This is a genomic window from Rufibacter immobilis (assembly GCF_003721565.1).
Classification (GTDB): Bacteria; Bacteroidota; Bacteroidia; order Cytophagales; family Hymenobacteraceae; genus Nibribacter; species Nibribacter immobilis.
In genome coordinates this window covers 516434-747119 of sequence record NZ_RJJE01000009.1, presented here as the reverse complement: position 1 = coordinate 747119, position 230686 = coordinate 516434, and the positions used below count along the sequence as shown (strand labels likewise).

Annotated in this window: 184 protein-coding genes, 3 tRNA genes, 1 pseudogene and 1 riboswitch (2 of these 189 cut by a window edge); of the genes and pseudogenes, 97 read left to right on the top strand and 91 right to left on the bottom strand. The window is 51.8% G+C overall.

What is annotated here, in order from left to right; genetic code table 11:
- Nucleotides 1-345, top strand: the final stretch of a protein-coding gene (gene sucD, locus EFA69_RS10300) for a succinate--CoA ligase subunit alpha (protein ID WP_123132995.1). Its footprint begins 546 nt before the window's first position; only the last 345 of its 891 coding nucleotides appear in the window; its start codon lies off the left edge, out of view; it ends in the stop codon at nt 343-345.
- A 305-nt stretch (nt 346-650) separates the two neighbouring features.
- Here the strand turns inward: sucD and EFA69_RS10295 are convergent, their stop codons facing one another.
- The 16 genes from EFA69_RS10295 to EFA69_RS10220 all read right to left on the bottom strand — a co-directional run bounded on the left by EFA69_RS10295 (nt 651) and on the right by EFA69_RS10220 (nt 26913).
- The gene (locus tag EFA69_RS10295; protein WP_123132994.1) at nt 651-2324 is read right to left on the bottom strand and encodes a beta-N-acetylhexosaminidase; all 1674 of its coding nucleotides are present in this window, start codon (nt 2322-2324) and stop codon (nt 651-653) included.
- Between the two features lie 317 nt (nt 2325-2641).
- Nucleotides 2642-3334 carry a GDSL-type esterase/lipase family protein gene (locus tag EFA69_RS10290; RefSeq protein WP_123132993.1) on the bottom strand — a complete coding sequence of 231 codons (693 nt, stop codon included), beginning with the start codon at nt 3332-3334 and terminating at the stop codon, nt 2642-2644.
- A gap of 93 nt (nt 3335-3427) precedes the next feature.
- Nucleotides 3428-4336 (bottom strand): glycerophosphodiester phosphodiesterase family protein, encoded by a 909-nt coding sequence (locus tag EFA69_RS10285; RefSeq protein ID WP_123132992.1) that lies wholly within the window; start codon nt 4334-4336, stop codon nt 3428-3430.
- A 30-nt stretch (nt 4337-4366) separates the two neighbouring features.
- Entirely contained in the window at nt 4367-6529 is a 2163-nt protein-coding gene (locus EFA69_RS10280; RefSeq protein WP_123133452.1) for an alpha-galactosidase, read from the bottom strand.
- A 337-nt stretch (nt 6530-6866) separates the two neighbouring features.
- Nucleotides 6867-8285, bottom strand: coding sequence for a calcineurin-like phosphoesterase C-terminal domain-containing protein (locus EFA69_RS10275; RefSeq protein WP_123132991.1), 1419 nt, complete (start codon nt 8283-8285; stop codon nt 6867-6869).
- Nucleotides 8286-8479: 194 nt separating this feature from the next.
- A complete protein-coding gene (locus EFA69_RS10270; protein ID WP_123132990.1) occupies nt 8480-9874 on the bottom strand; it encodes a Gfo/Idh/MocA family protein in 1395 nt (464 codons plus the stop codon).
- A 159-nt stretch (nt 9875-10033) separates the two neighbouring features.
- The gene (locus tag EFA69_RS10265) at nt 10034-12274 is read right to left on the bottom strand and encodes an alpha-N-acetylglucosaminidase (RefSeq protein ID WP_123132989.1); all 2241 of its coding nucleotides are present in this window, start codon (nt 12272-12274) and stop codon (nt 10034-10036) included.
- Between the two features lie 95 nt (nt 12275-12369).
- Nucleotides 12370-13656, bottom strand: a complete 1287-nt coding sequence (locus EFA69_RS10260; RefSeq protein WP_123132988.1) for a phospholipase D-like domain-containing protein — start codon at nt 13654-13656, stop codon at nt 12370-12372.
- A 414-nt stretch (nt 13657-14070) separates the two neighbouring features.
- A complete protein-coding gene (locus tag EFA69_RS10255) occupies nt 14071-15402 on the bottom strand; it encodes an IPT/TIG domain-containing protein (protein ID WP_123132987.1) in 1332 nt (443 codons plus the stop codon).
- 13 nt (nt 15403-15415) lie between these two features.
- Nucleotides 15416-16708 carry a DUF5689 domain-containing protein gene (locus tag EFA69_RS10250; RefSeq protein ID WP_123132986.1) on the bottom strand — a complete coding sequence of 431 codons (1293 nt, stop codon included), beginning with the start codon at nt 16706-16708 and terminating at the stop codon, nt 15416-15418.
- 60 nt (nt 16709-16768) lie between these two features.
- Complete coding sequence (locus EFA69_RS10245) at nt 16769-18232, bottom strand: SusD/RagB family nutrient-binding outer membrane lipoprotein (protein ID WP_123132985.1); 1464 nt, start codon at nt 18230-18232, stop codon at nt 16769-16771.
- 25 nt (nt 18233-18257) lie between these two features.
- The gene (locus EFA69_RS10240) at nt 18258-21416 is read right to left on the bottom strand and encodes a SusC/RagA family TonB-linked outer membrane protein (protein WP_221175707.1); all 3159 of its coding nucleotides are present in this window, start codon (nt 21414-21416) and stop codon (nt 18258-18260) included.
- A 118-nt stretch (nt 21417-21534) separates the two neighbouring features.
- Nucleotides 21535-22917, bottom strand: a complete 1383-nt coding sequence (gene glpT, locus EFA69_RS10235; RefSeq protein WP_221175706.1) for a glycerol-3-phosphate transporter — start codon at nt 22915-22917, stop codon at nt 21535-21537.
- A 162-nt stretch (nt 22918-23079) separates the two neighbouring features.
- Nucleotides 23080-23808, bottom strand: a complete 729-nt coding sequence (locus EFA69_RS10230; protein ID WP_123132983.1) for an MIP/aquaporin family protein — start codon at nt 23806-23808, stop codon at nt 23080-23082.
- Nucleotides 23809-23815: 7 nt separating this feature from the next.
- Nucleotides 23816-25339: a glycerol kinase GlpK gene (glpK, locus tag EFA69_RS10225; RefSeq protein ID WP_123132982.1), complete on the bottom strand. Its 1524-nt coding sequence runs from the start codon at nt 25337-25339 to the stop codon at nt 23816-23818.
- A 5-nt stretch (nt 25340-25344) separates the two neighbouring features.
- Nucleotides 25345-26913: a glycerol-3-phosphate dehydrogenase/oxidase gene (locus EFA69_RS10220; protein WP_123133450.1), complete on the bottom strand. Its 1569-nt coding sequence runs from the start codon at nt 26911-26913 to the stop codon at nt 25345-25347.
- A 532-nt stretch (nt 26914-27445) separates the two neighbouring features.
- Here EFA69_RS10220 and EFA69_RS10215 point away from each other — a divergent pair.
- Nucleotides 27446-28216 (top strand): DeoR/GlpR family DNA-binding transcription regulator, encoded by a 771-nt coding sequence (locus EFA69_RS10215; RefSeq protein WP_123132981.1) that lies wholly within the window; start codon nt 27446-27448, stop codon nt 28214-28216.
- 56 nt (nt 28217-28272) lie between these two features.
- On the opposite strand, the gene EFA69_RS10210 is transcribed toward EFA69_RS10215, so the two are convergent.
- Entirely contained in the window at nt 28273-29208 is a 936-nt protein-coding gene (locus EFA69_RS10210) for a hydrogen peroxide-inducible genes activator (RefSeq protein WP_123132980.1), read from the bottom strand.
- A gap of 208 nt (nt 29209-29416) precedes the next feature.
- On the opposite strand from EFA69_RS10210, the gene EFA69_RS10205 reads away from it, so the two are divergent.
- From EFA69_RS10205 to EFA69_RS10160, 10 genes are all read left to right on the top strand, one after another.
- Nucleotides 29417-29893: a Dps family protein gene (locus EFA69_RS10205; protein WP_123132979.1), complete on the top strand. Its 477-nt coding sequence runs from the start codon at nt 29417-29419 to the stop codon at nt 29891-29893.
- 52 nt (nt 29894-29945) lie between these two features.
- A complete protein-coding gene (locus tag EFA69_RS10200) occupies nt 29946-30503 on the top strand; it encodes a peroxiredoxin (RefSeq protein ID WP_123132978.1) in 558 nt (185 codons plus the stop codon).
- 139 nt (nt 30504-30642) lie between these two features.
- A complete protein-coding gene (locus EFA69_RS10195) occupies nt 30643-31227 on the top strand; it encodes a carboxymuconolactone decarboxylase family protein (RefSeq protein ID WP_123132977.1) in 585 nt (194 codons plus the stop codon).
- Between the two features lie 18 nt (nt 31228-31245).
- Nucleotides 31246-32046: a VOC family protein gene (locus tag EFA69_RS10190; protein WP_245964540.1), complete on the top strand. Its 801-nt coding sequence runs from the start codon at nt 31246-31248 to the stop codon at nt 32044-32046.
- 414 nt (nt 32047-32460) lie between these two features.
- Nucleotides 32461-33402 carry a glycosyltransferase family 2 protein gene (locus tag EFA69_RS10185; protein ID WP_123132976.1) on the top strand — a complete coding sequence of 314 codons (942 nt, stop codon included), beginning with the start codon at nt 32461-32463 and terminating at the stop codon, nt 33400-33402.
- Between the two features lie 83 nt (nt 33403-33485).
- Nucleotides 33486-34619 carry a glycosyltransferase gene (locus tag EFA69_RS10180; RefSeq protein WP_148041325.1) on the top strand — a complete coding sequence of 378 codons (1134 nt, stop codon included), beginning with the start codon at nt 33486-33488 and terminating at the stop codon, nt 34617-34619.
- A 19-nt stretch (nt 34620-34638) separates the two neighbouring features.
- Complete coding sequence (locus EFA69_RS10175; protein WP_123132974.1) at nt 34639-35553, top strand: glycosyltransferase; 915 nt, start codon at nt 34639-34641, stop codon at nt 35551-35553.
- A gap of 6 nt (nt 35554-35559) precedes the next feature.
- Nucleotides 35560-37233: an ATP-binding cassette domain-containing protein gene (locus EFA69_RS10170; protein WP_123132973.1), complete on the top strand. Its 1674-nt coding sequence runs from the start codon at nt 35560-35562 to the stop codon at nt 37231-37233.
- 8 nt (nt 37234-37241) lie between these two features.
- Nucleotides 37242-38462 carry a glycosyltransferase gene (locus EFA69_RS10165; RefSeq protein ID WP_123132972.1) on the top strand — a complete coding sequence of 407 codons (1221 nt, stop codon included), beginning with the start codon at nt 37242-37244 and terminating at the stop codon, nt 38460-38462.
- The gene (locus EFA69_RS10160; RefSeq protein WP_183906742.1) at nt 38459-39592 is read left to right on the top strand and encodes a glycosyltransferase family 4 protein; all 1134 of its coding nucleotides are present in this window, start codon (nt 38459-38461) and stop codon (nt 39590-39592) included. The genes EFA69_RS10165 and EFA69_RS10160 overlap by 4 nt, the downstream gene beginning before the upstream one ends.
- 194 nt (nt 39593-39786) lie before the next feature.
- Here EFA69_RS10160 and rny read toward each other — a convergent pair whose 3' ends face one another.
- The 6 genes from rny to radC all read right to left on the bottom strand — a co-directional run bounded on the left by rny (nt 39787) and on the right by radC (nt 46912).
- Entirely contained in the window at nt 39787-41379 is a 1593-nt protein-coding gene (gene rny, locus EFA69_RS10155; protein ID WP_377061802.1) for a ribonuclease Y, read from the bottom strand.
- Nucleotides 41380-41604: 225 nt separating this feature from the next.
- Complete coding sequence (locus EFA69_RS10150) at nt 41605-41895, bottom strand: cell division protein ZapA (protein ID WP_123132969.1); 291 nt, start codon at nt 41893-41895, stop codon at nt 41605-41607.
- 176 nt (nt 41896-42071) lie between these two features.
- Nucleotides 42072-42368 (bottom strand): hypothetical protein, encoded by a 297-nt coding sequence (locus EFA69_RS10145; protein ID WP_123132968.1) that lies wholly within the window; start codon nt 42366-42368, stop codon nt 42072-42074.
- Nucleotide 42369: 1 nt separating this feature from the next.
- Nucleotides 42370-44784 (bottom strand): phenylalanine--tRNA ligase subunit beta, encoded by a 2415-nt coding sequence (pheT, locus tag EFA69_RS10140; protein WP_123132967.1) that lies wholly within the window; start codon nt 44782-44784, stop codon nt 42370-42372.
- A 111-nt stretch (nt 44785-44895) separates the two neighbouring features.
- Complete coding sequence (locus EFA69_RS10135; RefSeq protein ID WP_123132966.1) at nt 44896-45504, bottom strand: DUF1684 domain-containing protein; 609 nt, start codon at nt 45502-45504, stop codon at nt 44896-44898.
- A gap of 703 nt (nt 45505-46207) precedes the next feature.
- Nucleotides 46208-46912, bottom strand: coding sequence for a RadC family protein (radC, locus tag EFA69_RS10130; RefSeq protein ID WP_123132965.1), 705 nt, complete (start codon nt 46910-46912; stop codon nt 46208-46210).
- A 160-nt stretch (nt 46913-47072) separates the two neighbouring features.
- On the opposite strand from radC, the gene EFA69_RS10125 reads away from it, so the two are divergent.
- From EFA69_RS10125 to EFA69_RS10100, 6 genes and pseudogenes are all read left to right on the top strand, one after another.
- A complete protein-coding gene (locus EFA69_RS10125) occupies nt 47073-48302 on the top strand; it encodes a metallophosphoesterase (RefSeq protein WP_123132964.1) in 1230 nt (409 codons plus the stop codon).
- A 261-nt stretch (nt 48303-48563) separates the two neighbouring features.
- Nucleotides 48564-49373, top strand: a complete 810-nt coding sequence (locus EFA69_RS10120; protein WP_148041324.1) for a hypothetical protein — start codon at nt 48564-48566, stop codon at nt 49371-49373.
- Nucleotides 49374-49455: 82 nt separating this feature from the next.
- Complete coding sequence (locus tag EFA69_RS10115; protein WP_123132962.1) at nt 49456-50145, top strand: carboxypeptidase-like regulatory domain-containing protein; 690 nt, start codon at nt 49456-49458, stop codon at nt 50143-50145.
- Between the two features lie 87 nt (nt 50146-50232).
- Nucleotides 50233-51210 (top strand): annotated as a pseudogene (locus tag EFA69_RS10110) (PLP-dependent cysteine synthase family protein); the annotation flags it as partial.
- Nucleotides 51211-51391: 181 nt separating this feature from the next.
- Entirely contained in the window at nt 51392-52675 is a 1284-nt protein-coding gene (locus EFA69_RS10105) for a sensor histidine kinase (protein WP_123132960.1), read from the top strand.
- The gene (locus EFA69_RS10100; protein ID WP_123132959.1) at nt 52672-53088 is read left to right on the top strand and encodes a response regulator; all 417 of its coding nucleotides are present in this window, start codon (nt 52672-52674) and stop codon (nt 53086-53088) included. The genes EFA69_RS10105 and EFA69_RS10100 overlap by 4 nt, the downstream gene beginning before the upstream one ends.
- A 135-nt stretch (nt 53089-53223) precedes the next feature.
- Here the strand turns inward: EFA69_RS10100 and EFA69_RS10095 are convergent, their stop codons facing one another.
- Both EFA69_RS10095 and ade read right to left on the bottom strand, forming a co-directional pair.
- Nucleotides 53224-54060 carry a sulfite exporter TauE/SafE family protein gene (locus EFA69_RS10095; RefSeq protein ID WP_123132958.1) on the bottom strand — a complete coding sequence of 279 codons (837 nt, stop codon included), beginning with the start codon at nt 54058-54060 and terminating at the stop codon, nt 53224-53226.
- Between the two features lie 275 nt (nt 54061-54335).
- Nucleotides 54336-55985: an adenine deaminase gene (gene ade / locus EFA69_RS10090; protein ID WP_123132957.1), complete on the bottom strand. Its 1650-nt coding sequence runs from the start codon at nt 55983-55985 to the stop codon at nt 54336-54338.
- 297 nt (nt 55986-56282) lie between these two features.
- Here ade and cmk point away from each other — a divergent pair, with 297 nt between their 5' ends.
- The 9 genes from cmk (at nt 56283) to EFA69_RS10045 (ending at nt 66126) form a co-directional block, all read left to right on the top strand.
- A complete protein-coding gene (gene cmk / locus EFA69_RS10085) occupies nt 56283-56978 on the top strand; it encodes a (d)CMP kinase (protein WP_123132956.1) in 696 nt (231 codons plus the stop codon).
- 87 nt (nt 56979-57065) lie between these two features.
- Entirely contained in the window at nt 57066-57959 is an 894-nt protein-coding gene (locus tag EFA69_RS10080) for a 4-hydroxy-3-methylbut-2-enyl diphosphate reductase (protein ID WP_123132955.1), read from the top strand.
- A 72-nt stretch (nt 57960-58031) separates the two neighbouring features.
- A complete protein-coding gene (locus EFA69_RS10075) occupies nt 58032-58574 on the top strand; it encodes a DUF502 domain-containing protein (protein WP_123132954.1) in 543 nt (180 codons plus the stop codon).
- A gap of 269 nt (nt 58575-58843) precedes the next feature.
- A complete protein-coding gene (locus tag EFA69_RS10070; protein ID WP_245964539.1) occupies nt 58844-61399 on the top strand; it encodes a family 20 glycosylhydrolase in 2556 nt (851 codons plus the stop codon).
- A gap of 169 nt (nt 61400-61568) precedes the next feature.
- Entirely contained in the window at nt 61569-62384 is an 816-nt protein-coding gene (locus EFA69_RS10065; RefSeq protein WP_245964538.1) for an alpha/beta hydrolase, read from the top strand.
- Between the two features lie 131 nt (nt 62385-62515).
- Complete coding sequence (locus EFA69_RS10060) at nt 62516-63727, top strand: PQQ-dependent sugar dehydrogenase (RefSeq protein ID WP_123132952.1); 1212 nt, start codon at nt 62516-62518, stop codon at nt 63725-63727.
- Between the two features lie 56 nt (nt 63728-63783).
- Nucleotides 63784-64278 (top strand): ATP-dependent zinc protease family protein, encoded by a 495-nt coding sequence (locus EFA69_RS10055; protein WP_123132951.1) that lies wholly within the window; start codon nt 63784-63786, stop codon nt 64276-64278.
- Entirely contained in the window at nt 64275-65210 is a 936-nt protein-coding gene (gene rimK, locus EFA69_RS10050; RefSeq protein WP_123132950.1) for a 30S ribosomal protein S6--L-glutamate ligase, read from the top strand. The genes EFA69_RS10055 and rimK overlap by 4 nt, the downstream gene beginning before the upstream one ends.
- Nucleotides 65188-66126, top strand: coding sequence for a succinylglutamate desuccinylase/aspartoacylase family protein (locus EFA69_RS10045; protein WP_123132949.1), 939 nt, complete (start codon nt 65188-65190; stop codon nt 66124-66126). The genes rimK and EFA69_RS10045 overlap by 23 nt, the downstream gene beginning before the upstream one ends.
- Before the next feature lie 208 nt (nt 66127-66334).
- On the opposite strand, the gene metF is transcribed toward EFA69_RS10045, so the two are convergent.
- A complete protein-coding gene (metF, locus tag EFA69_RS10040; protein WP_123132948.1) occupies nt 66335-67288 on the bottom strand; it encodes a methylenetetrahydrofolate reductase [NAD(P)H] in 954 nt (317 codons plus the stop codon).
- A gap of 36 nt (nt 67289-67324) precedes the next feature.
- Here metF and EFA69_RS20275 point away from each other — a divergent pair, with 36 nt between their 5' ends.
- Nucleotides 67325-67498, top strand: a complete 174-nt coding sequence (locus EFA69_RS20275; RefSeq protein WP_183906741.1) for a hypothetical protein — start codon at nt 67325-67327, stop codon at nt 67496-67498.
- A 254-nt stretch (nt 67499-67752) separates the two neighbouring features.
- Here the strand turns inward: EFA69_RS20275 and metH are convergent, their stop codons facing one another.
- The 9 genes from metH to EFA69_RS09995 form a co-directional block, all read right to left on the bottom strand.
- Complete coding sequence (metH, locus tag EFA69_RS10035) at nt 67753-71442, bottom strand: methionine synthase (protein WP_123132947.1); 3690 nt, start codon at nt 71440-71442, stop codon at nt 67753-67755.
- A gap of 82 nt (nt 71443-71524) precedes the next feature.
- Nucleotides 71525-71633: riboswitch (SAM riboswitch) on the bottom strand.
- 173 nt (nt 71634-71806) lie between these two features.
- Entirely contained in the window at nt 71807-72316 is a 510-nt protein-coding gene (locus EFA69_RS10030; protein ID WP_123132946.1) for a hypothetical protein, read from the bottom strand.
- Nucleotides 72317-72445: 129 nt separating this feature from the next.
- On the bottom strand, nt 72446-73234 hold the full coding sequence (locus tag EFA69_RS10025) for an SAM-dependent methyltransferase (protein WP_123132945.1): 789 nt from the start codon (nt 73232-73234) through the stop codon (nt 72446-72448).
- 114 nt (nt 73235-73348) lie between these two features.
- Nucleotides 73349-74011 (bottom strand): oxidoreductase, encoded by a 663-nt coding sequence (locus EFA69_RS10020; protein WP_123132944.1) that lies wholly within the window; start codon nt 74009-74011, stop codon nt 73349-73351.
- A 9-nt stretch (nt 74012-74020) separates the two neighbouring features.
- Nucleotides 74021-76444 carry a DUF5916 domain-containing protein gene (locus EFA69_RS10015; protein ID WP_221175705.1) on the bottom strand — a complete coding sequence of 808 codons (2424 nt, stop codon included), beginning with the start codon at nt 76442-76444 and terminating at the stop codon, nt 74021-74023.
- A gap of 112 nt (nt 76445-76556) precedes the next feature.
- Nucleotides 76557-77393, bottom strand: a complete 837-nt coding sequence (locus EFA69_RS10010; protein WP_123132942.1) for a CvfB family protein — start codon at nt 77391-77393, stop codon at nt 76557-76559.
- 189 nt (nt 77394-77582) lie between these two features.
- Complete coding sequence (locus EFA69_RS10005; RefSeq protein ID WP_123132941.1) at nt 77583-78617, bottom strand: PorP/SprF family type IX secretion system membrane protein; 1035 nt, start codon at nt 78615-78617, stop codon at nt 77583-77585.
- 11 nt (nt 78618-78628) lie between these two features.
- Nucleotides 78629-82339, bottom strand: a complete 3711-nt coding sequence (locus EFA69_RS10000) for a PKD domain-containing protein (RefSeq protein WP_123132940.1) — start codon at nt 82337-82339, stop codon at nt 78629-78631.
- Between the two features lie 266 nt (nt 82340-82605).
- The gene (locus tag EFA69_RS09995; protein WP_123132939.1) at nt 82606-84306 is read right to left on the bottom strand and encodes a hypothetical protein; all 1701 of its coding nucleotides are present in this window, start codon (nt 84304-84306) and stop codon (nt 82606-82608) included.
- Nucleotides 84307-84687: 381 nt separating this feature from the next.
- Here EFA69_RS09995 and EFA69_RS09990 point away from each other — a divergent pair, with 381 nt between their 5' ends.
- The 10 genes from EFA69_RS09990 to rodA all read left to right on the top strand — a co-directional run bounded on the left by EFA69_RS09990 (nt 84688) and on the right by rodA (nt 96804).
- Entirely contained in the window at nt 84688-85953 is a 1266-nt protein-coding gene (locus EFA69_RS09990; RefSeq protein WP_123132938.1) for a putative DNA modification/repair radical SAM protein, read from the top strand.
- Between the two features lie 83 nt (nt 85954-86036).
- Nucleotides 86037-86186 carry a hypothetical protein gene (locus EFA69_RS20270; RefSeq protein ID WP_183906739.1) on the top strand — a complete coding sequence of 50 codons (150 nt, stop codon included), beginning with the start codon at nt 86037-86039 and terminating at the stop codon, nt 86184-86186.
- Nucleotides 86137-87039: a TIGR03915 family putative DNA repair protein gene (locus EFA69_RS09985; protein WP_245964537.1), complete on the top strand. Its 903-nt coding sequence runs from the start codon at nt 86137-86139 to the stop codon at nt 87037-87039. The genes EFA69_RS20270 and EFA69_RS09985 overlap by 50 nt, the downstream gene beginning before the upstream one ends.
- Before the next feature lie 970 nt (nt 87040-88009).
- The gene (gene purN, locus EFA69_RS09975; protein ID WP_245964536.1) at nt 88010-88603 is read left to right on the top strand and encodes a phosphoribosylglycinamide formyltransferase; all 594 of its coding nucleotides are present in this window, start codon (nt 88010-88012) and stop codon (nt 88601-88603) included.
- A gap of 232 nt (nt 88604-88835) precedes the next feature.
- Nucleotides 88836-90365: a bifunctional phosphoribosylaminoimidazolecarboxamide formyltransferase/IMP cyclohydrolase gene (purH, locus tag EFA69_RS09970; protein WP_123132936.1), complete on the top strand. Its 1530-nt coding sequence runs from the start codon at nt 88836-88838 to the stop codon at nt 90363-90365.
- An 892-nt stretch (nt 90366-91257) separates the two neighbouring features.
- On the top strand, nt 91258-92286 hold the full coding sequence (locus EFA69_RS09965) for a rod shape-determining protein (protein WP_123132935.1): 1029 nt from the start codon (nt 91258-91260) through the stop codon (nt 92284-92286).
- A 12-nt stretch (nt 92287-92298) separates the two neighbouring features.
- Nucleotides 92299-93165 carry a rod shape-determining protein MreC gene (gene mreC / locus EFA69_RS09960; protein ID WP_123132934.1) on the top strand — a complete coding sequence of 289 codons (867 nt, stop codon included), beginning with the start codon at nt 92299-92301 and terminating at the stop codon, nt 93163-93165.
- Nucleotides 93158-93682 (top strand): hypothetical protein, encoded by a 525-nt coding sequence (locus EFA69_RS09955; RefSeq protein ID WP_123132933.1) that lies wholly within the window; start codon nt 93158-93160, stop codon nt 93680-93682. Before mreC ends, EFA69_RS09955 begins: the two co-directional genes overlap by 8 nt.
- The gene (mrdA, locus tag EFA69_RS09950; RefSeq protein WP_123132932.1) at nt 93679-95517 is read left to right on the top strand and encodes a penicillin-binding protein 2; all 1839 of its coding nucleotides are present in this window, start codon (nt 93679-93681) and stop codon (nt 95515-95517) included. The genes EFA69_RS09955 and mrdA overlap by 4 nt, the downstream gene beginning before the upstream one ends.
- A 9-nt stretch (nt 95518-95526) precedes the next feature.
- Complete coding sequence (gene rodA, locus EFA69_RS09945) at nt 95527-96804, top strand: rod shape-determining protein RodA (protein WP_123132931.1); 1278 nt, start codon at nt 95527-95529, stop codon at nt 96802-96804.
- 127 nt (nt 96805-96931) lie between these two features.
- Here rodA and EFA69_RS09940 read toward each other — a convergent pair whose 3' ends face one another.
- Both EFA69_RS09940 and EFA69_RS09935 read right to left on the bottom strand, forming a co-directional pair.
- On the bottom strand, nt 96932-97621 hold the full coding sequence (locus tag EFA69_RS09940; RefSeq protein ID WP_123132930.1) for a response regulator transcription factor: 690 nt from the start codon (nt 97619-97621) through the stop codon (nt 96932-96934).
- The gene (locus EFA69_RS09935) at nt 97593-99104 is read right to left on the bottom strand and encodes a sensor histidine kinase (RefSeq protein WP_123132929.1); all 1512 of its coding nucleotides are present in this window, start codon (nt 99102-99104) and stop codon (nt 97593-97595) included. The genes EFA69_RS09940 and EFA69_RS09935 overlap by 29 nt, the downstream gene beginning before the upstream one ends.
- A gap of 123 nt (nt 99105-99227) precedes the next feature.
- On the opposite strand from EFA69_RS09935, the gene EFA69_RS09930 reads away from it, so the two are divergent.
- Entirely contained in the window at nt 99228-100421 is a 1194-nt protein-coding gene (locus tag EFA69_RS09930) for a TIGR03435 family protein (protein WP_183906738.1), read from the top strand.
- 97 nt (nt 100422-100518) lie between these two features.
- On the opposite strand, the gene EFA69_RS09925 is transcribed toward EFA69_RS09930, so the two are convergent.
- The gene (locus EFA69_RS09925) at nt 100519-101571 is read right to left on the bottom strand and encodes a hypothetical protein (RefSeq protein ID WP_148041323.1); all 1053 of its coding nucleotides are present in this window, start codon (nt 101569-101571) and stop codon (nt 100519-100521) included.
- Between the two features lie 34 nt (nt 101572-101605).
- On the opposite strand from EFA69_RS09925, the gene EFA69_RS09920 reads away from it, so the two are divergent.
- The 4 genes from EFA69_RS09920 to EFA69_RS09905 all read left to right on the top strand — a co-directional run bounded on the left by EFA69_RS09920 (nt 101606) and on the right by EFA69_RS09905 (nt 107957).
- Nucleotides 101606-101926, top strand: coding sequence for a 2Fe-2S iron-sulfur cluster-binding protein (locus EFA69_RS09920; protein WP_123132926.1), 321 nt, complete (start codon nt 101606-101608; stop codon nt 101924-101926).
- Nucleotides 101927-102124: 198 nt separating this feature from the next.
- The gene (locus tag EFA69_RS09915; protein ID WP_123132925.1) at nt 102125-102718 is read left to right on the top strand and encodes a thymidine kinase; all 594 of its coding nucleotides are present in this window, start codon (nt 102125-102127) and stop codon (nt 102716-102718) included.
- A 333-nt stretch (nt 102719-103051) separates the two neighbouring features.
- Nucleotides 103052-106327 (top strand): S41 family peptidase, encoded by a 3276-nt coding sequence (locus EFA69_RS09910; protein WP_123132924.1) that lies wholly within the window; start codon nt 103052-103054, stop codon nt 106325-106327.
- 406 nt (nt 106328-106733) lie between these two features.
- Entirely contained in the window at nt 106734-107957 is a 1224-nt protein-coding gene (locus tag EFA69_RS09905; RefSeq protein WP_123132923.1) for an RtcB family protein, read from the top strand.
- Nucleotides 107958-108468: 511 nt separating this feature from the next.
- Here EFA69_RS09905 and EFA69_RS09900 read toward each other — a convergent pair.
- Nucleotides 108469-109584, bottom strand: coding sequence for a mechanosensitive ion channel domain-containing protein (locus tag EFA69_RS09900; protein ID WP_123132922.1), 1116 nt, complete (start codon nt 109582-109584; stop codon nt 108469-108471).
- Between the two features lie 244 nt (nt 109585-109828).
- Between EFA69_RS09900 and EFA69_RS09895 the strand changes: the two genes are divergently transcribed.
- Nucleotides 109829-112000, top strand: coding sequence for a bifunctional alpha,alpha-trehalose-phosphate synthase (UDP-forming)/trehalose-phosphatase (locus tag EFA69_RS09895; RefSeq protein ID WP_123132921.1), 2172 nt, complete (start codon nt 109829-109831; stop codon nt 111998-112000).
- A gap of 176 nt (nt 112001-112176) precedes the next feature.
- On the opposite strand, the gene EFA69_RS09890 is transcribed toward EFA69_RS09895, so the two are convergent.
- Both EFA69_RS09890 and EFA69_RS09885 read right to left on the bottom strand, forming a co-directional pair.
- Complete coding sequence (locus EFA69_RS09890) at nt 112177-113961, bottom strand: glycoside hydrolase family 15 protein (protein WP_123132920.1); 1785 nt, start codon at nt 113959-113961, stop codon at nt 112177-112179.
- 181 nt (nt 113962-114142) lie between these two features.
- A complete protein-coding gene (locus EFA69_RS09885) occupies nt 114143-115459 on the bottom strand; it encodes a leucine-rich repeat-containing protein kinase family protein (protein WP_123132919.1) in 1317 nt (438 codons plus the stop codon).
- 468 nt (nt 115460-115927) lie between these two features.
- Here EFA69_RS09885 and EFA69_RS09880 point away from each other — a divergent pair, with 468 nt between their 5' ends.
- From EFA69_RS09880 to EFA69_RS09845, 8 genes are all read left to right on the top strand, one after another.
- Entirely contained in the window at nt 115928-116677 is a 750-nt protein-coding gene (locus EFA69_RS09880; RefSeq protein ID WP_123132918.1) for a phosphoadenylyl-sulfate reductase, read from the top strand.
- A 20-nt stretch (nt 116678-116697) separates the two neighbouring features.
- Nucleotides 116698-117606: a sulfate adenylyltransferase subunit CysD gene (cysD, locus tag EFA69_RS09875; protein WP_123132917.1), complete on the top strand. Its 909-nt coding sequence runs from the start codon at nt 116698-116700 to the stop codon at nt 117604-117606.
- 275 nt (nt 117607-117881) lie between these two features.
- A complete protein-coding gene (locus tag EFA69_RS09870) occupies nt 117882-119159 on the top strand; it encodes a sulfate adenylyltransferase subunit 1 (protein WP_123132916.1) in 1278 nt (425 codons plus the stop codon).
- A gap of 152 nt (nt 119160-119311) precedes the next feature.
- Nucleotides 119312-120133, top strand: coding sequence for a uroporphyrinogen-III C-methyltransferase (gene cobA / locus EFA69_RS09865; protein WP_123132915.1), 822 nt, complete (start codon nt 119312-119314; stop codon nt 120131-120133).
- An 11-nt stretch (nt 120134-120144) separates the two neighbouring features.
- On the top strand, nt 120145-121857 hold the full coding sequence (locus EFA69_RS09860) for a diflavin oxidoreductase (protein ID WP_123132914.1): 1713 nt from the start codon (nt 120145-120147) through the stop codon (nt 121855-121857).
- 293 nt (nt 121858-122150) lie between these two features.
- Nucleotides 122151-123830, top strand: a complete 1680-nt coding sequence (gene cysI, locus EFA69_RS09855) for an assimilatory sulfite reductase (NADPH) hemoprotein subunit (protein WP_123132913.1) — start codon at nt 122151-122153, stop codon at nt 123828-123830.
- Nucleotides 123831-124091: 261 nt separating this feature from the next.
- On the top strand, nt 124092-125597 hold the full coding sequence (locus EFA69_RS20665; protein ID WP_123132912.1) for a TSUP family transporter: 1506 nt from the start codon (nt 124092-124094) through the stop codon (nt 125595-125597).
- 326 nt (nt 125598-125923) lie between these two features.
- Nucleotides 125924-126799 (top strand): endonuclease/exonuclease/phosphatase family protein, encoded by an 876-nt coding sequence (locus EFA69_RS09845; protein ID WP_123132911.1) that lies wholly within the window; start codon nt 125924-125926, stop codon nt 126797-126799.
- 209 nt (nt 126800-127008) lie between these two features.
- Here EFA69_RS09845 and metX read toward each other — a convergent pair whose 3' ends face one another.
- A complete protein-coding gene (gene metX / locus EFA69_RS09840; protein ID WP_123132910.1) occupies nt 127009-128064 on the bottom strand; it encodes a homoserine O-acetyltransferase MetX in 1056 nt (351 codons plus the stop codon).
- Nucleotides 128065-128120: 56 nt separating this feature from the next.
- Here metX and EFA69_RS09835 point away from each other — a divergent pair, with 56 nt between their 5' ends.
- Together EFA69_RS09835 and EFA69_RS09830 are read left to right on the top strand one after the other, a co-directional pair.
- A complete protein-coding gene (locus tag EFA69_RS09835) occupies nt 128121-128543 on the top strand; it encodes an OsmC family protein (protein WP_123132909.1) in 423 nt (140 codons plus the stop codon).
- A 538-nt stretch (nt 128544-129081) separates the two neighbouring features.
- Nucleotides 129082-130260 (top strand): trans-sulfuration enzyme family protein, encoded by a 1179-nt coding sequence (locus tag EFA69_RS09830; protein WP_183906737.1) that lies wholly within the window; start codon nt 129082-129084, stop codon nt 130258-130260.
- A gap of 142 nt (nt 130261-130402) precedes the next feature.
- Here the strand turns inward: EFA69_RS09830 and EFA69_RS09825 are convergent, their stop codons facing one another.
- From EFA69_RS09825 to EFA69_RS09810, 4 genes are all read right to left on the bottom strand, one after another.
- Nucleotides 130403-130870, bottom strand: a complete 468-nt coding sequence (locus EFA69_RS09825) for a pyridoxamine 5'-phosphate oxidase family protein (RefSeq protein WP_245964535.1) — start codon at nt 130868-130870, stop codon at nt 130403-130405.
- A gap of 321 nt (nt 130871-131191) precedes the next feature.
- A complete protein-coding gene (locus EFA69_RS09820; protein WP_123132907.1) occupies nt 131192-131935 on the bottom strand; it encodes a LamG domain-containing protein in 744 nt (247 codons plus the stop codon).
- A gap of 30 nt (nt 131936-131965) precedes the next feature.
- Nucleotides 131966-132871 (bottom strand): polysaccharide deacetylase family protein, encoded by a 906-nt coding sequence (locus EFA69_RS09815; RefSeq protein WP_123132906.1) that lies wholly within the window; start codon nt 132869-132871, stop codon nt 131966-131968.
- A gap of 233 nt (nt 132872-133104) precedes the next feature.
- Nucleotides 133105-133296 (bottom strand): cold-shock protein, encoded by a 192-nt coding sequence (locus EFA69_RS09810; RefSeq protein WP_123132905.1) that lies wholly within the window; start codon nt 133294-133296, stop codon nt 133105-133107.
- 335 nt (nt 133297-133631) lie between these two features.
- Between EFA69_RS09810 and EFA69_RS09805 the strand changes: the two genes are divergently transcribed.
- Nucleotides 133632-134705, top strand: a complete 1074-nt coding sequence (locus tag EFA69_RS09805; protein ID WP_123132904.1) for an oxidoreductase — start codon at nt 133632-133634, stop codon at nt 134703-134705.
- Between the two features lie 128 nt (nt 134706-134833).
- On the opposite strand, the gene typA is transcribed toward EFA69_RS09805, so the two are convergent.
- A complete protein-coding gene (typA, locus tag EFA69_RS09800) occupies nt 134834-136633 on the bottom strand; it encodes a translational GTPase TypA (protein WP_123132903.1) in 1800 nt (599 codons plus the stop codon).
- Nucleotides 136634-137072: 439 nt separating this feature from the next.
- Between typA and EFA69_RS09795 the strand changes: the two genes are divergently transcribed.
- Complete coding sequence (locus EFA69_RS09795) at nt 137073-137897, top strand: DUF3050 domain-containing protein (protein ID WP_123132902.1); 825 nt, start codon at nt 137073-137075, stop codon at nt 137895-137897.
- Between the two features lie 63 nt (nt 137898-137960).
- Nucleotides 137961-138266 carry a hypothetical protein gene (locus tag EFA69_RS09790; protein ID WP_123132901.1) on the top strand — a complete coding sequence of 102 codons (306 nt, stop codon included), beginning with the start codon at nt 137961-137963 and terminating at the stop codon, nt 138264-138266.
- A gap of 56 nt (nt 138267-138322) precedes the next feature.
- On the opposite strand, the gene EFA69_RS20610 is transcribed toward EFA69_RS09790, so the two are convergent.
- Nucleotides 138323-138448: a hypothetical protein gene (locus EFA69_RS20610; RefSeq protein WP_262696980.1), complete on the bottom strand. Its 126-nt coding sequence runs from the start codon at nt 138446-138448 to the stop codon at nt 138323-138325.
- Here EFA69_RS20610 and EFA69_RS09785 point away from each other — a divergent pair.
- From EFA69_RS09785 to metG, 6 genes are all read left to right on the top strand, one after another.
- Nucleotides 138447-138632, top strand: a complete 186-nt coding sequence (locus tag EFA69_RS09785) for a hypothetical protein (protein ID WP_123132900.1) — start codon at nt 138447-138449, stop codon at nt 138630-138632. The two genes, EFA69_RS20610 and EFA69_RS09785, sit on opposite strands and share 2 nt — an antisense overlap.
- Nucleotides 138633-138885: 253 nt before the next feature.
- Nucleotides 138886-141564, top strand: a complete 2679-nt coding sequence (locus EFA69_RS09780) for a TonB-dependent receptor (RefSeq protein ID WP_123132899.1) — start codon at nt 138886-138888, stop codon at nt 141562-141564.
- A 21-nt stretch (nt 141565-141585) separates the two neighbouring features.
- Nucleotides 141586-142887 carry a DUF4876 domain-containing protein gene (locus EFA69_RS09775; RefSeq protein WP_123132898.1) on the top strand — a complete coding sequence of 434 codons (1302 nt, stop codon included), beginning with the start codon at nt 141586-141588 and terminating at the stop codon, nt 142885-142887.
- Nucleotides 142887-144410 (top strand): DUF6850 family outer membrane beta-barrel protein, encoded by a 1524-nt coding sequence (locus EFA69_RS09770; RefSeq protein ID WP_123132897.1) that lies wholly within the window; start codon nt 142887-142889, stop codon nt 144408-144410. The genes EFA69_RS09775 and EFA69_RS09770 overlap by 1 nt, the downstream gene beginning before the upstream one ends.
- Before the next feature lie 114 nt (nt 144411-144524).
- The gene (locus EFA69_RS09765) at nt 144525-145661 is read left to right on the top strand and encodes a cytochrome-c peroxidase (RefSeq protein WP_123132896.1); all 1137 of its coding nucleotides are present in this window, start codon (nt 144525-144527) and stop codon (nt 145659-145661) included.
- A 337-nt stretch (nt 145662-145998) separates the two neighbouring features.
- Nucleotides 145999-148044 (top strand): methionine--tRNA ligase, encoded by a 2046-nt coding sequence (metG, locus tag EFA69_RS09760; RefSeq protein ID WP_123133445.1) that lies wholly within the window; start codon nt 145999-146001, stop codon nt 148042-148044.
- 218 nt (nt 148045-148262) lie between these two features.
- On the opposite strand, the gene EFA69_RS09755 is transcribed toward metG, so the two are convergent.
- From EFA69_RS09755 to EFA69_RS09745, 3 genes are all read right to left on the bottom strand, one after another.
- Nucleotides 148263-149231, bottom strand: coding sequence for an NAD(P)H-quinone oxidoreductase (locus EFA69_RS09755; protein WP_123132895.1), 969 nt, complete (start codon nt 149229-149231; stop codon nt 148263-148265).
- A gap of 67 nt (nt 149232-149298) precedes the next feature.
- Nucleotides 149299-150468, bottom strand: a complete 1170-nt coding sequence (locus EFA69_RS09750) for a lactonase family protein (protein WP_123132894.1) — start codon at nt 150466-150468, stop codon at nt 149299-149301.
- 110 nt (nt 150469-150578) lie between these two features.
- Entirely contained in the window at nt 150579-151799 is a 1221-nt protein-coding gene (locus EFA69_RS09745; RefSeq protein ID WP_123132893.1) for an MFS transporter, read from the bottom strand.
- A 175-nt stretch (nt 151800-151974) separates the two neighbouring features.
- Between EFA69_RS09745 and EFA69_RS09740 the strand changes: the two genes are divergently transcribed.
- Entirely contained in the window at nt 151975-152658 is a 684-nt protein-coding gene (locus tag EFA69_RS09740) for a GAF domain-containing protein (protein ID WP_123132892.1), read from the top strand.
- Between the two features lie 95 nt (nt 152659-152753).
- Here the strand turns inward: EFA69_RS09740 and pth are convergent, their stop codons facing one another.
- From pth to atpD, 5 genes are all read right to left on the bottom strand, one after another.
- Nucleotides 152754-153314, bottom strand: coding sequence for an aminoacyl-tRNA hydrolase (pth, locus tag EFA69_RS09735; protein ID WP_123132891.1), 561 nt, complete (start codon nt 153312-153314; stop codon nt 152754-152756).
- A gap of 457 nt (nt 153315-153771) precedes the next feature.
- Nucleotides 153772-154899 (bottom strand): trans-sulfuration enzyme family protein, encoded by a 1128-nt coding sequence (locus EFA69_RS09730; protein ID WP_123132890.1) that lies wholly within the window; start codon nt 154897-154899, stop codon nt 153772-153774.
- Between the two features lie 85 nt (nt 154900-154984).
- Complete coding sequence (locus EFA69_RS09725) at nt 154985-155515, bottom strand: glycosyl-4,4'-diaponeurosporenoate acyltransferase CrtO family protein (RefSeq protein WP_183906736.1); 531 nt, start codon at nt 155513-155515, stop codon at nt 154985-154987.
- Between the two features lie 288 nt (nt 155516-155803).
- Nucleotides 155804-156052, bottom strand: coding sequence for an ATP synthase F1 subunit epsilon (gene atpC / locus EFA69_RS09720; protein ID WP_123132888.1), 249 nt, complete (start codon nt 156050-156052; stop codon nt 155804-155806).
- A 93-nt stretch (nt 156053-156145) separates the two neighbouring features.
- The gene (gene atpD, locus EFA69_RS09715) at nt 156146-157651 is read right to left on the bottom strand and encodes a F0F1 ATP synthase subunit beta (RefSeq protein ID WP_123132887.1); all 1506 of its coding nucleotides are present in this window, start codon (nt 157649-157651) and stop codon (nt 156146-156148) included.
- Between the two features lie 244 nt (nt 157652-157895).
- On the opposite strand from atpD, the gene EFA69_RS09710 reads away from it, so the two are divergent.
- Entirely contained in the window at nt 157896-158534 is a 639-nt protein-coding gene (locus EFA69_RS09710; protein WP_123132886.1) for an ABC transporter ATP-binding protein, read from the top strand.
- On the top strand, nt 158535-159665 hold the full coding sequence (locus tag EFA69_RS09705) for a hypothetical protein (RefSeq protein WP_123132885.1): 1131 nt from the start codon (nt 158535-158537) through the stop codon (nt 159663-159665).
- Between the two features lies 1 nt (nt 159666).
- Here EFA69_RS09705 and EFA69_RS09700 read toward each other — a convergent pair whose 3' ends face one another.
- Nucleotides 159667-159897 (bottom strand): hypothetical protein, encoded by a 231-nt coding sequence (locus EFA69_RS09700; protein ID WP_123132884.1) that lies wholly within the window; start codon nt 159895-159897, stop codon nt 159667-159669.
- Between the two features lie 5 nt (nt 159898-159902).
- Nucleotides 159903-160307 carry a hypothetical protein gene (locus tag EFA69_RS09695; protein ID WP_123132883.1) on the bottom strand — a complete coding sequence of 135 codons (405 nt, stop codon included), beginning with the start codon at nt 160305-160307 and terminating at the stop codon, nt 159903-159905.
- A gap of 255 nt (nt 160308-160562) precedes the next feature.
- Between EFA69_RS09695 and purL the strand changes: the two genes are divergently transcribed.
- From purL to EFA69_RS09675, 4 genes are all read left to right on the top strand, one after another.
- Complete coding sequence (gene purL / locus EFA69_RS09690) at nt 160563-162782, top strand: phosphoribosylformylglycinamidine synthase subunit PurL (RefSeq protein ID WP_123132882.1); 2220 nt, start codon at nt 160563-160565, stop codon at nt 162780-162782.
- Between the two features lie 94 nt (nt 162783-162876).
- Nucleotides 162877-162949, top strand: a tRNA-Gln gene (locus EFA69_RS09685).
- 405 nt (nt 162950-163354) lie between these two features.
- On the top strand, nt 163355-164287 hold the full coding sequence (locus EFA69_RS09680; protein WP_123132881.1) for a ribose-phosphate pyrophosphokinase: 933 nt from the start codon (nt 163355-163357) through the stop codon (nt 164285-164287).
- A gap of 238 nt (nt 164288-164525) precedes the next feature.
- Nucleotides 164526-165110 (top strand): 50S ribosomal protein L25/general stress protein Ctc, encoded by a 585-nt coding sequence (locus tag EFA69_RS09675; RefSeq protein ID WP_123132880.1) that lies wholly within the window; start codon nt 164526-164528, stop codon nt 165108-165110.
- A gap of 97 nt (nt 165111-165207) precedes the next feature.
- On the opposite strand, the gene EFA69_RS09670 is transcribed toward EFA69_RS09675, so the two are convergent.
- From EFA69_RS09670 to EFA69_RS09660, 3 genes are read right to left on the bottom strand one after another with little or no spacing between them, the layout of a single operon-like run.
- Entirely contained in the window at nt 165208-166344 is a 1137-nt protein-coding gene (locus EFA69_RS09670) for a DegT/DnrJ/EryC1/StrS family aminotransferase (protein ID WP_123132879.1), read from the bottom strand.
- A complete protein-coding gene (locus EFA69_RS09665; RefSeq protein ID WP_123132878.1) occupies nt 166341-167000 on the bottom strand; it encodes an acetyltransferase in 660 nt (219 codons plus the stop codon). Before EFA69_RS09665 ends, EFA69_RS09670 begins: the two co-directional genes overlap by 4 nt.
- Nucleotides 166997-167617: a sugar transferase gene (locus EFA69_RS09660; protein WP_123132877.1), complete on the bottom strand. Its 621-nt coding sequence runs from the start codon at nt 167615-167617 to the stop codon at nt 166997-166999. The genes EFA69_RS09665 and EFA69_RS09660 overlap by 4 nt, the downstream gene beginning before the upstream one ends.
- A 91-nt stretch (nt 167618-167708) precedes the next feature.
- On the opposite strand from EFA69_RS09660, the gene ispE reads away from it, so the two are divergent.
- On the top strand, nt 167709-168521 hold the full coding sequence (gene ispE / locus EFA69_RS09655) for a 4-(cytidine 5'-diphospho)-2-C-methyl-D-erythritol kinase (protein ID WP_123132876.1): 813 nt from the start codon (nt 167709-167711) through the stop codon (nt 168519-168521).
- On the opposite strand, the gene EFA69_RS09650 is transcribed toward ispE, so the two are convergent.
- The 3 genes from EFA69_RS09650 to tgt all read right to left on the bottom strand — a co-directional run bounded on the left by EFA69_RS09650 (nt 168498) and on the right by tgt (nt 172049).
- On the bottom strand, nt 168498-169421 hold the full coding sequence (locus EFA69_RS09650) for a DMT family transporter (protein WP_123132875.1): 924 nt from the start codon (nt 169419-169421) through the stop codon (nt 168498-168500). The genes ispE and EFA69_RS09650 overlap by 24 nt on opposite strands.
- Nucleotides 169422-169725: 304 nt before the next feature.
- The gene (locus tag EFA69_RS09645) at nt 169726-170802 is read right to left on the bottom strand and encodes an LptF/LptG family permease (protein WP_123133444.1); all 1077 of its coding nucleotides are present in this window, start codon (nt 170800-170802) and stop codon (nt 169726-169728) included.
- Nucleotides 170803-170918: 116 nt separating this feature from the next.
- A complete protein-coding gene (gene tgt / locus EFA69_RS09640; RefSeq protein ID WP_123132874.1) occupies nt 170919-172049 on the bottom strand; it encodes a tRNA guanosine(34) transglycosylase Tgt in 1131 nt (376 codons plus the stop codon).
- A 169-nt stretch (nt 172050-172218) separates the two neighbouring features.
- Between tgt and EFA69_RS09635 the strand changes: the two genes are divergently transcribed.
- From EFA69_RS09635 to rsmG, 3 genes are all read left to right on the top strand, one after another.
- Nucleotides 172219-173349 carry a glycosyltransferase gene (locus EFA69_RS09635; protein ID WP_148041321.1) on the top strand — a complete coding sequence of 377 codons (1131 nt, stop codon included), beginning with the start codon at nt 172219-172221 and terminating at the stop codon, nt 173347-173349.
- Nucleotides 173340-173948 carry an RNA polymerase sigma factor gene (locus EFA69_RS09630; protein ID WP_062542709.1) on the top strand — a complete coding sequence of 203 codons (609 nt, stop codon included), beginning with the start codon at nt 173340-173342 and terminating at the stop codon, nt 173946-173948. Before EFA69_RS09635 ends, EFA69_RS09630 begins: the two co-directional genes overlap by 10 nt.
- Nucleotides 173949-174580: 632 nt before the next feature.
- The gene (gene rsmG / locus EFA69_RS09625; RefSeq protein WP_123132872.1) at nt 174581-175222 is read left to right on the top strand and encodes a 16S rRNA (guanine(527)-N(7))-methyltransferase RsmG; all 642 of its coding nucleotides are present in this window, start codon (nt 174581-174583) and stop codon (nt 175220-175222) included.
- A gap of 106 nt (nt 175223-175328) precedes the next feature.
- On the opposite strand, the gene EFA69_RS09620 is transcribed toward rsmG, so the two are convergent.
- Both EFA69_RS09620 and EFA69_RS09615 read right to left on the bottom strand, forming a co-directional pair.
- Nucleotides 175329-176408 (bottom strand): AAA family ATPase, encoded by a 1080-nt coding sequence (locus EFA69_RS09620; protein WP_123132871.1) that lies wholly within the window; start codon nt 176406-176408, stop codon nt 175329-175331.
- Nucleotides 176409-176556: 148 nt separating this feature from the next.
- The gene (locus EFA69_RS09615) at nt 176557-178500 is read right to left on the bottom strand and encodes a peptidylprolyl isomerase (RefSeq protein ID WP_123132870.1); all 1944 of its coding nucleotides are present in this window, start codon (nt 178498-178500) and stop codon (nt 176557-176559) included.
- Nucleotides 178501-178658: 158 nt separating this feature from the next.
- Here EFA69_RS09615 and EFA69_RS09610 point away from each other — a divergent pair, with 158 nt between their 5' ends.
- Entirely contained in the window at nt 178659-179834 is a 1176-nt protein-coding gene (locus tag EFA69_RS09610; RefSeq protein ID WP_123132869.1) for an MFS transporter, read from the top strand.
- A 103-nt stretch (nt 179835-179937) separates the two neighbouring features.
- Here the strand turns inward: EFA69_RS09610 and EFA69_RS20125 are convergent, their stop codons facing one another.
- The gene (locus EFA69_RS20125; protein ID WP_148041320.1) at nt 179938-180303 is read right to left on the bottom strand and encodes a hypothetical protein; all 366 of its coding nucleotides are present in this window, start codon (nt 180301-180303) and stop codon (nt 179938-179940) included.
- A 90-nt stretch (nt 180304-180393) separates the two neighbouring features.
- Complete coding sequence (locus EFA69_RS09605) at nt 180394-182247, bottom strand: ABC transporter ATP-binding protein (RefSeq protein WP_123132868.1); 1854 nt, start codon at nt 182245-182247, stop codon at nt 180394-180396.
- Nucleotides 182248-182525: 278 nt separating this feature from the next.
- On the opposite strand from EFA69_RS09605, the gene EFA69_RS09600 reads away from it, so the two are divergent.
- The gene (locus EFA69_RS09600) at nt 182526-183359 is read left to right on the top strand and encodes a serine O-acetyltransferase (RefSeq protein WP_123132867.1); all 834 of its coding nucleotides are present in this window, start codon (nt 182526-182528) and stop codon (nt 183357-183359) included.
- A 100-nt stretch (nt 183360-183459) separates the two neighbouring features.
- Nucleotides 183460-184374: a cysteine synthase A gene (cysK, locus tag EFA69_RS09595; protein WP_123132866.1), complete on the top strand. Its 915-nt coding sequence runs from the start codon at nt 183460-183462 to the stop codon at nt 184372-184374.
- Between the two features lie 154 nt (nt 184375-184528).
- Here the strand turns inward: cysK and EFA69_RS09590 are convergent, their stop codons facing one another.
- Nucleotides 184529-185017, bottom strand: coding sequence for a hypothetical protein (locus EFA69_RS09590; protein WP_148041319.1), 489 nt, complete (start codon nt 185015-185017; stop codon nt 184529-184531).
- 402 nt (nt 185018-185419) lie between these two features.
- Between EFA69_RS09590 and EFA69_RS09585 the strand changes: the two genes are divergently transcribed.
- The 11 genes from EFA69_RS09585 to EFA69_RS09540 all read left to right on the top strand — a co-directional run bounded on the left by EFA69_RS09585 (nt 185420) and on the right by EFA69_RS09540 (nt 191507).
- Nucleotides 185420-186658: a site-specific integrase gene (locus EFA69_RS09585; protein ID WP_123132864.1), complete on the top strand. Its 1239-nt coding sequence runs from the start codon at nt 185420-185422 to the stop codon at nt 186656-186658.
- 11 nt (nt 186659-186669) lie between these two features.
- Nucleotides 186670-187689: a hypothetical protein gene (locus tag EFA69_RS09580; protein WP_148041318.1), complete on the top strand. Its 1020-nt coding sequence runs from the start codon at nt 186670-186672 to the stop codon at nt 187687-187689.
- Nucleotides 187690-187762: 73 nt separating this feature from the next.
- The gene (locus EFA69_RS09575; protein ID WP_123132862.1) at nt 187763-188125 is read left to right on the top strand and encodes a MerR family transcriptional regulator; all 363 of its coding nucleotides are present in this window, start codon (nt 187763-187765) and stop codon (nt 188123-188125) included.
- Nucleotides 188118-188429 carry a hypothetical protein gene (locus tag EFA69_RS09570; protein ID WP_123132861.1) on the top strand — a complete coding sequence of 104 codons (312 nt, stop codon included), beginning with the start codon at nt 188118-188120 and terminating at the stop codon, nt 188427-188429. The genes EFA69_RS09575 and EFA69_RS09570 overlap by 8 nt, the downstream gene beginning before the upstream one ends.
- Entirely contained in the window at nt 188416-189375 is a 960-nt protein-coding gene (locus tag EFA69_RS09565; protein WP_123132860.1) for a hypothetical protein, read from the top strand. Before EFA69_RS09570 ends, EFA69_RS09565 begins: the two co-directional genes overlap by 14 nt.
- A 49-nt stretch (nt 189376-189424) precedes the next feature.
- On the top strand, nt 189425-189610 hold the full coding sequence (locus tag EFA69_RS20120) for a hypothetical protein (protein ID WP_148041317.1): 186 nt from the start codon (nt 189425-189427) through the stop codon (nt 189608-189610).
- Nucleotides 189611-189622: 12 nt separating this feature from the next.
- Nucleotides 189623-190315 (top strand): hypothetical protein, encoded by a 693-nt coding sequence (locus EFA69_RS09560; RefSeq protein WP_123132859.1) that lies wholly within the window; start codon nt 189623-189625, stop codon nt 190313-190315.
- Between the two features lie 91 nt (nt 190316-190406).
- Nucleotides 190407-190697: a hypothetical protein gene (locus EFA69_RS09555; RefSeq protein WP_221175704.1), complete on the top strand. Its 291-nt coding sequence runs from the start codon at nt 190407-190409 to the stop codon at nt 190695-190697.
- Nucleotides 190694-190972, top strand: a complete 279-nt coding sequence (locus EFA69_RS09550; RefSeq protein ID WP_123132857.1) for a hypothetical protein — start codon at nt 190694-190696, stop codon at nt 190970-190972. Before EFA69_RS09555 ends, EFA69_RS09550 begins: the two co-directional genes overlap by 4 nt.
- 2 nt (nt 190973-190974) lie before the next feature.
- Nucleotides 190975-191265, top strand: coding sequence for a hypothetical protein (locus EFA69_RS09545; RefSeq protein WP_123132856.1), 291 nt, complete (start codon nt 190975-190977; stop codon nt 191263-191265).
- Nucleotides 191262-191507 carry a hypothetical protein gene (locus EFA69_RS09540; RefSeq protein WP_123132855.1) on the top strand — a complete coding sequence of 82 codons (246 nt, stop codon included), beginning with the start codon at nt 191262-191264 and terminating at the stop codon, nt 191505-191507. Before EFA69_RS09545 ends, EFA69_RS09540 begins: the two co-directional genes overlap by 4 nt.
- On the opposite strand, the gene EFA69_RS09535 is transcribed toward EFA69_RS09540, so the two are convergent.
- The 5 genes from EFA69_RS09535 to EFA69_RS09515 form a co-directional block, all read right to left on the bottom strand.
- Nucleotides 191504-192187: a hypothetical protein gene (locus EFA69_RS09535; RefSeq protein ID WP_123132854.1), complete on the bottom strand. Its 684-nt coding sequence runs from the start codon at nt 192185-192187 to the stop codon at nt 191504-191506. The two genes, EFA69_RS09540 and EFA69_RS09535, sit on opposite strands and share 4 nt — an antisense overlap.
- 131 nt (nt 192188-192318) lie before the next feature.
- Nucleotides 192319-192392: transfer RNA gene (locus tag EFA69_RS09530), tRNA-Ala, on the bottom strand.
- A gap of 142 nt (nt 192393-192534) precedes the next feature.
- Complete coding sequence (locus tag EFA69_RS09525) at nt 192535-196017, bottom strand: TonB-dependent receptor (RefSeq protein WP_245964534.1); 3483 nt, start codon at nt 196015-196017, stop codon at nt 192535-192537.
- A gap of 244 nt (nt 196018-196261) precedes the next feature.
- The gene (locus tag EFA69_RS09520) at nt 196262-196930 is read right to left on the bottom strand and encodes a C40 family peptidase (protein ID WP_245964533.1); all 669 of its coding nucleotides are present in this window, start codon (nt 196928-196930) and stop codon (nt 196262-196264) included.
- A gap of 225 nt (nt 196931-197155) precedes the next feature.
- The gene (locus EFA69_RS09515; RefSeq protein ID WP_123132852.1) at nt 197156-198118 is read right to left on the bottom strand and encodes a YheT family hydrolase; all 963 of its coding nucleotides are present in this window, start codon (nt 198116-198118) and stop codon (nt 197156-197158) included.
- A gap of 207 nt (nt 198119-198325) precedes the next feature.
- Here EFA69_RS09515 and EFA69_RS09510 point away from each other — a divergent pair, with 207 nt between their 5' ends.
- Nucleotides 198326-198505, top strand: a complete 180-nt coding sequence (locus EFA69_RS09510) for a hypothetical protein (protein ID WP_123132851.1) — start codon at nt 198326-198328, stop codon at nt 198503-198505.
- Between the two features lie 409 nt (nt 198506-198914).
- Here EFA69_RS09510 and phoU read toward each other — a convergent pair whose 3' ends face one another.
- The 6 genes from phoU to EFA69_RS09480 form a co-directional block, all read right to left on the bottom strand.
- Nucleotides 198915-199601, bottom strand: coding sequence for a phosphate signaling complex protein PhoU (gene phoU, locus EFA69_RS09505; RefSeq protein ID WP_123132850.1), 687 nt, complete (start codon nt 199599-199601; stop codon nt 198915-198917).
- Nucleotides 199602-199731: 130 nt separating this feature from the next.
- A complete protein-coding gene (gene pstB / locus EFA69_RS09500) occupies nt 199732-200484 on the bottom strand; it encodes a phosphate ABC transporter ATP-binding protein PstB (protein WP_123132849.1) in 753 nt (250 codons plus the stop codon).
- 79 nt (nt 200485-200563) lie between these two features.
- Nucleotides 200564-201448, bottom strand: coding sequence for a phosphate ABC transporter permease PstA (gene pstA / locus EFA69_RS09495; protein WP_123132848.1), 885 nt, complete (start codon nt 201446-201448; stop codon nt 200564-200566).
- 3 nt (nt 201449-201451) lie between these two features.
- Nucleotides 201452-202657: a phosphate ABC transporter permease subunit PstC gene (gene pstC / locus EFA69_RS09490; RefSeq protein ID WP_123132847.1), complete on the bottom strand. Its 1206-nt coding sequence runs from the start codon at nt 202655-202657 to the stop codon at nt 201452-201454.
- A 22-nt stretch (nt 202658-202679) separates the two neighbouring features.
- Complete coding sequence (locus EFA69_RS09485; RefSeq protein ID WP_221175703.1) at nt 202680-203582, bottom strand: phosphate ABC transporter substrate-binding protein; 903 nt, start codon at nt 203580-203582, stop codon at nt 202680-202682.
- A 30-nt stretch (nt 203583-203612) separates the two neighbouring features.
- Complete coding sequence (locus EFA69_RS09480; RefSeq protein ID WP_123133441.1) at nt 203613-204800, bottom strand: porin; 1188 nt, start codon at nt 204798-204800, stop codon at nt 203613-203615.
- Between the two features lie 432 nt (nt 204801-205232).
- Here EFA69_RS09480 and EFA69_RS09475 point away from each other — a divergent pair, with 432 nt between their 5' ends.
- Together EFA69_RS09475 and EFA69_RS09470 are read left to right on the top strand one after the other, a co-directional pair.
- Complete coding sequence (locus EFA69_RS09475) at nt 205233-205493, top strand: hypothetical protein (RefSeq protein WP_123132846.1); 261 nt, start codon at nt 205233-205235, stop codon at nt 205491-205493.
- 512 nt (nt 205494-206005) lie between these two features.
- The gene (locus EFA69_RS09470; protein ID WP_123132845.1) at nt 206006-208621 is read left to right on the top strand and encodes a PAS domain S-box protein; all 2616 of its coding nucleotides are present in this window, start codon (nt 206006-206008) and stop codon (nt 208619-208621) included.
- A gap of 166 nt (nt 208622-208787) precedes the next feature.
- On the opposite strand, the gene EFA69_RS20425 is transcribed toward EFA69_RS09470, so the two are convergent.
- Nucleotides 208788-209300, bottom strand: coding sequence for a VOC family protein (locus EFA69_RS20425; RefSeq protein ID WP_221175702.1), 513 nt, complete (start codon nt 209298-209300; stop codon nt 208788-208790).
- A 1413-nt stretch (nt 209301-210713) separates the two neighbouring features.
- Here EFA69_RS20425 and EFA69_RS09460 point away from each other — a divergent pair.
- The 3 genes from EFA69_RS09460 to EFA69_RS09450 all read left to right on the top strand — a co-directional run bounded on the left by EFA69_RS09460 (nt 210714) and on the right by EFA69_RS09450 (nt 213649).
- A complete protein-coding gene (locus EFA69_RS09460) occupies nt 210714-212618 on the top strand; it encodes an acyltransferase family protein (protein ID WP_123132844.1) in 1905 nt (634 codons plus the stop codon).
- A gap of 389 nt (nt 212619-213007) precedes the next feature.
- Complete coding sequence (locus EFA69_RS20695) at nt 213008-213331, top strand: IS1 family transposase (RefSeq protein WP_123132843.1); 324 nt, start codon at nt 213008-213010, stop codon at nt 213329-213331.
- Nucleotides 213332-213575: 244 nt separating this feature from the next.
- Nucleotides 213576-213649 (top strand) — tRNA-Arg (locus EFA69_RS09450).
- A gap of 381 nt (nt 213650-214030) precedes the next feature.
- On the opposite strand, the gene EFA69_RS09445 is transcribed toward EFA69_RS09450, so the two are convergent.
- The 9 genes from EFA69_RS09445 to EFA69_RS09405 all read right to left on the bottom strand — a co-directional run bounded on the left by EFA69_RS09445 (nt 214031) and on the right by EFA69_RS09405 (nt 226308).
- Nucleotides 214031-214981: an alpha/beta hydrolase gene (locus EFA69_RS09445; protein ID WP_123132842.1), complete on the bottom strand. Its 951-nt coding sequence runs from the start codon at nt 214979-214981 to the stop codon at nt 214031-214033.
- Nucleotides 214982-215131: 150 nt separating this feature from the next.
- Nucleotides 215132-216892 (bottom strand): glycoside hydrolase family 43 protein, encoded by a 1761-nt coding sequence (locus EFA69_RS09440; RefSeq protein WP_221175701.1) that lies wholly within the window; start codon nt 216890-216892, stop codon nt 215132-215134.
- Nucleotides 216893-216988: 96 nt separating this feature from the next.
- Nucleotides 216989-218362: a glycoside hydrolase family 43 protein gene (locus EFA69_RS09435; protein WP_245964532.1), complete on the bottom strand. Its 1374-nt coding sequence runs from the start codon at nt 218360-218362 to the stop codon at nt 216989-216991.
- 17 nt (nt 218363-218379) lie between these two features.
- Entirely contained in the window at nt 218380-219954 is a 1575-nt protein-coding gene (locus EFA69_RS09430) for a glycoside hydrolase family 43 protein (protein ID WP_123133439.1), read from the bottom strand.
- 156 nt (nt 219955-220110) lie between these two features.
- Nucleotides 220111-220962, bottom strand: a complete 852-nt coding sequence (locus EFA69_RS09425; RefSeq protein WP_123132840.1) for a sialate O-acetylesterase — start codon at nt 220960-220962, stop codon at nt 220111-220113.
- A 146-nt stretch (nt 220963-221108) separates the two neighbouring features.
- A complete protein-coding gene (locus EFA69_RS09420; RefSeq protein ID WP_123133438.1) occupies nt 221109-223055 on the bottom strand; it encodes a glycoside hydrolase family 97 protein in 1947 nt (648 codons plus the stop codon).
- A gap of 19 nt (nt 223056-223074) precedes the next feature.
- Nucleotides 223075-224217, bottom strand: a complete 1143-nt coding sequence (locus EFA69_RS09415; RefSeq protein ID WP_123132839.1) for an endo-1,4-beta-xylanase — start codon at nt 224215-224217, stop codon at nt 223075-223077.
- A 171-nt stretch (nt 224218-224388) separates the two neighbouring features.
- Nucleotides 224389-225249 (bottom strand): alpha/beta hydrolase, encoded by an 861-nt coding sequence (locus EFA69_RS09410; RefSeq protein ID WP_123132838.1) that lies wholly within the window; start codon nt 225247-225249, stop codon nt 224389-224391.
- Between the two features lie 363 nt (nt 225250-225612).
- Nucleotides 225613-226308 carry a TVP38/TMEM64 family protein gene (locus tag EFA69_RS09405; RefSeq protein ID WP_123132837.1) on the bottom strand — a complete coding sequence of 232 codons (696 nt, stop codon included), beginning with the start codon at nt 226306-226308 and terminating at the stop codon, nt 225613-225615.
- 127 nt (nt 226309-226435) lie between these two features.
- Here EFA69_RS09405 and EFA69_RS09400 point away from each other — a divergent pair, with 127 nt between their 5' ends.
- The 3 genes from EFA69_RS09400 to EFA69_RS09390 all read left to right on the top strand — a co-directional run bounded on the left by EFA69_RS09400 (nt 226436) and on the right by EFA69_RS09390 (nt 229750).
- Nucleotides 226436-227575, top strand: a complete 1140-nt coding sequence (locus EFA69_RS09400; protein ID WP_123132836.1) for a cystathionine gamma-synthase — start codon at nt 226436-226438, stop codon at nt 227573-227575.
- 902 nt (nt 227576-228477) lie between these two features.
- The gene (locus EFA69_RS09395; protein WP_123132835.1) at nt 228478-229164 is read left to right on the top strand and encodes a hypothetical protein; all 687 of its coding nucleotides are present in this window, start codon (nt 228478-228480) and stop codon (nt 229162-229164) included.
- A 148-nt stretch (nt 229165-229312) separates the two neighbouring features.
- The gene (locus EFA69_RS09390; RefSeq protein WP_123132834.1) at nt 229313-229750 is read left to right on the top strand and encodes a nuclear transport factor 2 family protein; all 438 of its coding nucleotides are present in this window, start codon (nt 229313-229315) and stop codon (nt 229748-229750) included.
- A 111-nt stretch (nt 229751-229861) separates the two neighbouring features.
- Here EFA69_RS09390 and bglX read toward each other — a convergent pair whose 3' ends face one another.
- Nucleotides 229862-230686, bottom strand: the end of a protein-coding gene (gene bglX / locus EFA69_RS09385; protein WP_123132833.1) for a beta-glucosidase BglX. 1449 nt of this gene lie beyond the right edge of the window; the window shows 825 of its 2274 coding nt (coding positions 1450-2274); its start codon lies beyond the right edge, outside the window — the gene reads right to left on this strand; the stop codon is at nt 229862-229864.

The window sequence follows — 230686 nt, the reverse complement described above, 5'->3', positions numbered from 1 at the left end:
ATCATCGGAACGCCAACTAAAAACGCAGTGGAGCTGTTGATGGAAGACCCGGAGACCGATGCCATTGTGATGATTGGCGAAATTGGCGGTAACTACGAAGCCGTAGCCGCCGAATACATCCGTTCCACCGGTAACAAAAAGCCAGTGGTTGGTTTCATCGCGGGGCAGACTGCTCCGGCTGGTCGTAGGATGGGTCACGCGGGTGCCATCATTGGCGGTGCCGATGACACAGCGGCCGCTAAAATGCGCATCATGCGCGAAAACGGCATCCACGTAGTAGATTCTCCCGCCGAGATTGGCGAGACCATGGTAAGAGTATTGAGAGGCGAGGCTGCCAGCGCATAAGCTTCTTCTTTTTGAAATAAGGAAAGGCTGCTCCAACAGGGGCAGCCTTTTTGTTTGGGTTAACTTTCAGGTAGTGACCATTTGTTTGCCTTGGGGCAGGAAACGGCAACAATGCTGGGGTATCTGCGGCCGCTTTCCTAGTTGCTGGCCGATACAACTGAAAAGCCCGCTTGCGTTTAGGGGCCGTTTTTAGAAAAACGGCCCCTAAACGCAAGCGGGCAGGAATAAACAGGTAGTAAAATAATCAGAGCGGCTGGGCAGGACAATCGGCCCGGTTCTTTTGCGTCTGCTTACTTTCTATAGGGTTACATGCCGCCCGCGGTAGTGAGGGCGGGGGCAGGCTGCTCCCGGAAGTAGGTGGAATAATTCACCTTCAGGTTGTCCAGGCGTTTGAGGTTCTGCTCCAGACGGGAGATGAAATCTGTGTAATCTTTGCTTTCCACCGGAGTCCAGGCTACCTCGGCTAAGGCGCAGGCGCGCGGGAAGGCCATGTGCTCTGCGTGCTCTTTGGTGGGGATGTACTCAGACCAGAGATTGGCCTGTACACCCAGCACGTGTTTAGCTTCTTCAGGGGTGAGGCTCTTGGGCACGGGGTTGTAGGAATACACTTTGTCCAGGGGCAGGAAACCGCCAATGGCCAGCGGCTCATTCTTGATGCCCTGTTTGGTTTGGTAGTGGTCAAAGTACAGGTGGCTGTTGGGCGTCATGATCACGTCGTGGCGTTGTTTGGCGGCGGCAATTCCGCCTTTTTCGCCGCGCCAGGACATAACGGTGGCATTAGGAGCCAGGCCGCCCTCCAGAATCTCGTCCCAGCCAATGATGGCGCGGCCTTTGGCGTTAAGGAATTTCTCCATGCGCTGGATGAAGTAACTCTGCAACTCGTGCTCGTCTTTCAGGCCTTCCCGCTGCATCACTTCCTGCGCGCGCGCAGATTGTTTCCAGACGTCTTTAGGGGCTTCATCGCCGCCAATGTGGATGTACTTGCTGGGAAAAATGGCCATCACCTCGGTGAGCACGTCTTCCAGAAATTTGAAGGTGACTTCATTGGGGCAGTAAATGTCTTTGAAAACTCCCCAGGTACCGGCTACCTGATAGGTGGTGTCTTTGCAGCCCAACTCTGGGTAAGCGGCCAGCGCGGCCATGGAATGGCCCGGCATCTCAATCTCGGGAATCACGGTAATGAACCGGTTCTGGGCGTATTTCACCAGGTCTTTCAGCTCTTCCTGGGTGTAGTAACCGCCGTGGCGTTTGCCGTCATAGCCTTTTTCGGTTTCGCGGCGGTGACCTACTTTGGTTTCATTGCGCCAAGCGGCTATCTCCTGTAATTTGGGGTATTTCTTGATCTCAATGCGCCAGCCCTGATCCTCGGTGAGGTGAAAGTGGAACGTGTTGATCTTGTAGAAGGCCAGCAGGTCTATGTATTTCTTCACGAAATCAATGGGCTGAAAGTGGCGGGCTACGTCCAGCATCATGCCGCGGTAGGCGAAGCGGGGCGCATCTTCAATACTGACGGCCGGTATCTTAAAGCTCTTTTGGCCGGAGTTTTTGGTTTCAATGGTGGTTGGCAGGAGCTGGCGCAGCGTCTGGATGGCCAGAAAAGCGCCTTTAGGGGTTTTAGCGGCCACCGTGATTTTCTTCGTTGTCACTTCCAGCCGGTACCCTTCCTCGTTTGAGATGGTGTTATCTAAGGTAAAGGCGATGGTGTTTTTCTTAGCCTGGGTGCCGTATTCCATCTTGTAGCCGGCGGAGCTCTCCACCAGGTTCACCAAAAAATCAGTGGCGGTTTTAAGCTCAGGCACGGAGCTGCCCAAGATCAGCTTAGTTTTGGAAGTAAGGGTGAATTCACCTTTGGCAGGTGTGAGTTTTACAGGCTTAGGGATGATGGCGTAGCGGCTGGCATCCTGCGCCTGCACGGTCAGGTGGAGGAAGAAGGCTCCTGCCAGCAAAAACAGGAGTTGAAAGGGGAGACGTTTGCGCATAGGTTGGTGAGGTAAGGAGTTTGGGAGAGAGGAAACACACAGGTCTTCTGTGCTTTACCATGTGGTTGGGCTAACTTAATAAATTATAGTAAGATTAAGCGCCTTATTCTAAAAATGAAAAAGCTCTCCTGTTCCTAAGCCAGAGAGGAAACAGGAGAGCTTTTTTCGCGCCATTTTTCTATCGGCAACTCAAACTTCTTGAATTCACTGCGGATAGTTTCTACTCATTGACGTGACGCGGAAGGGCCGCCCAAAAGGACCCTATTTAGGGGCTATTTTTCTAAAAACAGCCCCTAAACAGGAAATAAGGGGAACGCTTATTTCAGGTAATTCCCTTTCTTCAGGACTTCTACCCATTTCTGGTAACCGGCCACGGTGAGGTGCAGGCCGTCATGGGTGTATTCTTTCACCAGCTTCTTGTTGGTGTCCAGAAAGTTGGGGTACAGGTCAATCAACTCGATTTTCTCTTTTTTGGCCAGCTCTTTGAGGGCGTTGTTCACCCACAGAATGTGCTCTTCTTTGTGGTAGTGGTTCTTGAACTTGTCAAAAGCCTCATTGGTGGGCAGCAGGGTTTGGAAGTAAATTTTGGTCTTAGGCGAACCCGCCTTGATGCGTGAGATCATCTTCTGGTAGTTGGCCACAATCAACTGGTCTGGGATGTTGCGCGAAATGTCATTGATCCCGATCAGGATGAACACTTTGGCCGGTTTGCCTTCAATGACCTCGTCCAGACGCTCCAGTACGCCGTAGGTGATGTCGCCGGAGATGCCGCGGTTTTTCACGTTGGGCATGCCCAGGAGCTCGGCCCAGTCAGTGTTGGCGGTGAGGCTGTTGCCCAGGAAAATAATGTCATTGGAAGAGTTGGGGTACGACTTGAACTGGGCTACTTTCAGTTCATACGCCGCGGGCCGGTAGGTGCTGTCATACTTGGCGGGCTGGGTTTGGGCCTGCGCCTGATAGCCCGCGAACAAAGCACAAAGGGCGGCCGCAAAAGCGAATTTCAGTTTCATGATGAGGTTAGTTTGATTGCGATGATAATGAAAACAAAGCCGTCTGTTTAGGGGCTGATTTCAGAAAAAGAGCCCCTAAACAGACCAAGCCATTTATTTCTGCGAAAACAGGTTGGGGTAATCAGAAATGATGCCATCTACGCCCAGGCCTTTGACATACTCTATCTCGTCTTTGGTGTTCACCGTCCAGGGAATGACTTTGATGCCGCGGTTGTGGCACTTCTTCACCAGTTCTGCCGTGACCAGTTTGTAGTTGGGGCTGTACACCGTGGGCTTGAAACCGAGTTCCTGCAGGTTTTCCTCCAACGTCTTCTTGTTGTCCACCAGGAAAGAGCTGCGCACGTGCGGGTATTTCTTGTGCAGCACCTTCAGGGCACGCAGGTCAAACGACTGGATGGTGAGATACGGAACAATGCCTTTGGCTTCCAAAACCGTCATCATGGCGGTCACAAACTGTTCTGGGGCGGGGTGCAGTTCATTGTCGCCGGTGGCTTTGGCTTTCACCTCAATGTTGTAGAACACCTGCGGTTTGCCGGTGGCTTTGAGGTACGCCTGCGCCGAGTCAACCAATTCAGAAAGCAACGGAATGTAGGTTTTCACCTTGGTCTGCTGCGGAAACGCCTTGTACTCTTTGGTACCCATCTCAAACGTGCGCACCTGGTCATACGGCATCTGGTAAATGGCGTATTTCTTGGCATCGGCTTTGGGAATGTCTTTGCCTTCTGGGGTGCGGGCGTACAGGTAATTGATGTGCGGGTCATGCGTCACCACCACCTGGCCGTCTTTGGTGATGTGGCAGTCCATTTCCAGGGTAGTCACGCCCAAGTCAATGGCTTTGCGCATGGCCGGAATGGAGTTTTCGGGCATGAGGCCACGGCCACCTCGATGGCCCTGGGTGTCATATTTAGGTAAATCCGGCAACTTAGAGCTGCTTTGCTGGGAGCTTTTGCAACCCGCAAACAAGACTGTGGAAAGTAAAAGGGCAGAAATGGTTTTGTTCATAGTACTTTGGGTGATAGGCTGTTATTAGGGTTAAGGTTTCTCGGTGATTTCAAACACGGCGCTGGTGAGCGCGGTGGTAGGCGACACGGCAATGCCCACTTTCATGAGGTAGTCGCCGGAATAGGTTTTGCCGTTGGCCGCGTACGCGGATTTGGTCTCAGGCATAAGGTTGGTTTCCTGCACCAGGTACTGCTTCTGCGGATTGAGGCCTTGCAGCCGAACCGGCGTAAAGCGGTCGCGGTGGCGGGTTTGCAGGTTATAGGAGAACAGCACGGCTTTGCTCTGCGCCTCGTTCACGTATAGGAGCACGGCGCGCTTCTCCTCGTACGGCGACACCAAGCGGTACTGGTCGCCAAACCAGATCACGTCACTTAGCCGCTTGTAATTGGCCACGGCCTGCTTGCTGAACTGCAGCTCTTGCTCACTGAACTCGCTCACCTGAATGTCATAGCCCAGTTTGCCCATCATGGCCACATCGGTCCGGAACTTCACAGTCTGCTTGCCCCAGCTGGTCACGTGCCCCGACATAGCCACCGCCGGGAAGAACTGCGAATAGCCCCACTGGATGAAGATGCGCTCCAGACCATCAGTGTTGTCGCTGGGCCAGAACTCCGTGAAGTAGGGGAGGGCACCGTAGTCTACCCGTCCGCCGCCGCCGGAGCAGAGCATGATGGGCAGATGCGGGTGCTTCTGGCGTATTCTGGCCAGCGTCTTATACAGGCTGTTCACGTAGTCAATGGGCAAATGCGACTGTACCTTGAGGTTGGGCGAAAACGCGTTGGTGAACGTGCGGTTGCAGTCCCATTTGATATAGGCCAGCCGCGGATTTTTGGTGAGCAGATCATCTACCAGTTTGAAGATGAAGTCCTGCACTTTGGGGTTGGTGAGGTCCAGAATGAGCTGGTTGCGCTGGTAATGCTCGTCGCGGTTGGGCAGTTTCAGAATCCAGTCGGGGTGCTTCTCGTAGAGTTCGCTTTTGGGGTTCACCATCTCGGGTTCCAGCCAGATGCCAAATTTCACGCCTTTCTTCTCGGCTTCCTCCACCAGATAGCCAATGCCGCTGGGCAGTTTGGTTTTGTTTTCCTGCCAGTCGCCCAGACCGGCGTTGGCGGCGTTTCTTGGGTATTTATTCCCGAACCAGCCATCGTCCAGCAAAAACAAATCCACGCCCAGTTGCGCGGCACCGTCAAAGAGCCCCACCAGTTTCTGCTGATCAAAATCAAAGTAGGTGGCTTCCCAGTTGTTGAGCAGCGTGAGGCGCGGTTTGTTTCCGTCCAGAATGCCATAGTTGCGGGCCCAACGGTGGAAGCTCCGGCTGGCCTCGCCTTTGCCCTGCTGGCTGTAAGTGAAAATGAAGGCGGGCGTCACGAAGGGTTTATTGGCGGGCAAGTGATATTCTGAGGCGTGGGGGTTCATGCCCGCCAGCACGCGCAGGCTGTTCTGCTCATCCAGCTCAAAGGCAAATTGAAAATTCCCCGACCATGCCAGCGTACCGGCAATGACCTCGCCGTGGTTTTCACCGGCTGGTTTGTCTAAAGACAGCAGAAACGTAGGACTCTGGAACTTGTGGGCGCGGGTGCCCAGTTTACTGTCAATGACCTTGATGCCGCTGGTAAGCTGGTGCTCCTGCAACTGCATCTCCCCGGCCCAATCGCCGTGAAACTGCGAGAGCCAGTAGTTGGGCGCGTCAAAGTGCAGCATCGCCGAGGCGAAGTTGCCCAGCACCACCGGCTTCTTCTCTTGGTGCTTGATCTCGGTCCAGGCCTTGATGATGTTTTCCTTCTGGTACGCGCTGAAGTGCAGAATCACCTCCACGGGGTACTTGGGATCTTTCAGGTGAATAGCGGTCTGCGTCACGTTGGCCTCGGGCTGCTGGGCGGTATGTTGCGCGTATTTCAGCTCCAGCGAAGGATTCCCGTCGTTGTGCAGTACCCGGATGGCAGGCTCAAAGAGATTATCGGTGCCCGAAGGCGCGTACGCCTCGTGCTTGGTACCGGAGAGTTGGCCGTTGTCCTGGGCGTTGCTGAGTTTCGGACCCAGATAGCTTTGGTACAGTTTCTGGTTTTTGCCCACGGTAAACGCCAGCGTGACTTTGTCGGTCTGGACCAGAATCTGCTTGGTATTTTGCTGCGCCCGTACCGGCTGCCCGAAGGCGAACAGGACTACCGCAAAGAGAACTAATGTATACTTCATGTTGGGGTGAGACATTGAAATTATTCGCCCACGGGCGAGGCAGACCTACGCGAGAGGGACCTCAAGCTTATTGGTTGTTTCGTTCCGTTTAGGGGCTGTTTTCAGAAAAACGGCCGCTAAACAGGAGAAAAGCCGTTGGACCCACCCCTACGCCTCCCAGGAGGGGAATGCAATCATTTTAAACTTCAGAGATACTACTGGAGTAGAAAACTCCCCTCCTCGGAGGGGTAGGGGTGGGTTTTACACATTCCTGATCTAAGCGTCCGCCTGCTTTCGTAAGGTTCAACAGTTGCGTTTAGGGGCTCTTTTCAGAAAAAGAGCCCCTAAACAGGAGACATTAGGCTGAAGCCGAAACCGCCTCAAACTGATTCCCGAAGCGGTCGGTGGCCACCACTTTCACCTGTTTCACCTCGGGCCCGAAGTGGCTCATGAAGAGGTGCTCGGTTCTGGCGGGTTCGGCGAAGGCGCGGCGGGCAGGCAGTTTGTCGCCTTTCATGGTGCGCACCGCCTCGGGGTCATAGCCTTTGGTGTTTTGCAGCGCGCCCATGGCTTTGCCGTCGGCGTACCACTCCACTTTCCAGGCAGGATCCCAGTTCCAGACGTTGGCGATGAAGCGGTTCTGGCCGGTGAGTTTCTCAATGTCCAGGCTGATCTGGTACGATTTGTCTTTGCCCGTTGATTTGTAGTACCACTGCAATTGGTTGCCGTTGACCTCGTATACGCCGTAGCCGTTGGGTGTACCGTCGGTGCAGATAGAACCAGACCACCAGGCGCCGCACACCGTGCCGTGCACGTGCTCATACACGCCTTCGCGCAGCATGTTGTAGTTGGTGTGCGTGTGGCCGGTCATGATATGCACCTGATAGCCCTTCAGGAGCGCAAACAGGTCTTCCCGGTTCTTCACGGCACTGGAGATGGGAATGTGCGCGCTGATGATCACCAGATGGTCTTTGGGCACGAAGCTCAGGTCCTGCTTGATCCAAGCTAGTTGCTGCTCATTGAGGTGGCCGTCATACTCGCGCTCCTTGCCCAGATACCGCACATCATCCAGCACAATGTAATGGGCTTTGCCGCGGTTGAACGAGTAGTACGTAGGCCCGAAGATCTTCTGGAAGGTGGCGTCTGAGGTTTCATCGCCGCCCAGGCGGTAGTCCATGTCATGGTTGCCCAGGGCCTGGAAGAACGGAACGCCAATGGCGCCCACGGCTTTGCTGTAGTCTGGGAAGAGTTTGTGGTTGTCCCACACCAGATCGCCCACGCCAATGCCGTGCACCAGCGCGTCTTTGCCTAGGCTCTGCACCAGTTTCTGGGCATCGGGCACGGAGTCCTGCATCATGAGGGCTACGTCTTTGGCGTCTTTCACCTGCGGGTCTGCCCACACAATGAACGAGTGCTTGGAATCGTCTTTGCCCAGCGGTTGCAGCTCAAAATCATACTTGTCTTTCTTGCCGTTGCCGATGGGCTGGTAATGGCGGGCCAATCCTTTCTCCTGCGGGAACTCGTAGCCTGCCGGAATGGAGACAAAGACAAACTTGGCCCGATCATTCACCGGCAGTTCAAACTGGCCACGCTTGTTGGTTTGCACCACGGAGAAGCCGTCTGATACCACCACCTTGGCTAATTTCTTGCCTTTGGCTTTCACGGTGCCGCTGAGGGTTTGCGCAGCCTTTTTGCTTCTGGCGAAGACACTGGGGCCAGCTAAGACCAGACCGCCCGAAAATAAAGCAAGGCTCTGGAGAAAGGTTCTTCTTTTCATGAGGTTGTGAAGAGGGAAATATATTCTTTGCTATATATTTTTTGTTTTCTGTTTAGGAGCCGTTTTTCTGAAAACAGCCCCTAAACAGAATATTTGATTTGAGCTTACTGAGGAAGTTTCTGACGTATGAATTGCTTTCCCTGAATAGCTCCCCACCTAGGGAAACCAGGCAGAAAGTGAATGGAACGGCTGCCTTACACGCTCATGCTGATGTCCATGATCTTGCCTTTCTTGCGGCTCTCCTCGGCCATGAAGCCCATGAGGTGCGCCTCGATGGACTCGTCGATGGTGGAGGTGAGCAGCTTGGGGTTCTGCTGGCCCACGGCCTGCACGAAGTCGCGCACCAGGAGCCAGTCTCCGCCGCCGTGGCCGCTGTTCTTGTAGCCGTCCACGTCCTCGGCCTTGGGCACCAGCTTCAGCTCCTTGCGGGTCCGGAAGTCGTTTACCACCAGCTCGGTCATGTCGCCCACCATGTCGCCCATGGTGCCCATGACGCGGGTGCGGCGGCCGTGGTAGGAGGTGAAGGCCTCCATGGAGAAGCTGGCCGTCACGCTGTCGGCGAACTGGATGCTGGCCACGTAGTGGTCGGGCTGGTCGTTCTCCATGCGGTACACGCAGCGGCCGTAGTTGGTGGTTTTGAGCTTCTCCATGATCACCTCGGGGTGCTTGGCCTTGTCGGCGGGCAGGTCCAGCACGGCGGTGCGCTTGCGGCCCTCGTAGTAGTGCTTGATGGCCGAGTACGGGCACTCGCGCTCCACCTTGCAGCCGTCGGTGCAGCGGGCGGTGCTGCCGGCGGGGGCGTTCTCCCTGCGGAACAGTTTCAGGTCGCCCATGGCCGCGATGCGCTGGCTGGGCTTGCCCACCACCCAGCGGAGGATGTCCAGGTCGTGGCAGGACTTGGCCAGGATGATGGGGGTGGTCTCCTTGGAGTTGTGCCAGTTGCCGCGCACGTAGGAGTGGGCCATGTGCAGGTGCTCAATGGGCTCGAAGTGCTGCACGCTCACGATGTCCCCGATGGCGCCCTGCTGGATGAGCTCGCGCATCTTCACGAAGTACGGGGCGTAGCGCAGCACGTGGCACACGGCCACGATGCGGTTGTTCTTCTTGGCCAGCTTGAGAATATCGCGGCACTCCTTCTCGGTGGGCGCGATGGGTTTCTCCAGCAGGATGTCGTAGCCCATGGCCAGGGCCTTCATGCAGGGCGCGTAGTGCAGGTTGTCCGGGGTGGAGATGATGACCGCGTCCGCGAACTTGGGGCGGCTGAACACGTCCTCCCAGGTCTTGAAGCGGTTCTCTGCGGCGATGTTGTGCTGGGTGGCGTACTTCTCGTTCCGGAACGCGTTGGGCTCGGCCACCCCGATGATGTCGAGCTGGTCGGGGAACTTGGCGGCGTAGTTCCCGTAGACCGTGCCCCGGCTGCCCGCCCCTATGGTGATGGCCGTCACGGCTTTGCTGAGCGGCTTGTGCGCCGGGTTGGGCGGGATGGAGTAGGCGTACTTGTTGTCTGCCAGCTTGGCCAGGGCCTCCGTGCTGATCACGGCGGCGCCGATGCTCAGGCCCAGGGATTTGAGGAGTTTGCGGCGGTTCATGGGGTTAAGTTTGTTAATGGGAGATAGATGAAGGAAGTAATTTGTTTAAAAGTTAGCAGCTTTGCGTTTAGGGGCTGTTTTTGGAAAAAGAGCCCCTAAACGCAAGGTTGTGGGTTTATCTGCAGAAGGAGAATCTACCAGTTATTATTAAGATTACTCCTACAGTCGTGCGTACTGGCCTTTTAATACCGTCTGGTATTTCTGGTAAAGCTTTCTGGCTTCTTCAAGAGGATTTCCTTTTGGCTTGTCTGGGTATGACTCATGGCTGTTTACCCACTGCCACTCCCAGTCCTTTATCTTTGCATCAAAATCTTTCTGGCTGAAGTTTTTGCCCTGCGCCATGGCCGCATTTACCTCCTCAATGAATTGGTTCCAGCGTGGCCTGTAGAAACCTGTTAACATCCCTGACCACTGGCGGCAGGAATAATCATGCAGCCGGCTATTCTTATCACCCCAGAGGGTAATGAGGTTGCGGGCATTTTGCTCATAGAGTTTTTGCTCTGCGTCTGTGGTACCCAGGGCCTTGGCAGAGTTCAACCATTTACCCAGCAAAAAGTCCTGATGCGAGGCAAGCAGCCGATCCATGTCCTCTATCACCGTCAGGAACTGTTGGCTACGCTTCTGGAAGGCCGCGGCGTCTTTGTTTTTATAGTCCAAGGCAAACTGCTGTTGAAGAGTGTCTGCGTAGTTCGCCAGAATCTGGCGGGTTACATCTACCAGATCGTACTTGAACCCTTCGCTGTCTTTTAAGTCTTTGGATGCGTGAAGCAGCGCCTCCCAAGCCGGGATCAGATCTGCCGGACGATAGGCTTTCTCGGTATCGGTCCAGCGGTTGGTCTTGTTAAAGGTGGGTCTACCGGTTATGATAGATTCCGGCCCACCCGATTTGATGGCCCCGTCATATACCGTAGTACGTAGAATCTCCCAAGCTTTTTCAGCACTGGAGTTTTTCTGGCCGTAGCGTCTCTGTACATAGTTTGGTAGCCAGGCGTCTAGCTGAATAGGTGTGGTGCGCCATACGTTCTCCAGCATAAGCTCATACATAACGGGGTTTTGCTCAATGGCCTCAGGCGTTAGGCCAATGCCCACCATGCTCCCAGAAGTAGGGTCTTGCAAGGCGTTGGCCGGACCATTGGCTACGCTGTTCATGCGGCCGTACATGCTCACGTTGCCCCCGAAGTTGTGGAGCATGTTCCAAATCCAGGGTTTGCCATAATAAGCATCTGTGCGGTTCCAGACCGGCTTACTTTCGCTGTATAGGTCCAGCACAATCATTTTATCATTTGGCACAGCATTGAGCAAGGCTTGGATCTGGGTAGGTTGCCAGAACTTGGCAGAGTAGGAGAACATCCAGCCTTGCATGATCCAGGTGGCTTTAGGGTCTACGGCGGCCATAGACTGGTACACCTTTTTGCTGATGTCATTCAGATAGGTAGAATCATTGGTAGGGGGCGTATTTTCATTGAAGGTATCTGCCGAGTAAAAATGGTCTGTCCCGAAGGTGTTGATTTCTTCCTGAAGAAATTCTTTCCCTACGGTAGTGAACATAGGATCATCTGGATCAAGGATGTACACCTCTTCAAACCCTTGCCAGCGGGTTTTCTTCAATTTAGCGTTAGGGAACTTGTCTTTAAAAGCAGGGGGGACGTGACCTGTAAAAGCCGGCAGGATAGGAGTCATACCCAAGTCACGCTCTTGCTTCAGGATCTGTTTTTGCAGCTCTTCATGGCGTTTCATGAATGATTGCGGGAGAGGGCCGCCCCAGCCGTCCAGGTTCCCCATCCAGAACCAATTAAAGTAAGCTGGGCCACTATAAAAAGTAGACAGGTCTTTATCAGTAAAGCCCATTTTTTTGTACACTCTATCCCAGATGGAATTCTGCCCAGTAACTGCGAGTGGCATATTGATGCCATTCATAGCCATCCAGTCAATTTCCCACTGCCAGCGCTCCCAATCCCACCAGCTCATAGAGTAGTTGAAGGTGCAGTAATTGAGATAGTAGCGGTATTTGTAAGGGGTAACCTTGCGTTCTTTCTGCGTTACCGCCGGTAGTTTCTTAGGAAGCTTTAGGTTTGAGCCGTTCCAAGAGATATGAGAATTGATGTAGGTTTTCAAGTAGTGATTCAAGGCACTTGCGACAGAAATACCATTGTTGCCACGTAAGATGATTTTACCTTTATTACCCTCTACTTCAAATACATCATTATTGCCCTCTTTTGGAATAAAAGCAATTTCAAACTGATTGGCATGTTTGGGCACCACGCGTTTGATGAGGGCGAGGGTAGCTTTGGTTTGTACTTCTTTATCCGATGCAGTAGGCGAGGTGCCCGCTGCTGAAGCTTGCCAGCCGCATAGGAAGAGGGTGATGATAAAACTTAAAACTCTATGGGAGGATCTCATGAAAGCGTTTTTTAATCAGGTGAAGCGGTGAAAGGATTTGAGTAAACTTTTGGGTATGAGGCTAATGGGCTAAAAATAATCCGGAGCTAATAGTTTTACCTTTGGATACCGGGGAGTTTCTTCATCTCATTATAGTAGCTCATAAAGGAATCAAAGAAGGCGACGTTGTTTTTAAATAAGAGGATTACTTCATTGTTATAGTAAACCGTGTTGCCGGTATAGTTATGCGTGCCTGTTAGCACAAGAGAAGTTTGTGCACCATTTACTTTGCCTTTGATGAGCATGAACTTGGCATGGTTGTTAATTCTGACCTGGTTAGATAGGCTGATGTTGTAAATTTTGACGTAAGCGCCTTTTCTCTTAAGGTTTTCCAAAGCGGACTGTATTTCTGGTGCGGCACTGCTTTTGGCTATTATCTCTACTGTGGCGCCTTGGTCAAGCAAAGTTTCCAGTTTGTTTACCACATTTGTACGAGCCGCACTCCAGTCAGACATGCCTACTCTGATAAGTGCAGTGGAAGGCTCCGTGATTTGGTTAAGGATATCTATTATAGTATCTGTGCCATAATTTTTGCCATCTTTTCTCTTGGGGAAGAAATAAGCTTTGATACCCGCGTTTAGGTCTTCAAACTCGCGATACTCAAAGTTTTTCATGCCGCTGGCCGCTTTGGCCTTCATATCATTCCAATAGTTGAGATAAGCGTTATATAAACCTTTATTAGTAAGAACTGTGGCTTCTTGGATCTTCTTGGTATCGGCTTCAGTAAAGTTGTGGGAGGTTTGGAAAATGACATTCTCTGCCTTGCCATCTTGAGTCTTCAGTTCAGAGAAAATCACAAATTTGTTGTGGTTAATGGAGGAGTTGCCAGCATCACTGGTCACGACCACTACTTCTGAATTGGGCTTCAAGAAGCTTCTCAATTCAGCAATGGTAGGAGGGTTTTCCTCTTGGGTTTCTTCCCGGCTCATGTCTATCATGAGGTGCAGGTTCACGCCGCGGTCACTGGCTTTTTTTAAGGCTTGAATAACCCCCGCATGGGTAAACCCGAAAATACATAGGTGCAATGATGAGTTCTGGGGTGCGGCATTGATCATAGAGACCAACCGGTCCATGATGATGGGAGAGGCTGCACCGCCGCCAACTTTGTCAATATTGGTGAAGAGAAGATCATTTACCGGGGCGGTGTAGGTGGTTGTAAGGTCTTTCTTGGTAGGAGGATCAATCTTAACAGGATCTTCGTCTTTACTACAGGCAGAAAGAATGAAAAAGAGAAAAAAGATGCTTACACTTTTGTACAAGACACCAAAAGGGAGCCAACTGCAAGTAACTCCAGATGACTTTAATTTTTTTTGCTGGGGGAAGGAGATTGGTGCCAGTTGCATTTGCTTAAAGAGTAAGATGACATCATTTCTTCATTTTGAGCTGAAGAAAACCTGTATTGCGGATATAGCGAGTAATATTAATGCGGTAAAATTAGAAGGTAGTATGCTTTACAATCCATAGAAAAAAGAGCCTCATGACAAAATCGCTCCTCTCTACTTTGACATGCTTTCAACAAAAAGGGCCGCTAATAGGTACTTGTTTATACTGGTATATACTAATTGATGCTTCTCTCTGCGAGACATTGCTTATGAAAGTCCCGGTTTTGTTATTGTACATTGTTTCTGCTAAAGACAGAAGTTTTTAGTCTTGCCCAGGCGTATTCATATAACCCGTTTTCTGAGGAAGGTATCACCTAGAGCTTGGCTTGGAAAGGGGGGAGCTACGGTTATGAAACTCCCCCCTCTATGCCCAACTTATTGTTTTATGGTGAGCTTTCTAAGCACGTGGTTTGACAAGTCTGCCACATACACATTGCCTTTGCCGTCAGAGATAGCATCAGTAGGCTGGTTGAACATGGCTTCACTGCCCGGTCCGTTCGCAAAACCTAGAATTCCTTTTCCTGCAATAGTGGTGACGTCTCCAGTAGGGGAGATTTGCCGGATGTTATGGCTGGTAAGGTCTGCCACATACATGTAGCCTCTGGAATCAATGGAGACGCCATATGGGTCTGAGAAACGGGCTGTTAAACCAACCCCGTCTGTTACTCCTTTTACACCACTACCAGCAATAGTTGATACTACCCCGTCTTGGGTGATCTTTCTAATGCGGTGGTTACCACGGTCTGCAACCAACACATTGCCTTGTGGGTCCACAAACACGCCAGAGGGGTTTCTTAATTTAGCGTTAGGCCATACTCCGTCTCCAAACCCGGCACCGTTTCCGGCCAAGGTGGTAACCGTACCATCTGGCGCAATCTTCCGAACAGCGTGGTTGTTATTGTCGGCTACAAAGATGTTTCCCTGTAAATCTGTGGCTACAGCAATAGGGCCATTGAATCTAGCCGCGGTGCCTTTGGCGTTCACATACCCTGAAGTACCACCTGCCACAGTGCTCACAACTCCGTCTGGGGTAATCTTTCTAATGCGGTGGTGCGTGGCATCTGCCACAATGATATTACCTAAGTGGTCAACGGCAACTTTCCAGGGACCATTGAATCTAGCAACATCTACCGGCCCATCTATGGCCCCAGAAGAACCATTACCGGCAATAGTAGTCACTACACCATCTGGCGTCACTTTCTTAATGCTGTGGTTTCCTCTATCTGCGAAGATAATGTTACCGGCAGCGTCAAAGGCCACTCCCTCAGGATTTCTTAAACGGGCTGCGGTACCTGTTCCGTTCACGTTTCCAGCCCCTATGGTGTCTCCGGCTAGACTGTTAACTACGAACTCACCATAAGAAGGACCGTAGGTGTAAACAGGCCCTTTAGAGAATCTGTTGTTAACAGAGATAGTCACTGTGCCAGACCCGCCGTCTTGGGGCGCCTTTACCTGTAGGGTAGTATCTGTGGCACTAATCACCTCTGCGTTGATACCGTCAAACTTGACAATATTCTCTGCTGGTACCTTGCTGAATCTTTTACCAATAAAAGTAACTACAGTGCCCGCCGGGCCGCGGTTAGGACTTAATTGCTCAATAACTGGGTTGCTTGGCGTGGTGTCTTCCTCATCATTGCAAGCAACTGCTAAGATTCCCAAGAATGCGACTAGAACCAGGAAGTTCTTCTTCAAATTAATGCTTTTCATATTCTTTAACTGGTTATTCTACGCTTTCATAGATGGTGAAATCATCAATACTCAATCGGCCGTTCAGAATGTCTTTGTTATCTGTTGTGCCCAAACCCAGTTTATTTATTCTGAAACGAACGGGCCCTTGAATGTTCATAGGAAAAGTAGCCAACTTAGGCACTGAGGCAGCGTTGCTGATATCTGGCCCAATCTGAGTCCAAGTCACCCCGCCGTCCTGTGAATACTCTAACCGAAATGTGCTGCTGGCGTCAGAACCATAAGAACCATAAGAAACCGTTACCATAGATGCTCCGTTTGGTACATCAAAGTTCATTTGGATATATGCATTTTCAGAAAGGTTTTGCTGCACCCGAATAGATTGTAAACCAGATGGGTTAAACCGGTCACTACCAAAAGTAGAAGCCAAAATAGATTGATACAATTTCCAGTTTCCTGAAGCTAGGTCAATATTATTGTCAATCTCAGTCATGTTGTAGTTACCCTTTGCCGTTGCAACCGGAGATTCAAACGTTTCTGGGAAAGCAGCATACTTTGCGCCTACTGGGTCTGTAATATCGACCTCATTGCGTATACGCAACTGCATAGCTGCACCAATGCTGGAATTTCTATCAGTGTTGAAATAAGTAGGTATTCCTATGAAATTAGCGGTAAGCGGTGTCTTCTCGCTTGCAAAAGCAGCAGTTGGCGAAACAGCTAATTGAATGTTACCACCGGTGCCATCATCCAAGGTTTTCTCACCTGCCAAAGGAGTGCCAGCTGTAGCTGCTGGTGTCACGCTTGCGCTGGTTACTTGTACCAATGTGCTTTCATAATTAGCAAAGTTGGTAAAGAGGTTACCCAAGGTAACAGGCTGTACCATGACTTTGGCACCTGGGGCTACTTTTCTAACATCACCGGCATCAATACCGGTGATCTGCAAAGTGCCGGCTACTTTGGTCAAGGTGCCTCCAGTAACATCTACCGTAATAGAGTCACCAATCTTATATTGGTTTGCTACATCTTCTTTAAGGGCAATGGTTAAGCCACGCATATTCCCCTTGTTCATGTTCTGTAGCACCAAGGTATTGCCGGATACGTTTTTACCGGCCGCATCTGAAATAACTATACCAGAGATTAGGTAGGCGTCCATGAGCATTTCTTTCTGCAGGACAATGTCATCTCCGTTGTACAGTTCACGTACATACTTAATGGCAACTACTGGGCTTAAGGTCCCTTCAGCGGGGTTAGGAATTTCTTCCAAACAGCCTGATAGGGTTAAGGCACCTACCACCGAAGCTATATATGTGAAATATTTATTTTTCATTTTCTTATAATAAAGGTTTTGATACAGTACTTGAAATAGTTTCAGCACAATTTGGACGCATTAAGGTTTATTCCACCAAACTTTGGTATTGAGGTCATCACCCCCCATGTCTATTACAGCTTGATTGTAATTAGCCCCATTCAATGACTGCACAATTACTGGGTATTTGAACCTAGATGGCATTACCCCCCCATTCTGTAATCCTTCTCCTTTTGGTAAAACCGGGTGACCGGTACGTCGGTATTCATGCCACTGCTGGAAGTCTGTAAAGAACAAGGCATAGTATTTATGGAGCATGATTGCTTCTAACATCATGAACTTATTCGCGCCAGCGTCCCAAGCCACCATAGGGTTAGTGAGGTAATCCGCGGGCATGGGTACACCCCACATGGTAATACCTGCTTCCACTCCTTTGTCATAGAAAGTTTTAGGGTCTGCGGAAATAAATCCTTCTACTGCCGCTTCTGCCAGAATAAATTGCACCTCTGCATAGTTAATGATGTTACCCAAACGGGCTTCTTCTTTCAATGCCGGCAGATAGCGAGACTTGGCTGGCGGTACTTCCCCTACTTTATACCCACTAGGGATTCCCTGAAAGATACCTTCAGATTTAGTGGCCCAAAGCGGAAGCCTTGGGTCATTCCAGTTATTAAGGTTATCTATAAAGAATTCACTTAAGCTGTTATCACCGTTAAAGTCAAAGTCACGGTAATTAAAGAAGCCTGAAGTATAAGGTGGAGTAGTGGTGAATCTGAACATGGCAGACTCATCATTGTTCTGGAAAATTGGGTACTCTGCCGGTTTAGTATAAATTTCATTAATCTTAGCGGCTGCGTTTACTTCTGGTTTGCCAGAGGCACGCATTAATAATCTAAGGTATAATGAGTTGCCAAACTTTCTCCACTTAGTGATGTCACCATTGTAAATGGGGTCTAGCGGTTTGAAATCTGGCTCAAAAGTCTGGTTAGCTTTAAAGTGCTGGTTAGCTTCTTCCAGTTTTCTGAAAAGGTCAACGTAAATATCTTTCTGAGCATCAAATTTTGGCTGTAAAAGAAATTCACGGCCTCTGTTGGCCTCTGTGTAAGGAACATCTCCAAACATATCGGTCAACTGAGACATGACCCAGACTTCGCCAATGAGGGCAATACCCATAAAGTTTCTGTTCTGTACCGCGCTCACGTTGGTAGAGGCTGCACTTTGGTACATGTCCAGAAAGTTGGTGCGTTGCAAGTACCAACCATTCCACATATAGTCAGACTCACTTGGCCGAATCACATATCTGTGGATCTCATCTGAGTTATTGGTGGTTACGTGTACCTGCATTAACTCATTGGTCAGTCTCAGCGCTCTATTCTGATTACGGGTAACAACATTGTAAAAAGCAGAGGCCAGAAGCGTTTCTGGGGTTGCCGCCTCGCTGGTATTAGGGTTCTGATTGAGTTCCTCAAAGCCATCATTACAAGAACTGGCTATAAGGCTAGCTGCGGTGGCTAAGGTTAAGGTGAATAATCTTATATGTTTCATAAGAGATTTCTGTAAAATGGAAATATTAAATACCAATGCTTAGGTTAAGGCCAAAAGATCTGGTAGAAGGGAACTGACCAACTTCAAAACCTCTCTCAATATCACCGTTACCTAGTGTACCAAATTCTGGGTCAAATCCTGGCCAGTTGGTGAACATGAACAAGTCCCGTCCGTATACCCCAATAGTGGCCCGTTGAAGCTTGAGTTTCTTCAGGTATTTTGAAGGTAAGGTATAATCTAAACGGGCTTCTCTGAATTTGATGAAGTCCGTGCTGTGCATGTTACCCTCCACGTTATCACGTTTAAAGTGCTCAGAATAATAGGCTTGAATGTTGGTGGCAATGATGTCGTTCTTACGGTAGGTGCCATCATCATTTTTAACAACCCCATTACCAATAATACCATTGTAGCGGCCAGGCAGCGTCTTCTTGAGTTTGCCACCGTCTGCAAGCGCAGACTCTGATAATGAGTAAGCAACTGCACCGTATTGGGCATCAAAGAGAACATTAAATTTAAATTGTTTATAGCGCAGTTCAGTTCCTAAGCTCCCTGTAAAGTCTGGGGTGCTATTACCCAAATAAATGGCGGTTTCGCCCAAAATAGGATAACCTAGTTGATTATACACAATCTGGCCATCTGGAGAGCGCTCATAACCTAAACCATACAGGTCACCCATACGTCCGCCTGGTCTGGCTTCCATGGTACCTCTTGGTCCTGTTTGCATGACAAGGGTATTAATGCTATCTGCCAGAGAGACAATGGTGCTACGGTTGGCAGCAAACGTTCCAAAGAGGTTCCAGGTAAAGCCTTTTAGGTTTTTGATGGGCGTACCATTGGCTTGTATCTCAATACCTTTATTTCGTACCAGACCTGAGTTGAGGATAATAGAATTATAACCGGTAGATCTGTCTAGGGGTGCTTGTACAATTTGCTTATCAGTATTATTGTTGTACAAGGTAACGTCTATTCCTAATCTGCTTTTGAATAAACGCAGGTCAAGGCCTACTTCCACGCTAGTTGTTAACAACGCTTGTAAGTCTTGATTAGGAATGACCGTTGGGTTAGCTAAGCCAGAAGGGAAATCTGTGGAGTTATAGCCATACGAAGTATAATACGGAGTAGTACCACCACTACCTACCTGCGCCCAAGAGCCTCTCAATTTTAAGAGAGATACTTGGCTAGGCATATTTGTAATTTCAGAAATAATAGCACTAAGGTTTACTGATGGGTAGAAGAAAGAAGTATTCTTCACAGAAGTCTTAGTGGCCAGAGTACTACTCCAGTCATTACGCCCTGTTAAATCAAGGAACAAATAATCATTGAAGCTGAATTGAGCAAGACCGTATAAACTATTGACTGAAAACCCGCTACGATAAGGGAGGGTAAGAAGCAAGTTCCGGCTGTTGGCAAACGTGAAAATGCCTGGGTACATCAGTTTTTCTGCTCTGACCTCATCTCTATTATATTTATTTTCCATGCGGCTTCCTCCAACTGATGCATTCACCTCAAACTTGTCAGTTAAGGTGCGGCCATAACGCAATAGGAAGTCACTGTTCATTTCCTGAGAGAATATATTCTGGGTACGGTACATCCCGTCTTTGTATTTCTCAGTGTCTTTAGGCCGCTGCTGGGAACGAGCCTCATGAGAAAGGTTCATGGAAGAACGTACCATTAAACTTAAGTCTTTGGTAAAGTTGTAGGTAGCGGTTACGTTTCCTACCAACTCATTGCGGTTAGACTTGTTCAGCATTTCATAGGCCATCAAATAAGGGTTGTCTACCAAAGAGCTGAATGGGCTGATTTGGGTCACACCTTCTTTGCCCGGTACCCAGTAGTTCTTATACCAGTTAATATCAGCGTTTGGTACCATCCCTATCATGAAATACATGATAGTTTGGTTGTTATAGCCTGTAGAAGGCAAATTGTCACTATACTTATTGGTATAGTTAATTTTTGTGGCAATCTGGAGTTTATCTGTGACTTTTTGACTGGCAGATAAAGAAACGGTGTTGCGGTTATAACCAGTATTAGGAATGATCCAGGTATTGGTAAGGTTAGTAAATGAAAGACGAGCTGTAGTTTTGGCGGTGCCACCTTCAACTGATATACTGTTGGTAAAGGTCTTGGCAGTTTCAAAGAAGTCCTTCCTGTTGTTTTTGTAGGGTACCCATGGGGTTCTCTCTAAACCTCTGGTGTTGGTAACAGGGTCATACTGGAAATATTCCTGGCCATCAAACTTGGCACCCCAGGCAGAGCTGGTGCTACGGGTACTGGCTCCGTCCACAGAGGAATTATAAGAGTACCAAGTGTCTTGACCAGCAGCACCTTGGCCGTATTCATACTGATAATCAGGCCATCTTGAGATAGGCGAGATGGTTGTGTTTGAGTTGAAGGAAACCCCAATGCCTTTTTGGGTGGGTTTCCCTGACTTGGTAGTGATGACAATAGCACCGTTAGCCCCACGGTTACCATAAAGGGCGGCGGCACCTGGCCCTTTTAAGACAGAAACACTTTCAATATCGTCTGGGTTGATATCACTTAGACCGTTGCCAAAGTCAACAGGTGAATCATTACTAAGATATGAACCGCTTCCTGTCCCCGTGATTCTGGAACTTACAATCACACCGTCCACTACAATTAGGGCCTCGCCACCTCCATCAAGTTGACTTTGACCTCTTAGAAGCACTTTGTTTGAGCCAGCAGGTCCACCGCCTGACTTGGTCATGTTCAAACCTGCCACTCTTCCTGAAAGGGCATCGGTCCAGTTATTGGACATGGCATTGGTGAGTTCATCTCCTTGTACCGTGGCGGTAGAATAGCCTAAGGCTTTTTCTTCCCGCTCAATACCCAAGGCTGTCACTACTACCTCGTTCAGTTGCTTGGCATCTGAAGTCATGGTAACTGTAAGATTGTCTTCAGCTTTGGTAATAGTGATCTTTTGCTGTAGATAGCCAATAAACGTGAAAGAGAGGACTGAGCCAGTTTCTGCGCTCACCTGAAATGTTCCGTCGGCATTGGACATGCCCATTGCTTGGCCATTGACAAAAACTGTTACTCCTGGCATGACTGAGCCATCTGTTTTGTCAACTATCTTTCCCTTCACGGGCACTTTATTGGCCTGCGGTGTCTGTTGGAAAAAAACAGCCGCTGCGGCAGGCAATGGCAGTAGGGTAGTGCCCATCATGAGTAGGCAGGAGCCAATGAGCAGACCTTTCCTGAGGGTATTCCTGCGGATAGGAGGTTGCTGTAAAAGTGTTGTCATACGATTTTCGTGTTGTTTTCTATGGATACTATTGAGGATATTATTGAAGATTAAGATGCAGTTTCTCCCGTTTCCAAGTAAAAGCAGTGAATAGAATGGAAAGCAGACAGGCGGCTACCAGCATGGTGAATCCTCCATCCCAGCCCCAGTGGTCTACAATGAAACCCATGGCGATATTGGCAAAGAGCGCCCCCCCCAGGTAACCGAACAAGCCTGTGAGTCCGGCCGCAGTACCGGCAGCTTTCTTAGGTACCAGATCCAGCGCCTGTACTCCAATCAGCATCACGGGGCCGTAAATCAGGAAGCCGATAGAGATCAGGGCCACATTGTCGATCCAGAGGTTGCCCGCCGGATTTTTCCAATACACCAGTACCGCAATCAAGACCAGCACCATGTAGATAATGGTAGCCGGGGCGCGGCGACCTCTGAATACCTTGTCACTGATCCAGCCGCAAAGCAGGGTGCCGGGAATACCCGCATATTCATAAGCGAAATAAGCCCAGCCGCTCTCTTTCACCGAGAAACCCTTGGCTTCTTCCAGATAAGTAGGCGCCCAGTCCAGAATGCCGTAGCGCACCAAGTACACAAAAGCATTCGCGAAAGCGATGTACCAGAGTACCCGGTTGTTGAAGACGTACTCAAAGAAAATCTGCTTGGCGGTGAGTTCCTGCTCTTGGGCGGCGGAATAATTGGCTGGATAGTCATTTTTATAAGCCTCAATGGTAGGCAAACCGCAAGACTGAGGCGTATCTCTAACCAGCATATAAGCAATAGCGGCAAACACCAACGCTACCAAGCCTGGGAAATAGAATTTACTTTCCCAGGAACCGAAGATGGCAACCGCCGCAATAGCGATAGGGCCTACTAATCCGCCACCCACATTATGGGCCACGTTCCAGATAGACATTTTGGTGCCTCTTTCCTTCGTGGAGAACCAATGCACCATTACCCGGCCGCAGGGAGGCCAGCCCATTCCCTGAAACCAACCGTTCAGGAACAGCAGAATGAACATGATGGTGATGGAACTGGTGGCAAGCGGGGCAACTCCCATCAAGATCATGGTAAGCGCCGAGAGCAGCAGTCCCACGCTCAGGAAAGTGCGGGCGTTGCTTCGGTCAGAGACATTTCCCATCAGGAACTTGCTCAAACCATAGGCAATGGAAACGCCAGACAATGCAAAGCCTAAATCGGCTTTGGAGTAGCCTTGTTCAATCAAGTCGGGCATCACCAGCGAGAAGTTCTTGCGGACCAGGTAATAGCCTGCATATCCCAGGAAAATGCCCAGGAATACCTGGGTGCGTAATTTTTTATATTCAGGGTCAATCCTCTCAATGGGCAATTGCTCAATGTGAGGGGCAGGCGGGAACAGGCCCTTTTTTGTAGGCGCTGAGGAGGAAATGTTTGTTTTGTTTGAAACTTTCAAAGTTTAAATAGTTCTATCAGGTGAAGCGAAATAGAGCACACTATCCTTGGAAGGCAGTTGATGCATCCTTCAAAATTACTGTGGTTTTCTCTTGAAACATTAAGTTCCGCATAACTTAACAAAAGCTTAATAATCCTGCATTCGGAGCGTGGAGACCAAGAATTATTGTAAAATCATAAACAGAAGCGCTGCAACGGTAGCCCCTGCCAGAGGGCCAAGCACTGGTACCCAGGCATAGCGCCAGTCACTGTGGCATTTGTTCTTGATGGGTATGAGGCTGTGCACGATTCTGGGGCCTAAGTCCCGGGCCGGATTGATGGCATAGCCGGTAGTACCGCCTAAGGATAAGCCAATGGCCCACACCAGGAAAGTAACCGGTAGAGCACCCAGGGATCCCATACCGATAGGAGTCTTCTGTTCGCCCATTTCTGGGGTAGTGATGTACAGGATGACGAAGATCAGCACGAAAGTACCTAGTGCTTCACTGAACAAGTTGGCAAACGGGTGCCGGATGGCAGGCCCGGTGCTAAACACGGCTAGTTGCGCCAGAGAGTCTTCCGTGGTGTCAAAATGAGGCTTATAGATAAGCCAGACAAGTAATGCGCCCAAGATAGCCCCCAACATTTGGGCGGCGATGTAGAGGCTCACCTGATCCCAAGCGAACTTTCCCACAATGGCCAGGGCCAGGGTTACGGCCGGGTTCAGGTGCGCGCCGCTATATGGGCCCGCAATCACCACTCCGGCAAACACAGACAAAGCCCAACCCGTGGTAATCACCATCCAGCCGGCGTTATTGCCTTTGGTGCCTTTTAACACCACATTCGCGACCACGCCGCCTCCCAGAATAATCAGGAACATGGTTCCTATTACTTCGGCTGTAAATGCTGACATGGCTGGCTTAGGTTAAGATAGAAGCTGGTTCTAATTGATCATCCTGGGCCCAGGCCTTCGCGGCTCGTACCGCTCGTAACCATCCGGCAGTAAGCGCTTTGGTATTGTGCGCTTCGCTGCTGGCCTCAAAGTGCTCATGGATATTCCATTGCTCCTGAATTTGGTCTACACTTTCCCAGAAGCCAACCGCTAAACCGGCCAGGTAAGCGGCTCCTATGGCGGTGACTTCGGTAATGGCTGGTTTTACCACGCTTGCCTGCAGAATGTCAGCTTGAAACTGCATGAGCAGGTTGTTGTCTGTTGCGCCGCCATCTACCCGAAGTTCCTTGATTTCTATGCCGGCATCTGCCTCCATGGCTTTCAGGACTTCCATGGTCTGGAAGGCGATGCTTTCCAAACCCGCCCGGGCGATGTGGGCGGAGGTGGTGCCGCGGGTCATGCCCACCAGCGTGCCCCGGGAGTGCTGGTCCCAGTGGGGGGCACCCAAACCAGCGAAGGCGGGAACAAAGTAAACGCCTTCGCTGCTGTCTACTTTCTGAGCCAGAGCCTCTACCTCAGAAGAGGTGGAAATAATTCCCAAGCCGTCCCGTAGCCATTGCACTACCGCGCCGGCAATGAAAATACTGCCTTCCAACGCATAATGCACCTGATTCTTGATCTTCCAGGCCACGGTGGTGACTAACTTATGGGTGGAGAGAATAGGCTTTTCGCCGATGTTCATCAGCATGAAGCAGCCGGTCCCATAGGTGTTTTTGACCATGCCTGGCTTGGTGCACATCTGCCCGAACAGAGCCGCCTGCTGATCGCCAGCAATGCCTGCAATTGGTATGCGGGTGGCAAAAATGGAGGCTGAAGTCTCGCCCACCACTTCACTGGAAGAAGTGACCTGTGGCAGCATGCTGGCCGGTATATCAAACAGTTCCAGCAGTTCAGGGTCCCACGCCAGGGTATGGATGTTGAACAGCAGCGTGCGGGAGGCGTTGGTCACGTCGGTGGCGTGTACTTTACCACCGGTCAGGTTCCAGATAAGCCAGGAGTCTATGGTGCCAAAAGCTAGATGGCCAGCTTCTGCTTTTTCGCGCGCACCAGCTACGGTCTCCAGTATCCATTTCACTTTAGTGGCAGAGAAGTAAGCGTCAATCACCAAGCCGGTTTTCTGCTGGATCATCTCTTCCAGTCCCTGTTCTTTCAGGTGGTCGCAGTAGGCGGCGGTGCGGCGGTCTTGCCAGACGATGGCATTGTGAATGGCGGCCCCGGTTCGGCGGTCCCATACCACGGTGGTTTCCCGTTGGTTCGTGATCCCGATAGCGGCAATGTGCTCAGCCCGTAAACCTGCTTTGGAAATGGCCTCGGCGGCTACACCAATTTGCGTAGACCAGATTTCATTAGGATCATGCTCCACCCAGCCCGGATGCGGATAGAATTGGGTGAACTCCTTCTGGGCCAGGGAGACGATGTTCCCCTGCTGATTAAATACAATGGCACGGGAGCTGGTAGTGCCCTGGTCAAATGAAAGTATATATTCAGCCATAGTCGTTAGTTTTTGTAGCTCAAAGATTGCTTCTGTACAGGATTGGCAACGGAGGGGGTATAGGCTTCCAGCAGGTAATTGGAAGCCAGACTGAAGAAAGCCTGCACTTGCTCTTGCTGCCACTGTTCGTCTAGGCCTAGTTCTTCTGCCATGAGGCTTGCTACCTTGGGAGCCATGTCCATGGCGGCCCGGGCGTTCAGGAACAGAACCCGCATTCTCCTGGCTAAGACATCTTCCACGGTGCGGGCCATTTCATTTCTAACTGCCCAAATGACCTCTGCGCCAATATGGGAGAACTGCTCATGCAGCGGGAGGTTCAACTCTGGGAACTGGTTGGCTAATTCCTGGATGTACCGTTTGTCTGAGCCGTAAATGGAAAGCGGAGCCGCGGTAGCCTGCGGGGCAGAGAATCCGTGGATTTTCAGGGAAGAGGTCACGCAGGGCTTAGCCGGTAAAGCACCTACTTCAATGGCTTTGTCTACCGTATCCTGTGCCATTCTGCGGTACGTAGTCCATTTGCCACCCGTAATGGTGACAAGGCCCGAAGGAGCTACCAACAGTTTATGGCTTCTGGAGATTTCTTTGGTACTGTTCGTGTTCTTGGTAGGGGCAGCCAAGGGACGTAGTCCGGCAAAAACGCTTAATACATCGGCGCGGGTAGGTTTGCGCACCATGTACTGACCGGCCGTTTCCAAGATGAAGTCTATTTCCTTGTCAAGCGCCAGCGGCTCCAGGCTATTCTTGTCCAGAGGCGTGTCAGTGGTGCCTACCAGCAAATGCTTGTGCCACGGCACCGCGAATAAAACGCGTCCGTCTGAGGTTTTAGGAATCATCAGGGCATTGCTTCCCTCCAGGAAGGAGCTGTCCAATACCACGTGTACTCCCTGGCTTGGCCTAACCAGCGGATGTTGCGCGGGAGCGTTCATCTGCAATACTTCGTTCACAAAAACGCCGGTGGCGTTCACTACCGTTTTGGCTTTTAGGTGGTATTCCTGCCCAGACTCAAGATCTTTGGCGGTAACCCCGGCCACTTTGCCTTGGCTGTCTTTAAGGAGATTACTTACCTGCATGTAATTCAACAGCACGCCGCCCTGCTCAGCACAGGTTTGGGCAAGGTTAAGGGCCAGGCGGGCATCGTCAAATTGTCCGTCAAAATACTGCACGCCTCCCTTCAGGCCGCTGGTCCTGATGTTAGGGAGAAGGCGGGCTACTTTTTTGCCAGAAAGCAGGGTAGTTTTGTTGAACCGGTAACGGCCTGCCATTAAGTCATAGACGGTTAAGCCTACGCCGTACATCATTTCGTTCCACCAGGTGTAGTTGGGGATCACAAACGACTGCACGTTTACCAGGTGGGGGGCATTCTGTAATAATAAGCCACGTTCATAGAGTGCTTCGTACACCAGTTTGATGTCTCCCTGGGCTAAATAGCGTACCCCGCCATGGACTAGTTTTGTGCTGCGGCTGGAAGTTCCTTTCGCGAAATCTGCCTGCTCTACCAGTAAAGTCTTAAAACCTCTTGATGCTGCGTCCAAAGCAACTCCTAATCCAGTGGCACCCCCTCCAATTACAATCATATCCCATACAGACGTGTCATCCTGTATCTTCTGTAAGAATAACTCTCTCTTGAAAAACGAAGGGTTAAGTTCTTTTTCTTTCACGTAACTTATTATTGGTGAGTAGATGGTTGCTTTTTGTTTCGTTTTAAAATTATGTTACTGAAATAAGAAAAGCAAAAGAAATTACATAAAAGAATTATCCTGCTGTATAGGTATTTTAGAAATTTAATAAGCAGTGAGGTGCTTTTCTGGTCAATTCGTATAGAATCACTATCTATAGAATAAAATTCATTAGGCTATGGAGGGGAGGAAAGTGAAAGGCTTATTCAAGAAATTTTCTTATATCTTTAAGGAACTGGTCAAGAAGTGAATTTCAGCTTTAGAAGAGTCTCTTTATAGTAAAACCTTGCTTTTCAGACATAAAGAGGTCTTTTAGCAGGTGTCTCCTAAGAGAGGAAGGAGTAGGAACGGGGGAGAGTTGACGGCGAGGATAGTATATTGATATAAAATTTTATATATTTCATTTGATTTCGTTTTAATAGTTGTTCTAATGATTAACATCACCGAAAGGCATCAACATATAATCAATAAACTGCAGCAGAAGGGGCAGGTAGCCGTCTTGGATTTGTGCGATGAACTGAGCGTCTCCTCCGTGACCATCAGAAAAGATCTTAAGCTTCTGGAAGACAAGGGGCTCCTTTTCAGGACGCATGGCGGCGCTACCCAGAACAATCCTTATACCATTGATAGGCCTGTCAATGAGAAAGAGCACATGCAGATCAATGAAAAGCACCGTATTGGGGTGGCGGCGGCCAAATTGATAGAACCCAATGACTCCATTCTGATTGCCTCGGGAACCACTGTCATGGCGTTGGCGAAAAACATTCAGCCGGCGGCGCTCAAGAACCTGACGGTGATTACTTCGGCGCTTAATGTGGCGTTGGAGTTGATCCGGCACCCGGAGATAGAGATTATGCAGTTGGGGGGCTTGTTGCGGCGCAGTTCCTCGTCCGTGACGGGACCTTACTCAGAGAATATCCTCACAGATTTTTCGTGCAGTAAATTGTTTCTGGGCGTAGATGGCATTGACCTGGAGTTCGGGTTTACCACTACCAATGTGATGGAGGCGCACCTGAACCGGCAGATGATCAATATCTCCCAGAAAACCATTGTACTGGCAGATTCCTCCAAGTTTGGCAAGAGGGGTTTCGGCCGGATCTGCGGTTTTGAAGACATTGATCAGATCATCACTGACAAAGGCATTTCTGAGCATACCCATAAGGCCCTGCAGGGGATGGGCGTGAAAGTAACCATCGTTTAAGGCTCGGCTTAAATGCGTTTAGGGGCTGTTTTTCCAAAAACAGCCCCTAAACGCATTTACTTAATCTTGACCACCCGCACCGGGTGGCGTTCCCGCAGACCTTGGGGCAGGTGGGTCACAATCTCATCGCGGAGGGCTTCTATGGTTTTCCTCTTGAGGAAGCTGCGGTGCACTACCAGGCTCACCTCACGCAGCGGCTGGGGCTCCGCGAATGGCCGCACCATGGCTGTCTTATCGGCGGGGAGTTCCTGCACGGACAGTTCCGGCAGCAGGGTCATGCCGCTTTGGGTTTCCACAATCCGTTTCAGGGTTTCCAGTGAGCCGCTCTCATAATCAAGGTGCACATTGCGGGTGTCTTTGGCGCGGTTGCAGAGCTGGAGGACCTGGCTTCTGAAGCAATGGCCGTCGTTGAGGAGCCAGAGCTCGGCGGGGTCAATGGCCTCGGCGGTAATTTCCTTTAGGGAAGACAGCGGGTGTGAGGGGTGCAGGTAGCCTACAAAGGCCTCGTAGAAAAGCGGCACCTCTACAATGGTTTTGTCGTGCAGCGGGGTCACCAGCAGGCCTACATCCAGCAACTCCAGCTTGAGCTTCTCCACTATGGTGTTGGTAACCAATTCCTGGATGGTGATGCGCACCTGCGGGTATTTCTTGATGAAGTCTGTGATGAACAGCGGCACCAGGTAAGGTGCCAGGGTAGGGATAATGCCAATGCGCAACTCCCCGCTGATGCCGTCGCGCTGCACTTTCACTAACTCCTCTATTTTCTTGAATTCGGCCACGGCTACCCGGGCCTGGGCGATCACGTCTTTGCCTAGTTCTGTGGGGCGCACGGGCACGCGGCTACGGTCAAAGACCTGCACGCCCAGTTCCTCTTCCAGTTTCTGCAACTGCATACTCAAGGTGGGCTGCGTGACAAAGCATTTCTCAGCGGCGGTGGCAAAGTGGCGGTACGTGTCCACGGCGAGCAGGTATTCCAGTTGGGTAAGGGTCATGTCAGGAGCGTATGTTGATTCTTCTTTGCGTTTAGCGGCCGTTTTTCCAAAAACAGAGCCAAAACAGCCTTTCAGGAGCAGGGGTAAAGGTAATAGTTTAAATCTATTATTTTATAGTAAGTATCAATTTGAACTATAAAATCGTTTCCGCCACCTTTGCCGTATGGTTAGACAGAGCAATATAAATTTCTAACCTTTCTACACAACTATGGAATCACACAACGAATTAGGATTGGAGCGCAAAGACACTAAAGACCTGGCCATTAAACTGAACGAGCTGCTGGCGAACTACCACGTGTACTACCAGAACCTGCGGGCCTTCCACTGGAACATAAAAGGCGGCAACTTCTTCGCGCTGCACGCCAAATTTGAAGAACTCTATACCGCTGCCTTTGAGACCATTGACGAGATCGCGGAGCGCATCTTAACGCTTCGGCACACGCCCATGCACAGCTTCTCAGACTTCCTGGCTACTTCTACCGTGCAGGAGAGAAAAAATCTTTCTTCTGATGTAGACACCGTGGGAGCCACTGTGGAAAACATTGGGCAGATCATTCAGCTGGAGCGAGATGTGCTGGCCCTGGCCGCCGAGCACGGTGACGAAGGAACCCAAGGCCTCATCTCAGATGACCTGAATACCCTGGAGAAAACGCTCTGGATGCTGAACGCGTTCCAAGCTTCCTAACCCATACCCAAAGCACTACTACAACCCTTTATTACCTTTTAATTTCTACATAATGTCACTTAACCGAGTACTATCTGTTGGGGCAGAATTCCCTGCCTTTTCCAAAAAAGCTGTTGTTTCTTTAGAGAAGGACCAAGAGTTTAGAACCATCACCGAGCAAGAGCACCGCGAGAACGACCAGTGGCTGGTGATGTTCTGGTGGCCCAAAGATTTCACCTTTGTGTGCCCCACTGAGATTGCCGAATTCAACAAAAACTATGACGAGTTCCGTGACCGCGACGCCCAACTGATTGGCGCCTCCACTGACTCTGAGTTTGTGCACGTAGCCTGGCGCCGCGACCATGAAGACCTGCGCGGCCTTCGGTTCCCCATGTTGGCAGATACTTCTAAATCGCTGGCCGAAGATCTGGGTATCCTGAGCGAAGAGGAGAAAGTAGCGTACCGTGTTACCTACATTGTAGACCCGCAAGGCATCATTAGATGGGTGAGCGTGAACGACCTGAACGTTGGGCGTAACGTAGCCGAGGTGCTGCGCGTGCTGGATGCCCTGCAAACCGATGAGCTCTGCCCTTGCAACTGGAAAAAAGGCGAAGCCACTCTCACTGCTTAAGTTTTCATAAAGGGGAGCCTGCGGATGGCCGGGCGGCGGCGGTTGCTGTCCCCGGCCTCCAAAGGCAATCTACTTCTCTGGTCTGAAAGGCAGGCGAGGTTTCTCTGTCTGCCCTTCGGCCCAACCATCTACTCCAACCATGCTTTCTGTAATCCAAGAAACCCAACAAGATTTCCTGAGAGACTTAGGTCTTTCCGGCCAAGCTTTCGCACGCCTGGACCAACTGGTAACCGGCGACTCCAAATATCTGAAAGACCTCCGCATCAACCTCAAAACTTCTCTTCAGTCTGAGAACCTGACGCCCAAGGAGGCCTACCTGATTGCGCTGTCTGCGGCGGTGAACGAAGAGAACAACACGTTGACCGAGGCGTTTAGAACCCTGGCGGCTGCCCAGGGCGCTACTGATGCGGAGCTGGCCGAGGCTGTAGCGGTTACTTCTTTGTTAAGCACCAACAATATTCTGTACCGCTTCAAGCACTTCATGCACACAGACTTCTATGAGTCGGCCCCAGCTAAAGTAAAGATGAACATCATGATGAACCCCGTGACCGGCAAAGAATTCTTTGAGCTGGTGAGTCTGGCAATCTCGGCCATCAATGGCTGTGAGCGTTGCGTGACCTCGCATGAGGAGAGCGTGCGCAAGCTGGGCGCTTCTGAGCAGCGTATATTTGATGCCGTGCGCATTGCCGCCGTGGTGGTGGGGGTGAGCAAGGTCATCCGTTAATATTTTAATTTTTAGGCCATGAGTTTGGCATTGAATCAAGTAATGGTTTCTGTGCAGAATGTAGCGGAAGCGGTTGCTTTCTACAAAGGGCTGGGGTTGCACCTGATTGTGCAGAGCCCCCATTACGCCCGTTTTGTTTGCCCAGACGGGCTCTCTACGTTCTCTGTGCACTTGCGGGAGGACGTGAATTCCACTACTGGCACTACGGTATATTTTGAGTGCGCCCGGCTAGATGGCCAGGTGGCGTCCCTCAAGGAGCAGGGCTATGCCTTTGAGCAGGATCCTAAAGACCAGCCGTGGGGGTGGCGGGAAGCCTATCTGCGGGATTCGTCGGGGAACCGTATCTGTCTGTACCATGCCGGTGAAAGCCGCGTAAATCCAGACTGGCGCCTGGCGGAGAGCAAATACAAGCATTTTCTCACAGAAGTCCGTTTCACCTCTTGGTTAGACGCCGTACAAACGGCTTTAGGAGACAATGATACGGCTTCTCTGCAAGAACTGTTCTCGGCAGACGTGCGGCTGCTGGAATCGCCGTTTGCTGCGCCGGTCTTTGGCCCTGCCAAGGTAAGGCAGCACCTGGAGATAGCGTTAGGCGTTTACGCTAATATCTCCTATTCCTTGGTGGGAGTGCAGGGCAATGTGGGGTACGCCCAGGTAGAAGGTGCCTGGGGTGTCTCAGAAAACGTAGTGTATAGCGCCATGTTAGCTCTGCGGTTCAATCCTGCCGGCCTTTGCACTGAGATAGCGGTCTGGGGCGGGCCAACCCTTTCCAGAGCCGTAATGCTGAAGAGCGTTTCGGGGGTGTTTTCCAAGAATTAGGCTTAAAACAGAAGTATCAGTATAAAGCAAGGGGCTTCTCCAGAAAGAGAAGCCCCTTGCTTTTGTATGTATCCAAAAACACAAAGATGCGTTTAGCGGCTCTTTTTCCAGAATTTGCCTTAAAACAGAAGTGTAAAACCACCACGGGCCTGTACTGAGTTTTCAGGTTGCATCAAGCAGCCGTTGCTCCTCAAGCACGAACGAGTGGCTTCTGTGTTTCCTGCTGGGTACCAATAGCTCTGACTCAGAAGTTAGAATGTGATGCATTGGAACGTTGTGGAAAATGGGAGGCCAACCAATGGTGTGGGAGGGCGCTCTTTAGGAAAAGCTTCCTGCTTTAGAACGGTTTAACTAGTTTACCAGAGAGCTTTCCATTAATTTGCAGCCTGATTTACTTTGTGAATATTACCTTAAATGAAGGAAGAAGTACTCTTCTCATTGGTGATGGCTACCGTGGGAAGAAAAGAGGAGGTCAGGAAGTTCTTGCAGTCAGTGGTTCATCTATCCGGAATAACCTTTGAAGTGATAGTGGTGGACCAAAATGAAGATGACAGGCTTGTTCCTATAATCCATTCTTACTCCAACCGCATCAGGCTCAAGCACCTTAAGATAAAGCAGAAGAATGCCAGTAAAGCCCGCAATGTAGGAGCCAGCCATGCAGCGGGCAGGTGGATTGGTTTCCCAGATGATGATTGTGTCTATACACCTGATACACTGCTTAAAGTGCAGGAAGCATTCGGGCGTTCGGGACCTGAGGTAATCACGGGTACGGTGCTGGATTTTGAGGGAGTTCCTCTCAACAGGTTTTACCAGAAACGATGTAAGGTAAATTTATTCAACCTGATTGGGAAAGTGTCTGAGCCGGCCTTTTTCGTGAAACGGGAGGTTTTTCAAAAGTTGGCTGGCTTCAATGAAGACTTTGGTCCCGGTGGAAAGAATTTCTCTTCTGAATCCTATGAACTAGCCATCCGTGCGTTAAAACAGAACATCACTATCTTGTTTGATGCCGATGTACAGATTCTGCACCCAAGGGTAAATCCTCCTTACTCCGCAGCCTACCTGAGGCGGGAATACGGCTATTCCTATGGATTTGGGAAAGTGATACAGACGCACTTCGGGGTGTGGGCCATCTTTTACCTTACCCGGTACTGGGTAGCCTTCATTTCCAAGTTCTTTCGGTTTTCCGGAACCCGCAGGCAGCATGCTTTACTGACAGGTTTGGGCCTATGTGACGGTTTATGGGGTAATGCAGCAAAGCATGGCTTTCAATTACCCCAGAAGCCGTTTCCAGCGCCAGCCCCCTCTGAATCTTTCTTTGACGAACCTGTCATTCTTAAGTCGAAATCGTGGGACTAATCAGCAATAAGGCGGCCGAACAGCGGCAAGAAGCGTTTCCCGAAGTTCACTATATTGGTTTTAGCGAATCAACCGGATATGGCGTGGCAGCCCATTCAATGGTACAGGCCTTGCGGCGGGCGGGCGTTCCTGTGCATTTTACGGGTATTTTGCCGGGTAAGCCAGAAGAAGGGGGTATCCAGGTCACTTCAGAGCCTGCCCAATCTGCTTCTCCTTCTGAGTTCCACATCATTCACACGGTTCCTGAATATTACCCTTATTGGATTAGGGCTGCCAAGCAGAGAAGCCAACAGGCCAAAGTATGGGGGTATACCACCTGGGAGACAGACCAGCTTCCCGTGCATTGGCCTGCGCTGCTAAATCAACTGGACGGTTTATTTGTCACGAGCCACTGGAACAAAGAAGTCTTTCAGAAAAGCGGAGTTACCGTCCAGATAGAAGTATTGCCACACGTTTCAGAGTTTGAAGGAGTTGCAGAAGGTAAGGCCTCCAGAGCATTGGAACACGTTTTGGAGAAAGTGCAAGATGATTTCCTGTTCTACAGTATTGGGGTATGGAATGAACGGAAAGCTCCCTGGTTATTGATTGAGGCATTCAAGCAGGAATTTTCCAAACACGAGAAAGTGGCTTTACTTGTAAAGACTGGCCGGATAGACTGGACCAGCGCTTACAAAAGAAGATGGAATAAATTGTTCCGGAAAGGTTTTGGAGAAGCCTCCGCCGCCTTCAAGAACCTGGTTTCACCTCAAGGAGCCAAAATCTACCACTTATGTAAAGAATTAACCAGCCAGGAAGTAGCGCTGCTGCATAAGAGAGGAGACTGCTTTATTTCGTTTACCCGTGGCGAGGGCTGGGGAATGGGAGCCTATGAAGCTGCCTGGTTTGGCAAACCGGTAGCCATCACCGCCTATGGAGGGGCTTTAGACTATCTTCCTCCTCATATGTCCTATCTACTAGACTGTAGTTTGGTACCGGTGCAGACTGCGTTTGGGCAGGAGTCTTACAGTTCAAACCAAAAGTGGGCAAACGTGAATCTACCGGCGGCCCGTAAGACCATGCGCCACATCTTTGAGCAGGCAAGTAGCGCCCGGGAACAAGGAAAGCAACTGCGGCAGCATGTTTCTTCCAATTTCAGTGCGGAGGCAATTGCTGCCAGATGTTTGCGGGCACTGGGTGTTGCCGCTCCAGAAAAGAAATCATTTAAACTCTCAGATTAACGGAGAGTTTCTTCCTTTTATGAATAGAGTACCTAACATATATCACTTTGTCTTTGGCTTGCGCCCGCAAACTGAGCCCTTTCATCTGGCTTATTACCTCTGCCTGGCTTCCTGTCTAGAAGTAAATAAACCAGAAGCTATCTATTTTCACTTCAAACACCTGCCTTACGGTGAGTGGTGGGACAGAATCAAGCCTTTCCTGATCCTGAACCCGGTGGAGGAGAGTGATTTTGTGAAACAGTTCTCTTACCAGAACCAGCAAATTGAAAGCTTCAGGTATGCGCATTTAGCAGACATCGTCCGGCTGGAGGTGCTGCTCAAGTATGGCGGTGTTTACGCCGATATTGACTCCCTTTTTGTGAACAGGCTCCCGGAGCATCTTTTCACTAAACCTTGTGTCATGGGAAAGGAGAAAGTAGACTGGGGGCAGGAAGCAGCCGTGAGAGCCGGAGGCTCTCTGTGCAATGCCTGGATTCTGGCCGAAAAAGATTCCGCTTTTATCCGTCTTTGGCTAGACCAAACCCTGAAAGAGTTTGACGGTACCTGGAGCGCCCATTCTACGTTCCTGCCTTATCGGCTGAGCCAGGAGAACGTTAATCTCATACATGTGGAACCTGAACGCTCCTTCTTCTTTTTTGACTGGAGTAAGAAGGGCATCAGAGATCTATTTGTCAATAAGGTAACAGATGTAGAAGGGGTGTACAGCATGCACCTCTGGAACCATCTCTGGTGGAGCCCCAGCCGGACAGACTTTACCTATTTCCACCATCGGCGGCTAACTCCTGAGTATGTAGCCTTCGCAGATACCACGTACGCCCGCATTGCCCGCAAGTTTATGCCTCCAGAGGTGAAGGTTTCATTGGCCGCATACAGAAAAGAATACCTGAAGGGTCAAGTGGAGAAGGTGTGGCTTTACCTGAAATCTAAGTTTTAGCGTACTATGTTTTTCTCATTGAAGCCTTATTTTAATTTGCTGGATAAGCTGGCCACTATCCTCAAGGGCGTTCCTGAGGCGCTGCACGCGAAGCTGTATTGGGCGATTCTCTTTGTAGTGATGATGCCCCTGCTGGATCTGGCATTAGCCTATTGGCTGTTTGTGATGCTAATGGTTTTGCAGGGCGGGACTTCTGCTGTCTTGGGAGTACAACTAGGAGAAGGGAGTCTGGGAATAACCATTGCAGTGTTTGTTTTGCTCACGCTGGCAAGGCAGGGAGTAGAATACCTGTCCATTAAAACTACCCGCACCCTTACCCAAGACATCTTCCAGGCTTTTTCCCTGCGGTTAATTGAAAAGTACCTGTCGTTGCCGTGGCTGGACTATACCAAAGAAACGAAAGCCATACGTATAAAACATTGCACTGCCACGGCCTTGGATGGGGCTTACTCTTTCCAGGTATTGTTTAACCTGATTGGCGCTTTGGTGACATTGATCGTCTTAGGAACGGCTACGGTGGTAAAAGTACCGGTGCTGGCTATTACCGGCGCTGCGCTCATGGTTTTCTTCACCTATACCTCCAAAAGTTATCTTAAACGGAAGTTGCAGACGGCGGTGAAAGGGCATGACTACCATCAGAAGAACTTCTACCAGAAACTATACGAGAGCTTCAGCCTGTCCAGGGAGATGAAGATTTTCCAGGTCAACCCGTATTTCCTGGAAGAGATCAACATGGAGCTGAACCGCCTAAGCAAGGCAAAGGTAGACCTGTCGGTTTTTCCCCAGATACCCAGAATAGTATTGGAATTGATCCTTACTCTGGCCATTGCCCTGGGGCTGCTGGCAACGGTGGTGGTAGGCAACTATACCTCAGATGAACTAATTGCCAATCTGGCTACAGTTGCCATTCTGGCCAGAAGAATAGTGCCGGCCATGGCTATGCTGATGTCTACCTTCACAGAGTTAGATGGCAGCGTAATGAACATTGCCCTTATCCGGAAGGAACTTAACCAGGGAGCGGAAAGGGAAAATTACTACAAACCCGTTTTGCAGCATCCTGAGTTGCTGATGCACCTCAAACAGGTGAGCTTTGGATACCGCCCGGAAGAAATGATTCTGGAGAATGTTTCTTTAGATATTGCCCAGGGAGATCGGATAGCAGTGTTGGGTCCTACCGGTAGGGGGAAAAGTACCCTTTTAATGATGGCGGCTGGGTTTATCCCGCCTACCCAAGGAGAGGTGCTGGTAACTCCTGCACTTGGCAAAGATCAGTTACCTGTGGCCTATGTGCCGCAAGAAGTTACCTTGTTGAGCGGCAGCGTACGGGACAATATCCGGTTTGGGCAGGAGGCATTTGATGAAGCGTTAGCTTGGCAGGTATTAGCCGCTACACAGTTAGATAAATTTGTGGGGGAGCTAACACTGGGTCTGGATACTCCCATTGGGGACAACGGAGTCTTGTTTTCTGGAGGTCAGAGGCAGCGCATCGGAATTGCCAGAGCTCTTTACCGGCAGCCATTCTTATTGTTCCTGGATGAAGCCACCTCTGCTCTGGATGAGAGTACTGAGTTAGCCGTAATGGCTAACATCAATCAAGTCATGGGCCAAGGAGCAGTAATATTCATTACCCATCGTCAGTCTACCGCAGAGCAGCATGCTACTAAATTCTGCCGGTTATAAAGCAGCATATGAAGAAAAAAGGAAAGGTGCTGTTTATTACGCCGGTCTTACCAGACGCGAATGGAGGGGGAAGGGAGAAAAGAGCCCACCAATGGATGACCTTGCTTTCAGAGGAAAATACAGTAGAACTTTTCTTGATCTCTCCTCACCCAGCAGCAGGAGGCAAAGCAGAAAAGCTGGTGTTGCGGTACCGCAAGTGGCAGAGATGGGTGGAATGGGGCAAAGCACTGTTGTCCTTTGTGGTGAGGCCGGTAAAAGGCGCTTTTGTGTTGTTTTGGATGCCTTTGCGTCCAGAGCATAAAGAATTCCTTCAGCGCCGGTTTCAGGATAAAACCTATGACAAGATTTTAGCTTTCAGGTTGTACACCAGTGATTTTGCTCTTTATGTGCAACAGCTTACGCAGACCCGCCTGCTAGAACTGGATCTGGATGATATTGAATCCTCCACGTTTGAGAAAATAGCGCGCGTGCTCTTTGAGGGAGGGCGTTACAAGGAAGCCTTCCAACGGTACATGTCTGCGGTACAGTTCAAATTGATGGAGCAGGAGAGGTTGCCGCAGTGCAAGAGAATCTATATCTGCTCCCGGGAAGACCAACGGCTTGTAAACGAGCGTTTCCCAGGGGCTGAGGTGCAGGTTTTTCCCAACCGGATGTTTGGTGTTATCCAGCCACTGCCCAAAAGCACTGCTAACAAAAAGGTGCTGTTTGTAGGAAGTCTTAACCATTACCCCAATGAAGAAGCCGTGACATGGTTCGTGCAGCAGGTGCTCCGCCCTTTACGCCGCAATGATCCTGATTGGGTTTTTCAGGTGGTGGGGTATGAGGCTTCTGAGCAATTGCAGAGCTTCCTGCGTAGGGAGAAAGGGGTGCAATTTCTAGGAGCTATTCCCTCTCTAGAGGCTGCCTACGCAGAAGCCGGGATGGTAGTGGCCCCCTTACACGCGGGGGGAGGCACTAAATTAAAAGTGATTGAGGCCATGTGGTACGGCCGGCCGGTGATTGCCACATCTGAGTCTGTGTATGGGTTAGAGTTGGTTCCAGAAGTCCATTATTTACCCGCCGAAACAGCGGAGGAGCATATGCAACAATGCGTAAAGTTGGCAACCTCTCCCGCCCTCTACCACAGGCTAGTGGCGCAGGCGGGCGCATTGGTGCAGGAAAAGTTCAGTTACGGGGCACATGCCGCTCCTCAGATTTGGGTGGCAGACAAGAAGACAAACACAGCATGAAGATCTTAGTAGACCCAGAAATATTCTTCTACGGAAGATGCGGAATGGTGCGGTATTACAGCCGCCTGTGTGAGGAACTTGAGAAGAGAGGCCATACCATTGACCTGCCTTTGGTCCGCTCTAACAGTGATTTCATCAGTGGGAAATGGCAGAGGCTGACCGCTTTGTCCAGACTGCCCCTCGGCCGGAAGGTGTTGAATAAGGTAGATGTCTTATCTAAGCGGCAGTATTTTCAGAGAGTGCGCGGAGGGCAATATGATGTGGTGCTGATCACTTCGCCTGTGTTTGAAGATGAGTTCCTAAAGTTCTTACCTACCGGCAAACCCTTTGTAATGGTGGTGCATGACACCATGCGCTGTGTGTTAGGCCCTGATGGATTATTTGACCCGGCAGGCAGTAACGCAGATAGGTTGGCTTACTTGATCAGAAGAGCGGCAAAAGCCATCTGCATTTCAAACGCTACCCAACGGGATGTGCTGCAACTCTCGCTGGTGCCCGAGGGGCAAACTACCGTGATACACACTGGTAATTTGCTGAACGTGTCAGAAGTGTCTACGGCTAGCTTGAAGTTGCCTGAGCGCTATCTGGCTTTTGTGGGAGACCGAACAGGCCGGAAGAACTTTCGTTTCTTTATTCTATCTGTTGCCGAATGGATGCGTGCGCAAAAGGATTTGTTTCTGGTCTGCACCGGCAAGAGCAATGTTTGGGAGGCCGACTTGCTGCATACCTTAGGATTGAAAGATAGAGTCCTGTTTGTAGATGCCCCTGATACCGTTTTAGTGGACCTGTATAAGAATGCCTTGGCCTTGGTGTATCCATCGCTCTATGAAGGATTCGGGTTGCCTGCCTTGGAGGCGATGGCGGTAGGGTGCCCGGTGATTACCTCTGCCTGCGGCGCTCTCCAAGAAGTAGGAGGCGAAGCGGTACAATATGTTGATCCCCATGATCAAAGTTCCATTCTGGCGGGCGTACGGGCGGTAGTGGAAAGTGAGCCATATAGGGAGCAGCTAAGACAGAAAGGGTTTAGCCAGGCATCCCGTTTTACCTTGGCTGCCATGGTGACGGCCTTTGAGGAAACATTCCAGGAGGCAATCAGGCACCAAGAGCACCAGCTTATGGCAAGCGTTTAGCGGCCGTTTTTCTGAAATTAGCCTCAAAACAGGAAGCGCAATAGCTTAGCGACCTATGAAAGCTCTGTGGCGGCTACTGCCGGTCAAGGCTATATTTTCGTTCAAATGAAAACGCCCTCCGCTTCATGAAGCGGAGGGCGTTTTCGACTTAATTCCAGAAAAAGAGCCGCTAAACGCAAACTCTGGAGCTGGACTTACTTGGCGTAGGAAACAGAGCGCATTTCCCGGATAACAGTGATCTTGATTTGTCCTGGATACTGCATTTCTTTCTCAATCTTCTGCGAGATGTCATAAGACAGCTGCGAAGCGCGCTCATCAGTTACGTTGTCAGCGTCTACCATCACGCGGAGCTCACGACCGGCCTGAATGGCGTAGCACTGGTTCACACCTTCAAACGAATGCGCCGTCTCTTCCAGTTCTTTCAGACGTTTGATGTACGACTCCATGATCTCGCGGCGGGCACCAGGGCGGGAGCCGGAGATGGCATCACAAGACTGGATGATGGGAGAGATCATGGCGGTCATCTCAATCTCGTCGTGGTGAGCACCAATGGCGTTGCACACATCTGGGTGCTCCTTGTACTGCTGGGCCAGCTGCATCCCAATGATGGCGTGCGGCAGTTCTGGTTCCTCGGTGGTTACTTTTCCAATATCGTGCAACAGACCGGCACGTTTGGCGTGTTTCACGTTTAGGCCTAGTTCGGCGGCCATGGTGGCGCAGAGGTTGGCTACTTCTCTGGAGTGTTGCAGCAGGTTCTGACCGTATGAAGACCTGAAACGCATGCGGCCCACCATTTTGATCAACTCAGGGTGCAGGCCGTGGATGCCCAGGTCAATGGCGGTGCGCTCACCAATCTCCACAATCTCCTCTTCAATGCTCTTCTTGGTTTTGGCCACCACTTCCTCAATACGGGCCGGGTGAATCCGGCCATCGGCCACCAGGCGGTGCAGGGAAAGACGGGCAATCTCGCGGCGTACAGGGTCAAAACCGGAGATGATGATGGCCTCTGGGGTGTCATCCACGATGATCTCCACGCCAGTGGCGGCTTCCAGCGCCCGGATGTTACGGCCCTCACGACCAATGATCTTGCCTTTGATATCGTCAGACTCAATGTTGAAGATAGACACGCAGTTTTCAATGGCATGCTCAGCGGCGGTACGCTGAATGGTCTCAATCACTACCTTTTTGGCTTCTTTGGTAGCGGTGAGTTTGGCCTCGGCCACAATATCTTTGATGTAGGAAGAGGCGCGGGTAGAGGCTTCAGACTTCAGGCTCTCCACCAGTTGCTCGCGGGCTTCCTCGGCGCTCAGGTTAGCAATGCGCTCCAGACGGCTCAGGATTTCATGGTGATCCTTCTCGGCCTTGGCCATTTTGTCGCGGTACTGGCTTTCCAGATCTTCCTTGCGTTTGTTGAAGCCTTCCAGCTGCTGGTTGAGCTTATCTTTGAGAACGTCGTTTTCCTGCTCTTTCTTCTTCAGGTCTTCCTGTTGCTTGGTTACCAGCTGCTCGCGCTGCTTCACCTTGTTCTCGTTCTGGATGATGATGTTCTTCTTGCGGTTGGCCTCCTCCTCATGCTCTGCCTTGAGCTTCAGGAAGTGCTCCTTGGCCTCCAGCATCTTGTCTTTCTTCTGGGTTTCGGCTTTGGCCTCCGCTTCGCGGATGATGAGGCGGGCACGCTCTTTGGCCTGCTCCTCCTGCTCCTTGAAGAGCTTCAGAAGCAGCACTCTACCAGCGTAGAAGCCTGCGCCTGCGCCAATTAAGGCTGCTAAAATGATATAAATGGTCATGACTATAACTTTAAGGGGTTAAAGTATAGCAATGACACTTAGCCAATTTAGAGCTTGTTTTACCTTTGCCTTTTGAGCTGCAATAAGCTAATCAAAGAACCTGCGTTCGCCTTTTTCTCGTTCCGTAGTACCACTACGAGACTCTAAAAACGCTTCGCAGAACCTTTGCCTAGCCAATTTCGCTTACAAAAGCAAAGCCAAAATAAGCTCAAGAAGCGGAGTGGATTACCCCAGCTGCAGGGAAGAGAGCAATTGGTTTAAGGAAGAGAGTTTCTGCTCCAACGTAAGTTGGGTTTCTACGGCGGCGTCTTCGGTCTTAATTTTATCTGCGGCGGTTTCCAGGGCAATCATGGCCAGCAGATCCTGCTTGTCATGGATGCCAAACTGCTCCCTGAACATTCTCAGGCGCTCATTCAGATATTTCCCGGCTTGCCGTAGCCTTTCTTCCTCGTCCTCGTTTACCCGCATTGGATATTCGCGGTCGGCTATCTTGATGCGTATAGATAACTCACTCATGTCCAAATGCTTTTAAGTGCTGCCGTGGCGCGTTTGTTTGTTAGAAGGTTGCCTTGCGTTGTAGTAAGGTAAAAATATCGCATGTCAAGCCTAAGAGTTCTAAATTGGTATAGCCGCGTGCGGGCACGCGTGTTAAGAGAGAACAAACAACAATCGCATCCAGACAACCCGTTCTACTATTCCCTTAAATAAGCGATGCACTTGTCTATCTCGCGCAGGTACTCGTTTATTTTTAGCTTCAACTCCGTTGAATTGGTAGTGTCTACTGCTATGGTTTGTACAATTTTACTAATATTATCTTGATTCTGAAAATTTTTTATCTCAGCGTCTTTTTCCTGAATCAGTTGCTGTAGGCGCGCAATTTCCTGGTGGGCTTCCTGTAGCCGCTCCTGGCCCGCCTGGTACTGTTGTACCAAGAGGTGCACTTTGCCCTCAATGGCCTGTATCTGCTGAAGGTATGATTGATCTGCCATCTTACTTCCGGATTACGGCTCCTAGCTGGTGCTCAAACTGTTGCATGAGGCGGCTCATGGTAGAATCAATCACTTTGTCGGTAAGTGTCTGGTTCTTGTCCTGTAGGGTGAAGCTGATGGCAATGGCTTTCTTGCCGGCCTCAATCTTGTCGCCTTCATACACGTCAAACACGTTTATGTCCTGCAGAAGTTTCCGCTCCACGCGCTGGGCCACCTGTTTCATCTGGTCAAACGTCACTGCTTTGTCAACCACCAGAGACAGGTCGCGGCGTACTTCCGGGAACTTGGAGAGCTCCTCAAACACCAGTTTGTCTTTGTAGTTGCGCAGTAGGTAATCCCAGTTCAGCTCGGCGTACCACACGGCCTCCTTCACGTCTACCTGTTTGCACACGCTGTCTTTCAGAAGCCCTATGTGGCCTAAAACCACATCTCCTTTCTGATAGGTCACGCCGCCGGCCAGGTAGGGGTGCTCGGTGGGTTTGGTAGTGTAGTTGGGTTGGCGGCAAAGCGTGAGCACCTGCTGCACCTGCCCCGCCAGATCATGGAAGGTGGCTTTGGCGGTGGCCTGCTGCCAGCTCTCGGCGGCTTTGTTGCCGGTCAGGAACAGGGCCAGGTAGTTGTTCTCCTTGTATTTCTCACCGTCTTTGCGGTACACTTTGCCCATCTCAAACACTTTCAGGTCGCGCTGACGGCGGTTGATGTTGTGGCGCAGCACTTCCAGACCGGAGTACACCAGCGTGAGGCGCATGGCATCCAGATCCTCTGAATTGTAGTTCAGGATAGGCACCAGTTCAGCCGGGGTGTTGCCCTCGGCGTCTTTGTAGTAGTTGGAGTTGGTGAGCGAGTTGGTGATGATTTCCAGATACCCGTTAGCGGCCAAGGCATCGGCGATGCGTTTGGTGATCACCTCCGGGTCTGGGTTGGGGAACTGCGCCAGATAGCTGGCAGCTAAGTTTTCGCTCAGCGCAATGTTGTTGTACCCGTAGATGCGCAGGATTTCCTCTACCACATCGGCCTCACGGGTCACGTCTACCTTGAACGGCGGAATAGTCAAGAGCAAGTCTTCTGCGGTTTCCTCGGCTATGGCAATGCCTAAATCAGTCAGGATTTCTTTGATTCTGGCTTCGCCGATGTGCTGACCGATGAGTTGGTGCACGCGGGCGTAACTTACTCTGATCTGGGTAGGCTCCACTGGGGTGGGGTATACATCCACAATCTCAGAGGAAACCACGCCACCGGTCACTTCCTGAATAAGCAAAGCCGCCCGCTTCAGGGCTGTAATAACCATGTTAGGGTCTGTTCCCCGCTCAAACCGGAACGAAGAATCGGTTTTAATCCCGTGCGTCTGGCTAGTTTTCCGGATTCCGGCTGGGGAAAAGTAGGCGCTCTCCAGGAAGATGTTCTGCGTCTCAGCGGTCACCCCAGAGTTCAGCCCCCCGAACACGCCTGCCAGCACCATCGGCTCCTCAGCGTTACTGATGGTCAAGTCTTCGGCGCGAAGCGTGCGCTCTACGCTGTCTAAGGTGGTGAACTTAGCGCCCTCAGAGGCGTTTTTCACGATAATTTTACCGCCTTTGATGGTGGCCGCGTCAAAGGCGTGCAGCGGCTGGCCCAGTTCATGCAGCACATAGTTGGTCACGTCTACCACATTATTGATAGGTGACAAGCCAATGGCTCTTAACCGCTGCTGCAACCACTTAGGCGACTCCTGCACTTTCACCCCAGAGATGGTCACGCCCGCGTACCGGGGGCAAGCCTCTGGGTTCTCAATCTCCACGGAGATGGGCAGGCTGGTATTGGCTACGGAGAAACTGCTCAGGTCTGGCAGTTGGTACGGAGTTTTTAGTAGGGCCTGCAAGTCGCGGGCTACGCCTAAATGTGAGGCGGCATCGGCGCGGTTGGGCGTTAAGCCAATCTCAAACACTTCGTCAGAGGCTAACCCGAAGTACTGGGCCGCCGGCGTGCCGTTGGGCAAGTCAGTGTCCAGTACCATAATGCCGGCGTGGTCGGTGCCCAGGCCAATCTCATCCTCGGCGCAGATCATGCCCTCAGACACGGCGCCTCTTATTTTCGATTTCTTGATCTGGAAGGGCTCGCCGCCGGCAGGATATAAAGTAGCTCCCACGGTAGCGATGACTACTTTCTGGCCCGCCGCCACGTTAGGCGCACCGCAGACAATGTGCTTGGGCTCGGCATCGCCGATGTCTACGGTGGTCACGCTCAGCTTGTCGGCGTCTGGGTGTTTGGCGCAGGTGAGCACTTCCCCAATGACCATGCCCTGCAAACCGCCGGGCACTACGTCAAAGGTTTCAATGCCTTCCACCTCCAGACCGGCATCGGTGAGGAGTTTGCCCACTTCCTGGGCGGGTTTATCTATAGAAATTAAGGTCTTGAGCCAATCAAGTGATATACGCATGGTGTATTTCTCTCAGAGTATGACAGGTGCGGCCGCGCCTCACCCAAAGCCGTTTAGGGGCTACAATTTCCAAAATTACCAAAAACTGGTAAACATGGGTGCTGGTAGCGCTTATTTTGTGCCGAATGCCTTTTCGCCGGCGGGTATTTTCACCTTGAGGCGGTTCTCTGCCGGCGGCATGGGGCAGGCGAACTGGGGGTTATAGGCGCAGAAAGGGTTGTAAGCCTTGTTGAAGTCCAGCACGATGGTCTGGCCGTTGGGGATGGCGTCTAAATAGCGGCCGCCGCCGTAGGTCTCAAAGCCGTTGGTCTGGTCAGTGAAGGGGATGAACAGGGAATCTGAGGTGGCGCCGGCTTTCTGGAACAGCGTGAGGGTGTGGGTCTGGCCCTCCAGTTCAAAAGTTGCCTTGCCTTTCACGTAGTAGGGTTCCTTGGTGCCGGTAGTCATGGGCATGGCCACGGGTTCTGCGCTTTCCTGGGCTTGGAAATCGGCGGAAATCTCAAAGTCGCGGGCAGGGGCGTAGTAATCCAGCTTGTTGAACGCCCGGCGCACCGAGTCTGGCAGGGGAGAACGGGTCACACTCCGGAAGGTGAGGTCTTTGCTTTCCCTGAATTTGAGGACGGCCTGGTTGTAGCTTTCATCGTTGAAAAACAGGTCTTTCACCAGGTAGCCCACAATGAGCAGCACCCCCAGCAGAATAATGTATTTGAATCCTTTCATGGACTAAGGCAGGTTAATGGGGCAAAGGTCGCAAAGAAATTAATATCTCAGCTACTGCTGTTGAAAGTGAAGGGTGGAGATAGGCGTTTAGGGGCTGTTTTTTTGAAATTAGACCTAAAACGGTTTTTTTGGCTGATGCCTTGGGTTTGCGGCTTGTCTGTGGCTTTATGGGCTGAGTTGTTTCATCTTTGGCGGTAAGCGCTCACGGCCGCGGGGCCCCGTCTTCCCCTCTCGCAAGCCCTTGCGGCCAAGGAATGCAGCTTCTTCTTGGTGTACGTCTTTCTTTAGCCACAAGCGAGGCGCTCGAAGGAAAGACTGGAAATGGGATCTTCTAACTTGGAGGCGCTGCTTTGACTTTATTGCTCATACTGCTTTCTAGACTGCAAACAGAAGATGCCTCCTTTGTGGTGATTCCTTACATCTTAAAGCTTCCTTCGTGATCTGCGCGCATTTTGTCCCCCTTTGAAGGGGGTAGGGGGATGACTACTCCTGCTGAACCATCTCCCAGCCGTTATTGGCCTTCTCTACTAAAGAACTTAGACTGCGTCAACTTTTGCCAATGGTGAGTTCCAGAACTGTGCGAGATGCCCAAAGGTTATAGGGAGGCGTTTAGGGGCTATTTTTGGAAAAACAGGCGCTAAACAGAAAAGCAGCCACTTTTCAGGGACTGCTTTTCATCAGACAAACATTAAATAACCAGAGGCTAAAGAAGGTCCTCATCAGCGAAGCTGTAGTAGCTGCTGTCGGTGAAGATGAGGTGGTCCAGGATGGGCAGGTCCAAGACTTTGCCGGCTTCCTGCAGTTTCTTGGTGAGCGAGATGTCGGCGGCGCTGGGTTTCAGCTGGCCCGAGGGGTGGTTGTGCACCAGAATAATGGCGCTGGCCAGGTTCTCCAGGGCGTGCTTGAAGATGAGCTTGGGATCTGCCACGGTGCCGGCCACCCCACCGCTGCTGATCTGGATTTTCTTCATGATGGTGTTGGCGCGGTTGAGCAGAATGATCCAGAACTCCTCGTGGGGCAAATCCAGCAGGTGCGGCCGTATGTAGTCGTAGATATCTGTGGAGCAGGTGATGCGGGTTTTTACGGCGGGGGCGGCCTCTTTGCGTCTTCGGCCCAGTTCCAGGGCGGCCACAATGGAGATGGCCTTGGCTTCGCCGATGCCTTTGTGTTTCTGCAGTTCCTTGACCGTGAGGCGGGCCAGCGCGTTCAGATCATGGTCTACGGCTTTCAGAATGAGTTTGGCCACGTCTACGGCACTGAGGCTGGGCGTGCCGGAACCAATCAGGATGCCAATCAGCTCGGCGTCTGAGAGGGCGGCGCGGCCTTTGAGCAGGAGCTTCTCCCTTGGGCGGTCTTCTTCGGCCCAGGATTTGATGGAAAGCGGGGCGGCGGCGTAAACGGTAGACATGCGTTTAGAGCTTGTTTTCTGGGAATTAGGCTAAAATTGTCTGTACAAGCTTAATCCTGGGTAAATAGTTCATCGGGGTAAGGGAATTTCCCGTACATGACTCGTTGTTGCTACATACATTTGTCGCCTTTGTTCAGCCTTCATAATTCCTGCTCTTTATATGACCCGATTGATCATCACGCTTATATTAGTATTATTAATAGATATCTATGTTTTTCAGGCCGTAAGGACGGTGGCGGCGGCTTGGGCGCCGGGTGCCCGCAAGGCCGCATACGTCGTTTACTGGGGTATTAGTCTTTTCACGCTGGGTACCTTGCTGCTGGCCCTGCTTACCCGCGGCACGGCACCCAACCCGGTGCGCATGCAGGTGGCCAACGTGCTGTTCATTCTGTTTATCTCCAAGCTGGTGGTGGTGCTCTTCCTGTTCCTGGATGACCTGGTGCGGCTCACGCAGTGGCTGTCTAATGCCCTGCGGGGGCCGGAGCAGCCTAAGTTTAACCTCTCGCGTCACAAATTCATGAGCCAACTGGCCCTCTTCATGGGAGCCATTCCGCTGGGGACCTTGATCTGGGGTATGGTGAAGGGAGCCTACTCGTACCAGGTGAAGCGGGTAACGCTGCGGTTTCCTAATCTGCCGGCGGCCTTTGACGGATTCAAGCTGCTGCAGATCACAGACATGCACTCGGGGAGTTTCCATTCGGGGGAGCCGCTGGAGGAAGCTGTGGCGCTCATCAACAAACAGGCCGCCGATGTGGTGGTGTTTACCGGGGACATTGTGAACAATGTGGCTTCAGAGGTGGAGCCGTATGTGCCAACCCTGGCCAAAATAAAGGCCCCCGGCGGGGTGTATTCCATCTTAGGCAACCATGACTACGGCGATTACGTGGAATGGCCCAGCCGTGACGCGAAGATCCACAACCTGAACACCCTCAAAGAACACCACCGCCGCGCCGGCTGGGACCTGCTGCTAAATGAGCACCGGGTCCTGGAGCGGAACGGGCAGCTGATTGCGCTGTTGGGTGTAGAGAACTGGAGCACCCGCATGAACTTTCCGCGGTACGGGAGCCTCTCACGGGCCTATGCAGGTACAGAGGAGTTGCCGTTTAAAGTGCTTCTCTCCCATGATCCCTCGCACTGGGACGGGGAGGTGAATACCCATTACCAAGACATTGACCTTACGCTGTCTGGCCACACGCATGGCATGCAGTTTGGGGTAAACATCCCCGGTTTTAAGTGGAGCCCGGTGCAGTACGTATACAAACAGTGGGCAGGCCTGTACCGGAAAGGACGGCAGTATCTGTACGTGAATGTGGGGCTCGGTTTCTTAGGCTATCATGGCCGGGTGGGGTTCCTGCCAGAAATCACCGTGTTTGAGTTCAGGAGAGGATAACTGCCAGTTGAAATCCGGCCGTCATAAAAAAACATCTCTAAGTATTTTGGGTTAAGTACAAATCCTGTTTAGGGGCTGTTTTTCGAAAAACAGCCCCTAAATAGGATTTTATGCTGGTGAGGTTGTTTTTGTGGCTATTGATGAATTTTGGTTGGTATTAGTTAAATGCAATTGATCTATAACCTGCCTTTTGCGTCTGCGTACAAATGCGGGAACAAGCTGATACTCTTGGCGTCAATGTTCCAACAAAAGAAGAATACTATGAAAAAGCAGATGTTAATGATGATGGCGGCAGGAGCCTTGGCTTTTTCCGCATGTCGTGAAGATGCCGGCACTTCCACTGAAACACAGGAAAACGATAGCAGTACCCCAGATAATGCCGCCGGCGAAACCAGTGACAGCACCACCTCCTTCAACTACGAGGCAGAATCACGCGACAGAGTGAACCGCATGTCTTCCCAGATCTCGCAGGACCTAAGTCTGGATGAGGCCACCCAGGCCCGCATCCGTACGGTGATGTACAACCGCGCCCGCCAGATGGATGAACTGGAAACCCGGTTCAGCAGCACCAACAACAGCGCGGGGATGGCCGCAGACAGTAGCAGCGACATGAGTGAAGACTTGTCTACTGAGGGCGGTTCCATGATGGACAGCGGCGCGGCCATGCAAAGCACCATGCAGGTAACCGGTTACCCCAGTGATTATCCCACCCAGTACTATGAGGAAATGGAGTCCATCAACTCTAACGTAGACACCGAGATCAAAGGATTCCTGACCCCGCAGCAGTTTAAGATGTATGAGGCTAACCGCCAAAAATACTACGGTTCAGAAGCCAAATACAAGGCCCAGGACGGTTCTAAATTAAAAGTAGACGGTGACGAGGCCAAACTGAAAGCTGGTGAAACCAAGGTAAAGAGAGACGGCGATGAGGCGAAACTAAAAGCCGGTGATACCAAAGTGAAGCGCGACGGAGACGAGTCTAAAATCAAGACCGAAGATGCCAAACTGAAACGGGAGAGCAACGAAGTGAAATACAAGTCAGGCGACACTAAAATAAAACTGGAGAACTAACCGTTCTCTAACTATCTTTGAAAGGCTTGCCCGTAAGAAAGGCAAGCCTTTTTCATGGCCTTTTCTGCCCCTTCTGTTTTCTATGAGTAAGCGTTTCTGCTTTATATTCTTTTTGGTAGTTGCTCTGCTGGTTTGGCAAGAGTCTTTGGCGCAGGTAACGGTCCATCACGTATGGGTAAGTGGGCAGGTGCTGCGCGAAGACACTAAAAAACCAATTGCGGGAGTATCGGTTTACCAGAAGAGCACGGGGCAGGGCCTGGCCACAGACGCGCAGGGCAGTTTCAGGATTAAGATGCCGTCTACAGATACGCTGGTGTTCAGGGCGCTGGGGTTTCAGCAGAAATATTACGTGCCTGCCTTGCGCAGTGTCACAGAACTGCGGGTAAACGTGCTGCTCAAAGAAGAGAGCGTGCAACTGCGGGAGGTGAAAGTGTCGCCGGCCTCGCCGGAGAAAGTGGACCGCGTGCTGCGGAACATGAAGCCGCGCCCCGCGCCGCCCAAACCCAGAATGAACGCCACGGTGCCCCGCATTATCATTCCACCCAGCGTACCTAGTCCGCCAGATGTGTTCTCCAGCCCCCTCAGTTTCCTGTATGAGCAGTTCTCCAAAGAAGGGCGGCAGCGCAGCCGTGTGGCAAAGCTCATGGAAGAGCGGGAACGGCAAAAGGCCGCCGAACGGCTCATCATCAGGCAAGACTCCATCCGGCAGGCCCGGCTGCGGTACAACCGCTTCTTCAGAGACACCACCAGTTTCTATGACCCTAGGTGGTAAGCAGATACAGGGGGAATCGGGAGGTCTTAAAATTTTTGGCTACCTTTGTGCCTGATTCTAAGGAGTCAAACACACAAGAGATAACCTATGTATATCAATAATATCATTGAGGCCATTGGCAATACCCCGCTGGTAAAACTCAACCGCGTGACAGATGGCGTAAAAGCCACGGTGCTGGCCAAAGTAGAATACTTTAACCCCGGCAACTCTGTAAAGGACCGGATGGCCCTGCGCATGATTGAAGACGCTGAGAAAGCGGGTATTCTTAAGCCGGGTGGCACCATCATAGAGGGAACGTCCGGTAACACGGGGATGGGATTGGCCCTGGCCGCCATTGCCAAAGGGTACAAGTGCATCTTCACCATGTCTGACAAGCAGAGCAAAGAGAAGATAGACATTCTCAAAGCGGTGGGTGCCGAGGTGATGGTTTGCCCTACCAACGTGGCCCCCGAGCATCCGGATTCCTATTACTCGGTAGCCAAGCGCCTGAACCAGGAAATCCCCAACTCGTTCTACCCCAACCAGTACGACAACCTTTCCAACTCCGCGGCCCACTATGACACCAGCGGACCCGAGATCTGGAAACAGACAGATGGAAAGATTACCTGTTTTGCCGCTGGGGTAGGTACCGGAGGAACCATCTGCGGGATCTCAAAATACCTCAAAGAGCAAAACCCAGACCTCAAGGCAGTAGGCATTGACACCTACGGCTCCGTGTTCAAGAAATACAAGGAGACCGGCATCTTTGACGAAGAGGAAATCTATCCTTACGCCACGGAGGGTATTGGGGAAGACATCTTGCCTAAAAACGTGAATTTCGACCTTATTGATACCTTCATTAAGGTAACTGATAAAGATGGGGCCATCATGACCCGCCGCTTGGCCAAAGAGGAAGGTCTGTTTGTGGGCTGGTCCAGCGGTTCGGCGGTGCACGGCGCCCTGGAGTACGCCAAGGAGCATCTCACGGAGCACGATACCCTAGTGATTGTTCTGCCTGACCACGGCACCCGCTACCTGGCCAAGATCTACAACGATGACTGGATGCGGACCCAAGGTTACCTAGACTAATTTTCTGTTTTTGGCTCGTTTTTGGAAAAACAGCCCCTAAACGGCCACTTGCGCTTAGAGCAGGTGGCCGTTTTAGTTGAATCATCCGTCTGAAGATGAGTTTATTGTGTCTGGAAGGGTTTTGAGGCGGGTAACTTTACAAACCGATGGTCGTTTTAAGCAGATTGAGCGTTACAAGATGATAGTACCACTACTCTTTCAGATTCCTTTCCGTACCTCTGCCGGTGATGCCGGGGAGATTTCTGGGTTGCAGAGCCTGATGCTGGTAGGAGAACTACTGGTGGTCACCGCTTACTTGTTAGGGGCGGGGGCGCTGTTTTATCTGGCCATGAAACGTGATGACAAGGAGCGGAGGCTCATCACCGTTCTGTTGGGGATCATCGCCTTGATGGGAGCAGGCGTGCACCTGCTCAGCTTTTTGGGAGATAACATCTCTGGTGAGTTACAGCTTTTGCTCCGGTTATTTTATGGCGTAGTGGCGCTGGGGGCCGCCATTCTGTTGTTCAAAGCCATACCAGGTTTATTGGCTATTCCCAGCCAACGGCAGCTTGAAATGACAAACGCCCGCTTGCGGGAACAGATAGAGGAAAAAGAGAGAGCCCAGATAGCGCTTCGCGAACACCAGCAGGAGCTGGAGCAGCGGGTGCATGACCGAAGTGCCCAGCTGGTTGCCGCCAACCGCGAACTGGAGCGTGAGGTAGAGAACCGCAAAAGCGCAGAAAAACAGCTGATCTTCAAGAACTACGAGCTCGTCAAGAAAAACGCAGATCTGGATGATTTTGTCTACTACGCTTCCCGCGACCTGAAAGGGCCCGTGCTGAATGTGAGCGGACTGGTAGAGGCCATTAGGGAAGAGCTTCCGCCGCACCACCAAGAACTCAACCACTTATTCGCCCGGTTAGATGATTCTGTGTCCAGTATTCACCGTAAGCTGAACAACCTGGCCGAGGTGAGCCGTATCCAGAAGCCGGTAGACCCCGGGCAGTTGGGAATGATTTCCTTTGCCCAGGTGTTAGAAGAGGTGAAAGGGAGAATGCCGGAGGTGAATTGGGACACAGATGTTTCGCTGGAGACCGATTTCTCGGCTGCGCCGGAAGTTTTCCTTTCCAGGGATAACCTCTATAGCCTGCTCCGCAATCTCATTTCAAATTCAATCAAATACCGTGAGCCTCAGCGGCCGCTGCGCATTTCGCTCTCATCTGAGCTTCAGGCAAAATCCCTTGTTTTGAAAGTGCAGGACAACGGCATAGGCATGGACCTGAGCCAGTACGGGCAGCATTTGTTTTCGCTGTTCCGGCGGTTCCATGACCACGTGGAGGGCAGCGGTGTGGGACTTTATATTATTAAACGCATCATGGACAACAATCGTGGCAAGGTAGAGGTAGAGAGCACCTTAGGGGAAGGCACTACTTTTCTGCTGTACTTTGTGAACCATGATCAAGACACCGGAGAACGGGTATGAAAAAATTAGAGGGCATTTTGCTCATTGACGACGACGATACAAACAATTTTCTCAACAACCGCCTTCTCACCAGAATGCAGGTAACGGAGAAGATCAGAGAGTTCCGGAACGGGAAACAGGCTTTTGACTACCTCTACAGCGTTAGCCAGAACCACTATGACACTAATGCGCCAGAATATTTCAAGCCAGCGCTCATTCTACTGGATATTAACATGCCGGTGATGGATGGATTTGAGTTCCTGGCCTTGTTTGAGAAACTGAACGAAGACTTTCGCAAAGACGTGGTGCTGGCGTTGCTTACCACCTCAGAACACAACCAGGACACCGAGCGCGCCGCCGCCAGCAACATTGCCTACCTCACCAAACCACTCACCACAGAGAAGGTGCAGCAGTTGCTGGATATGTATTTTTAAGCAAACAAGGCTTGTTCTTCCTCCAGAAAGGAGGAGCAAGCTTGATTGAAAAAGATCAGGGGCGTTTAGGGGCTGTTTTTCCAAAAACAGCCCCTAAACGCCCCTGGTCTTTTTACTTGCCAGTGCTATGCGCGATCAGAAGTCGTACTTCAGGAAGATGTGCACCATCACGCTCATGCCCGCCAGCACCAGGCCAATGCCAATCAATCGTTCAGAGGATTGCTGCGTGGCGTTATTGCGGCTTCGGACTGCTTTCCCCAGTAAGGCGCCAATGGCAAAGGCCAGCATAAGCGGCAGGCTCTTGTCCCAGTTGATATGCCCCAGCCAGTAGTGGGAGGAAATTCCGGAAAGGCTCGTGATCACCAGTATGAAGAGCGAAGTGGAGATGGCAATCTGGGACGGAATTCTGAAGGCCCTGATCATGATGGGAGTCTGTAGAAAGCCGCCGCCAATCCCGAACAATCCCGCCATGGTGCCCGTGCACAATCCGAAAAGAGCCATCAGGCCCCCATTCAATCGGTAGGCCAGGTGCTTCGGGTGGTTCTTCCTGATGAAGGAGGTAGGCATCCGGTTGAGGCGGTACATCATGCCCCGCTGGCGTTTTTGCTCCTGTTTATAAGTGCCCAGCATGTAAACTCCCACCGCCAGCACAAACACCGAGAACAGGATCTGCATTTGCAGAACCGGGGTATAGGCTACCAGAAAAGCCCCAATCACGGTTCCTACCATGGCGGGGAACTGCAGGAGGGAAGCCACCACATAATCAATGCTTTTCTCCCTGAAATTAAAAAAGGAGGAGACTAGCGCCGCCGGCAGCAGGGCGGTCATGGCGGTGCCAATGGCCAATTCAATGGGAAACTGAAACAGGATGATCAGGATTGGTACCATGAATACCCCGCCCCCAAAACCGATGAGGGTACCAAAGGTGCTCACCACAATCCCGACTATAAAAAGTAGTATCTCTGTTAGCAAGTTTTCCTGTTGGTATGGGTAGGGCAGAGCCGGTATTGAAGTAAGTAGATTGACAATAAAGTATTTTAAAAGTCTCTCAAAAGGCAAAGTGTGCGCCAGGGGAGAGGCAGGGGCGTCTTAATGCTTACTGTCTTCCACGGGAATAGTTGCTGCGGTTCCTCCTCAATAGGGAAAAGCGGACCTGAGCGAAGGTAGCGTTTGCGTTTAGGGCCTCTTTTTCAAAAAACGGCCGCTAAACGCAAAAGCACAATTGCTGTCCTGAAATTTACAGATGGTTATTTCTCCGCACTGGTGACGTCTGCAAACCGGAAGTGCTGCCCGTCAAACAGACCTTTGTCTGAGAGCTTGAGGGCCGGAATCACCAGCAGCGCCATAAAAGAGAGCGTCATGAAGGGAGAGGTGAGCGTGCTGCCCAATTCTTTAGCGGCGCGGTCTAGCTGGCTGTACTGCTGGGCCACCCAATAGCCATCCTGACCTGACATGATGCCCGCCACGGGTAACGGAAGCACTTCTTCTCGGGCACCGTCTACCGCAGAGATACCGCCCTTGGCGGCAATGAGCAGGTTCACGGCGCGGCACAGGCTTTCATCGTCGCAGCCTACGGCGATGATGTTATGCGAGTCATGCCCCACGCTGGAAGCAATAGCCCCCCGTTTCAGCCCGAAGTTCTTGATGAAGGCAATGGCCGGCTCCGTGTTCTGGTAGCGGTTCACTACCGTCATCTTCAGGACATCCTGCGCCACATCACTGACTAAGTTGCCGTCTTCCACCTTTGGGTCTAGAAACAGCTCGCCGGTAATTAGTTGGCCGTCATAAGGTTCAATCACGCGTATTTTTGTGGCATGCTGGGCCGGTAATTTGAACTGCGCCACGGTCTTAGGCTCCGCCTGGAAATTGTTGATAACGTCACTTGGGGTGAAGGCAATCTTGCTTTGCCCGTTCTCCGCCACCAGTTGCCCGTCAATGTAGGTTCTCAGGACCGTAAAATCTTCCAGATTGTCAACCACGATAAAATCGGCGGGGTCTTTTTCTTGGAGCAGGCCTACTTCCAATCTATAATGCTGCACGGGGTTGACGCAGGCGGCCTGTAGCACGTGGAACAGGTCATGCCCTTTGGCCAGCGCACGTTTCACCAGCTCATTGATGTGACTTTCCACCAGGTTGTCTGGGTGTTTGTCATCTGAGCAGAACATGATCTTGTCGGGGTGCTCGGCCAGTAATTCTATGAGGGCCTCAAAGTTTTTGGCAGCGCTCCCCTCCCGGATCAGGATCTTCATGCAGGCGGCCAGTTTGTCGCGGGCCTCATCGGCGGTGAAACATTCGTGGTCGGTGGTCATGCCGGCGGCGGCGTAAGCCTGGGCTTCCTGGCCGCGGAGGCCGGGGGCGTGGCCGTCTATCTGCTTGTCAAACTTTTGGGCGAGGGTGATTTTGCGCATCACCAGTTCATCCTGGTTCAGGACGCCGGGCCAGTTCATCATCTCGGCCAGGTATTTCACCTCCGGTTTCAGGAACAGCTCCTCAATGTCTTCAGGGGTGATTTCGGCCCCGGCCGTCTCAAAAGGAGTGGCCGGTACGCAGGAAGGGGCCCCGAAGTAGAATTTGAAAGGCACTTTCCGGCCGTTCTCCAGCATATACTCCACACCTTTGAGCCCAAGCACGTTGCCAATCTCGTGCGGGTCTGAGACGGTGGCCACGGTGCCGTGCGGCACGGCCAGGCGGGCAAACTCAGAAGGCACCAGCATGGAGCTTTCCACGTGTACGTGTGCGTCTATGAACCCCGGCAGCAGGTACTGTGTTTCGGCCACAGGCTCCCGCACAACGCGTGAAATATGCCCATCCGCGATTTCCAGGGTGCCTGAGTAGATTTCCTGCCGTAGGACATCTATGATGTTACCGCTCACTTTGAAGAATCTGGGTGTAGCCATGGTGCGTTTCTGAGGTGTTTTTGAAAAAATAGGCCGGAAACAGACGGGTGCGTAAAAACCCGTAGCGGTTCCGGCAGAATACGTGTATCTTTGCCGTCAAAGTTAATGGTTTTGAGAAAGATTTTTTCCCTAGGGTTGCTGTGGTGCTTGCTGCTGGGAGCGGTAAGCCCGGCCTGTACGCGTAAATCCACGTCCTTGAGTAAGAAAACCAAAAGTTTCCAGCGCCAACAGCGCTCGGGCAAGGGAATTCCCTGCCCTACCAAAGATTGCTAATCCAAATTACCCTAAGGCACTGGTATGAAGAAGATTGTTGTAGCCCTTGACGGGCACTCTTCGTGCGGCAAAAGCACCACCGCCAAGCAAGTGGCCCAAGAACTGGGCTACGCGTACATAGACACCGGCGCCATGTACCGGGCCGTTACCCTCTATTTCCTGGAGCATTACGTTGACCTCACCAACCCTAAGAAAGTGCAGGAAGCGTTAGATAACATTGAGGTTACCTTCCATAGAAATCCTAAAACCGGCCGCAATGAAGTGTTCCTGAACGGCCTGAACGTGGAAGACGAAATCAGGAAGATGTACATCTCCGAGAAAGTGAGCGAGGTAAGCGTGCTGGCTCCTGTGCGGCACGCCATGGTGGCCGAGCAGAAGAAAATGGGCAAGCGCCGGGGTATTGTGATGGATGGCCGCGACATTGGCACCGCCGTTTTCCCAGATGCCGAGGTGAAAGTGTTCATGACCGCCGATGTGGAGACCCGCGCCAAACGCCGCCAGGAAGAGTTGCTGGAGAAAGGCCAACTGGTGCCGTATGATGAGATTGTGGAGAACCTGCAGAAGCGGGACCATATTGATTCTACCCGCGCCGAAAGCCCGCTGCGCCGCGCCGAAGACGCCCATCTGCTGGATACGTCCCACATCACCATTGACGAGCAGGTAGATTTCGTGCTGGATTTAGTGGCCTCTGCCTTACTGCAAAAAGAACTCGCTGACTAAACAGATTGTTAAGAAAGAGAGTAAACAGAAACGTCTCCCCATGTGGGGGAGGTGCTCTGTACTTACACTAGAACTCGTGTCTTTTATATGAACGTAACCATAGATAAGAATTCAGGCTATTGTTTTGGAGTGGAGTTTGCCATCCAGATGGCGGAAGATGAGCTGGAGGAAGTACCTGAATTGTATTGCCTGGGAGATATTGTGCACAACAGCATGGAAGTGCAGCGTTTGTATAACAAAGGGTTGCGCATCATTGACCGGGAACAGCTCCAGGAACTGCGTGACTGCAAAGTCCTGATCAGAGCCCACGGGGAGCCCCCTGAAACGTACGAGACGGCCCTCAAAAATAATCTGGAACTGATAGACGCTTCCTGCCCCGTGGTTCTGAAACTGCAGAACCGGGTAAAACACGCCTATGACTCTGCCAAAAGCCACAACGGACAAATTGTGCTGTACGGGCAGCAGGGCCACGCCGAAGTCATTGGCCTGGCCGGGCAAACCGGTAATGAGGCTGTTGTGATTACCACAGAGGAAGACTTGGACCAATTGGACTATACCCGGCCAATCACCCTGTTTAGCCAGACCACCAAGAGCACCAAAGGCTTTTACCGCATGAAAGAGCTTATTGAGGAGCGGGTGGCAGCGGTTAAGGCAAGCGGCATAGAGGTACTGGAACTTGACGCCAATGACAGCATCTGCCGTCAGGTTTCCAACCGCGAGCCGCAGCTAGACAAGTTTGCCCAACAGCATGATGTGGTCATCTTTGTAAGCGGCAAGAAAAGCTCTAACGGAAAAGCCCTGTACGCGGTGTGCCAACGGGTGAACCCACAGAGCTATTTTGTGGAGAACGCCGATGAACTGGACATGGAATGGTTTAAGAACGCCAGTTCTGTAGGCATCTGCGGCGCCACGTCTACCCCCATGTGGCTCATGCAACAGGTGGCGGACGCCATTCAGGCCCAGCACCCGGTAGCGGTGTAATCCTTAAACTAAAACATTAGAAAACCAGTATATTTGAAAGCCCCGGCAACGGGGCTTTCCCATTCTCTGTGTATGAAAAAACTCTTACGCTATTTCCTGAACGGCTTCCTGATTGTAGCTCCCATCAGCCTCACGGTATACATCATTGTGGCCATCATCAATTGGCTGGATGAACTCTTCTGGCTGAAGTACCCCGGGTTAGGGCTGCTACTCATTATCGCTTTGGTCACGCTGGTAGGGTTCATTGGGTCGTCTTTCTTTGTGAAACCGTTTCTGGTGCTTACAGAGCGCATCTTGAGCCGCCTGCCGCTGGTAAACATGATCTATTCTTCACTCAGAGATCTGTTTGATGCCTTTGTGGGCGAGAACCAGAAGTTTAACCAGCCGGTGCTGGTGAAAATGACCCAGTATAATGATACGTACAAGTTGGGCTTCGTGACACAACTTACCATGGAATCGGTGCACCTCCCAGATAAAGTGGCGGTGTATTTTCCGCACTCCTACAACTTCTCCGGGGAGCTTTTTCTGGTGGCCCGCGAGAACGTGACGTATCTGGAGATCCCTAGCAGTGAAGTTATGAAGTTTGTGGTGTCTGGCGGGGTGTCAAAGCTGTAATTCCGGTGGTCTGGGGGTAAGCACCATCAGCTATATTCTAGTTAGAACATGCGAGCCGTTTAGGGGCTGTTTTTCCAAAAACAGCCCCTAAACGGCTCACGTGTTTCAGGTGGCTTTGTCTTTAAACAGGAGATAAAGCGGTTATTAGAACCGGAAAGTCGTGGGGTTGTAATATATTTAGCGCTCAAACTATGTTGTGTGCTGAACAAGAAGCCCTAAGCTGAACAACTGTTGGGCATGGCCCTTCTTGTTTAAAAGAAATGTCCCCTATGAAACACCTCCTTGTTGCTTTCCTTAGTTTCCTTTCCATCTGTTCAACCGCCCAAACCAAAAAAGAGCCAACCAAAGCCGCTGCTGAAAACAGTGCCGATGCCCCCGTAGCCTTAACCTGGGAAGTGGTAGAGGAAAAACACCAGGGCAAGAACCAGACGCTCTCCGTACTTACGTTCAAAAACACGGGAAAATCTCCGTTGCCCGCCACCGGCTGGACCATCTATTTCCACGGCACGCCTTCTTTCAAGCCGAAAGACTCCAATGCCCCTATCCAAATAGAACCTATCAACGGAGATTACCTCAAGCTAATGCCCACCACCGGGTTCAAAGAATTGGCGGCCGGGGAAACGTTAAGAGTGGAGTTGGTGGCTGCCGGACAGATTGTGAATGAATCAAGAGCACCCAGAGGGTTTTACCTGGTCTGGGACAAAGACAAATCCAAGGGCTACACCGTCCAGAACCAAATCATTAAACCCTCCAAGAACATGGTGGGCTGGACTACCCCCCAAGACATTTACGGCCGCAACAGCGGTATAAAAGACGTGCCGGCCAATGAGCTTACCAAAGTGTTTCCTACGCCGGCGCAGTACAAAGAAACCGGACAAGCCTTTGCCCTTACGGAGGCTGTTCCGGTGGTAGCAGATCAGGCATTCCAACGTGAAGCGTCCTTGCTGGCCACCCGCCTGAACACCATTTTTGGGAAAAAGCCGGAAGTGAAAACCTCGGGCGCGGGAAAGGCTATCCGCTTGCAGAAGAAAGAAGGACTCGGGCCCGAGGCCTATGAGTTAACGGTTAGCCCGCAGGAAATTGTGATCTCGGCCTCCGGCCCGGCGGGTGCTTTCTACGGCACGCAGTCTTTACAGTCGCTGCTACCGGCTTCGGCCTTGGCCAGCAAGCAGACTTCCGTGGCGGTACCGGGAGTGCAGGTGAAAGACGAGCCCAGGTTCGGGCACCGGGCGTTCATGATGGATGTGGCCCGCAATTTCCAGAAGAAGGCCCAAGTGCTGAAAGTGCTGGACCTCATGGCGCTCTACAAACTGAACGTGCTGCATTTCCACCTGAACGACGACGAAGGCTGGCGCATTGAGATTCCCGGCTTACCGGAACTGACGCAGGTAGGCGGCCGCAGAGGGCATTCAGAGGGCGAGAAGAACTTCCTGCAACCGTCTTACGGTTCCGGGCCCGAGGTAGACAAGAGCAGCGGCAGCGGCTTTTATACCAAAGCTGATTTTGTGGAGATCCTGAAATACGCCCGCGATCGCCACATCAGAGTAATTCCCGAGGTAGAAACGCCCGGCCACGCCCGCGCCGCCATCAAGTCTATGGATGCCCGCTACGAGCGCCTCATGAAGGAAGGCAAGAAAGCCGAGGCCGAACAGTATCTGCTCCGCGATCTGAACGACCAATCGGTGTACCGCTCTGTGCAGTACTTCAATGACAACGTTATGAACGTGGCGCTGCCGTCTACCTACAACTTCCTGGAAAAAGTGACCGATGAGCTGCTGGCCATGTACAAAGAAGCCGGAGCGCCCATCAGTACCATCCACTTCGGGGGCGATGAAGTGCCCAGAGGGGTCTGGGAAAAATCGCCGGTGGTGCAGCAGTTGATGGCTAAAGATTCTAAGGTGAAAACCATTGATGACCTGTGGTACTATTTCTTCGGGAAATTGAATGACATGCTGAAGGCGCGGAGCCTTTACCTGTCCGGTTGGGAGGAAGTGGGCCTCAGCAAGGTGAGAACGAACGGGAAACTGAGCTACGTGGCCAACCCAGACTTCGTGAAAGAGAATTTCCACGTAGATGTCTGGAACAACCAGGGCGCCAACCTAGATCTGCCGTACCGCATGGCCAACGCTGGGTATAAAGTAGTCTTGACCAATGTGAGCCACTATTACCTGGACCTCGCTTACCAGAAGGAATACGATGAGCCCGGCCTGTACTGGGGCGGCTACACAGACGTAGACAAAGGGTTCTATTTCATTCCTTTTGACTACATGAAGAGCATTAAGGTAAACGATGACAACCAGCCGCTCACCTCTACCGCCGCCTTCTCTGACAAAGAGCAACTCAGACCCGAAGCCCGCGCCAATATTGTAGGTCTGCAAGCCCCACTATGGAGCGAAATGGTCACTACGCCAGAACGGTTTGAGTACATGCTGTTGCCCAAGCTGCTGGGGTTAGCGGAGAGAGCCTGGTCACCGGATCCTGCCTGGGCTTCTAACCCGGAGTCGGCGCAAAGCAAAGCCGCCTACGCGCAAGCCTGGTCTGCTTTTGTGAACGTGCTGGGCAAACGCGAGCTGCCTAGGTTGAACTACTACGCGGGCGGCTTCAACTACCGCATTCCTACGGCAGGGGCCGTGGTGCAGAACGGGGAGGTACTGGCCAATGTGCAGCTGCCGGGCATGACCATCCGGTACACTACCAACGGGGAAGTACCCACGGCCAAAAGCAAAATCTACACAGGCCCCATCGCGCAGAAAGGAACCATTAAACTAGCTGTGTTTGACCCCGCCGGACGCATGAGTAGGGTAACCACGGTGGAGAACAAGTAAGTACTCGCTATCCGTGTTTGCTCCTGGTCTTTAGGAGTGATGAAATCGGCCTGAATAAAATTTATCTACCTAACCGTTTAGGGGCTGTTTTTAGAAAAGCAGCCCCTAAACGGCTTTTCATCTGCAGATAAACGTAAAAGGTAATTTTCCATCTGAAAGCGAAAGAACTGTGCCCACCATCCAGCTGAAATCTTCCAAACTGCATTACCGTGTCATGGGCAACGGGCCTAAGGCGCTGCTGGCGTTTCATGGATACGGGCAGGAGGGGCATTATTATGATGCCATGGCGCGTACCCTGCACCCAGAGTATACCGTTTATGCCGTTGATCTTTTCTTCCATGGGCAAAGCACCTTGAGCAAAGCAGACCTGCCGCTGTCTAAGAAGAAACTGCAGGAGTTTATCCAGGAACTGCTGGCCAGGGAGGAAATAAACCGGTTCTCGGTGATGGCGTTCAGCATGGGCGGTAAGTTCGCGCTTACGGTGCTGGAGAGGTTCCATGCGCAGATGGATGAATTGTACCTGATTGCCCCAGACGGCATCAGAACGCATCTGCTCTACAGCATCGCCACCTACCCAGGCTGGTTGCAGGGGTTGTTCAAACGTATTGTTTTGCGGCCTACCCGCTTTTTCAAGACCCTTAGCTGGCTGGAACGCAGACAGTGGGTCAACTCGGGGTTGGTTAAATTTGCCAACTGGCAGATGGACTCGCCCCAGAAGCGCCTGCGCGTGTACCGCAGCTGGACCGGTTTCAGCAAACTTACCTTTGATACCCGCAGCATAGTGCGGCTCCTGAACCAGAGTAATATCCAGGTTACCATCTTCCTGGGGAAATATGACCAGATCATCTCCCAGAAACGGCTGCAGGTATTCCTGAGCGCTTTAAAACGGCATAAACTGGTGGTGTTGCAGACCGGGCACACCAATTTGCTGTACACGGTAGCTACCTGGCTCCGGAAGCACCGTACTTCCCAGACAGCCAACTGAGTTTCTTTGCGTATACCGCTTAAGGGAGAGTTCCGTTTTAAGCGTAGTTTTGCCAGAACGGGTCAGAGCTAGATGCGCCTAATTGGCGGCGGGAGCTTCTCTGCTACCTAGACACAGTACAATCTAACACTATGAAATTTCCTTTATCTCTAAAAATGGGGGCCAGCCTGCTGGTGCTCTTGGGCCAACTGGCTTGTTCGTCTAACTCTGGTAAACCAGATGCCCAGGAGGAGGGGGAGCGTACCTCCGCCGCCGCCCAAGACACGGTTTCAGAAGAAGTAACCGAGCAGCCTGCCACCGATGCTGACCTGGCCAAGATCACATTACCAGATGGCTTCCAGATCAGCTATTACGCCCGCAACGTGGTAAACGCCCGTTCCATGGCTCTGGGGCCAGACGGTACCCTCTATGTGGGCTCCCGCGATAAGGGCAGCGTGTACGCCTTGCCAGACAAAAACAAAGACGGCAAAGTAGACGAAATCATTACCATTGCCTCCGGCCTTAAAATGCCCAACGGCGTAGCGCTGCGCAACGGGGCGCTGTACGTAGCTGAGATCAGCCGCATTACCCGCTATGACAACATCGCGGAGAACCTGAAGAACCCGCCTGCGCCCAAAGTCATTTATGATAAATTCCCTACCGAAGAACACCACGGCTGGAAATACATCGCCTTTGGGCCAGATGATAAGCTGTATGTGCCGGTGGGGGCGCCTTGTAATATCTGCCTCAGAAAAGAACCGGTGTTTGCAGCCATCAACCGCATGAACCCAGACGGATCTGGCCTGGAGGTGTTTGCCAGCGGCGTGCGCAATACCGTGGGCTTTGACTGGCATCCGCAAACCAAAGAGCTCTGGTTCACCGACAACGGCCGTGACCTCATGGGCGATAACATGCCCCCAGATGAACTGAACCGCGCCCCTAAGAAGGGCATGCACTTCGGGTACCCGTTCTGCCACGCCGGCGAGACTCTAGACCCTGAGTTTGGCAAAGGGAAAAACTGCGCCGACTACACCGCGCCCGTGCAGAAGCTGAACCCACACGGCGGTACCTTGGGCATGGAGTTCTATACCGGCAACATGTTCCCGGAGATGTATAAAAACCAGATCTTCATTGCGGAGCACGGCTCCTGGAACCGTTCAGAGAAAATTGGGTACCGGGTGAGCTTGTTCCGTACCGATGCCCAGGGCAAGTCCAGTTTTGTACCGTTTGCCGCCGGTTGGCTGCAGAATGGCAAGGAATGGGGCCGCCCGGTAGACGTGGAGGTAATGCCAGACGGCTCTCTGCTGGTCTCTGATGACATGAACGATGCCATTTACCGCATTACCTACACCGGCAACAAGTAATTCCGTTTCTGGCTTCTTTTTCACAAATTGGCTCAAAAACAGCTAAGCATTGGCATATGAAGAAAGACCGTGCTGAAAAAAGTATCATTGGGAGAAGGGAGATGGTAGATTTCCCGGAGTTGGAGCTGTATGAGATAGAAGCCAAGGTAGACACCGGGGCCTACACCTCCTCCATCCACTGCAACAACATCCGGGAGGTAGATTTACCCAACGGGCAACGCGCCATCCACTTTGAACTCCTGGACGAGAACCACCCGGCTTACAACCACAAAGCGTTCCAGTTCACAGATTTTGATCTGCGGAGTGTAAAAAGTTCGTTTGGCGATGTACAGGAACGCTACGTTATCCGTACCAAGATTCTTATCCATGGGCAGGAGGTAGAGACAGAGTTCTCCCTCTCAGACCGCAGCGACCTTAAATATCCGGTCCTTTTGGGCCGTACGCTGCTCCGGAAACGTTTCATTGTAGACGTGTCCAGGAAAAACCTGTCGCTCAAGGCCAAAAACAAAACCAGGAAAAAAAGTAATTCACCCAAGAATCCGCCCTTATGAAAATTGCGATCCTTTCTCGCAACCCCAAATTATATTCCACCCGCCGGTTGGTGGAAGCCGCCCAGCAGCGCGGGCACGAGGCCGTGGTGCTTGACCATTTGCGCTGTGACCTGGTCATGGAGAAAGGCGACCCGCATATTCTCTACAAAGGCGAACTGCTTACTGGCATAGATGCCATCATTCCCAGAATTGGGGCTTCGGTTACGTTTTACGGAACGGCCGTGGTGCGCCAGTTTGAGATGATGAAGGTAAAAAGCGTGGTGGCCTCGCAGTCTATTGTGCGGTCCAGAGACAAACTCCGCAGCCTCCAGATCATGGCACGGGCGGGACTGGGCATGCCCAAGACAGCCTTTACCAACTATTCCAAACAAGTCAAAGAACTGATCACGGAAGTGGGCGGTGCCCCGCTGGTAATTAAGTTGCTGGAAGGTACCCAAGGTCTGGGCGTGGTGCTCGCGGAAACCCAGAAAGCCGCTGAGTCTGTGATTGAAGCCTTCCACAACCTCAAGGCCCGTATCATTGTGCAGGAGTTCATTGCCGAAAGCAAGGGCGCCGACATACGTGTGTTTGTGGTGAACGGCGAGGTGGTGGGCGCCATGAAGCGCCAGGGCAAAGAGGGCGAGTTCAGGTCTAACCTGCACCGCGGCGGCAGTGCCAGCCTCATTAAGCTTACCCGCGCAGAGAAAGCCGCCGCGCTCATGGCTGCCAAGTCTCTGGGGCTGGACGTGGCCGGTGTAGACATGCTGCAATCTAAACGCGGGCCGCTTATTCTGGAAGTGAATTCCTCGCCGGGGCTGGAGGGCATTGAGAAAGCTACCCAACAGGACATTGCCGGTAAAATCATTGAGTATACAGAGTTGCTGGTGAACAAAGGCAAGTCTAAGAAAACCAAACAAAACAAGACCCCAGATGGCGGAGATGACCATCAATGACATTCCCATTTATCCTGGGGATAATATTTTAGTTCGGCTTAACATTTCCAGGCTGCCCAGCGGTACCGCCATTGACATTCCTATCCACGTGTTCAGGGCGCAGGAGCCGGGCCCGGTGCTGCTGCTCATGGCGGGTATGCACGGAGACGAGGTCAACGGCGTAGAGACCATCCGGCGCATGATCAGGCGCAATATGCTGCAACCCCTGCGCGGAACGGTGCTGGCCATTCCCATCCTGAACATCTACGGTTTCCTGAACTTCTCCCGCGAGGTACCGGACGGGAAAGACGTGAACCGAAGTTTCCCGGGGAACGCCAAAGGCTCCTTGGCCAGCCGGGTGGCGGCACGCTTCACCTCAGAGATACTGCCGTTGGTAGACTATGGCATTGACTTCCATACTGGCGGCTCCAGCCGATCAAATTTTCCGCAGATACGCTGCGAGCTGGAAGGCGAGGGCAATGAGCCCTTGGCGCAGGCCTTTGGCGCTCCGTTCATCCTGGATTCAAAGCTGCGCCCGGGGTCTCTGCGCAAGGAAGCTTCTAAGTTAGGTAAATCCATCATCGTCTACGAAACCGGTGAGTCGCTCCGGTTTGATGAGGCGGGAATCAATCTGGCCATGGAGGGGGCCGTGCGCGTGATGCACCATCTGGGCATGGTGGAAAACAGCGTTCCGGCGTCTCAGCCCTCGGTGGTATGCCGACATACGTCCTGGATCAGGGCCCGGAGGGCCGGGCTGTTCCGCAGCTTCGTGAAAAATGGGCAGGCCATCAGCCGCGGGCAGCAGGTAGGAGCCGTTTCAGATCCGTACGGCTATGCCACCCATCCCATTGCCTCACATGTAAGCGGGTACGTGATTGGGATCAACAACATGCCGGTGGTAAACCAAGGCGACGCCATCCTGCACATCGGGTATTAGTGGCCAGATCGGCCAACTGCCGAATAGCCTAGCTTCCTGGTGGTTTTGCTACTTTGGGGCAGATTCCGGAAAGAGAGCCCCTAAACGCATTTCAGCTGCGGATGAGTGAAGCTGTAGTAGCATAAAAACGGAAGGCCCCTCTACCAATCAGTAGAGGGGCCTTCCGTTTAGCGGCTCTTTTTCCGGAATCTGCCTTAAACCAGCAATCTTAGAAAATGGCCCGGGCTACCGCCGCGGTGGCCTCAGATTTACTCATGGTGTAGAAATGCAGGCATGGCACGCCAAACTCCACCAACTCTTTGCATTGCTGAATAGTCCACTCAATGCCTACCTGTTTCACCTCGGCCGGGGTTTTGGCGGCCTCCACGGCATTCACCAGATCTTCGGGCAGGTCTATATTAAAGTAGCGGGGCAGTACGTTCAGTTGGCTTTTGGTGGTGAGGGGCTTCAGGCCCGGAATAATGGGAACTTTGATGCCCACGGCGCGGCAGGCTTTCACAAAGTCGCAGAATTTCTCGTTGTCAAAGAACATCTGCGTGATGATGTACTCGGCTCCTAAGTCTATCTTGTGTTTCAGGTACTTGAGGTCGGTGGCCAGGTTGGGTGCCTCTACGTGTTTTTCGGGGTACCCGGCTACGCCAATGCAGAAATCAGTGGGTACGGGGTTTTCCATCTCCTCGTCCAGGTAATGGCCGTGGTTCAACTGCACCACCTGCTGGATCAGATCTGAGGCATGGGCGTGCCCGTCTTTATGCGGACGGAATCCAGGTTCGGTTTTGACGGCATCGCCGCGCAGCAGGAGCACGTTATCAATGCCCAGGAAGTTGAGGTCCATGAGCGCGTTTTCGGTTTCCTCTTTGCTGAAGCCCCCGCATATGATGTGCGGCACCGCATCTACGTGGTACTTGTTCATGATGGCCGAACAGATACCCACCGTGCCGGGCCGCTTCCTAATGGTGATTTTCTCCAGCAAGCCATTCTCGCGCTCCTTGAACACGTATTCCTCGCGGTGATAAGTCACGTTGATGAACGGCGGCTTGAACTCCATAAGCGGGTCAATGCCCTCGTAGATAGACTGGATGCTGGTGCCTTTCACCGGCGGCAGAATCTCAAAGGAGAAAAGGGTTTTGTCTGCGTTCTGTAAGTGCTCAGTAACTTTCATTGACGTAGTGTCGGTGTCTTTTTTGGCCGTTGGCCGATGTTTATTTTTGATTCCGCCAAGGGCGATGCTTCTGTTTCTTTTGCGATTTTCTGGCGCAAGCGTCTGCTTGCGTCCATCGCACGCATTTCTGTTTTTGACCTGTTTTCAGAAAAACAGCCCCTAAACGCCAGCACAAACGGCCGCTTGCGCCATTTTTATTTACATGGATAGAGGCTTCACCTCTATAACTAGTCTCCCTTCTTTTTGTCATCCTGAAAGGATCTTGTGATCGAACGGTAGCAGCGCTTCTTTAATGCTTTTCTAGTTCGCCCACAAGATCTTTCCAAGATGACAGGAGGGGGAGAGGGTAGCAGAGAAAACAGAACCCAAGGTGGATGCCAAGTTCCTCTAGTACCATTCAACTCAACTCATTTCACCTTTCTGTTTCTGGCCTTTTTTTAGAAAAACAGCCCCTAAACGGAAAATCAGTAATTCAAATTCGGCGACAGCCAGCGCTCTACTTCTTCTACCGTCATGCCTTTGCGCTGGGCGTAGTCTACCACCTGGTCTTTCTCAATCTTGCCCAACCCGAAGTACCTTGACTGCCTATGCGCGAAGTACATACCCGATACCGCTGCCGTAGGCCACATGGCCAGACTCTCGGTTAAGGTGATGCCGGTGTGCTGCTCCACGTTCAGGAGCTGGAACAGCGTGGTTTTCTCGGTGTGGTCTGGGCAGGCCGGATAGCCGGGCGCCGGGCGGATGCCCTGGTATTTCTCTTTGATGAGTTCTTCGTTGGTGAAGCTTTCCTCGGGCTCGTAGGCCCAGATTTCCTTGCGCACAATCTCGTGCAGCTTTTCGGCGAAGGCTTCGGCCAGGCGGTCGGCTAAGGCTTTGGCCATGATGGAGTGGTAATCATCGTGGTCGGCTTCAAACTGTTTTACCAGATCGTCCAGGCCAATACCGGCGGTTACGGCAAAGCCTCCCGTGTAATCTGCCAGGCCAGTTTCTTTAGGCGCGACAAAGTCAGCAAGTGCGAGGTTAGGCACGTTGGGCCCTTTCTGGCCTTGCTGGCGCAGGGTACGGAAGTGAGTGAGGACTTGGGTACGCTGCTCATCGGTGTAGATTTCCACATCGTCATGACCCACAGAGTTGGCCGGGAACAAACCGGCCACGCCGTTGGCGGTAAGTAGCTTCTCGTCTACAATGCGTTGGAGCAAAGCCTGAGCATCGGCGTACAGTTTGGTGGCTTCCGCGCCTACAATCGGGTCTTCCAGCAGTTTCGGGAATTTGCCGTGCAGTTCCCAAGCCTGGAAAAAGGGCGTCCAGTCAATGTACGGCACCAGTTCCTCCAGCGGGAAGTTCTGGAACACCTGCACGCCGGTTTTGGCTGGCGTGTACACGTCTTCGGCTTTCCACTCAATGGGCAGCTTGTTCGCGCGGGCCTCGGCAATAGGTAAGTATTTCTTTTCCTTCTGGCGGCTCAGATAGCCTTCGCGCATCTCATCATATTCTTTCCTGATGTCTACCGCAAACTGCTCCTTGTTGTCCGGGCTCAGCAAATTACCAACCACCGGTACGCTGCGCGAAGCATCCAGTACGTGCACGACGGTTCCGTTATAGGCGGGCGCTACTTTCACGGCCGTATGCGCGCGGGACGTGGTGGCCCCGCCAATAAGCAGCGGAATATTGAAGTTCTGCCGCTCCATTTCGCGGGCTACGTGCACCATCTCGTCCAGTGACGGCGTAATCAGACCACTGAGTCCGATCACGTCCACGTTGTGCTCGCGGGCGGCATCCAAGATTTTATCGGCGGGCGTCATCACGCCCAGGTCAATCACCTCGTAGTTGTTGCAGGCCAAGACCACGCCCACAATGTTTTTCCCGATGTCGTGCACATCGCCTTTCACCGTTGCCATCAGGATTTTTCCGTTGGTCTGGCGGGTAGAGGTGTCACCGGAAGCGGCGGCGCGTACTTTCTCTTCCTCAATGAACGGTAACAAGTAGGCCACGGCTTTCTTCATGACGCGGGCGCTTTTCACTACCTGCGGCAGGAACATTTTGCCTTCGCCGAAGAGGTCACCCACTACGTTCATGCCGTCCATGAGCGGACCTTCAATCACTTCCAGCGGTTTGCTGTAGAGGTGGCGGGCTTCCTCCACGTCCTGGTCAATGTATTCTACCAGTCCTTTCACCAGCGCGTGCGTCAAGCGTTTCTGCACCGGTTCCTGGCGCCAAGCCTCGTCACGCACCACTTCTTTGCCTTTGTTTTTCACCGTTTCGGCGAACTCCACCAGACGCTCGGTGGCATCGGGGCGGCGGTTCAGCAGCACATCCTCTACGCGCTCCAGCAGGTCCTTCGGGATTTCCTCGTAGACTTCCAGCATACCCGCGTTCACAATGCCCATATCCAGACCGGCTTTGATGGCGTGGTACAGGAATACAGAGTGCATGGCCTCGCGCACGGGGTCATTGCCCCGGAACGAGAAGGAAATATTACTCACCCCGCCGCTTACTTTGGCACCCGGCAGGTTCTGTTTGATCCAGCGGGTGGCGTTAATGAAGTCGACGGCGTAGTTGTTGTGCTCCTCCATACCGGTGGCCACGGTGAGGATGTTGGGGTCAAAGATGATGTCCTCGGCGGGGAAGCCTACTTCTTTGGTCAGGATGTTATAGGCACGCTCACAGATCTGGATGCGGCGCTCGTAGTTATCGGCCTGGCCTTCTTCGTCAAACGCCATCACTACCACGGCGGCGCCGTAGCTGCGCACTTTGCGGGCGTACTCTTTGAACTTCTCTTCGCCTTCTTTGAGCGAGATAGAGTTCACGATGGCTTTGCCTTGCACGCACTTGAGACCGGCCTCAATCACGCTCCACTTGGAGGAGTCGATCATGATGGGCACCCGCGCGATGTCTGGCTCAGAGGCGATCAGGTTCAGGAACAGGGTCATGGCGGCTTCGGAGTCCAGCATGCCTTCGTCCATGTTCACGTCAATGATCTGGGCGCCGTTCTCCACCTGCTGACGGGCTACGGCCAGGGCTTCTTCGTACTGCTCGTTCAGAATGAGACGGGCGAATTTCTTGGAACCGGTCACGTTGGTACGCTCGCCTATGTTCACGAAGTTAGAGCCTTCGTACACCGTGAGCGGCTCCAGGCCCGAGTAGGTAGGAACGGCCGGTAATTGTGGCAGCGGGCGCGGCGGGTATTCTTTGGCAATCTCAGCGATGACCTTGATGTGCGGCGGCGTAGTTCCGCAGCAGCCCCCCACGATGTTCACGAAGTTGTTCTCCAGGAAATCACGGATGTGCTGGCCCATTTGCTCCGGTGTCTCGTCATACGCTCCGAAGGCGTTGGGCAGACCGGCATTGGGGTAGGCACTGATGTGGAACTTAGACGCCTTGCTTAAGCTCTGCAAGTGCGGACGCAACTGCTTCGCCCCGAGGGCGCAGTTAAAGCCCACGCTCAGCAACGGCATGTGTGAAACCGAGTACAAAAACGCCTCGACGGTCTGGCCGGATAGGGTACGACCGCTGGCATCGGTAATGGTACCGGACACCATGAGCGGCAGGCGCTTGCCCGTCTGCTGGCTGTATTGGTCAATGGCGAACAGTGCCGCCTTGGCATTCAAGGTATCAAAGATGGTTTCCACCAACAGCAAATCCACGCCGCCGTCTACCAGCCCGCGCACCTGCTCGGTGTAGGCTTCTACCAGCTCATCATAGGTAATGGCGCGGTAGCCGGGGTTGTTCACATCTGGCGATAAAGAAGCGGTACGATTGGTAGGCCCGATGGCTCCGGCTACAAAACGCGGTTTGTCTGGCGTTCTGGCAGTCCACTCATCGGCGGCTTCGCGGGCAATGCGCGCCGATTCATAGTTCAGCTCGTACACCAGGTCCTGCATGTCGTAGTCGGCCATGGCGATGGAGGTGCCGCTGAAAGTGTTGGTCTCGGCAATATCGGCGCCCGCCTCAAAGTAGAGGCTGTGGATTTCCTTGATGATGTGGGGTTGGGTGAGGGAAAGCAAATCATTGTTGCCCTTCACGTCCAGGTGGTAGTCTTTGAAACGTTCGCCGCGGTAATCTTCCTCTTGCAGGTTGTACCGCTGGATCATGGTACCCATGGCACCGTCTAAGACTAAAATTCGTTTCTGTACTTCTTCCTCAATGCGGGTCATCTTCTTGTGCAAACCTAAAGGGTTAGTGGCGGCTCAAGAAAGGGTAGGAGGAAGTGGCGGGTAGGCGTGTAGGAATCTCCGTCACTCATCTCCCCCGTTGCAGCAGTGGCAGCGGGTAGGAAGTAGCACCCAACTGAATTGGGTTGCTAAGACATCACAGGGCCTAATCCCTCCGTCTTTCTTGATAAGCATCTGCAAAGGTACGGGCTGGGGTTGGATTCTGCAAGGGGATTGGGCGGGCGATTCAATGGTGGGGATCATTGCGTTTAGGGGCTCTTTTTCCAAAAACAGGCGCTAAACGCAAAACCATGGAAAAAGAAAAAGCCTGCACGAGGCAGGCTTTTCTAGTAGGTTCGGGGAAGCATTAGAATGTATAGCGCACGGTCAGAGCTCCGTCTCCATACAAGAAAATCCCGTCTCGGTTACCCTCGAAAAATGGCTTAAAATCGAGGGACAGAGAAAGCGGAATTTCCGTAATCTGATATTCCAAACCTACAATACCGTCTATCCCCACCGTGGTGAGGGTTCTATTGTAAGAGTCTTCGTAATGTCTGCTAGAACGTTTGTGGTAGTACCGGCCCTTGAAGAAGCCAACGTGGGCACCACCGCCGTAAAACCACCGCAACCCCGGCACGCTGAAGGCATCGGCGTGCTGCTCAATGAGGGCGGTTAATTGGAAGCCTCTTCGGCCAAAGCCGGTGCCCAGAATTCCTTCCAGGGCAAGTGACTCCCGCATGAAGTATTTCCCGGAGATACCGGCGGTATGGCCGCCCACCCTGAGCCCTATGCCTCCCTGCTGTGCCTGGGCACCGGTAAGAGAGCAAAGGGACAGCAGGAGTATCCCGAGCCCAAAAATAAGAGGTTTGTTTTTCATAGTAAAAGATTCTTTGCAAAAAGGCTGGCTTAATGTCTTGCTGTCTTTCTAAAACTGCCCAAAACTAAGGTTTATTTTACCTGTGGATAAAAACTGACACAAGGCTCTGGCCAATTTTGGGCGCGCAAGTTAGCTTTTTTTGTAGGATTGCAGGTACGCCTCGCGGGAGGTGCGCTGGCCCACCAGCCGGAAGAAACTGATTTTGTGCTCGGTATCTTTCTTGAGCGCCCGCGCGAAGGGGTCTTTCTTCTGGCCGTGCTCCTCAAAGTCTTTCACGTACTGTTCCCTTATCAGCTCGGCGGCGGGCAGCAGCTCGGCGGTTCTGATCTGGACCAGGCCGGTTTTCTCCCACAGTTTGCGCCACCAGGCCACCGAATGGATGTAGTACCAGTACGCCTGGAAATCCTCACGCAGGAAATCGGGTACCTGGTCAATGGTCTCAATCTCTTCTTTGAAACAGACGTCCACAATGCCTATGTAGCCATCGGGCTTGAGGAAGTGGCAGATGTAAGGTAGGTACTTGTCGTCGGTGCCGAAGTAGGTGTAGGAGTCAATGACCAGCACTACGTCAAAGAATTCCTCGGGGAAGGGCAGGGAACGGGCATCGGCCTGAAGCGGGAATACTTGGTTTTCCAGGTTCTCGTCCTGCACGCGGCGGTAATTGTCTGTGGCGGAGATGGCTTCGTCCACGGCCCAGACCTGCACCCCAAACTCGTTGGCCAGAAAGATAGAGCTGGCCGCTTTGCCGCAGCCTAAGTCCAGCACTCGCATGCCTTTTTTAAGAGGAATAAGCGAGGTAATGCTCTCCAGGTTGAAAAGCACGTTCTCTCCCATAGAATGCTCCCGCACCCATTGTGGGTCATATTGGGTACTGCGCGGAAAATGATGCTTGATTTGATGCTGGGCAGCGTTGTCCATGGTGTTGGGTTGTTTCTGCTGCCTTTACGCGATGGGTGGCCGGGAAGTTAAGGCATTTGCGTTTAGCGCCTGTTTTTGGAAAAAGAGCCCCTAAACGCAGGCACTGGAATGCTGCTACGCGTATTGCTGCATCTGCTCTGAGGGGTGCACCAGCACGCCGCCGCCGTCCTGTTTGGCGGCTTCCAGCATGGCCTTGGCAACGGTGCGGGCCTCAATGGCGCGGTACTTGTTCAGCGGCCCTTTGAACAGGAAACCGAACCCTTTCATGAACACTTCGGCGGCCTTCTCGCCCAGCCTGAACTCCTGCCGGTCGCCTAACAGCAGCGAGGGCTGGAAAATATGCACGGCCGTAAACGGAAGCGCTTTCACGGCCTGCTCCATCTCGCCTTTCACCTGGTTATAGAAAATGCTGGAACCGCCATCTGCCCCCAACGCCGACACCACCAGAAACTGCGTGGCGAAATGCCCGGAGGTGACTTTGGCCAGGTTCACCACATACTGGTAATCTACCTTCCTGAAATTTTCCTTGGAGCCGGCTTTCTTGATGGTGGTGCCCAGGCAGCAATACACGTCATCGGCGATGAGGCTGTGGCGGTGCTTTTCCAGGTGGTCAAAATCTACGGTGAGCTGCTGTAGTTTGGGATGTTCCACGGGAAGCGTTTTTCGGCCAATGGAGATCACCTTGTTATAGCGGGGGCTTTGCAGCAGCAGTTGAAGACAGTGGCCGCCCACCAATCCGCTGGCGCCAGCAATAAGAGCAGTCTTGGCAGATACCATATCTCCGGTCTATGATTTTAAGGCTTTTCTAAGCACCTGATAATCCAGGTAATATAGAACCTTAACGGAGAAGCTGTTTAATTGTTTGGCCTGTAAGGTATTGCGCAGGTTCAGGAAATAGTCGTTCCGGCTGGGGAAAAGACTGTAGTCAATGGCGTTCTTCCAGACCACGCTCACCTCACTGCCCGGGGCAAACCGCCAGCTGTACACCAGGTCTACGTTGAAGGCGTTGAAGTTGCGGTCATCGGCCCACGGCGAGGTGGGTTTGTAGCCCAGGGGTGCCATGTTCCCGTCTTCCAGCAGCAGATAGTGCTCTTTGTAGGTGGCATTAGACCAATAGTGGCGCATGTTTAGGTTAAGTGCGGTGCGGGCGTTGAAGATGTACGTGCCAGTAAGGGTGTTGCTCACCGTGTACACCGTACGGTTCCCGAAGAAGATGCTGTCCTGCCCGCCGTTGCCCGTGAACCCGAAGTCGCGGAGGGCCTGGTTCAGATCCACGCTGTACACCAGCTGGAGGTTGTCGTTCACGCGCAGGCGGGGACTGAGGCCAACCCACTGGGTAAGGCGGTCATATTCCGCGGAGCGGTAGAGGCCGCCGTTTATGTCCAGCGCGAATTTCTTGCGGTAGTCGCTGGAGATATAGCCACTTATCTCCCAGCCGGACGGGTCGCGCCACCGGCGGTTAGGAGCACGGTTGGCGTCATAAGACCGAGGCTCAAAATAGTCATAGTTGTTCAGCGGAAGCCAGGAGAGGGTGTATCCAAAGGAAAGGAAGTTTCTGGTGGTGGCGTTGGTCTCCAGAAAGTACACCAGCTGCGCCAGCTTGTTGGGTTTGTACAGCATGCGGTGCTCCACGCCTAAGGTGTTGTACATATTGTTCAGCTTCCAGAAGGGCTTGTAGAGGTTGTACCGCACATTGGCCGCGTTCTCCAGGGAGTTGTTGTTCTCCAGATAGCCCAGGTCATTGATTTCATAGGTATGGCTCTCCACGCTGTGGCTCACCGTGAACTGGAAATTACCGCTGGTCTTCCCAAAGCTGGCGGCGTAGGCATGGCCCAGTTCCACTTTGTGGGTGCCTTCTTCTATCTCGCCTTTGTTGTAGCGCTGGCTCAGGTTACCCGATAGGTTGAGGGCGTACGAGTTCTTCTTGTTGGAGAGCCGCGTCATGAGCCCGGTCACGTTGGCATTGTAAAAACCGGCGCTTCGGGTTACGTTGGTGTTGGTGAAGGTGACGTAAGAGCTGTTGGGCAGCGTTTGGTCCAGCACCAGCACGTTGTAGTTGGTGGCCGGGTCTGTCAAGACCTTAAATTCCTCTTCCAGGCGGTTGCTTCTGAGGGTAGCGTAGGTGTTGCGCGTCACGGCGTTGAACAAGCCAATGCCTAGTCCTTTGTTGGTTCTCCCTGATATTTTGGTGGCGTTGAGGAGGCTTGTTTTGTCTGGGTTTTCAACCACCTGCACTTGCGCCGGACCTTCGCCGTAGCGGTTTCTGTCATAGGGCAGGTCATCGTATAACAATGGCGTGGCCCCAATGCGTCTGGAATAGAAAAGTCCGGCTTTGTTGAAAAGCTCGGTCCCTTCCGTGAAGAACTGACGATTTTCATTGAACCTCACCTCAAACGGCGAGAGGTTGAGCACCTGCGCGTCTGACTGCGCCTGCCCGAAGTCCGGCACCAGGGTCATGTCTAAGGTAAAGGCGTCATTGATACCGTATTTAATGTCCATACCACCATTAACCGTGGTTTTAAGGTCTTTCTTGTCCGCTTTGCCGTGCGGGTAATGATCGGCGTAGCCGGAAAGGTACGGCATCAATGACAGCCGCAGCGGCGCTTCCAGCCCCTGCACCCCCTGTAACACGCCAAACTGGTTTGCGAAGCCCTGGATGGAGCTGTCTATGAAATTCCAGAAGGCACTCTCACGGTAGCGGCGGGTAGAACGCCAGAAGTTAATGCCCCAGCTCTGCACGTCCTTCTTTGGAAAACGGAGGGCCGAGTACGGAATCCTGAACTCCACGGACCAGCCCTGCGCATGGCGGGCCACGGTGCTTTCCCAGACGGCGTTCCAGGAGAAGTCATTGCCGTTGCTTGTGGCCCGGAAATCGGTTTGCACGCCCGCGGTGGAAACCTCAAACCCAAAGGCGTTCTGCTTGTCCAGGTACGTGTCTAAGTACACCCCAAACATGTCTGCGTTCACCTGTCCGCCGTCGCGCTGGCTCAGCTGGGTAAGGACAGAGTCTGGGGAGCTGTCATAGAGAATGGCCCCTATGTAAATGGCCTGGTCGTCATAGAGAAGGCGTACCTCCGTGCGCTGGCGCGAAGGGGCCCCGTTCACCGGCTCGTTCTGGATAAAATCTGTGGCCGGAGGGGCCTGTAACCAGACTTCTTCGGTAGGCAGACCATCTAGCTTGGGTGGGGTGGCCGTTCTAACGGCGGTCATCTGTTTTTTGACAGGCACGGGGGTTTGGCCAAAGGCAGCGGTGAAACTGCTTAAGCAAAAGGCCAAAAGGAAAAGGTGTCGCATTAAGGAGACGCTACGGGCCGGGTATTGCTCAGGAAGTAGTAATCAACTGGGTGCCTTGGGGCAGCAACTGCACCGCACCGCGCTTGTATAAATTGCCCAGTGCTTTCTTGAAGGTTTTCTTGCTCATGCCCAGGGTGTCATAGATGAGTTCTGGGGCGCTTTTATCCGTGAGCGGGAGCCAGCCGTTTTCGGCCTGTAGGCGCTGCAAGATGGTTTGGGCGGCTTGTTCCACCTCGTCATAGCCTTGTTTCTGCAGGCTCACATCCAGCTTGTTGTCTTCCCGCACTTTCTTCACGTAGCCCTGGGTGTACTCACCCGGCTGTAGCGGGCGGAACACCTCGTTGCGGTACAGCATACCCAGGTAGCTGTTGTTCACGATTACCTGGTAGCCCAGCGCCTTCTCAGGACCAATGAGGAGCTGTACTTCCTCGCCTTCCTGAAGGGAAATAGGGTCATAGCTCAGGTAAGGAGCCAGTTTGGAAGAACCTACCAGGCGGTCTGAGTTATCGTCTAAATAAATGTATACCAGCGCCCACTGGCCGGGGTATAGGTCATCGTGCTGGTTTTTGTAAGGCACGAACAGGTCTTTTTCCAGGCCCCAGTCCAGAAACGCACCATAGTTGTTCACGTCCCGCACCTGCAGGCAGGCGAACTGGTCTACTTTGGCCTTGGGCTCCAGGGTGGTGGCAATGAGGCGATCTTCAGAATCTCTGTACACAAACACGCTGATCATGTCGCCTACCTGTGCCCCGGCCGGAACGTATTTGCGGGGCAGCAAGACATCACCGTCGTCTGAGCCCAGGTAAAGGCCATGTTCCAGATCACGGAGGATTTCCAGGTAGTTGTAGTCGCCTAGATGCAGCATTGTCTTTGGTGTAAGAGGTTCAGGAACAAAGGTAGAGAATCTGAGCGGCTCGTTTCAAGGGTTGGGGAAGTTTGTGGGCAGAAATCTGTTTTTAGCCTGATTTTGGAAAAAGAGCCGCTAAACGCAGAAGGTTAGAGTAATTGGCTTTCTGTTTAGGGGCTCTTTTTGGAAAAACGGCCCCTAAACGCCCTACCAGTACTGGGACGGCGAGTACACTGAGCGGCGGTTGCGGAGCATGAGGCCCAGCACCAGTTCATGGGAACCGTAGCTTACCTGGTTCAGGCCAGAGGTGGTGAGGTCATAGGCATAGCCCAGGTGGAACTTCTGCTTGTACTGGAAACCGGCGGTAATGACGGCCGCATCCTGCAATCTGTAGGAGCCCCCGGCCCAGAACTGATCGCGCCAGAACACTTTTACATTCAGGTCAACGGAAAGGGGGCTGGGAGCGGCGTATTTCATGACCACGGAAGGCATCACGCTGAAGTCTGGACTCACCAGCATACGGTACCCGCCGTGCACGTAAAGGTGGCGCTGCTGCCTGGCTGGGATTTTGCCCCGCGTCTCCCTGAAGCTGAAGGGCGTAGGCAGCACCTGCGTGACCGATGCGCCGGCAAAGAGGGTGCTGCTGTACAGCAATACCCCCACCCCTACGTTGGGCAGCAGGCGGTTGTACTCATCGGCGTTCATGACCGGGTCGCCGGGACTCCCGAAGGTGAGCATGTCGCGGTTCAGACTGAACTGGGTGAGCCCGGCGGCCACTCCGGCGGCTAGCTTGAGCGAGGGGGTGAGCGGCTGGTGGTAGGCATAAAGTAACTGAATTTCGGTGCGTTTGAGCCCGGCGGCTTTGTCTGCCTGTACCAAGATGCCCACGCCGTGGTGCGGACGGATTTTCTGGGCATTGTTTTGATGTTCGGGGCGCCACCGTACGCGCAGCTTGCCTTTGATGACCGGCTGGGGCTGAAAAGTGGTGGGCGGGCTCAGGTAGTCCAGGCGGGAAAGGGGCATATGGCCGCTCAGGTAATAGGAGGTGGGGGCTCCCGCTAGGCCAGTCCATTGGTTGCGGTAACCGGCGCGTACATCCAGGTAATTGTCTGTGCCGCTGACCGCTGGGTTCATGAGGAGAGGGTTGAGCATGTACTGACTGTAATGCGGCACCTGCTGCGCCAGCCCCCAAAGTGGGAAGCAGAGCAGGAAAAGCAGGAGGCAGCTGTACGACGTTCTCATAAGCGCTGGCTTTAGCGAAGAATGGTAAGCGGTCCAGACTTTTTAGGGAGACCGTTGTGAGGATCAATGATATAATAATAGGCGCCAATGGGCAGGTCAGAGCCGTTGCGTTTCCCGTCCCAGGGCGAAGGGTAGCCCCGGGTGGAGTAGACCAACTGTCCCCAACGGTTATAGATCTCAATGGAGATGAGCGGGTAGTCCTGAATTCCCTCCAAAACCCAGGTGTCATTCGTGCCGTCGGCGTTGGGGGAGAATGCCGTGGGAATCTGCAGCCGTTTCACCACTTTCACTTCCATGCTATCCAGGTTGGTGCAACCGGCCTCAGAGCGGGCATGGAGGTAGTAAGTGGTGGTAGTGGCCGGTGAGGCAACAGGGTTGCTGATGTCAGGGTTGCTCAGGCCGATAGTGGGTGTCCAGGAGAGTTGCCCCTGTCCGCTCCCCTGCAAAGTTATTTTGTCTCCTTCCTCTAATAGGAGATCAGGTCCCGCGTCGGCTGCCGGGGTGGGTTCTATCCTGATCTGCACCTCGTCTGTGGCACTCTTGCAAGGGCTGTTGCTTACCGTCCAGCGCAGCAGATACGTTTGGTGGAAGCTTCCCGAGAAAATTGCGGTGGGACTGTTAGCGTCAGAGAAGGAACCGCCCGTGCCTTGAATCACCGTCCAGACGCCAGTTGCCGGAGCCGGGGCGTTGGCCGATAACCGGGTGGAGGTCTGGCCACAGAGCAACTGGTCTGGCCCCGCTTGCGCTATTGGAGGGGGAGCAATCTGGATGATTTTCTGAACGGTCTGCGAACAACCCAACGCTGACGAAACAGTGAGGCTAACCGTGTAACTGCCGGGACTGGAATAGGTATGGGTTGGCTGCTCTGAGGAAGTTTTGTTCCCATCACCGAAGTCCCAGACCCAGGTAGTCATTTGGCCGCTTGCCAGGCTGCTGCTGTTCTGGAACGTGACCGCGTCTGCCACGCAGCCTACCGTAGGGGAGAAGTCAGCCTTTGGCATAGGATAAATGGTGACAGCGCCTGAGAATGTCTGCTCACAGGTGTTGGCGCCCTGGGCTTTTAACGTGACGGTATAGGTGCCGGGTGCGGTATATAAATGTGTGGGATTGGTGTCTGTGGAGGTGGTGCCATCCCCAAAATCCCAGGTGTACGTGAGGTTGCCGCTGCCCCGGTGCTGGGTGGTATTGGCGAAAATCACAGAATTGCCCTCGCAGACGTTGGGTGCGGTAAAGGAGGCCAGCGGGTTGGGAAGCACGGTAATAGTTTTACTGATAGACTCCATGCACACAATGCCAGACCAAACCCGCAGTGTTACCTGGTAGGTGCCAGGTGTTTTGTATGTATGGGTGGGGTTGGCTTCCTCAGAGAAAGAGCCATCGCCAAAGCTCCATTGCCGCCGCAGAATCTTTCCGAAGGAAATAGTGCTGGCGTCTGAAAAGCTAACTCCCTGCTCCTGGCAGAAAGAAGAGGCGGTAAAGTCTGGTATGGGCTGTGCCCCGTTAATGGTGTACGTTTGGGAGACACTGTCCTGGCATCCTTTGTTGGTAGTAACAACCAGTTTTACCGTATAGGTGCCTGCGGTGGCGTATTGGTGCCGCGGCGAGTTGGCGGTGCTGGTGTTGCCGTCTCCAAACTCCCATCTAAAGCTCATAGTGCCTGCCGGCACGGTAGACAAGTTTTGGAAAATGGCCTCATCCCGCACGCATATATCTGGTAAACGGAACGCTACTGTTGGTTTAGGATTCACCCGTACGGTTTGCTGCGTAGAATCGCGGCAGCCTTGGTCTGAGATAACTTTAAGTTTGACGGTAAAAGTGCCGGCGGTGGAAAATTGATGTTGGGGGTGCTGCTCAGTAGAACGTTCGGTGCCATCGCCAAAATCCCATTCCCACTGCACCACGCGCCCCTGCGGTACACTAGATTGGTCTTGAAAGGCCATAGCTGCTTGCACGCAGGCCTCCTGCGCCTGAAAACGGGCGGCTGGCGGTGCTGCAATTGTTATCTGCTTAGTTAAGGTGCTAATGCACAGGTTCTGATTGGTAACAGAAAGCGTGACGGTATAGCTGCCTTGTTTAGGGAAGCGGTGCGAAGGATTCTGCTCACTGGACGTAGTGCCGTCTCCAAAATTCCAGCGCCAGGCAATGATCTTCTCTCCGGTGGTGAGAGCAGAAGCGTCTGTAAAGCGAGTGCTTTCATTAGAGCAGGCAAGGTCAACCGTGAAATCTACCTTAGGATTGGGATGAACTTCCACCTCTATATAAGTAGAGTCCTGAGAGTTACAGTCATTGCCGTTAGACTTAGTAGTGACCAGTGAAACAGTGTATTTACCCGGGCCTGGGAACAGATGCGAAGGATTTTGAAGGGTAGAGGTAGCGCCGTCTCCAAAGTGCCATTTCCAGGCAAGGGGCTGATACTGGGCAAACCCTTTGAACCGGATGCTGCGCCCATCACAGATGCTGTCAGAGAGAACCGTTATGTTCTGGTTGAGGTTTGTGACGTTTGCCCCCGCTGAATAGGCGTAGGATTCCACGTCGCCAAATCCGTAGGCAATGGCGTTAAAACCGCTATCTGCCGTAAGCGAATGGTTGCCTGAGTTGACTGCGTTCTGGGAGTAAGAATATTCCGGATTGGCCGGTACCGGCTTAAAAGCCACCGCCTGACCGTCAAGCCTAAATGAACCGGTTTCCGCCGTTTTCATGGTGATGTTGATGTACTGACGGGAAATCTGGAAATTAGGGGAGGAATAGAGCGTGATCTCCCGCAGAGTCTGTTCTACCGGATTGATGAGCACCATGTCCGGATCGCTGGGAACGTTATCGCAGGACTGGGATTTGGTGTAGTGTGTTACCTGTACCGGCTCTGAAGCGGTAATGTAATTGGCAATGTCATTTTCAAATTCATAGAACTCCCCCTGGTTTCTACTGACTGAACTTCCGTTGACCCGAATGATAGTGTTGTCTTTAGAAGCCAATACTCGGTAAATATCTCCGGCCCGACGGCTGCTGAACGGGCTTGTCACAAAGTTCTTGCCCCAGGCACTAACGGGGTATAGTTGCTGGTACAGGTTGTCGCCGGAGAGTCTGCTAGGGCAGGTGAAGGGCTCTGGGATTGCCGTGTAAGAGCTCCCTGAGAAAACTGCGATTCTTTTGCAGGTGCCCCCGTCTGCGGCAATGGACTCAATTTTGGTGCCGGTGAGGTCTTGCAGGGATCTAACCTGGTATACTTCCCCTTTCATAAGCGGTCTGGGGGGAGAAAAGGCCTGACCGGTGGGTTGGCCACCCAAAGTGGGGCCGGTGGGGGTAATCTCAATGGTAGTATTGTCTTCCAATGCCACCACCATCACCTGCGAGGCCGCTCTTGCGCCCATGGAATCGGTTTGGGTATAGCTGGAGGCGTAATAAGAGCGCCCCAACGTATTGGCGGGCAACACCAAGGTGGCCCCAGACTTGTTCAAGTGATAGATGTGGGCATATACCACTATGGGGTCATTGGCGGTGACATGAATGGCTTTGCTCTCTATTCTCTCGCTGGAACCTACATAAGCATCTCTGGGGCTAATAGGAATAACCGTGACGGAGTTCGCATTAACCTGGTGCGTTTTGGGAGCGCCTTGCCCAATTGTTACCTGTGCCTGGGTGGTCACCTGGGAGGTGACATACAAATTCATGGCGGAGATACCACCCTGTGTGTTTGGGCCTATCTCATTCTGGATATGCGCCATATAGCCTATCCAGAAGTCACGGCCTCGGTTAGACGTGCTCTGGGCTTGAGTGCTATACTGCCATACTAGCAGAAGGCACAGGCAGGCGCTCCTGAAGATAAGTGGGTAAAACTTCAACGCAATATAGCTTACAGATTTAGATTACAGCATCAGTCCCAGCAGCACAGGTTTAATTGTAAGGCTTCGTAGCAATGACTTTGGGTTACTACCTGTAATATAGCTATTTAGTTGTAGTTTAGGATGGAAATAATAATTAGATAGAACTATTACCTAAATTCTGAAATCAAAGGTTGGGTAAAGCGCATGTCATTGAAGTCATAGTACTGGCGGGTAGTCTGGAAGATCTTGAAATCCTGCTGATGCCCATCTACCTGTGGCAAGCGTGGGTAATATCCTAACAGAATCTGAATGGTGTTGAACGTGAGGTATTCGTTCCGGAACCGTAAGCCCAGGCCAAAACCGGTATAGGGTTTTTCTTTCAGGGGAGATTTGTTTTCTGTACTGGTAAGCCAGGCAGCATCTGCAAAACCAACAATGGCCAGCCTGAACCCAAGGAGCGTGAGCGGCGTGAAAAGGTTGGTTTCATAGTTCAGAACAAATTTACGATAACCCCGCACACTGGAAGATCTGAAACCCCTAATGCCGTCTTCCTGGTCAATGTCTAGCGCAAAGAGGTCTGGCCGACGAATTCCCAGTGCCGTTCTATGCCACAGGAAATGCCGCCAGCGCCAGTTTCTGAGCCGGTACAATGGCGTGAAATACAAGGCCTCAGACATAAAAACTCCTTGTTCCCACGCGCTCTTGTTCCGGTAGCTGCCGTATTCTATGCCTCCGTAGAGATATCCAAAGTCGGGACGGTATTTGGCAAAAGCTCCTTTCAAACCCAGATACATGCGGTTTTTGAAGGCACCATCCTCAAAGCCAGTGGTGACGGCTAAAAGGTTTCCGGCAGGAATATCCTCCGTTCTACCAAAACCGAAGAGATACTGGTCTTTGTAATACTTCCTGAAGCTGTACCCGAAAGCGGAAAGGTAAAGACGGGCGCTTTGCAGCGTAGGGCCTCCTCCCTGGGTGTATTTGATGTTCATGAAGCGCGCGGCGGTTATAAACCTGCCCGGATTCTCCTGCGCCAGATCATAGGATTTAAGCCTGAATGCGCGACCAATCCAAAAGTCCTGGATGTTGTAATCCAGCGGAACATGGACTATCTCTTCGTCGGGGAGTGGAACACCGTCCTGGTAATAGTCGGGCTGCCTTGTCTGGTACCAGGCCGCCTGAGCCCCACCCGCATACTTGGTGTTGGTCGCGAAGAAGTCGCGCCTGAACCCTATGCTCTGCTGTTTGTAGTAATAGGTGTTCTGGTAGATCAGCTCAGCGGAAATGAAGCTGTGCGAAATGTTCTGGATGAAATAGCTCCCCTCAAACTGCCAGGGCTGGGGGTCAGACAAGCCGAAACGGTAGTTGGTCCTGATCTGGTGCCCCACGCCCATGAAGTTGATGTCGCGTAAGGCCAGGCGGGTTCCCGAAGTACTGGCCGAGCCGGAAGCATTAATACTGAACACATCCTTGGTGATGATGACAATGTCTACGCTGTCTTTGGTGGAGGTGGAGTCATTCACAAACACCCGGGCATCTAGCAGGTAGTCTGTTTGGCGGAGCAAACGCTCCGATTCTGATAAATCCAGAGGTTCCAGTAAATCGCCTTCTTTGAACAGGATCTGGTTGCGCAGGAGCCCTTGCTTGGTGCGCATGTGTAGGGCGTTGCCCAGCCTTTCCAGACCGTTATCCGGCACGGCCAGGGTGTCATTGATAGAATAGCCAAAAGCATCTAAGCGCTTGAAGTAAATGCTCCGGACTACTTTATAATTATGTTGCTCATGCGCTGGTGGCAGCAGGGAGTTTTCTGCGGGTTCATTGACGCGCCGGGGCTTGAATACAACCAACGCCTTCACCGCCCTACCCACCAAAGTTTTCCTCTGGCTTATGCGCTTCAATGATTCCAGAAAACGCTGGTGGCTAGCCGTGTCAACAGGCGTTTTAACGGTGTCTCGCGGAGAAACGGGCGGTAGATCCTGGGCTTGGACGCAGAAGCTACTGAGCCAGCAGCTTAGCAGCACTGGCAGAAAAAGTAAGTTCCAACGTGTAAAAAATGCCTGAACCGCCATTATTCGTGATTCTCCATCCTTCAAAATAAGGCAAAATCTCTGTATAACAGTAATAGGAATTATTTTGCTATTTAAATTAGTTTTATCCACAGGGTGTTGAAAAGTTGTGGCTAAAAATATTAGTTAATTAGCAGCAGTGTTTGTAACTTGCTAACGTAATCAGAGAGTTAATACGCGCAGCAGATGCAAATTTCGATCCAAGAAAAACTAAGTATTTTGGCAGATTCGGCTAAATATGATGTTTCCTGTTCTTCCAGCGGCGGTAAACGCAAGAATGAAGGCAAAGGATTAGGAAACGCAGAGGGAATGGGGATTTGCCACAGCTATACCGAAGACGGCAGATGCGTCTCTTTGCTCAAAATCCTGCTTACCAACTTCTGCATCTTTGACTGCGCCTATTGCGTGTCCAGGAAAAGCAATGACGTGAAACGGGCTGCTTTCACGGTGCAGGAAGTAGTAGACCTCACCATCAATTTCTACCGCCGCAACTACATTGAGGGGCTGTTCCTGAGTTCTGGTATTTTCAAGAACGCCGACTATACCATGGAAAGGTTGGTGCGCGTAGCCAAGAAGCTGCGCCAGGAGCATAAGTTCAACGGATACATCCACCTGAAAACCATTCCGGGAGCCAGCGAAGAACTGGTGAAGGAAGCTGGCCTCTACGCCGATAGACTAAGCGTGAACATTGAGTTGCCCACGGAGCAAAGTCTGCAAACGCTGGCGCCGGAGAAGAACTTCACGGAGGTGCTCACGCCCATGGGGCACATCAAGGACCAACTGGTATTGGTGAAGGAAGAAAAGAAACTGTTCAAATCTACGCCCTCTTTCGCGCCCGCCGGGCAAAGCACGCAGTTGATTGTGGGCGCCACGCCCGAGAGTGACCGGCAGATTTTGACCTTAGCCGATGGCCTGTACCAGAATTTCCAGCTGAAGCGCGTCTACTATTCTGGCTACGTGCCCGTGAGTGCAGATAGCCGATTGCCCATTATCAGCACTCCCCCCATCATCCGGGAGAACAGGCTCTACCAAGCCGATTGGCTCGTGCGTCTGTACGGTTTCGGGGTAAATGAGCTGCTGGATGAGCAGAACCCCCAGCTGGACCTGCAGATAGACCCTAAGCTGGCGTGGGCGTTGCGCAACCGGCATTTGTTCCCGCTGGAGATCAACACGGCAGATTATGAAGTCATTGTTCGGGTGCCGGGCATTGGGCTGAAGTCTGCGAAAAAAATAGTGGCAGCCCGCCGCTTCGCCCACCTCACCTGGGAGCATCTGCGGCAGATAGGGGTGGTCATCAAAAGGGCCAAATATTTCATTACCTGCGGAGGGCGCAGTTTGGAGACAAGAGAATGGGACGAGGAAGCCATCCGGAGAAGAATCATGTACGGGGAGAAAGGAAGCCGTGCCCAACTGTGGGGAAGCCAGCTGGATCTGTTTCAGCAAGCCAGCTGAATGTAAGCCAGAGAGCTAATTCCCCTGCACCCATCAAGAGAAAGAGAATTGTATTTGTAAAACCTCATAAAGAAACCAAAGCCATGCCATCTGTAGTAAACCGCCAAACCGTAGCCCCTGTTTCTTTCCGCTGCAAACTGAGCACCTTGGTGCCCTATCTGCGCCAGATTGCCGCCCAGCGCCATGAGAACAACGGCTCCGGCAGACGCACTTCCGTTCGTATCGCTTCCTAAGTTGAGTTCACGCGCCATGCACTTCTATACCTATGATGGTTCCTTTGAAGGCCTCCTGACGGTGGTGTTTGAAGCGTATGAGCGCAAAGCGTGGCCCACGCAGATAGGCAGGGAAGGAGAGGCTCCTCCCGGCATCTTCGCCACGCATCATTTTGTGCCCACAGACCCTGGCAAAGCCAAGCGGGTGTGGGACGGGCTGGGCAAAAAGCTGTCAAAGGCGGCTTGGGAAAACGTGTACAAAGCGTATCTCTGGGAGCAGCCGGGTTTTGAGATGCTTATCTTCCAGTTTGTGCAGTTGGTCTTCAGTAGCGCTGAGGGTGGGGTGGAGGAGAACTTCGCGAACAGAAGCGTGCAGAAAATGGCCGCGGTAGGCAAGCAGATGTTCCGGGAGAAGCACCGCATGGAGGCTTTTATTCGGTTCCAGCGTACGCAAGACGGCCTGTACGTAGCTCCCATCAGTCCAGATTTCAACGTGCTGCCCTTGGTCATCGCGCATTTTGAAAGCCGGTACGCAGACCAGCCGTGGCTCATCTATGACGTGCGGCGGCAGTACGGGGCGTATTATGATGTAGAGCGGGTAACCCTGGTCACCTTGGAGGATGCACCTCCCGGACTGAGGAAAGGGCAGCTTGATCCTGCTGTTCTAACTTCTGCGGAACCCCTTTACCAGGAACTGTGGCAGGCCTATTTTGACCATGTGAACATTCCGGAGCGGAAAAACAAAAAGCTGCACCTGCGCCACATGCCCAAGCGCTACTGGAAATACCTCACGGAGAAGAAGCCCCGGGGGCAGGCGCACAAGCCCATCCAGAACAAACAGGTGCCCACCGGCGTGCCAAGGCTGGGTGCGTAACATTAATTGCGTTTAGGGGCTGTTTTTCCAAAAAGAGGCGCTAAACGCAACTTTCCCCGCCCCTCCCGGGAGGGGAGTCCCGCAACCAAGGATCAACATGCAGTTCCTTAAATTCATGCGCCCCGCCCTCCAGCCACATCCACAGGACGAGGAAGGCATGCAAAAGGCTAGGAAGCGGTCCCTCTAGCAGTTGGCTTGCCTGCGGAAGCGGGCAACGCAGGGGCGGCATGCCCCGAGGCGCTTAGCGGGAGCATGCTTGGCCCTTAAAAGCCTGCAATGGCCCGCGCTCCCTATGGAACAGAGGATGGTTGCCCGGTGGTACCTCAAATGAAGAAAAGACTGTCCGAGCGTCAGCGAGTTTCTTTTCTTCTTGATTCTTTTGGTTACTTTTCTCATCAAGGAGAAAAGTGACAAACGCAGGCAGATCGCATCAGCCGCCATGAGTTTAGCATGAAGGAGGTAAAGAGTAAAGACGGGTAGCTAACCGGAGCGATAGTCCTGGTTGTCGGTGAGAACACCAACAACGGCGAAAGCAGCAGGAGGTTCGGCAAGGGAGGTAATGGGGAGTGTAGCGGCCCTTGCTAACAGATCAGCAAATGATAAATCTGCTTGTGTAAACATCCCCCTACCCCCTTCAAAGGGGGACTCTGCGCTGGCAACCGCAGTCTGCTTGGCTGTTAGTGAGAACACCAACAACGGCAGGAGCGTAAACCAGTCAAAATTCAGCAAAGATATCTGACCGATTCGCTGCCCTCTTTTACCGCTCGAGGAAAAAAACATGGCTGTTCATGAAACTTGCGTTTAGGGGCAGTTTTCAGAAAAAGAGCCCCTAAATGCAAATAGACCGCCGGGGCAGCCGCTAGAGGCAAACGCGGAAGGCCGGGAGAGAAAATTTTAGCTTTTTTTTCTGTTCCCTTAAAAATAGCTTAGAAACACTATCTTTGCTCTTCCATCCGCAGTACAAGCCGTTTTGGGTACCATTTCAGAAAAAAAGAACATCGTCATTTTTGCTTCCGGCTCCGGGAGTAATGCACAGCGTTTGCTGGAGCATTTTGAGCAGCATCCGCAGATACAGGTGGTGGCGCTTTTCTCCAACAACGCAGAGGCGTTCGCCTTGCAGCGGGCCCAGAACTTTGGGGTGCCTGCCCTGGTGTTTGACAGAGCCGCCCTCAAGGCCGGTGAAGTGCAGGCGCAGGTAGAATCTTACTCCCCAGACCTGATTGTGCTGGCCGGTTTCCTGTGGCTGTTGCCTGCTTCTTTTGTGCAGGCGTTCCCCAATAAGATCATCAACATCCATCCGTCTCTGCTGCCCAAGTTTGGGGGCAAGGGTATGCATGGGCAACACGTGCACCAGGCGGTACTGGATGCCCGCGAGGCCCAAACCGGCATTACCATCCACTACGTGAATGAGCACTATGATGAAGGTGCACCCATCTTTCAGGAATTCTGTGAGGTGCAGCCCCAGGATACCTGCGAAACCCTGTCGGCTAGGGTACTTGCCCTGGAGCACCGGCACCTGCCCCGCGTAGTAGAGAAATTGCTCACCACCGGAACGCCCAGCTAACCCGTACCATGATGACGCACCAGGCACGCCTCTTCCAATTGCTCTCTCAGGTAATGGCGTGTCTCTTGCGGACTGCTTCTTACATGTTTTTCCTGGGAAAGCCCCTTGGGGGCATTACCACTGGTTCCGGCGGGAAAAAACCAGTGAACCGGAGAACTGTGCCCGTTGCTTTCCGGCCAGGCAGAGTTTCATCTCACTCGCTTCTTTGTAACTTACCTATATCATCTTTTATATGAATTCCGTGAAAATCAAATCTGCCCTCATCTCTGTGTACTATAAAGATGGTCTGGAACCATTGGTGCGCGAGCTTCAGAAACAAGGGGTAACGTTTTATTCAACCGGCGGCACGCAGACCTTCCTGGAAGGCTTGGGCGCGCAGGTGGTGGCCGTAGACAGCGTGACCGATTATCCTTCTATCTTCGGGGGGCGGGTGAAGACCCTTCATCCTAAAGTCTTCGGGGGAATCCTGCACCGCCGCAACCACCCAACTGACCAGCAGGAAGTGCAGCAGTTCAACATCCCGGCCATTGACCTGGTGATTGTGGACCTGTATCCGTTTGAAGAAACCGTGGCCTCCGGCGCCCCTGAAGAGGATGTGATTGAGAAGATTGACATTGGCGGGATTTCCCTTATTCGGGCGGCGGCCAAGAATTTCCAGGATGTCTTGATCGTTTCTTCCCGGGAGCAGTACGGCGAGGTGGTGGAGCTGCTGCAAGCCAAAGACGGCAGCACAGAATTGGCAGACCGCAAGCGCTTTGCCGCCAAAGCCTTTGACGTGTCCTCGCACTATGACACCCATATTTTCAGCTACCTGAGCCAGGAGCAGGAATTGGCCCCCGCCTTCAAGCAAAGCGAGCGCCAGAGCCAGTCGTTGCGCTACGGCGAGAACCCGCACCAGGCCGGTACCTTCTACGGAAACCTGGATGCCCTCTTTGACAAACTCAACGGCAAAGAGCTTTCTTACAACAACCTGGTAGACGTAGACGCCGCCGTGTTGCTCATGGCCGAATTTGCCGACCAGCCCGCCGTTGCCATTCTGAAACACACCAATGCCTGCGGCGTAGCCGTGGCAGACACGTTGCACCAAGCCTATGTGAACGCCTTGGCCTGCGACCCAGTGTCGGCGTTTGGGGGCGTCATCATCGCGAACAAAACCGTTGATCTGGCTACCGCCGAAGAATTGAACAAACTCTTCTTTGAGGTGCTCATTGCCCCAGAATTTGACCAGGACGCTCTGGAATTGCTCAAGTCAAAGAAAAACCGCATTCTGCTGCGTCAGAAACCAGTTCAGTTGCCTGCCAAGCTGTTCAAAACCTTGCTGAACGGGGTGATTGAGCAAGACAAAGACCTGGCCACTGAAACCGCCGCCGATTTCAGGACCGTAACCAACCGCGCTCCTTCGCAAGAGGAGGTAGAAGGGTTGGAATTCGCGCTTAAAGTCTGCAAACACACCAAATCCAACACCATTGTGCTGTCCCGTGGAAACCAGTTGCTCGCCAGCGGGGTAGGGCAGACCTCACGGGTAGACGCGCTGCGCCAAGCCATTGAGAAAGCCAGAAGCTTCGGGTTTGAGTTGCAAGGTGCCGTGATGGCCTCAGATGCGTTCTTCCCGTTCCCAGACTGCGTAGAGATTGCCGCAGAGGCCGGTATCACTGCCGTAGTGCAACCGGGAGGTTCCATCAAGGACCAAGACTCCGTTGACGCCTGCAACGCCCGCAACATGGCCATGGTCATGACCGGAGTGCGTCACTTCAAACACTAATCTCGCATTATAACATTACACAACATTACACCAGAAGCCCGGCTACTCCCAAAGTGTCCGGGCTTCTGTTTTAGGCCTGATTCCGGAAAAAGAGGCCCTAAACGGACGTTCAGAGTTCTGAGTCTTGAGTCCTGAGTTCAGTTTTGGCCTAGTTTGGGAAAAAGAGGCCCTAAACGGAAGACCCCACCCCTGCCCCTCCCGGGAGGGGAGTCATCTGCACGAGAAAGGAAATAACCTGGAAGGTCAGTTCATGCCGTAAGTTTTCTGCCGCCGCTACGCCTACTCCTGCGCCACTTTCCACCAGTGCCACATCCTGCGCAAAGATCCGTTATTCCCCTCCTTGGAGGGGTAGGGGTGGGTTTACTCCTGCTGAGCTTCTGCCACCAACCAACAATAGCCTCTACTAAACGCACCTATTCCAGTCTTTCCTTCGAGCGCCTCGCTTGTGGCCAAAGAAAAGCAGAAGCGAAGAGGAAGCTGCACCAACCTGGCCGCAAGGGCAGTGCGAGAGGGGAAGACGGGGCCCCGCGGCCGTGAGCGCTTTCCACCAAAGATGGAACAACAAAGCCCACAAGACCATAGAAAGGCAGACAATACCAGCAACTAATTCAGTTCAATCAACGGAACCTGCAACTAAGCCAAAGCGAGACTATTCTCAACCGGCACGTATAAGAGTACCAACTACGGAGGTGCAACCGCCAGCAGCAGGCGCTCATAACGCAATAACGCCTTGTTTTTGCTTGTTTGTCAGGAAAAAAGGCAAAAAATAAACTGTCTTGCCGCCAGGAGAATTATTGGCGGGAAATACGTAATTTTGCGCCAATCTAGTACCTTGTAGAGAAAATACATTTCATATATAGTGTTCTAACAGAGAACGCACCACCGACAAATAATGGGATTATTTAATTTTTTCACTGCCGATATAGCGATTGATTTGGGTACGGCCAATACCCTCATCATCCATAACGATAAGATAGTGGTTGACGAGCCTTCCATCATTGCCATGGATCGGCGTACGAACAAAGTCATTGCTGTAGGCCGCGAGGCGATGCAGATGCACGAGAAAACCCACGAGAACATCAAAACCATCCGTCCGCTCAAAGACGGTGTCATTGCTGACTTTACCGCGGCTGAGATGATGCTCAGGGGCATGATCAAGATGGTGGACAAAGGCAAGAACCGCCTGTTTCAGCCGTCTTACCGTATGGTAATCTGTATTCCCTCTGGCATTACCGAGGTGGAGAAACGCGCCGTGAAAGACTCTGCCGAGCACGCCGATGCCCGTGAGGTCTGGATGATCCAGGAGCCTATGGCCGCCGCTATCGGGATTGGGATTGACGTGGAGCAGCCCGTGGGTACCATGGTGGTAGACATAGGGGGCGGTACCACAGAGATTGCGGTGATCGCCTTGTCTGGTATTGTGTGTGACCAATCTATTCGGGTGGCCGGTGATGTGTTCAACAAAGACATTCTGGACCACATGCGCCGCCAGCACAATCTGCTCATTGGTGAGCGCTCCGCGGAGAAAATCAAGATTGAGGTAGGCGCCGTGCTCACGGAGCTGGAGAACCCACCCGCCGATTTTGAGATCAGAGGTCGCGACTTGATGACCGGTATTCCTAAAGTGATCAAGGTAACGTACCAGGAAATCGCCATCGCATTGGACAAATCCGTGTCTAAGATTGAGGAGGCCGTGCTGAAGGCCCTGGAGATTGCGCCACCAGAACTTTCCGCCGATATCTATGACAACGGGATTCATCTGATTGGCGGGGGAGCCCTTCTGCGTGGCTTGGATAAGCGCCTGGCCGCTAAAACCAAACTGCCTATCCACATTGCCGAAGATCCGTTGCGCGCCGTGGTGCGCGGTACCGGTGCCGCGGTGAAAAACATAGAAGGCTTCCGCAACGTGCTGTTGAGCTAAGTACGCGCGCCCATGCGGAAACTATTCATTTTCATCTTCCGGATTAGGGCTTTCCTGGTATTTCTGCTGTTAGAGGGCTTTTCATTGTACCTGCTGTACCGCAGCAACGCGTACCACAATGCGGCTTTCTACCAGTCTTCCAATTACTATGTGGGGCGCGTACTGGAGATACAGAGCGAAGTAGCCAATTATTTCAACCTCACGGAGGTAAACGAACACCTGGCCCAGGAGAATGCCAGCCTGCGCATGCAGTTGACCCAATTGCAGGAACGGCAGCAGAACGACAGCCTGGGCGGGGTGAAAGATTCGCTCTTTGTCGCGACAGACTCACTGGGACCGGCAGTGTTCACCTATAGGCCTGCCAGGGTAACCAGTAATTCAGTGCGAGGGCTTAACAACCACCTGGCGCTCAATATGGGGTCAGATGCGGGAATTCAGCCGGGTATGGGCGTCTTAACGGCCAACGGGGTAGTAGGTAGGGTAAAGGCGGTGTCTAAACATTATGCCACCGTTACCTCACTGCTGCACTCCCAGACGCTAATCTCCGTGAAGTTGAAACGGAACAAAAGCTTAGGCTCCATCCGCTGGGACACGGAGAACCCTGAAACGGCCAGTCTGCATTACATTCCGTTGAGCGAGAAAGTGTTCAAAGGCGATTCTGTGGTAACCTCAGGGGCCGGTGGTATTTATCCGCCGGGTATTCTGGTAGGGCGCGTAGTCAGTGTTAGAAAAGAACTGGACAAAAGTTTTTACACCATTGTGGTGCGGCTGGGGGTAGATTTTGAGAAGCTGTCTTACGTGTACGTGGTAGAAAATAAACGCAAGCCAGAGCTAGATAGCCTGATGATCAGGTCAGGAATAACCGAAGAGAATGAATAATTTTAGGTTCATACACTTAATCCAGTTTGTGGTATTGATGAGCCTGCAGGTGTTGCTCATGCGCAATCTGGTCATGTTTGAGACCGCGTTTTGCTTTGTGTACATTGGCTTTATCCTGTTTCTGCCCATAGACATGGACAAAGTGCTCTTGCTGCTCCTGGGCTTTATCTGCGGCTTCACCATTGACCTGTTCTATGACACCTCCGGGGTACACTCGGCGGCTACGGTGCTCATGGCGTACCTGCGTCCGTTCATGCTCAAACTGCTCACGCCCAGAGACGGTTATGAAACCTCAGACAATGCCAGTTTGCCCTCCATGGGGTGGCGCTGGTTTCTCACCTATGGGTTTGCGCTTATCTTGGTGCATCACTTTACCCTGTTTTTTCTGGAACTGAACGGATTTAAACTCATTGGTTTTACGTTAGCCAAGATAATTGCCAGTACACTGTTCACCGGAACAGTGCTGGTCATCTTTCAAATGTTATTTTTTGAGCGAAGGGCAAGAGGTTTTAGATGAACTACTTAGAAAGCCGCAAATACGTAATACAAGCAATCTTTATAGCGATAGGGGCGGTTTATCTCATCAAACTTTTCTATATACAGGTACTAGACGACAGTTACAAAACTGCCGCCGAAAGCAATGCTGTCCGTCCGGTGATTCAATACCCGTTCAGGGGGTTGGTGTATGACCGCCACGGTACCTTACTGGTAGAGAACACGCCCGTGTATGATTTAATGGTGGTGCCCAAAGAGGCCAAAGCCATTGATACCCTTAAATTCTGCCAGCTGGTGGGCATTACTCTGCCGGAGTATCGGGAGAAAATCGCAGCCGCCAAGAAGTATTCCTACGTGAAACCGTCGCCGTTTCTGCAGCGTCTTTCCAATACAGAGTTTGCGGCCATACAAGACAATCTGGTAGATTTTCCGGGGTTCTACATTAATGCGCGTACTGTAAGGGGGTATCCGCACCAGAGTCTGGCGCATGCCTTGGGGTACATTGGCGAGATTAGCCCTCTGCAATTGGAAGACACCACCTACCGCGGCTACCGCCAGGGCGACTACCTGGGCATCAGCGGCATTGAGCGGGAGTACGAGAAGTTCCTGATGGGTAAGCGTGGGGTGAAGTACACCATGGTGAACGTGCGGGGCATTGAGAAAGGCTCTTTCAAAGACGGCGCCTATGATACCCTCTCTGAGGCCGGCCAGAACTTAGTGACCACCATTGATCTGAAACTGCAGCAGTATGGGGAACTACTCATGTCTGGCGGAAAGGTAGGCAGCATTGTGGCCATAGAACCTAAAACCGGAGAAATTCTGGCCCTGGTTTCGGCACCGTACTTTGATCCCTCCATGCTGACGGGGAAAGAATTGGGCAACAATTACATGAAGTTGTTGAATGACCCAACGAAGCCTTTGTTTAACCGGCCGCTCATGGCAACGTATCCGCCGGGTTCTATCTTCAAACTGGCGCAGGCTTTGATTGCCATGCAGGAAGGCGTACTGACGCCTAACACGGGGTACCCATGCAACTGGTCTCTGGTGAAGTGTTCGCACCGGCACGAGTATCCGGCTAACCTGAACATTGCCATTGAAAACTCCTGTAACCCTTATTTCTACCAAGTGTTCCGGTCTGTAGTGAACCGGGGCAAGTACCGCAACATCTATGAAGACGCGCGCCAAGGGCTGGATAACTGGAATAGGCACATCAAGAGCTTCGGGTTTGCCAGCCATCTGAACATTGATCTGCCCGGTGAGAAGAAAGGGCTCATGCCAAACTCCCAATTCTATGACCGCATCTACAAGCGCGACGGCTGGAAGTTTCCTACCATTTACTCGGTTAGTATTGGGCAAGGTGAGACAGGGGTGACGCCGCTCCAGATGGCTAATTTTGCCGCTACCATTGCCAACCGGGGCTTTTACTACAAACCGCACATTGTGCGTTCAGTGGGGGAGAAAGGCAAACCACTGCCGGAGTACTCGGTGAAGAACTATACGTCTGTCAACCCCCGCTACTTTCCGCCGGTGATTGAGGGCATGCAGCTGGTGGTGGACAAAGGAACCGGCCGCAACGCCAGCCTGAAACACATCGGGGTGGTGGTCTGCGGTAAAACCGGAACGGTACAGAACCCGCATGGTAAAGACCACTCAGTGTTCATTGCCTTCGCGCCCAAAGATGATCCCAAGATTGCCATTGCGGTGTACGTGGAGAATGCCGGTGGGGGCGCCATTGCCGCCGCACCAATGGCCAGTTTAATGATGGAGAAGTACCTCACAGATACCGTAACCACCGCTTACCGCAAGCGCTGGGAAGCCGATATGATCAGCGGTGGTTTCTACAAGTGGGGGAAATAACGAAAGCAGATGCGCACTTCCTATAAAATATCCCGTAACATTGACTGGGTCACTATTGGGCTCTACGGGCTTATGGTGATGCTGGGCTGGATGAACATTTACGCGGCGGTCTATAACCCAGAGCACGTAACCAGCATCTTTGACTTCACCCTCAACTCCGGGAAGCAGTTGGCCTGGATAGGGACATCGGTGGTCATCATCGTGATGCTGTTCGCTATTGACTACAAGGCCTATGATTCTCTGGCTTATGCCATTTACGGGCTCGTGATTCTGGTGCTGTTGGGGACTTTGCTGCTGGCTTCGCCTATCAAAGGGTCGCGGTCCTGGCTGGTAATCACCGATACGGTGCGGTTGCAGCCCGCCGAGTTTGCCAAGTTTGCCACGGCCCTGGCGGTTTCTAAGTTCATGAGCAGCATAAACCTGCGGCAGCAGAACTGGAAAGATCAGGCGAAATTGGCCGGAATGGCCTTGTTGCCGCCCATCATCATCATTCTTCAGAACGAGACGGGTTCTGCCCTGGTGTTTGGCGCGTTTACCCTAGCATTCTTCCGGGAGGGAATGTCGCCGTTGATTCTCATCATTGGAGCGGTGGCGGTGTTCATCTTCATACTGACCCTGCTTATACCGCAGTGGTATCTGGCCGGGGCGCTGACCGTACTCATGGGAGCCTATCTCTGGCTTAATTTCCACCGCCTTAAGCGCCACCTCGCTATGTACGTGGGTATTTGGGCAGCGGTGCTGATCATGGTGTTCAGCGTGACGTACTTCATTGACAATGTGCTGCAGGAGCACCAGCAGAACCGCATCAAAGTACTGGTAGACCCTGAGGTAGACCCTTTGGGTGTGGGCTGGAACGTAACCCAGTCCAAGATTGCCATCGGCTCGGGCGGGTTTTTCGGGAAGGGTTTTCTGGAGGGGACGCAGACCAAATTTGACTTCGTGCCTGAACAAAGCACCGACTTTATTTTCTGTACCGTGGGCGAAGAGCACGGCTGGATAGGCAGTCTGGTCATCATTGGGCTATTCATTGCCCTGCTCATGCGCATTGTCTTCGTGGCCGAGCGGCAGCGTTCCGTCTTTGGCCGCACCTACGGTTATTGCGTGGCTTCCATCATCTTCTTTCACTTTCTGGTGAACGTGGGCATGACCATAGGCCTGGCGCCGGTGGTGGGCATTCCGCTGCCTTTCTTCAGCTATGGCGGGTCCTCGCTCTGGTCGTTCACCATTCTGCTGTTCATCTTACTGGCCATAGACGCCCACCGTAAACTGGATCTGGGCCGGGGATAAAAGCGAAGGGCACAATGAGAAATCTTTGCGTTTAGAGGCTCTTTTTCCGAAAAAAGCCGCTAAACGCAAAATTCTGCTTTGGACCTGTTTTCCAAAAAACAGCCCCTAAACAGGAGCCAGACTGTCGCTAACCCTTTCCCACTAGTTTGTAGCCCACGCCCCTGATGTTCAAAATTTCTACCGAAGCGTCTTGCCGCAGGTGCTTTCTGAGTTTGGTGATGAAGACATCCATGGTGCGCGCTTGAAAAAAGCCGTCATCGCCCCAGAGTTGCAGGAGTACCGCTTTCCGTTCCAGAACCCGATGCCGGTGCTGCACCAGCAGGAGCAGCAGTTCGTTCTCGCGGTGAGAAAGTTTAGCGTGCAGTTTTTCCTCCAGCCACAGTTCCTGCTTCTGCGGCAGAAAGGTGTAACGGCCCACCAATAGCGTTTGGCTGAGATTTTCCAGAGGCGGTTGCCGCCGAAGCAGTTCCTGGAGCCGCAGCACCAACTCTTCCAGGGTAAACGGTTTTTTGAGGTAATCATTTCCGCCGGAGGCGTAGCCTTGCACCAGGTCCTGGGTTTGGGACTTGGCCGTGAGGAAAAGCACCGGTAGCTGGCTGTTGACCTTTCTGACTTCCCGCACAAAAGAGAATCCGTCCAGTTGCGGCAGCATCACGTCTACCACGCAGATGTCAAATTGGTGCTGCCGGAACAACTCCAATCCTTGCTTGCCGTCTGGGGCATGGGTGACGGTGAAGCCGCGTTTCTGGAGGCTTTCCTGCAGAATCTTGGCCAGCGGCACCTCATCTTCAAGCAACAACAGGTGTGGGGGCTTCATGGGGCGCAAGCGGAATGGAAAGGGTGAAGGTGGTGCCAATACCTAATTGGCTCCGGAGGGTGAGGGTGCCGCCGTGGCGCTCGGCTAAGGCTTGGGCGTAGCTGAGGCCCAGGCCGTAGCCCTTCACGTTGTGCACATCGCCGGAGGGAACCCGGTAGAATTTCTCGAAAACTTTGGCCTGATGCTCAGGGGCTATTCCCAACCCGTTGTCTGAGATTTCCAGCAGTGCATTTCCGGCTTGTCTGTAAAGGGAGAGGCGGAGTTGGAGCTGGTTCTTGCGGTATTTCAGGGCGTTGTCCAGCAGCGTGGCCAGCACGTTGCCCAGGTGCAGTTCATCGGCGGTGACCACCAGACGCTCGGGGGTAAATTGCGTTTCTACGGTGGCGGCCACCAGTTCCAGCTGCGGTTTGTGTTGGGCCAGTACGCTGGTGACTAGCTCCTGCAAACAGATGCTCTTCTTCTCTAAGGCCACGCTTTCCTGCTCCAGGGCCACGCTCTTCAGGATTTGGTCAATGAGCCCGCTGAGGCGCCCGCTCTGCTGCCGGATGATGCCTACATATTCATCGGCGGAAGCCTTGCTTAGGTCAAACTCTTGGATGGCCTCGGCGGCCAGGCTGATGGTGGCCACGGGCGTTTTGAGCTCATGGGTCATGTTGTTCACAAAGTCATTCTTGAGCTCGGCCAGTTTCTTCTGCCGGAACAACGTCTGGAGGGTATAGCCGAAGCAGAAGATAGCCGTGGCAATGAGCAGCAGGGAACTGCCAATGATCCATTTCATGCGTTGCAGAAACACCAGATTGGGGTCTGGGAAGTAGGCCCGCACCAGTTGCTCGGGTTGGCGGAGGCTCACATTGTAGGCGCGGGTGGCGTAGGAGTGGCCAGATTTTCCGTTTAGGGGCTGTTTTTCCAGAATCAGGTCAAAACCAGCGGTAATTTCCCGTTGCTGTAACTGCTGTTGGAACAGTTTTTTCAGCCGCGTGGGGTTCAGGCGGTTCTGAGTGTAGGCTTCCTCCATTTTATCGCCTAGCTGCTTGGTGTAGAAATAAAGGGAGCCCTCCTGCAGGTTTTCCCAGACCAGGTCTTTTGTAAAGTGCTGGATGAAGTAGGCCTTGGCGGCCGGTGTGATTTTTGGCAGTTTCTGGATGAAATGGGCAAACCCAATAGTGAACGGCTCTCGCTTCTCCGGGGCCCAGGGGTGTTTATCGGCTAGGTAGAATTTGGTGTTTTGGTAGATGGGGTCCAGGCGGCAGGTAATCTTCACAAGGTTAGTATCGGCTAGCCAGCCGCGATACTGTTGAAGAATTTCTTTCCGGCGGGCGTCCTGCTCCTGCCGCGTAGCCTCCTGAAGCGCCTCATTTATGTCTCTGGTGAATTCCTGGGAGGCCGTGCGGTAGCTCTGGTAACTCCAGAACAGCTGCAGCCCCACCACGCCCAGCGTGCAGACCACCATCAAGAGCAACACCCATTGAATTCTCCGCTTCATATGACCAAAGATAAGGGTTCCGACTACAAACCGGCCGCGCGTTAACACTAATTAACAGTGCTTAACGCTGGTTAACCTAGTTTCTTCGGCGGCACCGGTAGGTTTGGGGAAATGATTAACGATATGAAAAAGCTCCTTTCTCTCTGCTTCCTGATAGCCGTGCTGCACGGGCAGCTCCTGGCCCAGACCAACATCGGCGAAGCCGCGCCGGCCATCACTTTCCCCACCGTGCTGAACGGAGCCAGCCGCTCCCTGCACCTGGCTGACCTCAAAGGCAAAGCCGTGCTGCTGGAGTTCTGGGCCACCTGGTGCGGTCCCTGCGTACAGGCTATGCCCCATCTGCAGGAACTACAGCAACAGTTCAAAGACCGGCTGCAGGTTATTACCGTCACAGAGGAGACCGAGCAGCGCATCCGGCGGTTTCTGGTCAACCGGCCGTCCCAGCTTCTGTTTGCGGTGGCAGACACGGGCGGGGCCAGAAAGGCCTTTCCCTACCGCATGTTTCCGCATTCGGTGCTGATCAGTCCAGAGGGCAAGGTGGTGGCCATCACGTCTCCCCAGAACATTACTTCCGCCGTAATAGAGAAGGTGCTGGCGGGCGGGCCGGTAGATTTACCTTTAAAGGAAGACAACCTCACGGCTGACCCACTCACGTATTTCACGGTGGCGGCCGACACCCGTGCGCATTTTCTGGTGCAGCCCGAGCTGAAGGGGGTAGGCGGGCTTTCCCATTCGTATTTAAAAGACCCCGTTTTCAAAGGCCGAAGGCTTACCATGATTAACCTGCCGCTGGAAAGTGTGTACCGCCTGGCCTATGAAAGCCTGCCCCACGGCCGAACCCTGGATTTAACCACGGGCGAGAGCGTGGAGGAAAACAAGACCAAGTACTGCTTTGATATTATTGTACCCCAAGGGCAGGAAGCCCAGCTGTTGCCCACCCTCCGGAAGGAACTCCAGAAAATGTTCACGGTGCGGGCGCGACTGGAGAAACGGCTGCGGGCGGTGTATGTGTTGCAGGTGGCAGATGCGGCCAAAGTGAAAAAAAATCCCGTTTCGCAGGCCAAGACCGAGGTTTTTGAGGCCTCGGCGGGCGTTTTTGACGGAGAGCACGTGACCCTGGCCAAAGTAGCCGATTACCTGGAGAGCTTCGGGATGGTGAACCTGCCGGTGGTGGACGAGACCGGGGACAAGACGTTCTATGACCTCTCTTTTGAGTTTGAGCCCGAGAAGAAAGGCGCCGTTCACGAGGCTTTGGCCAACCTGGGCCTGAAGCTGGAGAAAGCCCAGCGGCCCATTGATGTACTGGTGTTTAGGTAACCAGCCTCGCGCTATAAAAACAGAAATCCCTTGCTGACAAATGCGGCAAGGGATTTCTGTTTTGGGCCTGTTTTTCAAAAAAGAGCCGCTAAACGGCTTAGGCAAATTTGCGGTCAATGAGGCGGGTCAGTTTCTGGACGTGTTCGTCTTTCTTGGTCCAGTTATAGCGGCTGCTCACTTCCTGCAACAGAAACTGCTTGGCCTGGTCTGGGTTGCCATACTCATCCAACTGCTTAATCACAGCGTGATAGGCCATGTTGTCGCCCTCAAACAGTTCATTGATGAACGAGAAACGCTGGTTAATGGAGATGGCATCTTTGAGCGAACCTATTTTCTGGTCCTGCTGGCGGTCTGCGAAGGTAGCGGAAACCAGGGGCTGCTTGAGCCGGTCGTTGAGCGTTTGTTTCTGTTCGGTCTGGAACCGCTCATTCAGCTTAGGCTCGGCGTTAAGGGTTGGTCTGAACGCAGGCTGGGCCGGAGCGCTGGGAGTTCCCGCCGCCACACTTTGGGCCGATGCCGGAGCGGACACCACCGGCGGAAGAAGCTCCTCTACCTGCAGCGGCTGTAGTTCATTGAACCGCGCCACCAGCTCGTTCACAGACATGCGTTCCTCTTCGTGCTCGGCCAGGAAACGGTTCAGCTGCTGGGCCACGTGTACCCGGTTGGGCGTAGGCACAGGCAATGTGTCCAGGAACTGGCGGTACAGGTCTTTGTCAATGTCCTGGTACTTGAGGCTTTCCTGCAGTTTGGTCACAGAAAGATCATCCATGCGCAGAAACTTCTCCTCAAACACCGCCACCGGCTCCAGCACCGTGCGCAGGGTATCCTGGATGGCCTTGAGCAGCAACGGCTCAAAGTGCGGACGTTTGATGGAGATTTTGCGCGAAAGCACGTTCATGAACTGTACCAGCGCGTCTTTCACCTCTGGGTGCTCAAAATCAAAGTAAGGGCTGCGCAGGTTGGCCATCTCATGGTTCCAGAGCGTGAGCAGCTCCCTGATCATGAAAAGGTTCACCTGTTTAATAGGAGTAAAGGAAATCAGTTGTTGGGCGGTAACGTTCTCATGTTGAGCAAAATGTTCTTCACTGAGACGTTGGGCAAGGGCCTGGCTGTACTGCGCTAGGCGTATTTGATTATATTTGTCTTTCATGGGCGGAAGCATACGCTCGTAAATATAGCGAAATATGGCCGAATTAACGGTTCAGAATCTGGGCGGAATTGTGGTTAACGTAGCCCAGGGGCAGACGGTTCTGGCTGCCCTGCAAGCCGCCGGATTGGATTGGATGCACGCCTGCGGGGCCAAGGGCCGCTGCACCTCCTGCCGTATGATTGTCCTGGACGGAGCCGAAAACATTGCCCCAGACACCGCCCCTGAGACCCGCTTCCGCAACAATGGCCGCCTCAAACCCAGCGAACGGCTCACCTGCCAGGCCCAGCTTACCGGCCCCGTCACCTGCCGCGTTCCCAACCAGACCAAGCTGCCGCACATGACCTATTCCTCGTGAGCGGAAGAACCTCAGCATTCAAAAAATGATCTACCCCATTCCATGGGTTTTAGTCGCAATTGATTGATTGGTAGTTGATTGGATAACTGTGTGGAAAAATTGTGCATTAGGGGAGGGGTGGCGGCTAGTAACTTCGTGCCGTGATGGAGCCGCTTTCTGCTGCTGCGTCACGCGCTTATTCCTTCAACACAATAGATTATGTTCATAGAACCCCGGGTAGGAAACCGCCAGCAAGGCCAGAGAAGAGGTTGGATAGAAGTGATCTGCGGGTCTATGTTCTCGGGGAAGACCGAGGAGTTAATCCGGCGGCTCAACCGCGCCAAGATTGCCAAGCAGTGCGTGGAGATCTTTAAACCCGCTCTAGACACCCGTTACCATGACGTAGACGTGGTCTCGCACAACGCCACGGCCATCCGTTCCACGCCCATCCAGTTCGCCAATGACATGCTCCTGCTAGGCAGCGGCTGCGACGTGCTGGGCATAGACGAAGCCCAATTCTTTGACGAAGCCATCACCGAAGTCTGCGTGCAACTGGCCAATAACGGTACGCGGGTAATTGTGGCCGGTCTGGACATGGACTACCTAGGCAAACCCTTCGGGCCCATGCCCGCCCTGATGGGGGTAGCCGAATACGTGACCAAGGTCCACGCCATCTGTGTGCAGTGCGGCGACATCGCCTCCTATTCCTTCCGCAACGCGGTCTCCAAAGAGAAAGTCCTGCTAGGCGAAACCGATTCCTACGAGGCCCGCTGCCGCCACTGTTTCCAGGAAGGCATGAAAGGAAAGCTCTAAAGGGAGTTCTGAGTCTATAGTCCTGAGTCCTGAGTCGGGATTAAGTAAGCGGTTAACGTAGAACAGTTTTCTTGTTGATCAATCCCTGATGGGTGCCCTCTCGGCGTTCATTTATCATGCGTACTAAGGACAATCACAAGCAAACGAAGTAATTGCGTCACTGTGTTTTAGGCCTGATTTCAGAAAAAGAGCCCCTAAACGCCACTTTCTGTTTAGGGGCTCTTTTTCTGAAATCAGGTCAAAACTGCCGCAAAGGTTTACCCCCAAACACTTGAAGAAAAGCCGTTGAATGAGTAGCTTTAGTAGTCTATACTAACAAACTACAGCTTACTTATGAAAAAGCGGTTTCTTGCCGTGCTCGCCTTCTGCTGCGCCAGTAGCCTGGGCACCATGGCCCAAACCCAAACCCCGCTCTGGCTCAATACCCCGGCCATTTCACCAGACGGGCAAACCATTGTCTTCAGCTACAAAGGCGATCTCTATAAAGTTGCCGCCGCGGGCGGAAACGCCACCCCGCTCACCATGCACGAAGGCTACGAGCACATGCCCGTATGGTCACCAGACGGCAAGCAAATTGCCTACGCCTCTGACCGTTACGGGAACTTTGACGTGTTTGTGATGCCCGCGCAGGGCGGCGAGAGCAAGCGCTTAACCTTCCATTCGTCCAGTGATCTGCCTTCAGATTTCACTCCAGACGGCAAAAGCGTGATCTTCTCCTCGGCCAGGGTAGACGCGGCGGCCAATACCCTGTTCCCCTCCGGGGCGTTCCCGGAGCTGTACAGCGTGGCCATTGGCGGCGGCCGCAACGCCATGTTGCTCACCACGCCCGCTGAGGCGGCCCGGTACAGCCCAGCTGGCGATGTGCTGGTGTACCATGACAAGAAAAGCCCCGAGAACACCCTCCGCAAGCACCAGACCTCGTCCACGGCCCGTGATGTGTGGGCGTATAACGCCAAAACCAAACAGCACACCAAACTCACCGATAACGTGGGCGAAGACCGCCAGCCGGTTTTTTCGGCTAATGGCCAAGATATTTATTACCTGAGCGAGCAGGTCAACGGTACGTTCAACGTGCACAAGATGAGTTTGCAGAACCCTAAGCAGACGGCGGCAGTCACTAGTTTCACCAAGCACCCGGTGCGGCACCTGAGCGGTTCCCGGGGCGGGATGCTGTCGTTTACCTACAACGGCGAGATTTACACGTTAAAGCCCGGTGCGCAGCCGCAGAAAGTGGCCATCCAGCTGTACTCAGACATCCGCTCCAACCCAGAGACTGTGCTGCCTATTTCCGGCGGCATGACCGAGATGGAGGTATCGCCTAACGGCAAGGAGGTGGTGTTTGTGAACCGGGGCGAGGTGTTCGTTTCCTCAGTGGAAGGAGGCATTACCCGCCGCATCACCAATACCCCGGAGCAGGAGCGCAGCGTGAGCTTCTCGCCAGACGGCCGCAAGATTCTGTACGCCAGCGAGCGCAACGGCAGCTGGAACGTGTATGAAACCAGCCTGGTGCGCAGCAATGAACCTTATTTTTACGCGTCCACGCTACTGAAAGAGGAACCCGTCATTGCCACCCCCGCCGAGGAATTTCAGCCTTCTTACTCCCCTGACGGCAAGGAAGTGGCGTACCTGGAGGAACGCGTGAAACTGAAGGTGGTGAATAAAGCCAGCAAGCAGGTGCGCACCATTCTGGGCAACGCCAACAACTACTCCTACTCAGACGGCGACCAGTATTTCAAATGGTCTCCGGATGGCAAGTGGTTCTTGGTGCAGTACAACCAGCCCAAGCAGTGGCTGGGAGAGGTGGGCTTGATCTCGGCCAGCGGCAAAGGCGAGGTCATCAACCTGAGCCAGAGTGGCTACGCCGAACGCAATCCGCAGTGGATGATGGGCGGCAAAATGATCACCTACTACTCTAACCGCGAGGGCTTGCGCGGCAACGGCAACAATTCCGGCACCGGCGACATCTACGCCCTCTTCACCACCCAAGACGCATTTGACCGTTTCAAGCTGAGCAAAGAAGACTATAACCTGCTGGAAGACCTGGAGAAGCGCGAGACCCAGGCGGGCACGTTGGCCGAGAAAGCCGAAGCCAAAGGGAAAGGCAAAAAGGGCGAAGCTTCCAAAAACGGAGGCCCGGCGGGCATGAACTTGGAGCTGGACAACCTGTCCTACCGCAAAGCCCGCCTCACTGTTAATTCCTCAGACTTGTCAGACGCGGTGGTCACCGAGAAAGGCGACCGCATGTTTTACCTGAGCCGTTTTGAGAAAGGCTATGACCTCTGGGTCACCAATCTGCGCGACAATGACACCAAACTGCTGGCCAAACTAGGTGCCCGTGGGGGGGAGATGGTCATGAGCAAAGACGGCAAAAACCTGTTTGTCTTAACCGAAGGCAAAATCCTGAAGCTGGACACTGACACCGGCAAGCAGGAAACCCTCAAAGTAAACGGCGAGCTGAACCTCAACGCCACCGCCGAGCGTGCTTACATGTATGACCACGTGATCCGGCAGCTGGAGAAGAAATTCTACGTGCAGGACCTGCATAACACAGACTGGAAGTTCTACACAGACAATTACCGCCAGTTTCTGCCCCACATCGCCAATAACTATGACTTCGCTGATGTCCTGAGTGAACTGCTGGGCGAGCTCAATGCGTCGCACACAGGAGGCCGTTACAGCCACCGCCAGGCTAACGCAGACGCTACGGCTTCCCTGGGCCTGTTCTATGATGAGCAGTACACCGGTCCCGGCCTCAAAGTGAAGGAAGTGATTAACATGAGTCCCTTTGACCGCGCCAGCTCCAAGGTGAAACCGGGCGTTATTCTGGAAAAGATAGACGGGCAGGCCATTGAAGACAACACAGACTTTGACCAACTCCTGAACCGCAAAGCGGAGAAATACACGCTGGTTTCATTGTATGACGAGAAAACCAAAAAACGCTGGGAAGAAACCGTGAAACCTATCTCGGGCTCAGACTTGAGCGAGCTGCTCTACCAGCGCTGGGTAGAAGGCCGCCGCAAAGAAGTAGAGCGTTTGTCGGGTGGGAAGTTGGGCTACGTGCACATCAGGGGCATGAATGATGCCAGTTACCGCACGGTGTATGAAGAGGCCCTGGGTAAGAACGCCACCAAGGAAGGGCTGGTGGTAGATACCCGCTCCAACGGTGGCGGCAACCTGCACGATGACCTCATCAGCTTCCTGAACACCAAGCAGTACGCTGAGTTTATTCCCCGCGGACAGCACCTCTCAGACGAGCCCCGCAACAAATGGACGCGTCCGTCGGTGGTGGTCATGAACGAGAGCAACTACTCAGACGCGCACATCTTCCCGGTGCTGTACAAAGAGCTGGGGATTGGCAAAACCGTGGGCATGCCCGTGGCCGGAACCGGTACCTTTGTGTGGTGGGAAACCCTGATTGACCCCACCATGGTCTTCGGGATTCCGCAGGTAGGCTACCGTACTCTGGGCGGCGGCAAATTTCTGGAGAACACCCAGCTGGAGCCCGATTACCTGATAGCCAATGATCCCGCTCTGGTGGCCCAGGGCCGCGACCAGCAGCTGGAGAAAGCCGTGGAAGTGCTCTTGCAGGAACTGCCTAAGAAAAAGTAACCTATTCACTGATTTCAAACGCAAACAGCCCTGCCAAACGGTGGGGCTGTTTGCGTTTAGGGGCTTCTTTTCGAAAAATTGGCTGAAAACACAGAGATATTCCAGGAGGGTAGATAGAAAAAAAATCTGGCGCGAGTCTCCTGACTCGTGACATGGGATGAAGCGAGTCTCCAGACTCGCCGGGAGCCACGAGCCGGTTCTACATATCTGGAGTCTGGAGACTCCGCCCATCCATCGGCACGAGTCTGGAGACTCGCGCCAGTGTATACGAAATCACCCCTTAATAAAACCCCGTAGTGCATACAGCTCCGGTGAGAGGCTCCGTTTTTGCCTTTTTTTGGAAAAAGAGCCCCTAAACGGAACATCATTTTCACGTATAGCTTATAGCACCAATCTTTGCAGGACCATGGCTATTGTACAGAACAACATCACCGTTTTTGGGGAGGAGATTATTGACCAGAGCGCCATTGACCAGCTCAAGCGCTGCGTGAGCGAGGAAGACATTGGCGTGCTCACCGCCGATGCCCACTACGGCTACGCGCACCCCATCGGCGGAGCTGTGGCCTATAAAAACAAAGTTTCCCTCTCTGGGGTGGGCTTTGACATTGGCTGCGGAAACAAGGCCGTTAAAACCGACATCATGGCCGCCGATGTGAACATTGCCAAAGTGATGGACCAGATCGTTCGCTCCATTGGCTTTGGAGTGGGCCGGCCTAATCCCAAACGCATTGACCACCCGGTGCTGGACCACATCAACAAAGCCGAGTTCAAACCGCAGCGCGAGCTCCGCAAACTGGCCGCCGAACAGTTGGGCACCGTGGGTAGCGGCAACCATTTCATTGATCTGTTTGAGGATGAGAAGGGTTTTCTGTGGGTGGGCGTGCACTTCGGGTCCAGGGGTTTCGGGCACAAGACGGCCTCGGGGTTTATCGCGCTCAGCCAGGGGCTCAGCTTCTTTGACAAGGCGCGCGAAGGCTCCATGGATGCCCCACCCATCCTGTTCGACATTGACTCGGCCTTGGGCCAGGACTACATTGCCGCCATGTCTCTGGCCGGAGAATATGCCTACGCGGGCCGCGATGTGGTGGTAGAAAAAGTGCTGGAGATTCTGGGAGGAAAAGCCACCGAACTGGTGCACAACCACCACAACTTCGCGTGGTTTGAGAAGCACCAGGGCGAGAATTACTGGGTGGTGCGCAAGGGCTGCACGCCCGCGTTCCCGGGCCAGAAAGGCTTTATTGGGGCCAACATGTATGACAACTCCGTGATTATTGAAGGCGTGGAGAACGAACTTTCCGTACGGGGTCTGTATTCCACAGTGCACGGAGCTGGCCGACAGTTGAGCCGAAGAGCCGCCGCCGGCAAAACCAAATGGATGCGCGACAAAAACGGCGTGAAACGGAAAACCGTGGTTTCACCGGGGCTGGTAGATTTTGAAGCCGTGCAGCAGCGCATGAAAGCCAAAGGCATTGAACTGCGCGGCGCCGGTGCCGATGAAGCCCCCGAAGCCTACAAGAAACTGGAAGATGTGCTCCAGTACCAGGGTAATACCATCAAGATCCTGCACACCCTCCGCCCCCTCGGCGTAGCCATGGCCGGCGAAGATGTGTACGATCCCTACAAAGACTGATTTTGCGTTTAGGGGCTCTTTTTCCAAAAACAGCCCCTAAACGCAAGTTGGCGCTGACGGAAAATAGTTCTGAGTTTGGAGTTCTGAGTCTACATCTGATAGAAGAAACTGGAGCGAGACTGAAGGTTTGTGACACAGGATGAAGCGAACTCCCTGACTCGCCGGGAACCACCGGCCGGAACATAGGAGTCTGGAGACTCCACTTATCCATCGGCACGAGTCTGGAGACTCGCGCCAGAAGGGGCTATGGTAGGTAAAGATGCTCTGTTTCAACCTGCAAAGCCTTTACTACCCGCACCTATTCCAGTCTTTCCCTAGAGCGCCTCGCTTGTGGCCAAAGAAAAGCGGAAGCTAAGCACAAGCTGTATTCACCTGGCCGCAAGGGCAGTGCGAGAGGGGAAGACGGGGCCCCGCGGCCGTGAGCGCTTACCGGAAAAGATGGAACAACACAGCACCTAAAACCATAGAAAGGCAGACAAGCCCAAGGCATCAGCCGCGTCATTACGCGTCATTATACGCTCGCCTCCTCCATGGGCACAAACGGCAGTTTAGGGTCTTCTCCGGTGCCGGCGGTGCGGGTAACCGGCAGCGCCTCTGGGTAGTGCTGTTGCAGAAACGAGATCATCTTCTCCCGTACCCAGCAACGCAAATCAAAAGCACTGCCAGAATCTGCGGCGCTTACCAGAATGCGGACTTCCATGGTCCGCTCCTTGAAATCAGTGACTTGTAAGATGCCTACCCGGCCGTCCCAGAGGTGATGCTGGGGGAGCAAGCGGGTGAGTTCCTTCCGCATTTCCTCCAGTGGGGCTTTATAGTCCAGGTACATGAAGACGGTGCCCAACAGCTCCACGCTGGTGCGGGTCCAGTTCTGGAAGGGTTTTTCAATGAAGTAGTTGAGCGGCAGGATGAGGCGGCGCTGGTCCCAGATGCGCAGCACCACGTAGGTAAGCGTTATTTCCTCCACCCGGCCCCATTCGTTCTCCACTACCAGCACATCGTCTAGCCTGATGGGCTGCGTGAAGGCAATCTGGAAACCGGCCAGTAAGTTGGCCAGTGAGCGTTGGGCCGCAAACCCCAGAATGACCCCCACAATCCCCGCCGAGGTTACCAGACCGGTCCCAATCTTCCGCACCGTGGGGAAACTCATGAGAATAAGCGAGACGGTGAAAAACACAATCATGATAATGACCATCTTCTTCACAAACTGGAGCTGGGTGAACAGCTTCCGTTCCCTGAAGTTATCGGCTTTGTCTAATTGGTACTTATGGCGGATTCTGTACTGCACCACATACACGCAGCCAATGAGGGTCCAGGCGAAGGCGCTGGTGAGCAGAATCTCCACCACCCGGCGCAGCACCTCAAAGGCATCTGGCCGCAGCGGCACCAGGGGCAGGGACATGGACAAAACCAGCAGCGGCAGGAAATAGAACAGGGGGCGGTCCAGGCATTTGAGCACCCCGGTAACCCAAAGTTTGGGAAAACGCCGGTTGTAAGCTGATAAAAACCTGAAAAGAAACCACTTAAAAAGGCCGCCCAGCAAGAGGCTGCCCGCCATTACACCCAATCCTTCCAGAAGCAGCGGTAGATGGTTCTGGACTAAATGGCTTAAGTCATCTAGCAATTCCATAGAAGCGAAGCAAATGCAAGTTCCTGTTTACCCGTTCCAAGAAAGAATGGTTACCCTTTGCTGTTTCCGGGGTTGGCTTGGCCTGTTCTTTATATAGTACTTTTTAAATGTTTTAGAACCTCCCGGGCAGAATGGGAGTAAATAAATAGCAGTGAGTGGTGGCAGGGCTTCTGCCTGACCTGTCCTTCGCGCCTGCCTCCTGTGTGGGCGCCGCACTCCGCTACAGTTCTTAAAGACTTTCCTTATGCCCAAAACCATCATTATATCTAACCGGCTTCCCATCAAAGTACAGCGCTCAGAAGCCGGTCTAGCATACGAGACAAGTGAAGGAGGCCTGGCTACCGGATTGGGTTCCATTTACAAGCAAGACGACAACATCTGGATTGGCTGGCCCGGCACGTACTTTGAAGACGAGGCCGAGCAGCAGCAGGTAACCCAGGACCTGGCCAAGCAGAGCATGCACCCCGTGTTCCTCACCGAAAGCGAGATCCGGGATTTCTACGAAGGCTTCAGCAACGAGACCCTGTGGCCCACCTTCCACTACTTCAGCCAATACGCCATCTACGACGATAGCTTCTGGAATGCCTACCAACAGGTAAACCAGAAGTTCTGCCAGGCCGTGATGGAGCGGGCAGAACCCGGCGACACCATCTGGGTGCATGACTACCAACTGCTGCTGCTGCCGGCTATGCTCCGGTCTCAGATTGAAGACAGCAGCATCGGGTTTTTCCAGCACATTCCGTTCCCGTCTTATGAGGTGTTCCGGCTGTTGCCCTGGCGGGAGCAGCTCCTGAACGGTATGTTGGGCGCAGACCTGATCGGGTTTCATACTTATGATGATGCCCGCCACTTCCTTTCCTCCGTGAGCCGGATTGTGGGCCTCAACACCTCGCAGGGCCTCATTGACAACGGGTACCGCCACATCATGGTAGATGCTTTTCCCATGGGTATTGATGATGAGAAGTACGCCACGCTGGCCGCTTCCCAGGAGACTAAAGCCAAAATGGATGAATACCGCGAGGCCCTGCAGGAGCAGCGCATTATTCTCTCCATTGACCGACTTGATTACTCCAAGGGCATTCCGCAGCGGTTGCAGGCATTTGAGCTGTTCCTGAAGGAAAACCCGGAGTTCCACGGCAAGGTGACGCTCTTCATGCTGGTGGTGCCGTCAAGAGACCAAGTGGAAATGTACCGCCAGTTAAAGGAAACCATTGATGAGTTGGTGGGCCGTATTAACAGCTCTTACCGCACCATCACCTGGAACCCCATCCAATACTTTTACCGCTCGTTTCCAATGGAGGAACTGTCGGCGTTGTATTCCATCGCAGACATCGCGTTGGTAACCCCCATGCGCGACGGCATGAACCTGGTCTGCAAAGAGTTTATCGCCAGCAAGCTGGATAAGAAAGGCGTACTGATTTTGAGTGAGATGGCCGGTGCCTCCCGTGAACTGGCAGATGCCGTGCTCATCAACCCCAATGACATGGGGCAGATGGTGCAGGCCCTCCAGGATGCGCTCCTGATGCCCGAAGACGAGCAAATGGCCCGCATGGGGCAGATGCAGGACATTGTACGCCGCTACAACATCCACCACTGGGTGGAGATTTTCATGAACCGTCTACAATACATTAAAATGAAGCAGGAAACCATGGCCACTGAAACGCTTTCCAAAGAGGAAAGTGAGCAGCTGGTGAGCACGTTCAAAGAAGCCAGACAACGCATGCTGTTCCTGGATTATGACGGTACCCTTACGTCTTTCACCAAAGATCCTACCAAGGCGCTGCCAGACCAGGAACTGCTTTCTATTCTGGAGTGCCTTACCCAAGAAGAGAAGAACCGGGTGGTTATTGTGAGTGGCCGTGACCGCAACACTCTGCAGAAATGGCTGGGGCACCTGCCCGTAGATTTCATTGCCGAGCACGGGGTCTGGTATAAGGAGCGGACCGGCGAGTGGGAAATGTTCCAAAACCTGTCAGATGCCTGGAAGCAGGAGATCAAGCCCATTCTGGAACTGCACGTGAGCCGCACGCCTGGTTCGTTCATTGAGGAGAAAGACTTTTCCCTGGTGTGGCATTACCGTAAAGTAGACCGCACCCTGGCCGAGCTTAGGGCCCGTGAACTGAGCAATTACCTGCTGTTCATTGCCGCCAACATCAACCTCCAGGTTATGGAGGGCGATAAGATTGTGGAGGTGAAGAACAGCGAGGTGAACAAAGGCGTAGGCAGTACCCGCTGGCTGGAACAGCACGCCCATGATTTCATCCTCTGCATAGGCGATGACCGCACCGATGAAGACATGTTCAAAGTAATGCCCGAAGACGCCTTCACCATCAAAGTAGGCAGTGAGCGTTCCCTTGCCCGCTTCAACTTGGAGAACTCCAAGCAGGTCAGGAAACTGCTCAAGTCTTTGTGCTAAGATTGCCTATTGTTGAACGTAAGTGCCAATAGCGACATTCGCTGGCGCGAGTTTGTAACTTTTGCCAGCGTTGAGGAAAGGTCTAGCTGTTTTTGCCTTAATTTCAGAAAAACAGCCCCTAAACAGAAAAGGCCCGCAACACTGCGGGCCTTTTCTGTTTAGGAAGTAGATGGTGGCTACAGGAACGAAGGCCGGTCCAGGCGTTTGGAGATGCGGTAGGCGGCGTTCAAGAGCCCCACGTGGCTGTAGGCCTGCGGGAAGTTCCCCCACTGGCTGCCGTCGCGGGAGTCTACGTCCTCGCTTAACAGGCCCAGGTGGTTCGTGTACTTCAGGATGCTCTCAAACTCTTTGATGGCATCGTCTACCCGCCCTACGCAGGCCAGGGCTTCAATGTACCAGAACGCGCAGATCAGGAAGGTGCTTTGCGGCACACCAAAGTCATCGGCGTGTTTGTAGCGGTAGAAGAGGCCCTCGGGGGTTTTGAGTTCTTTCTCCATCTCCTCCAGGTGCGTTTTGGCCCGTTCAGAGGCGGGGTCCAGGTAGTGCATCATGATGAGCTGGAGGGTGCTGGCATCCAGGTGGTGTTTGCCAATGGCCTGGGTGTACACGCCCCGCTGCGGGTCAAAGCATTCCTCAATTTTGGCGGCGGCCTGGTTCATGAGGTCATTGGCCAATTGCCCCAGCTGCGCATCTCCCATGTGGCGGGCAGCGCTGCGGGCGGCGGCGGCCCCGGCCCAGTGGAACAGGTACGTATAGCAGTGGTATTGCGCAAAATCCCGGAACTCCCAGAGGCCGGCATCGGGCTCCTCCATGGTCTGCTGAATCTTCTTCAGCGTTTTGTAGATGAGTTTCTGAGACTCTATGCGCTCCTCGTCGTTGAAGCGGCGGTCTATGTAGAGCGGGAGCAGGGCCACCAGAATCTGGCCGTACACGTCGTTCTGTATGTGCGTGTAGGCATCGTTGCCAATGCGCACGGGGCGGTTATTGCCTAAATAGCCTTCCAGGTCCAGCTCAATCTCCGTGAGCTTGCTTTGTCCACTGATGGAGTAGAGCGGTTGGTAGCGTTGCGTGTCTTTGGCCGTGATGTTGGCAATGAAGTGGAAGTAACGCTCCATTTCCTCAAAGTGCCCAATGTTGTTGAACGCGTTGAGGATGTAGTACGTGTCCCGCATCCAGCAGAAGCGGTAGTCCCAGTTGCGGCCGCTGCCGGGGTGTTCGGGCAAACTGGTAGTGGGCGAGGCAATGATGGCGCCGGTGTCTTCGTACTGGTGGATTTTGAGGGCCAGCGCACTCCGGATAACCTGCTCCTGAAAGAAGTTGCTGATGCTGGTGTTCTTGACCCAGTTGCGCCAGTAGCGGCGGGTCTGGCTCATGAAGGCCTCAGCGGTGCTCTCCAGATTGGCTTCCAGCGGCGCGCCGTAGGTAAGCACAAAATACAGGGTCTCGTTGAGCACGAAGTACTGGTCTTCCAGAATATAGCTCAGCGAGGCGTTGGTGGTGAGCCTCACTTCTTCGTCCAGCCCCAGAAACGCGATGTGGTTGCTGCTGCGGCGGCGTTTCAGTTCCAGATCGCCGTATTGGCCCACGGGGCGGCAGGTGGCTTTGATGCGCGGAGATCCCTGGAGCGGCTCCACTTTGCGCACCAGCATGAGCGGCTTGTAATAGCGCTGGTGCTGCCGGAAGCGCGGGGCAAAGTCTGTGACGCGGTAAGAACCCTCCTGGGTGGTGATCTCGGTACACAGAATGTTGGTGTTCTCCATGTAGTACTGGTGCGAGGTGAATTCCTCGGCATCGGGCTTGATGGAGTATTCGCCCCCTTTCTGCCGGTCCATGATGGGCCCGAAAACAAAGCTGCTGTCAAAGCGGGGCCAGCAGAGCCATTCTACATTGGTGTCTTTGTGTATGAGGGCCAAGTAAGCGCAGTTGCCAATCAGCCCCATGTCATAGGTGTGCTTCGCCATACGGTTAGTTCCACGCACCGGGGGTGACTGCCGGTGCTTGAAGTATCATGTACCGTATAAGACGTATAGAGGTTTCTTAATTTTTATCCACGCCCCCAGTAACTTGCGTTTAGCGCCTGTTTTTGGAAAAAGAGCCGCTAAACGCAAACGCTGTTCCGGTAGGGAAGCTACCGCGGTGCGGCTATTCCCCAGCCACGGGAAGCGAGCTCAACAGCTTTTCAATGCTGGCAAAGTCTGGCCTATGCTGTACCTGGGGGTCCAGGCACGCTTCTTTCAGTTGCGCCAGGGCTATGGCCGTTTCTTGGGTTTGGTCTTGGGGGGAAAGGTGGGTGAGCAGATCGTCCAGTAAATAACCGTAGGCGCGCACTTCTATCCGTTCCAGAAGTTCGGCCAGGGCCGCGTCTGAGCGGTCATAGCGGGTGGCGGCCCCGAAATCCCCGAACAGCGGGTGGCCGCTGCCGTTCACCAAGGTATTATGGGCGTAGAGATCGCCGTGCAGGATGCCCCGGCGGTGCAGATGACCGGCCACGGATGCCATGCCTACCGCTATGCGGAGTGCTGCTGCCAAGGGGAAAACGGTGCCGCTGGCGTAGACATCACGGGTGCAGGTGGCAAAGCTGGGTGGCCCGCCCAGGTTGCGGTAATCAGGGGGAATTAGACTTAGTACCAGGCCCTGTTTCCCTTCGGGGTGCTGCTGGAGTTGGCCCAGTACCTGCACCAGGTTAGGGTACTTACCCGCGGCCATACAGGCGCTCATTTCATCCTGGGGCAGGCCGTCGCTGGTGACTTCGCCTTTGAAGACTTTCACCGCCACATGGGTTTCCTGACTGGGCCAGTACGCTTTGGAGATGATGCCGGAGGCGCCTTCGCCTAACTGCTCTTCCAACTCAAGATCAGGCCATGGCACTTCCGGTAAGGAACTCGGGTTGGGAGCAAGGGGCTGGCAGGGATTCCCCGCAAACGCGAGCCAGGACAAACGCGGCAGCGACCACAGCCAGGCCGGAAGCTCCTCCAAGTTGTTTGCTGAGATACGGAGCAGCTCCAGGTGCTGGCAGTGGGCCAATTCCTGAGGAAGCTCTTTCAGGCGGTTGCCCGCCAGCATGAGTTTCTGCAGGCGGGTGCATTGGCCAATAGAAGCGGGCAGTTTCTCCAGGTGGTTGTTGGTCAAGATAAGCCAGCGGGTAGCGGCGGGCAGGGCGCCCTCCGGAATTTCCCTGATCTGGCAGGCCTTGAAGCCAATCATTTCCAGTTTTGGGCACTGGGCCAGCACTTGGGGAAAGACGGTGAAGTCATTGTCTGAGAAAAACGCGATCCGGAGGTTTTGCAGCTGGGCGAAGGCAGGGGGCAGGTGACTGAGCTTGTTGCCCGTTAAATCCAGGATCTCCAGCGTGGGGGCTAAGTCCAGGATTTGGGGCGGGAAAGCGGTAAGTCCGCAGGAAAGCTTCAGCTGTTTGGCACCGGCCAGCGCTCCGCTCCGGAGTTGTTCTAAAGTTTGCATGCACGCAGGGAATAAGCGCCGCGAAGGTAGGCATTTTCAGGTTGGGAGCAGTGAGCAGGTGGTGCGGCTAGGGGGCAGGCTTACTTATAACACTTACTGGTTTGGGGCTAATTCTGGAAAAAGAGCCGCTAAACGGAACGCAGTGGTTTGTGAATACGTTAAAACAACCTAAGTTTCTTTAGCAGAGTCTGAAACAATGAAAGGGTTGTTTAGGTAATTTAAAATCTAAAACTCTACTAAATTGATAGGAAAACTTGATTTATAAAAGTCAGTGCCTATCTTTGCAGCATCTTAACAAACAGCCAGAGAAAAAAGACTATATGGTCTACTCATCTTACATAAAGCGAATGCGCTTCTGCTGTTGCAGCTCCTGCTGCTGTTGTCGCTAGTTTTTAGCAGTCAACAAATCCCTGTGCCCGTGCGCACGCCTCATCAATTCAGTTATTTTCGTTTACGTATTTTCTTGCCATGGCCGCTTCTGCACAAGAGCACGTGTCTCAGCTTATCCTTGAGACAGAAGGCTTCACCATAGACCAAACGTTCGCGCTGCTGGTGAACCATTATCCCAACGCGGTAACGTTCTCCTCCAGCTTCAGCTTTGAAGACCAGGTGATCTCGCATCAGATCCTGGAGAACCACTTCCCCATCAGCATTTTCACGCTAGATACCGGCCGCCTTTTCCCGGAGACCTACAGCGTGTGGAGCAAGACCAATGATGCCTACAAAACCCGCATCAGGGCCTATTACCCCAACAATGAGCTGCTGGAGGAGTTTGTCCATACCCATGGTCCCAACTCTTTCTACGCCTCTACCCAGAACCGCAAAGACTGTTGCTTCATCAGAAAAGTGGAGCCGCTCAAGCGGGCGCTGGCGGGAAACGCCGTCTGGATTACCGGCCTGCGCGCCGAACACTCTGCCGGCCGCAGCGATCTGCCCAAGTTTGAGTGGGACGAGGGCAATCAGCTCCTCAAATTCCACCCGCTGCTGCACTGGAGTACAGAAGAGGTGATGGCCTTCATCAAGCAACACAACATTCCGTACAACCACCTGCATGACAAAGGGTTTGTGAGTATTGGCTGCGCGCCGTGTACCAGAGCCATTCAGCCGGGCGAGGATTTCAGGGCCGGGCGCTGGTGGTGGGAAGACAGCAGCAAAAAAGAGTGTGGGTTACACGTATCAGAATCGCCGGCCCCGGTAGCCCCGGAGCTGGCTAAGTAGAAAGCATAGAAATACCAATCATGGGTTCGTATAAATTAGATTACCTGGATCAGCTAGAATCAGAAGCGATTCACATTTTCAGAGAAGTGGCGGGTCAGTTTGAGCGCCCAGCCCTTCTGTTTTCCGGCGGAAAAGACTCTATTGTGCTGGTGCACCTGGCGCTCAAGGCGTTCAGGCCCGGTAAGTTCCCTTTCCCGCTGGTGCACATTGACACCGGCCACAACTTCCAGGAAGCGCTTGACTTCAGAGACTATTTGGCCCATAAGATTGGCGAGAGACTGATTGTGCGCAACGTGGAAGACACCATCAAAGCCAAAGGTTTAACGGAGCAGAAAGGCAAACTGCCCAGCCGCAACGGTCTGCAAACCTACACGCTGCTGGACACCATTGAGGAGTTTGACTTTGACGCCTGCATTGGCGGCGCCCGCCGCGATGAGGAGAAAGCCCGCGCCAAAGAACGCATCTTCTCCGTGCGCGACGAGTTCGGGTCCTGGGACCCTAAGTTGCAGCGCCCCGAGCTCTGGAATACCTACAACGGCAAAATCAGCAAGGGTGAGAACGTGCGGGTGTTCCCCATCAGTAACTGGACCGAGCTGGACATCTGGAACTACATCCGCCGCGAGAACATTGAGCTGCCCTCTATCTACTTCGCCCATGAGCGCGAGGTGCTGGAGTTTGACGGCCGTTTGGTAGCCACCAACCAGTTCATCCAACTGCATGACAATGACGTGGTGACCCGCAAAACCGTGCGCTACCGCACCGTGGGCGACATGACCTGTACCGCCGCCGTGGAGTCCAGCGCCAGTACCTTGGACGATATCATCAACGAGATCATCGCCACCAACACCAGCGAGCGCGGCCAGACCCGCATAGATGACCGCGTCTCTGAGGCCGCCATGGAAGACCGTAAGAAGAACGGGTATTTCTAGATGCTAGATTTTAGACACAGGATATAAGACGCAAGACGCAGGATTTTCTCTTGCAGGTTTGCTGCCCTGATGCTTCTCTCTTGTCATCCTGAAAGGACCTTGTAGGCAAACTTGAAAGGCAATAGCCAAGCATTGTAGAAAATAGTTTCGGTTCTGCCGATGAAAGAATAAAGAGAGACTGAGAGCTGAGACAAAGCCGTTTAAAGGCCGTTTTTCTGAAAACAGCCCTAAACCAGACCAAGACTCAGAACTCAAGACTCAGAACTCATTTTGAAATGGATATTCTAAGATTTTTAACCGCCGGTAGCGTAGACGATGGCAAAAGCACCCTGATTGGCCGCCTGTTGTATGACAGCAAATCCATCATGGTAGACCAGTTGGAAGCCATTGAGCGCAGCACCAAAAACAAGGCCGAAGGACAGGTGGATTTGGCGTTGCTCACAGACGGTCTCCGGGCCGAGCGGGAGCAGGGCATCACCATTGACGTGGCCTACAAATACTTTAACACACCCAAGCGTAAGTTCATCATCGCAGACACGCCGGGCCACATCCAGTACACCCGCAACATGGTCACGGGCGCGTCTAACTCAGACCTGGCCATTATCCTCATTGATGCGCGCCACGGGGTGGTGGAACAGACCCGCCGGCATTCCATCATTGTGTCCTTGCTCAACCTGCCGCACGTGGTGGTGGCCGTGAACAAGATGGACCTGGTGAACTTCTCGCAGGATGTGTTCAATGACATCGTGATTGATTACGCGCAGGTAGCCAAATCTTTGGGCCTCAAGAACGTGACCTTCATTCCCATCAGCGCGCTCAACGGCGACAACATTGTGGAGAAATCTGCGGCCATGCCGTGGTACGAGGGTAATTCTCTCCTGGGCCTGCTGGAGACCGTGGAAGTGCACGAAGACGTTAACCTCACCCAAGGCCGCTTCCCGGTGCAGTACGTGATCCGTCCGCAGACCGAGGAACTGCACGATTACCGCGGCTACGCCGGAAAAATCATCAGCGGCATTTACCGCAAAGGCGATAAAGTGGTGGTGCAGCCGTCTGGGGTGGAGAGCACCGTCTCGGCGGTGGAAGTTGCCGGTAAGGAAGTGGAAGAAGCGTTTGCGCCGCAGAGCGTGGTGCTGCACCTGGCAGATGACGTGGACATCAGTAGGGGTGACGTGATTGTGAAGCAAGACGCGCCGGTGCAGGTAGCCCAGGAATTTGAGGTGGTGCTGTGCTGGATGAGCAACACACCGCTGGTGCCGCGCAACAAATACCTGCTGCAGATCAACAGCCGCACCGTGCGCTGCGTGGTAAAGGAGCTGGAGTACAAGCTGAACGTGAACACGCTGGAGAAAGAACTTTCGCCGGTGCAGGCGGGGCTCAACGATGTGGTGAAAGCCACCATCAAAACTGCCTCGCCCATTGTGTTTGATGCTTACCAGAACCTGAGAGCCAACGGCGGCGCCATCTTGATTGATGAGACCAGCAACGTGACTGTGGGCGCCTGTATGATCTCCACCCAAGCCAAGCAAGAAGAATTCTGGCCAGAAATCTAAGAGACCAATCTTTCATGAACATCCGCGCCTGCGGGAAGATGCAACTTTCCGTTTAGGGGCTCTTTTTGGAAAAACGGCCCCTAAACGGAAACCCTTCAAACCTATTCTGCTTCTCCTGTTTTGGAGAGGGAGGAGAATCTATAACCAAACAAATGAACTCAGCGCAACAAAGAGGAAAAGTGATTATTGCAGGAGCCGGTCCCGGCGACCCTGACCTGATCACGGTGAAGACGGTAAAGGCGTTGCGCCAGGCCCAGGTAATTCTGGTAGACCGGCTGGTGAGTGAGGAGATCCTGGCAAATTACGCCGCCCCAGACGCCGAGATTGTGTACGTAGGCAAACAATGCCGCAGCCACGGCACCACGCCGCAGGCTACCATTAATGAGCTTTTGGTGGAATATGCGCTGCTGGGGAAAAGAGTACTTCGGCTCAAAGGCGGCGACGTGTCCATTTTCTCCAACGTGCTGGATGAGCTGCAAAGCCTGGTGGCCCATGAGATTGAGTACGAGATTATTCCGGGCATCACGGCCGCCCTGGGGGCCGCGGCTTACGCAGGAATTCCGCTCACGGCCCGGCAGCATTCCACGGCGGTGCGCTTCCTCACCTACTACACCTACAGCAAACTCACCGAAGCATACTGGCACGAACTGGCCCAAACCCAGGACACCCTGGTGTTTTACATGTCCTCAGAAAGACTGTCTGAAGTGGTGGAGAAGCTGACCCGGCACGGCATCTCTGCGGAGAAACAGCTGGCCGTGGTGGAACAGGCCACCACCCCGCTGCAGCACGTGCAGGTGAGCAACCTGTATGACTATGAAAAGAACCTGGGCGGGAAAACGTTTGTCTCGCCCTCGCTCGTGATCATAGGCAAAGTGGTGAACCTGCATGAGGAGTTCAAGTGGTTTACCAACAACCCAACAAGAGAATATTACTTCAAACCGGTGTCTGAACAAGTGGGCCTGGTACTTCAATAATTTACAAAGCTATGTTAGCAGAAGCGAAACTTAAGGCCCTCCAGGAACTGGTGAACCAATCTTCCAGGGATGAAGTGCTCTGGATGAGCGGCTACTTGTCGGGGCTTATTTCAGGCCAGGGAGCTGCGGCGACGGCATCTGGAACGGCGGTGGCCCAGGCTCCCAAGCCGGCGGCGGGTAAGGTAACCATTGCCTACGGCACCGAGACCGGAAACTCCAAACGTGTGGCCACGGAACTGGCGGGTAAAGCCAAAAAGAGCGGGATCAACGCCAAAGTGGTAAGCTTAGACCAGTACCGCCTCACAGATCTGGAAAAGGAAGAATATTTCCTGACCGTGATCAGTACGCAGGGCGAGGGAGATCCGCCCGCCGGTGCGCAGAAGTTCTTTGACTACGTGCACCAAACCGATAAACAACTGCCTAAACTCAAGTACAGTGTGCTGGCCTTAGGCGATACCTCATACCCGCTGTTCTGCAAAGCCGGCGAAGACGTAGACGCGCAGCTGAAGCGCTTGGGCGGCAGCCAGCTGGTGCCCATCCAGAAGTGCGATGTGGACTATGAAGACGAAGCCAATGCCTGGTTCCAGAGCGTGATGCAATCCTTGGCCAGCAATGGTTCTGCCTCTTCTGCCCCTGCGGTAGCTCCTGCCCCTGCCAAAAAAACGGGCAAGAAAATCTACCAGGGTACCCTGCTCACCAACATCATCCTGAACGATGTGGGCTCCAACAAAAAGACGCACCACATTGAGATAGAGGCCGAAGACCTGGCCTATGAGCCCGGCGATGCCTTGGGGGTAGTGCCTAAAAACCGGCCAGCCGCCATTGAGGCCATTTTTAAGATTACCGGCATTGCGCCCACTGAGAAAGTGACCCACCGCAACAGTGAGTCAACTGTTCAGGAACTGTTGCAGGACAAAGTAAACATCACGTACCTGCCTGAGCGGGTGGTAAAGAAATATGCCGAAGTGGTGGAGCAGAACATCCCGGCTACCCGCATTGACCTGCTGGATTTGCTCCGGATTTACCCCGTGAAAGACGCCGAGCAGTTCAAGGAAGTCTTACAGATTCTGGAGCCCATTACGCCGCGGCTGTATTCCATCTCCTCGTCTCTGGAAGCCCATTCTGGTGAGATTCACGTGACCGTGGCCCGGGATGAATTCCGAATCAATGAGGAACTGTTGTGCGGCCACTGCTCAGATTACCTGTCTGGGTTGCCAGAGGGTTCCAGGGTAGAATTCTACATCCACAAAAACAGCCAGTTCAAGTTACCGGCTCCAGACAAAGACGTGATCATGATTGGTCCGGGTACGGGCGTGGCTCCGTTCCGCTCTTTCCTGGCCGAACGCGATGCCGTGGGCGCCGAAGGTCGTAACTGGCTTTTCTTCGGAGACCAGCACTTCGCCACCGATTTTCTGTACCAGACTGAGATCCAGAGTTGGTATGAGACCGGCATCCTGTCCAAGTTCAACGGCGCCTTCTCCCGTGACCAGCAAGAGAAAGTGTACGTGCAGCACAAGATGCTGGAGAACGCCGCTGCCTTCTATGAGTGGCTCAAGGCCGGAGCCTATGTGTACGTGTGCGGGGCCAAGGAGCCCATGAGCGTGGACGTGGAGAACACGCTGCTGCAGATCATAGGCCTGGGCGCCGGTTCAAGCCCCGAAGAAGCCGCCGTCTATCTAGAGCAACTCAAAGAAGAAGGCCGGTATCTGAAAGACGTGTATTAAGCATCTGGTACTTCTTCGTCCCCCTTGGAAGGGGTAAGGGGATGTTGACTCTTGCAGATCAGGCATAGCAGAATTTATGTAGGGGCAATCCCTTGTGGTTGCCCTTGCTTCATAGCGAAAGATGCCTGGTTTTTTAACCGGCCTGTCATCCGCCTACCCCCTTCCAAGGGGGACGAAGAAGAGATTCCATAAAGAACTGTTTAGGGGCTCTTTTTCCAAAAAAAGCCCCTAAACGGAAATAACTACAAGAAGAAACAGGAGCCTTCCTGATCTAATCATAAAGACCAGTTACCATGTCAACTGAGAAAAAGAATCTGTCGCCTATTGAGCGCATCAAAGAAGTAAGTGATGGACTGCGGGGGACACTCAAAGAAAGTCTGAAAGACGAAATCACCGGGGCTATTCGGGAAGATGATACCGCGCTGGTGAAGTTCCACGGCATGTACATGCAGGACGACCGCGACCGCCGCGAGGAACGCGCCGCCAAAAAACTGGAGCGCCTGTATTCGTTCATGATCCGGCTGCGCCTGCCGGGCGGCTTCCTCACGCCGGAGCAGTGGGTGGCCACGCACAACATTGCCGGAGACAACTCTACGGGCGTTATTAAAATCACTACCCGCCAGACCTTGCAGCTGCACGGCATTGTCAAATCAAAGACCAAGCCTACCATCAAGGCTTTCAACCAGGCGGGCCTGGATTCCATTGCCGCCTGCGGCGATGTGAACCGCAACGTGGTGGCCAGCGCTAACCCGCTGGAGTCGCCGCTGCACGAGCGCATCTACCAGTACGCCGACAGGATCAGTGAATACCTGCTGCCCAAAACCCGGTCTTACTATGACATCTGGCTAGACGAGGAAAAGCTGGTGGAGAAGAAAGACGAGGAAGATCCGCTGTACCAGGACCGCTACCTACCCCGTAAGTTCAAGATTGGGCTGGTGATTCCGCCTAACAATGACTCAGACGTGTTTGCGCAGGACCTGGGCCTTATTGCCATCATTGAGAACGATGAGCTGAAAGGCTTCAATCTGGCGGTGGGCGGCGGTTTGTCGTTCACGCACGGCAACCCGGAGACGTATCCAAGGCTGGCTACTGAGATTGGGTTCGTGAGCACGGAGGAGTCTGACGAGAAACTGTTCAAGGCCGTGTACGAAGTCCTGACGGTGCAGCGTGACTTCGGGAACCGCACTGACCGCAAACTGGCCCGCCTGAAATACACGGTAGACCGCATGGGCGTAGACGGTTTTAGGCAGGAGTTGGAAAGCCGCATTGGGTTTGCCTTGGAAGAGGCCCGTCCGTACGTGCTCACCACGCGGCAAGACCATTACGGCTGGCGGCAAAGCAACACCGGGCTGTGGCATTACACGGTGTACGTAGAGAATGGCCGCGTGCTGGACACCGAGCAACTGCCCATGAAAGCGGCTCTCCTGGCAGTGGCGCAAACCGGCAAAGCCAATTTCCGGTTCACCTGTAACCAGAACGTCATCCTCAGTGACATAACTCCCGAAGACAAAGCCGCCATTGAGCAGATTCTGGTGCTGTACAACCTGATTCCGCACACGGAGGCCGCTTCTCTGGTGAGCAAAAACGCCATGGCCTGCGTGGCGCTGCCTACCTGTCCGTTGGCCCTGGCCGAAGCCCAGCGTTACCTGCCTGAGCTCATTACCAAGATTGACGGAGTACTGGCCCAGCACGGGCTTCAGGACGAGGAAATCATCATCCGGATGACGGGTTGCCCCAACGGCTGCGGCCGGTCGGTGCTCTCAGAGATTGGTTTCGTGGGAACCGCCCCCGGCCACTATAACCTCAACCTGGGTGGCGATGAGCAGGGCCAGCGCCTGAACAAACTCTACCGGGAAAACCTGGATGAGGCCGCCATTCTACAGGAACTGGACACGGCTTTCGGGCTTTTCAAGCAGAACAGGCTGGCGGGAGAACGCTTCGGCGATTTTGCCTACCGCACTTTGGTAAACTAGCCCTTGGCAGAGCTTTCCGTTTAGGGGCTGTTTTTCCAAAAAAGGCCCCTAAACGGAAAACTTTTGCGGGAGGTAAAGTAGCTGGTATCTTCTGCGTTACGTTGAAAATATTGGTAGTAATTTGTTGTTTATTAGTAGGTTACTTATATTCATAGTTCCAGATCCATCCTGCCCGCTGAGCTTTTCGGCTCATCTGCCTTTGGTTGCCAGCTTTGCGCTCGTGCCTTGTTTTTATCATTCCCCCACCACTAATCTATTGCCATGACCATCACAGAGATCAAAGAGCAAAATGAACTGTTCCCGGTCTTCCTCAAGCTGGAGCACTTGTGCGTGCTGGTGGTAGGAGGGGGCAACGTGGCCCTGGAAAAACTAACGGCCCTGCTGCAGAACTCCCCCAGAACTACCATCAAAGTGGTGGCCATTGAGTTTAACAAAGCGGTGTTGCAGTTGGCTCAGGAACATCATGCCATTTCCCTGGTGCCCAAAGCCTTCAGCCCGGAAGACCTGGCCGGGGCCGATGTGGTGATTGTGGCCGTGAATGACCGCTCCGCCAGCCGCGAGATCAGCAATGAGGCCAAGCGCCAGGGCAGGCTGGTGAACGTGGCAGATACTCCGGAGCTCTGTGATTTCTACCTCAGCTCCGTGGTGCGCAAAGGCAACCTCAAAATAGCCATCTCCACCAACGGAAAATCGCCTACCATGGCCAAGCGCCTGAAGGAAACATTTAATGAAACGCTGCCCGAGGAACTGGACGAGGTGCTGGACAACATGCAGCAGATCCGGAACCGGCTCAAAGGTGATTTCAGCGCCAAAGTGACCCAACTCAACAACATCACCAAGGTCATGGCCAAGTCGGAAGGGGCGCCCAAAGAACCGGTGGCCGTGCCGTGGTGGAAGAAACTGTTTTTGGGTAGCCTGATTGCCGCTGTGTTTGTGTTGCTGGGTCTCTGGCTGAGTACGTATGCCCCGGTGCAGGCCGCCATGGGGCAGACCAGCGCCTTCGCCCATTCCATTGACCCGCTTTTCTACTGGATGATCTTAGCCGGTTTTGCCGCTCAGATGGTAGACGGCGCCTTGGGCATGGGGTACGGCGTAACCTGTACCACTATTCTTATGTCGTTGGGCGTGAACCTGCCGGCCATTAGCGGGAGCATCCATACCGCCGAGGTTTTCTCCAGCGGGGCTTCTGGGTACAGCCACTACAAGTACGGCAACGTGAACAAGAAACTGTTCAAGGTACTTTTGATTCCGGGGGTGATTGGCGCGGTGGTGGGAGCGTATCTGTTGTCTGTGGTAGGAGAGGAGTACGGCGACTACGTGCGGCCTTTCCTGGCATTTTATACGTTGATTTTAGGTGCCCGAATTATTTATGCCGCCTTCCGGAAGACGAAGCAGCGCAAGAAAATCAAAAAAGCCGGTTGGCTGGCCGGGGCCGGAGGTTTCCTGGATTCCTTTGGCGGCGGCGGTTGGGGACCTCTGGTGACCAGTACCCTCATCTCTAAAGGCCGTACCCCCCGGTTTGTGATTGGCTCGGTGAGCATCACGGAGTTTTTTGTGGCGCTGGCCAGTTCCGTCACTTTTTTTGCCATGCTGGGCATGAGCCACCTGCACATCATTCTGGGTCTGATCCTGGGCGGGCTCATCGCGGCTCCCATTGCGGCTCAGTTAGCAGGTAAACTACCCGTGAAGACCATGTTCATCGCGGTAGGCTCGCTGGTAATTATCTGGAGCCTCAGAATCTTGCTCAAGGCAGTTGGCGTGTTTTAAAACCGCTTCTTCATTAAGATTGCACGTATTTCGTCCCCCTTTGAAGGGGGTAGGGGGATGATTACTCGTGCAGAGGTACGCATTCCCGAGAATCGGCCTCCTATTCACTTATCTGAAGCTGGTGGTTCTTCTGCCGCCCTTGTCATCCCCCTACCCCCTTCAAAGGGGGACTATCTGATAACGTATCTCTTCGCTGGCAGATAAAGGGAAAGCAGTTGGTGCGTTTTTGAGCAGTTTTTCTGAAAATAGGCACAAAACAGACCGAATTTCCTTTAATTTGGAGCAAGCAGTTACTTCATCAAACGCTGCCGGTTCATCTTCCTCCTATGAAAACCTTCTCTTTTTCCAGACTTCCTCTGTTAGTTCTGGCCTTCGGCGTTAGCCTTCTTTCTCATATTTCCCAAGCGCAAACACTGAGTGTAGCTACGTTTAATGTGCGGGTAGACGTGAAAGCTGATTCGCTCAACCCCTGGAAAGACCGGTACCCGCAGGTGGCCAATCTCATCAAGTTTTATGACATGGACGTAGTGGGTACGCAGGAAGGCAAAGCCCACCAAATCCAACATTTGCAGCAGGAGCTTCCGGGGTATGCCTTTGCCGGTGTAGGGCGCGATGATGGGAAAGAAGCCGGGGAATATTCGGCTATTTTCTACCGGAAAGATAAGTTCCAACTGCTGAATTCGGGCACGTTCTGGCTGTCGCCCACGCCGGAGAAGCCCAGCAAAGGGTGGGACGCCGCTTTCCCGCGCATCTGCACGTGGGTGCAGCTCAAAGAGAAAGCCTCTGGGTTTGTGTTCTACGTGTACAACCTGCACTTTGACCACCGCGGCGTAGAAGCCCGCCGTGAAAGCTCCAAGCAGATTCTGGCCAGAATGCAGGCCGTGGCGCCCAATACCCCGGTGGTGCTCCTGGGCGATTTCAACATTGACCAGGACAACGAAAGCTACCAAATCCTGAACACCTCGGGCAAGCTGAAAGACGCGTTTGAGACGGCGCAGTTCAAGCTGGTGCCCAACGGTACGTTCAACGGCTTCAATGTACTGCGGCAAACCGACCGGCGCATTGACCACATCTTCTTGACTCCGCAGTTCCAGGTAAAGAAATACGGCATCCTGACCAACACCTACGGCCCCGGCAAATACCCATCAGACCACTTCCCGGTGATGGTGGAGTTAGCAGTGGCGCAGAAGGGGAAGAAGTAGGGTTTCTGTTTTGGGCCTGTTTTGGGAAAAACAGGCCCAAAACAGGTTGGCAGTTACTCAAAGACCTCGCAGCGTCTTTCATACCTGCGAGTGTCTGTGCCAACTGCTGTGGAATTATCAGGTAAGTTTTTAAACGTACCTGATAGTAGCCACAAGTTACGCTATTGCTAAACTTGCGGCAGAAGTTTATAAAGCTGGCTTACCAATTTTTACAATGGTAACGCTGGGTTTGGAGCCAATTGTTCATCTTCCACCTCAGCCAGCCATGCCACAAAATGTTTAGTGATCTTCTCGCCCTCAATGATGAACCCGTCATGCCCGAAGTTGGAGTCAATCTCCACGTAGGTGGCATTGGGCAGGTGCTGGGCCAGGAACTGCTGCTCCTGCACCGGGCACAGAATATCGCTGCTGATACCGATAATGAGCGCCTTCTGCCTGATTTTCTCCAGCACGGGTTCCAGTTGTCCGCCGCGGCCTCTGGATAGGTTATGGCTGTCTAAGGCTTTGGTCAGGAACCAGTAGCTGTAGGCATTGAAACGGGCCACCAGTTTATCACCTTGGTAATTCAGATAAGAGGAAACACGGTAGTTGTCCAGTTTCTCGGGGTCTGGATCGGTTTGTTTCTGGGCCAGTATCTGGTAGTTGCGGTAGGTGAGCGTGCCCAGGGCGCGGGCCGCTTTAAGGCCTTTGCTGCCGGCGGTGGGACTTGGTTCGCCCCAGGTGCCATCGGCCTCCAGTATGAGGCGTTGCGTGGTGTGAATGCCAATGCCCCAGGTGCTTTCGGCGGCGGAGGTAGCCAGCACGAAAAGGTTCTCTGCCACCTCAGGTTCGGCCACGGCCCATTCTAGAACCTGATAGCCGCCACAGCTGCCACCTGCCAGAATGTGGATTTTGTGTAGCCCCAGGTGTTCGCGCAGCAAAATGTGCGCTTTGACCATGTCTCTGATGGTGACCTGCGGAAACGAAGTGTAATACGGTTCTTGCGTGTCAGGATTCAGGCTCAAGGGGCCGGTGCTGCCGTAGCAGGAACCCAGAATGTTGGCGCAAACGATAAAGTGCCGTTCAGGATCTATGATCTTACTTTCGCCCGCTATACCGTCCCACCAGTCCAGCACGTTGGAATTAGCGGTAAGGGCATGGCAAATCCAGACCACATTGCTTTTATTTGCGTTGAGGGTACCAAAGGTGTGGTAAGCGATGGTGATTTCCGGAAGCGTTTGCCCGCCCTCTAAGGTAAAAGGCTGGTTGTATTGAAAATAATTCATGTAGTACCTTTAGCTTTTACAAAGAAAAGGCCTACAGGTGTAAAACCGTAATAATTATGATAAGAATTGAGATGAACCGCGTGGGCGGCGACTATGGTTTTGAGGCCCGTGACGCCAACGGACACATCATTACCACCGATACCAGCCCCGAGAGCGGCGGAACCAATTTTGGGGTACGCCCCATGCAGATGTTGCTGATGGCCCTGGGCGGTTGCAGCGGCATAGACGTGGTCATGATCCTGAAGAAGCAGCGGCAGGAACTTACCGGGTTCAAGATGGATATTTCTGGGGAGCGCGAGAAAGGCAAAGAACCCGCCCTCTGGACCAAAGTACACGTGGTGTTTGAGCTACAGGGCAATGTAGAACCGGCCAAAGCCGAACGCGCCTGCGAGCTCTCCATGGTGAAATACTGCTCAGTGGCCGAGACCCTGCGAAGGGCAGGCGCCGAGATCACCTGGGAAGTGCGAGTTACTGCGTAACGAGTTCTGAGTCTAGAGTCCTGAGTCCTGAGTTGGGGAAGAGTACCCACCCCTACTCCTCCCAGGAGGGGAATTCCGCAGATGCGTTTAGGGGCTGTTTTCCTGAAAAAAGGCTGAAACCATTCCACACGGCCCTGGCTTTATAGCGTTCTCGCATGCTGTCTTTATGATCGTTTGCTGATACTCCCCTCCCGGGAGGGGTAGGGGTGGGTTCAATCACGTTTGCCACCGCTTTTCCGCCAGTTCAAAAGATCTCGTAGCGTCCAGGGGACCTGCGAGCGTCTGTGCCGGTAACGGTTGCGGCCAATCGGCTTCCGCGAAAGCGGTACGTGATAAGAGCAAGTTCTGTTTTGGGCCTATTTTCACAAAAACAGGCCCAAAAGGTACTATCAGAAATGCGCAGACCATCAGGTGTAAACATCTCCTTCACCCCCTTCAAAGGGGGAGTATCTGCAATAGTTAAAAAGAAAAAAGTACTTATAATGTGAGTGTCAAATATCTTGCTACGTGCTACCTGATACGTGATACCCATTAGCACATGAACCCAATGGAATACCATCCGCTTACCAAAGCCATTAGAATACAGACCGAGCGTACCAATGAGATGGAGCACGCCACGCCCTTGTTCCTGACCAGCAGTTTCCAGTTTGAGAACGCTGAGGACATGCGCGCCGCCTTCGCCGATGAAACCGACGACAACATCTACAGCCGCTTCAGCAACCCCAGCGTACAGGAGTTCACCGATAAGATGTGCGCCTTGGAAGGGGCCGAGGCCGGGTACGCCACCGCCTCGGGCATGAGTGCCATTTTCGCCTCGTTTATGGCGCTTTTAAAGCAAGGCGACCATTTGCTGGTCTGCAACTCCATTTTTGGCAGCACGCATACCATCATCACCAAATATTTGCCCAAGTACGGCATTGAGTACACGTATGTGAGCGCAGACAAGCTTCAGGACTGGGAGGCCGCCATCAGGCCCAACACCAAAATGCTGTACCTGGAAACCCCCACCAACCCCGGGCTAGATATCATTGACCTGGAATTTGCCGGGCAGCTCACCAAGAAGCATAACCTCATCTTCAACGTAGACAACTGCTTCGCCACGCCCGTGAACCAACGCCCCATTGAGTTTGGCGCTGATCTGGTGGTGCACTCGGCCACTAAGTGGATTGACGGGCAGGGGCGCGTGTTGGGCGGCGTCATTGTGGGCAAGAAAGAACTGGTGAAGGAGATATTCCTTTTCTGCCGAAGCTCGGGCCCAGCCTTGTCACCGTTCAACGCGTGGGTGCTGAGCAAAAGCCTGGAGACGCTGGACGTGCGCATGGAGCGCCACGCGGCCAATGCCCTTTCGGTGGCCACTAAACTGCAGGGGCATGAGAAGCTGTCCTGGGTCAAATACCCGTTCCTGCCCACGCACCCCAACTATGAGATTGCCAAAAAACAGATGCAGAACGGCGGCGGGCTTTTCTGCTTTGAGCTGAAAGGCGGCCTGGAGAGCGGGCGCAAATTCCTGGACAGCCTGCAACTCATGTCGCTCACCGCTAACTTAGGCGATACCCGCAGCATTGCCTCGCACCCCGCCAGCACCACCCACGCCAAACTCACCGAAGACGAGCGCCAGGCCGTAGGCATCACGCCGGGTCTCATCAGAATCTCCGTAGGCTTGGAGTACGCCGATGATATTCTGAACGATATTCTACAGGCGCTGGAGAAGTGCTAGTTGCCCTTGTGCCTTTCATCTCCTTTGAAAGGGACGGTTACAAATTAACATTGTTGCCAGCATACAACCGCGCCGCGTTTAGAGCCTGTTTTTTGAAAAACAGGCTCTAAACGCGGCGCGGTTGTATGAGCAGGCTATAAGCTTATTTCACATTCAAATTTCCCTCAATGGAATCATCCAGGGTAACTCCCACAGCTGCACCCACGGCTTGTTTCATAAACGCGATGGCGTTGCCGTGTTTGTTGTCCCAGTAATAACCGCCGGTGGGTACTACCTGTAACACGGTAATGCGCGGGTCATCTTCGCCTTGGGTGAACCAGGTTTTGAGCATGGGGTTCCAGAGTTCCTTGATCTTGGCTTTGTCTTTACTGATCTGCGCGGTGCCGTGTACGGTCAGAAAGTCTGAGTACTTGGAGCCCTGGAAAAACAGCTGCACAAACGGGTCTTGCCGCAGCTCCTCCACTTTGTGTGAGTCATCTGAAGTGAGGAACCAGAAATGACCGGCGTCATCTGCCTTGAGCACCGCCATGGGTCTGGAGGTGATGGGTTGCCCGCTGGTGATATGGGTGCAGAAAAAGCAGCTTTCGGCGTTCTGGGCCAGTTCCTTCATTTTCTGGGCGGCCTCCTGCCCTGCAGGTCCTGGTGGTTTTTCTCGGGTTGGTTTTGGTTGATGCTATCCATGGGTACGTGGTGTCTAGGTGAAACTAGATGTACTGATTTTGGAGAGCTTCGGTTTTTACCAGGCGGTCAACCCATACAATCAGCGTTGCCATTAGCGGCTATTTTATAGAAAACAACCGCTAATGGCAACGCTGGAATCAAACTAGAAGCGGTTGAGTAAAGTCCCTTTGCCTTTAGTGACTCCTGGAAACATCAATCAAGGCAGCTTTCAACCCATTTCTAATTCATAATAGTTGATTTAATTAACGCGCTAATCTTTCCTAGAAAACAAGTAGTCAATCTCCTTTGAACTCAGGGACCTGTTATATATCCTGAGGTTGTCTAGAACTCCGTTAAAGAAATCTTCTTGACGTTCTAGCTCAGGGTTACCGGCATTTATTATCCTATACCCTATTGTGCCGCCGGTTTCTAGGGAAAGGGGTACCTGGGTAGAGGCGATAGATTTGATTTTGACACCATTGGCATACAAGAAGGTTTCTTCATCGCTTTGGCCCATTACCAGATGTACCCATGTACCAGGGGCAGGTGCGCTGATCAGCTGGCTCAAGGGTTTAATCCCGAAACCTTCGCTCATGGGCACATAAAGTCTATTGGCAGACAGCATACCTGCTTCCGTGGCGTTTACATCCATGTTGATGCCTCCCTGGCCAAAGAGAGAAAGCAGGCAAAAGGTCTTGTTTAGTACAAGGGTTGGTTTTGCCCAAAGGGAGATGGTGAAGTGGGTTAACTTGGAGGCTTTTACTAACCCAGGTACATCTAAACCAGCAGTCTGACCATTCAAACTAATGGCCTTGTTTTCCTTTAGGGAATAGTCTTGGGTAAAGGTGGTGTTATGTGCTGTGAGATGGTAGTTGTTCCCGCTTTCATCATGGGTAGAAGCATTGAAGGGATAATAGGCGACAAGCCCACTTTCTAGGTCACTTGGATTAACTTCCTCCTGGTCACACGCACAAAGACAGAGGAAGAGAAGGCACCACCAGGCTGAAGTTCGCATAAGGTTTTCTTTACCGGTTTCTACTAAAGGTTAAAAACTATTCTGAATACTGTTATACAGACCTTTGGTACTCCAGTAGCCGCTGGCAATAATGCGCCTGATGGTGAACAATGGGTCTTGCGGGTCGCGTTTGGTGGCTAAGATATAGGCGGCTTTAAACCCACGTTTCTGTAGTTCCGGAATAGCCTCGGGCCGCCAAAGCCCGAAGGGGTACGCAAAGTATTCCACCGGTTTGCCGGTGATGGCCTCCAGCTGTTTGGTGGGTTTCTCAATCTGGGTGACCCAGTCTTTGGCCTCGTACTTCTTTACGTTGTGGTGGTCATAGGTGTGGGAGCCAATCACGTGGCCTTTGTCAGAGAGTTCCTTGATCTGGGCTTTGGTCATGTAGTTGGGCCTGCCAATGGAAACGGTCATGATGAAGAACACGCCTTTGAAGCCATATTTGTCCAGTTCGGGTTTGGCCACGGTGTACTGGTCCAGTTTGGTGTCATCAAAGGTGAGCATGATGGGGTTGGGGGGCAGGGGCGTGCCTTTGGTGAGGTAGTCCTGGAGCTGGTGGGGCAGGATGGTGTGGTAGCCGCTGTCGGCGAGCATCTTCATCTGCGCCCTGAACTCCTGGGGTTTGACAATATAGTCTTTGCCTACTTTTCCGTCTCTGGGCGTCCATTCCCTAATTTGATGATAGCACAGAATAGGAACCTGTTGGCGGGCCAGAATAGTGGCTGCGCTAGCCGGTGCCGTGTCTGCTGGTGGGGTAGCCAACACGGCCGGAGCATCCAAATCCTGGGTTGTATCTGTTGGTGGGGTTTGTTCCTGGGGGCGCGACTGGGGAGTAGAAGTGATTTCCGCCTTCGGTTCGGCCGGTGAGCAGGCAAACAAATTGAAGCTAAGGGCTGCCAGAAGAAAGTATCTGGCGCTTACTGGGGTGAAAAGCATGTGTCTCAAAAATGAATCTACTGGAGTGATAGGGCAAGAGTTTGGCTGGTTCCGGTTTCCCTGTTCTTCTTGGTGTAATCTACTCAATAGCGCATTTACCCCAAAGGCGTTTAGGGGCTGTTTTTAGAAAAAGAGCCCCTAAACGCTTTCTGGCGCAGATAGGTAGCCTTAGGGTAACAAAAAAGGGTCCTGCTCGTGCAGGACCCTTTCGGAGGACTGATGTATATTAAAACTTACGCAAGTTTCACATTTACAGCGTTCAAACCTTTGCGGCCTTCTTTCAGCTCAAAAGTTACTTCGTCATTTTCTCTGATTTCGTCCACAAGGTTAGACACGTGTACGAAATACTCTTCGTTTGATTCTGCGTCTTTAATGAAACCAAATCCTTTGGAATCGTTAAAGAATTTTACTTTACCGTTTTTCATTAATAGTGATGATAAATACTAAACAAATGTAGAGATTAAAATCAATACTCTGGCCTTTTATACAAAGTATTTTACGTTTCCGGAGAAATGATGGTTTTAATTCTCTGTAAATGAATCAGAAGCAAGGTTGATAAGTGCGGGTGAAATTGGAATATTCCTAAGAGTAAATAGCCAAAGGCAGGAAGCCCCGCAGGTGTACTACGGCTCTATTTGGTTGGTGAATCTATCATATTGCCATTGCCTGCTGCTATTTCTAAATCTGTAGCAGTACCTTAGGAGAATAAAGGAATTCCTCTGGGAGGAATACGCATAAAGGAGTAGTAAACAAAAAAGGAATGGCCACCGAAGAACAGAAAAAGATAAAAGTAGGGCTTATTGGGTTTGGCATGGCCGGGCAGATTTTCCATGCACCTTTCATCCACGTGGTGGAGGGGCTGGAACTGGTCTGCATCAGGGAAACCAAGGAAGAAAAGATTCGGCTCGCCCGCAGCCGGTACCCAGAGGCCAGAATCACCAGCCAAGCAGATGAGCTCATCCATGACCCTGCTATTGACCTGGTGGTAGTGGCTACGCCCAACACCTCACACTTTCCGCTGGCCAAGCAGGCCCTGCTGGCCGGAAAGCACGTGGTAGTGGAAAAGCCCTTTACCGCCACCACCGCTGAGGCCGATGAACTGATCCAATTGGCCCAACAGCAACAGAAACTGCTTACTGTCTACCAGAATCGCCGTTTGGACAGTGATTTTAAAACGGTACGGAAGGTAATCCAAAGTGGGGTGCTCGGGAATCTAGTGGAGTACAAAGCCCATTTTGACCGGTTCAGGCCTCTGCTGAAGGGCAATACCTGGAAAGAGCAGGAGGGACCGGGCGCCGGGATTGTCTATGATCTGGGTTCGCACCTCATTGACCAGGCGCTCGTCTTGTTCGGGCTTCCGAAGGAAATCTCCGCAGAGGTCTGCATCCAGCGGCCCGCCAGCCCCGTGGCCGATAAATTTGAGGCGACACTGTACTATGAGCGCCTGCAAGTGAACCTGTCGGCGGGGTTACTGGTGCGGGAATTGAGCCCCCGCTACACCCTGCACGGTGACCGTGGTTCCTTTCTGAAATACGGACTGGATGTGCAGGAGAAAGCCTTGAATGAGGGAGCGCTTCCGCATCTCACGTCCAACTGGGGCGTGGAGCCCGAGACCATTTGGGGGCACCTGAACACAGAGCATCAGGGATTGCACTTTATGGGGAAGGTAGAAAGTGAAACCGGGCATTACCGCGGTTTCTATGACAACGTGTACGCCGCCATCACCGGACAAGCAGACCTGGAAGTGAAACCAGAACAAGCCCGGGATGTGATCAAAGTGATTGAGTTGATCATGCAGAGCAGCCAGGAGAAACGAAGAGTCAGACTCAGTTAAGGTGCGTTTAGGGCCAGTTTTTGAAAAAAAAGCCCCTAAACGCACCGTTGCAGTTTCATAGTTGTACAACAAAAAGGCCTTGCTGCAGAAACAGCAAGGCCTTTTATTATAGCGGAGAATGTTGCTCCTTAGTTGTTCCCGTAGCGCTTGCGCTCGTTCTCATCTAAGTAGATTTTCCGCATTCTGATGCTCTTAGGAGTAATCTCCAGCAATTCATCTTTCTGGATGTATTCCATGGCCTCTTCCAGAGAGAACTGTTTCTTAGGAACAATCTTCACGTTGTTGTCAGAACCGGAAGCACGCATGTTGGTCAGCTGCTTTCCTTTCTGGATGTTCACAGTAAGGTCATTCTGACGAGAGTGCTCGCCAATCACCATACCCATGTACACATCTTCGCCCGGCTCCACAAAGAACACGCCTCTGTCTTGCAGTTTGTCAATGGAATAAGCAGTGCCTGGACCCGTCTCCATCGCGATCAAAGAACCGTTGATACGACCCGGTATAGCGCCTTTGAAAGGCTCATAGGCCACAAAGCGGTGGTTCATAATGGCTTCACCGGCAGTAGCGGTCAATACGTTGTTACGCAGACCAATCAAACCGCGTGACGGAATGTTGAACTCTAAGTGCTGTAAGTCGCCTTTCGGCTCCATGATCAACAGGTCACCTTTACGCTGGGTTACCAGTTCAATCACTTTACCCGCAGATTCCTCAGGAACGTCTACTACTAAGTGCTCCATCGGCTCCATTTTCTGGCCGTTCTCTTCTTTGAAGATTACCTGCGGCTGACCTACCTGCAACTCATAGCCTTCGCGGCGCATGGTTTCAATCAGGACAGACAAGTGAAGAATACCGCGTCCGTACACTAGGAAGGTGTCTTCTTTGTCGGTTTCGTCTACGCGCAGGGCCAGGTTTTTCTCCATCTCTTTGTACAGACGGTCACGCAGGTGACGAGACGTTACAAACTTGCCCTCTTTCCCGAAGAAAGGAGAGTTGTTGATGGTGAACAACATGTTCATGGTAGGCTCATCAATGGCGATGCGCGCCAACGGCTCTGGGTTCTCGAAGTCAGCGAGGGTATCGCCAATCTCAAAACCTTCAATACCAGTTACCGCACAAATTTCGCCAGCCGATACGGACTCCACTTTCACGCGGCCCAGGCCTTCAAATACCTGAAGTTCTTTGATTTTTACTTTCTTGATAGAACCGTCGCGTTTGCAAAGGCTCATGTTGGCACCTTCCACTAAAGTACCACGCTTCACACGTCCAATGGCGATACGGCCCACGAAAGAAGAGTAGTCCAGAGAAGTGATCTGCATCTGCGGTGTTCCTTCTTCTGAAGGGGCCGGAGGAATCACCTCAATGATCGCATCCAGAAGAGGCGTGATGTTATCGGTTGGTTTCTGCCAGTCGGTGCTCATCCAGCCGTTTTTGCTGGAACCGTAGATAGTCACGAAGTCTAATTGGTCTTCGGTGGCGTCCAGGTTGAACATCAGGTCGAATACCATTTCGTGTACTTCGTCCGGACGGCAGTTTTCCTTGTCTACTTTGTTTACTACCACAATAGGCTTAAGACCTAACGAGATAGCTTTGCCCAACACGAAACGAGTCTGGGGCATAGGGCCTTCAAAGGCGTCTACCAACAAAAGAACGCCGTCGGCCATTTTCAAAACGCGCTCTACCTCACCTCCAAAGTCGGCGTGACCAGGCGTGTCAATGATGTTGATTTTCACATCTTTGTAACGAACCGATACGTTTTTGGAAACGATGGTGATGCCGCGTTCCCGCTCCAGGTCATTATTGTCCAGGATCAGGTCGTCGAACTGTTGGTGTGCGTCAAAAATTTTTGAGGCGTGGATGATCTTGTCTACCAGCGTGGTTTTACCGTGGTCCACGTGGGCAATAATCGCGATGTTGCGGATACTTTGCATTAAGAGGATTTTTACAGGCCGCAAAGGTAAGGTTTTTCTCAGGTTATTTTATGTTTTTTCATAAAAATGCCTTTTGCCCAACCAGTTACGGTTATTTTCTTAGATGAGTAAACAGAAAGCGCATTTACTAAGTTCCGGAACTGACCAGGCAAGAAAGGCCATAGGTTTTGCCAAATGCCCGCACCATGGTCAGAAGAGCGGTTTTATCATCTTTAGGTGATGCATCTGGCTGCTAGGATTGGGTGCCGGAGAGGGCAGTCTTATTTGTGTCATATGTGGTAAAATAATACCAAAACTCTGTAAGGCTTTTTGCGTAATGAGCGGTTCACGACGTATCTTTACCTAAAAGAAATAGGTCTGCGAAGAAGAAGCGTTGGGAGGCTGGCATAAGTGATTCTGCCGCCTGGTGTATCTCTTTCTTTATCTTATTCATACTCTTATGCCTATAACCTCTGAGAAAACTGGATATTTGCCTTCGCTGCACCATATTAACCAAGAAAGAATCAATTGGCTGCAGCGGGAGTTACGGCCCCACCGCGAGGCACTGATGCAGCACCCGCTCTATGAATCTATCTATGACCTGGCCGATCTTCGGGTTTTCATGGAGCACCATATTTTTGCCGTTTGGGATTTCATGAGCCTGCTCAAGAGCCTGCAACGCCACCTTACCTGCGTAGATGTGCCCTGGACTCCGCACGGCAATCCCTCCAGCCGCCGCCTTATCAATGAGATTGTGCTGGAAGAAGAAACAGACGTAGACCCGGAGGGCAACCCCATCAGCCATTTTGAGCTCTATGTGCGGGCTATGGAAGAGTGTGGGGCAGATACCCGTCTCATCCATGAATTTATGGCCGGGCTTCACCAGGGCAAAGCGGTATTCACCCAGCTGGAAAACCTGCCGGTACCCGGGCACACCAAAGACTTTGTGAAGCATACCTTCCAGATTATCCAGAGCGGGCAGGCGCACCGCATTGCCGCCGCCTTCACCTTTGGGCGCGAAGACGTGATCCCAGACATGTTCCGTTGCCTCATTGGCGACATGAACCGCCGCTACCCCGGCACCCTGGACACGTTCCAATTCTACATGGACCGCCACATTCAGTTAGATGATGAGGTGCACTCACCGCTGGCCATGCAAATGGTGTCTGAACTGTGCGGCGATGACCAGCTTAAATGGGCAGAGTGCCTGGAGGAAGCCATTGCTTGCCAGCGCATGCGCCTGCACCTCTGGGACGGCATTTTGGCCCGTATTCAGCGGTATTAAGCGGCTAAATCCTTTGGGAAAGGGTTAACGTACTGTACAGACACAGACCTTAACACATGAACTATGGATTTAGAGAACCTGAGCTCCAACAGCGAGAATATTGAAAACACCGGCTACCTCATATTAAAAGCTTTCAAAGCCAAAGGTATCCAGGCAGAAGAGGTATTGGCCTGGACGGATATTTATCCGTTTCTGCACCAGGAAGATGAGAAGTACCATTATAAAGACGTGCAGAAACGCGCCGAGGAACATTTGCGCAACCAGGGCTATGCCACTCCAGATCCGGCTGGGCTACGCCTGACGCCTGTAGGCTACAAAGCCGTGCAGGAGTTGGAGGACGAAGATCTAAGTCAAAGCAACGCACGTTAATTGGTAGCCATGCAGACGTTTTGGAGGAGTTTTGGGAAAAAGAGGCGCGAAACGTCTTATGCAATCACAATAGCTATCTGCGGGGCAATAGCTGTAAGCTGTACCTCTTCAAGAGATAATCCTGCCCTGGAGTCTCCTGAGCCGGTGCGCACGTACAGAGCTACCCCCACAGTGAGGGACATGAATGAGCAGGCGAGCCAGGTAAACCAGAAGAAAAACATTGAGGACCGAAATCTCAATTCTCCCGGAAACCAGACGCCGGCCGTGCGTAGCCAGAAAATTTTGCCCGGCAGGCAGCCGGTTGCACCAGATACCATTCGGCGGCCCGCCATGCCGCCCAGCATAGGAAACACCACCGGGGGCTGATTACCTGGTTTCGTTCAGTTTTTGGAAAAAGACCCCCTAAACTCCCTTTGTCTACCTGCGGTTTTACAAGCAGGTAGACAAAGGGAGTTTTTGTTATGGTGCCGCCTATTTCTTGTGAGGTAGAAGATGTTAAAAAAAATTATTAATTTATTTTTGTTTAGACTAATTCTAAACAATAGGTTTGTAGCATCAATTAATCTACTTAATAGTGCTGCCTCCTCTCACTGTGTTTCCTCAACGTCACATCTTTTTTATGCTGCTTCTGTTGGTAGGGGGCAGGGTAGTTGGGCAAACCAGAATCAATGGGCTCATTACAAACGCTCAGAAAGAGTCTCTTCCCTTCGCCCGCGTCCACTTGGTAGAACCCCATATTTTTGTGGGTGCCAATGAGAAAGGCGAGTTTAGCCATACGTTTCCCACTGATCAGACCTATACCAAAATTACGGTGGTGGCCAGTTACGTAGGTAAAAAAGAGCAGCGCCAGGTGGTGTCACTGGTGAAAAACCAAACAGCCTCCGTCTTCTTTATTCTGGAGGACAACAACCTGTACCTGAATGAAGTAGAGGTGAACGCACTGCGCCAGCATACAAATAACTCCAACTCTTCCATCGTCATCGGGCAGAACGCCATTGAGCAGATCCAGCCCTACAGTCTCTCTGATATTTTGCTCAATCTGTTACCAGGGCAGACCATTCTCAATCCAGACCTACAGTCGGCTAAGGCTATCAATCTCAGGAGTGTCTCCACGGGGAATCATGCGCTGAACAACCAATTCGGGACCAGTATTGTCTTGGATGGGGAGGCTCTTTCCAACAATGCAAACTTGCAGACTACCTTTAGTGGCCGCAGCGAGACCTTAGATCAACTTAACCCCAGAGGCTACAGCTCGGGAGATTACACTTTTAGTTCAACTGACTTGCGGCAGATTCCAGCCAGCAATATTGAGAAGATTGAGGTGATACAAGGGGTGGCCTCGGCCAAATACGGAGATATGACCTCTGGGGCTATTCTCATTGACCGCAAAGCCGGAATGTCACCCTGGAGTCTCTCGGCCCGCTTTCAGAACGGCACCGATAATTTTTCGTTAGGCAAAGGGTTTAAGATAGGTCCTCGGCTGGGTGCTCTGAACGTCTCACTGGATTACCTCAATGCCACTCCCAGCACTACAGATAAGCTTAAGTCGTACCGTAGAGTTTCTGCCGGAGTCCTCTGGTCTACGCATCTAGACAAAGCCCGCAAAATCAGCAGTAACCTGGGCATAGACTATTCTTCCAGCTTTGATAACTGGAAAACAGACCCTGATGATGCCACGCGCCATGTGAAAACAGAGAACAGTAATGTACGGGTGAATTACCGGGGAAGCTGGCGGGCAGAATTGCCCTTGGTTGATGTGTTGACCTACAGTTTGGCTTACAGCAATGCCCAGCAATACTCCTATGAATCTTGGTACTTAAATCCTGGTACCAAGCCCGTTCCCGTGTCAGCGGAAGTGGGGGTGGTGGAAGGCGGATATTCCTATCCCAACTATAACGCAGAAAGCAGTATTACTGGTAACCCCATGCGCTGGAGCGGAAGTTTGGGTGCGTCTTGGAGATTAACGACTGGTGCTGTGGTGCATACCTTTTCTTATGGGATCAATTACAGCTATGAGACCAACCGGGGAAATGGCTTGGATGTAGACCCTTACCGGCCTTTCCGTACCAGCGACTCCTACATGCGGGACTATGATTTTTACACCACTCCGGCATTGAGCAACCTGGGGGTTTACCTGGAAGACGGGCTCAGTGGGGAGGTAATGGGGAAAAAGTGGCGAGCTTCTGTAGGGGTACGTGGCGACAAGCAGTTTCATTATTTCTCGCTCTCTCCAAGGGTAAACGCCGCTTTAGAACTTAACCCTGCACTCTCCTTGAATGCGGCATACGGGATATCCACCAAATCGCCGGGGATCGTACACGTGCAGGCAAAACCCATCTATTATGACTTCCCGCTCATTAACCACTATACCAATAACTACAGAGAGAACTTGTACCTCCTGTATACCACCAAAGTAGTGCCAGACAATAGCAAGCTCAACCCTATGCGCAGCCGTAGCATAGAAGTGGGCTTGCAGTATCAGCAGCCTAGGTTTCAGGTCTCTGTCACAGCATTTCACCGGCGTACAGACAAAGGCTTTACTCCGCACAAGCGCGTGCAGATTATAGACATACCCCAATACCAGATTCTGGAAGCTAGACCCAATGAGCAACCAGTCTATGAACCTACGGGTGCCTCTACCCCGGGCTATGCTTTTTACTCTCAGTTTGCCAATGCCTTAAATACCAAAGACACCGGTTTGGAATTTATGCTGAGTACGGCTAAGGTGAGGGCACTGCAAACTTCCTTCAACTTCTCTACTACCCTGTATTACTCCAACTACTACAATAGTTTATACCAGGTAGAGCAGCCCACCATCTGGAATTATGAAAAAGAGGCACTTATAGGGGTTTACCAAAGTGGGTTTTCTGAAGGGCTCCGCACGCTTTCCACCCTATCAACCACGCACCATATCTCACGCCTGGGGTTACTGGTGAACCTGCGGGCACAATTCTTCTGGGATGAATGGACTAAGGCAAATCCTAAATCAGTTTATCCGGTGGCCTATTATAACGCCGATGGCCAATTCATTACAATACCAGAGGCGGAGCGCACTTATGACCAATACGCCCATCTATTAAAAGAGGAAACCAGCAAAACCCGTATTTATCAAAACTTGATTTACTCTAATTACCACATTAGCCTGGCCAAGGAAGTGCGGCGCGTGTTCCGGCTTTCTTTCTACGCCAATAACTTCCTCAACTACCGCCCTGAGTATTATGATGCCAAGGCCAAAGAGCGCAAAGTCCTGAATCAAGCCCCATCCTTCGGGATGGAAATAAGATTAACCCTAAAGTAGACAACCATAAAGACACAGACTATGAAGCAACTTAAACTCTTTTTGCTGGCGTTGTTGCCCCTCTTTTTACTTTCTTGTGAGGAAGATGATTCCCCTCTGGTGCAGCCTACTACCTTTGAAGTGGCGGTTAAGTTTGGCAGCGCCTATGCTGGCCAGGTAGCCCCTAACCTTACCGTCAAAGTGACCAATGCAGACAGTAAAATATCAACGGAGGCTACCACCAATTCTCTGGGCATAGCCCGGTTTGAGAACCTACCCGTAGGTATCTATGATATTTCTGTGAGCCGGACCTATACCCCCGCGCAGTTTCTGGAATTTGCCGGGGTTACCGTTGAAAGTGACGTTATTTTTAATGCTTCCCTTACCAACCAAACCATTAACACCAGCAGCAGCAACTTCTTTGCACTAGAGCTGAAATCATCGCCGGTGGGTAGTCTTTTGATTAAGCAGATATATTATGCTGGCTCCAATGCCAAAGACGGGGCGCTTTACCGTGATCAATTCATTGAGATCTACAACAACTCAGACCAGGTGGCATACGCAGATGGCCTCTGCTTTGGGCAAGTGTATGGCTTAGGAGCCAACGCAAAGATAGAGCAGACCTATCTACAACCCAACGGGCAATACAACTGGAATGCGGCGTTAAATATGCCGTCTGGTATTGATGCCAACGGAGAGTATGTCTACATGGAATCTTTCTTTGAACTGCCGGGCACTGGTACACAATACCCAATTGAGCCTGGTAAAAGTATTGTCATCGCCCAGAACGCATTAAATCACAAGGCTCCTTACCAGAACCAAAAAGGGGAAACCATCACGCCCAATGACCCAAGCCTGACGGTAGACTTGAGCGGTGCCGATTTTGAGGCTTTTTACAACCAGGCCTTTAACTCAGATATAGATAATCCTGCCGTTCCTAACATCATCCTGCACCAGACTTATGGCAAAGATATGCTTCTTGACAACCCTGGTAGAGATGCTTATGTTCTTGTGAAGAAACAGGGGCCGCTTAGTTCCTTAAAGCAATATTCTGCCCCCGAAGTAAGAACCATCACGGCAACCACTAAACTGTACTACCAGATACCCAACACTTGGGTCATTGACGCCGTGGAGGCACAACAGAGCCCCGCAAAACTGATTCCTAAGAAACTGACCGATGACCTGGATGCTGGCTATACCTATACGCCCCTAGGTTCTTACTCATCACAGTCGGTAATCCGGAAGGTGGTGAAGAACTTCAACGGGCGCAACATCTTGCAAGACACCAATAATTCCACTAATGACTTCAAAGTGCTGGACAGAGCACAGCCCAGAGGTTTCTAATGCGCATCCTTTTTACCGTTTTCAGTTTATTTCTACCCATGTGGGGGCATGCGCAGCAGAATGATTCTCTCCATGATCAATCTGCTGGTGCGGCCTTTCAGACTGTAGGATTATATCACCAGCGCCTGTACTCTTTATATGAGCAGGTGCCGGGGCAAGTCTTGTTTCATCCCTCGGCAGGGTACAGCCACAGTACGTTAGAGTTTATGAGGGCTAGCGGCAGTTGGCGTACGCCGCAGTTGCCGGAACGCAATACGCAATACAAGATTGCCTCACGCGGAGTAACGCAAGTGAACAAATTCAAGCTCTGGGGAGATTTCCAGTACCGGCGTAATCTGGAAGACAGCATAGGCTGGCGGCTGAAACCAGACCAGGCTGACATAAGCCCGTACTACCTCGCCAACATCCGTCCCGGCAACTGGGACAACCATGAGTATCAACTGAAAGGTACCGGAGGCGTGCCACTTACCCGACGGCTAAGCCTGGTGGCCGGTGCCCAGTTAGAAACGGGCACATACGGGCGGTCTAATGATCCCAGGGCTGACATCACCCGGTACCGGCTCACCGTAGATGGAGGTTTGGGCTACCGTATAGGGCCAGTGACGGCAGTTCTTTCTGGCCGGTATGGGTACGGCGAGGAAGTTGCCTCTGTCTCCTATCAGAACATCATGAACCAGTCAGATGGGCGACCTGAGTATACGACACAGGATGTCATGGGGTATGGCTATTACCGTATTGTGTCCAGCAAACGCAACCTGTATGAGTTTCGCAACCTTAAGGGCGGGAGTCTGGTGCTACAGGCCGGGCAATTTAATGTAGGGTATAGCTACCAATTGGTAGACAGGAGGTACCGCCGTAAAATAGACGCCACCGGAGACATAAGTCCTTACTCGCCTATAGGGGAAGTCACCCAGAAAGAACATAGAGTAGTTTCCAGCTATACGTGGGCGGGAGACCTGGCTCAGCGGCTATGGGGTGGAGAACTCCGCTATACACACGTCAAAGACTTCAACCAGCTCATTATCCAGGGAAATAACTATCTAGGGATAGCCAAAGAAGCTGTTTTTACTTATAATGAGAAACGCCCAGCGTGGGAATTTGGCCTGAAGGGTAGTTACCAGAGCGTGTCAAAAAAGGACGGAACAGCCTCTGTAGATTATCTGGTGCAGACGTTGACGCTAAGTGGGCAGGCGGCCAAAGAGCTTCCCTGGGGCAAAGACTTCGTTCGGCTGAAAGCCCAACTGGGTTACCGAACCGATCTGAACTCGCACCTTACCATTGGGAGCCAGTACAATGCGTTTATGACGGGTGTCATCTTGCCAGACTTTACCTACTACAGCAGTGAGCAGGTAGAAGCTGGCTTACAGGCAGGGTATGGGGTAAAGGTAAAGCAAGTGATGCTCATGCCAGCGGTCCATTATACATGGCAACAGGCGCTTTCGCCACAGTCGCTTCCCCAGACTGCTTTTGCGCCTGGGAACAACTACCAAACCTGGGCTTTGCAACTGAACATCTATCTTTGAGCCAAGTCCTATGCCGTTTTAGGCCTTTTTTTCTGAAATCAGCTTAAAAGCTCTGTTATGGTTTCATTCATTTTCGCTTACTCAAGTTAAGACAAGACTTACCTGTACCTTGCCATGCGTACGAAACTTTATCTGCTAGCCCTCTCCGGGGTGTTCTTCCTAGGGTCGGCGTTTGTTACCCTCACAGACCAACCTTTTACCTTGGAGCAACTGCGTCAGCTCTACAGTCAGCCTACCAGCCAGTGGCCTAAACCAGACGTAGACCCAGACATTAAGAATTTTCAGGAACTAGGCGTTCGGCCCGATCCTAAATTCCCGAAGGACAACCCGTACTCAGAGAAGAAAGCCGAGCTGGGCAAGTTCCTGTTCTTTGACCCCCGCTTGTCTGTGAGCGGGCAGATTGCCTGCGCCTCCTGCCATGAACCGCAGCTGGGCTGGGGCGACGGCAAACAGGTGTCTCTGGGCCATGACCGGCAGCCTGGCAAGCGCAACGCCATGACCCTGCTCAACGTCTGGAACAACGAGCACCTTTTCTGGGACGGCCGCGCTAACAGCCTGGAGCACCAGATGCGGTTCCCGGTGCAGGACAGGGTGGAGATGAACCATGAGCTGACCCAGATGGAGAAGAACCTGAACAAAATCAAAGGCTACCAGGTGCTGTTCAAAGAAGTCTTCGGGAAGGAGAGATTCACCATTCAGGAGATAGCGCAGGCCTTGACCACCTTTGAACGCACCATCGTGAGCCGCAAAAGCCGTTTTGACCGTTTCCTGGAAGGCAAAAAGAATGAACTCACAGATCTGGAAATCAAAGGCCTGCACCTGTTTAGAACCAAGGCCCGCTGCATCAACTGCCACAACGGTCCGCTGTTCACAGACAACCAGTTCCACAACGTGGGGCTTACCTACTACGGCCGCAAATACGAAGACCTGGGCCGCTACCACGTGACCAAACGCGCCGAAGACGTGGGGAAATTCCGGACGCCTTCCCTGCGCGATGTGGTCTACACCGCTCCCTACTTCCACAACGGGCTCTTCCCCACGCTAGACGGCACACTCAACATGTACAACATGGGCATGCCCAACCTGCAACCCACCACTGCGGCCCAGAAAGCAGATACGCTGTTCCCCAAAACCTCCAGCCACCTCAAGCCGCTGGGTTTGTCTGAAGACGAGAAACAAGCCGTGATCGCGTTTCTGGGCGCCATCTCATCGGTGCAGCAGCGCATCAACCAACCGGAGCTTCCGCAGTAATTTTGCAGATGTTCTAACAGGCGTTTAGGGGCTCTTTTTCTTAAAACAGGCTTAAACTGGAACCCAACTTTTGCCCCGGCGCGAGTCTCCAGACTCGTGCCGATAGGTGTGTGGAGTCTCCAGACTCCATTTCCGTACATGCTCGGCTCATGGTTCCCGGCGAGTCTGGAGACTCGCTTCATCCTTTGTCACGAGACAAAAGTCTCGCGCCAGGAAAGTGAAGAAAGGTGTAGGTGTTTTAGCCTTGTTTTCAGAAAAAGAGCCGCTAAACGCTGGGTGTTCACAGAAGAAAAGGTTGCCTGCATTTTCTGTATATTTGCCTTTTCAAAGAAAGAACATGGCTGAAACTACCTATCCCCAACGATATACCTTGACCGCCGCGCTGCCCTACGCCAACGGCCCCGTACATATTGGGCACCTGGCGGGCGTGTACATTCCGGCCGACATTTACGCCCGTTATCTGCGTTCCAGAGGGCGCGATGTGAAGTTTGTCTGCGGGTCAGATGAGCACGGCGTGCCTATTACCATCCGGGCCAAGAAAGAAGGCATCACGCCGCAGCAGGCCGTTGACAAATACCACGAGCTCATCAAGCAGAGCTTCGCTGATTTCAACATCTCGTTTGACATCTATTCCCGCACCTCGTCCAAGACGCACGCCGAGGTTTCCTCGGGTTTCTTCCTGAAGCTCTACAACGAAGGCAAGTTCATAGAGCAGACCACCCAGCAGTACTATGACGAGAAAGCCCAGCAGTTCCTGGCAGACCGTTACATTGTGGGCACCTGCCCCAAGTGCGGCAACGAGAACGCCTACGGCGACCAGTGCGAAAGCTGCGGCACGTCCCTCAACGCCACCGACCTCATCAACCCGAAAAGTACCCTCAGCGGTGAGCCGCCCGTGCTGCGCGAAACCAAACACTGGTACCTGCCTTTAGACCAATATGAAGCCTGGCTGCGCGAATGGATTGTGGAAGGCCACAAGCAAGACTGGAAAACCAACGTCTATGGCCAGTGCAAAAGCTGGATTGACCAAGGCCTGCAGCCCCGCGCAGTGACCCGCGACTTGGACTGGGGCGTGCCCGTGCCCGTAGAAGGCGCCGAAGGGAAAGTGCTCTACGTGTGGTTCGATGCGCCCATCGGCTACATCTCGGCTACCAAAGACTTGACTCCGGATTGGGAACTGTACTGGAAAGACCAGAACACCAAGCTGGTTCACTTTATTGGCAAAGACAACATTGTGTTCCACTGCATCATTTTCCCGGCCATGCTTAAGGCCCACGGCGATTATGTGCTCCCCGACAACGTGCCCGCCAACGAGTTCCTGAACCTGGAAGGCAACAAAATCTCCACCTCGCGCAACTGGGCGGTGTGGCTGCACGAATATTTAGAGGAACTGCCCGGCAAAGCCGATGTGTTGCGCTACGTGCTCTGCGCCAACGCCCCCGAGACCAAAGACAACGACTTCACCTGGAAAGATTTCCAGGCCCGGAACAACAACGAACTGCTGGCCATCTTCGGGAATTTCATTAACCGCGCGGTGGTGCTCACGCATAAATATTACCAGGGCGCCGTTCCGCAACGCGGCGAATTGACGGACTTTGACCAGGAAGTGCTGGCACAACTGGCCGGGTTCCCCGAGAAAATTGCTGCCTCCCTGGAGCAGTACCGTTTCAAGGAAGCCCTGGGCGAACTCATGAACCTGGCCCGCCTGGGCAACAAGTACCTCGCCGATACCGAGCCGTGGAAACTCATCAAAACCGATGCCGCGCGCGTGGAAACCATCCTAAACATCGCGCTGCAGATTTCGGGTAGTCTGGCTATTCTGGCAGAGCCGTTCCTGCCGCAAACCGCTGCTAAACTGGCGGCCATGCTCCACTACACCCCAGGCAAATGGGATGAGGCGGGTTCTACAGACTTGCTTGCGGCCGGGCACACCATCGGCGAAGCCGCGCTGTTGTTTGAGAAGATTGAAGACGCCGTGATTGAGGCCCAGGTGCAGAAACTGCTGGACACCAAGAAAGCCAATGAGATAGCCAACGCTGTGGCGGCCCCGGCCAAAGAGAACATCACCTTTGAGGATTTCTCTAAAATTGACATCCGCATCGGCACTATTCTGGAGGCCGAGAAAGTAGCCAAAACCAAAAAACTCCTCAAACTGAAGGTGGACACCGGCCTTGACCAGCGCACCATTGTGAGCGGCATCGCCGAGCACTTCAACCCCGAGGAAATTATTGGTCAGCAGGTAAGCGTGTTGGTAAACCTCGCGCCGCGCGAAATCAAAGGTATTGTGAGCCAAGGCATGCTGCTCATGGCCGAGAACGCTGATGGCTCTCTGGCCTTTATGCAACCGTCTAAACCGGTGGTGAACGGCGGGGGCGTTTCTTAAGAATTGAGAATTAGAAATTAAGAATTAAAAATGGAATGCTGTTTAGGGGGCGTTTTTCTGAAAACAGCACCTAAACAGAAAACAGAAAAGCCTCACTGGTTTCTTTACCGGTGAGGCTTTTCTGTTTTCTGTTACTGTCATCCTTTCAGGAGGACAAATGGGAGTGGACGGGGCAAGGCGATTTTATTGGGTGGCCAGTGATTTCCAATGAGTCCATTTTATACTAGTAGCACAATCTTCCCAATATGAGCGCTGCTTTCCATCAAGGTATGGGCCTGGGCGGCTTCTTCCAGGGGGAACGTTTGGGATAGCACCGGCTTGAATTTTTTGGCTTCCAGCAAAGGCCAGACGTGCTGCTCTATCTCTGCGGCAAGGGCGGCTTTGAAATTAGCGTCACGGGGGCGGAGGGTGCTGCCGGTAAGGGTGAGGCGCTTCTGCATGACCTGCATCACGTTGAATTCGCCTTTGGCGCCCTGCATGGCGTTGATGAACACCAGGCGGCCGTCTGGCCTGAGCAGGTTCAGGTTCTTGGGGATGTAGTCGCCGCCTACCATGTCCAGAATCACGTCAACGCCCTCGGGTTGCAAGGCTTCCTCAAAATTTTCGGTTTTATAGTTGAGGCACCGCTCAGCGCCCAGTTCCTCGCAGGCCCGGCATTTCTCTGCGCTACCCGCCGTGGCGAAGACGCGAGCTCCCAGGGCCTTGGCCAGTTGAATGGTCGTGATGCCGATGCCGCTGCTTCCGCCGTGCACCAGAAAGTTTTCCCCGGCCTTCAGCTGCCCCCGTTGGAAGACGTTGTGCCAGACCGTGAACACCGTCTCGGGAAGGGACGCGGCCTCTTCAAAACTCCAGCCTTGGGGCAGGGGCAGGCAGTGGCGGGCATCTACCACCACGTATTCGGCGTAGCCGCCGCCGGGCAAGAGCGCACAGACGGCCTCACCCTTCTGCCAGCGCGCCACGTGTGCCCCGCACGCTTCAATGATACCGGCTATCTCCAAACCCGGAATGTCTGCCGGGGCACCCGCTGGGGGCGGATAATTACCTTTGCGCTGGGCCACATCGGGCCGATTGACACCGGCTGCTTTCACCCGCACCAGCACCTGGTGGGCCTCTGGGGTAGGAACAGGACGCTCCTGCACTTGCAGAACTTCCGGCGCGCCGGGAGCTGAAATAACCACTGCTTTCATAGGAACCGAAGGAGTAGGTAGATTTGCGTTTAGGGGCTGTTTTTCTAAAAAAAGCCCGAAAACAGGATTAAGACTTGGGTGTTTCTGGAAAAGCGGGCACCACCTGCACAAACACCGGCGAAGGCAACTCCACTGATTTACCTGTGTAGGTGAGCTTGCCAGTTTGGGTGTCTACTTTGAACGTGGTGATGTTGTTGGAACGCTGGTTGGCCACCAACAGCGTTTTCCCTGAGGGCGAAAACCCGAAATTGCGGGGCCAGTTGCCCTGCACATTCTCATGCTGCACCAAGGTAAGTTTGCCGCTGGTCTGGTCAATACTGAACACCACTATGCTGTTGTGCCCACGGTTAGACCCGTACACAAACCGGCCGTCTTTGGAAACGTGCACATCGGCGCAGAAGCTTTCGCCGGTGAAGCCCGCCGGCAGGGTGGAGACGGTTTCCAGTTCGGTGAACGTGCCCGTGGCGGCGTTATAGATTAGGGCCGTGAGGGTAGAATTCAATTCACTGATCACGTAGGCAAAGCGTTGGTTGGGGTGGAAGGTGAGGTGGCGCGGTCCGGCCCCTGGTTTGGCCGTGAACGCGGGCTGCGCCTGGCGCTCCAGTTTGCCATTGGCTTTGTCCAGTTTGTAGCCGATGATCTGGTCTATGCCCAAATCTACCGCCAGGGCGAAGTCGTTTTTGGGGTCTGGTACAATGCAGTGGGCGTGCGCCGTTTTCTGCTCTTTTCTGGGGCCGCTTCCTTCATGCTGATCAGAATCGGTGGCGGTGCTCAGCTTCCCGTCGGCCTCAATCCTGAACGCCGCTACGTTCCCGCCGGAATAATTAGCCACCAGGGCCACTTTTTCAGATTGATCCAGACTGATATAGCAGGGCGCGCCGCCCAGGGTAGGCTGTTGGTTCAGGAGGGTGAGGTTGCCGGTGCGCTGGTCTATGGAAAACGCACTTACCCCGCCGCCTTTCTGCCCCTGGAACTGGGCGGTCTCGTTCACGGCGTATAAATGTCTGCGGTCTTTGTCCAGGGCCAGGAAAGAAGGATTCTCCACGCCTTTCACACCCAATACCTTAGTGAGTTCACCTGTCTCCTCGTTCAAGCGGTACCCAAAAATACTTTCAGCGTCTGATTTTGCATACGTGCCCACGTAAACCATCATTTCTCGGTTTGATTTGCCTTGTTTAACGAAGGTACAGGCCGCTAGGGTTATGCTGAGCAACAGCAGAAGAGGAAAGGTTCTCATGGAAGATAGAAGTTGTTGTGAATGGAAAGATGCCCAAAAGATACGAAAGCCGGAACTGGAAATGCGTTTAGCGCCTCTTTTTGGAAAAACAGCCCCTAAACGCAAAAGGGCTAAACGGCGGTTTGCTGTAGCCGTCGCACCACCCCGTAGAACCCCACGGCCGCCACCAGACACAAGACGCTACCGCTCCACCACAGGGTGTTAAACCCGTACGCGGCAATGGTGCTGGTGCCAATATACGGACCCAGAATGTGTGCCGCCGAGTAGGAAAGGCTATACAAGCCCATGTAGGCGCCCCGGTTATGCGGGCCGGAGCGTTGCACGGTGAGCGTACTCATGAACGGCATGGCCAGAATCTCAGAGAGGCTCATGAGCAAGACGGAAAGCACCAGCACCCAGAACCCCTGGAACAGGTTCAGGACCACAAAGCCCAACGCCAGCAGCAGCAAGCCCAGCACAATCATTTTCCAGACCGCGTGCCTCTCACCAATGAGGTACACAATGATCATCTCCAGCAGAAACACCACCATTCCGTTAAAGGCCAGCAGGCCGCCAATTTCCAGCTCAGACAATTGGTACACGCGCCTGAAATAGAGGGGCATGGTGGAGAAGAACTGAAAGAAGGCCACCGCAAAAAAGCAGCACAGCACCGTGAAAAGCAGGAACAGTCCATCCCTGTAAGGCGAGCGGGGGACGGGAACCACCTGAGTATCTTGGGGCTGATCTGCCTTGGCCGGGGTGTGGCCCTGCCGGTGCCGGAAGTAGAAAAAGAAAAGCGCCCCCGCCGAAAGGCACGTGATCCCATCTGCCATGAACAGCCACTGGTAAGACACAGACGCCAGCACTCCTCCCAAAGCCGGGCCAATGGAAAACCCCAGGTTAATGGCCATTCGGTTGAGGGAGAAAGCGCGGGTTACGTTCTCGGGGCGGGCGTAGGAACTCACCGAGGAAGCATTGGCCGGGCGCAGACACTCCGTGAGCAAACTGAGCAGGAAAATTCCGCCGGCAAACCACTCAAACTGCTTCAGGGTGAGCATCACGAAGAACCAGCTGCCGCCCAAGACCAGACTCAGGAGCTGTACCTTGAAGTGCCCGATCCGGTCGGTGAGCCAGCCGCCCAGAAAAGTGCCGCACATAGAACCCACCCCGAAAATGCTCAGCAGAAGCCCCACCTGTTGCAGGGTAAAATCCAGGGCCTCGGTGAGATAGACGCTCAGGAAGGGGACTACCATGGCGCCGCTCCGGTTGATGAACATCACGCCCGCCAGGAGCCAGGCTTCTCTGGAGAGCCCGCCAAAAGCGTTTCGGTAGAGGGATAAGATCTGGTGCATGCGCTAGGTTAAGGGGCAAAAGTAGAGAAATGCCGGAAATCTTCACGCGTATAACCGGTAAATACAACCCTCTGGCCAGTAGCAGTGTCCGTTGAACGAGTAACGCCTACAAACCAACCAAGACTACGTATATTGTATATGGATTATAAATACTGTATTTTATTCAATATATAATATGGTCTTACCTAACATTAATGCGCTTGCAGATAGCCCCAGCAGGGAAGCGGCACGGCTACAGGCCCTCCAGCAATACGAACTGCTGGATACTTCCGCCGAGCAGGAACTGGATGAGCTGACCGAACTGGCCTCGCAGCTCTGCGGCGTGCCCATCTCCCTCATCACCCTGGTGGCCGAGAAAAGACAGTGGTTTAAGTCAAAGGTTGGGCTTGATCTCTCTGAAACCCCCAGAACCGTTTCCTTCTGCCACCATGCCATCACAGACAGTCAGGTGTTTGAAGTCATGGACGCCCGCACCGATTACCGCTTTCAGGACAACCCCTTGGTGACGGGTAATCCCAACATTCGGTTCTACGCGGGCATGCCCCTGATCACGCCACAGGGACACGCGCTGGGCACCCTATGCATCATTGACACTGAGCCCCGCATTTTAACCATTGAGCAGCGCCAAGCGCTGGAAGTGTTGGCCAGGCAGGTCATGCTGCATTTTGAGCTTAGGCGGAGTAGGTTGGAGCGGGAAAAGGAAAAACAGAAACTGTACCAGGTGCTGGCGGAGCTACAACAGGTGAAAACCCAGGTGGAGAACCTGCCCGCCGCTGCCGGTACGCAAGACAGGCTTCTGGCTTTGCAGGAAAAACTGGAGAACGTAGTGCAGCGCCTGGAAACTCTGGCTTCGGCGTAGCCGATGAGGGAAAAGATTAAAAACAGGTGGCGTTTAGAGGCCGTTTTTCCAAAAGTAGCCCCTAAACGCAAACCCGTAGCTGTTACCGCAAATGCCTATTTGTTGAAGAAGTTCATGGTGCGCTCCAAGCCAATGGTCCCGAAGGAAAGGCACATGTCGGCGGCTTTCTCAATATAGGTGGCCAGGTCAATCTGCTCGTCTTCTGAGAAAGGGCTCAGTACGTAATCTACCTGGCGGCCTTTGGAGAATTGCGCGTCTACCCCAAACCGCAGGCGCGGGTAGTCATTGCTGCCCAGCGTCTCTTCAATGTGCTTAAGGCCGTTGTGGCCGCCCGCGCTGCCCTTGGCCCGCATCCGCAGCTTACCATATGGCAACGCCAGGTCATCTGTAATCACCAGCATCTGCGAGGCCGGAATCTTGAGCACGCTCAGCCAGTGCGCCACCGCCTTGCCGCTCAGGTTCATGTACGTGGTGGGTTTTACCAGCGTGAAATGCTTGCCCTTGTACTTAAACTCGGTCACGAAGGAGTGGCGGCCTGTGTCAAAAGATACCTCGTGCTTTTTGGCCAGGTAATCCAAGACCATAAACCCGATGTTGTGGCGCGTGTTCGCATATTCTGGGCCAATGTTGCCAAGGCCTACCAGTAAGTATTTCATATCAGTTGGAAGGTCATCTGTTGGTACCGAGGTCTTTTTTCCGCCCAGCCAGTTGACAAAACGTGTAAACATGCCGCAAAGGTAAGGCCTTCTGCGTTTAGAGGCTATTTTTCTGAAAACAGGCTGAAAATAGAAGAGGTTGCGTGCAGACACGTTCCTCTGCTTTGAGCCATCCGTCCGCACTTGTTCGCTCGCTTACCGCTCTAAAGCTGGCCAAACGCTGGCACGGGTTTGCAACTCGTGCCTTTCGGTGGCGGGTAGTCTCCTGACTACCCTCGCTGCGTTGCAGCGACACGGCGTATGGCGGAATCCCCAGCATTTCCGGTTCTTGGTTCACGGCGTGTCTGGAGACTCGCTTCATCCCTGGTCACGAGACGGAAGTCGCGCGCCAGCTGGGGATAAGAAAACGTATTGTTTAGCGGCTGTTTTTGAAAAAACAGCCGCTAAACAGAAAAGATTAAATCGCGGCTAGTGCCTTGTCTAAGTCCGTGATCAACTCATCGGCGTCTTCAATGCCCACCGACAGTCTGATCAGACCTACCGTGATGCCTAGCTTTTCGCGTTGCTCTGGGGTAAGCGCCCGGTGTGAGGTGCCCAAAGGGTAGGAGATAGAGGAAACCACGCCCGCCAAAGACGGCGCGAACGGCATGTGGGTTAAGCCGCGCATGAAGCGGTTCACGGTTTCCGCCTCGTCTGCCAACCTGAAAGAGAGCATTCCCCCAAACAACCCATGGCCTTGCGCGGCCGCCAGCGCGTGCTGCGGATGATCTGGTAAGCCGGGGTAGAACACTTCACTCACCTTGGGGTGCTGTTTCAGGTAGGTAGCCAACGCGAGGGCATTCTCAGAGTGCTGCTTTATGCGCAGTTTCAGGGTTTTCAAGCCTCGGGAAGCCAGCCAGCTCTCAAAAGGGCTTAAGGTGAGCCCCCAGGCCACTACAATCTGTTTGGCCCGTTGGGCATCTGCTGTGTCTTTGGCAATGACTACCCCCGCCGTGACATCACTGTGCCCAGACAGGTACTTGGTCACGCTGTGGATCACCAGATCTGCCCCCAACTGCAATGGTTTGGTAATGACCGGTGAGGCGAAGGTATTGTCTACCACCAGTTTGATGCCCTGCACCTGGCACGCCTGGGCCACTTTGGCTAAGTCCAGTACTGTCATCATGGGGTTGCTGATGGTTTCGGCCAGGATCAGTTTGGTGTTGGGCTGTACGTAGGAGCCAAGGCCATACATCTCGGCCATGGGTACGAAGGTGATTTGGATGCCCATGCGGGTGAGTTCCTGGGTCAGAAGCGCCGCCGATCCCCCGTAAATTTCCTCGGCACACAGCACATGGTCGCCGGCCTGGCAGTAGACCAGCACCGCCGTCAGAATCGCGGACATGCCTGAGGAAGTGGCCACTGCGCCGTTGCCTTTCTCCAGTTGGTTTACTTCCTGGGCTAATTCATCGGTGTTGGGGTTGCCGTTGCGGCTGTACAGATAACTCTGGCCAGGCTGCTCAAAATAGGCTTCCAGGGCGTTCAGGTCCTCAAAGGTGAAAACCGAGGTCTGGTAGATGGGCGTAACTTTAGGGGAGATAGACACGGCGTGTTGCAATTATGAATGATGAATTCAGAAGTAGGAATTAGGAATGGCAGCGGGTAAAACGGGCTAATACAGGTTTACCAAATCAAGGTAGTAAATGAAAGTCGTTACTGTGCATTCGGGCTCCCGGTTTTTCTGTAGATGCTGTCACTTGCTTGAAGTATCTGAGAAGTCTGAGGTATCTGGGGCGGTTAAAGCGTTGCAGGAACGCAGGGTACACATTGAAAAGGATATTCGTGAGCCAGAGCCACTTCGCCTCACGTACAGTTGCAACGGCCATGAGGCTGACCGTGAGCACTATCAGAAATATGAGAAGGTGGCCGGTTTCTGAGACTCTGCTGTTGTATTCAAGCGTACGAAGGGAGGCGACATTTGCTTGTATGGCATTACCCTTGCGCGTGATCTTTTCCCAGCCTGTCCAGACCAGGAGCTTCCGGTAGACGTTGATTCCTGCATATCGGTAGAGTTTCCCTTCCATCTCAAAGGGCTTGGGAAGGAAGAAGGAGGAATCCAGGTTGGGTTTTAGCTGATTGACCAGTAAAGTAAACCACGCCATTAACAGGAAATTCAAGGTCCAGGCGAACCCAAAACTGGCGTAACCGAATAATTGCGCCATTCCGTAACAGACTAAAGCAGTACTTCCGGTGATGAGGAAGGCTGTAAGCCAAATTCTTACCAGTTTCTTGTTCGGCATATATGCAAGGCGGGTTCTTTGATACAACTGGCAAACAATGTAAGCAATATACCCTAACAGTGGCAACCTGTATCTGGCAGTTTCTGAGAGTATGTTCGTCAATTTTCCGTTTCCGGCCTGTTTTTTTCAAAACAACTCTAAAACGCTCTTAAAAGCGAAAGCCCGTCTTCTTGTCAGAAGAACGGGCTTTCATTTAGAAAACAGGAATCTTTAGGCGTTCACAGACTCGGCCAGGACAATGATTTTGTTGTCCAGCACCTCAACCACACCACCATCAATCCGGAACTCAACCTGAGCGCCAGTGGCAGGGGTGATGCGAACCGGTCCGTTAGACAAGGCACTGATGAGGGCTGCGTGGTTGTTCAGCACTTCAAACCCACCGTTGATGCCCGGAAACTTCACAGAAGTCACGTCGCCTTCAAATACTCTTTTATCTGGGGTGATGATCTCTAAATACATCTCTATAAGTTCTGAGTCTTGAGTCTTGAGTTCTGAGTCAAAATCTTTGTACAGACTCAGGACTCAGAACTCAAGACTCAGAACTAATGAATATTATTTCGCTTCGGCCAGCATTTTCTGTCCTTTGGCAACGGCGTCTTCAATGGTACCTACCAAGTTGAAGGCTGCCTCTGGCAGGTTGTCATGCAGGCCGTCCATGATTTCGTTGAAGCCACGGATGGTGTCTTTGATGTCAACCAACACACCTTTCAAGCCGGTGAACTGCTCGGCTACGTGGAATGGCTGAGACAAGAAACGCTGCACACGGCGCGCGCGGTGTACCACCAATTTATCTTCTTCAGACAATTCATCCATACCCAAGATAGCGATGATGTCTTGCAGTTCTTTGTAACGCTGCAGGATCTCTTTCACGCGCTGGGCGGTGTTGTAATGCTCGTCACCTACAATGTCAGCGGTCAAGATACGGGAAGTAGAATCCAGAGGGTCTACCGCAGGGTAGATACCAAGCTCAGAGATTTTACGGGAAAGTACAGTGGTAGCATCCAAGTGAGCAAACGTAGTTGCCGGAGCCGGGTCAGTCAAGTCATCGGCAGGTACGTAAACGGCCTGTACAGAAGTGATGGAACCGCGCTTGGTAGACGTGATACGCTCTTGCATGGCACCCATCTCAGTCGCCAAGGTTGGCTGGTAACCCACCGCAGAAGGCATACGACCTAAAAGGGCCGATACCTCAGAACCTGCCTGCGTGAAACGGAAGATGTTGTCAATGAAGAAAAGGATATCACGACCAGCACCTGAACCGTCACCGTCCCGGAAAGACTCAGCAATGGTCAGACCAGAAAGGGCCACACGGGCACGGGCCCCAGGAGGCTCGTTCATCTGCCCGAATACGAAGGTGGCTTTAGACTCTTTCAACGCCTCGGCGTCTACTTTGGAAAGATCCCATCCGCCGTGCTCCATAGATTCCATGAACTCGTCACCGTATTTCACGATGCCAGACTCAATCATCTCACGCAGCAAGTCGTTTCCTTCACGGGTACGCTCACCCACGCCGGCAAACACAGAAAGACCACCGTGGCCTTTGGCGATGTTGTTGATGAGCTCCTGGATCAATACGGTTTTACCTACCCCGGCACCCCCGAACAAACCGATTTTACCACCTTTGGAGTAAGGCTCAATCAGGTCAATTACTTTGATACCGGTGTATAATACCTCAGTAGAGGTAGAAAGGTCTTCAAATTTAGGCGCATTGCGGTGAATGGGCAGGTCTACTTGGCTGGCAGGCTGCGGAATGCCGTCAATGGCATCGCCGATCACGTTGAACAGACGGCCTAACACGTTGTCGCCGGTAGGCATAGAGATAGGAGCCGCAAGGTCAGTTACTTCCATGCCGCGGGTCAAGCCCTCAGTTGCGTCCATCGCGATGGTACGCACCCGGTCTTCGCCTAAGTGCTGCTGGGTCTCCAGTACCACACGGGTACCGTTCCCCTTCACCACTACCAGGGCATCCATGATGTTGGGCAACTTAGAATTCTCACCCGAGAAGCTAACGTCCACTACCGGACCGATCACCTGGGTAATTCTGCCAATATTCGCCATTTGGTTGGTTTATAAGAATTTAGATAGATACTCACTTCTTTCAGGCTGCAAAAATAGGGCATTCTGTCTTGATTTCCATAGAAGTGGCGAAAAAGTTTTAGGCTCAAATTAGACGGAAGGCCAGATTCTGTTTTCGGCCTGTGTTTGGAAAAAGAGCCTCTAAACGGCAAATGCGTTATTTTCTGGCCGGGTAGTGCAATAATGTGGAAAGCAGTAAGTTTGGTAGGCAGACTCCCTTCTAACCATGCTCACGTTCCAAGGCTTCTCCAAATCATATGCCCAGGCTCCGGTGCTGGAAATCCCGGAACTGACGGTGCCGGCCGGTATTCACTGGATCAAAGGCCGGAACGGTTCTGGCAAGACCACGCTGTTCAAGGTGCTGGCGGGGCTGCTGCCCTATAAAGGTGACATTTTCCTAGATGGAAGGGTGGCTTTGGCACAACAGCCGGTGCTGCATCGGCAAAGTATCAGTTTCGGCGAAGCCGAGCCGTTGTACCCGGCTTTTATTACTGGGCAGGAACTGGTGAATCTGTTTGCCAAAGCCCGGCAGGCTCCTGAAGGGCAAGCCCACCATTTGGCCGAAGCCTTGGGTGCGACCGCTTTCTTACCAAAAGCCACCGGCGCGTATTCTTCCGGCATGCTCAAGAAGCTGTCTTTGGTGCTGGCGTTTTTGGGGGAGCCTTCCCTGATTCTGCTGGATGAGCCGCTCATCACGTTAGACACGGCCACGGTACAAGCCATGTATGGGTTAATACAGGAGCGTCATCGGCAGGGCACCAGTTTCCTGCTCACGTCGCACCAAGACATTGAGATGCCTGATCTGCCTTTAACCGCCACCTGGCTGGTGCAGCACCAAACCCTGTCTTTAGTAACCAGCAGATAGATGAAAGAGCTGGACGTGGTGCTGAGGCGAGTGGTGGTGCAACCGTTCTACAGCCAGAATGCCGGTTTCTTTCTGGTGTCGTTTTTCCTGATGTTTGGGGTACAGCAACCGGCTAGCTTTCTGGTAAGCCCCATGTTCCTGTCTGGGGTGGCGGCCTCACCGGTGTTCACGGGGTTGGTGCTGGGCGTGTTTTTCCTGTACTACCTCAAATGCCTGCATTTCTTGTTCAAGGTCCTGGAGTTACCCCAAAACGAATTCCTCTACCTGAGCCCGTTGCTGCCGGCAAGGCAATTGCGCCTGAGTCTGGCCAAAGCATATATGCTGGTGTTTTTCCCGGCGGTGGTCTATACTGTTTGGCTGGCAATAGTGGGCGTGGCTTCAGGCAATTCCCTGGCCCTGCTGCTGGTGCTGGGGTATCTGGTGGGGCTTTGTCTGGTCACTGTGCTCCTTGTGCAGCGAAAGCTCAGGTCTTACCGTGTGCTCCAAAGAGGAAAAATGTGGAAATGGACTCCGGCCTTGCCGTGGCCTCCCTTTCTTTGGCCGCTCCGGTATTTCCTGCACCAGGAACCAATCATGTTGCTCCTGACCAAACTACTGGCCGTGGCGGTGCTGCTGGGCTTTCTGCAACTATACCCTTACCCAGGCTACGACTTGCGGCCTACACAGGTAGGGTTCTTGATTGCCGTCTCGTTGCAGGCGATGATTGTACAGGGAATACAGAGATTTGAAGAAGTAGACCTGGGGGTGCCGCGAATGCTGCCGATGGGAATGGGCCAACGGGTTTTCCAGAAAGCGGCCCTGTTGGCGGTGTTGCTGTTGCCGGAGATGTTCTTCCTGTTCAGGTTTGCCGGGCACTGGGAAACGGTTTGGCCATTGGTGCAGCTTGCTTCGTTTGGGATTGGGTACCTCTTGTTGCTGCTGGCGCTGTTGTACAGGCCCCGTTTCACGCCGGAGGGCTATCTGCAGCAGGTTTTTTTCCTGTTCATAGGCTTGCTGCTGTTGTTTCTGCTGGCTCCGCCGCTCTGGCTGGTGGCCATTGTGTTCCTGCTGATTTCTTTTCTCCTCTACAGGCGTTGGTACTACCGCTATGAACAGGTCTTACTCCGAAAGGAAAGGGAAGAGGAGAGTTGAGTTAGGCCGCCGTTGAAGCAGAAGTCTTCACTGCTTTGTTTTCGCCCAGCAGGCGCATGACCCGGTCCCATTCAAACTCGCTGCGCAGGTGCACAAACACGTGGCTGCCGTGCCTGATCATGCGCACGTCTTCCAGCAACTGGGCCAGGCGCTCGTCTTGGGGTGGTAACGTGCAGGTGTAGATAGGCGACGCAGATTTAAGGTAGAACCAGAGAGTGGTGGCGTCTTGCATACGATTTAACCGTTTAGGGATAGCTGGAAGATTGACTTGAACCAGGCCCAGCGTAAGCCAGACATAGCGGCCAAGCCAGGTGCGAAAGCTGGTTGTAACGTGTACGTCTCCTGGGGTTGTTGAACGGCGGCAGCGGCCGGAACCCGTTGGGTAGCTTTCTTCCGCAATACTCCCCTGAACCGTAGATGCCGGTTGGTGTGCCCAATGAGGGGGAAAATGCGGCGGGCCTGTCTGAAGTCCTGGGCGTTGGTAAGCCGCAGGCAATAATAGTCACCGCAGGGAATCACCTCCAGGCTGTCTGCCAGCCAGGCCAGATACGCATCCTCAGGGTCTAGTGTAAGGGTGGAGATGGGTTGGGTGGAGTTGTAGTAAACTACCAAGGTAACGGCTTTCTTTTCTGTCTTTCCCATGGCTCAGGGGTTGTTTAGTGTATTGCTTGTGTAAGTCTACGAAGCCTGCCTGAACCAATCCAGAGCGGCCGGTAAGCTTAATCAAAACATAACCGCATGGTCATGAAGGGGTAATGCGTCGGTAACTTTTTCGTTACATTGGCGTGGTTTTCTCCTGTTTTTGGAAAAAGAGCCGCTAAACGCATAAAAAAGAGGGCGTACGCTTCTCAAAGAAATCTTTATTTTTGCCCTGTCTTACCAAACCCATTACCCGTCTTGGAAACCCAGACCCTTACTACCGTAGATACCGCCCAGAAGCTGGGCTTGTTACCAGAAGAGTTTGACCGCATTAAGGAAATCCTGGGCCGCACGCCCAACTTCACAGAGCTGAGTATCTTCTCCGTGATGTGGTCTGAACACTGCTCCTATAAAAACTCCATTGTCTGGCTCAAGACTTTGCCTAAAGATTCGCCGCGCATGCTGGCGAAGGCGGGCGAGGAGAATGCTGGTCTGGTAGACATTGGGGGAGGCTTGGCCTGCTCCTTTAAGATTGAGTCACACAACCACCCGTCGGCGTTGGAGCCGTACCAGGGTGCCGCCACCGGCGTGGGCGGGATCAACCGCGACATCTTCACCATGGGTGCACGCCCCATCGCGCAGCTGAACTCCCTGCGTTTCGGGAACCTGAACTCAGACAAAACCAAGCGACTGTTACGCGGCGTGGTGAAAGGGATTGGCGACTACGGCAATGCGTTCGGTATCCCCACCGTGGGCGGCGAGCTGTTCTTTGACGACTGCTACAACGTAAATCCATTGGTGAACGCTTTCTCTGCGGGCATTGTGGAAGTGGGCAAAACCGCCAGCGCCACCTCGCATGGTGTGGGCAACCCGGTGTTCATCATCGGCTCTGCCACCGGAAAAGACGGAATCCACGGCGCGGCCTTCGCGTCTAAAGACATCACCGAAGATTCCGTGAACGATTTGCCGTCTGTGCAGGTAGGTGACCCCTTCCAGGAGAAGCTTTTGTTAGAGGCCACGCTGGAAATTCTGGCTACCAATAAAGTGATTGGCATGCAGGACATGGGGGCGGCCGGTATCACGTGCTCTACCTCAGAGATGAGCGCCAAAGGCGAAAGCGGCATGGAAATCTGGCTGGACAAAGTACCTACCCGCCAGGCCAACATGCAGCCGTTTGAGATCCTGCTCTCAGAAAGCCAGGAGCGTATGCTGGTGGTGATGGAGAAAGGTTCTGAGGACTTCATTTACCAAATCTGCGATAAGTGGGACATGTCCTGCGCCCAGATTGGCGAAGTAACCGACACCAAGCGCCTGCGCTACTACCAGAACGGCGAATTGGTGGCCGATGTGCCTGCCGAGGACCTGGTGTTGGGTGGCGGAGCCCCCGTATACCACAGAGAATACCGGGAACCGGCTTACTACGCAGAATCCAAGAAATTCAGCATTGACTCTGTGCAGGAGCCAACCAATTATAAAGAAGTAGCCGAGTTCCTGGCCACGCACCCCAATATTGCCTCTAAGCGCTGGGTGTACAAGCAATATGACTCCATGATTGGCGCGTCTACCCTCACCACCAACCGCCCGGCAGATGCTGGTGTTGTGAAGGTGAAAGGTTCTGACAAAGCCATTGCGATCACCGTTGACTGCAACAGCCGCTACGTGAACGCCGATCCTGAGGAAGGTTGCGCCATTGCCGTGGCCGAAGCCGCCCGTAATATTGTGTGCGCCGGCGGTGAGCCCGTAGCCATCACCAACTGCCTCAACTTCGGGAATCCGTACGTGCCGGAGGTGTATTGGCAGTTTGTGGGGGCCATCAAAGGCATGAAGAAAGCCTGTGAGGCGCTGGGTACGCCGGTAACCGGCGGTAACGTGAGCTTCTACAACCAGTCATCGGACGAAGGTCCGGTGTTCCCAACGCCTACTATTGGCATGTTGGGTCTGGTAGACAACAAAGAGACCGTGATGACCCTAGCGTTCCAGAACGAAGGAGACGCTATTTATCTCTTGGGTGACCCTGAGAACGACATCGCCTCCAGCGAGTACCTGTATTCGTACCACAACGTGAAACTGTCTCCGGCGCCGGCTTTTGACATGGAGAAGGAGCTGGTGCTCCAGAAAACGGTGAAGAGCCTGATAGAGGAGAAGCTGATCCAATCGGCCCACGACTGCGCCGACGGTGGTTTGTACATCACGTTGCTGGAGTCTGCCATGCCAAATGAGCTTGGTTTCTCCGTGAGCACAGATGCAGCCTTCCGCAAAGACGCTTATTTGTTTGGCGAGAGCCAGAGCCGCGTGGTGGTGAGCGTGAGCCCAGCGCAGCAGGCGGCCTTTGAAAAACTGGTTTCCGGTAACGGCCTGACTTTCAAAAAAATTGGCGACGTAACCGCCCGTTACTGCGAGGTAGACGGTGAGAATTTCCATGCCATCCAAGTGATCAAAAACAGCTATGACACCGCGCTGGAGCGGATTATGGAATAAATTTTTTAAAAATTTTCTGCCAAGAATTTGCAGTCAATAAATTCTTGTATACCTTTGCATCATCAAACGACAACAACAGGTTGTCAACACAAACTGTCCGATGGTGTAACTGGCAACACGTCTGATTTTGGTTCAGAAGAGTCCAGGTTCGAAACCTGGTCGGACAACTTAAAAAGCCTCTCAGAATATCTGAGAGGCTTTTTTGTTTCCTCTTTTCCCAAACTTTGCCAACCTGTTGTAAAACCTGCAGCGGTATTGAACGAGGTGTTCTGTTTAGGGCCGGTTTTTGGAAAAAGAGCCCCTAAACGGGAGTCCCTTCTCAAGAATGTTTCTCTATGTAGGGTGGTGCAGAAAGGGCCGGTGAATAGATAGGTTGTGCTGGAGGAATAATAAGTAATATTCTGTCTATTAATTCGTTATGGGTGCGGCATGGCTGCTAAGTCAGAAGGCCAACTCCTCGTTATTCTGCCGGCAGAATCTTTAAAAGGTGCTATTTATTTTTTGCATACTTCGTTTGAGCCTAGCAAATTATAGAGTACTTTTGCGACTTCATTCGGCAACCTCTTCACCACATGACGCCTACAGTTAAAATTTTCTCCGGCACCAATTCCAGGTATTTCGCTGAAAAAGTAGCTGACGCTTACGGGTTACCCTTGGGTGACCTAACTGTGCAGCATTTCTCTGACGGAGAGATTTCAGTACACTTCAACGAGTCGGTTCGCGGCTGTGAAGTTTTTTTGATCCAATCCACTTTTCCGCCCGCAGACAACCTTATGGAGCTGATGCTCCTGGTAGACGCTGCCAAAAGAGCCTCGGCGCACAAAGTGATTGTAGTGATGCCTTACTACGGCTACGCCCGCCAGGACCGCAAAGACAAACCCCGGGTTTCCATTGGGGCCAAAGTAATGGCCAACGCCATCCAGTGCGTGGGCGCAGACCGCCTCATGACCTGTGACCTGCACGCCGGACAAATCCAGGGCTTCTTTGACATTCCGGTAGACCACCTGGACGGTTCGGCTATTTTTGTGCCTTACCTGCGCAGCCTGGACTTAGGACAGGATCTGATCTTCGCTTCGCCAGACGTAGGAGGGGTGGTAAGAACCAGAAGCTTTGCGAAAGTATTTGGGGTGGAAATGGTGGTGTGTGATAAGCACCGCAAGCGCGCCAATGAAATTGCCTCTATGCAGGTGATTGGGGATGTGGAAGGTATGGATGTGGTGTTGGTAGATGACTTGGTAGATACTGCCGGAACCATCACTAAAGCTGCTGAGTTGTTGAAAGACAAAGGTGCGAAGAGTGTGCGGGCTATTGCCACCCACGGGGTTTTATCTGGTCCGGCGTACGAGCGCATTGAGAATTCTGTGTTGGAAGAACTGGTGATCTCAGACACCATTCCTTTGAAGCGGGAAAGCCACAAGATCAAAGTGCTTACGTTCTCAGACCTTTTTGCCCGGGCTATCACCAACGTGGTCACCCATGATTCTATCAGCTCACTGTTTATTTAATTGCTGATTGCTGAGGAATTGGAAGTTGTTGGTGATAACCCTAACAACGGCAAGAACTCAAAATGTAGACCTGAAAGCGATTTAAAACAAGGTCAAAGCAGTAGTCCAGAATGCCCCTGTTGGTGGTATCACCAACAAGCAGAAAGGCAGATAAAAGAAATAGAGGTCATGTGTCTTGAATCTTGATACTTGTGTCTCTTGCAAGAGTTTTTTCATTTTTTATTTATAACTATTTTTTATGCAAAGCTTAGAGATTATAGGGTTTAAAAGAGCAAATCTCGGTAAATCCGAAGCTAAGGCGCTTCGTGAGGAAGCTCAAGTTCCATGTGTGTTGTACGGCGGTGCTGAGCAAGTTCACTTCTCTGCCCCAGCAATCCTGTTCCGTGACCTGGTTTACTCTCCAGATGTTTACCAAGTAGACCTGAACGTGGAGGGAACACACTACAAAGCGATCATGCAAGACCTGCAGTTCCACCCAGTAAACGAAATGTTGCTGCACGTGGACTTCCTGTTACTGCAAGACGATAAAGAAGTGAAAGTTGATGTGCCGGTACGTTTCGTGGGTACTTCTCCTGGTGTAATGGCCGGTGGTAAACTGGTGACCAAGCTGCGTAAACTGCGCGTGAGAGCACTTCCGGCTAACTTGCCAGATTCAATTGCGGTAGACATCTCTGAACTGGAGTTAGGTAAGTCTATCAAAGTGAACAGAATCACTCCTGAGAACTACACTATCCTTACCAACCCGCTTTCTCCAGTGGCTACGGTAACCATCCCAAGAGCTCTGAAGAGCGCTCAGACAGAAGAGAAAAAAGGCAAGAAATAATCCCTGCCCTTTTACACTTTACAGAAATCCTGTTCTGCTTCGGCAGGGCAGGATTTTCTGTTTTAGAGGAAGCTGGTTTTGCCCCTATTTTGGAAAATCAGGCGCTAAACGCATCTTTGATGACCTGGGCCACCCGTTCCTGGTCTCCTTGGGTGAGGCTGGAGCCCGAAGGCAGGCACAGGCCGCGGGCAAAGAGATCATCGCTTACGTGCGTGCCAAAGTAGTCATACTTCTGGTAAAGGGGCTGCCGGTGCATGGGTTGCCAGAGCGGCCGGCTCTCTATGTGCTGCGCCAGCAGTTTCAGCTTTAGCTCCTCAGGGCTAACGTTACTGCCTTTTTTGAGGGTAAAACAGCTGAGCCAGCGGTTGGCGTAGAAGCCCTGGGGTTCTGGTTGCCACTCCAGTTCCGTGATGCCTTGTAAGAGCTCCTGGTAGCGTTCAAATACCTGTCTGCGTTGCTGTACCCGTTTCTCCAGTACTTCCAGCTGCCCGCGGCCAATGCCCGCGGAGACATTGCTCAGGCGGTAGTTGTAGCCCATGGTGGTATGGTGGTAATAAGGCAAAGGATCTTTGGCCTGGGTAGCCAACCAACGCGCATGGTTCACAAGGGCAGCATCAGGGGAAACCAAAGCGCCGCCCCCCGAAGTGGTGATGATCTTGTTGCCGTTAAAGGAGAAAACACCAGCTATGCCAAAGGTGCCTAGTAACTGGCCGTGGTAAGTAGAACCCAAAGCCTCGGCGGCATCTTCAATTATGGGTATGCCATAGTGCTGCGTAATCTCCAGAATTTCCCGCATTTGGGAAGGCATGCCGTACAGGTGCACCAATACCAACGCCTTGGGTAGTTTGCCTTTCTTCTGGCGGTCTTGCAAAGCGTTCTCCAGAGCGTTGGGGCAGAGATTCCAGGTGGTGGCTTCGCTGTCCAAGAAGACCGGGGTGGCACCTACATACCGGATAGGGTTGGTGCTGGCCACAAAGGTGAACGAAGAGCAGAAAACCTCGTCTCCCGCACCAACGCCCAAAGCCAGCAGCGCCAGGTGTAACGCGGCAGTGCCAGAGGAAAGGGCGGCGGCGGCCGGTATCTTCAGGTAAAATGCCAGTTCCTGTTCAAAACTGTCTACGTTGGCACCGGCGGTGGTAATCCAGTTTTGGGCAAAAGCCTGCTGCACGTACTCTTGTTCCCGCCCGCCCATGTGCGGGGGCGAAAGGTAAATAAAGTTGGATTGTTGGCTCATGCAGTCTGTTGAATGATACGGGCCGGCACCCCTACGGCGGTGCAGTAGCTGGGCAAATCTTTGTTCACCACCGCGCCCGCGCCAATAATGGTAAAGGCGCCCACTTGCCTGTTTTGCAAAATAGTGCTGTTGGTGCCCCCGTAAACCCCCATACCCAATCTTACGTCGCCGCTCACGGCCACCTGCGGCATGAGGGAGCAGAAATCGCCTAGCACGGTGTCATGGCCTATGGTGCAGGAAAGGTTGAGCAGCACGTGCCGGCCCAGCGTGACATTGGTGGTTAAAATGCAGTTCTGGCAGATAATGGTGCCTTCGCCCAATTTTACGTCCTGCTCTGGGTACACGTGTACCGAGGGGTGCACCAGCACCGGGAAGCAGAGCTGCGGGTTCAGCAGGCGGGATGTGACATCGGTTTTGGCCTGGCAGTTACCAATCGCGATGGCTACGTACAGTTGGCTTTCTACCTCGTTCAGCTGCTCCACGGTGCCCAAATAGGGGTACCCGCAGATTTGCGCTTGGGCGGGTGGGGCATCGTCATAGAACCCTACCATGTCCCACTGGGGCGTTACGTGGTTGATCTGGTGCAGGAGCATGAGCACTTCGCGGCCCAAGCCACCGGCACCAACAATGGCAATTCTTTTTCTTTCTGAGTTCATGGGGAGGTGGGATGAGAGGAACCGGTAAAGCGCTCCATGGTTGCCGAGCCCGGCGCCGAAATCCCGCTGGGTTTTAAGACGTGCCGGAGCGTGCGCCAAAGAATGAGAAGATCTACCCGCAGAGACACATGCTCTACGTACCAGAGGTCAAACAGGAATTTTTGTTCCCAGGAAATAGCGTTTCGGCCGTTGATCTGGGCCCAGCCCGTGATGCCGGGCTTCACGTGGTGGCGGCGCGCCTGCTCTGAAGTGTACAGTGGCAGGTAGTCCATGAGCAGCGGGCGCGGACCCACTATGCTCATTTCGCCGCGCAGCACGTTCAGGAGCTGCGGCAGCTCGTCCAGCGAGGTCTTCCGGATAAACTTCCCCAGCGGGGTGAGCCGTTGGGCATCTGGCAGCAGCTGGCCGTGGAGGTCATGGGCCTGGGTCATGGTCACGAACTTGTAGAACAGAAACGGTTTCCCGTGCAGACCCGGGCGCGGTTGGGTAAACAACACCTTGCCGTCAAACCCCACCCAGAGCACCAACGCCACCAGCACCATCACCGGCCACAGGAGTAGCAGCGCTCCCCCGGCCAGCAGTAGGTCCAGCAAACGTTTCCCGAAGGCGAGGTACATGGTGGTCTGATTTTGGTTTTGGCCCGATTCTGGAAAAACGGCCGCTAAACGAAAGTACGATTCTCTGCGCAGATTCTGTTAATTTGCACGCATGATTCAATTCCCGAACGCGAAGATCAACCTTGGGTTGCAGCTGGTGGAGAAGCGCCCCGATGGGTTCCATAACCTGGTTTCCTGCTTTTACCCCGTTCACTGGACAGACGCACTGGAGATTCTGCCCACCAAAGGGGAGGCAACGTTCACGCTGTCAGGGTTGCCCGTACCCGGGGAGCCCACAGTCAACCTCTGCTGGAAAGCCTACCAGCTGCTGCGCCGGGACTTTGAATTGCCCTCTATCCAGATGCACCTGCACAAGGTCATTCCCATGGGCGCGGGCTTGGGAGGCGGCTCCGCCGATGCCGCTTTCACCCTGAAAATCCTGAACCAACAGTTCCAGCTAGGGCTTTCTGAGGACGCTCTGGAAAACTACGCCCGGCAACTGGGCAGCGACTGCGCCTTTTTCATCCGGAACCGTCCGGTGCTGGCCGTGGAGAAAGGAGATGTGTTTCAGGCGGTGGATCTGAACCTACAGGGCTGGCATGTGCTGTTGGTGTACCCTAATTTGGCTATCAGCACCGCCGAGGCCTACGCCGCAGTTTCGCCCCAATTCCCGAAAAAGAGCCTCGAAACGCTCCTGAGCCAGGAGGTTTCCACCTGGAAAGGGGAAGTGGTGAATGATTTTGAGAAAAGCCTGTTCCCTAAGTACCCGGTGCTGGCGGAGATAAAGCAACAGCTGTATGAGTTGGGCGCCCAGTACGCGTCCATGTCAGGGTCTGGGTCTACCATGTACGGGTTGTTCAGAACCGCCCCGGCCAGTCCCTTGCCTTTCCCGGCCGACTACTCAGTTTGGCAGGGCGTCCTTTAGCTTCCGCTGGCGGCGGGCCAGCACAGATTCCAAAATAGGGTGCAGGAACACGCTGAACAGGATAATGGCCGCCCCATAATAGAACCCCGCCGACATCTGCTCGCCTTCTTTGAAGATAAACCAGGCTAGCAGAATACCATACACCGGCTCCAGGTTCACGGTCAGGTTCATGGTGTAGGCGCTGAACTTCTGCATGAGCCGCACCGCGGCTGTGTAGGCGTACACGGTGCAGACCAAAGCCAGCATGCCAATGCAGAACATATCTACCCCGGTAAGGGCCAGTTGCAGCTCGCCGGTATCGGTCATCCATTGGCGGTAAAACGGCAGGAACAGGAGCGTAGCCACCCAAGCCCCGGCCATCTCATAGCAGGTAATGGTGGTGGCGGCGTGCTGTTTGGTCAGTTTGCTGTTGATGATGGTGAAGCAGGACGCCAGAAACGCTGAGCCCACGGCCATGGAAATACCCACCGCGTGGTCAAACTCAAACCGGAAGATGATGTATAGCCCCACCATGATGAGGAGCGCCAGCGCCACCTCGTGCGGCTTTATTTTCTTTTGGGTGAAGATAGGCTCCAGAATAGAGGTCCAAAGGCTGGCCGTGGCCATGCCCGCCAAACAGATAGACACCGAGGAAACCCGCGCCGAGGCGAAGAACAGAATCCAGTGCGCCGCAATCAGAAACCCTACCCCCAGGATCTTCACAATGTTGCGCCGGCCAATCCGGAAAGACTGCTTCTTAAACTTGATGACCACCGCCAGCGCCACCGCCGCCAGAATGGTGCGGTAGAGCACCAGTTCCACCGCCGGGATGGAGATGAATTTTCCCAGAATGGCCGTGAAGCCCCACAGCAGAATGATGAAATGGAGTTCAAGGTAGTCTTTGAGGCGGGGAGTTTCCAATGAATTGAGAATTTGGAATTAAGAATTGAGAATCTCGGCGGGGCCGACGTTTGGTTTCTGTTTAGAGGCCGTTTTTCTGAAAACAGCCCCTAAACGCACATTTAAATTTGTGTGTGGCAGTCTCTTGCGGAGCGGAAGCTACTCTCGTGGCTTTCCCTTCGGCGCCAGCGGAATCAAGGATCTGCATCTTTCTGTTTTGGAGCCGTTTTGGCAAAAAGAGCCCCTAAACGCAACTAATGCTTAAGCCTGGAGAATTGCGCTGGTGAAAGCACGATAAAGACAAGCAGCAACCAACAATCAACCCTTATCTGGGCACTGTTCGGTAGAGCACAATGCCAATGACGGTGAATACGGCCAGCGGCACAAAGGCGGCCAGCTGCGGCGGAATACCACCCACCGAGGCCAGGCTTCGGCTCATCATCACGAAGATGATGAAGATAAACGCGAGAATAAAGCCCAAGGCAATCTGAAGCCCCACGCCACCGCGCACTTTCCGGGAGCTCAGGATCACGCCAATGATGGTGAGTACCGTAATGGCGAAGGGGTAGCTCATGCGCTCGTACTTCTCGGTCATGTACATCTCCACATCGGTGGCCCCGCGCAGGATTTTCTCGTCAATGAGCTTGTTCAGCTCGGCGTTGGTCAAGGTTTCTTTGAGGCGGTAAGTGCTGGCAAAGTCCTTAGGCAGCAGGTTGAGCGTGGTGTCTACGGCGCTGTGTTGGGTAACGGTTTCCTTGTCGCCGTTGAAGGTCCGGATGGTGTAGGCGTCCATGTGCCATTTCTGCTTGGTGCTGTCCCACCGGATGCTCTCTGAGGAAAGTTTTCTGATCAGTTCCTGCTTCCGGATGGTTTCCAGCGTGAACTTGTACCCTACGTTGGCGTGGTTGTTATAGCTTTCCAGGTACGCGTACGTTTCCGGGCCTATCCGGAAGTGCACGTTGCGGCCTTCATAGGTGTAGGGGTTCTTCACGTACTTGATCTCAAAGGCCACGCGCGTTTTATTGGCGGTAGGAATGACGTAGGAAGCGAAGAAGAAGATGAAAATCCCGATGATGACAGACCCGATGATGTACGGCACCAGCATGCGCTTAAACGAAACCCCGCTGCTCAGAATGGCCACAATCTCTGTGTGCGAAGCCAGCTTGGCCGTCACAAACACCGTGGCAATGAATACCGTGATGGGGCTGAGCATGTTGATGTAGTGCGGGATCATGTTCACGTAATAATCCAGCAAGATCACTTTTGCCGGGAGATTATGCTGGATGAAGTCATCATTCTTCTCCACAAAATCAATCACGCAAATAACCGCAATCAGGATCAAGACCACGAACACAAACGTGGTCAGGAACTTCTTAAGGATGTAATTGTCTAAAAGCTTCAGTTTCACCCGTAGTTTAATTAGGAATTAAGAGTTGAGAATTAGGGATTGTCTTCTGGTAGATAGACAACCAGGCGGCAAGTTCCCCCAATTCTCAACTCTTAATTCTGAATTCTCAATTATAAACGTGTCATCAGTTTCTTCACCATCTGGTCTTTCCAGGGGCGGAAAGTGCCGGCCAGAATCTGCTCCCGGGCTTGTCCCACCAGCCATAGGTAAAAGGTAAGGTTGTGCACGCTGGCAATCTGGGCGCCCAGCATCTCAGTGGCGTGCATGAGGTGGCGCAGATACGCCTTGGAGTAAAACGTGCTCACGTAGCCTCCCAGTTCCGCGTCAATAGGAGAGTAGTCCTCTTTCCAGCGTTCGTTCCTGATGTTAATAATGCCCTGCGTGGTGAACAGCATGCCGTTTCTGGCATTGCGGGTAGGCAATACGCAGTCAAACATGTCTACGCCCAAGGCGATGTTCTCCAGAATGTTGGCCGGCGTGCCCACGCCCATGAGGTAACGCGGTTTATCACTGGGCAGTATGTCGCAGACCAGTTCTGTCATCTCGTACATCATCTCGGCGGGCTCGCCCACAGACAAGCCGCCAATGGCATTACCCGGCCGGTTTTTGGAGGCGATGGTTTCGGCGCTCTGGGTGCGGAGGTCTTTATAGGTGCTGCCCTGCACAATAGGGAAAAGCGTCTGCTCATAGCCGTACTTGCCCTCTGTGCTGTCAAAACGGTCTATGCAGCGCTGGAGCCAGCGGTGGGTGCGCTCCATAGAGTTTTTAGCGTAGTGGTAATCACAGGGGTAAGGGGTGCACTCATCAAAAGCCATGATGATGTCGGCGCCAATGACGCGTTGGGTGTCCATCACGTTCTCCGGGGTGAACAGGTGCCTGGACCCATCAATGTGCGACCGGAACTTCACGCCTTCCTCCACAATCTTGCGCGTGCCCGATAGGGAGAACACCTGATATCCGCCGCTGTCGGTGAGGATGGGGCGGTCCCAGCCGTTGAATTTGTGTAATCCGCCTGCTTTCTCCAGCACGTCCAGGCCGGGCCTCAGGTACAGGTGGTAGGTGTTGCCCAGGATAATCTGGGCTTTGATGTCTTCTTTAAGCTCGCGCTGGTGCACGGCCTTCACGGTGCCGGCGGTGCCCACCGGCATGAAAATAGGGGTTTGTATGGTGCCGTGGGCCGTGGTGAGTACCCCTGCCCGGGCTTTGGAAGCGGGATCTTGCGCTACTAAGTCAAACGTCATGGACAACTGGTAAAGTGCTGGAGAAGCGTTGGTTCAGGGCACGGAGCAGCTATTGTTCCACCCCCTGATTCTCCAATTGGCAAAGATACGAACAACCTTTTGTTCCACCGCCCCGTGCGTAGGAAGCGCAAGAATATTTGTGCTATTTTTGTACTCAGTTTCTTTTGCTTTGGACTACGTATTTCTTCTACACACGCTCCTTCTCTGCCTGCTGGGTGCCAGTGTTCTGGTGCAGCTGTGGTATATGTTTTATTATTTTCTGCCGCTGGCGTTCCACAAAGACCCTGTGGTAGAAAACCCCGCTGGGCTGCCGCCGCTGTCTATTCTGGTCTGTGCACACAATGAGGTGGAGAACTTGCAGGAGCTTCTGCCCTTGCTGTTGCAGCAGGAGTATCCGCAGCCTTTTGAGATCATCCTCATAGATGACCGCTCCTGGGACGGTACCTCGGTGCTGGTGAAAGAATACCAGATGGAGTACCCCAACCTCAAATTGGTGCAGGTGAAAAAAACTCCGGAGTACATGAGCCCCAAGAAATACGCGCTCTTTCTGGGGATCAAAGCCGCTGAGAATGAACATTTACTGTTCACAGACGCAGACTGCAGGCCCGCTTCTACCGCCTGGGCGCAGGGCATGGCCGGCGGCTTTCTGGGCAACAACGACATCGTTTTGGGCGTTTCACCGTATATACAGATATATGGATTCTTAAATCGTTTGATTTCTTATGAAACCTTCTTGACCGCAATGCAGTATCTGTCGTTTGCCAAGAGAGGGCAAGCGTACATGGGGGTGGGCCGAAACCTGGGATACACGAAAGCAACGTTTTTCCGGAACAAGGGCTTCGCCTCGCATATCCGGTCTTTAGGAGGCGACGATGATTTATTTGTGCAGGAAGCTGCCCAACACTCTGCCGTCCAGATTGTCATAGACCAAGGCGCCCAGACAAACAGCACCCCGGAAAACCGATGGCGCGACTGGTGGCGCCAGAAGCGGAGGCATTTGGCGGCAGGGCGGCAGTACCAGCAGAAGAACAAGTTCAGACTCGGACTTTTTGTCCTGTCAAACGTGTTATTTTACGTAATATCACCGGTTCTTTTGAGTATGCAGTACCAACTCTTATGGGTTGGCCTCATTATTGGGGGAAGGTACGCGGCCCTGTACGGCACCTATCTGCCGGTGGCGCGCCGCCTGCAGATACCGCTCCCCTGGTGGCTTTTGCCGCTGCTGGAACTGGGGTATTACCTCAATTACATAGGGATCGGGATCTCTGTTTTAACGACTAAAAAGGTAAGATGGAAGTAAACAAGCAATTCTCCGCGAAAGCGAAACACGATTTTAAACTGATCCAGTCTGCGGTGGAAGATGGCGATGAGAAAGCCTACGCCGAATTGATGCAGATCTACAAAAAGCCGGTTTACCACGTGGTCCTCAAGATGGTGCGCAACGCCGACGATGCCGAGGACCTCACCATTGAAGCCTTCGCCAAAGCGTTCCGGAACCTGCACAAGTTCAACCCGGAGTATGCGTTCAGTACCTGGCTCTTTAGAATTGCCACCAACAACTGCATTGACTTCATCCGGAAGAACAAGATCAAGACCATGAGCATTGACTCTGCCATCAAGATCGACAACGGCGATGAGATCACCATTGATTTCAAAGACAACAACCTGAACCCGCAGGAGTCTGCCATCAAGAACCAGAAGATTGAGATCATGCAGTACATTGTGAGCAAGCTGCCAGACAAGTACCAGCGCCTGGTAACGCTGCGTTACTTTGACGAGCTTTCTTACGAGGAGATTGCCACTGAGCTGAGCGCTCCCCTGGGTACCGTGAAAGCCCAGCTGCACCGCGCCCGCGAGTTGCTGTATGACATGGTGAAGAACAAGAAGCACCTCATCTAAGGGGTTTTTTAAGATAGTATTTTAGCGTTGATGGGAAGCAGCCTTTAGGGGCTGCTTTCTGTTTTTTGCTGCTTTTGCGTTTAGGGGGCGTTTTGGGAAAAAGAGCCCCTAAACAGGATTGTATCTGGCTGATGCCTTGGGTTTGCGGCTTGTCTGTGGCTTTATGGGCTGTGTTGTTTCATCTTTTCTGGTAAGCGCTCACGGCTGCGGGGCCCCGTCTTCCCCTCTCGCACTGCCCTTGCGGCCAGGCTAGTGCAGTTGGCGTTTAGTTTCTTTCTTACTTGGCCACAAGCGAGGCGCTCTAGGGAAAGACTGGAATAGGTGCGTTTAGTAAGGGCTTTTCTAGTTTGAAATTTAATATAGCTGACATTCCATAGTTGTAAACCGCTCAAATAAGGCTGCTGGTGCGAGTCTCCAGACTCGTGCCTTTGGATGAGGGGGGAGTCTCCAGGCTACCCTCGCTGCCGCGCAGCGAAACGACGTTTGCCAGAGACGTGGGTGCAGCGACGCTGTTACGTTTAGGGGCTCTTTTTCCAAAAAGATCCCCTAAACGTAAAGTTGGGGGCCATTGGTTTGCAACTCAGGAGGCAGAACCCACCACTCAGAACTCTTTCAGTCGTATATTTGAGCCTATGAATTCAACTTCTGCCCATATCCTGACCCACTATTTTCCAGAACTCACCGCAGAGCAGCAGCGGCAGTTTGAGCGTCTGGCCGAACTGTATGTTGCGTGGAACACCAAGATCAACGTTATCTCCCGCAAAGACATGGACAACTTGGTGGTGAACCATCTTTTGCATTCATTAGGCATTGCCAAAGTGGTGCAGTTCCCGGCGGGCACCAGCGTCATGGATGTGGGCACGGGCGGCGGTTTGCCGGGTTTGCCCCTGGCCATCCTGTTCCCCGAGGTGAAGTTCCACCTGGTAGATTCTATTGGCAAGAAGATACATGTGGTGCAGGAAATTGCGCAGGAGCTGCGGTTGCACAACGTGAAAGCCTCCCACACCCGCGCCGAGCAGGTGCCTGAGAAATATGATTTCATTGTGAGCCGGGCCGTGGCGCGCTTGGCTACTTTCTACCAGTGGATTCAGTTCAGCTTCAAAAAAGAATCGGTGCCCGGTCAGGGACTGTACTACCTTAAAGGCGGCGACTTATCCGAAGAATTAGCCGAATCTGGTTTAGTCCACGAAGTGTTTGATTTGAATGCCTATTTTCAGGAAGAATTCTTCGAGACGAAGAAAGTGGTATTCGTGCCGCAGCATCCTACGGCATAAAGTGTTTAGCGGCCGTTTTTAGAAAAAGAGCCGCTAAACAGAATATAATAAAAGCCGAAGCCGCTTCATTTGGAGCGGCTTCGGCTTTTATGTATTAGGAGAACGATTAAAAACCAATCTTCTTCTTGGGACTTGCTGTATCAAACGATTTCTCTTCAAAATTAAATATGTCAGCGAGCGACATCTCTGCTTCTTTAGAGCTAAATCCTAGTGCCTGCAGCAGTTTATTTGATTTCTCTGCTGTAAGGGGCTTAAACTCATAGTTGGCAATTAAGCGGCCTTTACGGAGCAAGGCTTTGTCTACTCGTTCTATGTTTGTGTTGAAGGTGCAGATAATCTTGATGTTCAGATAGTCGCTGAAAAGCCCGTCCGTGAGTTGCAGAATAGTAGATGCCACTGAGTTTTCACTGATGCTTTCTCTTGTGGTGATTACTTTTTCGGCATCTTCTATCACCAGAATAGCATTTCGGTTCTTCAATAGGAAAGAGATGAAATCTGGGTTCAGTAAATCCTTGACAAATTCATTCTGCACAAAGATGAAGCTGTTCTCGTGGAACTTGGAGAGAAGGTGTTTTATATAAGAGGTTTTTCCAGTGCCAGGCGCCCCGTGCAGTAAGATCAGCCCTGACTTTTCCTGCCCCAGAGCATTTTCTATGATGGTGTTGATCTCATGAAAGTCATCATTGTAATTATCATTTATGTTGACCTGAAGAAACTCACTTTTGACGTCTTCTGTGTCAAAATATTTAGAGTTGTATGTCAATACTTTAAAGGTGGGAGCCTTGATGGTGCCAAATTCATCACGTAAAGTTTTATTCAAGGAGATTACTTCGCGCTCTAGATTCAAATCAGTTGCATCATACAAAAACTCAACATGCAGTTCATTATTTGACAAGGAAAGCCAAATAAGCAGATCCTTCTCCGTGCTTTTCAACAGATACTGGTAAGGAAAGTCTTTAGAAGAATCTGAGTCTTTGTCATCCTCTGTGTTCCAATGTTTGAATACTTCTGTAAGCTTATGTATTTCAAAATCAAGAGAAGCTATTACCAATCCCATGGATTCTTTGTTCTCTTTAAAGGCTGTCTCAAAACTGATACTGGAAGGTAGCCTATTAAAACAGATGATGTAATATCGGGTTCGGCTGAAGTCATTATAATCATCAAATGCATCTATCAGATGGGGCATCTTAATAATATTTTAAATCAAAAGTTACATTAATTTGAAGATTGACAAGTAGCAGTTATTGAAACTACTTTACTGGCTCGCCCACAAGATTCTTTCAGAATGACAAAGAAGAGAGAAAGTCTTGCTACTTGATATGTGTGTCTTTATACTACTTCACCAACTCCACCTTCTCAATCCTATCCCCAATATTCAACTGATGCGCCACGTCCATGCCTTTCACCACGCGGGCGAAGATGGTGTAGCGGCCGTCCAGGTGCGGGGTGGGGGAGTGGGTGATGAACCATTGGCAACTTTCGGTGTCTTTGCCGGCGCTGGCCAAGCCTACGTAGCCTTCCTGGTAGTTCAGGTCAGCGAACTCTGAGCGGATGGCGTAGTCAGTAGAGCCCCAGCCGTCGCCGCGGGGGCAGCCGCCCTGGGCCACAAAATTGGGCACTACCCTATGGAAGGTCTTGCCGTTGTAAAAGCCTTTCTCCAGCAGCTCCACAAAATTGGCCACCGAACCCGGCGCGTCTTCCACCAGCAATTCAAAAATTATATCGCCTTTGGAGGTTTTCAGCTTTGCCTGTTGGCCCTTCTTCAGCTTGTTCACCAGCGTCCAGTCAATGGGGTGGCTGTAGGGCGTGGGCGGAGTGGGTGCGGCGGTTTTCCCTTCCAGATAATCCAGGGTTTTCTGCAATTCCAGATAGGTCTCCATGTCGCGCGGCAGGGTGAGTTTGTCGCGGGCCTGGGTGAGAAAGGTGCGGTCTAGATAGGTGCTTTTCAGGTTCAGGTCGGGGTTGCGGAGGGCACCGGCGGCAATGCCTACCATGGCCACATCGCCGGAGGCAATGGCCCGCTGGAACAGTTGCTCAAACGCAGGGGCGCTGGCTGCCGCAAAGTCTTTCTGCCCTCTAATGGCTACCAAGGCCTCCAGCCCCGTAGTACTGATGGCGGGGTGCTTGGCTCCAAACGTTTGCTGTTCAATAAACGGGTACTGCGTCTGGTCTTTGCTGAGGGCCGTAAGCAGCGCAGCTTTTTCATAGGGGCTTTTGGCGGCGGTAAACCGTTGCTGTATCTGCTGTCCCACTTCCCGTTTCTGATTGACCGGAGCAGATGCCAGCGCCGCCCCATAAAGGGTGGCCCGTACCCGCCAGTCCGGCTGTTGGGCGGCAGCCTCCGCTAAGCGTCTGGCTTCAGTGGCAGGAGCTTTCGCCGATAAGTACTCCGCGGCGCTGAGGGCCACGTGCGGGTGCTTGTCCTGGAGCGCTTGCCAGGCGGCGGCTTGCACCGCGGAGTAAGGCAGTTGGTACAAGGGTCTTACGGCCGAGAGCCGCACCCGGTAATCAGCATCCTGGAGCAGAGCTTTGGTAATGGCCTGGGCTACTCCGGTAGTGTCTTTCATCTTGCTTACCGCCAAAGCGGCGGCCATGCGCACATGGGCGCTGGGATCTTGGGCCAGTACCTGAAATAGCTGCGCTTTAGCTGGGCTAGGGTCTATTTTGGGTGTTCGGGCCAGAAACTGGGCGGCCCCGGCGCGGGCTTCTTCTGGGCTGGCCTGCAAGAGCGCGGTCGCTTTCTTTATTGCCAAACTGTACTCTAACTTTCGTTGCCCCGCCCGGTACAGCGCCCAGGCCTGCGCGGCCTCAAGCGGAGGTTGTGCGGTATACCTGGACATCATGTCCAGTCCGGTTTGGGTGGCGCACTTGCCCCAGGCTTCCAGGATCTCGGTGCGGGTGGCGGGGTCTTGTTCCCGCTGGAAGGCCTCCATCAAAGCGGGCTCCGCGGCGGCGCTGCCCATTTGGCCCAACGCATAGGCCGTAGCTTTCCTCACCGAAGCCTCTGTGTCTTGCAGCAGCGGGGTTAACTGCGGAAGCGCCAGGGTGTCTTGCACAGAACCGAAGGCCAACGCGGCTTCCTGCCGGTACATGGTCTCGGGGCGTTGCAGGAACGGGAGCAGCTCCTGGGTTTTGCGTTCATCCTGAAGCGTATGGATTTTCCGGAGGGTGACATCCTGGAACTTGTTCACCTGGCCTTGGCGGCTTTGTTGGGGAGCGGGTTGGCAGGAGGTGGCAAGCAGCAACAGGAAAGCTGCGGTTCTGAGGGAGTTCTTCATAAAATGGGTATGAGCAGGGAAGATACAAAAGAGTGTTGAGTGTGCGTAGCCCAGCCGGAAGGAAGCCTACGGAAAATACCGTTTAGCGGCTCTTTTTCTAAAAACAGGGCTAAAACGGCAACCACCTTGCGGGAAATTTACTGACCTTTGCGCCCGTGATGACGACGTCTGCTGCCCCTGTTTACTCTTTCCGCTTCTGGATGCTGTGCCTGAGTTCTTTCCTGTTTTCGGCCAGCTTTAACATGATCATCCCAGAGCTTCCCAATTACCTCACCCACCTGGGCGGCGCTGACTACAAAGGCTACATCATTGGCCTGTTCACGCTCACGGCGGGGCTCTCGCGCCCGTTCAGCGGCAAACTGACCGATACCGTGGGCCGACTGCCGGTCATGTATTTTGGGGTGGCGGTGTGTATTCTCTGTAGTTTGCTGTACCCTTTAATTACCACCGTCTTCGCGTTTCTGCTGCTGCGGCTGGTACACGGGTTCTCCACAGGGTTCACGCCCACGGGCGAGTCGGCGTATATTGCGGATATTGTGCCGCTGGAGCAACGGGGAGCCGCCATCGGGATATTCGGGTTGGCCGGAAGTCTGGGTTTGGCGGCCGGTCCGGCCATTGGCGGGGAGTTCAGCCGGTATTTTTCCCTGAACGCTCTTTTCTACTGTTCTTCGGGCATGGCCCTGCTTTCCATTTTGGTGCTGGTGAACCTGAAGGAAACTCTGGCGCAACCGCAGCGGTTCCGGCTGGGGCTCCTGCGCATCCGGCGCGACGAGATCTTTGAACCCAAGGTGATGCCGCCCTTTCTGGTGATGCTGCTCACGCTGTTCTGTTATGGCGCAGTTCTTACCGTTACGCCAGATTTCAGCCAGCACCTGGGCATCGCCAACAAAGGGCTGTTCTTTACCTTTTACACCGTTGCGTCTATTGGGGTGCGGTTCCTGGCCGGACGGGCCTCTGACCGCTACGGGCGGGTAGCCATGCTCCGGTTCTCTACGTTTACCATGGCCGCCTCCATGCTGCTGCTGGGCCTGGCCGAGACGAAGACGCTATTTCTGGGGGCGGCGGTTCTATACGGCATCGGGACGGGCATGAACTCGCCCACGCTCTACGCCTGGGCCATTGACCTGAGCCACGCTGACCGCCGCGGCCGCGCCATGGCCACCGTCTATATCGCACTGGAGGCGGGGATAGGCATAGGGGCCTTCGCCGCCGGCTGGATCTACGGCAATGACTTCTCTTCAATTCCGTACGTGTTCTGGGGAGCGTCGCTGCTGTGTCTGGTGGCCTTCCTGTACGTGCTGCTGGGCCGGTTCCCCAAGCGGGCCGAGGCATAAACGTTTAGGGCCTGTTTTTCCAAAAACAGGCCCTAAACGGCTAGAGTAATATGCTTCTAAAAGCTGAATAAGTTATCAAAGCTTTTTCTGTTGGATCAGTGCTTTAGTAACAACGGGTGTAAAGGCCATAACTTGGATTGTCACCGTCAAGGGTGAAGGTGGTGCCTATAGGAGTAGATTCATTAATGAGACCTCGTTCACAGTAGTTATTGGAACAACTTGTAACCACGTAGTTGCCATAGGGTACATCTACAGAACCTTGGGTGTCTGGGGCTACTATTTGGTATGTTTGTCCTGTGTCTGTATTTTGAATAGATGCAGTACCTCCCATATAGCCCCAATATTGGACATCAAGGTAAACCACACCGGAGTTGGTCATAGATTCAGTTTTAAAACTGATAAAGGAGGAGCAAACAAACGCTGTGATGCTTACCAATAGGACGGCTAAAAGTACATAATTCTTTTTCATAAGATTATTGGGGGTTAAATAGTTATACAATGATGATAAAATAAAGTAATATATTTTATTATCCTAATTTATAACCCAGCTAAAGCCAGATTACAAATACCCCTTCGCCTGCAAACGGAACAGCTCCGCATACCTTCCGCCTTTGGCGATTAGTTCTTCATGCGAACCCATCTCTACAAATTGCCCGTTCTCGATGACCAAAATCCGGTCGGCCATGCGAACGGTGGAGAAGCGGTGCGAGATGAGCACGGCGGTTTTGCCCTGGGTGAGCTCTGAGAAACGCTGGAAAACCTCGTGCTCGGCGCGGGCGTCCAGGGCGGCGGTGGGCTCATCCAGGATGAGGAGCTGGGCATCGCGCATGTAGGCCCGGCCTAAGGCAATCTTCTGCCACTCGCCTCCTGATAAGTCTACACCTCTGTTGAAGCGCCGGCCAATGACCTGTTCATAGCCCTGCGGAAGTTTGGCAATCACTGTGTCTGCCAAGCTTTGCCGCGCCGAGGTTTCAATGCGGGGTTGGTTTTCTTTCTCTTCAATGCGGCCAATGGCAATGTTGGTGCCCGCGCTCATCTGAAACCGCACAAAATCTTGGAATATGACCCCAATCTCGCGGCGCAGGTCTGCGGGGTCATATTCACGCAGGTCTATGCCGTCCAGGAGGATGCGGCCCTCAGTGGGGTCATAGAGGCGGGAAAGGAGCTTAACCATGGTCGTTTTGCCCGCGCCGTTTTCGCCCACCAAGGCTAATTTCTCCCCGGCCCGTAAGGTGAAACTGAGGTTCCGGATGGCCCATTTCTCCGCGTTGCGGTACTTAAACCCTACATTCTCAAACGTAAAGCCCTCACGGATAGGTTTAGGGAAGGGCGGGGCCGAGGCCAGACGGCGGATATTAGGTTGTAACTCAAAGAAATCGAAGAAGTCCTGGAGGTAGAGCGCCCCTTCGGCCACGCTGGTGAACCGGTTGAGCACGGCTTCCAGCAGCCCGCGCAGGCGCATGAAGGAACCAGAGAGAAAGGTGAGCTGCCCCAAAGACACCTGCCCCTGCACCGTCTGCAAAATGAGGTAGACGTACGCCCCGTAGTACCCAGCGCTGCCCAGAGCGGCAAACACGCTGCCCCAGCCGGCCCGCCGGGTAGCCAGTTTCTTGTTGTCCTGGTAAAACTGGTTAGATAAGGTTCTGAAGCGGTCTATGAGGAAACCAGATAACCCAAAGATCTTCACTTCCTTGGCGGTGTCATCGCTGGCGCCGGTTTGGCGCAGGTAATCCAGTTCGCGGCGTTCGGGAGTCCAACCGTGGACCAGGGAATAGCTGCGTTCATTGAAGTGAGACTCGCCCAGAAACGCGGGCAGCACCGCCACCAATAACAGGAGCAGGAGCCAAGGGTAGAAGGAAACCAAACCCGCCGCCAGAAAGATCATGGAGAGGATGTCCTGCATCTGCCCCAGCACCTGACTCATAAGAACTGTGCGGCTCAGGGTCTGGCGGCGGGCACGCTCCAGTTTGTCATAGAACGTCGAGTCTTCAAACTGGTCCAGGTCCAATTCGGCGGCGTGCTCCATGAGTTTGACGGAGGACTGGTTGGCGAACAGATCGCCCAACAGGCCATCTATGAGCGCGATACCCCGGTTCAGGAAATCAGAGACCACGGCCAAACCGAACTCCAGGGCCACCAGCGTGAACAGGTAATTCAGTTCTTTTTCGTTGCTTTGGGTAAGGCGCACCACCTCGTCAATGATGAGCTGCCCCACGTAGAGCACGGCCACCGGTACCGCCGCCCTGAAAAGGCGCAATACCACGTTCAGGAAAGCCATGCGCGGATTGGTTTGCCATACCATCTTTAGAAACGGGGGCAGGTGTTTCAATGCGCTGACGCGTTGCTGTACAGAAAGCTGCGGCTGCCCCTGCTGGGGCGGCTTCTTACCAAATAAGTTATTCCAAAATGCCATAAGCGGTGAAGTTACACCAAAGCGTTTATTTACGGGTAAAACGGTAAAATGGGGAAGAGCCCCTTTCTATCGGTTCCCGGTATCTACACAGGAATCTTTGGGCCGATCTTGAACTCTCTTGCGTTTAGGGGCTGTTTTTGGAAAAAGAGCCCCTAAACGCACTATACTGTAAGAAACCAGAAGAACTACTACGCTGCGTGAGGGTGCTTTACCTTTGTCTCTAAGAAAGAGGGCGTGAATCTGTTTCCTTCCTCTGTATTATTTCGTAGGCTACATTTATGGAAGAATCTTTTTTACAACGGCTCTGGGGTTTGCACCAGCAGAACCAGTTCCGGATACCCACCAGTTTGCTTTGCCAGTTCCAGAACCGCTTGCTGCAGATGCTTTTCCCGCCTTTGGCCGAGCATCCGTTCCAGACGGCGCAGGAGTTGGCCCAGGAGGCCTCTTTTCTGGAGCAGGAACTGGAGTCTCTCCTGGAAGGGGTGCAGCACATCAGTACCTTTTCGGCGGCGGAGACGGTGGAGCAATTTATGCGGCAACTACCGGCGCTGCATGAACAGCTGTTGGCAGATGCGCAGTTTATTTTACAGGAAGACCCCGCTGCCCGGCACATTGAGGAGGTGATGCGGTCTTACCCTGGGTTCTATGCCATTGCCGTGTACCGCACGGCTCACGTGCTGCACCAGGCGGGAGTTCCGCTGCTGCCCCGCATCCTCACGGAATCGGCGCACAACCGCACCGGCATCGACATCCATCCCGGCGCGCGCATTGACTTCCCGTTCTGCATTGACCACGGTACCGGAATCGTGATTGGGGAGACCACCGTCATAGGCAAACATGTGAAGCTCTACCAGGGCGTAACCCTGGGAGCGCTGAGCGTGGCCAAATACATGACGGATATTAAACGTCACCCCACGCTGGAAGACCACGTGATTATTTACGCCGGGGCTACTATTCTGGGAGGCAGCACGGTTATTGGGTCGCACAGCATTATTGGGGGTAACGTATGGCTCACGGAGAGCGTACCTCCTTACTCCCGGCTTTACCACCGTGCCCAGATTAAAGTGAGCAGGTCTGAAGCGCCCGAAGATATTGTAGACTATTCTATTTAGTCTACTAACTTGATAGGCTTACTAAATTAAGATTACCTTTGCAGAGGCAGCATGGTTTGCCGCAAAGGCTTTTATTCTTTTATATAAGAACTGTAACGCTATGAAAGCAGACAACATTTTACAGACCATTGGTAACACACCGGTGGTACGCATTAATAGATTATACGGGAACGATGCCCAGGTTTGGGTCAAATTAGAGCGGGCCAATCCCGGCGGAAGCATCAAAGACCGCATTGCCCTGGCCATGATTGAAGACGCTGAGAAGCGCGGCCTGCTGAATGAGAACAGCCATATCATTGAACCCACGTCGGGCAACACGGGCGTAGGTCTGGCCATGGTGGCGGCCGTAAAAGGCTACGCCCTCACGTTGGTCATGCCGGAGTCTATGTCTATTGAGCGGCGGCGGCTAATGGCTGCGTATGGAGCCAAGTTGGAGTTGACCCCGCGTGAAAAAGGCATGAAAGGAGCCATTGAACGCGCCAATGAGCTGGCTGCCGAAAACCAGAATGCCTGGATTCCCATGCAGTTTGAAAACGAGGCCAACACGCGCATTCACGTGGAGACCACGGCCCAGGAAGTGCTGCGTGATTTTCCGGATGGCATAGATTACCTGATTACCGGCGTAGGAACCGGTGGGCACATTACCGGCGTTGCCCAAGTACTTAAAGAGAAATTCCCGAACCTGAAGGTGTTTGCCGTGGAGCCTACCCTTTCTCCGGTGCTGAGCGGTGGTGCTCCGGGTCCGCACCCTATCCAAGGCGTAGGCGCGGGGTTCATTCCCAAGATCATGGATATGTCCCTGCTAGATGGCATCATTCAGGTAGCCCCGCAAGATGCCTTTGAGTATACCCGAAGAGCCGCCAGAGAAGAAGGTATCTTCCTGGGGATCTCTTCTGGTGGTTCCCTGGCCGCAGTGGCCCAGAAACTAACCGAAGTAGAAAAAGGCGCCAAGATCCTCACGTTCTGCTATGATACCGGCGAGCGCTACTTATCTGTAGAAGGTTTGTTTGTATAATTTCTTTCTGGCAGTTAATCGCTAAAAACAAGGCCGCCCTTGCCAATGCAGGGGCGGCCTTGTTTTTAGCGATTTTCAGATTTTAAGCCTCTAAACGCATCCCGATAGCTTTAGCCGCATGATGGGTGTATTGAATACTCAATAGGGGCAAAGGTTAATTGAGGAATCGGGCCATGTATTTAAAGCGTCTACAGGCGGCGTAGAGCTGTTCGTTTTGCCCCAACAGGTTGTACAGGTTCTCGTCTTCAAAACCATTGCGCCAGAAGTAGCTACCGTTGGGGCTATACGGGTTGTATACGCAGGTTATTTTCTGTGCCTCATCAACGTAAAGCAGGCCCCAGCGTTCTGGAAGTTCTTCTGGTTGCACCAAGTCCTGAGGCACACATAGAAACCGATACCTCCCCATGTTGTTTTCCGGCTGCAGCCAAAACTGGCTGGCCATGGCTTGGTCAAATTCTGCGCGGGTGGTATTTACTTGAACCAATACGCTTTTCCCGAAGGAGGCAAACCCAATGACAGGGCATTCACCAACATCGGGCTTCATATACTCCCTGAAGGAAGCAGCGCATCCAGCTTCCTTCAGAACCCATCTGTAGGCAATCTCAACTAGGTCTTTCTGCGTCAAGGATACGTGATTATTCATTTACTCTGTACTAGCAGCAAAATAACGGAATTCTGCCTTTACTTACTGACGTAGGGTACTACATTTCCGCTAAAAAAGCCCAAGGGGAGAGCTATGGGAGGGGCGGGCTCGCAAGACGCGGCAGCCTTAAAAGGCTAATGTGAAATAAAAAAGGCTCACCGTTGGGTGAGCCTTTAGTGGAGAATATCGGAGTCGAACCGATGACCTCTTGCATGCCATGCAGGACTGTGTCTTTTTCAATGGTTTTTACCTTTTATCAATAATGCTTGAAAGATGCTTAAAACGCAGAATTAGACTGTTTTAACCTCGCATTATATTTCTTTAACTTTCATGTATTCGCTATATTTGTATGTACTTTGTATGTAATGCTTTTGAAGTACATACACTTTAAGTGAATGCAGTATGTTTGATTTTACCCCAAAAGATGGAGGAGTTAAAATTGTGGCTCTTCTTGACACTAGGAAACCCAATAAGAACGGAACATACCCAATAAGGGTAAGGGTTACGCATCAAAGAGTACAGAAGTACTATTCAACTGGCTCGGCTCTTTCTGTATCTGATTGGGAGCGTCTGCCAACAGCAAAGGTTAAGGAGTTAAAAGATATTAGGCAAACGGTAACGGATGCTGCCATAGTAGTTAAACACCATGTAGAGAAACTTGTAAAGCTTGACCTGTTTTCGTTTGATTCACTTAACAAACGAATGAGCAAAGGCAATTCTGCCGAAGATACAGTACATGCGGCTTTTACAAACAGAATAGCAGACCTAAAAGAAAACGGCAAAGTGAGTACAGCCGATTGGTATAAATACACCTTACGAAGTTTAGACTTGTTTGCAGGTGATAAGATAAAGTTTAGCCAAATAACAGTTGATTGGTTAAAACGCTATGAGCAACATTTGCTATCAGAGCAGAAAAGCTATACTACTATATCTATGTACATGCGAGCATTGCAAGTTGTAGTAAATGAGGCAAAGAGCACGGGCTTAATAAAGCCAACACAGCACCCGTTCGGGAAAGGCAAATACGAGATACCTCAACACGAAGGCCGCAACATAGCCTTAAGCATTAGCGATATTGGTAAGATTGTAAAGTATGATTGTGAAACCCATACTATAGAGATGTGTCGGGATTTGTGGTTTTTCTCCTATTTATGTAACGGAGCCAATATTACAGACCTTTGTAAGTTCAAGTACTCCAACATCCGAAACGGTGAAATTTGCTTTTACCGTCAAAAAACTATTGCAAAGGCCAAAAAGAAAAAACTTATACATGCACCATTGCTGCCCGAAATGGAGGCTATTATAAAGCGCTGGGGCAATATTGAGGAAACTCCTGATACATTCCTATTCCCTATCCTGCAAGGTGGTGAAAGCCCTGAAATGGAGCGTACTAAGATTAAGAATATTACTAAGCTTATGAATACCAAAATGAAAGCTATAGGTAAGAATTTAGGTATACAAAATATAAGCACATACACAGCCCGCCATAGTTACGCTACCGTTTTAAAACGTTCCGGTGCTAATATTGCTTTCATATCCGAAAGTCTAGGCCACAATGACCTTAAAACGACTGAAAACTATCTTGCATCATTTGAGCAGGAAGAGCGGGTAAAAAATGCAATTTTGTTGACTAAGTTTTAATACGCTATTCTATGCTCATACATGATAATTTAATAAAATTTTGTTCAATTTTTCAAGGATTGTCTTTTCCTCAAAATATACCTGAGCAACACAAACATAAATGGGAAAGACAAATAAAGTTACATGAAGAGCTCTTCCAACAACTAGAAGGTGTTTTAATGAAAACAGCTACTAACAATATATTTAATGAGACTATCAGTGAAATAGAAAACAATCTATTTGAACTTGCAGCAGAAGATAGGGAGCTGTACGTACAAAGAATAATTAGAGATTTTAGTAGGGCTATAGGTAAAGGTTCTTTTACCCGAAAGAGGAATGAGAAAATAATAGATAGTTATTGTAAGATAGAAAGTAAATTAGAAAAATTAACTGATTTTAAAAATTATGTAATAAACTGCTTTATTGTAGAAAAGCAGTTTATTACCCTTCTTGATGTTACGTGTGCTTCCTTTAATTTAGATTTCCCTTCAATACAAAATAAAGTTGGTATAAAGTTGCAAGAAAGAAGGGAATGGGAAGTTTTAGATTATTATGGATTTAATCAAGATAAACTTTTTAAGATTGCTTTAACTTGTGCTTCTCAAGAGCTAACTTATCAAGACTTTTTAGAAGGCATTAGAAGTGATGATGTAGAGAATTGTCTTACATCTGATAATAGCCCAAATCATACTTTTGATTCGGATTTTATCTCTTTTAAAAATTACTTAAATGAAGATGGGAAAAAGTTATACCCTCAAATGAAAGTCCATTTTGCCAATGTTAAGCCTCGAAGAATTTTATATCTGTTATACGCACTTATAGACTTAAAACTGGTTGTAGAATCATTAAATCAGAACTCAATTAGTATAAACCAAACTGCCATTTGGAAAGCTTTAACTACTAGTTTTGGGAACATTGGAAAAAGGCAAGCTTTAAACAAGAATATAAATAACAAAGACAAGAAAGGTTTGTCGGCCTCAGAGAGTGCAGAAGTGCAGTCGATAAAAGAACAGCTACAAAAATTTTCCGACAACCTAGAAGTTGCTAATTAGTTGCAGCAACTTCTAAGCAAAAATAGCAACTACTAATCCTCGTAAGTTTGGTCTATACATTAACGTAAAGACCATGATAGATAATCCATTTGCAGTAATTGAAAGACGGTTTAACCGGCAAGAGTTTCTCCTAGAAGAGCTTCTTAAATTATTGAAAAATGATGGTAAGCAAAGCCATCCTGACCGCTGCAACAAAGAGCAGGCTCTAAAATTTCTCAATGACCAGGGTTGCAAAATAAGTGAATCACAGCTATACAAAAAGACAGCTGCTAAAGAGATACCCTTTAAAACATTTGGGAGGCAGCTAATTTTTAGCCGTAAGGAGTTGCTTGTTTGGCTAGATTCCCAAACAGTTGATAAAAGGAATACAGGCGAAATTGAGCTAACCTTAGCCAGAAGTTCAAGACGTAAAAAGAAAGGAGGAGCTAATGCCTAAACATTTAACTCCTCCTAAAGATTCTTTGCAATTTGACAGAAGCAAAGATAATACAGATAAAGGCCAAAAACAACTTAGTTTAATAAGAGCTGCCTTTTATCAAACTCCCGCCACCATGCTAATGATTGCCCATAAGACGGGCATAGAAAGAGCATCAATTTGCCGCTATGTAGCCACTTTACGGAAAGCCGGAGCAATCGCTCTGGTATGGAAAGGCTTTTGTCCTATTACCCATTTCCGAGCCGGATTCTACACCACCAACATGGCAGAAATTGAAAAAGGAGGGTTAGATGAGTGCACCTAAAGATAAAGAGTTTAACCCCCTCGCCATCAATATTCTTAGGTTACAGAATTATACAGACTTTTTTGACCTATCTGAAGTTGTCCTCTTTGAATGGCTTATGGTAAAAGCAAGCTCCTTTAAAAACCTAGTTGAGTTTTACTATTCGATAAGAAGGATTGCTGAAGAAACCAAAATAAGGAAAGCTCAACTATCTACCATCATTAAGAAATTTGAAATGCTTGGAATAATAAAAGTTGAACGTAAAGGTATGCCTAAATGCTCTTACTTCTGTGTTAATAAAGAAAGTGTATTAGCCCTAATTCCTCAGATTTACCAGTTTGCTGAAAACGGAAAACTATTAACTGATAACGGTAAACTATTGTCTTATTTCAGTAAACTTTTACCCGAAATCAGTAAGCATAAAGGAACTTATAAGGAACCTAATAAGGAACCTATAAGCAACTTAAGAAAAGAAAAGAATATGGTAGGTGTTGACACACCTACAGTTAGTTCTTCTTTTTCTTCTGATGGTACTAATGAACCAATAGATACTAAAACACAAAAAGCTAAAGAGGCAGCAGAACGCAAAGCCAAAAGAGAGGCACAAGAAGCTGAGACTGCCAAACTCAATAAGATCAATCGACTGGAGAACTTACTCAATAGGATCTATGCCGAACGGATTGAGATGTACAATAAGAAACAAAAAAAAGGACAGCGTGCAAAGAGTACTTGCAATCTGAGTTTTCTGAAGCGTAACCAAGAGGCACTTTTTGAATTAAGTCAAACTCAAGGGGTTGAGGAAATAGAGAACAGCTTTATTGCCTATGTAGACGACTTTCTGAAAGGTGAAATTACAGTGGGGAAATTGATCCCTTACTTCTTATCAAGGAAACCTGAAACTAAGGACTTTGATACATTCCATACTTATCTGAATCGCTTCATCTCTGATTACTCCTATGAAAAGTAGTAAACGCCCTTTTCAATTTAGAACATCATTCATCTTAACAATAATAATTATGACACATTCAATTATGAGTACCCTGACTCCTGCCAAGCAGCAGCAGGTAGCAATGGAAGTAGTGGAACTACTGAAGGGCAAATACGGCACCTCCTTGAACATTGAAATCACAAAGGAGGACATCATAGCTTTAGCCAGCGTGAGCGAAGCCACACAGGAGGAAATTGACGCAGTAAACCTTTAAACGATTAATAAAATGGAAAACATTATCCAGGCACAGCAGCCCATTCTCATCAGCGAGAAAGAGGGATTATACAACACAATGCTTACCAACGGCAGAAAACTATTCCCGCTCATAAGGAAGGTGAAGGAAGCTTACCTGAACATGAAAATGGGCGAGTTCAGCAATGAGGTGTTCACCGGCCTTATCTCAGGGGGCACAGCCAGCGCGGAGGAGAGGCTTATCACGGACGTGACCGAACGGTACGAAGCCCTGAACCTACGTAGCGAAACCATGAAGAATGAGATACTGGCAGATGCCTACAGGCTCGTGGAGGAGCTTAAACGCGCCGTGGCAGCCCTTCGGACGCAGGCAAACGTTTCCTCAATGGGCGAGCCCCGGTTGCCGCTTTCCTTCATCAGCATCAACGGGGAGGGGGAGCCGGAGATAAAGGAGGAAGCCAAAGAGCGGATAAGGGAGGATTATTGCAGGGTTTACCTACGCACACCCGAAGAGGTGAGCCTGCACGCGAAGTTGCAGGCAGTGGCCGGAACCTGCTCAGACCTGCTGAGGGAGCTGCAAGGCAACCGCTACCCTCTGCCCACTGTCTTAGGCTCTTCCCCGGTCTTTGAGGTGCTGAAGAGCGCGTTACAGGCGAAGGATGGGGAGTTCTCAGTAAATCCTGACTTCGTGGGCTGGGCAGTTCAGGCGCACAAGAGAAAGCTATAGTTGCTGGGGGTGCTACGCCAATAGTGGCACCCCTTAGCTTACTTGATTTGAAAATAACAAATAACTACAAAACATGGGGCTAAAAAAAGGTATGACCAACAACCCGAACGGCAGGAAGCCGGGAGTACCTAATAAGGTGACAACGGGCATGAGGGAGCGCGTTAATGCCTTCCTAGATGAGAACTTTGATATAGTGCAGGAAGACTTCAAAAAGCTTGAGCCGAAGGATAAGCTGCTCTTCTACACAAAGCTTCTTTCATTTGGTTTACCCACTCTTAAAGCGGTAGAGCATACAGGAGAGGTACAGAGCAGGCTGGACGGGTTGACAGAAACGCAGTTGAATGAATTAATAACCAAACTACTTAACGAGTTAGAGCAATGAACAAGCAGGATAAAATAAACGCATTGCGCAAAGTTCTGGAAGGCGAGCCAATTGACAGAGTATTCCCTTCATTGGAGGTATTCATTGTTGAGGGCTACACCGAAAAGCATTCACTGGTAATGGTGAATGAAAAGTACGGGAATGTTCCCAATGACCAGGTAGATACTATAATAAGCAAAGTAAAGGAGCAGCATCCTTTCAAGAGCCTGAAGGTACTACGGATCAGCAAACAGGAGTATGATGAGATAAGCGAAACTTTAGAAAAGGAGTACTAGGTATGCAGGAAAATAAACGGGAAATATTGAAGCAGTTACTTAATGGCAGGTTAAACCCTAAAACAGCTATTTCAGAGCTTCAAAAATCAATAGGCAGTAACAGTATCACTATAGTAATTGAAGGCTCTGACGGTCTGTACAGCATAGGAAAAACGAAGGGATTGGCAGAAGAGAGAATGCAGGCCAAAGTAAATAACAGGGTGCATGTGATACTTGATGAGGAATGCGCATTGCTAGGTGATGCGGAGCCTGCTCCTATGGACGAAACCAATCTAACCGACAACAGCAAATGAAAGACAGCAGATCAATACTGAAGCAAATCCTAAGCGGTGCAATCAACCCGCAGGAGGCAGCCGAAGCCCTACGGGGGGCAAGCCCTCCTATTATTGCCTTCAAAGAGGTAGACGGTACTTACTCAATCGGAGAGGCGGGGAAATTCAAGCTAAATGACATGGAGGAAGGACTTACAGAGGCACAATTTCAGGAAAGGACTAAGTACGGGCAGGTTTATATTATTGAGTGGAAAAATTCTTAATCGACTTGTAGAATAGTTTTTACTTCTTCAACAATTTGGTACCAAAAATCCTCACAACAAAAGCTTTCAGTGAAATTTAAGTTTCTTTCTTTTGTAGGTGTCACTATAAGAGAAGACACAATAGTAGGATGTTGTTTACACGCTAAGCCTTTAAGGTGCTTTTCAATTCTATTAGCCTGAAAGAAGGCAATTTGATTTAAATCGCGTAGTTCAGTATCGGAAATTGATTCGTCTAGTAAGTTCTGATACTGAACTACAAGTCTTTCTTTATAAGGATATTTTAAACCTAACTTTATGTTCCCCTTAATAAAGTTATCTTTGACAAACTGAGGAACTGGGTTTACATTCTGATTATTAAATACCCACTTTTTGAAATTAAGTGGCACATCTTTTACGATGCCTTTGAATTGAAAGCCTTTCTTGCCTTCGAGAAGGGCTTTATTGTATTCTTTGAATTCTGCCATTGAGGGTAAAACTGGCACAATATAACAGCCACACCCATTTCTCCAACTTGAGAACCTGAACCACTTAGGGTAAACTCCTGCAAGTTCTTTACAAATATCTAACTGAAGTTTCGGGGTATTGGAAAGTCTTACTTCATAGCCTAGAACCCATTCTGAGTTCTGCCACCTCTGTATATCATTACTTCTGTAGAGGTTATTTATTTCATCTGGTGACATACTGACTTTTCATTTAAGAATACATCAATATAAGGACTTTAAACTAAGATCCAGTGTAGTTGTATGTACTTTGTATGTAAAACAAAAAAAGCACTTACAGTTTTTACGCTGTAAGTGCTTGATAATCAGTGTGGAGAATATCGGAGTCGAACCGATGACCTCTTGCATGCCATGCAAGCGCTCTAGCCAGCTGAGCTAATCCCCCGTTTTGATGATGCAAAAGTAGTACAGGTTTTGGTAACTGCCAAATTTTTTAGAAGAATATTCTGTAGTTTTCCTCTAGCTTTTTGAGAAAAAAAAGGCCAGAGAAAAACTCTGGCCTTTTTTCAATACTCTAGATTCTCAGGTTAGTTGAAGATGTAGCGTAAGCCAAACTGCATGTAGTAAGTAGAACTGATTGAAATATCATTTCTGAATGTAGTAGTGGCTGGCAAACCTCTGTCAGTATTCAATCTGAAAGTTGGTTTGACGGTGTTGCTTACAGAAGAAGCGTTAGCAGGTGTCAGAATGTTTCTTTGGTTGATATTCTGGAAGATACCCCAATCGCTGTTCAGGAAGTTGCCTACATTGAAGATATCCCAGCTAAACTGGAGCGTATTACGCTTGCCTCCAACATTCACAAAGATATCTTGTAGTAATCTGAAGTCGAATTGGTTTCTCCAAGGTAATAATGCGCCATTACGCTCAGCATATTTACCCTTGTTAGCACGTAAATATTCATCCTGTTCAATGTAACGGAAGAACATGTCACTTTGCTGTTGCGGTGTATAAGTAACGGCGTTTGCGCCTGTACCTACTGTCAATGGAACGAAGGTGATTTCAGAGGCATCTCTTGGGATGTAGATCAAATCGCTATTAACGCCATCTCTGTTGAAGTCAGAAGAGTAAGTATAAGAGAATCTACCACCTCTTGAGCCTTCATAGAACAATGAAACACTAGTGCCAAAGTACTTTAAGTACTCTTTACGATAAGAAAAGGAAGCTACAAATCTGTCTGGAACAACGTAGCTGGCATAGCTTAACTCAGGGGTATTTGGTCCATTTACTGTAGCAGTACCACTCCAGGCAGATCCTGCTTGGTCACCGCTACCGTCAAATAGAGTCTTAGCTTCACTTCTCACGTAGGCCACAGAGGCAGCCAATCCATTGCTAAAGCGTTTGTCCAATTTAGCAGTTACTGACCAATAGTATCCTTTTGAGGCATTGTCAAGAACTACTGGTTGGAAATTGCCTGTAGCGCCACTCTCAATTACAGAGCTTCTATTCAGTGAGTATTGTTGTCTGGCGCCTACTCCGTTTGGATAGAACAATCTTGTGTCTGGGTACAGAACGTCGTTTCCATTAGCGTCTTTAGATACATAGTTCAAAGCTGTTGGTGCTACCAAATTGACATTTCTAAAGATAGCAGTGTTCAGGTCTTTGTTATAGATCCCTTCTAAAGTACCTACAATGCCAAATGGCAATTGCGCATCAACTCCCAGGTTGCTTTTCCAGGTTTGGGGCATTTTGAAATCATTGGCAATAAAGGTCATATTGCTGCCAAGTAAAGTTCCTGCCGCTGGTTGAACTGCTGGGCGGTGGGCATTAGGGTCTGGATCAAAAAGTGGGGCATCAGCACCTTCCAATGTCTGCGTAATTTGCAGCATACCTGCATCACTTGCTTGTGATACAATCCACACAAAAGGTACACGGCCAGTGAAGATACCGCTACCACCACGAACTTGCACGGAACGGTCACCTTTCACATCCCAATTGAATCCAAGTCTAGGAGACCAAAGGAGAGATGACTTTGGTAAAGTAGCAGTACTGAATTTCTCTTCTCCACCAGGAGTAGTACGGTCTGCATCAAATGTGAGATTAGCAATAATTGGGTGCTCAGCTAATTTCTCTGGATAGGTTGGTAAATCTACGCGAAGACCAACGGTCAGTCTCAGGTTATCAGTTAAAGAGATTTCATCCTGAAGATATCCTGAATACTGTCTGAACTTAAAGCTAGGGAATGCCTGGGCAAAACCTGGTGCAAGAGAGTAGGTCAGGGCGTAAACAGATGGTCTGGCTCCATTTACGAAATCATCCCATGAATTGAATTTGTAGTAGCTAGTGCCATAGCGCTGAAAACCATTTTTGGTCTCATGTAGATCTAATTGAAATCCGCCGGTCACAGTATGTTTTCCAGCAAACCAGGTAATATTATCTACAAAAGAGTAAGATTCAACATCTCTTAAGTTGCCATAGGTAAATAGTTCATATCCGAAAGATGTAAAAGGAGTATTGTCTTTCAAGATATCCACGAATGGGAATAAAGAGCTCTGTGATGTCCGTGGGTCATTCTGATTGGTGTAAGATCCACGGAAGGTGTTTGAAAGCTTGCCTCCAAAGAAATTAGAGTTCAACTCTGCTGCTAATGAGTAGAAGTTAGCATCTTGGAAATAGTTAGAGTTGCTGAAGGCTAAAGCATTGATAGTGGTACGGCTGTTAGAGCCATTAAAGTTACCTGCCGCTCCAGGGGCAGATGTGCCGTTGATAAAGCTAGGTGTGCTGCTCTCCAGTTGATTGTAACGTACCGTGAATCTATGGTTGTCTGTGATGTTCCAGTCTAATCTAACCAAGAACTTTTTGCTTTCGCTCTCAAAGTCATACCCTTGGTACGGGCCTGTCTCATAACCATATTTCTCTCTCAGGAAGTTGCTGATGTTGTCCAGCTCAGTAGCAGTAGGACGAGATGCATTAGGGTTAGTTCCAAAAGGAGTATCTAACGTGGAGGCAAAACGTGTTTGACCTGGTCTTATAGTTTTCTCCATCTCTCCATTTAAGAAGAAGAAAAGCTTATTTTTAATGATAGGACCACCAACCCTGAAGCCATATTGCTTATAATCCATGTCTTGCAATATTACTTCATCAGGTCCTACTTTACTTCCTTGCTGGTTCTGGTTCCGGAAGAAAGTATACACTGATCCAGAGAAATCATTAGTACCTGAACGAGTTACAGCGTTAACGGCACTACCAATGAAACCAGATTGGCGAACGTCATATGGCGTTACGTTTACAGAAATTTCTTCAATAGCGTCCAGTGAAATTGGTTGGGCAGAACCACCCGGTAAATTAGTTCCAATACCGAAGTTGTTGTTAAACTCAGAACCGTCAATGGTGATGTTGTTCTGACGATAGTTGCCACCGCCGATAGAAGTGCCATTTGACTGTGGTGTCAAACGAGTGAAGTCATTGATGCTGCGGCTAATTGTAGGGAGTGCCTGAATCTCTTGGTTGCTGATGTTGGTCACAGAACCGCTTCTTTCAGCATTTAACACAGACCTGCTATCCGTACCAGTAACAACTACTTCCTGTAACTCTGTGCCGGATTGGGACAGTTTAGTATTAAATGAAAAAGGCTCGGCAAGTTTTAAAACAATGTTTTCAGTTCTCTGAGTTTGAAAGCCAACATAGCTAACTTCTACGGTGTATGGACCGCCAACGCGCATGTTTGGGATAGTGAACCGACCGTCTACGCCTGTAGCTACAGCATAACGGGTGCCAGTAGGGGTATGCGTAGCCACTACGGTTGCACCAATCAGCCCCTCACTGCTTTGGTCAGTAATTAAGCCATTCATGGAAGATGTAGTGATACCCTGACCCCAACTAAGGTGTACTGGCAAACACATCACCACGATGAGCATCAATCGGGTAAATAGGTTTTTCATAAAGGGTTTTTTTTGAACAAAAAATAAAATAGGTAAATAGAAAAAGCGGTAAGCTATGGTTAAGTTAACATAGAGGATGTTAACAGAGCGGCGAAGGAGAGAAAATGCAGGGTTCCTGTAGTAGGAGGACATTTTTTGCGGTCAGTAAATTGACATGACAAAGATAGAGACTAAAATCTTTTTATTCGCAAGTATTTTATGAACATAATGTTAAGAGTTTAATTTACTTACCTCTCTTAAGTTAATGTTTTGCTAACACTTTTTCGAAGTTTTTAATTAGCACTTATTCTATCTGTGTCTTGGTTATTGTATTGTTAATTTTAACAGTAAGTATTGGCTATTTTTACAATAGATGTCTGTAAACAATAACGCCCCATCAGATGCTGGGGCGTACGGCTTTTACAAATATTTTCTGGTAATACGGCGCAAACAGGTTGTCTTCGGTCACGCCTAATGAGGTAGACGCGTGAATAAACCAAATCTCGTTCTCGCTTTTCACCTCTGTGACCATTCCTACGTGCGTAATATTATACGCGCTGTTGCTTGAGCTGAAGAAAACCAGATCGCCGGCCCTCAGTTGATGAGGGGCTATGGCCGGGCCAAACTGACTTTGCTCCGTGGAGGTACGGGGCAAATTGACGTCAATGGCCTGAAAGGAGGTGCAAAGCAAGCCCGAGCAATCCATGCCCACACGACTGGTGCCGCCAAACTTATAGGGAGTGCCCCGGTAAGAGCGGGCCGTGGAGATGACCGTCTGAATGTCTCTGCTAACGGCTTTGTTGTTGTTGGAGGAGGAAATACGAATGGAACGCGGCGACTTTTTCTTGTCTCTGCTGGATATCCGGATTTCCTTGGGCGAATTGCCCTTAAAGCCGGAGCGCTTTCGCTCCAGTCTTTCTTTCCGTTTCAGCTCGGCTATCTCGCGGGCAGAACGGTACTCTTCGTTAGGCTTGCTGAACGTGGAATAAGAAGACTTTCCGCAGGAACCTAGGAGCACAAGAAGGCTCAGGAGCAACAGACAGGAAGTTTTTGGTAAGTGGTTCAAAGCTATCTCTTAGTGGAGAGTTCTAACAAAGGCAAAGATACGCCATTCCCTAATTCTAATAAAATGATTTTTCCCGCCAACGGCATTTTCTTGGTTGAATACCAGTCAGAAAACGGCGCGCACTCCTTATTAGTATAAGCAGACAGCAACGTGTCGTTTGTGCAAATAAACTCATTCTGGAAAACCGTTTAGGGGCCGTTTTTCTGAAAATAAGGCTAAAACAGGTTAGCCTTGTCCCCGCAGGAAAGTCACCGCCCGGCGCTCAGAATAATAAAGGCCTTTCCGGAAGTTTTCTGAGAAACCCACGTGCCCGCCTTGCCGGGGCATCTCCAGGTAAAAATTGGGGTTTTGGCGAGCTTGTTCCACGGGAAAGCACTCTTTGGAAAGGAACGGGTCATTTTGGGCATTCACCAGCAGGGTAGGAATCTGGATGCGGTGCAGATGACCGACTGAGCTGCAGCGCTCATAGTAGTCATCGGCGTTTTTGAAGCCGTGCATGGGAGCCGTGTAGCGGTCGTCAAACTGCTCAAAGGATGTGATCTGCTGGTAGTCTGTGAGGTCCACCTCAAACCGCTGGGATTTTTCCAGGAGCTTCCGGTGCAGCGATTTCAGGAAACGTTTCATGTAGATGCGGTTGGCGGGTTTGGCCAATTGGGTGCAGGCACTTTTCATGTGGCAGGGCACGGAGAAAACGGCGGCGCGGGCCACTTGCGCGCGCACTTTATCGGCCCACTGGGCCAGATAATTTAAGGTGAGGTTGCCGCCCATACTAAAGCCTACCAGATAAACGGTCTCATATTTACCGGTTTGCAGGGCGTGGCGCACCACCAGGTCCAAGTCTTCCACGGCCCCCATGTGGTAAGAGCGCAGCAGGTGGTTGGGTTCGCCGCTACAGCTTCTGAAGTTCCAGGCAAGGGCATCCCAGCCGGCTTTGTTCATGGCATGGACCATGCCCGTCATATAGGGACGGTTTGTGTCGCCCTCCAACCCATGGGAAAGTACCACCAGCGTCTTAGAGCCCACCACCGACCAGTCTACATCCAGGAAATCTTTGTCTGGGGTCTGGATGCGCTCTCTTTTATAGCTCAACGCCGGTGGGCGCCTCAAGGTGCTAGGGAGAATGGTCTGAAAGTGACCATTCATCATGTAACGCGGCGGCTTGTAATCTGGACTGAGAAGTAAAGGCATTGGGAAGAAGACTTGAGACACCTCAAAATTAACACTTAATAGACAGGAAGGCAAGAATAGAGCCTCTAGGTGCTTGTTTAATTGTACTAAATTAATTCGTCAGGCATTTGGGTAGATTCAGCGGGTGAAGAAGGGGATATGGCTAAAATCCCAATTGCGGATAACAATTGTGTGTAGTTTTGAATCAGAAATCTAATACAAGAAGCTATGCTATACCAGGAAAATACCGAACTAGTACAAGGCGTTGAGGCAGATGTTTTGCAACAGGAAGACGCTTTAAAGATAGATGCAAGCGGATTCATGACAGGCGAGCAGCTTGCCATTTTATCTATGGCCCGTCTTATTGCTTTGAAGGCATTGTACCGCAAGCAGCTGGGCTACGTGTAAATAGAATATAATATAGTTGTATAGTTCTATTTGTAATAGCTTTGCTTTGTATTTAGAAATAATTAGATAAAATCATGTTATAGTCATACGTCTGTCGCTAAAGTATATGGGGCAGATGAAGCAGAGGGGCGTCTCAAGGGGGAGAGACGTCCTTTCTGTTTTTATAGCTAGAGGGCAAATCACTTTGCCAGAGAAGAAATGCGGGGCACAGGCCCATAAACTTTAGGAGTGTTCTTCCGTTTGCGGGCACTTGTAGCCTTGCCCACCCCGCCCCTCTGGTTTTAGCCTGATTTTGGAAAAAGGCCCCCTAAACGCGAACCATAAGTAGGGTAGGAGGCAATGCTGAGAAAAAGCAAAGCCTGAGAAGGCATTCTCAGGCTTTGGAAGATGTACAGGAAAGTAAGCGGGCTTATTCTTCGCCTTTGTCTTTTTTCTTCTTTTTCTGTTTGTGCTTCACCACCTTGGCATCTACATAGAAAACAATTTCTTCGGCTATGTTGGTGGTGTGGTCCCCGATGCGCTCCAACTTCCGGATAATCCCCGATACCTTGAGGCTCTGGTGAATGTTGTGCGGGTGCGTCTGAAAGTACTTGAGCAGCATCTTGTCTGTCTTGCCGTGGATCTTGTTCAGGATCTTGTCGCGCTTGATCACCTGGCGGGCCAGTTCAGTGTTTTCCTCAAAGAATGCCTGCCTAACCTGTTGCAGCATGGTCTGGGTGGCGTCATACATCTCCAGTACCCGGCTCTGGGCCAGCAACGTAGGCTCAATGGGCGGATTGGCTTCTTTGAGCATGTGGGCGATGCTTTCGGCGTAGTCTCCTATGCGTTCCAGGTTGGAGTTAATCTTGAGAATGGCCAGCAACCAGCGCAAATCCACCGCCACCGGGTTGTACAGCGCGAAGATGTTCTCGCACATGCGGTCAATCTTGATGTCATAGGAGTTCACCTTCTTGCCGCTTTTGCTCACCTTCTTGGCCAGTTCCTCATCTGGGGAAACCAAGCCCTCGCGGCCGGCCTGCACCTGGAAATCCACCAGGGTCCACATCTCCTCTACTTTGCTCTTGATCCTGAGAAGTTCTTTATCTAGTTGGTTCATATTATGTTTCTGTTGAAGGCGAAGGCGCTGCCTAAAATCAATAGAGATATGCTGTCTGCCCAAAAGCGCGCAGCCGGAGTTGGCGTTTAGGGGCTGTTTTTCCAAAAAGAGCCCCTAAACGCCAACGGAATCAACCGAAGCGGCCGGTAATGTAGTTCTGGGTGCGCTGGTCTTTGGGGTTGGTGAAAATGGTTTTGGTTTTGCCGTATTCCACCAGCTCGCCCAGGTAAAAGAACGCGGTGTAGTCGCTCACGCGGCCAGCCTGCTGCATGTTGTGCGTCACAATCACAATGGTGTAGTTCTCCTTCAACTCGTGGATGAGCTCTTCGGTTTTGGCCGTGGAAAGCGGGTCCAGGGCCGAGGTGGGTTCATCCATGAGCAAAACAGACGGCTCAATGGCCAGCGCCCGGGCAATGCAGAGGCGCTGCTGCTGCCCGCCAGACAACTCAAAGGCAGATTTCTTCAGCTTATCTTTGACTTCGTCCCAAAGGGCGGCCTGTTTCAAAGAACGCTCCACGCGCTCCTCTATGAATTTCTTGTCTTTGGTGCCGTTCACGCGCAGGCCGTACGCCACGTTCTCAAAAATGGACTTGGGGAAGGGGTTAGGCTTCTGGAACACCATACCCACGTGCTTGCGCAAGTCATCTACCTGTATGTTTTTCTGGTAAATGTCTACGCCGTCAATCATGATTTCGCCCTCAATCTTAACGCCGTCAATGAGGTCGTTCATGCGGTTGAAGCACCGCAGGTACGTAGATTTCCCGCACCCCGAGGGCCCGATGAAGGCTGTCACCTGGTTTTTCTTCATGCCCATGGTAATGCCTTTGAGCGCATGGAAATCGCCGTAATAGAGGTGAAGGTCTTTGGTTTCTACACTATTCATATTCAATGGAAGGAAGGCCTTTGCTGGTTTGTATTGCGTCTAGGGGCTCTTTTTGGAAAAACGGCTCCTAAACGCCAGTTTAGTTCATTTTTACTTTTCTGCTGAAATATCGGCGCAGCCAGTTGGCCAGCAGGTTCACCAGCAGCACAATCATGATCAATACAAAGGCGGTGCCGTAGGCCATAGCCCGCGAGGCTTCAATGTTGGTGCCGCTGGTAGAGATGACGTACAAATGGTAAGGCAGCGCCATGACCTGGTCAAAGATGCTGTTGGGTAGCTTGGGCAGAAAATAAGCGGCCACGGTAAAGAGAATGGGCGCCGTTTCGCCAGAAACCCGGCCTATGGACAGGATAAGCCCGGTAATGATGTTGGGGAACGCCATGGGCAGCACCACCCGGCTGGTAGTCTGCCATTTGGTGGCCCCAAGCGCCAGGCTGCCTATCCTGAAGGAGTTGTCAATGGCTTTGAGCGATTCCTCGGTGGTTCTAATGACCACCGGCAAAGCCAGCAAACCCAAGGTGAGCGAGCCGGCCAGAATGGAATCCCCGAACCCGAACTGGTTCACGAACAAGGCCATCCCAAACAACCCGAACACAATGGACGGAATACCCGCCAGGTTATTGGTCATCATCTTCACGAAACGCTTAAACCAGCTGTCTTTGGCGTACTCATTGATGTAAATGCCCGAGAGAATACCAATGGGGAAAGCGAACAGCATGCTGCCCACCACCAGACACAACGTACCTATAATGGCAGGATAAATGCCGCCGGCGGTCATGCCTTCGCGGGGCATCTGGGTTAAGAATTCCCAGCTGATCACGGAGATGCCCCGCACAATGATAAAGCCCAGAATAATCACCAGGATGGCCACCACCGAGAAGCTCAGCAGCCGGAAGATCCAGAAAGCCACGTTCTGCGACAGCCGTTTGGAGTTCTGGGTAGAAGTGTTGTTTGCAAAAGCCATGGTTTATCTGTTTGCTTTCTTTTTAGCCGAAACCATGTCCACCGTCAGGTTAATGGCCAGCGTCATGAGGAACAAAATGCAACCCAGCGCGAAAAGCGCCTGGTAGTGGATGCCGCCCTGGGGCGCCTCACCCAGCTCGGCGGCAATGGTGGCCGGGATGGTTCTCACCGGCTCCAGGAACGTGCTGGGAATGACAGAGGCGTTTCCGGTCACCATCAGGACAGCCATGGTTTCGCCAATGGCCCGACCGATGCCCAGGATGGCGGCCGTGGAGATGCCTGAGATGGAATACGGGATCATCACTTTGTAAATGGTCTGCCATTTGGAGGCTCCCAAGGCCAGGCTCGCTTCTTTCATGGCCCGGGGCGTAGTGCGCAGCGCGTCTTCTGAAACCGAGATGATGGTGGGTAGTGCCATAATACCCAGAATGATGCTACCGGCTAGCGCTGTCTCACCCACAGGCAAGCCGAAGACATCTTGGATAAGAGGCACCACCACCACCAGCCCGAAGAACCCATAGACTACGGAAGGAATACCTGCCAGCAGTTCTATGACGGGCTTCAGGAAGTTCCGCAGTTTGGGGTTGGCAATTTCTGCCAAATAAATAGACGTGGCCAGACCCAGCGGAAGCGCGATGGCAATGGCCCCCAAGCTCACCCACAACGTGCCCAGGATAAGCGAGAGCACTCCCATCTGCACCGCCGGCTGAATAGTGGGGTACCACTGGCGCCCGCCCAAGAATTGACTTACAGAGATGTTGTCCAGCTCCAGCCGCTTTCCCGCAAAGTCTTTGGCCAGGTATTCGTCTGGGAAGAAGGCGAGAATGTTAGGGTCTTTGCTGACCAGCTCGTTGATGCGCTGGGGCAGGTATTCAAAGTCGGGGCCAATTTGTTCCTCGGTGTAGTAGTCGGTGATGTCATCTACCTCAAAAAGTTTAATGGGAGCATTAGGGCCACCCACTTGGTTCCAGTTGGTGATGTTCTGGTCAAAAATCTCCTTCACCTCGGCGGCCGAAAGTTCTTTTACCGGGTTCTGCGGATGAATGGCAAGTACGGCCCCTTCCGCCACCGGCGTCTGGCTGAACACACCCAGACCTTCTTTGAACAGGTAGAAGACAATCAGGAGCACGGTGATACTGGTCACGGTGCCGCTGATGGTGATCAGGCCTTCAATGATTTTTTCGCCCAGGTTGTGGAAGTACCGTTTCATGGATGTGAGGTTAAATCAGAAACTATTTGCTCAAGGGAATGTAGCCGGTCTCCTGTACTATCTGTTGGCCTTCCTCAGAAAGCACGTAGTCTACAAAAGGCTTCACTTTGGCTTCGGCCGTGGCGTCATGGAAGAAGAACAGCGGGCGCGAAATTGGATAGGTCTTGTCTTTGGCCGCCTCTACGCTAGGGGCAACAAAGGTTTTGCCCTGGTCATAAGACACCGCCAGCGATTTCACGTCTTTGGTTTCATAGGCCAGGCCAATATAGCCAATGGCCCCCGCCGTCTGGCTCACCGACTGTACAATGGAACCGGTGGCGGGCATCATGAGAATTCCGTTGGCGTAGTTCTTTTTGTCCATCACGTGCTCCTTGAAGAACTCATAGGTGCCAGAACTGGTCTCGCGGGAGTAAGCTACAATCTTCACATTGGCGCCGCCCACTTCTTGCCAGTTGGTGATTTTGCCGGTGAAAATGCCCTCCAGCTGCTCACGGGTAAGCTGATTTACTTTGTTGCTGGGGTGTACCACCACAGAAAGGGCATCATAGGCGATGAGTACTTCTGTGACGTTTTTCTTGGCGCCTTTCAGTTTCAGTTTCTCCTCGGTCTTGAGGCCGCGTGAGGCCATGGCAATGTCTGTGGTACCCTCCTGCAAGGCAGACAGACCTACCCCGGTACCCCCGCCTACCACGGTAATGGAAGCGCCGCTGTGCTTAGCCATGAATTTTTCGGCTTCCTGCTGAGCCAGGGGCAGCACCGTGTCACTCCCTTTGATGGTGATGGTGGTAGCTGCGTTGGCAGATTTATCGCCTTCAATGTTCTCTTTCTGGGCATCGCCGCCTTTGCCGCAGGCACCTAGTAATAAAGTGGCTACCAATAAGCTGCTTACCTGTGTCTTGATCAATTTCATGGTATTGGGTTTCATGTTATTAGAGTCTTTCTTTGTCTGGAGAAATTAGAAGTTGAACTGTGCCTGTACCCGCAGAAGCTGGCCGTGTTGCCGGTTGTCAAGGTTTTTGCCGTCTTTGGTGGTGCGGTCTGTGATGGTGTATTGGGTGGCTAACTCAAAGTTGGGGAGGGGTTGCCACTCCACGCCAATCTCGGTTTCATATACTTTGCTGTAGCGGGCGTCTGTCTCGGCTTTCTTGCCTCCTTCGTAGAACTGGGTTTTCACGAAGGGAATGAAGTTCTGGTCCCCAAGTTTGAAGGCGTACATGGCCTGGGCGTAGCCGCCTTTCAAAGACTTGCTCTGGATGGTTTTGGTGGCGGGGTCAAATTCTGGCCCTTTTCCTATATTGTATTCGGCTTGGAAACCAAAGGGTTGCGGGTATACAACCACACTGGCGGCTACGCGTCTGTCTGTGAAATTGCCGCCTTTAATTTCTGTGCTGCTCAATTGGTCTGAGGTAACGGTGTACAGACCGGTATAGGCTTGTAGGCCGGGCTCCACAATTTGCCCGTTTTTAAACGCGAAGGGGTAGGAGAGGCGGGCCACCAGGTGCTGGTTGTTGTTGGCCTCTGGGCGGTTGGCGGTCTGCCCATTGTAGATTCCCAACCCGAACACGCCGTAGTCGCCGGAGCCTTTCAGGCGGGAGTTAGCCAGTTCGCTGAATCTTTTTCTGATGTGCTCCGGAGCCCAGTAGAACATGAGACCCAGGTCGCGTTCGTTGGGCAGGGCGCTGTTCAGGGCATCGTTGCGGTCCAGGGTAAGGCGGTTCTGGCTAGACTGCATGTTCTCAAAGCCGTAGGGTACTTTGCTCTGGCCCACCCGCAGGCGGTATTCCTTTTTCTTGTCTAAGGAAATATCGAAATAAGCATCGCGGAGCTGCACGAAATGCAGGGAAGAGCTGCCGGAAGGAGTAGAGGCCAGGTCTGGCTGGATGTAGATGAAAACCCGGTCATGCACGTTGCCGCTGAACACCAGACGCGCCCGCCTAATAAGGAAGCCACCTTTGTCGCCCACAGACCGGTCGTACTCCGTCTTCAGTTGCGGGTTGGTTTCCAGCAGGCGGTTGTACCGGATTTGCACATATCCGCGCAGCGATATCTTATCATACCAATGAGATTTGGCGGCTTGCGGAGGCTTGGGCTGGGCTATAACAGAATCCTGGGCAGAAGTGACAGTGCCTTGCGCCTGTGCCATGGTAGCGGAAAATAGAAATGCAGCAATAGCACTTAATTGGATCAAAAAAGTTCTTGCTACTCTTTTGTTTATGGGTGAGAACATAAGCCAAAATGAGATGTAGAAAAAGTAAGTAAAGTGGGCGCGGCGGGAGCATTTAGTCAGGATGCCGGTGCTGCGCTTGGTTTTATTTAATGGGTCATAGGTAATGGTGAACATGCAAGAGCAGCTACTTTCCGAACCGTAGTCAGCAGTTCTTAGGCGCTGCTCTTTTTCTAATGCAAAACTAGAGCGGCAGTATTGCCTGAATATTAATGCTGTATTAAGGAATTGTTAATAAAGCAGCGGCGTGTGGTCCCGGAGGTAACTGCGTGAAATACTGAAAGTTTGCTCCTTTTATCCTATAAGCGAGCTGGTTAAACATTTTGGAATGGTAGTTGTTTCAGGTGCGGTATGGAGACTATTAGGGAGTTAGATAAAGTGCTGGCGGCTATCTATAGTCAGGTAGGTGCTCAGGTAGACCCCACAGATCATCCGGTTTCGGTGGCATCTGTGAGTTTGTTCGCCAACCTGCCGTTGGAGGAGGTATTGCAATTGTTACCGCCGTTGCGGGAAGAAGGCTTTGTGCAGTGCAGTTTCATTGGGGAGCCACCCCTGTTGTATCTCACCAGAATGGGGTTGGCCCGCGTGAGGCGCAACAGTCATGCCGCCTGAGCGACTTCTGGTTTTGTCTTCTTTTTGAAAAAAGAGCCGCTAAACGTTTCGGGTGGCGGTGAATTACGCCTAAAGATTTTTCCTGGCTGCCCCTAACCTAACGGCAGCTAGAGGGAGTAGGATAAAAGTTTCCATAAGAGAAGGTAAGCCGTTTAGGGGCTGTTTTCTGAAAAACGCTTCCTAAACGCCTTCCTGTTTGCCCATCCTTTCCGTAGTAAAGAAAGCAAAGTTGCCAGCAGCAGAAACAGAGCAGTAAACATCTCCGGCTGCATCTATTTAGTTAACGGGAAGGAATTCTTACATATAAGTTTCGCTGTTATCAGTCTTCGCCATAGGCAGGAGGAAAAGAAGTGGTCTGGTATCTATGATAATTGCCAGATATATTTGATCTTTTTAATTTTTTCATAAGTACATACATATAAAGCTATGAAATGCTGTTGTATCCCTGTTTATAATACCTAACTTCAATTTCATTTAGTGTTTTTAATTTTCTGATAGGTATAACACCCCCCATGTTAAACCAAATAGATAAACCCCATATGGGTGCAGACAAGAATCAGAATGTCTTTGAGAAATTGGTGAGGCATTCTTCGCTCCTGCACTGCGTGCTGAACCGTTCTGGGATTTTTGAGTATGTAAGCGATGCCTCGGCCTCGCTGTTAGGCTATGCCCCTGAGGAACTCACGGGTCATGCCTTCACCGCTTTTCTCCGGTCTAAAGACGTTGAGCGCACCCAGCGTGCGTTAGAACAGCTGCCCCATGAGCAGCAGGCCACAACCATAGATACTTGTTTTCATCATAAGAGCGGGCATGAAGTACCCATGGCCTGGTCGGTGACCTGGTCTGGCCAAGAAGAGGAATTCTACTGCGTTGGGCGCGACGCCACGGAGAAGTGGGCCGTGCGACGCAAAGTGAAAGAGAAAGAAGAATTGCATGAGGCACTGGTGGAGTACGGGGCAGACATGCTGGCCCTGCTCAATGAGGAAGGTATCTATACCTATGTAGGCGGTTCCACTGAGCGCATTCTGGGGTACACTCCCCCGCAATTGGTAGGCAAACGCGTATTTGACTTCATCCACCCAGATGATAGGCACTTGGTAGAAGGCAGCTTTATAAGCTTGCTCCAGCAGAACGACTACGTGAAGCTGCAGCGGTTCCGGTTCAAAGCCGCCGCCGGCGACTGGCGTTGGGTAGACACGGCCCTCAGCAACCAACTCAAGAACAAGAGCATCCAGTCTTTGGTGGTGAGCTCCCGCGACATGACGGAGCAGATGCAAAGCCGCACCCGCCTGCTGGAAAACGAGCAGCGGTACCGCAACCTGTTTGAGAAGAACCCAGACGCGGTGTTTCTGCAGCACCCAGACGGTACGGTGGCCGAGGTGAATGATGCGTTTAACCAGCTGCTGGGGTTTGGGCAAGACAAGATCATCGGGAAACCCGTCTCGGCGTTTATGTCTGAGGAGAGTGCCGCGCTGTGTTCCAGGTACTTTGAGCAGGCTCTGCTGGGCAGCACCATGCGGTTTGACCTGGAATTGGCTTCGCAAAGCGGCGACCGCAAAATCCTGGACCTCACCATGTATCCGTTAACGGTGCAGGGTTCTGTGATGGGCATAGAAACCATTGCCAAAGACATTACCGCCATTGTGCGCTCCTATGAAACCATTCAGCAGCAGGCACAGAAGCTGAACACCATTTTAGAAAGCATCACCGACGCTTTTTTCACCCTGGACCACAACCTGAGATTCACCTTCCTGAACAGCGAGGCCGAGCGCCTGCTGGACATTGACCGCCACAAGAGTCTGGGCCGCAGCATCTGGGAGGTGTTTCCCGATGAAGTGGGTGGCATGTTCAATGACTACTACCAGCAGGTGCAAGCCACCAAGAAAGCCGCTTCTTTTGAGACGTCTCTCAAAAGGAAGATGATCTGGCTGGGCGTGAAGTTTTACCCGCTGGAAGACGGCCTCTCTGTGTATCTGGTAGACATCACCCAGCGGGTGAAGTACGAGAACGAGCTCAAAATGCTTTCACTGGTAGCCAGTAAAACGACCAACGGCATCGTGATCATGAACGCCCAGGGAGAAATCCAGTGGGTGAACGAAGGCTTCACCAACCTGAACGGCTACACTTTGAACGAAGTGTTCGGGAAGCGTCCCAGTGATTTCCTGCAGGGACCTAAAACCGACAGCGAAGCGGCACAGCGCATCTTTGAGAAGTATGAGGCCGGTGAGCCTTTCTCTGAGGAGGTTCTCAACTATAAGAAAACCGGTGAAATTTTTTGGGTGAGGTTTGAGGTAACCCCGGTGCGGGACAATGACGGCAAAATAGTACGGTTTATCTCAGTGCAGACCGACATCACCGCCCAGAAAGCCGCCGATGAAAGCCAGGCCCAACTCACCCGCGACCTTACCCAGCAAAATCGCGACCTACAGCAGTTTACCTACATTGTCTCGCATAACCTGCGGGCCCCGGTGGCCAACGCCATGGGCCTGGCCCATCTCCTCAACATTCTAGACAGAACCTCGCCCAACTTTGATACCGCGCTCCTGAACCTGGACAAGAGCATGGCCGCGCTGGACACCATCTTAAAGGACCTGAACGCCATTCTATCCATTGGGTTCAACAAAGGCACCCTGAGCCAGGGAAACGTTGATTTTGGGCAGATCTGCCGCGAGGCCGTGGAGAGCCTCCATGAATCCATTGGGGCGAACGGCATTAAGGTAAGGACAGAAATTGCCCCTAATACCTTTGTGTACGGCAACCGGGCGTATCTTTTCAGTATTGTCTATAACCTTATGTCTAACGCCATCAAGTACCGCTCGCCGGAGCGGAGGCCGGAAATCACCGTCAAAACCACCACCAACCAGCAGTGGGTGTCGGTGATTTTCTCAGACAACGGCTTAGGCTTTGACGAGGAGAAGGTGGGCGACAAAATCTTCAGGCTCTACCAGCGTTTCCACCGCGATATTGAAGGTCGTGGGCTGGGGCTGTTCCTGGTGAAAACCCAGATAGACGCCATGGGCGGCGAGATAAAAGTTTCCAGCACCATAGGCGTGGGTACTCAATTCCAGATCCACCTCAGGCCGGGCAACGGGCATGACGGCGAAAGCCATGCGCAAGTAGTAGAGTAATGATACCAAATTGCGTTTAGGGGCTATTTTTTCAAAAATAGCCCCTAAACGCAATTTGAATCTTTATACTTTTAGTGGCTCCTCCCTCGCAGTCAGTATCTGTTCCAAAAGAACTGTCCTACAGACGTTGCTTCGTTTGCTGGTAGCTCTAGTTCAGAAGCCGGATTTACTCCTGCAAATTGTCTTTGCTTACTTTATGGGTGGTCTGGAAATCACCTTTGCGCCATTTGTTATTAGTCATGTCGGTGTTGATGATGTAGGCCCCCGTTTCAACATCCAGCACGATCACCCCGGTTTCACTGGTCTCTGCCTGAAATCTGCCTCCCTGTCCGGTAGTGCTGTTTTTGAAACTGAAAGCCATGATGATCAAGGCCGCGCTTAAAAAGCCAATCAGAAGTGATTTGATGTCTATCTGGTTTTTCATGTTGCAAAGAGTTGGTTGGAGTGATTGTTGAGAGCTGTTTAGGGCTATTCTTGGAAAAGTAGCCCCTAAACATAGTTGATTTAAGGTGAATTCTGGATTGTAAATGATCCCGATCAGGTTGCCCCAGGGATCTTTCACGGTGGAGGTCATTAACTCGCCGCCCACGTTGTAGGGCTTCTCATTTTCCGTGGCCCCTAACTGAATCAGTTCGCCATAGGTGCTTTGGATGTCTTCCACTCCCCAGTAGGTCACCACGCTTTCCGGCTTATCTGTTGTAGGCTTCTCTTCAGGTTACAGGCCAAGTTCATAGCTGGCAGTGTTGAATCCCACATAAAATGGCTGAATACCAGTCTTTAGCCTTCTGCATTTCTCCTGCTTGATAAATGGTGGTTCTTAAACCCAGAAACGTTGACTTCTGCATACTGTTCTATCAATTTGATGTAATTTCTTGTTTGGGGCAACTTTTTGAAAAATCAGCCCCTAAACATATTTCAGTTCTCATGCCGTTCTTCCCTCTGCCATACATGCGAGAAGAAGAATGAAAGAGAATAGAGCTATCCCCAACATCAGCGAGTTATGTGCTTCAGGTATGAGAAATAGCAGAAACTCCAGCCACAGCTATCGGTTATAATAGTGGTGTTCAGCTTACTGCTTGAGAAAAGTCTGAGTTATTTTACTTCTACATTCAGCAAGTACTTCATAAAGGTGAGATATACTTTCGTGAATAATTAAATGCATCATCAGTTCTCCAAAAACCTGTATGTTGGAGAAAGGTATATTGATGATGATACAAAATATACATAAGCAGGAAATTTCTCTATCGATAAGTAGAAATTAGAAAAGTTTTAGAGAACGAAGCCAGAATTAGATCCTCTCCTCAGATTTGTTTTTAGGTTCTCAAGTCATCCAGTTTTATTGCTCGCTAATTTCTAATTGTCTAACTGGGTTAATTTTCTATGATAAGTCTTTTTTAAATGCTTGTTCCATTCAATCCTTTTTAAGAAAATATCTGTCACAGAAGCGGTATAATTGACGGTTGAAGGGGTTAGAGATTTGATCAGTTTCCTTTATAGGAAAATATGCTTGGCTTGCAGTTGGTGCATTTACAATGAGTGCCGGTTCAACAAACTAGATAGTGAGCTATGCGGGGATAAATACGATTTTTATTGTATTTATTAGTTGAATTATAAAATAAGTATTATGACTTTTTAAATAGGTAGATAAATAAAGTATATAGGAGTGAAATCTGATGGTTTAATATCGAAAGGCTTTATGAGTTGTTTTAAGGTAATTTCAGGGCTTTACAAAAAAATAACATTTAAATTCTCATTGCTAAGTACTAAGATCTGCTAAGGTGTGAGGAAAATTAAGGCAATACTTATCGATTCCTGTTTCAGAAAAGAAAAGTTGACCTTAAAATAAGTTTTGATGTGGTGAACAATATGCAGCCGAGCACAAAGCTGTTTATGATCCAAAGTGTGGAGTTATCTGCTTAAAGAGGTTCATTATTTGGTTTAACTTTAACTATAGGAGCTTTCAAGTGGAGTGTCTGTTTGTTGAGGGATTGTATTATTTCATTGTTATTAGGGTGTGTTTGCTAGAGTAGCTTTTGTTTAAATATTTATATAATTATTATATATTGCGAGAGTTTTCAGGATTGCTATAGTGATGATTGCAAAAAATTCTACTAGGTTAAATAACCACCCGCACATTAAGAAACCTTCTTCAAAGTTTAGGTCAGATATCAATGCCTTGAGAGCTTTGGCTATTAGTGGAGTACTCTTCTTTCACTTCAAAGTAGGATGGCTAAAGGGAGGATTTGCCGGAGTAGATGTTTTCTTCGTAATCTCTGGGTATCTGATGAGTAAAATTGTAGTTAGTGCCATCAAACGAGGGGAGTTCTCCTATTGGGACTACCTAAGTAAAAGGATAAAAAGAATTGTCCCTGCGCTGCTGTCGCTTGTGTTAACCGTTTCTTTGGTTGGTTTTTTCTTGTATTTTCCAGAAGACTTCAAGTTAAATCAAAAAAATGCCGCAGCTAGTGTTCTTTTTTTGTCTAATATTCTTTATTGGCAAAATTCAGGTTATTTTGACCCATCCTCAGATACTAATATTTTTCTCCATACTTGGTCTCTTTCTGTTGAGTGGCAGTTTTACCTTCTTTACCCTCTCTTCTTAGTTTTGCTTAACAGGATAGTGAACAAGAAGATATATGTTTTTCATTTTGTAAGTATGACTTTTGTGCTCGTAGTTGGATCTATGATCTTTACTGTGATAGATCCAACTGCCTCTTTCTATCTGTTGCCTACCAGAGCTTGGGAAATGCTTTTCGGCGGGATCGCCTTTTTTTCTGAAGGACTCATCTCAAATGAAAGAGTACGGAAAGTTTTAGCCGCGTTAGGCTACGGCGCCATACTTGGTTGTTTTCTGTTTCTAGACGAAGCACTTCCGTGGCCAGGACCATATACTGCTATTCCAGTTGTTGCCACTTTTTTGGTAATTGTCGCTAACCACGATGGTTTCAAGGCTGTAAACCATTATAGTATACAATTTATAGGGAAGATATCTTATTCTCTTTACCTGTGGCATTGGCCTATCTATGTGGTTGGACAATACTATGGGGTAGGGATAAATATGGGCGCGGTATTGCTCTTCACGCTGACATCCTTCGTAATGGGATATCTTTCTTATTTATATATAGAGAGTGGCAACTTCAGAAGCAGTGGAACCATTGCTGTAGGTGGGGTATCTCTGTTTGTTGCTACGGCCTTCCTTAGTTATATGGATACAAACCATTTCCTGTTCAAGGATACAACATTAGCAATCCAAAATTACAAGAAGACACATAAGAAGGAACAGATAAAACAATTTAACAGAGAAGAATGCCACATCTCTAAGATAGAAGACTTCAATAAAGATCAATGCCTTTGTCTAGTAGAAGGGAAGAAGAACATTTTGATGATTGGCGATAGCCACATGGCTCAGCTGTCTCAGTCCCTAAAGGAGGAGCTGGCAGATGATAATATCAATCTGATGCAAGCCACAGCTTCAGCTACTTTGCCTACCCTGAAGTCTTATGAGGGTAAAAAAATAGAGCTCAGGAAACTGATGGATTATACATTTCTTGATTTCATTCCAAAAAACGCAAAAAAAATAGACGGTGTAATTGTTTCAGCTCATTGGGCTAGGAATAGCAAAACTAATCCTAATAATTTATTACTTGGGCTGGAGGAGATAATGGAATACTTAAAGCAATACGAGGTGAAATATATCATAATTGGGCAAACGGAGAGTTATAGAATGCCATATACTATGATAGCTGCTAGGGATTTTGAGCAAGGTACTCAGCAAGCTCCTAACTATTTAGATAAATATCCTTTTCAAGTGGATGAGTACCTGAGTAAGAACATTGGCCCAAACTACGTAAAAGTCATCAATACTACGCACTTTCCACCCCTATCATCTGCTGGGGTACCATATATGTATGATGAAGACCATGTGACCAAATATGGAGCTGACCTATTGGTAGAAAAAATTATGCAGAATACTGTCGCTCAAGAATTTTTTTATTAAATTTTTTGGTAGTGGTTTAGAAAGTATGATGGGATAAAAGTTGGCAGCAGAGTGTTCAAGATGATGGAATGTTCGAAGTCCTCATCAAAATAAACTGTCCCCACTGCCAGAGCAGTAAGGTAGTAAAAGACGGGAAGGAACGGTGCTCAGAGCCTGCTATTCCACTGCTGCAGGAAGCAGTTCCAGGCCACTTACCAGTACAGAGGCGCTAAACCCGGCCACCAAGCAGCTTATATTGCGGCTTTTGGGGCGGAACAACGGCGTCAGGGACATCGAGACGCCGCTGGGGGTAAGCAGGAAGTGCAGCAGGACAACTTGTGCCGGCAAGGTGGCTAACTTAGCATAGCACCAGCGCGGCGGTACTACAATTCGGTGCAGATAGACGAGGTCTGGAGCTTCTTGGGCAGGCGCAGGAAAGGGAAGTACTGGCTTTTGTATGCCTACTGCTCAGAAAGCTGGAGGGAGTGGAAATCGGAGAGTACTGCGCCGACCATTGGGAAGCCTTCGCCCAGATGATACCAGCAGGGAGGCACAGGGTGTGCAAGGCTTATGCAAAAGATATAGAGGGAGTAAATACCTATTTGAGAGCCAGGAACAGGAGGCTGGTCAGGAAAACAACCTGCTTCTCCAATAAGAAGGAAATCCATGATGCGAGCTCGATCCTAATGTTCAACTATCGGAACAACCAAAAAACAAAGCATCATACATTGTAAACCACTGCCAAAAAAGTTTTAGAAGTGAGGCAAGTTGAGAATCACATCCAGATCCAGCTAAAAAATGAAGCAGATCGATGTATTATATAGAGGATGCCGTGTGTGGTGACGCACAAAGTGTAAAATTAACTACCTGATGTTAAGGTGGTAAGAGTTGGTGTGTGCTTTTTTGTTAAAAATCTTTGCAGAGGTACTTGCGTATAAAGAATGAAGTATCTACCTTTGCAACACTAAATCAAACAACGGTCACGTAGCTCAACTGGATAGAGCATCTGACTACGAATCAGAAGGTTTGGGGTTCGACTCCCTACGCGACCACACAAAACGGCTTCTACAACATGTAGAAGCCGTTTTTGTTTTTAAAGCCAATAGGTGCATCCCTGCCAATCCTGAACAGAAGCAACGCTATTTATTTACTCCTTGATTAAAGGGGATGCTTAAACTGATATCGTCTCTGATTGCCAAAAGCACCGGCAACAACGGTATTTCATGAATATATTTATCTATTATAAGATCAAGTATTCAAGAAGAACCCCATTCTTGGTTCATCAAACGGTAGATTCGTTTGATCTAAACTAAAACCTGAGCGTTAAAGTAAGAAGGGCTATTCTTAAGAGAATAGCCCTTCTTACTTTTTAAAATCAATGAACTGATTTTCCGTTCACTCAAAGTTGTACTTTTAAATCAGATACCCTCTAGCTACTTGCCAGACTTGGGGGTGACAAATTTGTTCACGTTCAACCAGTGCATGAAAGCATCAAACCAACGGTTGCTGGTTCTGTCAGGGTTGCCGAGGCCGAAACCGTGGCCGCCGTTCTGGTAGAGATGAAACTCCACCGGGATACCCGCCTTATACCAGGAATCAATCACTCCAAACTGACCACGGAAGAGAAAGTCATCGGTGGCGATGACGTTGAACATGGGTGGGGCGTTCTTCGGTACTTCCACCGGGCCCATACCTCCATAGATAGGTCCAATAAAAGCCAGTTTCATAGTCTTGGAGTTGAGGGTTGCATGCATGGTCAGGCCTGCTCCAGCCGAGAAACCAATCATGCCTATTCTGCCCGTATCTACTCCCCATTCCTTCGCTCTCTTAAGGATCAGGGCATAAGCAGCCTCTGCATCCTCCAACTGGTTTGAAAGATCCAATTGAGGCGGTCGGGGCGGAGTGGTGCTTTGCGTTGTGTTGGACGAGGCAGCTGGGGAAGTCCGGGGTTGCTCCATCCATGCCTTGAAGTCGTCAAGTGACTCCGGGGTGGGATGGAGGCGGTACTTTAACACAAAAGCGGCGATGCCCTGGTCTGCAAGGGCCTTCGCAACCTCCCAGCCCTCGTTGTCCATGGAGAGCCACCGGAATCCGCCACCCGGCGCCACAATCACGGCAGTGCCATTCGCCTTACCCGGGGCAGGCAAAAAAGGGGTGAGGGTTGCAGAAGAGATATTTCGGGCCATAGGATCACCCCACTGTCGGAACCAGGTTTCCGGGGCCTTCTGGCCATCTACCCCGCCCGTACCAAGAGGAATGGCTTTGGGCTCGGCTGGGGCTTTGAGCGGATAGATGGTGCCATCTTGTGCCAGTACTGGGGCAGCAAAAATAAGGAAGCAGGCAAAAAGCCAGGCTTTAGCTACGTTGATTGGTATATAAGTCATATAAATGATGGATAGGTAAGGGTTAACTATTTAATACATTTATGCAATTTCTGATATGCGAACAAAGGAGTTCCGCCTATATTCCTGACAGCTGACAATTGCCAAGAGCCTTATCACCGTGGAAGTGGTTATAGGAGCCAGTTAGGAGCTTTATTGGGGCAACGCATCGTTTGCCGAAGTGGCGTACAGCCCAATTAAGGTGCCCGTGAAACCTCCTGCTACGTTGGTGGAGAGAATATCTCCCGAAACAGGACCGCCCAGATCTACAAAGTCTTTCCCGTTTGTTGAATAGCTAAACTGGTAGGCATCTCCTTCGGCCTTAACCCGAAGTTGAATTGGCTTCTTAACCTCTACCTTTTGGCTGGCGATCACTTTGGAGGCTCCTTTCTCGGTCTTTTCCAGCACCAGATAGGCATCTTTGCCTTTTAGGGTTAGGCCAAAAACGTAGTTGAATTTCTCGCTTTGTACTAACGTAATACCCGCCAAATCCTTTTCTGATGCCGGCTTGTAATCAAGCGTGGTGGTATAAGAGAAACTGTTGTGCTGCTGACGGAGGAAGAGCGTTGAAGTAGGCTTAAGCTCCTTGATGTTTGCCGGAAACGGATTAATCTGTAAACCTTTCTTGGTTGTAGAAATAAACGCCTCACGCGGGCCTCTTAACCCTACCCACCGGTAGTCAAGCTTTTTAGAAGTAAAGTTATCCCTGAAGGTGAAGTTGCCATTGGGGAAGAAGCCGTCTTTCCCGGTTTTGTTTACCACACCTTTGGGCATTTGCAGCTTCGGCTCCATAGGCACTAGTCCATTAATGAAAATAGGAAACTCACCAGACCAATCAACCGGCAAGATAAAAGTCTCACGCCCAATGTTTACCCTGTTATTTTCATTTGGACGGATGGCTAGGAACACGCCATAGTATTTGTTATCAGGACCTAGCACTAAATCGGCGTGGCCGGCCCAGTCTACTTTGTTTGCCCGGTTGGGGTTCAAACTTCTTTGCGACAGGATAGGGTTATTAGGAGCCGGAGTAAAGGGCCCCATAGGAGAATCGCTTACGAACACTACTTCGCTGTGATTTCCACCCGTGCCACCCTCGGCACACATCAGGTAATAGCGTCCGTTTTTCTTGTAGATATGGGGGGCTTCAATCCAGATAGGTTTTTTCGCGAGGTCCACTCCGCCGTTTACTATAATCTTGTCGGTTCCGGCAATGACCTGGTCCTTGGCAAGATCATATTCCCATACCTTGATCACGCGGTGCCCTTCGTACAGTTCTTTGCCTTTGTCTGGGGCATCGTTGTGGACCACATAGGCTTTCCCGTTATCATCAAAGAACATAGAAGGATCTATTCCGCTGAAATTCAGCTTGTAGGGCTCACTCCAGCCTTTGGCCGGGTCCTTGGATTTCACCACAATGTTCCCTGCTCCTCCGGCAAAGGCCGTCACAATCATGTAGAACGTGTCATTGTTGGGATTGTACTCTATGTCTGGGGCATACACACCGGCGCTGATAGGCGTGTCATGCACATCCAGCTGCGAAACGCGTTCTAACGCGTGCCCAATCTGCGTCCAGTTCACCAAATCTTTAGAATGGAAAACAGGTACCCCAGGGAAAATAGCGAAAGTGGAAGCTACCAGGTAGTAATCATTGCCTTTGCGGGTGATAGCGGGATCTGGATAGGCCCCCTGCAAAATGGGATTATAGAATTCACCCTCCTTTAACGGATGGTCTTTGTACACCTTGTCGCTTCCTTCATAGACAGAATTGGAAAACACTGGCGCGTTTTTAGCACCTTTTTTCAAATTCTGGCTGTTTCCAGTTAGAGTCAAAAATGAAAAAAAGGCCATAAAAACGCTGAGTACTGCCGCCCGCCTGTTTCTCCAGGGAGCAAATCCAAATTTTGATTTCTTCATCTTAAAATATTAGCTGTTTATTTGCTGTTTGAGTCCCGCTACTTCTCCTGAATCAGAAGCGCTGGGAGTTTATTTAGATGCCCTGTTCAATAATGATTATTCTGAAAATCTCCAGTAGTCGAAAAACAGGATGTTGCTGGCTGCTTTTCCTTTGAAGACAAAATAGACATCGTGGACGCCGGTGACTTTTTTAACATCGGTTGATACCAAAGCCCATCTGTCATTCCCGCCGGTGAGCGGCACGTTCAAGGTACCTATCAACTCGCCTTCCACACTTCCCAACCTGATTTCCATGGTCACATTGCCATTGTGGGTGGTACCAAGCCGGGCCGTCAATTTGGAGGCTCCGGTTTTCCTGAAGTCCACGTCTTTTACTTTGGTGTAAGCCCCATTCCGCTGGGCTGTCACGAATACGCCAACCTTTTCATTCTGCCCAGATTTCACCCCTTCAGACCAGGCCATGGTCTCTGCCTCGTTCTTCACAAATGGATTTATTGGGGCTAGACCTTTGGTAATGCCCTTCGTCATTTTCAGGGGTTGTATGGTGCCGTCTTTTTTGAAGGCCACTTCTTCCACCGCAACGGAGCGGGTAAAACCGCCGCCGCCCGGCAAGGCTCCGTTGTGATAGAAGAAATAAGTCTTCCCTTTGAAGTCAATGATGCCCGGGTGATTGGTAAAACTGCCGCCTTCGGTTGGCATTAACACACCCTGGTATTTCCAGGGGCCGGTAGGGCTGGAACTGGTGGAATAGCCAATGTGCTCTGGAATGGGGCCTGCGGCGAATAGCAGATAATACAATCCTTTGCGTTTGTAGAGCCAGGGGCCTTCCTCGTAGGTGGTGGGCCTCTCTGGGTTGCCTTCGCGCTTGCCAAACGATTCTACCGTGTTGGGCACCTTCACGACTTCTCCCTGGTAAGAAATCATGTCCTCGTTCAGTTTGACGTAGTAGCAGTTAGGGTTGCCCCAGTACAGATAGGCCTGCCCATCGTCATCTATGAACACATTAGGGTCAATGTCACCCACACCGCTTTGGACCAAGGGCTTGTCCAAAGGATCTGTAAACGGCCCGTACGGACTGTTGGCAACCGCTACCCCAATGGCTCCTTTGTTATCCTTGGTGGTGACGGGAACATACATGTAGAATTTACCTCCCCGCTCAATGCATTGCGGGGCCCACGCATTTATTTTGGCCCAACTGAAATCTGAGTAGGACAGAATGGTGCCGTGATCAGTCCAGTTCACCATGTCCTCAGTGGTATACAACTTCCAGTCATTCATGGTAAACCAGGTAGACTCGTCTTCATCGTGGCTGGTATACAGGTACAGTTTATCTTTATACACCATAGGTGCCGGGTCAGCGGTGTAGGCGGTCTGGACAATTGGGTTTTGTGCCTGCATTTCTGAAGATGCAAACCACATCAGCAGAAGAAAGCAACCTGTAAACTTGACCATGCGGTTGAATATTTTCATATTATCAGCTTGAAAAATTAATTACCCGGGGCGGTGATTCGGTCCTCTATCCGGAAGTAATCGAAATCTACCTGACCGCCCGGCGTTTTGGTGGCGTAGTTGAACAACCCGAAACGGTAGCCCATAAAGTGCGGGAGGGTATAAACCATTTTCAGCGGTGAGCCGATTTTCTTCCAAGTCTTTCCGTCCAAGCTGTAGAAGAAATTCGCCTCGTCTTTCCGCTCCTTGAAATCACATTCCGCCTTTAAATACACATTGTTTTGTTGCAGAGGAATGCGCCCCACTTCCTCCGGTCTTCCGGATTGAGCATTGACCATGACAATGAATTTGGCCCCGTTTTCAAATTTCACCCCCACTAAACCATACCGTTGCTGCAACAAGGCCAGGCCGGCAAAATCACCGTCCTTCATCCTGGACACATCCAGGAGCGTGGCGCCGGCGCTCTCCGGCCCGATGGTGCGTTGGGTAAGCGTGTTCCGAGCCAGCAGGAAGGATGTATCCACTCTGCCGGTGGTCAGCCGCAGGAAGCCTTTCCGTTCCGTCACAGACCAGAGTTGGTTATCTGGATTATGGTTCCACTGCCACACCAAAGGCAAGGCCGCCTCGCCCTTCTTGCGGGTGAACTCATCTGACGCCACAATACCCGGCATGAGGCCTTTGCTGGCGGGCAGGTTCAGCTTATCGGGCACTTTACCGTCAATCCCTAAAACGGGCCAGCCGTCTTCCCATTTCACCGGCACCAGGTATGGGATGCGCCCAACCGCGCCATAGTCCCGGAACAGGTAGGCGTACCAGTCACCATTGGGAGTGTCAATCAAGCCGCCCTGCGCCACGCCTTTGTCCTGCAAAGCCAAGCGGCCTTCATAGGGACCCGTGATTTTGTCTGCGCGGTTCACAACCACCGTCCGCATGCCGTCTTTGGGCCATGTGATGTTGAAGAGGTAATACTTGCCGTTCACCTTGAAAAGCTGGGAACCCTCGGCTTGCAGGTTGATAGTAGACCCGGCAGGCGCACTCGCGTTCTCAATCAGCACCCGGTCCGTGCCTGGCTTTGGGCCGGAAAGGTCTGTTTGTAATTCCACCATTCTCAACTTGCCGGCACCGTAAATCAGGTACACCCGTCCGTCTTCCTCAAAGAACAAGGTATGGTCATGGTAGGAAGGAGGAAAGGAAATTGCTTTCCAGGGGCCTTTCTCAATGTCTTTGGTGGTGTACACATGCGTTTTGCCAGTGGTTTGTGCAAAGGTGGTCACGTAGAAAGTGCCGTTGTGGTGCCTCAGGCTGCTGGCCCATGAGCCTCTTCCGTAGGTGCTTTTCCCGTTGGTGAACGTTAATTCATCTACATTTGCCAGCGTGTCATAGGCGTAGTTAACCAGCTTCCAGTTTACCAGGTCTTTTGACTTCATGATGGGCACGCCCGGGCTCATGTGCATGGTGGTGCTGCTCATGTAATAGGTGTCACCAACCCGTATGATGGCGATGTCAGGCACATCGGCGTGAATGATGGGGTTCTTGGCCCCTTGGCCGACTGCAGGCAACGCCAGGCAGAGATAAACCAGGGCAAGGAAACCTAGTTGGGAAAGGTTCTTCATCATAAAATCCACGTTCTCTTTTAAGAAGATAGAGCAGCCAGTAGCTTACCCCGTTGGGTGCAGACGCTTCTTCGTTTTTACTAAATCCAGCCGCTATTCTGTTGCTCTGGCATTCGTTATAATAGGGGCTGCTACCTTCCTTTTTAACCGGTTTTGTTATTCAGCCTTGATGTTCTTATAACCCAGCAAAGACAGCATTTTGGCCCCGTATCTCCTTCCCAGCTTTCGGTACCCTTCAGCGGAGAAATGCAGTTGGTCGGCCACGGCCGGGCAACCTTCCGAAGAAATAATATGAGCATTAGGTATTACCTGAGGCAGCTTGGCGATGATGGCGTTCATGCTGGCGCATTTACCTCCTTGCTCCTTACTCACCATTTCGCCGGCCAGCAAGGGCACTTTTTTTGGATTGAGGTTCAGGTCTTTTACCAGGTTGTCGTACACGCCTTTCACTTTGGTAGGCCAGGTTTCATCACCGGTGTTGGACTCGCCTTGGTGCATTAAAATACCTTTGATGACGCCGTCTTTCTGGGCCAGTTTGGCCATTTCCACCAGTCGGCCGTAGGGGTTCTTGTCATAGGGTACCAGCGCCGCCGTCATCCAGTCGGGGGCGCTGGCCACGTAAGACTGATACGTGCCTTTCTCAAACAGCTCAATTTTGCAGCCGCCAACAGCCACATTGATCACACCTACTTTGATTCTGTCTGGCAGGGTGGCCAGCAAGGTGCGACCAAAGTAATCGGCGGGAGTAAGACCGGTGTTGCATCTTGCCAAGGGCGGCGTAGCCGGATACCATTCGCCTTTTTTCCTTCCCAGGTTGGGGCAATCCACCGCTTCCAGGACTTTAAACCGGTTGTTGGCGGTGGTGTCCTGCGGCTCAAATCTGGCATGGCCCTCCATGTTGGATTGCCCGAAGCACAGGAAAATATAGAAATTTGGGTCTTGGGCAAAGGCCGCCGTGTGCAGCCAAAACAAGACAGCTAGGAGGGAAAAACTTCTTTTATAGCTCATATGATTAATGATAAGTTTTCAATCAAATAATGTCTCTCCAAAGTTTGGAATACTGCCTCACAGTAATTTAAAACTTACCCCAAACCTAGTCTGTTTTAAGGCCGTTTTCAGAAAAACAGGCCCTAAACGCAAAGCAAATTTTTCTATTACTTGCCCACTACCACAATGCCTCCCTGCGGCTGAATGGTGACTTTAAGCTCGCCGTTTTTGGCTACTTTCACTTTTTTTGTGTAGCTGCTGCCGTCTTGGTTATCGCCGTAGAAAATGACCTCTTTCCCGGAAAACATAGGCAAACTTAGTTTCAGGTTCACGGGCTCCGCCTGGGCATTGACGCCGGCCACGTACCAGTTGGCTCCGTGCTGCCGGGCCAGTACACTGTACTTGCCGGGATAGCCATCCAGAAAGCGGGTATCGTCCCAGGTAGTGGGTACCTGTTTCATGAAATCAATCGCGAAGGCGGGAGCGTCTTGCAGGTTGTTGGGCGCGAGCGCGAAAAACTGCACCGGGTTCTGGAACAGTACCGAGGTCGCCAATTGGAACGCATCGGTGGTTTTGCGGTAATTTCCGCCATTGTTGGTGCGGTTGTAGCGCTTGTTCAAGACCACGCCGCCAAACTCCATGCTACCCACGGCGTTCCGGATGAAAGGGTGTAAGGTGGCACTGAAGGCCTCCCGGTCGTTAGAATGCTGGCTGAACATCAGGTTCTCAGAAGCCAGTACGGCTTCACTGCCCACGTAATTGGGGAACATGCGCTCCCAGCCTCTGGGCAGCGTGGCCCCGTGGAAAACCACCATCAACCCATAATCATTCGCATCCGAGAGGATGTCTTCATAGAGCCGCATGGTTTCCTGCTTGTCTCCGCCAAAGAAATCGACTTTAATGCCTTTCACCCCGTTCTGTTTCATCCACTGCATTTCCTTTTTGCGGGCAATGGCGGTATTCATTTTGTTCAAGGGCGTCTGGGGGGCGTCATTGACGGTTCCGTTGGAGTTGTACCACAAAAAGACGCCTACATTTTTAGAGGCCGCGTACCTGATAAGCTCCTCCATGCGCGGGTACCCAATATTCTTATCCCAAAGCGCGTCAATGAGAATAAACTGGTAGCCTAGCTGCGCCGCCAGATCAATATACGTGACCTGATCCTCGTATTTCATGCTTTGGTCCTGCCACATGATCCAGCTCCAGGTTCCTTTGCCGTAGGCGTATTTGATGGAAGGTTCATACAGCGGCTCTACTACATCATAAGGGATGGTAGTCTCCACAATGGGCTTCAGGCCCTTGCCTACTGTAATGGTGCGCCACGGCGTTGTGCCCGGCACGCCGATGGCGGCCCCGGTGCTGCCAAATCCGTTGTTCTCCGTGATATCTGGGAACGCGATGGTGTACGTACCGTCTGCCGTGGGATCATTGAGGTGGGAACCGCAGTAAAGGCCTCTCACGCCAGTCTCGGAGATAAGCGCCCAATGCGAGCCAACTCTGAAAAGCCCCGGAAACGTGTACCCCAACCCGTGCGCCGATTTGGCGGCGATGTCCTGCTCTACCTGATAGCCCTCCTCATAGCTGGGTTTGGTTCTGGCAAAACCAACCATGGATTTAGACTGCGGCGTTAAAAAGCCTTTGGCCTGTTGCGGGAAATTGAAACCAGTCATTTCCTGCTCCACCACCAGCGCCCGAGGGTCGCCTTGTTCGGGGAGTTGGTACCGGAAGGCGATGTCATTGTTGCTTACCCTGAACACTACCTGCAGCACCTTTTTGTCTTTGTTCACAAACGTACATTCCAGCTCATTGGCCTGGTAGTGCACCTGCGACCGTTTGATTTTCTCCTGGCTATAGGTCTGGTCAATCTTGCTTTGCTTGCTGCCTTCCAGCGTCAGGTTACTGGAAAAATCAATCAGATTGGTTTTCAAGCCCAGCGGCGAGTTCTCCAGAATGGATTCCCCGGCGTAGCTGACCCGGTACTGCGGTTGGCCGTTCTGCAAAAGTACCTCTACCTGAAGCCGACCGTCTGGACTCTGCACGGTAGTGTTTTGCGCCTGCGTTAAGAAGGGAATGCACATCAATAAATAAAGGAATAGCGGAAATGTACTTTTCATTTTTTTGAAACGCATAAGCTTATTGTTGGGCAGCCTGAATGATGGACTTCACCACGGCCTTGGGCTTGTATTCTCGGTCAAAAAGCAACGGATAATCGGTTCGGCCGCGTACTGGCCAGCCGTTGCGCCAGGAGTCTTTATCGCTCACGCCCCACAAAGTCACGCGGGAAATTTTGTCCTGATGCTTCAAAAAGAGCTTGAAGAAATCTAAGTACCGCACATTGAAAGCCTGGCTCACCGAATCTGGCAACCCGTTCGGGTAAGGGTTCATCTTCTGCTGGTACTCGAAATTAGCCGATACCTCGGCGCCTATGTTTCCGCCGGGCGAAGGCAATACCGTCAGGTCCAGTTCCGTGACCATCACTTTGACGCCCAGACCAGAAAAAGCCAGGATGCTGTTCTCAAAATCTTCTAAGGTGGGGTACGTCAACCCGATGTGGCCCTGCATGCCAATTCCGTCAATCTTAACTCCCTGTTGCTGCAGTTCTTTCACCATTTCCACCACGCCCGCTCTTTTCTTGGGCATGGACATGGAGTAATCATTGTAGTACAACTCTGCCTTGGGGTCAGCCTCGCGCGCAAACTGGAAAGCCAACTTGATGAAATCTTTCCCTATGATTTGGTAGAACTTGCTTTTGCGCCAGGTGCCGTCGTCCAGAATGGCTTCGTTCACCATATCCCAGGTATGCACCCGGCCTTTGTACCGGCCTACCACCGTGTAGATGTGGGTTTTCATGCGCTGGATTAATACCTCCCGCGACACGTCCCTGCCCAGGCTGTCGGTGAAGAACCACCGGGGTGCCTGCGAGTGCCAGATGAGCGTGTGCCCGTTGATGAGCATGTTGTTCTCCTCCCCAAACCTGACGAATTGGTCGGGCAGGTCAAAGTTGAACTGCCCCTCACGGGGCTGGACCAGCCCGCTTTTCATACAATTCTCGGCCACAATGGCGTTGAAGTGCGTTTTCACCACCTGCACCGCCGCCGCATCTTTCCCCGTAATCTGCTGCGCGTTGAGTGCCGTGCCAATATGGAATTTACCTTTGAACGCCTCTTTCAGCGTCAACTCGCTGGTATCGGGTTGGGCAGTTCTACAGGCTGCACTCAAAAGCACAACTCCAAGAAAGGCGCCCCTTACCAAGCTATACATCGGTTTCTTATTCATTTCCTTTGTTAGTTTTATTCAGTTGCTTTGGGCGCTATTATAGCTTGTGTTTAGGGGCTGTTTTTCAGAAAAAGGGCCCTAAACACAGTTCTACATGGAGAGCAATCACCAGATAAAAATCTTTGTCTTAGAGAGGCAAAAAACTTCCACCTGCCTCCTGAAAGGCTGACATTATTTAGTGTTTTTAGCTGCTTTACCGGGTTTGAACAAGAGCTGCGAGAACATGTACAGATCATTTTTCCAGACGTTGAAGTCATGCCCGCCTGGCTCTAGGTAGTACACGTGCGGCACCCCATGCTGCTCCAGATACTCATGGGTGCGTTGGGTGATGTTCAGTAGGTTGTCTTCCACACCGCAGGAAAGCCAAAGCAATTGCAGCTTTCCTTTGTCCTGCGCCGGATGGGGGAACAGTTCCGCTGGCGTTTTCGTGTTGGGGGCCGATGAGAATCCGCCTACCCAGGCAAACGTGTCCAGGTTCTTCAACCCGAAATTCAAAGACTGTCCGCCTCCCATAGATAACCCGGCTAGGGCGCGCCGCTTCCGGTCTTTGTCTACGGCGTAAGATTTCTCCACGAAGGGAATCAGGTTCTCCAGTAAATCTTTCTCAAAGGCCGCGAAGGCCTGCACTTTGAGGCTGTCAAAGATGTTGCCCACGGGCCGGTCGTCTTTCATGGCCCGGCCGTTGGGCAGCACGACAATCATGGGTTCCAGTTTGCCTTCGGCATAGAGATTGTCCAGGATGATGTGGGGTTGGCCGTTGCGCAGCCATTCAAATTCATCGCCGCCAATGCCGTGCAATAGGTACAGGACCGGGTATTTCTTTTTCTTGGTATAGCCTGGAGGCGTGTAAACCAAGGCTTTCCGGATGGTGCCCAGTTGTTTAGCCGTGTAAGCCACCGTGTCTAGCTTCCCATGCGGAATCTCTGGCCGAGGCTTATCAAACCCGGCAGGGGCTACCTGTACCTTTTCCTGCGCCCAGGAAGTGGTAATGAACAGCGATAGGGTGAGGACGGTTACTAAAAGCTTTCTCATACTTTGATCTTAGAACTCACAATACTTGTTACAGGCAAATAATTATGGAAGATGTTACGTGGCCAAGGCCGTGAAATCTGTACTCAAATCATGGTTGCAATGCTGGGTCTACTTCAATTTCTACCCCCTCTAACAAACCGCTGTTATACTCCTGCTACAGGGACTTAGATAAGTGTAAAAATGACTATTATTTTTTCGCAAACAAAATATCACCGCATTAATCACCAAAATTAGCAGACTACTTAGAGGGCCGCCTGTAGAGGTGTTGCGTTAGCCTTTTGTGAATAGAAACAACAAGAAGAACAGGAATTTATGGTTACTAAATCAGCAGAATAGGGGTTCTGCCCCTTGGGTGACCTTACTTTATTTGCTGCGGTGCAAGGCTTTTTTGATGGCGCGGTTCAGGAGTACGTACAGTCCGCCCAGTGAAATCACCACCAAAGCGCCCAAGAGAAGTTTGCCGGAAGTACCCGCGTTAGGGTCTTGCAGAAGTGCCAGCAGATCCTGCGCTTGGGTGCCTACCCCAAAGAAGAAGAGCGTGCGCGGCAGCATGCCCACCATACTGGCAACCAGAAAACGTCCTCGGGGCACCCGCACCAAAGACAGCACGAAGGTCATGAACGCGAAGGGCAGCACCGGTGAGATGCGCGTGAGCACAATCAGGCTCCAACTGTGTTCCCGCAATTCATCTATCACGCCCTCGGCCTTGGGGAACTGGTGCAGGAAGTTGGTCATCTTGCCGTGGTCAATAAGGCGGGCCACCGCGTAGCCAATTAATGCCGCCACCCCGTAAGAAGCCACCACCCCCGGAAAAGCCACCCAACCAAACAGAAAGCCGGTGGCCAGCGCCACAAAGGTGGTGGGCGTGAGCGCGAAGGCCATGGTGAGCGAGACTACCACAAAATACAGCACCATGCCGCCCACCGTGAGCGATTGCAGGAACCCTTGGTTTTGATAGAGCCAGAACGCCAGCCCCGAGCTCGCCAGCACGGGCACCACCACCAGTAAAAGCGAGTATAAAAGCGTTCCGGAGTTCTGTTGCAGCAGTTTTTTCCACATAGCGAGGGGCCAATATCGGGTATTTTTACAGATTTACGGCTAAACGGGCGGAAAGGCTGCCGTTCCGTTGGTTGGAAACTTGAGGCCAATTTCTCTAACTTGCACGCCTACTACCGTATAAGACACTATGAAATTCGGAACCAAAACCATACACGCAGGGGTAGAGCCAGACCCTACCACGGGCGCCATCATGACGCCTATCTACCAGACCTCCACCTATGTGCAGCGCTCGCCCGGCGACCACAAAGGTTATGAATATTCCCGCACCCACAACCCCACCCGCACCGCCTTGCAGAATGCCCTGGCCGCGCTGGAGAACGGGAACCACGGCCTATGCTTCGCCTCCGGCATGGCCGCCACCGACTGCATCATCAAAATGCTGAAGCCCGGCGATGAGGTCATTGCCACCAATGACCTGTACGGCGGCACCTACCGCATCTTCACCAAGGTGTTCCAGAACTACGGCATCAAGTTCCAGTTTGTGCCCATGGGTGATATCAGCAGCATTGAGCAGTATGTGACGGAGAACACCAAAATGGTGTGGGTAGAGACGCCCACCAACCCGCTGCTCAACATCATTGACATCAAAGGCGCCGCCGAGATTTGCAAACGCCGCAACCTGCTGCTGGTGGTGGACAACACCTTCTCCACACCGTATCTGCAGACCCCGCTTGATCTGGGGGCCGATATTGTCATGCACTCGCTCACCAAGTACATGGCCGGTCACTCAGACGTGGTCATGGGTGCCATTGTAGTGAAAGACCAGGAATTGGCCGACCAGCTGGCGTTCCTCCAGAATGCCTGCGGCGGAACCCCGGGTCCGCAGGACTGCTTTCTGGTGCTGCGCGGCATTAAGACCCTGCACATTAGAATGCAGCGCCACTGCGAGAACGGCAAGGCCGTGGCTGAATACCTGCGCCAGCACCCCAAAGTGGAGAAAGTGTTCTGGCCGGGCTTCGAGAGTCATCCCAACCACCAGATCGCCCAAGAGCAGATGCGCGATTTTGGCGGCATGATTTCCTTCGTACTGAAAGGCGACAAGCAGGAAGACGCTATTCAGGTGCTGGAGAAACTGAAGTATTTCGCATTGGCTGAGTCGCTGGGGGGCGTGGAATCCCTCTGCGGACACCCCGCCACCATGACCCACGCCAGCATTCCGCAGGTAGAGCGCTTGAAAGGCGGCCTGTCTGATTCCTTGATCCGTTTGAGTGTGGGCATTGAAGACGTGGAAGACCTCATCGCTGATCTGGAACAAGCGATAGGATAACCTTCGGCTATTGCTAATCACCATTATTCAACTCCCTGCCGGCACCACGCCGGGAGGGAGTTTGCGTTTAGGGGCTGTTTTTCGGGAAACAGCCCCTAAACGCAATTTGGCAATTGCCTTATATGCTGCGGCTACACCTAGAACGGCGGGTAGTCTGGTTTTTTCTGTATTCCGGAAAAAGAGCCGCTAAACGCACGTTGGTGCAAGCGGTCGAAGGTTAAAGCAAGTCCTGAGTCTAGAGTATAGTTTTGGCTTAATTTGGGAAAAAGAGGCCCTAAACAGTAGAACCCACCCCTACCCCTCCAAGGAGGGGAATTATCTGCTAGAGTGGTGGAATTGCTTAAGAAGCCCGTGCAAGCAGTAAATCTTCTGCCGACTCTACGCCTATATCACTTCCCATCATTGCCGCATCCTCCGCGTTTAATCGGAATTCCCCTCCTTGGTGGGGTAGGGGTGGGTTTACTCCTGCTGAACTTCCGGCTCAACCTGCAACTACTTCTATTAAACGCACCTATTCCAGTCTTTCCCTAGAGCGCCTCGCTTGTGGCCAAAGTAAAGCAGTAGCTAAGAGAAAACGGCATCGGCTTGGCCACAAGGGCAGTGCGAGAGGGGAAGACGGGGCCCCGCGGCCGTGAGCGCTTACCAGAAAAGATGGAATAGTAAAGTTTATGAACCACGCGGCAAGCGGTTATTCCAAGGCATCAGCCAAAGGCAAACCTTCTACACTCCGTTTAGCGGCTCTTTTTCCAAAAACTCCTCCAAAACGCATTTCTTATAAGCACCAGATAACCTTCTAAAATACTACTTCGTTTCTATACTTGAAGCAGAGAATGAGTTCTTGCCTTCTCAGAATTCAATCTGTGCCTTGAAGAAATAGCGAATGGAAAGGAGCGAACTGTATTATGGTATTAGCCAATTGCCGTGCCCAATTCACCGCCACCGACTTTGATTTTGTGGCGAACGTACTGTCAAAACAGGCCAACCAGCACATAAGCCTGATAGAGCTGCTCAGTGACCCCGAGTGCCGCGACGAGATGCTGGACCACGAGGCCCTGCCCCAGGCGCTGCTCTCCCGTGAAGGGCAGGTGGCAGTATCGCAGCAGCTTTATTTCTATGTGCTTACCCGTACGGTGCTGCGCCGGCAGGGCATAGAAGACCGCGAGCTAGCCGACTATATAGCCGCCCTGCTCTGGCAATTCTCCACCACCCAGCGCATGCAGTCGCCGCATGAGAAACTGCCGCACCGGTTTCAGTACATCGCAGACATGCTGGCGGCGCTGTCATCGGCCTCGGCCGCGGAGGCTTTCCTCATCAGGGTGCACATTGGCAATTACGCTTTGTTCCTCTCCGGCATGTTCCACGCCTGGATTGAGCGCCGGCAGCAGCGGGGCGCGCCGGATTCTTCGTTCTATGAACAGGTAGGCAAATCCAGCTTCCGGACGGCGGCCACGCACAAGCTGGCTTACCAGTTGGAACTGGCGCAAGTGTACGGTCAATTGGCCGAAGGTTTCCGGGATGCCCGCCTGGCCCTGAACGAGCTGGCCCAAACCGTCTGGAAACCCAATGACGCGCCGCCGTTCTCGCTATAGCCGGTTTGGTTTTGCCTGGATTTCAGAAAAAGAGCCCCTAAACGGGAATGACAGAACGAATAGATGTTTTGGGAAATTCTAGGAAGAAGATTAAGACAGAAACAGTAGATTTAGCAGGAGTAAGTTTCTGCACTAATCTTTAACCTTCATGATGCAACGCCGTTCCTTTTTTATCATTTGCCTGCTCTTGCTAACGCTTACAAGAGGGGTGAACGCCCAAAGCAAACCCGAGGCCCAGGTGGCCGCCGCGGTAGAAACATTTAAGAACGCACTTATCTCCGGTGAGCGGAAAGCGCTGGAAGCCATAGTGGCAGACGGGCTAAGCTATGGGCATTCCAGCGGAAAAGTGGAGGACAAAGCTACGTTCATAAAAACCTTGGTCAGCGGGAAGTCTGATTTTGTGAGCATTGACCTCACGCACCAGACCATACAAGTCACTGGCAAGACCGCCCTCGTGCGGCACCAACTCTCCGGCACCACCAATGACAACGGCAACCCCGGCACAGTGAAACTGGGAATTCTACTGGTGTGGCAGAAACAGCGCGGCCAATGGAAATTACTGGCCCGGCAGGCGTATAAGCTGTAGAATTTAATGAGATGTAAGAAATCGGCCCTAAATACCCACTCAAGCTGCCGGCGTTTAGGGCCGATTTTACCAAAAAGAGCCTCTAAACGCAAGAGGTTGTTTCCCGTTTTTCTAAATAGAAGTAAGGGTGAAAGGCAGCGTTTGCACATCACGTGAATTGCCGCCCACCATCACTTTAAAATCTCCCGGCTCTGCCCCGAAGGTCATGTCCTGGCGCCAGAAAGAAAGATCTTCCTTGTTCAGGGTGAAGGTCACGGTTTTCTTCTCGCCAGGGGCGAAGGAGAGCTTCTGGAACTTCTTGAGTTGTTTCATGGGGCGGGCGGTGCTGCCCACTAAATCCTGGATGTACAGCTGCACCACTTCCTCGCCAGCTACTTTGCCCGTGTTGGTTACTTCTACCGTTACCGTCAGGTTCTCATTGCCCGTGATGTTGCTCTTGTTCAAGGTGGGTTTGCCGTAGGCGAAGGTGGTGTAGCTCAAACCGTAGCCAAAGGGATACAACGCGGTATTGGGCACATCGCGGTACCGCGACTTGTACACGCGCTCGCTGCCCGGTTCAGAATGATCGCCTTCATACATGCGGCCGGTGTTTTTGATGTTGTAATACAGGGGCAGCTGCCCCACGTGGCGCGGGAACGAAAGCGGCAGTTTGCCGGCGGGGTTGTACTCGCCAAACAATACGCTGGCCACGGCGTTGCCCGCCTCAGAACCCAAAGACCAGGTGGCCAGAATAGTGGGGATGTTCTGGTCCAGCCAGGTTAATTCCAAGGCGCGGCCGCTGCTCACTAGGGCTACAATGGGTTTGCCTGTTTTATGGATTTCCTTTACCAGATCCAGCTGCACACCGGGCAGGCCTATGTCGGCGCGGGAGGCGCCTTCCCCGTTCATCACGGCGCTTTCGCCAATGGCCATGATCACCACATCGGCGTTGCGGGC

Bases quoted from the DNA above. Each gene is read 5' to 3' on its own strand.
- EFA69_RS10200 (WP_123132978.1), top strand. From the start codon at position 29,946: ATGTCACTTAACCGAGTACTATCTGTTGGGGCAGAATTCCCTGCCTTT.
- atpD (WP_123132887.1), bottom strand. From the start codon at position 157,651: ATGGCGAATATTGGCAGAATTACCCAGGTGATCGGTCCGGTAGTGGAC.
- EFA69_RS09835 (WP_123132909.1), top strand. From the start codon at position 128,121: ATGATAAGAATTGAGATGAACCGCGTGGGCGGCGACTATGGTTTTGAG.
- EFA69_RS09810 (WP_123132905.1), bottom strand. From the start codon at position 133,296: ATGAAAAACGGTAAAGTAAAATTCTTTAACGATTCCAAAGGATTTGGT.
- metX (WP_123132910.1), bottom strand. From the start codon at position 128,064: ATGAATTATTTTCAATACAACCAGCCTTTTACCTTAGAGGGCGGGCAA.
- EFA69_RS09790 (WP_123132901.1), top strand. From the start codon at position 137,961: ATGGATTTAGAGAACCTGAGCTCCAACAGCGAGAATATTGAAAACACC.
- EFA69_RS09580 (WP_148041318.1), top strand. From the start codon at position 186,670: ATGCTCATACATGATAATTTAATAAAATTTTGTTCAATTTTTCAAGGA.
- pstA (WP_123132848.1), bottom strand. From the start codon at position 201,448: ATGGCTTTTGCAAACAACACTTCTACCCAGAACTCCAAACGGCTGTCG.
- radC (WP_123132965.1), bottom strand. From the start codon at position 46,912: ATGTCTACCGTTTACGCCGCCGCCCCGCTTTCCATCAAATCCTGGGCC.
- EFA69_RS09665 (WP_123132878.1), bottom strand. From the start codon at position 167,000: ATGAACTCAGAAAGAAAAAGAATTGCCATTGTTGGTGCCGGTGGCTTG.
- EFA69_RS10280 (WP_123133452.1), bottom strand. From the start codon at position 6,529: ATGAAGTATACATTAGTTCTCTTTGCGGTAGTCCTGTTCGCCTTCGGG.
- rodA (WP_123132931.1), top strand. From the start codon at position 95,527: ATGCGCACTTCCTATAAAATATCCCGTAACATTGACTGGGTCACTATT.
- EFA69_RS09660 (WP_123132877.1), bottom strand. From the start codon at position 167,617: ATGTACCTCGCCTTCGGGAAACGTTTGCTGGACCTACTGCTGGCCGGG.
- EFA69_RS10240 (WP_221175707.1), bottom strand. From the start codon at position 21,416: ATGATGGGCACTACCCTACTGCCATTGCCTGCCGCAGCGGCTGTTTTT.
- pth (WP_123132891.1), bottom strand. From the start codon at position 153,314: ATGAAATACTTACTGGTAGGCCTTGGCAACATTGGCCCAGAATATGCG.
- EFA69_RS09895 (WP_123132921.1), top strand. From the start codon at position 109,829: ATGCCCAAAACCATCATTATATCTAACCGGCTTCCCATCAAAGTACAG.
- EFA69_RS10135 (WP_123132966.1), bottom strand. From the start codon at position 45,504: ATGAAAGGATTCAAATACATTATTCTGCTGGGGGTGCTGCTCATTGTG.
- EFA69_RS09860 (WP_123132914.1), top strand. From the start codon at position 120,145: ATGTTAGCAGAAGCGAAACTTAAGGCCCTCCAGGAACTGGTGAACCAA.
- metG (WP_123133445.1), top strand. From the start codon at position 145,999: ATGGCTGAAACTACCTATCCCCAACGATATACCTTGACCGCCGCGCTG.
- EFA69_RS09755 (WP_123132895.1), bottom strand. From the start codon at position 149,231: ATGAAAGCAGTGGTTATTTCAGCTCCCGGCGCGCCGGAAGTTCTGCAA.
- rny (WP_377061802.1), bottom strand. From the start codon at position 41,379: ATGACCATTTATATCATTTTAGCAGCCTTAATTGGCGCAGGCGCAGGC.
- EFA69_RS10120 (WP_148041324.1), top strand. From the start codon at position 48,564: ATGAAAAAGCAGATGTTAATGATGATGGCGGCAGGAGCCTTGGCTTTT.
- EFA69_RS09400 (WP_123132836.1), top strand. From the start codon at position 226,436: ATGAAATTCGGAACCAAAACCATACACGCAGGGGTAGAGCCAGACCCT.
- EFA69_RS10080 (WP_123132955.1), top strand. From the start codon at position 57,066: ATGAACGTAACCATAGATAAGAATTCAGGCTATTGTTTTGGAGTGGAG.
- EFA69_RS10160 (WP_183906742.1), top strand. From the start codon at position 38,459: ATGAAGATCTTAGTAGACCCAGAAATATTCTTCTACGGAAGATGCGGA.
- EFA69_RS20665 (WP_123132912.1), top strand. From the start codon at position 124,092: ATGACCATCACAGAGATCAAAGAGCAAAATGAACTGTTCCCGGTCTTC.
- EFA69_RS09410 (WP_123132838.1), bottom strand. From the start codon at position 225,249: ATGAGAAAGCTTTTAGTAACCGTCCTCACCCTATCGCTGTTCATTACC.
- EFA69_RS10285 (WP_123132992.1), bottom strand. From the start codon at position 4,336: ATGAACAAAACCATTTCTGCCCTTTTACTTTCCACAGTCTTGTTTGCG.
- EFA69_RS10115 (WP_123132962.1), top strand. From the start codon at position 49,456: ATGAGTAAGCGTTTCTGCTTTATATTCTTTTTGGTAGTTGCTCTGCTG.
- EFA69_RS10025 (WP_123132945.1), bottom strand. From the start codon at position 73,234: ATGGACAACGCTGCCCAGCATCAAATCAAGCATCATTTTCCGCGCAGT.
- EFA69_RS09555 (WP_221175704.1), top strand. From the start codon at position 190,407: ATGACCAACAACCCGAACGGCAGGAAGCCGGGAGTACCTAATAAGGTG.
- EFA69_RS10195 (WP_123132977.1), top strand. From the start codon at position 30,643: ATGCTTTCTGTAATCCAAGAAACCCAACAAGATTTCCTGAGAGACTTA.
- EFA69_RS09415 (WP_123132839.1), bottom strand. From the start codon at position 224,217: ATGAATAAGAAACCGATGTATAGCTTGGTAAGGGGCGCCTTTCTTGGA.
- EFA69_RS09770 (WP_123132897.1), top strand. From the start codon at position 142,887: ATGCGCATCCTTTTTACCGTTTTCAGTTTATTTCTACCCATGTGGGGG.
- EFA69_RS09535 (WP_123132854.1), bottom strand. From the start codon at position 192,187: ATGTCACCAGATGAAATAAATAACCTCTACAGAAGTAATGATATACAG.
- EFA69_RS10045 (WP_123132949.1), top strand. From the start codon at position 65,188: ATGGCGGAGATGACCATCAATGACATTCCCATTTATCCTGGGGATAAT.
- EFA69_RS10215 (WP_123132981.1), top strand. From the start codon at position 27,446: ATGATTAACATCACCGAAAGGCATCAACATATAATCAATAAACTGCAG.
- EFA69_RS09815 (WP_123132906.1), bottom strand. From the start codon at position 132,871: ATGCTTTTCACCCCAGTAAGCGCCAGATACTTTCTTCTGGCAGCCCTT.
- mreC (WP_123132934.1), top strand. From the start codon at position 92,299: ATGCGGAAACTATTCATTTTCATCTTCCGGATTAGGGCTTTCCTGGTA.
- ade (WP_123132957.1), bottom strand. From the start codon at position 55,985: ATGGCTACACCCAGATTCTTCAAAGTGAGCGGTAACATCATAGATGTC.
- EFA69_RS09600 (WP_123132867.1), top strand. From the start codon at position 182,526: ATGGAAGAATCTTTTTTACAACGGCTCTGGGGTTTGCACCAGCAGAAC.
- EFA69_RS09880 (WP_123132918.1), top strand. From the start codon at position 115,928: ATGGCCGCTTCTGCACAAGAGCACGTGTCTCAGCTTATCCTTGAGACA.
- EFA69_RS10255 (WP_123132987.1), bottom strand. From the start codon at position 15,402: ATGAAAAGCATTAATTTGAAGAAGAACTTCCTGGTTCTAGTCGCATTC.
- EFA69_RS10105 (WP_123132960.1), top strand. From the start codon at position 51,392: ATGATAGTACCACTACTCTTTCAGATTCCTTTCCGTACCTCTGCCGGT.
- EFA69_RS09510 (WP_123132851.1), top strand. From the start codon at position 198,326: ATGCTATACCAGGAAAATACCGAACTAGTACAAGGCGTTGAGGCAGAT.
- EFA69_RS10170 (WP_123132973.1), top strand. From the start codon at position 35,560: ATGTTTTTCTCATTGAAGCCTTATTTTAATTTGCTGGATAAGCTGGCC.
- EFA69_RS09845 (WP_123132911.1), top strand. From the start codon at position 125,924: ATGAAAACCTTCTCTTTTTCCAGACTTCCTCTGTTAGTTCTGGCCTTC.
- EFA69_RS10295 (WP_123132994.1), bottom strand. From the start codon at position 2,324: ATGCGCAAACGTCTCCCCTTTCAACTCCTGTTTTTGCTGGCAGGAGCC.
- pheT (WP_123132967.1), bottom strand. From the start codon at position 44,784: ATGCGTATATCACTTGATTGGCTCAAGACCTTAATTTCTATAGATAAA.
- EFA69_RS09570 (WP_123132861.1), top strand. From the start codon at position 188,118: ATGCCTAAACATTTAACTCCTCCTAAAGATTCTTTGCAATTTGACAGA.
- cysK (WP_123132866.1), top strand. From the start codon at position 183,460: ATGAAAGCAGACAACATTTTACAGACCATTGGTAACACACCGGTGGTA.
- EFA69_RS10010 (WP_123132942.1), bottom strand. From the start codon at position 77,393: ATGCTGCATCTAGGCGACTACAACTACCTGGAAATCCTCCGTGATCTG.
- EFA69_RS09545 (WP_123132856.1), top strand. From the start codon at position 190,975: ATGCAGGAAAATAAACGGGAAATATTGAAGCAGTTACTTAATGGCAGG.
- tgt (WP_123132874.1), bottom strand. From the start codon at position 172,049: ATGACGTTTGACTTAGTAGCGCAAGATCCCGCTTCCAAAGCCCGGGCA.
- EFA69_RS10220 (WP_123133450.1), bottom strand. From the start codon at position 26,913: ATGATTGTAATTGGAGGGGGTGCCACTGGATTAGGAGTTGCTTTGGAC.
- EFA69_RS10005 (WP_123132941.1), bottom strand. From the start codon at position 78,617: ATGAGAACGTCGTACAGCTGCCTCCTGCTTTTCCTGCTCTGCTTCCCA.
- EFA69_RS09615 (WP_123132870.1), bottom strand. From the start codon at position 178,500: ATGAAGAACTCCCTCAGAACCGCAGCTTTCCTGTTGCTGCTTGCCACC.
- EFA69_RS09440 (WP_221175701.1), bottom strand. From the start codon at position 216,892: ATGAAGAAATCAAAATTTGGATTTGCTCCCTGGAGAAACAGGCGGGCG.
- EFA69_RS10015 (WP_221175705.1), bottom strand. From the start codon at position 76,444: ATGACCGCCGTTAGAACGGCCACCCCACCCAAGCTAGATGGTCTGCCT.
- EFA69_RS09870 (WP_123132916.1), top strand. From the start codon at position 117,882: ATGGATATTCTAAGATTTTTAACCGCCGGTAGCGTAGACGATGGCAAA.
- EFA69_RS09745 (WP_123132893.1), bottom strand. From the start codon at position 151,799: ATGCACCAGATCTTATCCCTCTACCGAAACGCTTTTGGCGGGCTCTCC.
- EFA69_RS09885 (WP_123132919.1), bottom strand. From the start codon at position 115,459: ATGCAAACTTTAGAACAACTCCGGAGCGGAGCGCTGGCCGGTGCCAAA.
- metH (WP_123132947.1), bottom strand. From the start codon at position 71,442: ATGACCCGCATTGAGGAAGAAGTACAGAAACGAATTTTAGTCTTAGAC.
- EFA69_RS09825 (WP_245964535.1), bottom strand. From the start codon at position 130,870: ATGAAGGAACTGGCCCAGAACGCCGAAAGCTGCTTTTTCTGCACCCAT.
- EFA69_RS09565 (WP_123132860.1), top strand. From the start codon at position 188,416: ATGAGTGCACCTAAAGATAAAGAGTTTAACCCCCTCGCCATCAATATT.
- mrdA (WP_123132932.1), top strand. From the start codon at position 93,679: ATGAACTACTTAGAAAGCCGCAAATACGTAATACAAGCAATCTTTATA.
- EFA69_RS10075 (WP_123132954.1), top strand. From the start codon at position 58,032: ATGAAAAAACTCTTACGCTATTTCCTGAACGGCTTCCTGATTGTAGCT.
- EFA69_RS09935 (WP_123132929.1), bottom strand. From the start codon at position 99,104: ATGAAGCGGAGAATTCAATGGGTGTTGCTCTTGATGGTGGTCTGCACG.
- EFA69_RS10020 (WP_123132944.1), bottom strand. From the start codon at position 74,011: ATGGTATCTGCCAAGACTGCTCTTATTGCTGGCGCCAGCGGATTGGTG.
- EFA69_RS20270 (WP_183906739.1), top strand. From the start codon at position 86,037: ATGCCATCTGTAGTAAACCGCCAAACCGTAGCCCCTGTTTCTTTCCGC.
- EFA69_RS10250 (WP_123132986.1), bottom strand. From the start codon at position 16,708: ATGAAAAATAAATATTTCACATATATAGCTTCGGTGGTAGGTGCCTTA.
- glpK (WP_123132982.1), bottom strand. From the start codon at position 25,339: ATGGCTGAATATATACTTTCATTTGACCAGGGCACTACCAGCTCCCGT.
- EFA69_RS09890 (WP_123132920.1), bottom strand. From the start codon at position 113,961: ATGGCGAAGCACACCTATGACATGGGGCTGATTGGCAACTGCGCTTAC.
- EFA69_RS10205 (WP_123132979.1), top strand. From the start codon at position 29,417: ATGGAATCACACAACGAATTAGGATTGGAGCGCAAAGACACTAAAGAC.
- EFA69_RS09480 (WP_123133441.1), bottom strand. From the start codon at position 204,800: ATGGCACAGGCGCAAGGCACTGTCACTTCTGCCCAGGATTCTGTTATA.
- EFA69_RS09990 (WP_123132938.1), top strand. From the start codon at position 84,688: ATGCAAATTTCGATCCAAGAAAAACTAAGTATTTTGGCAGATTCGGCT.
- EFA69_RS09390 (WP_123132834.1), top strand. From the start codon at position 229,313: ATGATGCAACGCCGTTCCTTTTTTATCATTTGCCTGCTCTTGCTAACG.
- EFA69_RS09905 (WP_123132923.1), top strand. From the start codon at position 106,734: ATGGCTATTGTACAGAACAACATCACCGTTTTTGGGGAGGAGATTATT.
- EFA69_RS09725 (WP_183906736.1), bottom strand. From the start codon at position 155,515: ATGGCGCAATTATTCGGTTACGCCAGTTTTGGGTTCGCCTGGACCTTG.
- EFA69_RS09795 (WP_123132902.1), top strand. From the start codon at position 137,073: ATGCCTATAACCTCTGAGAAAACTGGATATTTGCCTTCGCTGCACCAT.
- EFA69_RS09585 (WP_123132864.1), top strand. From the start codon at position 185,420: ATGTTTGATTTTACCCCAAAAGATGGAGGAGTTAAAATTGTGGCTCTT.
- EFA69_RS10055 (WP_123132951.1), top strand. From the start codon at position 63,784: ATGAAGAAAGACCGTGCTGAAAAAAGTATCATTGGGAGAAGGGAGATG.
- EFA69_RS09775 (WP_123132898.1), top strand. From the start codon at position 141,586: ATGAAGCAACTTAAACTCTTTTTGCTGGCGTTGTTGCCCCTCTTTTTA.
- EFA69_RS09920 (WP_123132926.1), top strand. From the start codon at position 101,606: ATGGCCGAATTAACGGTTCAGAATCTGGGCGGAATTGTGGTTAACGTA.
- EFA69_RS09540 (WP_123132855.1), top strand. From the start codon at position 191,262: ATGAAAGACAGCAGATCAATACTGAAGCAAATCCTAAGCGGTGCAATC.
- EFA69_RS10260 (WP_123132988.1), bottom strand. From the start codon at position 13,656: ATGCAACTGGCACCAATCTCCTTCCCCCAGCAAAAAAAATTAAAGTCA.
- EFA69_RS09780 (WP_123132899.1), top strand. From the start codon at position 138,886: ATGCTGCTTCTGTTGGTAGGGGGCAGGGTAGTTGGGCAAACCAGAATC.
- EFA69_RS09940 (WP_123132930.1), bottom strand. From the start codon at position 97,621: ATGAAGCCCCCACACCTGTTGTTGCTTGAAGATGAGGTGCCGCTGGCC.
- EFA69_RS09605 (WP_123132868.1), bottom strand. From the start codon at position 182,247: ATGGCATTTTGGAATAACTTATTTGGTAAGAAGCCGCCCCAGCAGGGG.
- EFA69_RS09740 (WP_123132892.1), top strand. From the start codon at position 151,975: ATGGTCTTACCTAACATTAATGCGCTTGCAGATAGCCCCAGCAGGGAA.
- cmk (WP_123132956.1), top strand. From the start codon at position 56,283: ATGAAGAAGATTGTTGTAGCCCTTGACGGGCACTCTTCGTGCGGCAAA.
- EFA69_RS09830 (WP_183906737.1), top strand. From the start codon at position 129,082: ATGAACCCAATGGAATACCATCCGCTTACCAAAGCCATTAGAATACAG.
- EFA69_RS20120 (WP_148041317.1), top strand. From the start codon at position 189,425: ATGACACATTCAATTATGAGTACCCTGACTCCTGCCAAGCAGCAGCAG.
- ispE (WP_123132876.1), top strand. From the start codon at position 167,709: ATGATTCAATTCCCGAACGCGAAGATCAACCTTGGGTTGCAGCTGGTG.
- cysD (WP_123132917.1), top strand. From the start codon at position 116,698: ATGGGTTCGTATAAATTAGATTACCTGGATCAGCTAGAATCAGAAGCG.
- EFA69_RS09680 (WP_123132881.1), top strand. From the start codon at position 163,355: ATGACGCCTACAGTTAAAATTTTCTCCGGCACCAATTCCAGGTATTTC.
- EFA69_RS10145 (WP_123132968.1), bottom strand. From the start codon at position 42,368: ATGGCAGATCAATCATACCTTCAGCAGATACAGGCCATTGAGGGCAAA.
- EFA69_RS09445 (WP_123132842.1), bottom strand. From the start codon at position 214,981: ATGACTTATATACCAATCAACGTAGCTAAAGCCTGGCTTTTTGCCTGC.
- EFA69_RS09700 (WP_123132884.1), bottom strand. From the start codon at position 159,897: ATGCAAGACGCCACCACTCTCTGGTTCTACCTTAAATCTGCGTCGCCT.
- atpC (WP_123132888.1), bottom strand. From the start codon at position 156,052: ATGTATTTAGAGATCATCACCCCAGATAAAAGAGTATTTGAAGGCGAC.
- EFA69_RS09620 (WP_123132871.1), bottom strand. From the start codon at position 176,408: ATGCCCCATCTGATAGATGCATTTGATGATTATAATGACTTCAGCCGA.
- pstC (WP_123132847.1), bottom strand. From the start codon at position 202,657: ATGAAACGGTACTTCCACAACCTGGGCGAAAAAATCATTGAAGGCCTG.
- typA (WP_123132903.1), bottom strand. From the start codon at position 136,633: ATGCAAAGTATCCGCAACATCGCGATTATTGCCCACGTGGACCACGGT.
- EFA69_RS09930 (WP_183906738.1), top strand. From the start codon at position 99,228: ATGAAAAAGCTCCTTTCTCTCTGCTTCCTGATAGCCGTGCTGCACGGG.
- EFA69_RS10165 (WP_123132972.1), top strand. From the start codon at position 37,242: ATGAAGAAAAAAGGAAAGGTGCTGTTTATTACGCCGGTCTTACCAGAC.
- EFA69_RS10060 (WP_123132952.1), top strand. From the start codon at position 62,516: ATGAAATTTCCTTTATCTCTAAAAATGGGGGCCAGCCTGCTGGTGCTC.
- EFA69_RS09435 (WP_245964532.1), bottom strand. From the start codon at position 218,362: ATGAAAATATTCAACCGCATGGTCAAGTTTACAGGTTGCTTTCTTCTG.
- EFA69_RS09965 (WP_123132935.1), top strand. From the start codon at position 91,258: ATGGGATTATTTAATTTTTTCACTGCCGATATAGCGATTGATTTGGGT.
- EFA69_RS10125 (WP_123132964.1), top strand. From the start codon at position 47,073: ATGACCCGATTGATCATCACGCTTATATTAGTATTATTAATAGATATC.
- EFA69_RS10270 (WP_123132990.1), bottom strand. From the start codon at position 9,874: ATGAACCGCCGCAAACTCCTCAAATCCCTGGGCCTGAGCATCGGCGCC.
- EFA69_RS09470 (WP_123132845.1), top strand. From the start codon at position 206,006: ATGTTAAACCAAATAGATAAACCCCATATGGGTGCAGACAAGAATCAG.
- EFA69_RS09750 (WP_123132894.1), bottom strand. From the start codon at position 150,468: ATGAGAACCTTTCCTCTTCTGCTGTTGCTCAGCATAACCCTAGCGGCC.
- EFA69_RS10275 (WP_123132991.1), bottom strand. From the start codon at position 8,285: ATGAAAAGAAGAACCTTTCTCCAGAGCCTTGCTTTATTTTCGGGCGGT.
- EFA69_RS09695 (WP_123132883.1), bottom strand. From the start codon at position 160,307: ATGGGAAAGACAGAAAAGAAAGCCGTTACCTTGGTAGTTTACTACAAC.
- EFA69_RS09900 (WP_123132922.1), bottom strand. From the start codon at position 109,584: ATGGAATTGCTAGATGACTTAAGCCATTTAGTCCAGAACCATCTACCG.
- purH (WP_123132936.1), top strand. From the start codon at position 88,836: ATGAATTCCGTGAAAATCAAATCTGCCCTCATCTCTGTGTACTATAAA.
- pstB (WP_123132849.1), bottom strand. From the start codon at position 200,484: ATGAATAGTGTAGAAACCAAAGACCTTCACCTCTATTACGGCGATTTC.
- EFA69_RS09590 (WP_148041319.1), bottom strand. From the start codon at position 185,017: ATGAATAATCACGTATCCTTGACGCAGAAAGACCTAGTTGAGATTGCC.
- EFA69_RS10150 (WP_123132969.1), bottom strand. From the start codon at position 41,895: ATGAGTGAGTTATCTATACGCATCAAGATAGCCGACCGCGAATATCCA.
- EFA69_RS09765 (WP_123132896.1), top strand. From the start codon at position 144,525: ATGCGTACGAAACTTTATCTGCTAGCCCTCTCCGGGGTGTTCTTCCTA.
- EFA69_RS10245 (WP_123132985.1), bottom strand. From the start codon at position 18,232: ATGAAACATATAAGATTATTCACCTTAACCTTAGCCACCGCAGCTAGC.
- EFA69_RS09405 (WP_123132837.1), bottom strand. From the start codon at position 226,308: ATGTGGAAAAAACTGCTGCAACAGAACTCCGGAACGCTTTTATACTCG.
- EFA69_RS09560 (WP_123132859.1), top strand. From the start codon at position 189,623: ATGGAAAACATTATCCAGGCACAGCAGCCCATTCTCATCAGCGAGAAA.
- rsmG (WP_123132872.1), top strand. From the start codon at position 174,581: ATGAATTCAACTTCTGCCCATATCCTGACCCACTATTTTCCAGAACTC.
- EFA69_RS09675 (WP_123132880.1), top strand. From the start codon at position 164,526: ATGCAAAGCTTAGAGATTATAGGGTTTAAAAGAGCAAATCTCGGTAAA.
- phoU (WP_123132850.1), bottom strand. From the start codon at position 199,601: ATGAACCAACTAGATAAAGAACTTCTCAGGATCAAGAGCAAAGTAGAG.
- EFA69_RS09705 (WP_123132885.1), top strand. From the start codon at position 158,535: ATGAAAGAGCTGGACGTGGTGCTGAGGCGAGTGGTGGTGCAACCGTTC.
- EFA69_RS10190 (WP_245964540.1), top strand. From the start codon at position 31,246: ATGAGTTTGGCATTGAATCAAGTAATGGTTTCTGTGCAGAATGTAGCG.
- EFA69_RS10185 (WP_123132976.1), top strand. From the start codon at position 32,461: ATGAAGGAAGAAGTACTCTTCTCATTGGTGATGGCTACCGTGGGAAGA.
- EFA69_RS09475 (WP_123132846.1), top strand. From the start codon at position 205,233: ATGGAGACTATTAGGGAGTTAGATAAAGTGCTGGCGGCTATCTATAGT.
- EFA69_RS09610 (WP_123132869.1), top strand. From the start codon at position 178,659: ATGACGACGTCTGCTGCCCCTGTTTACTCTTTCCGCTTCTGGATGCTG.
- EFA69_RS09575 (WP_123132862.1), top strand. From the start codon at position 187,763: ATGATAGATAATCCATTTGCAGTAATTGAAAGACGGTTTAACCGGCAA.
- EFA69_RS10290 (WP_123132993.1), bottom strand. From the start codon at position 3,334: ATGAAACTGAAATTCGCTTTTGCGGCCGCCCTTTGTGCTTTGTTCGCG.
- EFA69_RS10175 (WP_123132974.1), top strand. From the start codon at position 34,639: ATGAATAGAGTACCTAACATATATCACTTTGTCTTTGGCTTGCGCCCG.
- EFA69_RS10210 (WP_123132980.1), bottom strand. From the start codon at position 29,208: ATGACCCTTACCCAACTGGAATACCTGCTCGCCGTGGACACGTACCGC.
- EFA69_RS09670 (WP_123132879.1), bottom strand. From the start codon at position 166,344: ATGAGCCAACAATCCAACTTTATTTACCTTTCGCCCCCGCACATGGGC.
- EFA69_RS09550 (WP_123132857.1), top strand. From the start codon at position 190,694: ATGAACAAGCAGGATAAAATAAACGCATTGCGCAAAGTTCTGGAAGGC.
- EFA69_RS10000 (WP_123132940.1), bottom strand. From the start codon at position 82,339: ATGGCGCATATCCAGAATGAGATAGGCCCAAACACACAGGGTGGTATC.
- EFA69_RS09425 (WP_123132840.1), bottom strand. From the start codon at position 220,962: ATGAGCTATAAAAGAAGTTTTTCCCTCCTAGCTGTCTTGTTTTGGCTG.
- EFA69_RS09460 (WP_123132844.1), top strand. From the start codon at position 210,714: ATGATTGCAAAAAATTCTACTAGGTTAAATAACCACCCGCACATTAAG.
- EFA69_RS09430 (WP_123133439.1), bottom strand. From the start codon at position 219,954: ATGAAGAACCTTTCCCAACTAGGTTTCCTTGCCCTGGTTTATCTCTGC.
- EFA69_RS09915 (WP_123132925.1), top strand. From the start codon at position 102,125: ATGTTCATAGAACCCCGGGTAGGAAACCGCCAGCAAGGCCAGAGAAGA.
- EFA69_RS09710 (WP_123132886.1), top strand. From the start codon at position 157,896: ATGCTCACGTTCCAAGGCTTCTCCAAATCATATGCCCAGGCTCCGGTG.
- EFA69_RS10230 (WP_123132983.1), bottom strand. From the start codon at position 23,808: ATGTCAGCATTTACAGCCGAAGTAATAGGAACCATGTTCCTGATTATT.
- cysI (WP_123132913.1), top strand. From the start codon at position 122,151: ATGTCAACTGAGAAAAAGAATCTGTCGCCTATTGAGCGCATCAAAGAA.
- EFA69_RS20275 (WP_183906741.1), top strand. From the start codon at position 67,325: ATGTTTATTTTTGATTCCGCCAAGGGCGATGCTTCTGTTTCTTTTGCG.
- EFA69_RS09785 (WP_123132900.1), top strand. From the start codon at position 138,447: ATGAATGAGCAGGCGAGCCAGGTAAACCAGAAGAAAAACATTGAGGAC.
- EFA69_RS09985 (WP_245964537.1), top strand. From the start codon at position 86,137: ATGAGAACAACGGCTCCGGCAGACGCACTTCCGTTCGTATCGCTTCCT.
- EFA69_RS09955 (WP_123132933.1), top strand. From the start codon at position 93,158: ATGAATAATTTTAGGTTCATACACTTAATCCAGTTTGTGGTATTGATG.
- EFA69_RS10070 (WP_245964539.1), top strand. From the start codon at position 58,844: ATGAAACACCTCCTTGTTGCTTTCCTTAGTTTCCTTTCCATCTGTTCA.
- cobA (WP_123132915.1), top strand. From the start codon at position 119,312: ATGAACTCAGCGCAACAAAGAGGAAAAGTGATTATTGCAGGAGCCGGT.
- EFA69_RS09515 (WP_123132852.1), bottom strand. From the start codon at position 198,118: ATGCCTTTACTTCTCAGTCCAGATTACAAGCCGCCGCGTTACATGATG.
- EFA69_RS09805 (WP_123132904.1), top strand. From the start codon at position 133,632: ATGGCCACCGAAGAACAGAAAAAGATAAAAGTAGGGCTTATTGGGTTT.
- EFA69_RS10030 (WP_123132946.1), bottom strand. From the start codon at position 72,316: ATGAAAAACAAACCTCTTATTTTTGGGCTCGGGATACTCCTGCTGTCC.
- EFA69_RS09925 (WP_148041323.1), bottom strand. From the start codon at position 101,571: ATGAAAGACAAATATAATCAAATACGCCTAGCGCAGTACAGCCAGGCC.
- EFA69_RS09395 (WP_123132835.1), top strand. From the start codon at position 228,478: ATGGTATTAGCCAATTGCCGTGCCCAATTCACCGCCACCGACTTTGAT.
- EFA69_RS20610 (WP_262696980.1), bottom strand. From the start codon at position 138,448: ATGTCCCTCACTGTGGGGGTAGCTCTGTACGTGCGCACCGGCTCAGGA.
- EFA69_RS09420 (WP_123133438.1), bottom strand. From the start codon at position 223,055: ATGAAAAGTACATTTCCGCTATTCCTTTATTTATTGATGTGCATTCCC.
- EFA69_RS09820 (WP_123132907.1), bottom strand. From the start codon at position 131,935: ATGCGAACTTCAGCCTGGTGGTGCCTTCTCTTCCTCTGTCTTTGTGCG.
- EFA69_RS20125 (WP_148041320.1), bottom strand. From the start codon at position 180,303: ATGAAAAAGAATTATGTACTTTTAGCCGTCCTATTGGTAAGCATCACA.
- EFA69_RS10100 (WP_123132959.1), top strand. From the start codon at position 52,672: ATGAAAAAATTAGAGGGCATTTTGCTCATTGACGACGACGATACAAAC.
- metF (WP_123132948.1), bottom strand. From the start codon at position 67,288: ATGAAAGTTACTGAGCACTTACAGAACGCAGACAAAACCCTTTTCTCC.
- EFA69_RS10265 (WP_123132989.1), bottom strand. From the start codon at position 12,274: ATGAGATCCTCCCATAGAGTTTTAAGTTTTATCATCACCCTCTTCCTA.
- EFA69_RS09525 (WP_245964534.1), bottom strand. From the start codon at position 196,017: ATGTCCTCCTACTACAGGAACCCTGCATTTTCTCTCCTTCGCCGCTCT.
- EFA69_RS09910 (WP_123132924.1), top strand. From the start codon at position 103,052: ATGAAAAAGCGGTTTCTTGCCGTGCTCGCCTTCTGCTGCGCCAGTAGC.
- EFA69_RS09485 (WP_221175703.1), bottom strand. From the start codon at position 203,582: ATGAAACCCAATACCATGAAATTGATCAAGACACAGGTAAGCAGCTTA.
- rimK (WP_123132950.1), top strand. From the start codon at position 64,275: ATGAAAATTGCGATCCTTTCTCGCAACCCCAAATTATATTCCACCCGC.
- EFA69_RS09630 (WP_062542709.1), top strand. From the start codon at position 173,340: ATGGAAGTAAACAAGCAATTCTCCGCGAAAGCGAAACACGATTTTAAA.